Source organism: Veillonella sp. DNF00869 (genome assembly GCF_001553345.1).
GTDB lineage: Bacteria > Bacillota > Negativicutes > Veillonellales > Veillonellaceae > F0422.
Genome location: NZ_KQ960771.1, coordinates 430,759 through 595,658, shown reverse-complemented (window position 1 = coordinate 595,658; position 164,900 = coordinate 430,759). Strand labels below are relative to the sequence as shown.

The window sequence follows — 164,900 nt, the reverse complement described above, 5'->3', positions numbered from 1 at the left end:
AGCATCGCTTAGTTCCTGGCGTAAGATTTTAAAGCCTGAAGGGCGAATAAAACCCACAGCTAGGAACACATAGGAAGTTGCAAATGATGATGTACAAGGAGAGCCCTTTCCAGCCAATATAGAACAACATATGTGAAATAATGAAGATAATTTTACATAATGACAAATCAATCGTAACCTTGTATACTATATCTATTATTAAGGTAACTAAGGTGATAATATGATACATACTACACGTAATAATATTTTCAAAAAACCTAAAATAGAATTTTTTAATACCTTTGATCGTGAGGAATTTCTCCTATTAATTGTAAAAGGTATAGTCATAGGAATTGCAGCCGGCATAATTGGTTCCGCTTTCAGATATATCATTCACTGGGGCAATGAATATCGCCACGAATTTATGGCGACGGCAACGATGGAACAAATCGTGATTTGGGCGATGATTATGATGGTTCTTGGCTGGGGTTGTCACTTATTACTCAAGTGGGCACCCTTGTCTGGAGGTTCAGGAATACCTCAAATTGAAGGAGAAATGAAGGGGATTTTTAATATGAATCCTTTTCCTACGTTGGTATCTAAATTTTTTGGTGGTGCTTTTACAGGTATCGTAGGATTTTCTGTTGGGCGCGAAGGGCCTTCTGTGCAATTGGGTGGAGCTACAGGAAAACTCTTGTCGAATTGGTTTGGTAGCTCGTTACGTGAGGAGCGAATTTTAACATCTGCAGGGGCGGCAGCAGGTTTGACAGCGGCTTTTAGTGCACCAGTATCAGGAGCTATCTTTGTATTTGAAGAAGTGCATAAAAGTTTTTATCCTAAGCTTGTGATTCCTACATTTTCTGCTACCATATCATCTAACTTAATTACATCTTTAGTATTTGGATTAACACCGTCATTGGGATTTTCTGTTATGGAAAGTATTCCTATTGAGTATTTCACAACACTTTTCATATTAGGAGTTGCTGTGGGATGCTTTGGAGTTATTTTCAATCGTATGATTGTAGGAGTGAAGGGAATATACGATAGACTACCCATATCTAGAGGGTGGAAAATTTCTTTAACATTTCTTGGGGTAACTCTATTGGGCATAGATTCACAAATGCTGCTAGGTGGTGGTAATGATGTAGTGACCATGATGGTTGCTCATCAACAGACATTACAAGTATTGCTATACATTGTGATAGGTAAAATTGTGTTAACTTCTATTTGTTATGGTAATGGTGCACAAGGTGGTATATTTCTACCGATGGTTGTAATTGGATCAGCAGTGGGGGCATTGATGCATAGTATATTAGTAGAATTACACATGCTACCGAATGCCTTTGGAAGTAGTTTTATCATTTGTGGTATGGCAGGTATGTTAGCAGCCTCTATGCGAACTCCATTGTTAGCTATATTATTGGTACTAGAAATGACAAATAGCTTTCACAGTATTTACCAAGTAGGTACTGTAGCCATTATTGCTTATTTAACGGCTGAATTTATGAAAGAATTACCAATTTATGATAATTTATTACTTCGTATGAGCCAAGGCATTGTAGGAGCAGAAGAAGAGCAAACATTTTTCCAAACTCGTCTATCAGTCGTTTGCCCCTATGTAGAAACGATGCTGAAAGATATTGATATGCCAAGAGGATCTATGATTGTCAGCATTGATCGAGGAGGACAACCGATTGTACCAGTGGCCACAACAGTATTACAGTGTGGAGACGAACTATATGTGTCCTGTACAAAAGGTCAGTTAAAAGAAGTAAAAGAATTTTTTGGTCTTTAACATTTCTTATGGAGTTACGATAGGAGATATGCTACTATACATATAGGTACTAGTTGGAGTATTAAAACTTTGAAAGATGGCACATAATTAGTTACTATACTGTATTAGAAGCTATCTGAGAAACGTTTTCTAGTATGTTGGTTCCAGCCTATTAAGAGTAATAGACTGGCTGATGATTTTATATTAAATAGCATGTACTACAAAGAAAGGACCATACATATGGCAATGATGGAATTTACAGACCGCCCCCTAACAGTAGCGGTGATTACAGTGTCTGATACAAGAACAAAAGAGACAGATAAAGGTGGGGCCCGAGTTGAAGAATTAGCTCGCGAGGCTGGATTTGAGGTGGTATCTCGTCAAATTGTGACAGATACAATTGATGAGATTCAAGGAGCCATTCATCAGGCTTTCACTGGCAATTATGATGAAGAAGTTCTAGTTTTTGATACTTCCACAAATAATGCTGTACGAGCTTGGACTTATGAGAGCAATGTCAGTGGTGCAGATATTATTATTAGCACTGGAGGCACTGGTATTGCCAAACGTGATGTATCCATCGAAGCAGTGCAACCCTTATTGGATAAAGAAATTCCAGGGTTTGGCGAGTTATTTCGTTTTTTAAGCTACCGTGATGATATTGGAACGAAAGCGTTGGCATCTCGTGCTATTGGCGGGGTAAAAGATCATACGATTTTATTTGCTATTCCAGGATCAGTAGGGGCTGTTACACTAGCCATGAAAGAATTGATTTTACCGGAAGTTAAACATTTAAAGCGAGAATTAATTAAATAGTGGATTGCGATAGCTATCTTTAGTAACTATGTATTATAGTAGTGCTAAGATAGCTATTTTTGTTGCGCCCATAGATGTGATGTAAAGATAGTAAAGCAAAGCGGCAACAGATAGAAATCTTCTAAAAAATAGGCAATTATAATAATAGAGATATCTAAATGAATAGCATTATGTATTAAAAGTAAAAAATGTATATAGGCTTTTGTAATTTGTATGCACAAGTGAATGGTAACGTGCTATAATGGAATTATCTAAATTACATAGTAAGTTATTGGAGGAAGTAATGGCTTTCAATTTAAAAGGAAAAGAAGAAAAGTTTTTCAGTATGCTCAATGACCATGCTGAGTTATGTCATGAGGCAGCACAATTGATGCAAGATGTGTTTGAAGGAGAAGTGGAGAAGCGAGAAGCTCTTCGTGAAATTGAACAAAAGGAACATGAGGCAGATGAATTGGTAGCGGCTACTATGGACCGTTTGCGTAAAACATTTATTACGCCAATGGATCGTGAAGACATTCAACTTTTGATTGATCAATTAGATAACACGATTGATAATATTAAAGAAATCATGGATAAAATGGTAATGTATCAAGTGCAAAGCGAACCAACTGCAGGAGCAATCCGTATGGCAGAAATCGTAGCTAAATGTTGCAAACACATTAAAAAATCTATTTCTTATATGGGGAGTTTAAAAAAGAACTATCTGAAAGTAGAAGGTCGTGCGTTAGAGGTGTTGCGTTTAGAAGCAGAGGCAGATGATATTTATCATGTGGAAATGGCGAAACTTTTTACAGAGTGCAGTGACCCTATTGAAATCATTAAGTGGAAGGAAATTCTTAGCTCCATGGAAGACGTTATTGATGGATCTGAGACTTTGGTAGGAACATTCCGCCGGGTAGTATTAAAGTATGCTTGATGGTTGGGTGATATGGGCCGTCGTTTTGCTCGCATTGGCCTTTGACTATATAAATGGATTCCATGATACTGCTAATGCAATTGCCACATCAGTATCTACTCGAGCCATAGCGCCAAAGACGGCTGTTATGATGGCAGCCACGTTAAACTTTTTGGGAGCTATGGTGAGTACGGGCGTTGCTAAAACGATTGGTGGAGATATTGTTACAGCCCCAGAGATGATTAACGGAGAAATTATTGTTGCAGCTCTTGTAGGTGCTATTTTCTGGAACCTCTTAACTTGGTGGTATGGGATTCCAAGCTCTTCTTCCCATGCCTTAATTGGTGGTATCATTGGTGCTGTGTTGATTTCTGTAGGCCCTGAAGCTCTGCAAGCTGGTGGGATTGGTAAGATTTTTATTTCTTTGGTAGCATCTCCTATTCTAGCGCTAGTATTGGGCTATATTGTTATGAAAATACTGCTAATCCTATTTGGACGATTTTCGCCAATTATCTTAAATGATCGATTTCGGAATATGCAATTAGTATCTGCGGCCTTAATGTCGTTTTCGCATGGATCTAATGATGCACAAAAAGCGATGGGCATAATTACGTTAACCTTAGTAGCTAGTGGACATTTACAAACCTTAGATGTACCTATTTGGGTTAAAATTGCCTGTGCTACAGCAATGGCATTAGGTACAGCAGCAGGTGGTTGGAAAATTATTGCTACTGTAGGTAGTAAAATTTTTAAATTAGAAAGTATTAATGGATTTGCAGCTGATTTGAACTCTGCTATTACTATTTTTACAGCTACATTATTGCATTTACCAGTATCTACTACACATGTTGTGAGTGGATCTATTATGGGGGTAGGTACAGCCATGCGTGTAAGAGCGGTTAACTGGAGCACTGCAAGGTCTATGGTATTTGCTTGGTTTATTACGATACCATTATCTGCAGGTGTATCTGCACTAGCTTATGTGATTATTGATACATTAGCACATATATAAAAAATGAAGAAGTTGTGAAGAAATAGGTTGCAACATTCTCAATAATTTCTTATAATAGAAACAAGAGATGCTCGAACGCTTTTGCACTCGAGCATTTTTTTGCAAGCTTAAAGTATACCTAAGTAGTGTACTTTTGATGACGGATAGAGTTTTATGAAGGATAGATAACAAAAGAGGAGGACTCATTGAAATTTAATCAAGCGACAGACTATGCATTTCGTATTCTTTTATATATGTCTACATTACCTTTTGGTACTCGTAAGGTAGGCTCAGAGTTAGCGCGTACTAGCAAGATTCCTGAACGATTTCTACTAAAAATTATGAGATATTTAGTGAATGCAAAATTATTGCACTCTTACCGAGGCGTAGATGGTGGATTTACATTGGCCAAAAAGCCTAAAGATATTAGTTTGTATGATGTGGTAACAGCGGTAGAAGGAGACACATATTTACAACATTGTTTATATGACTCTGAAAGTTGCTCTCGTGGCTGCCATGGTCAATGCGCCGTACAAGAGGCAGTTGGTAAAATTCAAGCTGTACTAATACAAGAGTTAAAAAATGTTGATTTCGAAACGTTAGCAAAACGTGAGCGTTCGATTCAAATATCATTGCACCATGTGGTATAAATTGTATTCAAGTGAGGAGGAATTAACATGATGGATGCAGTCTTGTTAGCTCGTTTTCAATTTGCATTGACAACGATCTATCATTGGCTCTTCGTTCCGTTTACGCTAGGTATGACAGTATTAGTAGCAATACTAGAAATTACTTATGTGCGTACGAAAAACGAAGTGTACAAAAAAATGGCAAAGTTTTGGGGAAAATTATTCTTAATTAACTTTGCAATGGGTGTTGTAACAGGTATCGTTCAAGAGTTCCATTTTGGAATGAACTGGGCGGAATACTCTCGCTTCATGGGAGATATCTTCGGAGCTCCTTTGGCGTTAGAAGCCTTAACAGCCTTTTTCTTAGAGTCCACTTTTATGGGGGCTTGGATTTTTGGTTGGGATAAATTATCCCCTAAAGCACATGCATTTGTAGCAGTGTTGGTAGCTATCGGAAGTAACTTATCCGCATTCTGGATTTTAGTAGCGAACTCATTTATGCAACATCCAGTTGGATATGCACTTCGTAATGGCCGTGCAGAAATGGATTCCTTTGCGGCTATCCTACAAAATGGGTATTTACCAGGTCAATATTTGCACATCTTTACAGATGGTATCTTAACAGCAGGTGTTATCATTGCTTCTGTTAGTGCATGGCATTTATTGAAGAATAATCACGTAGATTTTTACTCTAAATCTATTAAGTTTGGTTTAGGTGCAGCAGTAATTGGTGGTTTATTAGTTAGTGGCGCAGGTCACTTCCAAGGCCAAACAGTAGCCAAATTACAACCAATGAAAGTAGCTGCTTTTGAAGCATTGTGGGAAACACATGATCCAGCTCCATTTGCTATCGTTGCTGGCATTGACCAAGATGGCAAAAAGAACAATTTTGAAATTGGTGTACCAGGGGCGCTATCCTTTGTAGTTCATGATTCTTTCAAAGGCGAAGTAAAAGGTATCAATGACCTTCAAAAAGAAGCAGAACTAAAACACGGTGCAGGCGATTATGTGCCACATGTAACATCTATGTTCTGGTCTTTCCGTGTGATGATTTTAGCAGGTATCTTGATGCTTGTTACATCTATCGTAGGTTACTACTTGCATATGAAAGGCAAATTGCTTAATAACAAAGCAGCCTTAAAAGCGATTTATCATATGTTAGCCCTTCCATTCATTGCGAACTCCACAGGCTGGTATGTAGCAGAAGCGGGTCGTCAACCTTGGCTTGTATATGGCTTACAAAAAACGGCGGATGGTGCATCTAAAGTGGTAACAGCCCCAGAAATCTGGACAACAATTATCGGTTTTACAGCTGTATACGTAGTCATGGCAATTGCCGCAATCTACTTGGCAGTCAAACATATTCAAGCGGGGCCAGCGGGTAACCCAGCTCATGATGTGGTTGAACAAGAGGAGGCTACATTATGGAAATAATTACAAATAACTTAGAATTAATTTGGTTCATCTTAGTAGGTGTTTTATTTACGGGATTCTTTATTTTAGAAGGTCTTGACTATGGTGTAGGCATGTGGCTCCCATTCTTGGGTAAAACAGACCGTGAACGCCGCCAATTAATCAATACTATCGGTCCTGTATGGGACGGTAACCAAGTATGGATGCTCACCGCTGGTGGTGCTATGTTTGCATCCTTCCCACAAGTATATGCTACCTTATTCAGTGGTTTCTACTTGGCATTGTTCTTGATGTTAGCAGCGTTAATCGCTCGTGGGGTATCTTTTGACTTCCGCAGTAAAGATAAAAGCCCAACATGGCGTGCTGCTTTCGACTGGTGCATTTTCTTTGGATCTGCTATCCCAGCACTTCTTTGGGGTGTTACAGTAGGTAACTTGATCCAAGGTACACCTATCGATAAAGATATGAACTTTGTAGGTGGGTTCTTAGATTTATTGAGCGTATACACGATTCTTTGTGGCGTTGCCTTCGTGTGCGTATTCTTGTACCATGGTGCTTTATATGCATCCGTGAAAACAACAGGGGACATCTCTGAACGCGCTCGTGCAGCTGCATTAGTAGAAGGTGTGATTACAGCAGTAGGTGCGTTGGTATTGGTAGGAGCTACCTATGTATACACAGACCTATTCAACAGCACATTAGCTACCGTAGCATTTGCATTAGCTATTCTTAGCTTCTTAGTATCTTGGGGCTTTACACGTGCTCGCCAAACAGGTAAAGGTTTCGTGTTCAGTGCATTGACAATTCTATTTGTAACCCTTGCGTACTTTGCAGGATTGTTCCCTCGTATCATGGTATCTAGCATTGATCCAGCGTACAGCTTAACAATCATGAATGCTGCATCCTCTACGTATACATTAACATTGATGACAATCGTAGCGTGCATCTTCGTACCAATCGTATTGGCGTACCAAGCATGGGCATACTACTATTTCCGTCATCGTGTTACACAAGATGACTTACACTATTAATCTATAGTGATTTTAAAAGGGGCGTGATTACACGTCCCTTTTCTTGCATATGATAAGAATCGACTAACACGTATTCTGGAAAGGAGGTCCGATGATTCATCCCTTTGCTTGGCAATTAGTGAAATTGCATCCTCGTTCCTATGGAGGATTACTATTGTTTACCTTGCTTGGCACGGTAGCAACGTTAGGGCAAGCATATGCTTTTGCTTGTATTATTGATAGGCTAGTAGTACAAGGTGGAGATATATCTTTTGATTATATACTAGGATTAATGTTAATGATTTTTCTACGTATGGTTTGTACCCATGGAGAGCAGTGGTTGCGAGATCATATTGCAAGTGCAGTTCATGAGGACCTACGCAATCGTGTGCTACACCATATGTTATCTCAAGGGGTACGTCAATCCGAGAGTGCTGGTTCTATCACACATATATTGACTGATGGGTTAGATCATGTAGATGCTTATATGAGTCAATATATTCCACAAGCATTATATGCTGTATTGATTCCACTTATATTGTCTATTGCTATTATTAATTCTATCTCTTGGATTGGTTGGATTTTATTGCTAACCTACCCTTTGATTCCTTTTTTTATGATTCTCATTGGTAAGGAAGCAGATAAACTAAATAAGCAGCAATGGGAACGAATGCAATTCTTAGGAGGACATTTCCTTGACGTATTACAAGGTTTAACAACACTGAAAGTATTTGGTCGTGCCAAAGAACAGATTCATGTGATAGGTCGTTTATCTGGAGAGTTTCGCGATGCTACATTAAAGGTATTGCGTATCGCCTTTTTGTCTGCCTTAGTGTTAGAATTAATCGGTACAATAAGTACAGCCATGATTGCTGTCTACTTAGGGGTATCCTTAGTATATGGGGAAGTAGAGTTTTTACCAGCTTTCTTTATTTTGCTACTAGCATCAGATTTCTATGCTCCCCTACGACAGTTGGGATCTGCATTTCATACGGGTTTATCAGGTAAAGTGAGCCTTACAGCAGTGGAGGAGTATGTAACATCAGGTGTAGAAGTAATTCATACAGGTCAGAAAACACTTAAGGATCCGATTCAAACTATTGAGTTTCGGGATGTGGCATACGAATATGAAGAAGATCATGTAGGCTTAGCCACTTTTACAGGTGTATTGGAACGTGGCCGTTCTTATATGCTAGTTGGTGAAAGTGGAGCGGGTAAAACTACTATATCTAATGTGCTCATGCAATTATTAACGCCTTCTAAGGGCCAAGTGACCGTAGATGGTTATGATTTACAAACCTTAGACAGTCAATGGTACCATGAGCAGATTGCGTATCTTAGTCAAACCCCATATATTATGAGTGGTACCTTACGGGAGAACTTACAATTTGGATTACCGGCGACTGATGAAACCTTATGGCAGGTTCTAGAACAAGTACAGCTAGCTGACTTTGTAGCTACTTTACCAAAGGGATTAGATACATTGATTGGAGAAGGTGGCTATGGATTGTCCGGTGGACAACGCCAACGATTAGCTTTAGGACGAACCTTGTTACGACCAGCACAAATCCTTATTCTTGACGAAGTAACAGCTCATTTAGATGTGGAAACTGAGCATCTAATCATGCAGGTATTGCATCAGTATGGGCAAGATAAAATCGTCTTGTATGTGGGGCATCGTGTGCAAACTATGAAGTATGTGGACATTTTATTTGTGATGCAAGAAGGGCGATTAGTAGAAGCTGGTAGTTATAGAGACTTAATCGTACAAAATGGATATTTTACATCCCTAGTGAATACCTATAGTAATCCTGTGATGCGGAAGGTAGTGGAGGAGACACTAAAGTCTGAATCCCCTAATCCAGCATTAGGAGCAGACTATAGCAGTGGCGATACATCGTACGATATAGTGCAACAAGTTGAAATAGAAGCGTTACATAATACACATGCATCGAATGTTAAAGAGCATAATACCATGGGAAATACGCAACAGAATATCCGCCGAGGCTTATGGTCACTCTGGAAGTTACTATCTGGGCATAAAGCCTTGCTAGTGGGTAGTGTAGTTTTTGCTATGGCTACAGTGCTCATGAATATTGGTTTACTTACTACGTCCACATGGCTCATAACGAAAGCCTCAGAGCATCCCCTATTAGTGGTGTTGAGCTTGGCCATTGTAGGAGTACGATTCTTTGGGATTAGCCGTGCCATTTGTCGGTATGGGGAACGTTATGTGTCGCATTCTATGGCTTTCCAAGGGTTATACGAATTGCGCATTGCCTTCTTTAAAAGACTAGAACCATTGGTGCCACGTATCTTTCAATCTATGAAAATGGGGGACCTCCTAGGACGGATTATGGCAGATATTGAGACATTACAGTTCTTTTATTTGCGTACCTTAGTACCTAGTTTGTCATTCCTCGTTGTTACAGTGCTAGGCTGTATCATAGGATACCAATTGCATCCGATAGTAGCTATGGTGATTGCATTGTACAGTATTCTTGTAGGCGTAGTGCTGCCAATGATCATTACCTATGTGCTACGGCAAGTACCACCTATGCGATTACATACAAGAGGGCGTATGAAAGAGGAACTCATCGAATCTATTCATGGTGTGGTAGATATTATTATGAGTCATCAAGAAAAACGATTTGTACAGTCTATGAAAGCATCTTTTCGTGATTTTGATGGTTGGCAGAGTCTATGGAATCGTGGCATTCGTTGGAATCAGACTATCCTCTTAGGGTTAGCACAATCTGCCTTATTAGTAGGGATTATTGTTGGCCTATGGGTAATTGATGGCATTACCTACGGACCGCTATGGGTGGCGGTTATCGCTATTGGATTGCAGTCCTACTTTGAAACCTTACAACCTATGACAGAAGCATCCTTGCATGGCTATGAAAGCGCTTTAGCTATGGAGCGATTGGAACAGCTAGACGATCGATCAGGACAGGAGAAAACATCATTAGAAAGCATGAACCATCAGAGTTCCATAGACGTGGATAAAACAGTATCTCCGATGATTCGTATGCAAGCTCTATCCTTTGCTTATGATGTACTGCCTATTTACGAGGAATTAGAATTGTCCATTCAAAAAGGTGAGAAAGTAGCTATTGTAGGTCCTAGTGGGTCCGGTAAAAGCACATTGTTTGCACTGTTACAAGGATGGTATGCATACAGTGGTACTATCTTTATTGATGGAGTTGATACAAGGGCACTTTCAGAGGAAGAATTGCAATCGTATATGGCATATGCTACCCAAGATATCTATATATTCCATGCTACAATTGGCGATAACATCCGATTGGCTAAGCCGAGTGCTACAGATGAAGACATTTGGCAAGCCTTAGAAGCGGTGCAATTGGCGGACTGGGTACGGACATTACCAAAAGGTTTGCGCACCATGGTCGGTCAAGGGGGCATGGGTCTCAGTGGTGGACAACGACAACGCCTTGGTATGGCACGCTTGTATTTACGTGATGCAGAGATTTTGCTTTTGGATGAGCCACTAGAAGGATTAGATCAAGTCACAAGGCACTTGGTACAAGATCAGTTGAGTACTTTGTTCCAAGGAAAAACTGTATTATACATTACACACCATATCGAACAACTTCATGAAATGGATCGTATTGTATTCTTAGAAGATGGACGCATTGTGGAAAGTGGAACTTATGAACGCTTATTAGCTTTACAAGGTCGATTCTACGAATACCATCGATTGAGCATGGAACGCATTTAGTATAGGTGGGGCTTTTCTTTCATTTGTAAGGGGACTATGATATAATTGTGATAACTATGAAAGTGTATCACTTAGATTCAGATAACCTACTAGATAGGAGATATATATGGGACAATTAGTTACAAAGCTGTTGAAATTAGCCAATACTGTAACTACACAAACACATATAGAAGCCCCACGTTTACCAGAGCAACTAGAAGATGGAAATACGCTGTACGATCATCGTATGCTATCCATTGAGGAAGAAGCGGTGAACCGTAAGATGCGATCTGTGGTGCGTAATCATTGGTTCTTTCATTCCATTATTTTTGAATTTGAACCAAACAATAAGGTATTCATGAATGTCATCACGAAATTGGGGAATGTCATCAATGTAGAATTTGATATTGATGATATTTGGTTTGATGATTATACATCTACCATTCAGCTTAAATTAGATGTAGCCAATGTAGATATGGGTGGTTTATTTTTAAATATCATTACTCATATTTTGGGAAATTGGAGTTTGCATGTATTAGGGATGTTTTTTAATCCTTTCAGCATCGGTGATGATACATCATCTATGCGTTTAGAAAAGAAAGGTATTATTCGATTTGACTTGTCACCGGATAGCCCTGTACGAGAGTTTATTCCTTGGCCACAGCGACCAAAAGATAGCGTAGGGCCGGTGCTATTAACAGCCATCAGATCGGGACAATCTGTGCTGCAAGTGGAGTATTATGCATTCCATCAGAAGTTAGAAACCTATTTAGCTCCTGAAATGCCGGTAAAAACGAACTGGGTTCGATCCATTGACATGGCGGCAGCTTTGTTAATGCCCATAGGGGTTTGGGTGAGCTTTATTATCTTGAACCATTATTTACCACATGAAGAGCTACAGGACTTTTCTTTCTCTACGTATTTCTTTATTTCCTTGAGCATTTTGCTATTCAGTTTTGTGGTCATGAATATTCCTCGTTATATTTACATGTATTTTGAAACGAGGAAAAAATGGCAATCTGTATTTGTGAGCAATAATATTAAGATCCAGATGCGACGATTACAACGACGTATTGCTATGCAGAAGCAGGCTTTAGAGAATGATAAAAATGTTATGAAACGACAAGAACACATCGTGGAAATGTTGATGCAAATACGAGATAAACGATTCTTGGCACATCGATTGAAAGTGGCTGATGAAGACCGGGATCGGAAACAAAAAGTAAAGTTTATCATAGCCTATGTGCTGTGTACGTTCCTCGAATGGATGCTCCTTATACACTAAGCACTGATGTATTTTGGGTGGGAGGGGGATATATGTCTGTAAAAAACATGCTGCCGCAAATTGTTTTTTACAGACATATATCCCCCTTTTTTATACAGTCAGTGCTAAGGTAGGCGTCACATGGGAGGATGCTGTCGCAAATTGTTTTTATGTCTCACATATCCCTCCTTTTCAAATGTAGTAAGTGCTGAGGTAGGCATCGCAAAGGAGTATGCTACAGTAAATTGTTTTTATGTCTCACATATCCCTCTTTTTCAAATGTAGTAAGTGCTGAGGTAGGCGTCGCAATGGAGTGTGCTGCCGCAAATTATTTTTTACTCCCATATATCCCCCTCTTTTTATACAGTCAGTGCTGAGGTAGGTGTCGCAAGGGAGTATGCAGTAGTAAATGGAATATAAAAAGGACTGTACTTAGTGTTGATGCACTTGGTACAGTCCTTTGTTTATTTTTTAACGTCTGGGACGTTGGTTGGGTTTGCTTTGAATGGTGTTTTCACCGGTGTTGATTTGCTTGGTTCTGGGGCCTCGATGTTAGGATGTTCCCACTCTAGTTGCATGATGCGGAACTGGTGTTGGTTGGCGAAACGTTTGAGCTGCCAGTTGTCACGTTCTAGTTCTTTTAGTCGATCTCCGTGAGAGTTACTGATGTTTTCTAGGTTGGTCAAGCGATAATGAAAGGTATCACTGTGTTCCATGGTATGCTCTGTGTCAACTCGTTCTTTCAGAGCGTTGATTTCTAGTTGTTGTGACACCATCCAATAGGTTGTGCTTAGCACGTAGAGGATAATCCAGAACACTGGCCTCTTTAGGAGAGGGCCTACTTTCAGAAGCAGATTACTCAGCTGTTTCATCATGGGTGTCGCCAGGAATCAATGGCAAGCGCGCCATCACAAAGTCTAACCATAAGCGGGAAGCATGAGATAGGTAATGTCCTTTTTTCCAAATAACGTGTAAAGTATGCATAATTTCAGGATTTACTAAAGGACGTACCACAACGCTAGATCCTACTTTTGTATTTTCATCTTCCGTAGGGCATAGACGACTAGGTAATAAAGCGATTGCTAAGTGAGCGGCTACGGTTTGTAACATCAAATCGCGTTGGCTAGTTTCAAATACAATATGTGGTTGGAAGCCAACAGACTTACAAGATTTTACAATTTCATCATGAAGGTTAAAATCATCTTTATGTAACACAAAAGATTGATCTGCTAATTGATCAAGAGAAATAGATTCTTCTAAGGCTAATGGATTATCTTTTGGTAAAATAACGCTTAAAGGATCACTCGTTAAATAGAATGAGTCAAATTCTTTTGAATTTGGTTTTGTACAGATAATCCCAACATCGATAAGACCTTCTTGGACAGAAATTTCTATTTTTTTAGAACCATGTTCATATAACTCTAATTCGATTTGAGGATAGGTTTGTTTAAACTCACCTAATAATTGTGCAAAGATTGGAGCGTCTGTAACTGGTGGTAAACCAATTAATACAGAACCTTGTTCTAAGCGGAATTCGTTTTCGAAATCGATTTTTAAATGTTCAAACATGAATACAACACGTTTCGCATGCGTTAAAAAGATGGTGCCGCCATCAGTCATTTCAACAGATTTTGCATTACGAATGAATAACACAACACCTAGCTCGTCTTCTAATGCTTTTATAGTACGACTAATAGCAGATTGTGAAATGTGAAGATTTCTTGCGACCTTGCTGAAACTTTTTTGATCCGCTACTTCTACGAAGTATTTTAAGTGATGAAAGTCCATAATGCACCTCTTAAATATGGTAATAACAAAAGCCCTCTTTTTTAGTATGCTATTTGAGCAATAAAGCATGTGTAAATGTAAATTGATAATCGCATAATTAGCAATGGATATAGTGTATATGGTATTGCGAAGTTCTCGTTCTCAATGTATAATGAAACCATAAGGCTATATCAATTTGTTCAAGAAGTAGAGTTACTACTTCACAAATTTGCAAAGAGGTACTATATAACTTATATATTATTACATTTTTGCAACATATGCAATCTTTTTAGAAATAAATGATTCATATTTCAAAAAACATTTTGATACTCAAGAGGGGAGGACTCATCCTGCGAGTGCACGGACAAGAGTCTATATACATCCCCCTATTTTGTATGTAACTACAAGTGTTAATTTTTATTTGCTTTAAGGAGGCTATTTTAACATGCGTAAAATGAAAACTATGGACGGCAACCAAGCTGCAGCACACGTAGCGTATGGTTTCTCTGAAGTGGCAGCTATTTACCCAATCACACCATCTTCTCCAATGCCAGAACATGTGGATGAATGGGCAGGACAAGGTCGTAAAAACTTGTTTGGTCATACTGTACAGGTTGTTGAAATGCAATCCGAAGCCGGCGCTGCAGCAGCAGTTCACGGTTCTTTACAAGCGGGCGCATTGACAACTACGTTCACATCTTCTCAAGGTCTATTATTAATGTTGCCTAACTTGTACAAAGTGTCTGGTGAGTTACTTCCAGGTGTATTCCACGTAGCAGCTCGTGCTATCGCAGCGCAAGCATTGTCTATCTTTGGTGACCATCAAGACGTTATGGCAGCTCGTGCTGCTGGTTGTGCTATGTTAGCAGAATCCTCTGTACAAGAAGTTATGGATCTTGCTCCAGTTGCGCATTTAACAGCGTTAAAAACACGCGTTCCTTTCATCAACTTCTTCGACGGTTTCCGTACTTCTCACGAAATCCAAAAAATCGAAGTATTAGAATATGATGAATTAAAACCTTTAGTGGACCAAGAAGCGTTAGAAGCATTCCGTCAACGTGCGTTGAACCCAGATGCTCCTGTAACTCGTGGTACTGCTGAAAACCCTGATATCTACTTCCAACATCGTGAAGCTTCTAACCCATTCTACTTAGAAGTTCCAAATGTAGTAGAACATTACATGCATGAAATCAACAAAATCACTGGTCGTAACTACCAATTGTTCAACTACTATGGTGATGAAGATGCAACTGACGTAATCGTAACAATGGGCTCCTCTGCACAAGTAGCTACTGAAACTGTAGATTACTTACGTGCACAAGGCCGTAAAGTTGGTTTCGTACAAGTTCACTTATTCCGTCCATTCGCGACAGATCGTTTTGTAGCGGCTCTTCCAAAAACTGTAGAACGCGTCGCAGTATTAGACCGTACAAAAGAACCAGGTGCGTTAGCTGAACCTTTATTCTTAGACGTTCAAGCAGCACTTGTTCAACACAATATTAATGCTAAAGTATTCGGCGGTCGTTATGGTCTTTCTTCTAAAGACGTAATCCCAGCTGACCTTGTAGCAGTATTCGATAACATGTTAGCAGAAGCTGGCAAACGTTTCTTCACATTGGGTATCAATGACGATGTAACTAACTTGTCCTTAAACCGTGCTGAAGGCGTATCCGTAAAAACTGAAGGTTTAACTGGATGTAAATTCTGGGGATTCGGTTCTGATGGAACTGTAGGTGCTAATAAATCTGCTATCAAAATCATCGGTGACCATACAGATATGTATGCACAAGCATACTTCGACTATGACTCCAAAAAATCTGGTGGTGTGACAATGTCTCACTTACGTTTTGGTAAAAATCCAATCAACAAACCATACTTGGTAACTGAACCAGAATTTATCGCTTGTCATCGTCAATCTTATGTTCATGAATATGATCTTCTTCGTGGTATTAAAAAAGGCGGTACATTCTTATTGAACTGTACTTGGTCTCCAGAAGAGTTAGCAGAAAAATTACCAGCAAAACTTCGCCGTACAATTGCTGAAAAAGAATTGAACTTCTACATCATCAATGCAGCGAAAATTGCAGCTGAAATTGGTTTGGGTGGCCGTATCAACATGGTTACACAAGCTGCGTTCTTCAAATTAACTGAAGATACAATCATTCCTATCGACAAAGCAGTTGAGTACTTAAAAGACTCCATTGAAAAAACATATGGTAAAAAAGGTGCCGACGTTGTTGCAATGAACAACAAAGCTGTTGATGAAGGCGTTGGGGCTCTTGTAAAAGTGGAAGTTCCAGCAGCATGGAAAGATGCAAAAGATTCTGAAGATACTTTCGAAAAATCTTCTTGCACAACTTGCCCAAGCTATGTGGCTAACATTGCAAAACCTGTTAATGCACAAGCTGGTTATGATTTACCAGTATCCGCTTTCACAGGCTATGAAGATGGTACATTACCTTCTGGTACTGCAGCATTTGAAAAACGTGGTGCCGCTTTATTCGTTCCTCACTGGATCAAAGAAAACTGTATCCAATGTAACCAATGTTCCTTCGTATGTCCACATGCGACTATCCGTCCTGTATTAGCGACAGCAGAAGAAGCAGCAGCAGGTCCTGAAAACTTTGAAACAATTCCAGAAATGATGACTAAAGGTGAATTGCAATTCCGTATTGCAGTATCTCCATTAGACTGCTTAGGTTGCGGTAACTGTGTAAACATTTGTCCAGCCCCTAAAGGAAAAGCAATCGAAATGCGCCCTATCGATGGCGAATTAGAATTTGCTCCAGCTTGGGATTATGGTGTAGCATTACCAACTAAATCTCACCCAATGAAACAAGAAACTGTAAAAGGTTCCCAATTCAAAACTCCATTGCTTGAGTTCTCCGGTGCTTGCGCAGGTTGTGGTGAAACTCCATATGCTAAATTGATTACTCAATTGTTCGGTGACCGTATGATGATTGCTAATGCAACAGGTTGTTCCTCCATTTGGGGTGCATCTATGCCGGCATCTCCATACACTAAAAACCAACAAGGCCAAGGTCCTGCATGGGCTAACTCCTTATTCGAGGATAATGCTGAGTTTGGTTACGGTATGTTCATCGGTACTGAAAAAATCCGTACACAATTAGCTGAAACTGTAGCTTCCATCGCTGAAACTGCTGATGAAGCAACTAAGCAAGTTCTTGACTTATGGTTAGAAAAACGTCTTCAAGGCGAAGGTACTCGTGACCGCGCTAAAGCTGTGATCGATGCTCTTTCCAAAGTAGAACAAACAGAAGCTGTAAAAGAAGTATTAGCTAAAAAACAATACCTTGTAAAACGTTCCCAATGGATCTTCGGTGGTGACGGTTGGGCATACGATATCGGTTTCGGTGGCCTTGACCATGTATTGGCTTCCGGCGAAGACGTTAACGTATTCGTATTCGATACAGAAGTATACTCCAACACTGGCGGTCAAGCATCTAAATCTACTCGCGTAGGTGCGGTTGCTCAATTCGCTGCACAAGGTAAACGTACAAACAAAAAAGACCTTGGCATGATTGCTATGACATATGGTAACATCTATGTGGCTCAAGTTGGTATGGGTGCTGACATGAACCAATTGATGAAAGCATTAGCAGAAGCTGAAGCATATCCAGGTCCATCCCTAATCATCGCTTACGCTCCATGTATCAACCATGGTATTAAAGGTGGTATGGGTAATGCACAAGCTGAAACTAAACAAGCTGTTGCATCCGGTTACTGGGATCTATACCGTTATAACCCAGCATTAAAAGCACAAGGCAAAAATCCATTCAGCCTTGATTCCAAAGAACCTGATTACGAATTATTCGATTCCTTCTTAGGAAAAGAAGTTCGTTACACATCTTTGGGTAAAGCAGTTCCTGCAATGAGCAAAGAATTGTTAGAAATCAACAAACAATTAGCTAAAGAACGCCGTCAATCCTATGTTCGTTTACAAAAAGGTTTTGAAGACGAATTACAAGGCTAATCAATAGCGAACGTAATATGGAAAGGCTCTCCTTCGGGAGGGCCTTTTTATCAGTTTGTATGAAGGTAAATTTCTTTTATAATATGATGGTAATTTTACAAAGTATATTGTTGGAAAGTTGCAGATAATATATAAATTTAAAGGGAGAATTCTTGACAAATAAGAATTAATAGCGTATACTAATTAGGTATTAACAAGTAGAAACCATCCGTTTCTCACCTGATGTCATGAAATGTTGGGTACAGATAGTTATAAACTATGCTCGGGTGGCCTTGTGCCATCCGATTTTTTTATCCCTTTGGAGGTGACTAGTATTAGCAAAGATACACCGCGTATTAATGAAGAAATCCGTGCTCGCGAAGTTCGTGTCGTAAGTGCAGATAATGATCAGTTAGGTATTATGTCTGTTCGTGATGCTTTAGCTATGGCAGAAGAACAACATTTAGATCTAGTAGAAGTAGCCCCTAATGGTAAACCACCAGTTTGTCGCATTATGAACTATGGTAAATACCGTTATGAGCAACAAAAACGCGAAAAAGAAGCAAAGAAGAAGCAAAAAACTTTCACATTGAAAGAAGTTAAGCTTCGTCCTCACATCGAAGATCATGATTTTTATGTAAAACTTAAAAATGCAGCTAAATTCTTAGGTGATGGTAATAAAGTTAAGGTAACGATCATGTTCCGCGGTCGTGAATTGAGCCACCCAGAATTGGGGCTTAATGTGCTGACTCGTTTTGCTGGTGAATTAACTGACCAAGCGGTTGTTGAAAAAGAAGCGAAACTAGAAGGCCGAAACATGACAATGATTTTAGCTAAAAAAGGTAATTAGGAGGAAGAATAATGCCAAAGATTAAAACTCGTCGCGCAGCGGCTAAACGTTTCCAAGTAACAGGTAGTGGTGAATTCAAACGTGCAAAAGCTTTCAAAAGCCATATCTTAGAGAAAAAATCTCCAGCACGTAAACGTAATCTTCGTAAAGCTACATTGGTTAGCAAATCTGACTACAAACGCGTAGTGAAATGCTTACCATACGCATAAGATGCAAATATTTTAGTAACATATAACGATATTGGAGGAATACAATAATGGCAAGAGTAAAAACAGGCGTAACAGCGCATGCACGTCATAAAAAAATCTTAAAATTAGCTAAAGGTTACCGCGGTACACGTTCTCGCTTATTCAAAAAAGCAAACGAATCCGTAATGAAAGCATTATACTATGCTCGTCGTGATCGTCGTGCTAAAAAACGTGAGTTCCGTAAATTATGGATCGCTCGTATCAATGCAGCAAGCCGTATGAATGGTTTATCCTACAGCCGTTTCATCGCTGGTTTAACAAAAGCTGGTGTGGAAATCAACCGTAAAATGTTGGCTGACTTGGCAGTACATGATGCAGCTGCATTCGCGAAATTAGTAGAAATTGCTAAAAACGCGTAAAATAAATAGATAATGACCTATATAATAGGTTGTGTATAGAAGAACAGTCCTTTTGGGCTGTTCTTTTTATAATTAATGAGGTTAATTAACTATATAATACACTAGTAAGGAGAAAGGTAATTATGTTAATTAAGTACGATAAATATGAAGAAGGAAGTATGAAAAGAAGACTTTGCGCGGCGGTCAATCTTTTTGCGTATGTATTTATAATTGTTTTTGGACTAAGTTTTGTAAATATGGGGATTGGTTTATTTTCACATGGACATTTATATGGAGTCAAAGAAGTTTTTTTTCAATCTTTATTTATAGCTTGCGTATTACCTGCAATAGGACTTGTGTTAGGTTTTATTGGTGATATTATAGAGAAGTTGAAAAAGTGAATGCATAGCACTAACTTTTAGATAAGATAGTTTTAGCTAATAATTTATATAAATTATAAGGTCATTTATTGTAAATGGGGATAGCTTATAATGCTATCCCCATTAAATTTTGTATATATACAATTATATGGTATTATCTAAAGAATCGTCCCACCACAGGTAATCGAGCTCCATCGTTTTTATTTAAGCCTTTCAGTACAATCATGATAGCTACATAGATGAGTGCACCTATAATAGCGGTGATCATAATGTTAAAGAAGGTAGGGATATTTCCTTGTAAGAGTGGATAAAAATAGTACATGGCTACGCCCATGATAGAGGCGGAGATAATATTTTTTCCTAACAAGATAAGGTCGATAAAGTATCCTGTGTGACGATGAATCCAGATGAGATTCAATAGAGCAGCAAAACCAATATCGGCTACAGTAGCGTAAGCAGCGCCGCCAATACCTAAGGCAGGGATAGCTGTTAACTCCCAGTTTAAGATGACTTTTACAATGGCTGCGATTCCCATGTTGATGACAGGAATACGTGGTTTTCCCAAACCTTGCAAGATACCTGTCGTCACTTGGTGAAGACCTAAAAAGAAGATGGCCCACGCTAAGATTTGCGTTGCTTCGGCTGCACGTGGTGCGTTATAAATAGTGGATACCACTGGTTCTGCCAAAACGTATAGCATCACCGTGAAAGGAATCGTTGCTACGAAGGTTAACCGCATAGAACCTGCCGTGCGATAGTAGACTTGTTTTATATCTTTAATGGATACAGCATTGGAAACAGCTGGCACAATGCTTGTGGCAATGGCCGCCGTAATGATGGTTGCCAAGTTGATAAGAGGCACTGCCATGCCTGATAAATACCCATATAGCTCCGTAGCTTCATGGAGCGGATACCCGATATCGATCAATCGCCGTGGGATAATCGCTACATCTAACATGGCTACAATAGGCAGCATCATGCTAGCTAAAGCAATAGGAATAGACAAGTTGATTAAACGACGAATGATAGACTTGGAACTTTCAGGTGGTTCTGTAGTTATCATCGGTTCGTCTAATTGTTTTGGTAGGCGATAGTAATAGTACATGAGTACCACTAAGGCACCGACCGCTCCTATACCAGCGCCTAGGCTAGCCCCACCGGCAGCTACATCTAATCCATAAGGGAGTAAAATGTATGCAGCTCCAAGCATGACCACCACACGCAGTAATTGTTCTACGATTTGGCTGATCGCCGTAGGAGTCATCATTTGCCATCCTTGTAAGTAGCCTCGATAGCAAGAAATGAGGGTGACGAAGAAGACTGCTGGTGATAGAGCAATTAAAGAATAGTAGGCTCTTGGGTCTGTAATGAAATTAATGTCAATAAGCCATTGGGCAGAACCGTAGACGGCAATACTGAACAATAGGCCGAGGACAAATAGCATTTTAAAAGAAATGGAAAAAACCTTCTGGGCTCCTAATACATCATATTTTGCTAATTTTTCCGCGGTCATAATGGAAATGGCAATAGGGATTCCTGCGCTGGATAGCTGCAGAGCCAATAAGTACGCTGGAAATGCCATTTGGTAGATACCGATACCTTCACCACTGAGAACACGGGATAAAAAAATCCAGTTCAAGCTACCAATAGCTTTTACCACAAACCCCGCAATCGTCAAGATGAGTGTACCTTGTAAAAATCGATTAACCATGATATCTCCTATACTGAAAGATTCGATTGAATCTATGAAAGACTTACTTTTAATTGTACCATAGAATCAGTACTCTCTCAATAAGATTGACTACATTTGAGAACATAGATTTTTCTTGAATCGCTCTAATAGATACGGTATAATAACTATATATAGTCATTAATAATGTATTTAATTATATACTACAAGGAGGCCCATTATGCCATTAGTATCTACAAAAGAGATGTTTGAAAAAGCCTATGCTGGCGGCTATGCAATTGGTGCGTTCAATGTAAACGACATGGAAATTATCCAAGGTATTGTGGATGCGGCGAAAGTGGAGCAAGCACCATTGATTTTGCAAGTTTCTGCAGGAGCACGTAAATATGCAAAACCTGTGTACTTAACAAAACTGGTGGAAGCCGCTTTAATTGATACAGACCTTCCTATTGCTTTGCATTTGGATCATGGTGATGATTTTGAAATTTGTAAAGACTGCATCGATAGCGGATTTACTTCTGTTATGATTGATGGCTCTAAACATCCTTTTGAAAAAAATGTAGAATTGACAGCTCGTGTAGTGGAATATGCTCATAAACATGGCGTTGTAGTAGAAGGTGAGTTAGGTCGTTTAGCAGGTGTGGAAGATGACGTAAACGTTAGCGAGAAAGATGCGTTGTTTACCGATCCAGAGGAAGCCGCTGAATTCGTTCGTTTAACTGGCGTTGATTCCTTGGCGATTGCTATCGGTACAAGCCATGGTGCTTATAAATTTAAAGGCACTCCATACTTAGATTTTGGTCGTTTACAACGAGTAGGCGAATTATTACCGAACTTCCCAATCGTATTGCATGGGGCATCTTCTGTACCACAAGCATTCGTAGAAAAATGTAACTCTTTTGGTGGCGCTATTCCAGGTGCACAAGGGGTGCCTGAAGATATGCTTCGCAAAGCAGCCACAATGGCAGTGTGCAAAATTAATATCGACACAGACTTGCGCTTAGCGATGACTGCAAGCATTCGTGAAGTATTAGCAAACAATCCTGCTGAATTTGACCCTCGTAAATACTTGGGACCTGGCCGTGAGGCTATCCAAGCTATGGTGCAACATAAAATTAAAAATGTATTAGGTTGCAACAATAAAATTTAACTTGATTTGAGAAAAGCTGGCATGCTCTTAGGGTGTGTCAGTTTTTTTGTTATGGAATTTTATTAAAATACTCTGGTAATGGTGCTTGCAATGTGATCCACTCTTGTGTCATAGGATGGATAAAATGTAGTTCTGTGGCATGGAGGCATTGTTTGGTTTGCCACGTTAAGGAGCCTCCGTATAAATCATCGCCTGCGAGTGGGTATCCTAAAGCATTAAGGTGGACTCTAATCTGGTGAGTTCGTCCTGTGTGCAGATAACAGCGCACATGAGTATGATGTGGATGTTGTCGAACTACAGTTATATCTGTATGGGCAGGTTGCCCTAGTGGATGAGCACAACGTTCAATAATGCTACCCTCTAAGCGAGCAATAGGGAAATGAATGGATAACTTACTGACAGGAATAATACCATCGGTTATAGCATCGTATACTTTTTGGATGCATGAATGCTGCTTGGTGAAAGCATGTTGAACCAAGGCATTCTTAGCAATAATAACGAGACCAGAGGTGTCCTTATCTAGTCGATGGATGGGGTGAAAGCTAGCGTTCATACCTTGGTTTTCAAAGTATGCCAATACGCCGTTAGCAAGTGTATGGTATCTTTCAGAGGAAGTAGGATGCATAAGCATGCCTGCAGGTTTATTGATGACCAGCAGATGGTCGTCCTCAAAGACAATGTCTAAGTCCATAGGGGTAGGGTCGATGTGTGATGTTTTAGTGAGGTGAACTTTTACGGAATCACCTGGATGTAGTAAGGTATCCCAAGTGGCGGTTTTGTCATTCACAAGGAACGAGCCTTCACGACGAAGACGGCGACGCATAGCTTGTGATACTTTTTGCTCTCGGATAGCTTGATTCATGGAGCATGGAGCATGATCTAATGAAAGTGTGAAATATAAAATAGGTTGCATAGATGTCCTTGTAGTTGAGTAAATTATATATGTATCCAAATGTAGATTATATAATTTATCATATCATAGAAAGTGATAATATGGTCAATGATTACAAAAAATATATACATACTCTGTCGTATAGATAAAAGTCGTATATCGGCTTTTTTTATGTTCATATAATTCTTTTAGGAACTTTACCAATAACCACTGTTTATATCTAGCTAATTTCAACGTTTAGGAGTATAATGAGGTATACAAATGTCTATTCCTAATGGTAGTAATACTGGAATATGCAAAGTTGAGGAGGGATTATGATGAAACAAATACGCTCGCTATTAGTAGCAAACCGTGGTGAAATCGCTATTCGTGTACTTCGTGCGTGTAACGAAATGGGAATCCGTACGGTAGCTATTTATTCTAACGAAGATGCACTTTCATTACATCGCAATCAAGCAGATGAATCTTATTTAGTAGGGGAAGGTAAAAAACCTGTAGATGCATACTTAGATATTGAAGATATTATTCGTATTGCGAAGGAACATGACGTAGATGCGATCCATCCAGGGTATGGCTTCTTATCTGAAAATGCACATTTTGCACAACGTTGTGAAGAAGAAGGGATTACGTTCATCGGACCTAAAGTAGAACATTTAGTGATGTTCGGTGACAAAGTAAATGCTCGTATTCAAGCCAAAAAAGCAGATATACCGATGATTCCTGGCAGTGATGGTCCATTGAAAGACTTTGCAGAATTAGAAGCATTTGCTGAGAAATATGGCTATCCATTGATGATCAAAGCCGTGAATGGCGGTGGTGGTCGTGGTATGCGTGAAGTAAGAAAATATGAAGAACTTCGCGATGCTTATGATCGTGCAAAATCTGAAGCAAAAATGGCTTTTGGCGATGATGATGTGTACGTAGAAAAATTAATTGTAGAGCCAAAACATATCGAAGTCCAAATTATCGGTGATGAACATGGCAATATCGTACATTTACATGAACGGGATTGTTCTATCCAACGTCGACATCAAAAAGTAGTAGAAGTGGCGCCAGCCTTTGCCTTATCCCGTGATTTGCGTGACCGTATTTGTGCAGCCGCTGTGAAAATCATGAAACATGTGAACTATGTCAGCGCTGGTACGGTAGAATTCTTGGTAACCGCAGATGGAAACTTCTATTTCATTGAAGTCAACCCTCGTATCCAAGTAGAACATACAGTGACAGAAATGATCACAGGTATCGATATTGTACATACGCAAATTCGCATTGCCGAAGGTCACGATTTACACAGTGAAGCAGTGGCAATTCCTGCACAAGAAAATATCCGTTGTGAAGGGGTAGCTATCCAATGTCGTATTACTACAGAAGATCCAAATAACAACTTTATGCCAGACACTGGTAAATTAATTACGTACCGTAGTTCTGGTGGTTTCGGTATTCGTTTGGACGGCGGTAATGCTTTCACAGGCGCTGTCATTACACCATACTATGATTCCTTGCTAGTAAAAGCTACATCTTGGGCGTTGTCCACAGAAGAAGCTATCCGTAAAATGTTGCGTTGCTTGCGGGAGTTCCGTATTCGTGGTGTAAAAACGAATGTGCACTTCTTGGTGAATGTATTAGAACATGAAGTGTTCCAATCTGGGGATTACAATGTTCATTTTATTGATGAGCACCCAGAATTATTTAAATTAAGACACGCTAAAGATAGAGGTACAAAACTGCTTCGCTACATCGCTGATGTAACTGTCAATGGTTACAATGGACATAAAGAAGAAGTACCAACATTTGAACCTCTCATTATGCCGTCTAATGTACCAGGTGCACCAGCAGCAGGTACAAAACAAAAATTGGATGAATTAGGACCAGAAAAATTCTCTAAATGGGTTCAAGAACAACCAAAAGTATTGTTTACAGATACCACATGGCGTGATGCGCATCAATCTTTATTTGCGACTCGTTTGCGTACAGCTGATATGGCTCGTGTGGCTGGTCGTGTTGCGAAGGGATTGCCTAATTTGTTCTCCTTAGAATGTTGGGGTGGTGCAACGTTTGATGTGGCGTATCGTTTCTTGCATGAAGATCCATGGGAACGGTTGCGCATGTTCCGTGAACAAGTGCCAAACATCTTGTTACAAATGTTACTTCGTGGCTCTAATGCCGTAGGATACACAAGCTATGCGGACAATGTGGTGCGTGAATTTATCCGATTAGCTGGCAAAAATGGTATCGATGTATTCCGTATTTTCGACAGCTTAAATAGCTTAGATAATATGAAAGTTGCTATCGATGAAGTTCGTAATCAAGGTAAAGTAGCAGAAGTGGCTTTATGCTACACAGGAGATATTTTAGATCCTCGCCGTGATAAATATAATTTGGCATATTATGTCAATATGGGTAAAGAACTGGCAGCAGCAGGGGCTAATATTTTAGCTATCAAAGATATGGCTGGTTTATTAAAACCTCAAGCAGCGTATAATTTAGTAAGTGCATTAAAAGATGCAGTAGACTTACCAATTCATTTACATACCCATGAAGGTTCTGGCAATGCCATATACTCCTATGGTCGTGCAGTAGATGCAGGAGTAGATATTATCGACTTAGCATATTCTGCTTTTGCCAATGGTACAAGTCAACCTAGCATGAGCTCCATGTACTATGGTTTGACTGGACATGATCGTCAACCAACTATGAATGTAGCCTATATGGAAGAAGCATCCAACTACTTTGGTTCTATTCGTCCATACTACAAAGGAGTAGATCATACATCTTCGTATCCAAATACAACGGTATACCAACATGAAATGCCTGGCGGACAGTATTCAAACTTACAACAACAAGCGAAAAGTGTGGGTCTTGGAGAGCGTTGGGAAGACATTAAACGTGTGTATCATGAAGTGAGCATGCTATTTGGTGATATCATCAAAGTAACGCCATCTTCTAAAATTGTTGGCGATATGACTTTGTTCATGGTTCAAAATAATTTGACAGAACAAGATATCTACGACAAAGGGGATACATTGGACTTCCCACAATCTGTGGTGGAATTCTTCAAAGGCTACATTGGTACTCCATATTTGGGATTCCCTGAACGGTTACAACAAATTGTCTTAAAAGGTGAGAAACCATTGGATGGTCGCCCTGGTGCTATGTTGCCATCAGTTGACTTTGAAGCGGTTCGTAAAGAACTAGCAGAGAAAGGGGCAGGTACTACCGATGAAGATGTGATTGCTCACTGCTTATATTCTAAGGTATTTGCTGATTATAGCACGTTCAAACATGACTATTCTGATGTAAGTGTATTGGATACACCAACTTTCTTCTTTGGCATGAAACGTGGTGAAAGCGTAGAAGTGACTATCGAACAAGGTAAAACATTGGTAATCAAATACATTCAAATGAGTGAAGCTGATGAAGATGGTACTCGTCATGTGTTGTTTGAATTAAATGGTCAACCTAGAACGATTAAAATTCATGACAAACATATTAAAACAACAGGCGTGGTGCGTCATAAAGTGGATCCAACCAAACCTGGTGAGGTAGGTGCTACTTTATCCGGTTCTGTGGTGAAAATTGTGGCACAAGTGGGTCAAGCTGTGAAAAAAGGTGATGCCCTTGTAGTGACAGAAGCGATGAAGATGGAGACTACTATTACAGCGCCAGTATCTGGTGTGGTAGGTGTCATCCATGTTCGTGAAGGTAGCCGTATTGAAAGTGGCGATTGCTTGTTAACTATTGAAGAACAAGCGCATGTAGCAAACTAGATGATACGATTTATATTGTCTCAGTATGTCAGATATATGCCAAGTTATGGTGTAAATTATGATGTAGGCTATAGTATATAACATGCAAAAACAGGAGCAACTCTGTTGCTCCTGTTTATCATATCTGAGAGGGATATGGTGTAACTATCAGTTATATACGCGTATCCTATACATAGTTTTTTTATTATATATTTGATGTTTTATGATTGTATAGCCATAGTATTGAAATAAATAAGAAATATAAAAGGAGTGATTCTTATGGCATTTGTATTGCCAGAACGGTCTATTAGCAAAGGACCTAATTTCATTCGAGATGTGTTTGAACGGGGCGCAGGGATTCCTGGATTTATTAGTTTTGGGATAGGAAATCCAGCTGGTGAAGTGGTGCCAGTAGCGGAAATTCAAGCTGCCTTTGACTACATTGTACATACGAATCCATTAGAGATTTTACAATATGGTCCTATGCAAGGAGATGCGAAGTTAGCAGAGCAAACATTGCATCGTTTGGTACATGTGCATCATATGCCTACCCAAAACCAACAGTTGTTATTGTCCATCGGGGCAGGCCAAGATTTAGGGTTAGTACCTCGCACAGTGTGTGATGCTGGCGATGAAGTGTACATGGATGCCTATACGTTCACCAGTGCGATTAATGCGGTACGTAGTGTGGGAGCCAAAGCGGTAGGCATTCCTACCGATGGGGATGGTATGATTCCAGAAGCTTTGGAAGAAGCGGCAAAATCTGGAAAAGGTAAATATATCTATCTGATTCCTAACTTTCAAAACCCTACAGGTATTACTATGCCTTTAGAACGAAGAAAAGCGATTTATGAAATTGCAAAAGCTTATGATTTGTTCATTTACGAAGATGATCCGTATGGAGAAATTCGCTTTGGCGGTGAGCGAGTGCCTACTTTCAAAGAAATGGATACGGATAATCGTGTGCTATATGCAGGGTCCTATTCTAAAACGATTTCTGCAGGATTGCGAGTTGGTTTTTTGTATGGTCCAAGCGAAGTAATCCAAGCTATCCAAGTGATGAAGAATAATTGTGATGGTCAAATGCCATTAGTCACACAACGTGTAGTAAGCCATTTGCTAGAACATATCGATTATGATGAGCAAATCCAAAAGGTATGTAAGGTGTATCAAGAAAAATGCCATGTTATGTTAGATACATTTCGTCAATACGGTAGTTCTAAAGTACATTTAACAGAACCTACGGGAGGAATGTTTATATGGATGACTTTGCCAGACCACGTGGACTGTGACGCTTTCTTTGAAGAGGCCATTGCGCGAAAAGTAGGCATTGTGAAAAGTGGAGCTTTTGCTGCTGATGGCGTTCCCTATGGACAACACTTCCGTTTAAGCTATACTGTGCCATCTCTTGAAGACATCCGCAAAGGCATGCAAATTATTGGAGAATTGACACGTGAGTATTGTGGGGACTAAATATTTCCACTGCACATGTATTTTATAAAGATGAATTACGAGCGCAACATATATAAGGTAATTGTTTTGGTTACTTATGACTATGTTGCGCTTATCTTATATGAGAGTGTTACAAAATTTTTATATCCTATGATATAATAGGAATATACCTATAGATATATAGGATATACCATACATTCATAGGTGTGAATGGCAGTACTTATATTGGTAAAGAAAGTTCTAAGGACTTTCAGACATATAGAAAGAAGGTTTATAATGGCATGTGGAGATAACGGTGGTTGCGGCGGTTGCGCATCTTCTAGCGGATGCGGTACGCAACAACCAGTAGATTTGACAGTAAAAACAAATGATAGAAGTCATGTGAAAAAGGTCATCGGCATTGTATCCGGTAAGGGCGGTGTTGGTAAATCTTTGGTCACAAGCTTGATGGCAGTGAGTCAATCTCGTAAAGGCAAATCTGTAGGGATTCTTGATGGAGATATTACAGGTCCATCCATTCCAAAAGTATTTGGTTTGAAAGACAAAGTGCGTAGCGATGATGGTAAATTGATGTATCCTATCGTGTCTAAAAATGGCGTGAAAGTGATGTCTGTGAATTTGCTATTAGATGATGAATCGGATCCAGTCCTTTGGAGAGGTCCTGTGGTAGGTAATGTGGTAAAACAATTCTTCTCCGATACAGTATGGGGCGATGTAGATTACTTGTTCGTGGATATGCCTCCAGGAACAGGAGACGTAGCCATGACGGTATTCCAATCCTTACCATTGGACGGTATTATCGTGGTTACATCCCCTCAAGATTTAGTATCTATGATTGTGGAAAAAGCTGTAAAAATGGCGGATATGATGCAAGTACCTATTATTGGTGTAGTGGAAAACTTTGCTTATTTCCATTGCCCAGATAATGGAAAAGATTATAAAATCTTTGGTGAAAGTCACATTGATGAAGTATTGAAAAAATACAATTTATTGTTACTAGGCCGACTACCAATTGATCCTAAAGTAGCAGAGTTGTGTGATGCCGGTGAGATTGAAACCATAACAACAACAAATTTAGAATCAGTAGGCTTACCAGAGTAAGCGTGGACAATACCATAGTGTACGTTGTACCTATGGTATTTTTCATAGGAGGAACTATGTGTGAACAGAATAAAGTCGCAACTATGTATGCTGACTTTTTTGATTATATTGAAAGCTCTACCTCACCGTATCATACGGTGGAGGAGTCTTATCGTCGCATAGAGGAACAAGGCTTTACACCTTTATCGATGGATGAAGAATGGAATTTGGTGGCAGGGGATTATGTCATTGATGTATATGGTACTACTTTAGTGGCAGTCCATATTGGAGAACATCCAAGAGAGACATTACGGATTGCCTCTGCTCATACCGATTTTCCAGGATTTCGGGTGAAGCCTAATGCCATGATTACGGACAAAGGGTATGGTAAGCTGAATGTAGAAAGTTATGGTGGATTAATTCAATATACTTGGTTCGATCGACCTCTTTCTCTGGCTGGTGTGGTAGTGACAAAAGGAAAAGGGTTAGACCTAGAGACACATTACGTAGATATAGCAAAGCCGGTGGCTACTATCCCTAGCTTAGCGATTCATATGAATCGACAAGTTAATGAAAAGGCTGTGTTTAACAAGCAAAAAGAGATGTTACCACTCATTTTAATGCGTGGCCTTGGCACGGAGTACGAAGACGACAAAACTTTATTAAAAGCCTTATTAGCCGAAGAAATTGGCTGTGAACCAGCAGATATTTTATCCTATGAGTTGACCGTGTATAATACGGATACAGTGGAAACTGTTGGCTTTGATGCGGAATATATCAGTGCGCCACGATTAGATAATCTTACATCCTGTTATGCTTGCTTACAAGGAATTGTAAGTGCCAAAAAACAACAGGCTACAGGGATTCGTATGGCATTCCTATTTGACCACGAAGAGGTGGGAAGTCGTACAAAACAAGGAGGAGCCTCCTTGTTATTACCCAATGTAGTACGCCGTGTGTACCGTGCCTTGGGGCTTTCAGAGGAAGCCTGTGAAGCGGATATTGCAAAAGGGTTCATGATTTCTTCTGATGTGGCTCATGGATATCATCCTAATTATGGCGAGAAAAATGATATTACAAATTACCCAACTTTGAATGGTGGCGTAGTTTTAAAAATAGCTAGCTCTCAATCCTATGCGGGAGATGCGGTGGCACAAGCGATTGTGACCGATTTATGTGAGACCCATGGTATTAAGCATCAAATTTATGTGAATCGATCGGATATTCCAGGCGGATCTACAGTAGGCTCTATTTCTTCAGCGCAATTAGTGATGCGAACTATGGATGTAGGTTTACCACTGTTGGCCATGCATTCCGCACGTGAGTTGATGGGTACCTATGACCAAATTGAGTTAAATCGATTATTAACTGTATTTTTAGGGGAGGTATAACATGGTTTCTATGATGGCAATTTTTGTAGCTTTAGTATTGAATCGAATTTCTACACCCTTTCAACGTATGTTTTATGAACAATCGACGGTGAAGGAACAGCAAAAAGAAGAAGTTACAAAAGCTTTACAATTATTAGGTATGTTGGTGCTTGCTGTGTATGGTGTGACTGGGAATATTACATTACTAGGAATTGATGGAGTCACCATTGTACAGACTATTTGTGCTATTGCATTAGGTATGGCCCTAGTACAAGTGTTAGAAATTGTTTCGGTATCTCATTTGCGCCCTATTTTAGAAGGGCAACAAGTACCTAAGAATGTATATGATCGTTGGATTTGGGATACTATTTTTATCGTAGGTTTGTTGGCAGCGCATGTACGGTATGGCTTAGAATTTTCCTATATGATTCTTGCTTGGTTATTGTATATTCTGATTCCTTATGGAGTGACACGATATAATATGAGTCATGGCATTGCTTTTGGGATTGGTAGAAAAGCGTATAAATGGGGAACTGTCATTTGGATTTTTGCCGGTCTTATCCATTTGTTTGTATTATGATTCTCAGTGAGAACATGATATAATTAGTGAGCATTATGACAAAATGTTATACACATATATAACAACGGTCAGAACTAGTTTACTAGGGATGGCCGTTGCATGTTTAGTAGATAGAAAAGAGGTATTATGAAGTTAGATACAGTCTATGCAGGCTTTCGTGTAGAGCGAATTGAACCTGTTCAAGAGGTGAATGGCACAGCCTACATGCTTAAGCATGAGCAATCTGGTGCTCGTTTGTTATACATAGATACGGAAGATACAAATAAAGTATTTCATGTAGCATTCCGTACACCCCCTCATGATAGCACAGGGGTAGCTCATATTTTGGAACATTCTGTGCTATGTGGTTCTCGCAAATTTCCTTTAAAAGAGCCCTTTGTTGAACTAGTAAAAGGCTCTTTGAACACATTCTTAAATGCTATGACATACTCTGATAAAACAGTGTATCCAGTGGCAAGTAAGAATGATGCAGACTTTCATAATTTGATGGATGTCTATTTGGATGCCGTATTCTATCCTCGTGTAGCTAAGGATCCGATGATCGTTATGCAAGAGGGATGGCATTATGAATTGGAATCTCCAGAAGATCCATTGACCTATAAAGGCGTTGTCTATAACGAGATGAAAGGGGTGTATTCCTCACCTGACTCTCAATTAGATCATCATAAGATGAAATTGTTATATCCTGATACTACCTATGGGCATGATTCTGGTGGATATCCTGACAATATTACAGATTTGACCTATGAAAACTTTAAAGCCTTCTACGATTCTTATTACCATCCGTCCAATAGCTATATTTATTTATATGGAGATATGAATATTGAAGAAACCTTAGCATTTATCGATGGGGAATATTTGTCAAACTTCCAGGCTATTGACGTAGATTCTAGCATTGCCATGCAAGCTCCTTTATCTGAACCAGTGGTGGCATCTTTCCCATATGGTATTGGCAATGATGAAAGTGATAAGGGCAAAGCTATTCATTCCTTAACCTATGTATTCCCAGAAATGTCATTTACTCAAAGCTTAGCTTTTGAAGTGTTGAATCATGCCTTATTTACATCTGGCTCAGCGCCGTTGAAAGAAGCTTTAGTAAAAGCAAATATTGGTAGTGATGTAAGTGGCGCTTACATGGATGGGATTCGTCAGCCATTGTTTGAAATTAGTGTCACAGGTTCTGAAATCGAAAAACAAGCACAGTTGCAGGAAGTGGTGGAAAATACATTACGCCAATTAGTAGATGCAGGTTTAGATAAGGAATTGTTAGAGGCATCCTTAAATCGTATTGAGTTCATTTTGCGTGAAGCCGATTTTGGAGGGCGTCCAATTGGACTTGCTTACGGCTTACGAGTGATGGATAATTGGCTATATGACGAAGATCCTATTGAGTTGTTACGATATGAACCAGTATTGAAAGTACTTCGTGAAGGATTATCTACTGATTTCTATGAAAAATTATTGCGTACCTATATCTTAGATAACACGCATAAAGGCTTAGTTTCTCTGTATCCAGAAAAAGGTTTGCAAGAGAAAAAAGAACAAGAAGAGACTGCTAAACTAGCGGCTATTAAATTAAATATGAGTGAAGAAGAAATTGCCCATATTATTGATCAAACAGCGAAATTAAAAGAAATGCAACAAGCCGTAGATTCTGAAGAAGCACTGGCAACCATTCCTTTATTAGAATTGTCTGATATTTCTCCTGTAGTAGAAGTAACACCACGTCGTGAAATTGACCATAAAGGTATTCGTGTGCATCACATTGATGTACCAGCTCGTGGCATTAACTATGTTAGCTTGTACTTTAATATGGAATCCTTGCGAGAAGATGAATTATTCTATGCAGAGCTATTGTCAGATGTATTAGGCCGACTAGATACAGAACGTTTTACCTATGCAGAGATAGCAAAAGAAATAAATCTACATTTAGGCGGCTATACCATGGATGTATTGCCAGTGTCTATCCATAATGAACGTGATGCATTTGTACCATTAGCGGTTGTTCGTAGTAAGGCGTTAGCATCCAACATTGGTCATTTAACATCTCTACTTGGAGAGATTATAGGACGTACAAAGTTTGATAGTCAAGAACGTCTTGTAGAATTATTAAAAGAAGGAAAGGCCATCTGGGATACAGAAGCATTCCGCCGTGGTAATACGATTGTTACTAACTTGCTTATGGCGAAAGTATCGAAAATTGGTAAATTTAGAGACCAAGATACATTAGGCTATTTCCGCCGTTTAGTCGAAGTCTTAGACAATGAAACATTACTAGCTGGTGTGACAGAACAATTGATGAAAGTACAACAACGTTTATTCCGTAAAGATAACTTGGAAGTATCTTTTGTAGGTACTATTGAAGAACTAGAAACTTTCTTAGCACATCTAGACGATATCACTACTGTTTTAAGTGATGATAGTTGGGAAGCACAGCTAGAGATGACTCAATCCTATGTGAATGAAGGCTTAGCTACATCTGGTAAGGTGCAATATGTGGCAAAAGGTGGTAACTTCCGTGATCATGGTGGTACACATACAGGTACCATGAGCGTCCTAGAAACTATGTTACGCTACGATTATCTGTGGAACTTGATTCGTGTACAAGGTGGAGCGTATGGAGCCTTTGCTAACTTCCATAATAATGGTAATATGGTATTCTGTTCCTACCGTGATCCAAACTTGGAAAATACATTACAAGTGTACGATGGATTGCCGACGTATTTACGTGAATTAGATTTATCTCCACGAGAAATGCGTAAATATATCATTGGTACTATGAGTGGACTGGATGTATCTAATACACCATTCCTACAAGGAGCTCGCGCTATGAGTTTATACTTTGGGAACACCAATGAAGCAAATATGACGGCTTTCCGTCAACAAGTCTTGGAAACAACAGTAGAAGACTTACGTGGATTAGCAGATGTCATTGAAAAAGTACTACAAGATAACCATATCGTAGTCATGGGTAGCGAACAGCGTATCAAAGAAGCAGAACAGCTTTTTGATAAAGTGAGTAACCTAGTGCAATAACTTCATACGAATATAGTAAAAGCCATACCCTATCTGGGAAACCAGAGGGGTATGGCTTTTGTGATAGCATTTATAGATAGTAATGCAGTATTAAAATGTAAGCCTATTTTTAGGGACGATATTATAGTGAAAAATATCTGAAATTAGTCCTATAAAACATACCTGATATGAGTAAAAAGGATAGGTGTTATAAAATATTAATTTTACTAATTTAAAACTTGAATTTAACAATATGAATATATTTAAAATGAGAAATGCAAAGGTACATAAACAATATATTACAAATAAGTAACTTAACAATCACTGTTTTTATGTTAAAAAGATTGATTTAGAAAGTTGATAGATATATTATTAAGTTAATTAGAAAGGGGGAGTTCTTATGAAAGAACTGTTTCAAAAAAGAGTAGGAGATATTTATGATCTAACTCCTAAAGGTGTAGACATAATTAACGAAGGACCAAATGCGTATAGTAAAGCAACAGCCCCAATATCATCTGAAGATAGAGACTGGTCGACTAAAGATATCGCAAACTTGTGGGTTGGTCTAATTGTCTCTATTGCGGTTTATCAGGTGGCGAGTGGATTATTAGTTGCAGGCATGAATTGGTATGAAGCATTATTTACAATCATATTGGGTCATACTATTGTCATGGGAGTTGCAATCATTATTGGGCACTATGGTACAAGGTATGGGATGACATATCCATTGTTGGGAAAAATTATCTTTGGACCAAAAGGTTTAATATTTCCATCAATAGTAAGAGGAATATTAGGTGTCTTTTGGTTTGGTGTCCAAGCTTGGATTGGAGGACAAGCAACTTTTATAATTATTTCAACACTATTTCCCTCATTTTTAGAATTAGAGTTTATCGGATATTTTATTTCATTTATTATTTTTTGGATTATCAATGTATATATTGCAGCATCAGGCAATAAAGCTGTAAAATATCTTGAAGGTTTTTCCGCTCCCGTCTTAATTCTTCTTAGTTTTGTTGTAATTATATGGGGATTTAGTACAGCGAATTGGAGTTTAGATACATTATTATCTGCAAAAGTACTTGACTCAAAAGAAGGGGTAGGTTTTTGGGAGTTATTTTGGCCTGCTTTATCTGCTATGATTGCTTTTGATGGAGGTATTGCTTTATCAATGCCAGACTTTACAAGAAACTGCTTTAAACAGCGGAATCAAATAGTAGGACAATTAATAAGTGCTCCGTTAATGACTGGATATATTTCTTTTGTAGGGATTTGTGGTACAGCAGGAGCATATCTAGCTTTCAATAAGGAAATTTGGGAGCCAGCAATTATTGTAGGTAATTTTGAAAACGCATTTATCAGAATACTATTTTCCTTATTTATTATTTTTGCTGTATTAACAACTAATGTGGCAGGTAACCTTATTCCGCCGATTAACATTGTAGCAACTTATGTTCGTGGAAGATTATCTTATAAAGCAGTATCGATAATAACAGCATCATTGGCTTTACTAGCTCGTCCATGGGACTCTTTATCTAGCGCTTACCACTTAATTTTCGATGTTACACAACTATTGGGAGCGTTATTAGGACCATTAACAGGCATATATATTGTTTCATATTTATTTGAACTGAATAAAGAGATTGATATGGTAGATGCTTTTAAGACTACTGAAGGTAAATATTATTATAATAATGGCTGGAATATAAAAGCTTGTATATTATTTATAATTTTTACTGCTATTATTTTTGTAAGTAGAGAAGTGCCATCATTGCATTTTATATTTGATAATTCATATGTATATGGCGTAATAATCACAGGATTTATTTATTGGTTAATGCTTAAATTGGATAATAAACAAAAGTAGATATTATTAATAATAAGTTAAATGTTTAATTGCCTATTTATAGGAGTTTCTTATGAGAACTTTATTAAAGGGTGGAATAATTGTGACGGATACCCAAATATCCCGTGGTGATATTCTTATTGAAGAAGAAAAGATTTTGGCGATTGGAGATTTTAAGGACTCTGATGCTGATAAAATTTATGATGTTTCTGGTTGTTATGTTATGCCAGGCGGTATAGATCCTCATACTCACATGGAGTTGCAACAAAGTCCTGACTATCGCTCTGTTGACGATTTTTATACAGGAACTGTAGCAGCTGCAGTTGGTGGGACGACAACTATTTTGGATCATATTGCTTTTGGACCTAAAGGGTGTAACTTGCATTATTCAATTGATATTTATCATGAATTAGCCAAGAAGTCAGTTATAGATTATGGATTTCATGGAGTTATTCAAGAAGTTAATTCTAATATATTAAATGAATTAAATGATATCATTACTAATGAAGGCATTCCATCGTTCAAAGCGTATTCAACTTATGGCTATGCTATGACAGAAGTAGACTTTGCGTTACTTTTGAGACAAATGAAAATTTCAAAAGGAATTTTGACTATACATTGTGAAAATGATGCTATGACAAGGTATTATCAGTCTGAATGTATAAAAAATAAACAACTAGAACCCATTTACCATGCTAAATCTAGGCCTAATATGACTGAAGCTGAAACCGTGGATACATTGTTATCTATTGCTAAAATGGAGGGGGATGCACCGGTGTATATTGTCCATACATCTGCAAGAGAATCAGTAAAACGAATTGAACTGGCAAGAATGATAGGACAAAAAAATGTTTATAGTGAAACTTGTCCACAATATTTACTTTTAGATGAGTCTAAATATTATAAAGAAGGACCTATTGAAGGGACTAAATATTTGATGGCCCCACCATTAAGGACAAAAGAAGATCAAAATTATTTATGGAAAGCTATTACTAAAGGTAGTATACAGACCATTGGAACCGATCATTGTCCTTTTATGTTTGAACGGGATAAAAGAAAAGCTGCAAATAACTTTACATTAGCCCCGGGTGGGATACCAGGTGTAGAGGAACGTATGATTATTTTGTTTTCAGAAGGGGTATTAAAAAATCGTATTTCGTTAAATGATTATGTTAGTATTACTAGTACAAATGCTGCTAAAATATTTGGAATGTATCCGCAAAAAGGCTCTTTAGCTCCGCAATCTGATGCCGATATTGTTGTTATTGACCCAAGTAAAACAGGCGTAATTAGTGTCAAAAACCAGTATAGTGTTTGTGATTATAATACATATGAGGGATTAACAGTAAATGGAGAAGTACATTTAGTATTTTCACGTGGAAAATTGATAGCAAAGGATAGGCAATTCTGTGGGGCTAAAGGAGATGGGAAATTTATTTATAGAATGTTAAGTTGATATTAAACACGAATATAGAAAAACTAAGACCACGTTTATTATAATTAATAAATGTGGTCTTAGCTAATTAGAATATTTAAGCTATAGGTAATTTTTTGTCGTGTGTAAAAATTATTGGGGGGATAATTAATAGAACCATAAATTATCTCGAATAGTATAGGCCAAACCTATTCCGTGCGTCATATATTCAAATATTTTATGATGTGGGATTACAATTGAAGTATAATGTGTTCTCATTGTGTTGGTATAGTACCTCCACATATCAGTTGCTTATACATCTATATCTAGAAGATGCATATAGATTGTATAGAAGTTGCGAATATAAAGTGTGTATATTGGTGTAGAAAATAATACTATATTAGAGTTGGTATATTTAATATGGAATTAATAGATGTAATATCCATCAATATAATAAGGCCAACCAATGCTATTTATTGTATATAGGAAAATCTTGTTATTAGGGTCAACAACGGAACTATTACCTCTCATTGTATTGGTGTAATATCGCCACATATCTGTTTTATACTTGATGAAGTTCCATGTTAGTACTTCTTTTACTCTACCATTTTGTATACGCTTTACAGATACAGATATCCAAGGACCATTTTGGGATTTGCCATAAGAAATTGTGTCATCCATAATATAAGTATCTAGGTTTTCGTATCGATCGTAGCTTACCCAAATATCGGTCGCATTTACAGGTATTTGCATAAAGCAAAATAAGAACAGAGCAAAGCAAGAAGAAATTAAAGCGATAGTCATTCGTTTCATTAGAAGACTCCTTTCGATTTACATCTATAGAAATATATTTATTATTTATTCTAACATAGGTAGTAGCAGATATGAATAGTATATTAATAAAAACCACGCATATCAGTGATAATACTGACATACGTGGTTTTCTCATATCTTAATCATCTATTACTTATTAGTTAGGGAAAATATATCCATCGATAGCATCGGCTTGTGTAATTTTGCTGTTTACGATGTAAGGCTGTTCTACGCCGTGGAAGTTACGAGTGCCGATAGTTCCTTCCATTGTATACCAAGTATGCTCTAATAATGGCGTAGTAGAGGAGTACTCAGTAGGTAATCCGAATGGTGACATATCTGCTACGCAACAAATCATTAGATCACGAGCTAATACAAAATCGTTACCTTGTAATGCTTTGTCATGATAAGAAATATAGCCTGTAGCAGATACGGTATATCCTTTATACTTTTCAATGTGATTAGATACTTTTAAAATGGTATCGTAATAATTTCTAGATGTTAATGTAATGTGTCGATGCGTATCATCGATACCATCACCAATGTTTTTATAATCGTTCGTTGGAACTGGTTCTTTGGTAATGGAAATAACTTGATCTACCGGTTCTTCTGCTGGTAATGCAAAGGCTTGGGCATGGAAGATGGATGGACTTAATAGTAAAGTACATAATCCGTATAGGATAGCATTTCGATAAGAAGAGCCATAGGATTTACGGAATATGTTTTTGCTCGCTTTAATCGTGCTCCATAATAGTAATAATGTCAAGGCCCATAGTAAAGCGATGATATAGGAATTAGGGGCAATTAAGCGATAGATGGAGCCTGTTGTTAATAAATATAACAAGGACAGGCTGCAGCTAGCAGAGGCTACGACTTCTACCGCTGCGTGGATGTTAATTGTAGGAATGTATTTCATAGTGCATAACCTCCTATGATCGAAAATAGTATACATATAATCGTTGTTCCTAGAATAATGGAAATACTATATACTTTCACAAAGGAATTAGGGAACAGATTTCGTAATAAGACGTAGTTTTTAATGTCTAATAAAGGTCCAAACAGTAAGAATGCCAAGATTCCTGGTAAAGGAATGACGTTCATAAAAGACCGGGCGATAATGGCATCTGCAGTAGAGCAGATGGATACGCAAAAGGCGAGTGCCATCATGCCGAAGATGACTAAAATGGAGCCAGATAAGGATATATCTTGCAACCATTGTTTAGGTAAAAATAATTGTAACCCACTACTTAGTATAGACCCAATTATGATAAAGGGCAATAGGCGTAAGGTTTCTTCTTGTAATCTTCCGAAAAATCCTATGTCTTTTGACAGTGATTTTACTAGAGTTAATTGTTTCCATGGAGGGAATGCATCAGTACGACCGTAGATACGAGAGCCACAATATTGGCTTACAATAAAAGCTAGCAAAATTCCTAGTACAGGTCGTCCCCAGAGTATCGTAGGTTCTTTTGGGAACGCATAATACGTGGAGAGTAGTACAATGGGATTTAGCAAAGGACTAATCATCGTAAAGAATAGACTAACTTTCGGTTCCATACCTTGCCGTGTTAGGCTGCGTAAGATAGGGATTACCGCGCAATCACAGAGTGGCATAGTACAAGCCATGATAATAGCTAGTATATAGGCAAATATAGGAGACCGATGTAAATATTTTTCGATACGATAGGGAGAGGCATATTGTTCTACGATGACGGAAATACCAGTCCCTAAGAGCAAGAATGGTATCATCTGTAATAAGATGGCCGTGGTCATAGTTACCCAATTAGGCTGTGCATAAAACATATATCCCAAGGCCAATAGGATAGGGATGATCGCATATTGTTTCCATTGAGGTTTAGACGTTTGTATTGGTTTTGTAATAGGCCATTGCTTCATATCTTGGCAGGCAATCCAAGTGCTATTAGGAGCTAATTCAGTATACTCTTTAGCCTTTTCTTGCGTAGTATTGCCCAGTATGACCGTATCGCTATAGCGAATTTGTGAAAGAGGAATTTCCCCTAAATACGGTAATTGTGACTCCACCCATTCTGGATGGGTTACATAATAGACATGTTTAATAGTTAGCATATCTCCTAAGGGAGAGCGGAGAAAAAGTGTTTCAAACTGTTCTAGGGACCCCATTCCATTCCATTCGATCCAAAGTTCACGATACTGATGGTCTTGTAATATTTGTTGACAAGTGGAGATAGTGTTCTTGGGATCATCGTCGATGGAGAAAGTATGTACTCTTTCGTTGGAAAGAGCAGGACTTTGTAAGCCCTGCTCAAATTGAAAGAGAAGAACATTTGAAATTTTATGACTTTCGATACCAGCTGTGATGGCACTTGTCTTTCCTGAACCGAGAAAGCCCATCACTACATAGGTGGGAATAGTTTGCATAAGTTCTATATTGTTCCGTTAATAAAAGACTGTAACGCATCATTGTTCAAAGATGGACCAATGATGGTTAAATATGAATCATGTAACGTGGTAGGAGTAATCTCTAAACCAGTTCCATTGTATTGTACCAAAGCTTGTCCACCTGTAGAAAGAGGGATGCAACCTTTTAAGCGTAATATATGGCCGGTTGTATTCGTTTCAATGAGAGCTTTCAAATGATGTTGCCACTCATCGATGGTGCGGGGTAAGGTACACTCCACGGTACATGTCAAGAAAGCATCTTTGGCTTGTGCATGATGAGCGATGTGATCATGATGGGGAATCTCAGGATGATTCCGGGCTGTATGATGACCTTTATGGTTTTCAATGTTCTTGTTAGGAGATAAGGCAGACACGGCTTGTTCTCGTGGATACATTGAAATATATTTTGAAAGGGTAATCTCATTCCAAGGCAATATATATATAGGAGCTGCTGGGTTTAAGAGACGAATAATTTCTAAGGTGTTTTGTAGCAAATCTTCATCTTCTTGGTGGCTAATAAAGACTTGGCTAGAGTAAGCAATTTGATCTTTAAAGAAGACACCAAAGTTTTTATAATACATAGGCGCCCGCATAGCATCCACAATGGACACACAACCGGTGAGCTCAATGCGTTTTGCAATAGATGAATCTTTGCAAATAGCTAGAATATCAGATAGTTGACTGACTCCTGATGGTTCAATAATAATATAATCCACATCTTGGGTGTCTAAAATATCTACTAAAGCTCTACGAAAATCGCCGGCTAAGCTACAACAAATGCATCCAGATGTGAGCTCGCGAACAGTATAGCCTTTTTCCCGGAGGATAGCTCCATCTAAATTGACTTGACCAAAATCGTTTTCTAAGATTAAAACTCTTGTTGGATCTGGTAATTCTTGTATTAGTTGCTGAATAAAGGTTGTTTTCCCAGCACCTAAAAAACCAGAGACGATATAGACTTTTACTTTATGAGAGCTTAAGTTTTGTTTAGCTCTAGTAAAAGCACGACTGATTAGCTTCATCATACATTTCACCTCCAATGTGTATAATGCTATATATAATAAAATGAAAGTTCTTGCATGAATAGTATACTCTCTTTTAGTCAGCTATGCATGAATGATTGAGCATTTCAGTCTGTGTAACTCACAACTATTATCAAAATACAGGATAAATGATAAAAAATCGAAAAAAATAGAAAAAGAAGATTGATTTATTTCGATTTATCTGTTATAATGAAAACACGATGTGGGAACACATCAGTGTATTGTCAATTTATAAATAGTATATGAGGTATAAAAATATGAATCAAAAAGTAGCACAAGCTCTTAACGAACAAGTAATTTTCGAATTTAATGCAGCATCCACATATTTAGCTCTTTCCTTAGCTATGGCTGATGCTAACTTCAAAGGTTTCTCCGCATGGTTACGTGCACAATACCAAGAAGAAGTAACTCACGCTTTCAAATTCATTGATTACTTACAAAGCAACAACGAAAAAGTAACACTAGGTGATGTAAAAAACACAGCATCTACATTGACTAATCCTTTAGAAGTAGCAAAAGCTGTATTAGCTCATGAACAAATGATTACTGGCAAAATCCACAATTTGTATGCATTAGCATTAGAAGAAAAAGATTATGCTACAGTATCTTTCTTGAACTGGTTCGTAGAAGAACAAGTAGAAGAAGAAGCGAATGCAACTGACCTAGTAGATCAATTCACATTTGCACAAGATAGCCGTTCTGCACAATTATTCTTGGACTCCAAATTAGGTAGCCGTCAATAATTGCTACACTCGCTCTTACAGTGAAGTGAGAACTTCATATCAAACCTATTACACATAAAACACACACAAACATAACAAACACACATAATACAAAACCTAACACACAACACATATAACACATATAACTAAACAAAATAATGATATTTGTAAGAGTGATGTTGTTTGCTGGAATACACAATAGGTAGCCTTTCTAATAGAGGGGCTACTTATTTTTATTGTGCCATCGATGTGGGGCGTTATTCGTATATGAATAGGGTCCTACAATTTTTTTAAACAAAAAAAGTCAAAAAGTCAAAAAAGTATTTGACAAAGGTCAAAAAGTCAGATATACTTTAACCATAGAAAAGAACAAAAAGTCAAAAAAGTGGGTGTCTCATTCATCATAAGAAGGAACTTAATTCTTTAAAAAAGTCTAGTTGTGATGATGGTACATCATGAATTAAAGAAATGAGGATATACTATGAGTATTTTAGCAGATAAAATTGAACAATTTATATTGACGAAATTGTTAGAGGAGCAGGAAGGTATTACGCTTAGGAGAAACGAACTAGCGGAGGCTTTGGATTGTGCACCATCACAAATTAGTTATGTGTTGAGTACACGTTTTTCTAATGATCGAGGGTTCCTTGTTCAGTCTAGACGTGGACTAGGTGGATCTATCACAATTACTAGAGTTATGGAACCAGTGAGAAAACAAGTCTTGATTCCTTTAGAACAATCTCCACAACGTAATGAAGATGAACCTGCCATTACAATTGGTCGCATTGACCAAGTATTATTTCAACATATGAAAGAAGCGCGTATTACAAAACGTGAAGCAGCGATGTTGCATGAAGCATTTGTTAGAATTTTACAAGATGTACCAGTGGAACGTAGAAAAGAAGCAGCGGAGCGTTTTTATCAAGCCATTATGAACATCATAAATGAGGAGGTGTAGACTATGAAATGTGATTCTTGTGGTAAAGAAAATGCAAACATTCATATGACATCTATTGTGAATGGAGCAAAAGAGGAGCATCATTATTGCCAACAATGTGCGAATCAAAAAGAGCAGGGAGGTGGAAACATGTTTTCCTCTATGTTTGATGATAGCTTTTTTAATAATCAATTTTTTGCCAATGTTATGTATCCTCAAAGTGCATTGGGGAATAGCAAACAGATTACTTGCCCACAATGTGGCATGACTATATCGGCGTTTAATCATCAAGGTCGATTAGGTTGTGATAGATGCTACGAAGCGTTTCGAGCACACTTAGTTCCCTTAATTAAGCGTATTCAAGGATCTATTTCTTATGAAGGTCGCATTCCTCAACGAGGAGCGGCAGATTTGAAAGTAGAGCAAACTATTAAGCAATTACGAAATGAGCTAATTCAGGCGGTAAAGGAAGAGCAATTTGAAAGAGCTGCACAAATTCGTGATGAAATTAAGTCGTTAGAACAGTCTAAAGAATCAAATTAAGGAGGGTCTATGTTACACACTATTTTAGATGAGGCGTTGTCGCCTTGGATGAAAGAAACCGGCTTAGATCATCGCATTGTTTTATCTAGTCGCATTCGACTAGCAAGAAACTTTAAAGGAGTATCCTTTACAAATCGGGGAGATCTCAATGATTTAACTAAGGTTGATGGGTATATGCGGTCTATGATTAACCCTTTACAAATGGCCTATGGTAAAAGTTTTTCAAAAATTAACTTGGCATCATTAAGCCCTATGGAACGAGATGTACTAGTAGAAAAACACTTAATTTCTCCTAATTTGGCGACCCAGAGTCAAGAACGAAGTGCCATCATTTCTGAAGACTCTCGTATTGCCATTATGGTGAATGAAGAAGATCATTTGCGGATTCAGTCCATGGAATTAGGATTACAATTAGAAAAAGCCTATGAACGAGCGGTAGCTATTGATGATGTGATAGAAAGTAAATACGATTATGCGTTTTCAAAAGACTTTGGATACTTAACTGCCTGTCCTACCAATGTAGGAACGGGGATGAGAGCATCTGTGATGGTTCATGTTCCAGCGTTATCAATGACGGGCAAATTACAGCGTATTATTCGTAGTATTATCCGCATGGGCTATTCTGTACGAGGTCTCTATGGTGAAGGATCTGAGGGATTAGGCCATGTATATCAAATCTCTAATCAGCAAACGATGGGAATCAGTGAACAGGCAACGATTGACCAACTTTCACAGATTGTACAAGGTGTTGTGAAAGAGGAAGAAAAAGCACGGTCTGAATTATGGACTACAGATAAAGAAGGCATAGAAGATAAGGTGTGGAGGTCCTATGGTATTTTGACCCATGCACGCCGTATTTCAGGAGAAGAAGCCTTGGCTTTATTGAGTGATGTGCAGTTAGGCATAGATATGAAATTAATAGATGTGACCATGAACTTTCACGAAATGCTAGTTATTACAAGACCAAATTTCCTGGCCAAATTAGTGGGGAAAGAGTCGATGGGCTCGCAGGAACGTGATAGTCAAAGGGCACAAGTAATACGAGATACCTTATTACGAGGTTCAAAAGGAGGAAGAAAATGATAGAAAGATATACAGAAGGGGCAAAACGTGCGTTAGCAATTGCCCAAGAAAAAGCAGTTGAATATAAACATAATTATGTAGGAACAGAGCATTTGTTGTTAGGTCTTGTGGAAGAAGAAAAATCAGTGTCTGCGCGTGCGTTGCTAGCCTTAGGAGTAGAAGGAAAGGCATTGGAACAAGAAGTGATTCGTGCAGTTGGTAAAGGTACGCATAGAGGAGGTCAATTACAAATGACACCGCGTACGAAACATGTATTGGATTTAGCGCAACAAGCCGCCAATGGTCGTGGACATAACTACATCGGTACAGAGCACATTTTATTAGGTCTATTGTACGATGGTGGTGGGGTAGCCATGCAATTATTGGCAGCAAAAGGAATTCGTCCAGAAGATGTAGTAGAAAAAGTAAATGCTATTGTAGGTGGAGAAGAACCAAGTTCTAATCCAACACAAGGTACAGCTAGTGATTTAGGCGAAATTTCTGACTATGCTATAGATCTTAATGAAAGTGCAAAACAAGGTAAAATTGATCCTGTCATTGGTCGTGATACAGAAATTCAACGGGTGATTCAGATTTTAAGCCGCCGCACGAAAAATAATCCAGTTCTTATCGGAGAACCTGGGGTAGGTAAAACAGCCATTGCAGAGGGGTTAGCACAACGCATTGTCAGTGGTGATGTGCCGGATGTATTACGAGATAAGCGCATTATTTCTGTGAGCTTGAGTTCCATGTTAGCAGGAGCTAAATATCGCGGAGAATTTGAAGAACGTTTGAAAAAAGTGATGGATGAAGTGCAGGATCATGATGACATGATTGTATTTATTGACGAAATTCATACTTTGATTGGAGCAGGTGCTACAGAAGGAGCCATGGATGCAGCGAATATCTTGAAGCCAGCCTTAGCACGTGGCAATTTCCAAGTGATTGGAGCTACTACATTAGATGAATATAAAAAACATATTGAAAAAGATGCTGCCTTAGAACGTCGTTTCCAACCGGTACAAGTGGGGGAACCAAGTGAAGAAGATGCGTTATCTATTTTGAAGGGCTTACGTGATCGCTACGAAGCATTTCATAAGGTGCAAATTACAGATGAAGCCTTGGCAGCAGCTGTACATTTATCAAGTCGTTATATTGCAGATCGATTCTTGCCAGATAAAGCGATCGATGTCATGGATGAAGCAGCATCGAAAGTGCGTATGGCTGTATTTACGGCAACTCCAGATGTGAAAGCATTAGAAGATGAGTTAGTGCAAGTACAAAAAGAAAAAGAGGCAGCTGTTACAGCCCAAGACTTTGAGCGAGCAGCTACACTTCGTGATAAAGAAAAAGAATTAGAATCTGACATTGCATCAAAACAAGAAGATAGCAAAAAAGACAGCGAATCCAAGCTAGTAGTGACAGAGTCTGAAATAGCCGCTGTTGTTTCTGAATGGAGTGGTATCCCTGTATCACGAGTGGCAGAAGAAGAATCGGAACGCTTATTGCGCTTGGAAGAAGAATTGCATCAACGTGTCATCGGTCAAGACGAAGCTGTCGTAGCTGTATCGAAAGCGGTACGCCGTGCAAGAGCTGGATTAAAAGATCCAAAACGTCCAATTGGTTCCTTCCTATTCTTAGGCCCTACTGGGGTTGGTAAAACAGAATTAGCTAGATCCTTAGCATCCAATTTATTTGGCGATGAAAATGCTATGATTCGTATCGACATGTCGGAGTATATGGAAAAACATGCGGTGAGCCGTTTAGTGGGAGCGCCTCCAGGCTATGTAGGATATGATGAAGGAGGTCAATTAACTGAGGCTGTTCGTCGTCGCCCATATAGTGTGGTTCTCTTTGATGAAGTGGAAAAAGCGCATCCAGACTTCTTTAATATCTTATTACAAGTCTTGGATGATGGACGTTTGACAGATAATCAAGGTCGTACAGTCGATTTCAGAAATACAGTGATTATTATGACAAGTAACTTAGGAGCGCAATATCTCAAAGAAGATACGGCAGCTATGGGATTCTTAGCGGCTAAAGGAGAAGAAGAAAGTGGAAAAGATAAAGAGTCTATGAAAAAAGATGTACTCCAAGCTGTAAAATCTCATTTCCGCCCAGAGTTTTTAAATCGTATTGATGAAATGATTGTTTTCCATGCTCTAGAAACAGAACAATTGCAAAGTATTGTGCGTATTTTATTGCAATCTGTGACAACACGATTACATGAACAAGGTATGGAACTAGAAGTATCTGATGAAGCTATGAATAAAATCGTGGCAGAAGGAACTGACTTTGCTATGGGGGCAAGACCTTTGAAACGAGCTATCCAACGGTTAGTAGAAGATCCAATTTCTGATGCTATCTTAGAAGGTAAAGTAGGAGAAGGTAAAACAATTCATGTAGTAGTAGAAAATGATGATATTGCGATTACTGTAAAGTAAAATAAGAAACGAGCTATACTTAGTTGTTATGAAGACAACTGGGTATAGCTCTTTTATAATGACTTATATTTATTTTACAGAACTCTGTTTTTCTTATACACTATAGGATAGGTATGTTCTTAATTTAAGTATGAGGTATAGATATGAAAGAGATTATATTAGTTACATCTTTTGGCTCTACTGTAGACAGCGCAAGAGAAAATCAAATTTTCCCAGTCGTAGATGCCATTCGTAAAGCAAATCCGAGTCATGAAGTACGGTTAGCCTTTACATCACGTATTGTCATTAAGCGTTTGAAAGATAGAAATATTATATTCCAAAATGAAATTGAGGCGATGGAATCGATTGTGGCAGAAGGCTATGAGCGCATCATTGTGCAGCCTACACATTTAGTAGGTGGTGCAGAGTTTGATAAGCTTCGAAAAAATATTATGGCGTTCAAAGGACAAGGCTCTGTACAAGAAATTGTATTTGGCAGACCACTTTTGTATTTTATGGGACAAGAGGAGGAAGTGCCAGACGATTACCAAATTTTGATTGATCGCTTTATTAAGGCCTTACAGGTTCCTGAAACAGAAGATTTACTCTTAGTAGGTCATGGTGGATTTAATGTAGGGAATGCATCCTATGCAGTGCTACAATTGAAATTACAACATGACGGTTTACGTAATACATCCATTGCTACATTGGAAAATTTCCCAACACCTGAAGATATTTTAGAACGATGGGAACGAGAAGGTCACGAACCTAAGAAAGTACATTTACATCCTCTATTATTAGTTTGTGGTGACCATGCATTGAATGATTTATTCGGAGAGGAAGAAGATAGTTTACTTTCTGAATTAACAAAAGCAGGCTATGAAGTGGTACAATACGAAAAAGGTCTTGGTGAATATGCCGAAATTCAAGACATCTATGTAGAACACTTAGCAGATGCTATGCAAGGTTTATACCAAAGACGATTATAAAACTATAAATCATGTATGTCGGTGGTTATGCGACTTAATAAGAGAAATACTTGGTGGTGTCGTGTACATTCATAGCAAGTCATGATATACTAATTAATTATAGTAGTTTGGAATTAGTGATTCTTACTAGTTCAATGTTGATATATAAAAGAGGTGTCCTGATGAAAGGTAAATTATATGGTATTGGTGTAGGTCCTGGGGACTCTGAGTTGATGACTGTAAAAGCTGCTCGCATTGTTGGAGAAGCAGATGTCATTATTACACCGAAAACAGAAAAAAAAGATGGCTCTGTAGCCTTACATATTGCAGAACCATATATTCAAGAACATACAGAAATCGTACCTGTTGTATTCCCAATGGTATTGGATGATACTGAACAATCTAAAGGTTGGGAAGAAGCACGTAGAATCATTACTGGATTACTAGAAGAAGGTAAAAAAGTTGTATTCTTAACATTGGGAGATCCAATGTTCTACAGTACATATATGTATGTATATCGCTTAGTAGAATCTGCTGGTTTTGATATTGAAACTATTCCAGGTGTTACTGCATTTTGTGCAATCGGATCCCACTTGGGGTACCCAATTGTAGAAAAAGAAGAAGTATTAGCGATTATTCCAGCTACAGCACCAAAAGAAAAAATTGATGCTGTACTTGCCGTAGCTGATGATGCAGTCATTATGAAAGTGTATCGAAACTTCTCTGAAGTGCAAGAAACACTTCGCAAACATGATATGGCAGAAGAGGCTGTGATGATTTCTCGTGTTGGATTACCAGAGGAAGAAGTCTATCGTAATGTAGATGCTTTGCCATCTGATACAAAATTAAACTATTTATCTACAATTTTGGCGAAACGTAAAGATCGCTAAGAGGTATTTTATGAACACTGTACAACGACCAAGAATTGTTATAGCAGGCACCAACTCTGGTGTTGGAAAAACAACCATTGTAGCAGGGCTATTGGCGGCTTTGACAGAGCAGGGCAAAGCGGTACAGGCATTTAAAGTAGGCCCGGATTATATTGATCCGGGCTTTCATAAAATTGCTAGTCAACGAGAATGCTATAATTTAGATACCTGGCTTGTGCCACCACATAAGTTGATTCCCTTTTTTGTGGGGCAAGCGGAGACTGCTGATATTTCTATTATAGAAGGTGTAATGGGTCTTTATGATGGGGGACGTGAAGGCGTTAGTTCCACGGCGCAAGTTGCCAAAGATTTAAAAGCTCCGGTGGTGTTAGTTATCGATTGTAAGGCTATGGGAGAAAGTGCGGCAGCCATTGCTAAAGGCTTTCGTGATTATGACCCAGAGGTACAATTTGGTGGGGTTATCTTAAACCGATTAGGATCGGATAATCATGAACATATGATACGGACGGCGATGAAGAAATTAGGGGTTCCTGTACTAGGTGCCATTCGTCGTGATGAGCGCATGCAATCACCAGAACGTCATTTAGGATTGACACCAGTGACAGAAGTTGATCCTACAGAGGCTATTGCTACCATTCGTGAAGCTGTGAAAGTCATGGTGAATTTAGAAGCCTTAGTAGAGTTAGCTCAAAGTGCGGCGGACTTGTCTGTGGAAACTGAGGAGGTAGTAGAGGCTATAGAAAAACGCGCGCGCATTGGCATCGCCTTGGATGAAGCATTCTCCTTCTACTATCCAGCTAGCCTAGCAGCGTTAGAAGCAGAAGGGGCGGAGTTGCATTATTTTAGTCCTTTACAAGATGAATCCTTGCCAGATGTAGATGGGATCTTTTTTGGTGGTGGTTTTCCAGAGATGTTTTTATCTCAATTAGGGAATAATGAATCTATGAAAGATAGTATACGTAAGGCCAGTGAAAAAGGTATGCCAATCTATGCGGAATGCGGCGGTCTCATGTATATGACAGAAGCAGTGACTGATTTCGAAGGAAATACGTATCCTATGGTGGGGATTGTACCAGCTACCTGTGAAATGCAGCAAAGCTTACAACGTGTAGGTTATGTAAGTGCTACTATGTTGGAGCCAAGTATTTTAGGGTCTGTGAAAGATACTTTACAGGGACATGAGTTTCATTTTTCTACTATGACACCTACACAAAGTCCATTTCCTTGGGCCTTTGAGTTAGTAGGAGGGCGTAAGCCTAAGGCCTATCAAGGGGGATACTCCTATAAAAATATTTTAGCCTCTTATTTGCATATAAATTTTTCAGGTAGTGAGGCAGCGGCTAGAGCTTTTGTAGATTCTTGTGAGACTTATGGACAAGGTAAATCTTGAGGGATACTATAAGAAATATAAATGCAAGAATAATTTGCGTTTTAAGTATAATAGAGGGGTAGAAAAAGATTGACAATTTTTCTGCTCCTGTGTATACTAATATCATTGACGAGCCGGAGTGGCGGAATGGCAGACGCACTTGACTCAAAATCAAGCGGGTAACACCGTGTGGGTTCAAGTCCCACCTCCGGCACCAAGGATTAGCAGATACTGTGTAAACAGTATCTGCTTTTTTATTTTTGATATATATTACTAGAAAGTTGGAGATATTTCTAGCTGTATATTGGACAGTAGTTTTTAATGTAAATATATAGCGTCAGTACATAATGTTACTATATATGATTAAAAGTGCTGATATATAAAGCATTATGAGTATTTTATATGACTTTTATAGTGGGAAATAATTGACGAATAGTGAAAAAATATATATTATAAATACAAATCAGGATGATAATCAATAGCAAAATATCAACTTTTGTTATACTTTGTAAAGAACGCCCATATTTTTGCGAAATGAAATAGTAAGAGAAAGGAGGAGCCCTAGGCCGGGCGAATATGAAAGATGGTCTATAAGAACGTATAGAATTAATAGAAACACCAGTAAGGGGGATACCTATGAATGAATACGATTATACATTAGACAAAACAGGTTTTTATAAGATCCTTTTTAGTACGTCGTTGACAGTAGCCAAAGAACAACTGCAAACGGCTTTAACACCGAAAAAGTTAGCAGGTGCGGTGGAGTATATGTGCATGCTTTGTACCTGTATGAATATGGCCATCAATCATAATCAATTGGAGAGTGCTAAGTTTAATGATGGAATTGTAGAAGAGTATGTCAGTTTGGTGGATGTAATTATTCGCAATGAAGGAAGTATTAATTATGTGCAGGCTGTAAAGATCGATGAGTTATATATGAAGTCTGCTGATTTAGTTCGTTCTTTATTAGAAGGAGTAGCCTTGACAGAACAACTACGGGAGCTACAACGATCCTATCGGTATTGGAATATGAAACAAAGGATGCAAAGTACATGTAAAACTTTGCTGCATTAGTCATAATAAGTATAGAATGCTAGGAAGTCTTCGTTGCGGGAGACTTCCTAGTATTTGTTTTGTGAGTGTTCCATGAAGATGTCTTAAAAAGCGCAGTTCTTTTTGACTATTAAGTGCTAGTAGGCTATAATAATCTAGATACATAGTATTTAATTGAAATACTTTCCATATTTAAGGAGTTGAGATATTTGTTAGGTTTTATACAAAAGCTATTGGGCAATAAAAATGCAAAAGAAATTAAACGGATTCGGTCCATTGTTGAAGAAATTAATGGACTGGAACCGTCTTTGTTATCCTTGAGCGATACTTCTTTGCGAGCTAAAACAGAAGAATTCAAAGAAAGATTGGCTAAAGGTGAAACATTAGATGATATTTTGCCAGAAGCATTTGCTGTAGTTCGTGAAGCATCTAAACGGGTATTGGGCATGCGTCATTTCGATGTGCAAATGATTGGTGGTATTGTATTACATCGTGGTAATATTGCAGAAATGCGTACAGGTGAAGGTAAAACTTTGGTAGCTACCTTACCAGTATATTTAAACGCTCTATCTGGTAAAGGTGTTCACGTGGTAACCGTTAATGATTATTTGGCTAAGCGTGACAGCGAGTGGATGGGACGTTTATATAACTTCCTAGGTTTATCTACTGGCTTAATCGTAGCTGGTTTAGATTACGATCAACGGAAACAATCCTATGGAGCAGATATAACGTATGGTACAAACAATGAGTTTGGCTTTGACTATTTACGTGACAACATGGTTATCCATGCAGATCAAATGGTACAACGCCCATTGAACTATGCTATTGTCGATGAAGTGGATTCTATCTTAATTGATGAAGCTCGTACGCCACTCATTATTTCTGGTCCAGGGGAACGCTCTACAGAACGCTATTATGAATTAGCTAAAATAGTGCCACACTTGGTGAAAGATGAAGATTACACTATTGATGAAAAACAAAAAACGATTGCCCCTACAGATGAAGGGATTGCAAAAGTTGAAAAAATGTTACACATCGAAAACTTATATGATTCCTCTAACTTAGAATTGAATCACTTGTTAAGTGCTTCTCTTCGTGCCTATGCTATGATGGAGCGAGATAAAGATTATGTCGTGAAAGATGGCGAGGTTGTTATTGTTGATGAATTTACTGGTCGTTTGATGTTCGGTCGTCGCTATTCCGATGGCTTACACCAAGCCATTGAGGCAAAAGAAGGCTTACGTGTAGAACGTGAAAGTCAAACCTTAGCCTCTATTACTTTCCAGAACTATTTCCGTATGTATGAAAAATTGTCTGGTATGACTGGTACAGCGAAAACAGAAGAACAAGAATTTAATAACATTTACGGTTTGGAAGTTTACGAAATTCCGCCGAATAAAGTGTTGGCGCGTATTGATATGCCTGATTTAATCTTTAAAACAAAAGAGGCTAAATATCGTGCTGTAGTTCGTGATGTAGTGGAACGTCATAAAACAGGTCAACCAATCTTGGTGGGTACTACTTCCATTACGCAATCTGAAATGCTTAGTGATATGTTGACGAAAGCTGGCGTACCACATAATGTATTGAATGCGAAACATCATGAAAAAGAAGCGGAAATTGTTGCTAATGCAGGTCAGTATGGTATGGTAACAATTGCTACCAATATGGCGGGTCGTGGTACAGATATTTCCTTAGGAGAAGGAGTAGCTGAACTAGGTGGCTTACATATTTTGGGCACTGAGCGACATGAAAGTCGTCGTATCGACAATCAGTTGCGCGGTCGTTCTGGCCGTCAAGGGGACAATGGTTCCTCTCAATTCTTCTTATCTTTGGAAGATGATTTAATGCGTATTTTTGGCGCAGATAATATTGCTGGTATGATGGATAAATTAGGTATGGAAGAAGATGAGCCAATTGAGCATTCTTTGATTACTAAATCCATCGAACGAGCACAGAAAAAAGTAGAAAATCATAACTTTAATATTCGTAAGTATATCTTGGAATATGATGATGTTATGAATCAACAACGGGAAGTATTATACGGACAACGTCGTTTGATCTTAAATAACCAATCCTTGCGTGAAACGATTTTACATATGGTAGATAACTTAATTATCAACGCTATGAATCAATATGCAGATGAAAAATTATATCCAGAAGAATGGAACTATGAAGGTTTATTAAAGCATTTAGAGATCTATTTCTTGGAACCAGGTATGTTGACAGTGGAACAAATGGAAGAGTATGGTCGTGCAGAATTACAGGACCACTTAATTGACATTGCCCACAAAGAATATGAAAAACGTGAATCCTTATTTGGAGAAGCAAATATGCGTGAGCTTGAGAAAGCAATCATGCTAAAAGTTGTGGATAGCAAATGGATGGAACATTTGGATGCTATGGATATGTTAAAAGAAGGGATTGGCCTACGCGCTTATGGACAAAAAAATCCATTAGTAGAATATAAATTTGAGGCTTATGACATGTTCGAAAATATGAAACAAGCTATTACGGATGAAACAATTATGTATTTATACCGTATCCAAATTAATGTGGATACAATAGCAGAAGAAGAACCGGTTGATCATCTAGCTGATGCTAAGACCCACCATGAAGACGTGTTGGAACCACAAAACGTAGACTAGACTTTCATGGCCACGCAGCGAGGTGACACATCTCCTGTGCGGCCATTTGTTTTATAGAATGAAAGAAAGAGGTGAATAAATTGTTAGAAGACTTAAAAGGTCCTATTGACAATTTAGAGGAGCGTATTTTTGGAATGAGGGATTCACTTTAACATCGCTCAAAAAGAAGAACGCATATTAACATTAGATATAAAAATGAGTGATCCTGATTTTTGGAATGATCCAGATTCGGCTCGTGATATTTCCCAAGAAGCTACGCAATTAAAAGATGCCGTAGAAGGATATAAAAAACTTGTTACAGACATTGAAGAAGCAAAGCTCATGTTAGAAATGGCCATCGATGAGGAAGATACATCTATGGAAGGTGAATTGACTACTATGGTAGAACAGTTGACCCATGAAGTAGAACATCGTGAAGTATTGCTTTTATTAAGTGGTGAATACGATAAGAACAATGCCATCCTTACATTCCATGCTGGTGCCGGTGGTACGGAGGCACAAGATTGGTGCTCCATGTTGATTCGTATGTACTTGCGTTGGGCAGAAAAACAAGGGTATAGTATTTCTCTTATGGATGAACAAGTAGGTGATGAAGCGGGCATTAAAAGTGCCACATTCCTCATCAAAGGGGAAAACGCTTTTGGGTATATGAAATCTGAAAAAGGGGTCCATCGTTTAGTTCGTATTTCTCCTTTTGATTCTGCCGCACGTCGCCACACATCATTCTGTGCTGTCGATGTGATGCCTGAAATTGATGAGACTGTAGAAATTAATTTGGATATGAAAGATGTACAGGTAGATACATACCGTGCTAGCGGTGCAGGTGGACAGCACATCAACAAAACAGACTCTGCAGTACGTATGACACATACTCCGACAGGGATTGTCGTACAGTGTCAAAGTGAACGCTCACAAATTCAAAATAGAGAGCAATGTTTAAAATTATTGCGAGCTAAATTATTTGAATTAGAGTTAGAAAAACAAGCTGAATTAAAAGAACAATTAGGCGGTACGTATCAAGCTATTGAATGGGGAAGTCAAATTCGTTCGTATGTGTTCCATCCTTATAATATGGTAAAAGATCATCGTACCAGTGTGGAAACTGGTAATGTACAGGCAGTTATGGATGGTAACCTAGATCAATTTATGGAAGGTTTCTTGAAGAAAGAAGCGAATTTATCAATATAATGGAGTGACCGTGAGAAATTTCTTTTTAAAAACAATAGTGTTTATCTTAGTAGTAGTCGGTATTATCCTAGGGCTTTCTTCCTTAGTATTACCATCTTTCGTAAGTAGTCAGGTGGAATCTAGATTGCAAGGGGCTTTACATCCAGAAGCGCAATCTATGCGCATTGAATCATCGCCAGGAATTAAGTTAACCTTAGGAGACATTGATTCATTTCGCGGCTATTTGGATGGTGTTATGCTAGGTAAATTGAAAGTCCAACGACTAGCTTTTGATTTACGACAAATTAAAGTGGAGCCAGTAGAGCTGTTTTTAGAGGAACGATTGCACTTCACTAGTTTTGGGCAAGGTCATATTGAGGGAATCATACATCAAGATGATTTGAAACAATATATTGAACAGCAGTTATCTGAAAAAGGTACAAAAGGTTTGACGATTGAAACAGTCGATATATCTGATCGAGGTGTTGTTATGAGTGGTCAGATTGATGTAGGTGGCTTTTTATCAGGTAAGGTAACTATACAAGGTCATTTGGAGATTGAAGGTAATACACTACAATTTTCTACTGAAAAGTTATCCATTGGTGGTGCTAGTTTGAATCGCTTGTCTAGCGGAGCTGTGAAAGCGATACCTCTTTATAATTTTGAAAACTTCCCAATTCCTGTTCATTTGGATCGTGTAGAAACGGGGCGTGAAGAGATTCACGTATTTGTTCATCCAGTAACACAGTAGGAGGAACTATGAAGTTAAAAAACATATCTTTCTATACATGGATTTTATTAGCTTTTCTTGTTGCTGGTATTGTAAGTGGATTACTATTAGTAAAAGAGCGTCATTACATTGAGGCTCAGCAAGAACAAATTGAAAATATTATAGATTATGATGGTTTACTTCGTGCTAATGCCTATGAAAAAAGATCTTTAGGGGAGGCAATTGCATCTGCCAAGGAGTCTGGGATTACAGCATTAGCTATTTATGATAGAACCTTACAAAAGGAAACCGATGCTGGTCATATTCGTATGTATACATCTAATGATTTACAACAATTACAAATCACAGGAGTGCAACCAGGTACTACCTATATCGGAATGATTCCAGGTAAAGAAGCTTACTTTCAAGAAGTACAGGATGATTTATTACGCCGTTTAGGTCAAAATAAAGTACATATATTGCAAACAGAGCTAGGCCCTATGTTAGGATTAGCTTTACCAAGTGATTCTTTAAAAGATATGAATTTAGGTATTTCTAGATTACAAGCTGAAGAAGTAGCTAAACTTGGCTTTCATGTGATTGTTCGACCAACAAATTATAAAGGTGCCACAGTAGAAGACGTAGATCATGTATTCCAACGTATTGATGGTATATCTGGTGTAACAGGCATGATTTTTGTTGGAAAAGAAGCGTTAGGATATCCATTACATGTGGATCGCACACTGGAGCAATTAGAGAAACGCCAAATTCCGCTAGTAGGAATTGAAGCGGTGAATCAATTGCAATATTTTCCACAAGCAGGGTTCTTGGAGATGGCCAATGCCAATCATTATAAAGTAGGAAGATTGTACACAGTATCTAAGGAAGAAGTACGTAAATTAACCCCAGCTGAGTTAATTCAATGGTTCTATATTAGCGATATTGAACGAAATATACGGTATAACTTATTTCCAATTTATGAACAAGGTGTAGATAATAAAACTGCTTTAGAAACTACATTGTTTGTGGCGAAACAAGTGACAGACAAACTACAAGCTCGTGGTTTTACTACTGGAGAAGCCTCTGTATATCCAGTGTACTTCCCGAATACCCTGTTGCGATTATTAACGATGACAGGTGTCATAAGCTTGGCAACACTTACATTAGGTCAGTTCGTACATATACGTAAATCATATTTACTAGGTTTATTCGCACTGGGCAGTATCGTTTCTGTTGGTATCTATATATTGACTACAGGGACAAAAATTATGTCGGCTTGGGCATTAGTAGCCGCTATTTCTGCTCCAGTATTGGCAATGACGATGATCTTTGATTGTTGGTCAAAACGGAACCACACGGGTATATCTCCTTGGAGAAGTACCTTAGAATCTGTGGTATATCTAGTCGTGGCAGCCTTGATTGCAGCTATTGGGGGAATTAGTATTGCTGCCATGTTAGGTAGTACGCAGTTCTTCATGGAATTTGCATTATTCCGAGGCGTAAAATTAACCTTTGTGGCACCAGTACTATTGACTGCCATAGCATATTTGCAACGCTTTCCGATTTGGAAAGGACGAACTATATCTTCTGTAAGTGATGTGAAATCTTTTATTACAGAATTTGTTCAAATTGATATTAAAGTCTATAGTTTATTAATCGTTGGGGCTTTAGCGGTAGTGGCCTATGTCTTTGTAGGGCGTAGTGGTCATACAGCTGGCGTACCAGTACCGTCTTGGGAACTAGCTTTACGTAGATTTTTAGAAAACACGATGTATGCTCGCCCTCGTGAAAAAGAGTTTTTAATCGGTCATCCAGCGTTTATGCTGGCAGCCTATGCTGTGGGACGCCGTATTCCAATGGTCATGCATTTTGCTTTATCCATAGCGGCAGTCATAGGTATTGCTTCTATGGTGGAAACATTCTGTCATTTACGTACACCAGTGTACATGTCCATTGCTCGTGGTTATGATGGATTATTATTAGGTATCGTCATAGGTTTAGTAGCGATTATAGCGGTACGTTTCATCGGCTATGGCATTCGTTGGTTCCAAGTACGAGGTGAAAGTCATGTGTAAGATACTCATTTCCGGTTATTATGGATTTGGTAATGCCGGAGATGAAGCCCTATTGAGTTCTATTTTGCAAGCATTGCTGGAATTAGAACCGAAGGCCGAGATTACGGTGATTTCTGGAAATCCCAGTGAAACTATGAGCACTCATAAGGTGAAAGCCATTGGTCGTTTTGATATGTGGAAGATATACCAAGCTGTATATTCTTGTGATATGCTCATCAGTGGCGGTGGTAGTTTGTTGCAAGATGTAACAAGTGCTCGCAGTTTGTATTATTACTTAAGCATTATTGCGTTAGCGAATACATTGGGAAAACGAGTGATGATTTATGCACAAGGTATTGGACCTTTGCGTAAATCCTTAGCCCGTAGTACGGTGGGGCGTGTCTTGAATCAAGTGTCTATGATTACTGTACGAGATCATGCCTCAAAAGAAGAGCTGCTTTCACTAGGTATACATCATGTACCAATTACAGTAACTGCTGATGCTGTGTTAGGGATGCACCCAGTGGAGGCCACAGCAGGTCGTGATATATTGGCATCGTATGGGGTGCCTCTAGACCAACCAATTGTGGGCGTTTCCGTACGTGCTTGGAAAGATTGCACAGAGTATCAAACTACATTAGCAGAGGCTCTAGATCAGATTCATCGAGAAACAGAGACTCATATCGTGTTTATTCCTATGCAACATAGGGAAGATACGATGGAGGCAGAAGCCATTGCCAAACGGATGACAGTTAGATCGACGGTTTTGGCTGATGCCTATAGCACAACAGAGCTACTGTCATTGAGTAGTTGTGTGGATGTCATGATAGGTGTACGGCTCCATGCATTAGTATTTAGTGCGTTAATGGAAACACCTTGCTTAGGGATCTCTTATGATCCTAAAATTTTAAACTTTCTTCATATGATTGGGGAAGTGCCAGTAGGTGATTTACATACATTAACAGTAGAACCTATTGTGGCACGTACAGTAGAAGTGTTGGAACGAAAGACTTTCACCAAAACTGTGTTAGAAAACATCCATGAACTACGAAGAAATGCCTTAGAGAATGCCCGCATTGCCATTGGCATGCTGCATGATAAATAATTTACCTTAGAATTGTGTATAACACGGGAGGGTATAGTATGTTAACACTTGAACAAAAACAATTGATACAAGAAAAAGCAAAAGCGATTCGTGTAAACATCGTGAAAGCTGTTACAGCAGCAAAATCTGGTCATCCAGGTGGATCCTTATCTATTGCTGATGTAATGAGTTTGTTGTACTTTCAAGAAATGAATGTAAATCCAAATGAGCCGAAAGATCCAAATCGCGATCGTTTTGTCTTATCCAAAGGACATGCTGCACCAGCTCTATATGCTACATTAGCAGAAAAAGGGTTCTTCCCAACAGAAGAATTATTAAACTTGCGTAAAATCGACCATATCTTGCAAGGTCATCCAGATATGAAATACATTCCAGGTGTAGATATGTCTACTGGTTCCTTGGGACAAGGTATTTCTGCAGCATGTGGTATGGCATTGGCAGGTAAGATTGATGGAGCCTCCTACCGTGTGTATTCCGTACTAGGTGATGGCGAATTAGAAGAAGGACAAGTATGGGAAGCAGCGATGTTTGCAGCACATTATAAATTGTCTAACTTAACAGCTTTTGTAGATTTTAATGGATTACAAATTGACGGCGATATCACAAAAGTTATGAGTCCATTACCAATTGATGAAAAATTCAAAGCTTTCGGTTGGCATGTGATCGTGGTGGATGGTCATGACATTGATGCTTTACACGAAGCAGTTACAGAAGCAAAAGCAACTACTGATAAGCCGACTATAGTGATTATGAATACTATTAAAGGGAAAGGTGTACAAGCTATGGAAGGCCAAGTAGGCTGGCATGGTAAAGCGCCATCACAAGAAGAATGTGACAAATTTGTAGCGGAATTGTTGGAGGTGTAATCATGGGAAAAGCGACTCGTGAAGCATATGGTACAGCCTTAGTAAAAGTGGGGGCTACTCATAAAGATGTTGTTGTATTAGATGCAGATTTATCAAAATCTACAAAAACTGATGAATTTAAAAAAGCATATCCTGAACGATTCTTTAATGTAGGGATTGCAGAGCAAAACTTAATTTCTGTAGGTGCTGGCTTAGCAGCAGCAGGAAAAGTGCCATTTGTATCTTCCTTTGCTATGTTTGCTACCGGTCGTGCCTTTGAACAAGTGCGGAACGCCGTATGCTATCCAAAATTAAATGTAAAAGTATGTGCTACTCATGCAGGGATTACTGTCGGTGAAGACGGTGCGACACACCAAAGTTTGGAAGATATTTCTTGTATGCGTACATTACCTAATATGACAGTTGTGGTACCAGCAGATGCAGCAGAAACAGAAGCTGTGATTGCTTGGGCAGCAGAGTATCATGGTCCTGTGTATGTACGTTTAGGCCGTGCTGGTGTAGAAGATGTGACATCAGAAGGATACACATTTGTACCGGGTAAATCTCAACAATTACGTGACGGTAAGGATGCTACGATTATTGCCTGTGGTGCTTTAGTAGGACCTGCAGTAGAAGCAGCAGCTACATTAGAAGCAGAAGGTATTTCTGTGCGTGTTATCAACATGGCATCTATTAAACCAATTGATGGAGAAGCAATTGTGAAGGCTGCAAAAGAAACAGGATTATTAATTACCGCTGAAGAACATAATGTGATTGGTGGTTTAGGTAGTGCGGTAGCCGAAGTAGTGGTAAAAGAGTACCCAGTGCCAATGGAATTTGTCGGTGTGAAAGATACCTTTGGTGAATCTGGTACACCAAAAGAATTGATGGCAAAATATGGATTAACAGCAGCTGATATTGTAGCAGCTACCAAACGAGGTATAGCACGAAAATAGGAAGGGAATGATAGAATGATAGAATTTAGAAATGTCCATAAAGTATACGACAATGGTTCTATTGCTTTAGAGGATGTATCGATTCATATTGAAAAAGGAGAATTCGTATTAGTCTGTGGGCATTCTGGAGCAGGTAAATCAACATTTATTAAGTTACTTTCACATGAAGTCACACCAGATTCTGGAACGGTTATTGTGAATGATGTTGATGTAACACGTATCAAATCTAGTAAAGTACCGTACTTGCGTAGAAAGTTAGGTATTGTATTCCAAGATTTCCGATTATTACCATCAAAAACAGTGTTTGAAAATATTGCGTTCGCACTAGAAGTTATCGAGGAAAAACCGAAAGTAATCAAAGAGAAAGTTTTAAATGTATTAGAGTTGGTCGGACTCAGCGATAAAGCTAATGATTTGCCACAAGATCTTAGTGGTGGGGAGCAACAAAGGGTAGCTATCGCTAGAGCCATTGTAAATAAACCATTGGTGTTGATTGCAGATGAACCAACAGGTAACTTGGACCCTCAAACAAGCCGCGATATTTCTGATCTTTTTAAAGCCATCAATAACTCTGGTACAACCGTAGTGATGGTAACACATGATATGGATATGGTGTCTTATCTAAACAAACGAGTGATCGCCTTAGAAGGTGGTCGTGTAGTAAGTGATCAAATGAGAGGGGCCGCATTCCATGAAAATTAGAACATTTAAGTATTATATAAAAGAAGCCGTTCAATCCATGCGCCGTAATGGATTGATGTCTTTGGCATCTATTTCCACTGTCACATTATCCTTGTTTATCTTGGGTGTATTTGCCTGTGGAGTGGTAAACCTTAACAATTTGGCATCCCATTTAGAGAGCCAAGTACAAATTAGTATCTACTTGAAGGATAACTTAACAACACCACAAGTGATGGAATTAGGTAAAAAGTTAAAAGCCTTGCCAGAGCTAAAGGACATTGAGTTTGTCACAAAAGATGAAGCTATGAAACGCTTTAAAGAGCGCTTAGGGGAGCAACAGCAATTAGTCGATTCCCTAGATGGACATAATCCATTGCCAACGTCTTATGTGTTAACATTCAATACACCAGACCAAGTGAAATCTACAGCGGAAATTGTCTCTAAATATCCAGAAGTAGAAAGTGCTCACTATGGACAAGACGTGATTGAACAAATTTTTGAAGTCACAAAGATTATTCGTATCGGTGGTATTGTGCTCATCGGCTTCCTAGCAGGGGCTACCTTATTTATCATTTCCAATACGATTCGTTTGACTGTATTTGCCCGTCGTAAAGAAATTGGAATTATGAAATATGTAGGTGCCACAAACTGGTTTATCCGCTGGCCTTTTGTATTAGAAGGTATGTTCTTAGGTGCTATTGGTGGTGCGATTGCAGGCATTGCTACCTGGCAATTCTATCGCTATATCACAGTGGAAGTGATTGCAAACTTTGCTTTTATGCCATTGGTACCAATGATGCCGTTTATCTATCAACTATCTGCAGGATTAGTTGGGATAGGTGTGATTGTGGGTGCTATTGGTAGTACCATTTCGTTAAAACAATATATGAAAGTGTAGGAATGATGAAGAAAAAAACAGTAACACTAGTAGCTAGTTTACTATGCGGTTCTATCATGATGGCTACACCGTACTGGTATCAAGCACAAGATGAAGACTTAACGAATCAGTTGTCAAATATTCAACAACAATTGACAAATGAGGCCAATAAAAAGTCGGAAGCAGAAAAAACGATTGGTACCGTATATGAACAGTTACATGCTATACAGATTGAATTAGATACAGCCACTGCAGACTTAAAACAAGTGCAAGCAGATCGTATTCGTTTAGATCAAGATATTACGAAAACAGAGGCAGAATTAAAAGCAGCACAGGAACGTTTACAATCACGAGAAAAAGTATTCTATAAACGAGTACGAGATATCTATATCAATGGTCGTTTAAGCTATTTAGATGTAGTAGTGGGTTCTAAAGATTTTAGCGATTTTGCAAACCGTATGGAAATGTTGAAACGCATTCTACAATCCGATATGGATTTGATCAACACTATCAAAACAGAGCGAGAAGATATTGCTAGCAAAAAAGCTAAATTAGAAGAAGATCGAGCTAAAGTATTAGAACTAGAAAAAGTAGCGCAAGAAAAGCAAAACTTGATCAATCAGAAAAAAGCAGAACGTCAAGCTGTCTTAGAACGGGCTATGAATGACCGAGATACAGCAGAACGTGCGTATAATGAGTTGATGGCGTCCTCCGCAAGTATTACAGCCATGTTGCAACAGCGGGCTGCGGAACGTGCGGCAGCGGCAGCAGCGGCTGCTAGCCAAGGCGGTGGTGGCGGTGGTGCTACATGGGTACAAGGATCTGGTCAATTAGCAGCTCCTGTCGTGGCGCCTATTACGTCTGACTTTGGTTGGCGTATTCACCCAATTTATGGCACACGTCGTTTACATGCGGGCACTGACTTTGGTGTGGATGAAGGTACACCAGTGCATGCAGCGGATGGTGGCGTTGTCGTAGAAGCTGGATGGGTCAGCGGTTATGGATATACAGTCATCATTGACCATGGAAATGGTATGTCTACTTTGTATGCTCATAATAGTGAGGTAGCAGTAAGTCCAGGTCAAACGGTATCAAAAGGTCAAGTTGTTTCCTATTCTGGTAATACCGGAGGTTCTACAGGTCCACATCTTCATTTTGAAGTACGTATTAATGGGGAACCAACAGATCCGATGGGATACTTATAGAGGAGACTATGGAAGATAAGAAAAAAAAATCTAATTGGATACGAATAAAAGAGTATTTGTTTATCTCTGAAAAACACGATGAAGCTTATACTACTATGGAGATGTCAAAAGAGGTTGCTCCTAAAATAGAGCAGCTAAGTTTTAAAGATAGAATCTATAAGTTAATAGGTAAGCTGATAAAGTTATTAATTGTATTCCTTATTATGCTTACTGGTTTCTTTTGGTATATTTCTGGATCCCCCTTAGGCCTTGCTAAATTTGGTTACACCTATTACATCACTACACAATGGGCTATGGACTCACCATCTAAAGAAGAACTTTTTGTGAATATGTTAAAGGGATTAGCTAAAGGTACCCATGATAAACATACTGTTTATTTGGATAAAGAAGATATGAAAGCACTTGAGATGCATACATCTTCTACCTATAGCGGTATTGGTTTATTATTGGATTTTTCCGATGGTAAAGTTCTCAAAGTAGGTGCTACTATGGAAGGGCAACCAGCAGAAGCAGCAGGACTTCAAAAAGGAGACCAAATTCTTGCGATTGATGGGACACCTATATCTGATATAGAAAAAGAAGAAGTAGCTAATCATATACGTGGTGAAGCAGGTACATTTGTAGTGCTTCGCATCCTTCGTAGCGGAGAAGAGCAAGAGATTTCCATTGAACGAAAAACTATTGTCATGCCTACTGTAAGAGGTAAGATGCTAGACGATAGTGTCGGTTATATTCGGTTAACGCAGTTTGCTGAAAAAACAGTAGATGAGTTTACTAAAATCTATGAGGATCTTCAAGCTAAGGGGATGAAACGCTTAGTATTAGACTTGCGTGATAATCCAGGTGGTTTAATCACTACTGCCCATGGTATAGGGCAATATTTGATACCTAAAGGGCCGATTGTAACGGTACAAACTAGAAAAGGCCGAAATAGCGCCTATATGTCTAGAGGTGACCATAGTCTAATGCCATTAGTGGTTTTGATTAATGGTAACTCTGCAAGCGCTTCAGAAATTATTGCTGGTGCGGTGCAAGATACGAAATCTGGCATTATTGTGGGTACAAAAAGCTATGGTAAAGGTACTGTGCAAAGTGTAGTACAAGGTCTTGATGAAGAAGGTTTAAAAATTACTATTGCTCGCTATCATACACCTAATGATAGGGTCATCGATGGTATTGGTATTATACCAGATGAAATTGTGGAGCCGTCCAAAGCAAATCCTGAAGAGGATGTACAGTTGGAACGGGCTGTTGAAATTGTAAAAACTCTATGATATAGCGGCTTCGGCCGCTCTATCTATAGGGCTAGAGGAAAAAAATATGTTTATAGATCGTGCCCGTATATTAGTAAAAGCGGGAGATGGCGGTAACGGTATGAGTAGTTTCCGTCGAGAAAAATATGTGCCACAAGGGGGACCGAATGGTGGCGATGGCGGTAAAGGTGCCGACATCATTTTAGAAGCTGATAGAAATATCAATACACTTGTTGATTTTAGATATAAACGTCAATTTAAAGGCGATACCGGTGGTGCTGGACAAAGTGCTAATAAGCATGGTCGTGGTGCTGAAAATTTAATTGTTTCTGTTCCATTAGGAACAACGGTAACAGATGAAGAGTCTGGTAAATTAATGGCTGATTTAGTCGAAGATGGACAAACTTACATGGTAGCCAAAGGTGGTCGCGGTGGTCGTGGTAATGCACGCTTTCAAAATAGTGCTAACCGTGTACCAACGTTTGCTGAAAAAGGAGAGCCTGGGGAAGAGCGTTGGTTAAACTTAGAGCTTAAAGTGCTGGCTGACGTGGGATTACTAGGTTATCCAAGCGTGGGTAAATCCTCTATCATCCGCAAAGTGTCTTCTGCAAAACCAGAAGTGGCTGCGTACCATTTTACTACATTAACTCCAGTATTAGGGGTAGTCTCTGTAGCACCAGGTAAAAGTTTCGTTATGGCAGATATTCCAGGTTTGATTGAAGGGGCTAGTGAAGGCATTGGCTTAGGACATTCCTTCTTGCGTCACGTAGAACGTAGTAATATTTTGCTCCATGTATTGGATGTATCTGGATTAGAAGGTCGTGACCCTATTGAAGACTTTCATAAAATCAATGAAGAGTTAGCTAAATATAGCGAAAAATTGAGCAAGAAAAAACAATTAATCGTATTGAATAAAACAGACTTGTTACAAGACGAAGAAACATTGCCAAGAGTGACAAAATACTTTGCTGATCAAGACTATGAAGTATTTGCGGTGAATGCATTGACTGGAGAAGGGTTGCCATCATTAGTTGAACGCGCATGGTATTATGTTGAAAATTACGTGCCAGAGCCAGAAGTGGTGGATGACACTGTATACTATGAAGCAAAACCTGATACTGACTTCGTCATTACTCGTGGCGATGATGCATCCTATATTATCAGTGGTTCTCGTATTGAGAAATTGGTGGCTATGACAAATCTTGATGATGAACAAGCATTGCGAAGATTCCAAAAGATTTGGCGTTACATGGATTTAGATGCGGAATTGAAAAAACGTGGTATCCAAGATGGCGATGAAGTAGTCATCGGTGATCAACGATTTACATTCCATGATTAGGAGATAGAATGACAGGTAAACAAAAGCGATATTTACGTGCCTTAGCAAGTACTATGCCGGCGGTTGTGATGATTGGTAAAGGAGGATTGGAAAATCCTGTTATCGACAGTGCACGAGCTGCCATTACAAAACGTGAGTTAATTAAAGTAAAAGTGTTAAATAACTGCTTGGAAGATCCAAGAGAAATTTTGCCTCACTTAGCGGATATGTTAGGAGCAGAGTTAGTACAAATCATCGGACATAACGGTGTGTTGTATAAAAAAGCAAAAGATCCAAAAATTGAGTTGCCAAGATAATCAATCCATATGAGGTGAAGCGATGAGAGAAGAGTTACGACAGGCGAAACGAGTGATTGTGAAAGTAGGAACAAGTTCACTAACCCATGCAAATGGACGCATCAACATTGATAAAATTGAAGTGTTGGTCCGACAAATTTGCAATTTAGCTAATGCAGGAAAAGAAATGATTTTAGTTTCTTCTGGGGCTACTGCTGCTGGTCTTCCCTCATTGAGATTTACATCAAGACCCGATGACATTGCTTTAAAACAAGCCGCAGCCTCTGTGGGACAAGGAATCTTGTTACATATGTATGAAAAACTATTCGCTGAATATGGACATACGGTAGGACAAATTCTTGTAACCCGTGAAGATACGGTGAAACGTAGTCATTATCTTAATTTACGGAATACATTGACGGCCCTCATTGGATTAGGAGTTATTCCTATTATCAATGAAAATGATGTAGTGGCTATCGATGAGTTTAAAATTGGTGATAATGATACATTATCTGCTAATATTGCTAGCATTATTGATGCAGATGCATTGATTATTTTATCGGATATTGAAGGCCTATATACAGCGAATCCGTCTACAGACCCAAATGCTACATTAATCCATGAAGTAGAGGCTCTTACTCCGTACATTTATGAAATTTCTGGTGGTGCAGGGTCTTCTTTGGGCACTGGTGGTATGTATACGAAGATTCAAGCTGCTCATATTGCAACGAACTCTGGAGTTCATATGATTATCGCCTCTGGTGACCATCCAGATAGTATTAAAGCTATTATGAATGGAGAAGAACGAGGCACGCATTTTTGGCCTCATCGAGATGTACCGCAAATTAAAAAGCGCTGGATGGCATTTGGCACACGTTTACAAGGTACCATTCATGTAGATAAAGGATGCCGTGATGCATTACTCACCAATGGATCTAGTGTTTTACCGGTAGGTATTCTATCTGGTGAAGGACAATTTGAAGAAGGGGATACCATATCTATTGTTCACGGTGGAGAAGAAATTGCCCGCGGTATTGTGAACTTTAATCTATCTGACTTGTTAAAGATTAAAGGACGTAAATCACAGGATATTCCTACTATACTAGGTGTTCGTGATACCTATCATGTAGTGGTGCATCGAGATAACTTAGTTGTCTTACGACAGGAGTAAATTATGAATCCATATACTGCATATTTTGAAAATTTAGGCAAAGCAGCACGGTCAGCTTCTATGGTAGGACAAGTGCTAAGTACAGAAGATAAGAATCGTATCTTGGAACAGATTGCTTATGATTTGGAAAATGCTATACCAATGATTTTAGAAGCGAATACTATCGATTGTTCCCAAGCTAAAGAGAATGGAGTTCCATCTGTGATGATGGATCGCCTTCGTTTGACGAAGGAGCGCATCGAAGGTATTTGTGAAGGTGTTCGTCAAGTGGCTCATTTGCATGACCCCATTGGTACTGTGTTAGAAAGTAGAACCTTAGACAATGGCTTGCGTATTGAAAAACGGCAAATCCCTATCGGAGTTATTGGCATGATTTATGAAGCTCGCCCTAATGTGACAGTGGATGCAGCTGCCTTAGCCATTAAGACAGGCAATGCGATCATTCTTCGCGGAGGAAAAGAGGCATACCATACGAGTGAGGCGATGGTACATATTATGCAAGGTTCTTTAGAGCAGTGTGGAGCTCCGAAAGAGCTAGTTCAATTAGTGTCTATTCTTGAGAGAGAAGCTGTAGGTGAATTGTTAGCACAACGCAAATGGATTGATGTGATGATTCCACGTGGTGGAGCAGGATTGATTCAATTTGTCGTGAATAACAGTAAAATTCCTGTTATAGAAACAGGGAGTGGTGTTGTTCATGGCTATGTGGATGTATCTGCTGATGAAACGATGACATTACAGGTATTGGAAAATGCAAAATTGTCACGACCATCTGTATGTAATGCGATGGAAACAATTTTGTTACATGAAGCAAGACTGCAAGATTTAGGGCCTAAGATTGTATCTATGTTAGAAGAAAAAGGTGTTGCCATCTATGGGGATACACAAATTCAAAGCTTGTCTTCTCAGGTGAAACCTGGCACAGAGGATAATTGGGCTACAGAATATAATGACTATATTGTGAATTTCAAAGTGGTATCTTCCATTGATGATGCTATTACTCATATCAATACATTTGGTACAAAACATTCTGAAATGATTATTACAGAAGACCCAACCGAGGCAGAGCGATTTATGAACTTAGTGGATGCTTCCACAGTTTATGTGAATGCATCTACACGATTTACAGATGGTTTTGAATTTGGCTTAGGGGCTGAGATTGGCATTAGTACACAAAAACTCCATGCTCGAGGACCTATGGGACTAGATGCGTTGACAAGCTATAAATATTTTGTCTTTGGCCATGGACAGGTACGATGAAATTAGCAGATGTAAAAGCTTACTTTCATTATATGAAGTCTCCCAAAGGAGCTTATGAATGGAAGTCCTACGGAATCGTAATAGTCATACTAGGTATTGTATCTCTAGTGTGTATAGGGGCGTGGTTACATGGTAGATAAGAAAAAGAGAGTTGGTGTTTTGGGTGGCACTTTTAATCCGATTCATTTGGGCCATCTTATGATTGCAGAAATGGCATCAGAAGCATTTGATTTGAATCGGGTAATTTTTGTGCCTGCTAAGGAACCTCCTCATAAGGAATCGGATGTGATTGAGGCGAAATATCGCTTAGAAATGGTACGTGTAGCAGTATTGGATAATCCTAATTTTGTAGTTTCTGATGTAGAGATGCGGCGGGATGGGAAATCTTATACCATTGATACATTGCGATATTTTCATGATTTGTATGGATCAGATACGGAATTTTTCTTTATTGCCGGCACGGATACGATTCAGAATTTACCAACCTGGAAATATATTGAACAGCTCTTAGATATGTGTGAGTTTATTGGGGCTATCCGCCCTGGTGCCACTGCTGATATTGGTGAAAGTATCGAATGGCTTGCTCAACGAGGCGGTCGTATTCACATATTAGAGGTGCCAGAAATGAAGTTATCTGCTACGGAATTGCGTCGCCGACTGCGGTATGGATTATCTACACGATACATGTTACCTAAATTGGTGTATCAATACATTAAGGAACATAAAATATATAATACATAAGGGTATTTGTTGTTAGGTTGATGCTTGTTTTATGGATAACCCTAGAAAGGTATAGGCTTGTGAAAGATATAACAACAATAGAAAATTTACAAAATGTTGTGAAAGTCCGGCTTTCACCAAAACGATTTGCTCATACATTAGGTGTGCTAGATATGGCAAGACGATTAGCCAATCATTATGGTGTTTCTATAGAGAAAGCAGAAGTGGCAGCTGTATTGCATGATGCTATGAAAGAAAGACCTTTACAAGAAATGCAAGCAATGGTGATGGATGCACAGATAGCGGTGGATTCAGAAATGCTTAACAACGGGGCATTACTACATGGACCTGCAGCGGCAGCCTATGCTAAGTTAGAGTTGCAGATTCAAGATGAATCGATTTGCGAGGCTATTCGAGTTCATACATTAGGGAGTACCCATATGAGCTTATTAGATAAGATTATTTTTTTAGCTGATTATATTGAACCAAATCGTGATTTTCCTGGTGTGGAAGAACTACGTGCGTTAGCATTTAAAGATTTGAACGCTGCTGTGATTCGCGCCTATGATGGAACGATACGTCATTTGCTTGATCAAGGGTTAAGTATACATGTAGATACGATTCGAGGTAGAAATAGTGTATTGTTAGAAAGGTCGGATACATAAATGGAGCGAAATATACGACGAAAGCCGCGCCGACATGGACTGCGATGGGGACGCATTATAGGGGCCCTAATTTTATTAGTAGTTTTTGTAGGCCTTCTAGTATGGGGAATACGTAGTGCAGTGAGTGCTGTATCTCAACCGAGTACTACTAGTCAAGAGTCGCATCCATTGCCGGTTGTGACTAATACAATACCTATGGATATGAGCTCCATTAAAACATCCTATATGTTGCTTGTTGGCGTTGATAAAAGTCAACCACAGCAAGCAGATGCTTTGTATGTGATAGCTTTCAATATGGATGCAAAAACTTTGCAGATTATTGGTATACCGAGTAATAGTAAAATAATTAACCGTCACAGTGATACACCGCAACGAATTAATGATATGTATGCACAAGGTGGAATAGAATTAACGAAAGCCGTAGTGGAAGATATGTTTCATATAGTTATCCCCTATTATGCAGTGGTAGATCAAGAGAGTTTCCAGTCTATGATGAACATTTTTGGAACTCCAAGCCTATATGTGGAGCAATCTATGGTACATCGAGATGCAGCTTCTGGTGAAGTGGATATCAACATTCATCAAGGGTACCAAGATATGACTAATGATACCGCCTTTGGATATATGAGATACGTCAATCAAGAAGGTGATACATTAGCAAGGACTATGCATCAAGAACGATTATTAAAGACTATGTGGGAGAGAGAACGAAATCACGTTAGCTTGGGAACCGCTTTTCGAGTGTGGCGACAATGGAGTCATATTAGTACTAATATTAGTACATGGGATGGTGTTCGGTTTATCACAAAAGTGATTGACTTTCCTAAAGATAAAGTGCGGTGGTATATTTTACCAGGGTCACCAGAAACAATTGATCATGTAGACTATTGGAATGTAGAGCCTATAGAATTACAACAATTGGTAGGAATTACTGTGGGAGATATTCCAAGTGATGCTGAAGTGATTCCAGTGATTGGAGATACTCCAAAAGGTATTGGAAAAGATAGTGCTGATGATTCTTTAAAAGATGCTGAAAAACAGACTAAAGCTACGAAAGAAGATAAGTCTATGGATACAGAAAAATCAGAACCAGGGAGTCCCACAACAAGATAAGGAGTTAGAATGAAACAGAAACAAGATATTTTAGGAACAGTAAAAATCTTAGCACAAGCTGGATATGATAAAAAGGGAGAAGACATTTCCATTATGGATATGGAAGGTCTTACCATGTTAGGAGATTATTTCTTAGTGATTACAGCAAACAATGTGAAACATGCACAAAGTGTAGCTGATGCCATTGAAGATGCCGGTGCAGAGCAAGGTATGACCGTATTACATCGCGAAGGATATCGTGAAGGAGATTGGATTTTACTTGATTTTGGTGATGTCATTGCCCACGTATTTACAGGTGAATACCGCCATTTCTATGGCTTAGAAGAATTGTGGAAGGATGCACCAAGAGAATCCTTTGAAGGAGTCTAATATGGCTAGTACTTTATCAGAAAATACTATTGCTACGCTAAAGGTATTGCGTCAAAGTGATCAAGGGTCTTTTTTAGATGGTCAAACAGGCAATACGAATGACGATATTTTGTTGCATAAAGACCAACAAACTAGTTCCGTTGCGATTGGCGATGAAGTGACAGTGTTTCTATACAAAGATCCCAAAGGCCGCTTGACAGCGAGTATGCGTTTACCAGCTATGAAGGAAGGTCAAATTGGTTATGTTGAGGTTATCAATACGACAAACTTTGGCTGTTTCGTAGAAGTAGGAACAGAACGGGGGATTTTTATGCCCCATGCAGAAATGCGTGGTCGCCCTCAAAATGGTGAAAAAGTTTGGGTTCGTCTCTATAGTGATAAGTCAGGTCGTTTAGCTGTATCCATGGATGTGGATGATGCGATGCGGCGTGCTTCAAAACCTGCTACAGATGCTAAAATAGGGAGCATGGTGAAAGGTGCCATTTATAACATGACCAGCGAAGGGGCATTCTTAATTACCCCTGAACGATGGATTGCGTTCATGCATCGTAGTGAAATGACACGATCTTTAAAAGTAGGGGAACTTATTGAAGGCCGTATTACCTTTAAGCGTGATGATGGACGTATCAATATTTCTATGCGCCCGGTCAAAGAAGAGGCATTGGCTACGGATGGTGCAAAAATTATGACCTATTTAGGTAGTCGTCATGGACGTATGCCTTATGGTGATAGTACGTCGACACCTATCATTAAAGATAAATTCAACATCAGCAAGGCCGCTTTTAAACGTGCCTTAGGACATCTGATGAAAGCAGGATTCATTGTGCAAGAAGATGGATGGACCCTATTAACAGAGAAAGGGCAAGCCACTTTACTAGAGGCGGATGAACAATCGGCTACTATAGAGGAAATCAAATAGGGGGATAGGTCATGAAAATTGTGGTAGTAGGTGCTGGTAAAGTAGGGTACTCCTTGGCTCAGCGATTAGCGCAAGACCAACATGATGTATATGTCATTGAAAAAAACGGAGATCGCATAAAAAATTTAGAAAATAATTTAGATGTAAATTTAGTGCAAGGGAATGGTAGTAGCATCGCCTTATTGCAAGAAATAGGAATCGAAGATATTGGTATGCTTATTGCTGTAACGGATTCGGATGAAGTTAATATGCTGGCTTGTATGCTTGGTAAAGCGGCAGGTATTCCTAAGACGATTGCTCGAGTTCGGGAAACAGAGTACGAAAATGATACCAATGCACTCATTCGTGAGAGATTAGGAATAGACCTTTTTATAAATCCAGAAATGGTAACGGCTCAAGAAATTTATAAAATTCTAAAAACGCCAGCTGCATTAGATGTTGAAGAATTTGCTAGCGGAGCCGTGCGGTTAGTAGAATTTAAAATTCGTAATAATCATGATATTATGGGAATTCCTTTACGCTCTTTAACGTTGCCACCGAATGTTCTCGTAGTAGGGATTCTCCGTGGTGGGGAAATGATTATTCCTCATGGTGACAGTACTCTAGAGTATATGGATAATGTATTTTTTCTAGGTGCTACTGACAGTATCGATGAGGTAGAATCTTGGTTGCATGAAACAACAAGACCAACGCAAAGGGTGGTTATTATTGGAGCTGGTCTTATTGGTCGTAATCTAACAGTATTACTAGAGAATGATGGGTATGATGTAAAGATTATCGAGAAAGATTTAGATCGTTGTGAACAATTGGCCGCTATGGTAGATCGGTCTATTGTCATTCATGGCGATGGCACAGATATCGACCTATTAGAAGCAGAGGAAATTAGCGATAATGATGTTATCATTTGCTTAACAGATGATGATAAATTGAACTTATTAGTGGCATTATTAGCGAAACATATGGGGGTGCCTAAAGCATTTGTTCGTGTAGGGCGATTAGAATATATTACTTTGATGGAGCAGGTGGGTATTGACGTAGCATTTTCACCGAGATTATTAACATCGGGGCAAATTTTACGGTTAATTCGAGAAGATGAAAATCTTATTAATATTTTTACCTTCGAAGGGTCTAAAGCTGAAGCTGTGGAAATAGAAGTTACAGAAAAAACATCACTGATAAATAAACATTTAAAAGACCTAAAGTTGCCAGGAAAATCATTAGTGGGAGCTATTGTTAGAGAGCATCAAACCATTGTTCCTAAAGGGGATACAGTGCTCCTGGAAGGAGATCATATAGTTATCTTTACATTGCCAGAAAATATTAATACTTTATTAGCATATATTAATAAATGATATAAAATTTTGAAAGGAGAAGGAATCATGCGCATTCAAAATATTATGCGAGTCGTTGGACAAGTGATGCTCATTTTAGCTTCCTTCATTATGGTTCCCTTTTTCTTTGGTATATTAGATGAAGGGGTTTTTTACTACTCGTTTCTTATCACATCATGTATAGCAGGAGGAGTAGGGTTTCTATTATATCATTATGGAACAAATACGAATGTGTATAGTGTACGAGATGGATTTCTAGTAGTGAGTGCAACTTGGATTCTGGCCTCTATATTTTCGGCGTTGCCTTTTTATTTTAGTGGAGTACTTGAGCAATTTGTAGATGCTTTATTTGAGTCTGTGTCAGGTATAACGACTACCGGGGCAAGCATGATTGATGATGTAAGTGCTTTACCAAGAGCCTTTATTTTGTGGAGGGGGCTTACCAATTGGATTGGTGGTATGGGGATGATTGTCTTAGTGTTAGCATTCTTGCGTAATTTAGGGACTGGAGTAGCTCCATTAGTTGAAGCAGAGGCTTCTGTACCAAGACCTGGGGTTGTATTACCAAGAATCCAATCTATGGCCGGGAACTTGCTGAGAATTTATTTGGGATTTACATTTACTTGTACTTTTCTATTATGGCTAAGTGGCATCGGTTTATTTGAAGCACTTAATTTTACCTTTGCTACGGTAGCTACAGGTGGATTGTCACCAATTACTGGCAGTACATTTAGATATGCTGATTCCTATTTGGTCTGCATCATATTAGTAGTATTTATGATATTGGCGGGTGGAAATTTTGCAGTCTATCAATCTGTCTGGCAACGAGGTATTAAAGAGATTTGGCGAGATTTTGAATACAGAATTTATCTCATTACTCTAGCAATTGGATCAAGTTTAGTATTATTTGCATTAGTATGGGAAGCTGGAGATGCTAATATTGAACATTTACGAAATGCTATTTTTACACTTGTTTCTATGCAGACTGGGACTGGATTTGCCATTGCAGATTATAACTTATGGCCTAGCTTAGGGCAAATGGTATTATTTATGGGAATGTTCTTTGGTGGTTGTAGTGGTTCAACTGCAGGGGGACTTAAAATCATACGAATAATTATCTTGGCAAAAAGTAGCATTCTCTATCTACGAAAAGCTATTCATCCCGATATGGTACAATTGGTACGACTCAACGGTTATGTATTACCTAATAAATGGTTACAAATTACGCAACAGTTCTTTTTTCTTTATATGCTCATCTTTGGCATTTCCTCGGTGATTATCTCTTCCACAGGGTTACCCTTGGCAGATGTGCTGCCATTAGTTGCAGGTAGTCTAGGAAATGTAGGCCTTGCATTTGGCTCATTAGGACCTACGGAAAGTTTTACCATATTGGCACCTATTGCAAAGATAGTTTGTATTATTGATATGTTATTAGGACGGTTAGAGTTGTTTACCTTATTGGTACTATTACACCCAGGATTTTGGCGCGGATATTTTACAAAGAAAGAAAAAGGATATAGACGATTCGATGGACATCGTAAGAACGCCTCAAGGCTTGTATAAAACAAATTGTTATATTCTGAAAGAAAATGGATACGCCCTTATTATTGATCCAGGCTTTCACGGTCAACGTATTATGAAAGAATTACAGGACATGGTGCCGGTAGGTATTGTGTTGACCCATGGTCATGCAGACCATATATGCGCTGTGGATACCCTAGTAGAGGCGTATCATATCCCTGTATACATGCATCCTAAGGATGAAGAACTGTTGTTAGTCAAACGGCGCATGCCATCGGGGTATAAAGAACGGTTTACGTCGCCATACATTGCGTTGGAAGAGGGACCTTTACAGATAGGATCCTTTTCTCTGAACGTATGGGAAGTGCCTGGACATAGTGCAGGTAGTGTATTTGTTGGATATAAACATATTTTGTTTACAGGAGATACATTATTTAAGGGAACTATAGGAAAAGTGAATACCTATAATGGTGATTCAAAGGCTATGGAAAAGACGTTGCAAAAAATTATGACTTTAGACCCGTCTTATGTGATATATCCTGGACATGGTTCGAGTACTACATTGAGATATGAATTAGCGACTAATCCATATCTGTAGGTACTCCCATAATGCATGAAATGGCTTGTACAACTGATTTCAGAGAAATAAAAAATGTTTATAAAAAAATATAAAAAAGTATTGACGAGAAATATGAAATAGGGTATACTAACAAAGTAGTCAAATGGCCCCGTGGTGTAGCGGTTAACATGTCGCCCTGTCACGGCGAAGATCGTCGGTTCAAATCCGATCGGGGTCGCCACTACTTGCCTCGGTAGCTCAGTCGGTAGAGCAACGGACTGAAAATCCGTGTGTCGGCAGTTCGATTCTGCCCTGAGGCACCATTTGCGGAAATAGCTCAGCGGTAGAGCACCGCCTTGCCAAGGCGGGGGTCGCGAGTTCGAATCTCGTTTTCCGCTCCACTTTTTTGGCGGCATAGCCAAGCGGTAAGGCAGAGGTCTGCAAAACCTTTATTCCCCAGTTCGATTCTGGGTGCCGCCTCCACAACATTCCACCCATGCCGGGGTGGCGGAACAGGCAGACGCAACGGACTTAAAATCCGTCGGTTAGAGATAACCGTACCGGTTCGATTCCGGTCCTCGGCACCATTTAGACCAACTTCGGTTGGTCTATTTTTTTATGTCTAAATGGACTATAATGTAAGTAGCATATAATGAGTGGGCTTAGGGAGGGACTATGAATACAGTTAATGATGTTGATCGATTATATAATGCTATTGAAATTAATGAAAAAACATTTCAGTTTTTTCAAATCGATGTACAGTCCTATGGAATACAACAAGTAAATAAAGGAAGCACACAATTTTTTTATATTTTACTTGAAATCATGAATGGAAAATTTAATTGTAATTTAGAGGTTATCGTAAACTGTTATGATGAGTTAGGTACTATAATCTATAGTAATGAGAGGACAGTTTATATAGAAACATATATTGGCTATGATACTCTTAAATTTTGGTGTAATGATACTAATTTGATCGATAGGACGAATAAAATTCGTATATTTGTAAAAAAAGAATAATATAAAATTGCCATATACCGATATGCATATGTAAGTTATAGCATAGGGTATATGGCAATTTTTATGTGTATATACTTATTGATGTTGTGGCATCTCTTCTTCGTAGATAGATTGTTCTTTCACAGGACGATAATAGAAGGCATAGAGTACTAAGACAATGACTGGAATGATGGCAGATACAATATAGATTCCGCTGTAGGATAGTAGGCCATGTAAGATTCCTAATGTATAAGGTCCGACGCCTAATCCAAGATCTAGACCAATAAAATAGGTGGAAAGAGCCACCCCAATTTTGGCAGGTTCTACAGCTTTCAAGCAAATAGCTTGTCCGTTAGACATAAAGGTACCATAACCTAAGCCTACAAAGGCTCCGGCGATAAGTAGTAACGCTGCATTGAAGCTATAAGCGATGAGTAAAAGACCAATTGTTAAACATATATAGCTAGGATACATGACAGCATTTTCGCCACGTTCATCGAAGATACGACCTGCAATAGGACGGGTCACGGTAATCACAAGGGCATAAACCACAAAGAAGAAGGCTCCTGCTGTAATGAGACCGATTTCATGGGTAAAGATAGAAAGGAACCCGAGTACGCTAGAATAGGCTAAGCCCATTAGGAATCCAAGAAAGGCGATGAAGGATACACGTGGTTCAATGAAATTCTTCATAGACCAAGATGTCATGGAGGCTGCTTCCGTAGAGGATAGCACTAAATTTTGTACAGGGAATCGTAAACAAGCGATGGCAACACCAATGGATAATAGGACGGCTAAATAAATAATCCAAGTAAAACCAACGGCAGGTAATAAAATCATGCCAATGAAAGGGCCAATAGCCGCTGCTAAACTAGTGCTAAGACCATAATAATTGATACCTTCTCCATCTTTCGATTTTGGAATGTAAGCAGTGACTACCGCATTGGCTGCAGTGGATACAGTACCGTAAGCAAAACCGTTTAGGAAACGGACTGTATCCAAGATTAGAATATCTTTGGCAATGAGATACGCCAGGGTAGTGAGAAAATAAAATATGGCTCCGTACCGAAGTACCTCTTTACGGCCGATAAGTTCTAAGCGTTGTCCCATGATAAGGCGAGCGAATAAGGTACCAATAATATAGATACCAGTAGCGAATCCTGCTTCCGCAACGGTGGAATGAAGTTCTTTCGTAGCATAGCTTGCAGTGATAACTACAAAGCAGTAGTACACTAAAAAGACAATAAAATTAATGACAGTAATACTGATGAACCCGGAATTAAATAGAGTTTCTTCTTGATTTTGTATCGATTGGGCATTCATGGATAACTCCTCCTTTTGTAATACGTTCTATAGAATATACCTAATTGCGAATCTTGTAAAGGTTATATAAATATTTTCTATAGGACTTAACTAAGTTAACAATGTACAAATAGGTAAACAGGAGAAACGAGTACGCAAGAATGGGGATATGAGCATATTATATGAATCAATTTCGTACACTTCAGGAGATAAGGAAAGAAAAGATATAAAATTTTTTTAGAGTGTAATTATCCATGAAGTTAGAAACTGGTATAAAAGAAATATTAATATGAGGGGATATGTTGTATCTCTAGTTCGATCATCAGTATAGACTTGCTTCGAGTAGACTATCTTGTAATTAAATTGTGTAGGTGTAACATAACGTATTGCGACTTTCAGAGAAACTGACTATAATAAAAAGATAAGCATTGAGAATATATGTACAATGCTATGGTTTATAAAACATAGATGTGAATCATAAGAAAGGAGTCTCCCTTATGACAGTACAATTAGACACATTGGATCATCGTTTATTACGTTTATTAGATGAGGACGCCTCCATGTCGGCCGCCGACCTCGCCATTATGCTCAATAGTGAAGAAGCGCATGTGGCGAGTCGTATTCAAGCCTTCGAGGAGTCTGGTATTATTAAACGGTACCAAGCAGTCATTGATTGGGAACAAGTAGACCAAAATAAATCTACTGCGCTTATCCAATTAGGTGTGACTCCTGCTCCAGATCAAGGTTTTGATAAAGTGGCAGAACGAATTATGGAATTTCCAGAAGTACAAGGTGTATACCTTATGTCTGGTAGCTATGATTTGACGGTTATCGTGGAAGGGGCCAGCATGCGTGATATTGCTTTGTTTGTATCTCGCCGTTTATCTACATTAGATTCAGTGCTTTCCACCACAACAAACTTTATCTTAACGCGTTATAAAGATAATAATATTGTGTTCCACACGGGTGGAGTTCGTGAAGATCGGAGAAATGTATTCGATGATTAATTATGACAACTATTTAAATGCTGAAATTAAAGCAGTTAAACCATCGGGGATTCGACGTTTTTTTGAAATTGCTAATGAATTAGATAATGTCATTTCCCTTAGTATTGGTGAACCAGATTTCGCTACGCCCTACCATATTCGTGAAGAAGGTATTAATACATTAGAAAAGGGAAAAACTTGGTATTCTCCTAATCGTGGTTTTATGGAATTACGAGAAGAGATTTCTAACTGGTTAGAACGAAAGTATCATGTGTCTTATGATCCAACTACGGAAGTGATTGTAACCGTAGGTGGCTCAGAGGCCATTGACTTAACCTGTCGTACCTTACTCAACCCAGGGGATGAAGTATTGATTCCTGTGCCGAGCTTTGTGTGCTATACGCCATTAGCAGAATTGTGTAATGCAAAGCCAGTGCAGATTATTACGAAAGAAGAAGATGAGTTTCGTTTGACTCCAGAGGCGATTGAAGCGGCTGTAACAGAGAAGACAAAGCTGTTAGTATTACCATTCCCTAATAATCCAACAGGAGCGGTATTACGCCGTGAGCATTTGGAAGCTATTGCAGAAGTGGTTATCAAGCATGACTTATTTATTTTGTCCGATGAGTTATACAGTGAACTTACCTATGGTGATGAACCACATGTATCTATTGCATCTATACCAGGTATGCAAGAGCGGACAATCTTAATTAATGGATTTTCCAAAGCCTATGCGATGACTGGTTGGCGCCTTGGATTTGCCACAGGTCCAGCACCGATTATTGCACAAATGACGAAGATGCATCAATATGGTATTATGAGTGCTCCGTCTATGTCTCAATATGCAGCTATCGAAGCGTTAAAAAATGGGGATAAAGATATCCAATACATGCGTGAAGAATACGATATGCGTCGTCGCTTGTTGGTGAGCGCTTTCAATCGTATGGGACTTCATACATTCGAGCCAGAAGGGGCATTCTATGTATTCCCGTCTATTAAGAGCACAGGCATGACATCGGAAGAGTTTTGTGAAAAACTACTCTATGATCAACGTATTGCCATTGTTCCTGGTAATGCCTTTGGCGATTGTGGTGAAGGCTTTGTACGTGTAGCTTATTCTAACTCTTTGCAGAATATTAAAGAAGCGGTAAAACGAATCGAAATATTCTTGGAAAAAATTAAAAATAAAGAGATTGAGTAATAAAAAAGACAGACATAGTTTTGCAGTAAAACTGTGTCTGTCTTTTTAACATGTATATAATACATGGTTCATTCGGCGAACTGCACAGTGGTATATGAAAAGAATAGACATAAGAATACAATGGGCTGTAACAAAATAGCCTACCAATAAAATAGAGGAAAGTTGAACAAACAGCATCAACTTTCCTCTACTTTTATATTTTTAATAAGTGGGGCTGTAGCAACATGTAAAAATGTATAGGTTGTTACAGTCCTCAATATCCTATTGGTTCTTATACTTGAAAGCTAAAATAGCTTGGATTAATGCATCTAATGTCATCTCACCGCGTTCTGCTACCATGGATAAAGTAGCTTTATGTTTCATTAATTTAGCGAGTGGAGAATTTAGCATTTTAAAGTTTGGATTGATATGAATCATATGATCTTTTAGACCAGGGATTATATCAAATAGAGGGAATAGTTTAGTATCGCCTGTTAAACCTAGATCATTTTCATAGACCGTAGATTGTGATGTGTTTTCTGGCACCGTGCCTTGTTCAGTTGAGTTAGTTGTATTATCTTCTTGGCGTACATGCTTGTAATCGATGTGGTCTACGGCATGGTACGCAGAATTAGCACCTTCCCAAATTAGTTCTTTCCGAGAACCGCTTAAGCTACGAATATGCGTACAATCTTGAACCATTTCTAAAATGCCTTTGAACTGGCCTTGTTCATTGCGCACTGCGATGTATTCGATGTGGATGAATAGGTCCGGCTTGTTAATCCACATTTCAGCGTAATCTTGTCTGCCAGCTTTGAAAGAATCGATAATTTCTTGTACTAAAGGTAGACTTTTCTTTGGATGGCAGTTTTGTACGATGCGACCGATGATATTAGAACTGCGAGGGAAGATACGGTGCTTTGTATCATTATAGAAACGAACCAAGTCGTTTTCATCGACAAAGGTAATATCTACAGGTAAGAATTTAAAGATTAATTTAATTTGTTCAATCGTTAAGGCCCCCACAGCTAGGTCATGCGTTTGTTCAGGGCTTCCGTTAATGCCATACTTGCCCACTAATTGTGCTAACTCTTGTAAAAGAGCGGTAGGGTTACCAGTACCACCTAATTGGGTGTTTTCATGATTTTCCACATCAGCGTGATTATGTTGTGTTGTTACATGTCCCACATTTGCAGATGCCTCTCCAAGGTTCTTAGGTTCTGCATCAGGACGGCCTTTATAAAATGGAGGAGGGGCGATGAAAGCAAATCCAATTTCATGATCGCCTTGGCTCATAGTGATGAAGTCACTGTCTTGTAATAACTTCCATGCTGTTGGGATTAGTACTTCTTTTTCTTTGTTATTGAGGTCACGGATAATATCGATGACGTCTGCTTGTTTAGCTAAAAATTCAGATTCCTTCCCGGATTCTAGTAGTTGTTTACTTTCAGAGATAGCATCACGAACAGCATCGTCGAAGGTCCACATGATTTTTGTCGGACGATCGAAACCGTAACGCTCTAAGACTGGATATAATTGATTTTGTTTGCGGGCTAAATGGGTGCGCCAAGTGGTGAGGGCATCGTATACGCCAAGCCAAGGATTCAGAATGAAGTGAGGTGCTTGTAACAAAGCTTCCATTTCCGTCAACTGTTGTTCCATGGCATTGATTTCATTGAGGTACACTGTTAATGGATGGTGTTCAGGATATTCATTGTTCGCACGGATTAAAATGCCATCGAATAATTCTAATAAGTCATCCATACGATGGGTGATTTCTTCGTCTGTGTAAGACCCTTTTAATTGTTGCTCGCCATAAGCAAATTCATCAGGTGTACAAGTGCCGATTTTTTCTTTCAATAACGTACGAGCTGTTTCTAAATCTAAGGTGCCACCGAGAAAGCGGTCTTTAATATCGATCATAACTTCCATTCTGTCATTGCCTGTAAGCCCAAGAGCTTGTTTCATTGTGTCCATGTGCGAGTCCTTTCTGTGTTTACTATTAGTATAATCATTATTATGGTATCATCATTTGCAGATACTTTTTGACTGAAAGTTGCTGAAAGAATACAGACATTGCTACAAATATAGATACCATAGGTCTAGCGTAATAAAGTATAGGGAGCGTACTCTCAGGGGAGTTAATTCCTTTTATGTGTTTAGTATACAGTAAATAAAAATAATTTTCAGTTGCTAGGGATACAGAATTATAAAAGTTTTGCAAGAAAGAGAATGATTGTATAAGAAGTTTAGAATGTGATTTTTAGTGATAAAATCTGTTGCAAATAAGAATATAAATAATTAATGATTTGACTATTGTTCTTATAAGATATAAAATTTAAGAATAAAAAGGTGGTGGATATATGGGGAAAAAAGAAAGATTATTGAAAACAATAGAAGATAATTGTGGAGTGATTACAACAAAAGAAGTTTTAGAGTTAGGGTTTCATAAAGATACGATAAAAGCATTAGTGCTAGATAATACATTGGAAAAAGTAGCGACAGGATTATATGCATTTCCTCATGAGAATATTGACGAGTATTTATATTTCTCACATCGTATAAGAAAAGGGGCTTTTTCACATGAGACAGCTGCTTATTTACATGGGTTGACGACCAAAATACCTAATAATTTTGTTATGACTGTTATGGTTGGAGATAATGTTAGTCGAGTATCGAAGGTAAAAGACAATATTAACTTTAAATATGTAAATAAGGATCAGTTTAGTGTTGGGAAAGTAGAACAATTGAGCCCTTTTGGGCATCTTATCATAACATATGATAAGGAAAGAACGGTACTTGACATAATTCGTGATAAAAAGCGAGTTGATGCACAAGTTTTCAGAGAAGTAATACGTTCATATTTTTTTAGTAACGATATAAATTTATTAAAACTGTCTAAATATGCAGTAGAACTAGATATGGAAGATGAATTGAGACAATATACGGAGGTCATGCTATAAAAATAGCCTGCGCAAATGATGCACAGGCTGTTTTGTATTTATTTAGTGTAATTGGATGCTGTATAGATTCCAAGGGCTACCCAAATGAAAGAAAAGGCAATCATTTTATTGGTATCGAAGCTTTCACCGAAATAGAAGATGGCAATAAGTAAAGCGATGGTGGGCGATAGGTATTGCAGAAATCCTAACAGGTTTAAGGGTAATAATCGCGCTCCATAGGTAAATAAAACGAGTGGTGCCGAGGTGGTTAGACCAGAGATTACGAATAGTGCAGCTGTATAAGAATCATTTTGAAATGCTGTCCAAGAACTAGCGTCGATATACGTCGTGTATGCTAGTGCTAAAGGGGCTACAAGCCAAGCTTCAAAAGCGATGCTTGTAAAAGGATGAATCAATAGTTTTTTCTTCACTAGGCCGTAAAGACCAAAGGTTAAGGCAATGGCAAGTGCTAAATCAGGGGTGCTTCCCATTTGTAGAGAAATGAAGATGATGCCGATGGTAGCTAAGCCTACACTACACCACTGCGGAAATGTTAGCTTTTCTTTAAATACCAATACCCCTAATACTACATTTAGTAACGGATTGATGTAATAGCCAAAGCTAGTATCCATAACGCGGTTATTGGAGATAGCCCAGATGTATAAGCCCCAATTACTAGATACGAAGATAGAAGCTAGAAATAGTAGACCCAATTGAGATATATTCTGTCTTAAATGCAGGCAATCTTTCTTAAATTGTTTGTAATTCAGTCCGATAGCCACAAAGGACATAAAGAGGGCAGACCATATAATGCGGTGTGCCAGTACGCTATAGGCTGATATATGGTGGAGAAGACCCCAGTAGATGGGTAAAAGTCCCCAAATAAAATAGCAACTTAAAGCGGTGATGAGACCTTTTTTATTGGTTTGTTGCATAGATACCTCCTTTAGTGTATTCAGTTATCATAGTACCACAGATTACATACATGTTCTATAGGAAAATAATACGTATCATAGAAAACTGATACTATCACAAAAATAATAAGTTAAGATAATATAGAGTGACTTAAATATGAAATTTAGTTATATTTGAAAAATATATTGTAAAATGAAGATTCTATGAAGTATAATTATAAACAGCATGTTATTATGTATTGAAAGCAATACATATATATTAATTCGTATGGGCGTACGAAATTTTTGGAGGTATATCCAGAGGACTATACTATAGCTAGACAAGCCTTAGCACAGGTGGGGATGGACCATATGGAAACACGGAATTTCTTGAGCCTTTCAGGGGGAGAGCAACAGCGTGTGATTTTGGCCAGAGCCTTAACACAAGAAAGCCCATGTTTGATTTTGGATGAACCAACGAATCATTTGGATATCAAGTACCAATTGGAAATGTTGGAAATCGTTCGTGATGCTGGGGTAACTGTATTGATGGCTGTTCATGATTTAAACTTGGCATCCCAATTCTGTCATCGTTTAGTAGCCTTGGAAAAAGGACGAGTGGTTGGCACAGGGACGCCAAAAGAGTTGTTGACACCAGAGTTTATTCAAAATCTATATGGTGTACATAGTCGCATCGTAGAAGGTCCGACAGAAGATTCTATTCATATTATTTTTACGGAAACAGTGAAATAAGTATTTATGTATAAGGAGGTATCACATGGAATTATTTGAATTATTTATTAAGGGTGGATATGTAATGTATCCATTGTTACTCTGTTCTTTTATTGCGGTGATTATTTTCGTTGAGCGCTTGCGTTTCTATCGCTCTATGTTAGATGATGTAAATGCATTGCGTGAAAAGATTATCCCACTAGTACAACAAAGCAACTGGAAGGGCTTACAAGCTTTAAAAGAAACAAGCAAAGGTATGGCTACCCATGTCATTGCAGAAGCAGCTCGTGGTGGCAACAACAAAGAGCAACAAGAAAAATTGTTGGAAGCAGCAGCCATTAGTGAATCTGCAAAATTACGTCAATATTTAAACTACATCGAATCTATCGTAACAATGGCTCCTTTGTTGGGTTTGTTGGGTACAGTAACAGGCATGATTGGTTCTTTCAGCGTATTATCTATTTCTGAAGGACAACCATTTGCCATTACTGGCGGTGTAGGGGAAGCCTTGATTGCTACAGCCACAGGCTTGATCGTGGCAATTATTGCTTTAATTTTACATACATACTTAGTGCAACAACAAGATATTTTGATTAGCCAAATCGAAGATGCAAGTGCTATGTATATGGCGGAATTGGCAGGTGACAACCATGCGGCTTAGATCCTTACGGACTACGTCTAAACCGAAACTCATGATTATTCCAATGATTGATATCATCTTCTTTCTATTGGTATTCTTCATGATGAGTATGTTGACGATGGTCGTACAAAAATCTGTGCCAATTCAATTACCACAAGCAGTGGCATCGAAAGTGGACTTGCAACGTAAAATTCCAATTACCGTAACTAGCAATGGACAAATTTATGTGGAAGCGCAACCGGTGACGCTTGATCAAATGATTCGTTACTTGCAAGCTGAAAAAGCGAAGGGCGATGACATGGTCGTTATCTTGCGTGGTGATGCGAAAGCTGAATATGGCGCATTTGTTACTGTCTTAGACACATTGAAACAAATGGGTATTGTTAAAGTATCCATTGCGACAGATAGTAAATAAGGAGGTACTATGGATAGACGATGGCGTATACCCGCAGTGATATCCGGACTGACAAATATAGGTCTTGTAGTACTTCTAGGCGTATTGGGTCATATCCAAACACCGACACCAGAATCGGATGAAATTGTAGAGGTGCAGTTGGTTCATGAGGACAAAGGTAGTGCAGGGCAACCGAGTGCAGGACCAGCGATTACAGCACCCCATACTGAAAAACGTGAAATTCCACCACCGATTACGAATCTAGCTGACGCAGAAGCAATTTTAGAACAAGTGAAAGTGGAAGCCCCTAAAAATGTAGCGATTGTAGCACCGCCATCAGCACTTCCAGAAAATCCTGGAGGCAGTGGAGAAGGTACGGGACCTAGCAATGGAAATGGTGATAGTAACGGAGATGGCGACGGCCAAGGCGCTGGAGATGGTAACGGGGGAGGCGGCAACGATGATGGAGTGATTGTCGATGCTGGTAGTTTATCTCTGGTCAATGATGTAGAAGCACCGTACCCTCCTAAAATGCTCCGCCAAGGTAAAACAGGCACTGTACTTGTTCAATTAGTGGTAGAAAAAGATGGATCGGTTAGCTCCGTAGATATTATCGGCGGTAGCGGACAACCTGAATTTGAAAGAGCCGTTATGCAAGTAGCATATCAGTGGACTTTCGTACCAGCCACTAGAAACGGACGACCAGTTCGGGCCTATGCAACGAGAACCTATCGGTTTGCGTTGTAAAATTAAATAGATACGTTTATGCGTTACCATAAATGATGTACATAGCGCCATATGCTTCTGACTACGTGTAGTTAGAATTGTATGGCGTTTTGTGTTCCTAACAGAAAGGTATATAGGTTTTCGTAAGAAAAGGTGAGGCTCTTTTAGAAATAAACTACTAGCCTATCAATTGAAAAAGGTATATACTATGCCATGATATACAATGTAAAGGAGGCGTTAGTATGGAAGTTGTTAGTCAAGAGGTAAAAAGTCGTTTTTTACGCTTGCAAATGAATTCTTTGATTGGTGTATGGATTGGATATGCAGCCTATTACTTAGTGCGTAGTAATTTTAATTTAGCGTTGCCTTATTTATCTGGTGAGCTAGATTTAAGTAAAACGCAATTAGGTTTATTATCTAGCTGCTTATTGATTACATATGGACTTAGCAAAGGGTTTATGTCTGTGTTGGCAGATAAAGCAAATCCGAAGTATTTTATGGCTATCGGTTTGACTTTATGCGTCATTTTAAATGTATTGATGGGATTCACCACACATTATTCCTTATTTATCGGACTCGTTATTTTATTAGGTTTATTCCAAGGGATGGGTGTTGGACCTTCAATTATTACGGTAGGCTATTGGTTCCCTAGATCTCAGCGGGGGCGTGCTAGTACGATTTGGAATATGTCCCACAATTTAGGCGGTGGCATTGTAGCACCTATCGTGGGTGTAGCGATTGGCTATTTAGGAACAGAGCATTGGCGAATCGGTACATTTGCAGTACCAGCTATCTTGGCCGCTATTTGTGTCTTATTAGTCTTGTATTTTGTTCGTAAGCGCCCAACCGAAGAAGGATTGCCAACTGTGGAGGAAGTATTCCAAGAGGAAGCAGCAGGACAAAAATCTGCTAAAATGGCAGCGGACAAACCAGAGAATATGAATGCATTCCAGGTGTTTTACAACTTTGTATTTAAAAATCCAAACTCTTGGTATTTGGTATTAATCGACGTATTCGTATACATGGTACGCTTTGGCATGATTACCTGGATTCCTTTATACCTACTGAAAGTAAAAGGTTTTACGAAAACAGAGATGAGTGTAGCGTACATGTTGTTTGAATGGGCTGCTATTCCATCTACTATCTTGGCAGGCTACCTAGTAGACAAATACTTCAAAGGTCGCATTATGCAATTACCAATCTATTGCTTGGTGGTTATCTTTGCTTGTGTCATTGGGTATATGAACTCTGATAGTATTTTGTGGGCCACTGTATTTGCTTGTATTACAGGCTGCTTGATTTACATTCCACAATCTATGATTCCAGTACAGGCAATGGAAGTCATTCCAACCTTTGCCTTAGGATCTGCCGTGGGCTTGCGTGGTTTTATGAGTTACCTTGTGGGTAGTTCCTTAGGAACAACACTCTTTGGTTTCGTTGTAGACCATTGGGGCTGGGACATGGGTTTCTACACATTGCTAGTGGGTGTAGTCCTTTGTATGTTCTCTTGCTACTTATCTAATAGAGGGGTACAAAAAATCTATGCGGCTGCTGATAAAGTATAAACAAATATTTCAATGCTAATAAAAGAATAGATACTAGTAGGATGCGCTAGTGAAAGTTACGAAGGAAAGCCTAAAAGTAGGCTTTCCTTTTTCGTATAAAACAATATTCAATGAAAAAGATAGAATTTATTTAAATGAATTTGTCATAGAAACCATAAAAATGATAAAATGTAATGAGATATTGCATTACATTACATAAAATAAGGTTAATTTATGTAAAAATGTTATTAGATCCATAAAAATAGTGAAATAAATAAAAAACTACATTCTATTACATAAAATGATAAAATCCTGTAAAAATATGTTATGGAATATATAAAATGACTGCAAGAATATATTGTCGAATCCATAAAATATAAAAGTTAAACGAAATTTGCAATAAAATCCATAATACAAAGGAGGGAACATATGAAGTTAATTGAACGTAAACAGTATTTAGACTTTCTGCGTAATCATCGGTACACGGATGCGATTATTGTTGTATCTGGTATCCGTCGTTGTGGTAAGTCAACGCTCTTTCAATTGTATAAGGAAGAGCTGTTGGCTCAAGATGTTCAGCCAGAGCGGATTATAAGTATTAACTTTGAAGATTTAGAGTATGAACATTTACAAGAGTATCGTACATTGTACGAATATATTTTAGAACGGCTTATACCGAATCAAGAGATGTATATATTTCTTGATGAAATACAACACGTACCTAATTTTGAAAAAGTGGTGGACAGTTTGTACATCAAAGATAAGGTGAAGGTATACATCACTGGATCTAATGCGTATTTTATGTCTTCTGAAATGGCCACATTATTATCGGGACGCTATGTACAGCTAGATATGTTGCCACTTTCATTCAAAGAATTTTGTGAGGCTCATGGAAACGATGAGCACCAATTATTAGAGGAATTGTATCAAAAATATATTCAATATAGTTCCTTCCCGGGCACTTTAACGTTAGGGGATAATCTGCCGATGATACTAGATTATTTACAGGGCATATTTAACACCATTGTGTTGAAAGACATTATTACTCGCAGTAAAATTGGAGACCCTCAATTATTGGAAAGTGTGGCTAGATATTTGTTCGCTAATATTGGAAGTCTTATCAATCCTACCAAGATTAAGAACTCCCTAATCAGTGCAGGGCGTAAAGTGGATGGTAGAACTATTGAACGTTATCTGAGTGGGCTAAAAGATGCGTTGTTAATGTATCAAGTCAATAGATATGATGTACGAGGAAAAGAAGTATTACAACTGAATGCAAAATATTACGTAGCGGATGTAGCGTTAAAACAATTCTTGTTACCCAATCGTGGTGAGGATACAGGACATATATTAGAAAATATCGTATTTTTAGAGCTCATACGTAGAGGGTACAAGGTCTATGTAGGTCATCTACAAAAAGGTGAGATAGATTTTATTGCCCAAAAACATGGTATCATAGAATATTACCAAGTAAGTCAAAGTGTACTAGATCCTCATACGTTAGAACGAGAACTTAAACCGTTAGAACAAATACAAGATCATTATCCTAAGTTCCTATTAACCTTCGATGTGATTAATAAGAATGCAAGCTATAATGGGATTCAACAGAGAAATGTATTAGAATGGTTATTAGACCACTCCATCGTAAGATAACAAGGGTAGATAACCGTTTAGGGAGATGCCAATGTATAATATCCTAGTGTGTATCATAATCACATGTTAGGCGATACATACTATAATTAACAGTCGAAAAATCTCCCACAATATGGTATGCTAATTTATATATGATTATTATTCAATAACAATAAAGGTGGATGCATATGAGTGAATTAGTTGGTTTGATTTTAGCGGCCGGTAAAGGGACGCGCATGAAATCTAAACTTCCAAAGGTATTGCACAAAGTAGCTGGTAAAGCTATGGTGGAACGTGTCTTAGAAGCGTCTCAATCTGTAGGGGCGAAGCGCAATGTGGTTATCGTTGGTTTTGGTGGCGATGATGTGAAAGCCTATTTAGGTGACCGTGCGGAATACGTCACACAATTAGAGCAAAAAGGTACAGGTCATGCGGTACAACAAGCAGAATCTGTATTGGGTAACCATGAAGGTCTCATCTTGTTGTTGTGTGGCGATACACCATTGGTAACGCAACAAACATTGGAACAATTGTTGGCACATCATACAGAAACAGGGGCAGCAGCTACAGTATTAACGGCGTATATGGATAACCCATATGGCTATGGACGTATCATTCGCAATGATGCCAAGTCTGTTGAACGCATCGTAGAAGAAAAAGATGGCAAACTAGATGAATTAAAAGTGCATGAAGTGAATACAGGTATGTACATTTTTGATTCTAAAGAATTATGGCCTTGTTTAGAACAATTGTCAGATGACAATGCACAAGGTGAGCTATACATTACAGACGTGGTGAGCATCCTTGTACGAGCTGGCAAAACGGTAAGTGCATATATGACTATGGATAGTGATGAGTCCTTAGGGGTAAACAGCCGTTTGCAGTTGGCACAAGCAGAGTTAATTTTGCGCAATCGCACCAACTTAGCGCTCATGGAAGCTGGCGTGACTCTAGTGGACCCTCATAGTACATACATTGCTCCAGAAGTGGTGGTTGGACCAGATACCATTATTTATCCGAATACAACGCTAGAAGGCAATACGGTGGTAGGAACAAATAATATATTGGGGCCAAATACACGCTTGTCCAACGTAACAGTAGGAGATAATAACCATATCCATGATTCCTATGCACATGATTGCGAAATCAAGAACGATACGGTGATTGGTCCATTTGTTCATTTGCGTCCAGATACAGTATTGTCTGATAAAGTGAAAATTGGTAACTTTGTAGAAGTTAAAAATAGCGTGGTAGGGGTAGGTACCAAACTTCCTCACTTATCTTACATCGGTGATAGTGATGTAGGATCTAAAGTTAATATTGGTTGCGGAACTATCACGGTGAACTATGATGGTAAAAAGAAACATCGAACTATCATTGAGGATGGCGTATTTGTGGGCTGTAACTCTAATTTAGTAGCGCCTGTAACGATTGGTAGTGAAAGTTATGTGGCTGCAGGTTCCACTATAACGAAGAATGTGCCAAACCGTGGATTAGCATTCGGACGGGCTCGCCAAGTGGTCAAAGAGAACTGGGTAACAGATGATACTTTCAAGAAATAACAATGTGTAAAAAAAATGATAAAATAGTTTACACAAAATTGAGAAAATGAAGTACAATATACATAGAGCCTTTGTGCATCAAATTGTAAGTCAATTGTTTTAGAGGAGTAATGACATGACATTAGAAGATGGTAAACGACTCAAAATTTTTACAGGTAATGCAAATCCAGCATTAGCCAAAGAAATTTGTGATTATTTGGACCTTCCAATAGGAGAAGCCTTTGTAGGTCGCTTCAATAATGGTGAAGTACAAGTCATGATTGATGAAAGTGTACGTGGTAAAGACGTATTTATCGTACAACCAACTAGCTATCCAGTGAATGATAATGTAGTTGAGTTGTTCATCATGGCAGATGCTTTGAAACGTGCATCAGCTCGTCATATCACAGCCGTTGTACCATATTATGGATATGCTCGCCAAGATAGAAAAACTCGTGGTAGAGAACCAATTACAGCAAAATTAATGGCAGACTTATTACAAACTGCTGGTGTTACTCGCCTTGTAACTGTAGATCTTCATGCAGGTCAAATTCAAGGGTTCTTTGATGTGCCAGTAGACCATTTAATGGGGGCTTCCATTATTGCAAACTATATTAATGAAAAGAAAATGGAAGATGTCATCGTTGTATCTCCAGACCTTGGTGGTGTAACGCGTGCCCGCGATTTAGCGGACCGTATTGGTGCACCAATTGCAATTATCGAGAAAAAACGTCCACAACCAGGTGTTGCGAAAGTAATGAACTTAATTGGTGATGTACAAGGTAAAAACTGTATCATTATTGACGATATTGTAGATACAGCAGGATCGCTTGTAGAAGGGGCGAAAGCATTACAAGAATTTGGCGCTAAATCTGTAACCGCTTGTGTGACACATGCAGTATTAACAGATCCAGCTTGCGAACGTATTGCTAACTCCAACATTAAAGAGTTAATTGTAACAAATACAATTGATATTCCAGAAGAACGTCGATTACCTAATATTACAGTACTGTCCGTAGCTCCTTTATTGGGAGATGCGATTTTACGTATTTTCCGAGAAGAGTCTGTAAGCTCTTTGTTTGATAAATAAGATGAAGTTAATAGTTGGACTTGGAAATCCAGGTAGGGACTATGAGGGAACTCGTCATAATATCGGATTCATGGTAGTGGATGCTATTGCTGATGGCGTGAGTCATACACCATGGAGAGAAGATTATAAAGCGGAACTCTGTTCATGCACGATAGCGGGCGAAAAAGTATTGTTGGTAAAACCGCAAACATTTATGAACCTTAGTGGTGAGTCTGTAGGTCCTTTAATGCGATATTATAAGCTTACACCTGAGGATGTTTATGTTATATATGATGATATGGACTTACCAGTTGGGAAGATTAGAATTCGACCAAATGGAAGTGCAGGTGGACACAATGGGATCAAGTCTATGATTAGTCATTTAGGAACGGACGGTTTTCCACATTTTCGTTTTGGCATTGGTCGACCTTTGCCGGAGTGGACCGTGGTAGATCATGTATTATCACGATTTCCAGAAGAACAACAGGATACAGTAAAGAAGGGCGTTAAGGCTATGATGAAAGCTGTTCTTGGTTGTGTAGAAGTAGGTATCGATAAAGGAATGAATCTATATAATCCTAAAAAAGGACGGCCTCGTTAAAAAAATCAGAAACAACCAAAATAGAGCATTTGCTCTATTTTGGCTTTTCTTTTGCATATACTGTGTATATGAAAGTGATTTTGATTAATCCTTGCATGACTTTTGAATTGATGAAGGAATTCAATCAAATAAATTCACTATATATGTTTTTTCATCTTGAAATTATGAAAATAAAAGTATATACTAAATCTAGAGCAGTATAATTAGTATTTAATGTGAATCGTCTTTATTTTTACTTATTGTGAGGGAGGCATTATCATGAAAGGTAATAATTGGGGCGGCAAGCGGGCTGGTGCAGGTCGCAAAAAATCCTTATTTGAACGTAAAGGACGTACATTTCGTTTGACTGATGCTGAATTTTTAGAAGTTAAACCATTAGTGGACGCAGTACGACGTCGTACTGAAGAAGCAATGTTGGCTACATTAGCATCTAAAAGTAGAAAATAATTGTATGTTCAATACTATCGGTTTTAATTAGCGTAAACGCTTTTGATTACAAGTTAGTATGGAAAATCGGCCCCTTTTGGGGGTCGATTTTTTTAATATATTTTATTCTATAGAATAAGCTTGACAATATCGAAAAAAATCGTTATAATATTAATTAACATAGCAATATAGTCTGATGCTAGTTAAGATATGTATACAAATGGATGCTTATTGTAAACATTCTTATGACGGACTATTAGCTATGGTGGTTAAACCCGACCACGGAAGGATCCAATTTTGGAAATGAATTCAAATAATTACTACACAAATGGAGGTTAGCAATGAGCTTAATTAAAAGTTTATCCAACCGCTTGTCTGTGCTAGGATATAGTGGTTACGAAATTTCACAAATTATCAATAGTGCAACGGGCGGTCAAGACATCAATGCTTTGACTAGTCAAGATTTACACCAAGTGGCAAATACAATGGAACACTATGTGCAAGCAGGTTCCCAATACGTTGCGGAATATAGTAAATAATCAAAAACTGTTACAGTTTGTAAGAAATTACAAATTGTAACAGTTTTTTGTTTCTTAAAAAGCTAGAAGATAGTATATTACATATAAACTTTATAATCATGCAGTGTATAATATCCTTATGTAATATGGTGGAAATCTACAATTAGATGGTGATAGAATACCTTGAATCGATGTACAGAGTAAGGTAGAATACTAAATAGAGTATGTAGATCTATAAATTTAATAATATTGTAAAAGAATCAATAGTTAAATATATGAAACAAAGATTAAATCAAAATCGACTTCCTTTTGTGGAGTCTTTAGAACAATATAAAAAACAACATATGGTGCCTTTTCATACGCCTGGGCACAAGATTGGTAAGGGAGCTCCTGCATTACTCACAGAGTGGATGGGAAAGGCCTTACCCTATGATTTAGGTGTAATGTATGCCATCGATGATTATCATGAGCCAGAGCGTGAACTGCTAGAAGCACAACAACTGGCAGCACAGGCCTTTGGAGCCGATCATACATGGTTTTCTATTAATGGAACATCTGGTGCGATTCAAATGATGATAATGAGTGCAGTGAAAGAAGGAGAATCCATCATCATTCCTAGAGAAGCTCACTGTTCTGTTCATAATAGCTTAGTATTAAGTGGAGCTAAACCTATCTATATGAAAGGGCGCTTTCATCCGCGCTGGGGTATACCAGTAGGGGTCACAGCGGAGGAGGCCATCGCTACGATGGATGCACACCCAGAGGCAAAGGCTATATTGCTAGTGCATCCTAATTATTATGGCGTGGGCATAGATGCAAAACGAATTGCAGAGGTAGCTCATGAAAGACATATGCTAGTGTTAGTGGATGAGGCTCATGGACCACATCTTGTGCCATCTTTAGGAATGCCAGTGCCAGCTTTAACGAGTGGAGCAGACTTAGTCGCTCAAAGTACACATAAGTTATTAGGGTCTTTAACACAGACCTCGATGCTCCATGGACAGGGGTCTCGTATTGATGTAGACCGTATTCAACGATTACAACAAATCTTGATGAGCACTAGTCCGAATTATATTTTCTTAGCATCTTTGGATATGGCGCGCCATCAATGGGTTACAGAGAGACAGTCTCTTATGAAAGATACATTGCACTTAGCTCGTACTTTGCGAAGGGCTCTAAATGAGATTCCTGGTATTGCTTGTCCTAGTGTTGAGGACATAGAAGGTGCTTTCAGTTTAGATGAAACTAAGATTATTATCGATGCAAAGGATCTTGGACTGACAGCACAAGAGTTAGAACGAGAGTTGCGAGCACGTCATATTGAAGTGGAACTCATGAAAGCTTACCATGTCTTGTTATTGATTACCATAGGTGATACGGATACATCTATACAACAGGTCATAGATGCAGTGCAAGATATTTCGGATCTATATAGACACAGGATTGAAAGTATTACTAACTCTATTGATTCTTATGCAAGTACAGTAGAAACATTGCCTACACCAATCGTGGCACTTTCACCGCGGCAAGCATTTTATACAGAGATGGAAGAAATCCCTTTACCAGAAGCCCTAGGGCGAATTAGTGGGGAAACTATAACGTATTATCCACCGGGAATTCCTTGCCTAGGTGTAGGTGAGACTATAACGGAAGAAGTATTGGCATATATGAAACAGAAACAATGTGATGGGTATGTACCGAATGGTGCCAAGAACCGCAATCTAGATACAATCATTGTTTGTAAATAAGGAGATTCATATGGGACAATTAATTATTATTGAAGGCGGCGACGGCAGTGGTAAGGCCACGCAGACGGCAAAATTATTGGAACGACTAAAAGCAGAAGGATACCCAGTACGGTCTGTAAGTTTTCCTAATTACGATAGTCCAGCAGCAGAACCAATTAAAATGTACTTGCGAGGAGACTTTGGAAAAGAGGCGAACTCAGTGAATGCCTATGTGGCTAGTACGCTCTATGCCATAGACCGATTTGCATCGTATCGTCAAGATTGGCAACGCTTTTACGAAGAAGGTGGCATCATTATTGCCGATCGGTATACTACATCGAATATGGTGCATCAAATGATAAAGTACACTGATAAAAAAGAACGAAATACGTTTTTACAATGGCTTGACCAATTAGAGTACGATTTATATGGGTTGCCAAGACCAGATGCGGTTATCTTATTGGATATGCCTTTGTCTTTGTCAAAATTCCTGTTAGCAGAACGCACAGGCAAAACAGGTGGCAATACGGGTGATATACATGAAAAGGATGCCTCTCATTTGACGGCGGTTCATGATGCTTATGATATGTTGGTGAATACCTATGATTGGCACCGTGTGCACTGCGAGAATGAAAGCAATCAGTTACGCACTATTGATGACATTCATGAGGAAGTGTATAGTATTGCAAAACAATATATATGTAAAGGCTAGTCCCTAGCTAATAAAATGTGTCGTACCTATTCACTAGTGTGAATAGTATAATCATGGATAGTCTGTTATGGTACGACACACGTTCAAAAAAGGATATGATAGAAACACCACATGGAGTGCAAATATTTTGCTGAAACCATGAGGTGTTTCTTCTTTTATTCGTGTATTTATTGCCATAACATGCTATAATAAAGGGTAGTCTTATGAGGTAAAGGAGGATGTATGTCATTTTTTGAAACTGTACTTGGTCAACACCAAGTGAAAGAACAAATTACTACATTAATCCGAGATTCTGCTTTGCCCCATAGCTTACTGCTCTACGGAGAAACAGGTTTAGAGTCGACATCCATGGCCATCGCCATTGGGTCCCTATTAGTGGGACGTCAGATTTTTTCTCCTGATGAAGGACGAACTTTTTTATCCACTATAGAGCAACAACGCATTGAGTCTGGTGAAAGTGAGAGCGCAGTCAAAGATAAAGGATTGCCAATCTATATTGATCAAGGTCAAGCCTTTTGGATTCGCCCTATGAAAACACAGCTCAGTGTGGAACAATGGTATACCTTATTAGAGAAGTATATCAATGTATCTAGTGATACACCGCGGGTGGTTATCGTAGAAGGTTTTCAGACAGCCAATACTGTCTTAGCGAATGCGATGCTAAAAACGATTGAAGAACCACCACGGAATATGCATTTTATCATTATCACTACCAATATTGACAATGTACTACCCACCATCGTGTCAAGATGTATGCTCATTGGTATGCAACCAGTGCCAGAAGAGGAATTGGTGCAATCCTTAACTAAAGAAGGGTATACAGGAGATATTCGACGTGCTGTGCGAAGTGCTCGTGGAAATCCAACATTAGCTCGTCAGTGGGCGCAGGCTGGTGGTATTGAAAGTTTAGAAAAGGCTATGGAAGTACTAGAATGCGTAGTAGAAAGAAGTCATTTCTTTACTACCTTAGCTCTATCCTTTGAGGGACTTTCAAAAGAAGTGGTACTCGATATATTGAGCTGGTTACGTGTGTTAGCAAGAGATATGTTAGCCTTGCGGTATGGTACAGAGAGTGAAAAGATGATATTAAGTGAATATCAATTCCGAATGCAAATGATTTTACCACGATGGTCATCAAAATCTTTGCAACGAATTGTGCCTATTACATTAGAAGCAGAACAGGCGTTGCGCCTTAATGTGCGCTTAGGCCTTGTTATAGATGGAGTTATATTAGCCTTAAGGGAGGCTGTGAAGGAGGATATATAGTGGTTACTATAGTAGGAGTACGCTTTAAAAAAGCTGGCAAAATCTACTACTTTAGCCCAGGGTTTGTAACCCTTACGACAGGAGATGGTGTCATAGTAGAAACCTCTCGTGGTTTGGAATTTGGGGAAGTCGTAATTGGGCCACGGAAAGTATCGAAAGATAGCGTGGTGCAACCGCTGAAAGAAGTGACGCGTAAAGCCACGCCAAAAGATTTTAAACAAGTGGAGAAAAATAGAGAGCGAGAAGAAAAAGCTTTTGAGATTGGACTAGAAAAAATCGCTTATCGTGGATTGCCTATGAAATTAATCAATGTGGAATACACATTTGATATGAATAAAATTGTATTTTTCTTTACTGCAGAAGGTCGAATTGACTTCCGAGAATTAGTAAAAGATTTGGCCAATGTATTCCGTACGCGCATTGAATTGCGACAGGTTGGTGTGCGCGATGAAGCAAAAGTATTAAATGGAATTGGTGCTTGTGGACGTCCATTATGTTGTGCTAATTTCTTAGGCGATTTTGCGTCTGTATCTATTCGTATGGCGAAAGATCAAAATTTGAGCTTAAATCCAACAAAAATTTCTGGCATTTGTGGTCGCTTGATGTGTTGTTTGAACTATGAAAATGACTCCTACCTAAAAGGAGGAGACTTGTATTCGCAAAAAGCAAAACAACCAGCTCCTGTAGCAGAGCCACCTGGTATCGGCAAAGAAGTAGTCACCGATGAAGGGTTAGGAAAAGTCTTAAAAATCAATACTATGAAAAAGACAGTAAAAGTACAATTAGAAGCGGGACGAACTATCGACTTACATTGGTCGGAAGTGGCATTACCGGATGAAGAGTAATATTACAGTCACAGAATTGCTTCTGAGTGGGTTTCAGTTGTTTCAGGATGAAGGAGAATTTAAGTTTTCCATTGATGCTATTTTGCTCGCTCATTTTGGAGAGGCAAAATCCAATAAGCACTATTTAGAATTAGGTACAGGCACAGGAGTGATTCCTCATGTATTGTACCATCGTGGAGCTCGTCATGTGGTCGGTGTAGATTGTAATTCCTCTGTGATTGAGTTAGCTCAGAAAAGTGTGATTCATAATGATATTGCAGATGCTGTATCTATGGTGGACCTAGATTACATGACCGATGCTGGCAAACTGTATTATGGTCAGTTTGATGGTATCTACATGAATCCGCCCTATTTTGAATCGAATAGTGGACTTCTATCACAAGAAGAAAGTGTAGCATTAGCCTTACATGAACAACAATATTCTATGAAAGATAGATTGCTACAAGCCCAACGATATTTAAAATTTGGCGGCACACTGTGGATGATTTATACAACCCCACGATTAGAATCCTTATTGAGTGCTGTAGAACAGACTCAATTTAGGGTAAAACGAATGCGCTTTATTCATGGTAATCAAGATAAAGTGAGCAAGTTAGTATTACTAGAATTAAAATATGGTGGAAAACTAGGTATGATGGTGGAACCACCTTTATATATTTGCGAAGTAGATGGTTCCTATTCAGATGAGGTACAAGCATATTATGAGTAGTCATAAAGGGACATTATTTTTAATTCCCACACCCATTGGGAACTTAGAAGATATGACCTATCGGGCTGTGCGTACATTACAAGAAGTAGATGTGGTAGCAGCGGAAGATACGCGTCATACAGGAGTATTATTACAACATTTTAATATTGCTAAGCCTATGGTTTCCTATCATGAACACAATAAAGCGGAGAAGGGGGATGACCTCATCCAGCGTTTATTGGATGGTCAATCCATCGGTTTAGTCAGTGATGCGGGGATGCCTGCTATTTCTGATCCCGGTGAAGATTTGGTGAAAGAGGCTATCGATGTGGGGATACCCATTGTTCCTTTACCAGGTGCGAATGCGGGTTTAACGGCGCTTATCGCATCGGGGCAAAATACGAAGGAATTTCACTTCATAGGGTTTCTGCCGAAACGAAAGCAGAATGTAAAAGAGGTGTTATCACGGATTGCTACCTACGAAGGAACGCTGATTTTCTATGAAGCTCCTCATCGTATAGAAGAAACTATCCAAAACTTATATGAAGGACTGGGGAATCGCCCTATCACAGTAGGTCGTGAACTGACGAAAAAGTTTGAAACTTTTACACGAACTACCTTGCTAGCCTTACGAAATGATTTCAGTCAAATCGTAGAAAAAGGGGAATTTGTCCTTTTGGTGGGTGGCAAGGAGACTGTGACAGATGAAATAAAGGTGGAGGAAGTAGTGCTTTCACCACTAGAGGCAGCCTTAGCCTTAATTGAAGAAGGGGTGCAAAAAAAAGAGGCGGCCCGTCAAATTGCAAAAGAGCGTGGCCTTTCACGGCGCGATATATATAATGAAATTGAATGGTATAGTAAGGAGAGAACAGATGACTAAGAAGCCGTATTATATTACGACACCAATTTATTATCCAAGTGCGAAATTACATATTGGGCATACATACTGTACGTCCATTGCTGATACAATTGCTCGTTTTAAACGTAGAGCGGGGTATGATGTGCGATTTTTGACAGGCTCTGATGAGCATGGTCAAAAAATCCAACGTATGGCGGAATCGATGGGCATTACTCCTTTAGAGTACACGACGCAAATTGTTGATGGATTTAAACATTTGTGGGAAAAATTGAATATTTCTCATGATGATTTTATTAGAACTACAGATGAAAGACATATCAAATATTGCCAACATTTATTCCAAAAAGCATTCGATAATGGAGATATTTACAAATCTTCATACGAAGGTTTATACTGCGTACCATGCGAAACATTCTGGCCAGAATCTAAATTAGGTCCAGAAAAAACATGTCCTGATTGCGGTCGTCCATTAGAAGTAGTACAAGAAGAGAGTTATTTCTTCCGCATGAATAAATACGCTGATCAATGGTTCAAATTTATAGAAGAGAATCCTGATTTTATTCAACCAGAATCTCGTCGTAATGAGATGATTCAATTCGTGAAACAAGGCCTAGAAGATTTGGCAGTATCTCGTACTAGCTTTAACTGGGGCATTCCAGTACCATTTGATGAAAAACATGTTATGTACGTATGGTTTGATGCGTTGATTAACTATATTTCTGCTTTAAACCCATTGGATGAAAACAGTGATTTATTTGAAACGTACTGGCCCGCAGATTTGCATTTAGTAGGGAAAGAAATTGTTCGTTTCCATACGATCATTTGGCCGATTATGCTCATGAGTCTTGGCTTGCCATTGCCGAAAAAAGTATATGGTCATGGCTGGCTTGTAGTCGATGGTACAAAAATGAGTAAATCCTTGGGTAATGTAATCGACCCAATTCCATTGATTGATACTTACGGTTCTGATGCATTGCGCTATTTCTTGGTGAATGAAGTACATTTAGGCAATGATGGTAATTTCAGCTTGCCTAACTTTATTACGAAAATCAATGCAGACTTGTCCAATGACCTAGGCAACTTGTTGAATCGTACCGTAGCGATGATTGAAAAATATCATGGTGGTATTATTACAAAACATGCGCCAACAGAAGATGTTGACAAGGATTTAATTGCTCTAGCTGAGCAAACAGTAAAAGACTACGAACAATTGATGGAAGATATGCAGTACAACAAAGCCTTTAAAGCTGTGTGGGCTTTCATTGGTCGTACGAATAAATATATTGATGAAACGATGCCTTGGGTACTCGCAAAAGGGGCTAACGAAGGCGATGCAGAGCGCTTAGAAGCTGTGATGTATCATTTGGCAGAATCCTTGCGTATTATCGCTGTCTTAGTGGATCCAGTGATTCCAACAGGGGCTCCTAAAATTTGGGAACAACTTGGTTTACAAGGGTTTGCACAAGCTATGCTAGATGATGTGCGCACATTTGGTGCACTTCCAACAGGTACAAAAGTAGTAAAAGGAGATCCAATCTACCCACGTTTTGAAATTCCTGAAATGGTAGAAGTAGTTCCAGGAACTGCAGAAGAATCCACTGAGGAAGTGGTAGATACTAGCAATATTCCACCGATTAAAGAGGCCATCGAATATGATGATTTTGCAAAATTAGATTTACGGGTAGCGAAAGTATTGACTTGCGAAGCTGTAAAAAAATCTAAAAAATTGTTGTTGTTTACCTTAGATTTAGGTATTGAAACACGCACCGTAGTGAGTGGTATCTCTCAATTCTACAAACCAGAAGACTTAATTGGTAAAAAAGTGATTTATTTGGCAAACTTAGCGCCGAAAAAAATCATGGGCCATATGTCAGAAGGTATGATTTTATCCGCTTCTAATGAAGAGGATCAATTAGAAGTAACGAATATTGAATCCTTAACTCCAGGAAGTGTGGTGAGATAATGCGATTGTTTGATACACATGCGCATATCAATGATGAACGATTTGATAATGATCGGGAACAGATGATTCAAGACTGTTTTGACCAAGGCGTAGAGTATATTATGTGCCCTGCTGTGGATCGTCAAACAGCAGAGTCTGCCATTGCTTTGGCTGAACAGTATGACCGTGTCTATGCAGCGGTAGGTGTGCATCCACATGAATCTAAAGATGCCACAGAAGAAGACTATGCATGGTTTAAACAAATGGCGTCCCATCCTAAAGTAAAAGCCATTGGCGAAATCGGTTTAGACTATTACTATGATTTTTCCGATAGAGATGTGCAAGCAGAGTCTTTCAAACGCCAATTAGCCATTGCGAGAGAAGTGGATTTACCGATTATTATCCATGATCGTGATGCGCACGGGGCTATTCGAGATATGCTAATAGAACATGGGAAAGGCAATTATGGGGTCTTCCATTGTTTTTCTACCAGTTTAGAAATGGCAAAAGAATTTATTAAAATGGGCTATTATATTTCCTTTGCCGGACCTGTAGTATTCCCTAAATCTACGAATCTAAAAGAAGTAGCGAAGCACATTCCATTGGACCGTTTGCTCATCGAAACAGATTCCCCCTATTTGACGCCACCTCCATTTAGAGGGCGTCGCAATGATCCATCTAAAACACAATTTGTGGCTCAAGAAATTGCACAATTGCGTGGTATGGATGTAGAAGAACTAGCTGCTATTGCCTTAGAGAATGGTAAGCGTTGTTTTGGTATTGAGTAATATAGAATGAGAAAGGCACTTTCACAGTAGCATATACGGAAAGTGCCTTTCTGTGTACATAGGAGACCTATGAAACGAGTAGCATTAATAGATTTAGGATCAAACTCAGTACGGTTTGTCATTTCAGAAATTACAGATTCAGGCAGTTATCGCTTGGTATATCAACAGAAGGAGTCCATTCGCCTCAGTGAGGGTATGTGGACTCATCAAATGTTGACAAAACCTGCTATGGAACGCGCCATTAAAACCTTGAAAGCCTTGTCGCATATGGCAAAGGCTATGGGAGTTACAGAGATTCAAGGTATTGCTACAGCGGCTGTGCGATTGGCCACAAATGGTAATAGCTTTATTCGTCGTGTATATGCAGAAACAGGGATTCCTTTACGTGCCATTAGTGGAGAGGAAGAGGCATATTTAGGATTTTTAGGTGTTGTCAATACCATAGGATTAGATGATTTTATTGTATTTGACCTTGGTGGAGCTAGTATAGAAATTAGCTTAATTGAAAATCGACAATTAAAAAAATCTGTTAGCCTTCCTATGGGGGCTCTTGTGATGACAGGACAATTTAAATCGGGTCATGAGTTTACAAGTGCCGAATACGAAGCTATGGTGCGTTATATCCAAGAGGTATTGCATCGTGAAAGTTGGTTGAAACATGCCAAATTACCTCTTATTGGAATTGGAGGGACAGCCCGAAATATTGCCAAAATGGACCAACGGGAGAAAAATTATCCCATCCCTAAACTGCACAATTACAAGGTAAAAAAAGCGGCTATGGAGGCTTTGTTTCATCGGGTGAAAGAAACACCGTGGGAGGAACGGAAAAAGATTTCTGGGTTATCTGCAGAACGGGCTGATATCATCGTAGCAGGTATGGCCATTATTATAGAATTGATGGAGCATACAAGGGCATCGTCTATGATTGTCAGCGGTTGTGGCTTGCGGGAAGGGCTATTCTTTCAGTATTATGGAGCCAACTATTCAGCAGAGAAGTATGGGCTACCATGTCTTCAAAAAAATGGCGTTGTAGATGATATTGTGACCCACTCTACTTTAAATGTACTGCGTTCTTTCACGCCTCACGATGTGGACCATTCCTTATATATTGCGAAACTGGCAAAACAGATTTATAAACAATGGAAAGAACTAATGCCAGAAGGAGAGCGCTTAAAATTAATCTTGAAAGTAGCTTCTTTGCTCCATGATTTAGGAAAACAAATCAACTATTACAGCCATGCAAGACATAGTGCATATATGATTATTAATAGTAATCTCTATGGATTATCTCATCGAGAGCAATTACTCAGTGCTTTTATTGCATCCTATTCCCATGGAGCAAACAGTAAATTTATTAAGCAGTCTCCGTATCTCTCCGTACTAAAAGAAGGGGATCGAGAGATGATACAAAAATTGTCCTTTCCCTTAGCCTTAGCAGAAGCTTTTGAAGAAAGTCATGAACGTACCATACGTTCCTTTCAAACGTATATTACAGATAAACAAATAGATATGCATGTTGAGGTGAAAGAATTAAGCCATATTTCTATGATGGAGATGGCTATCGAAAAATTAAAAAAGCAGTGTAAGAAAGAATTTAAACGTGAATTAGTGATACATTGGAAAGTTCGTTAGGAGTGATACTATGAAAGACTTTGATAATCCAAAGTATTATTTTAATCGTGAATTGTCTTGGCTGAAGTTCAACCAACGAGTCTTGCAAGAATCTATCGACAGAAGTAATCCACTCATGGAAAAACTACGATTTCTAACCATTGGCAGCTCTAATCTAGATGAATTTTTTATGATTCGCGTATCTGGACTGCGTCATCAAGAGCAGAGTGACATTATTAAATACGATGCCGCCCATATGGATGCCAAAGCACAATTAAAAGCCATCAGTGAGGCTACAAAAAAATTAGTATCCTTGCAATATATGTACTTTCACGATATTCTAAAACGATTACAAAAAGAAGGGTTACACTTTGTCAAAGTAAAAGATTTGAAAGAAAGTGAATTACATTGGTTATACCAATATTTTCGTACGCATATCTTTCCAGTCGTTACGCCATTAGCTGTGGATGCAAGCCATCCCTTTCCATTCTTGGTGAATAAAACATTAAACTCGGTGGTGAAGATTCACCCCATCCATGATAAAGACCAAGAGAAGATGGCTATTTTGCCAATTCCCTCTGTATTGAATCGAATTATTGAAGTACCGAATACTGTGCATCGTCACTTCGTTATGTTAGAAGATGTCATCAACTATTATTGTGAAGATTTCTTTGTGGGTCATCATATCGATTCCTTTACCACCTTCCGTGTCACACGTGATGCGGATTTAGACATCGAAGAAGAAGCAACGGATTTATTGCGGGAAATTGAAAAATCTCTTCGACGGCGTCGTCGTGGTGAAGTGGTACGTGTGGAAGTATGTGAACATTACGATCCACAGTTATTGGAATTTGTTTTGCAAGGATTGCAGGCAAAAAAAGAGGCCGTTTATATAGCAGAAGGAATCTTAGACATAGCCTCTTTTGGCGAGTTTTGCAATTTACCTGGCTACGACCATTTGCGATATCCTGCGTTTACACGGCGAGAACTTCCTTGCGTAATGGAGCGAGGGACTTCAGCTATCTTTGATTATATCCGTGAAAAAGATAGACTCTTGCACCATCCATTTGATTCTTTTTCCGTGGTGGAAGAGTTTGTAGCTAGAGCAGCTGTAGATCCTGATGTACTGGCTATCAAGCAAACCTTGTATCGTGTCAGTGGGGATTCTCCTATCGTAGCAGCTTTGGTGAAGGCAGCAGAACTGGGCAAACAAGTTACCGTGTTGATGGAAGTTAAAGCTCGCTTTGATGAAGAAAATAATATTATTATGGCACGGCGTTTAGAAAAAGCTGGCTGTCATGTTATTTATGGCTTAAGAGGGCTTAAGACGCATTCTAAAATTACTATGGTGGTCCGTAAAGAAGGCGATGTACTACGCCGATATATGCATTTTGCTACAGGCAATTATAATGGGAAGACTGCTAAATATTATACAGACTGTGGCTTATTGACCTGTCGTGAGTCCTATGCAGATGATAGTTCCCTATTCTTTAATACCATCTCTGGATATGCAGAATCACAGCAGTGGCAGCATCTTATTGTAGCTCCATTGACTTTGCGATCGTCTTTAATGGATTTGATTGAGGGAGAAATACGTGCCGTAGAACAAGGTAAGGGCGGGCATATCATTGCAAAGATGAACTCTTTACTAGATAAAGAAATCATTGCTAAGTTATACGAAGCTTCTTGTAAAGGGGTCAAGATTGATCTCATCGTTCGTGGTATATGTACCCTTAGACCGGGGATTGAGGGGGTTAGTGACAATATTACTGTGCGATCCATTGTGGGGCGATTCTTAGAACATCATCGTATTTTATATTTTAAGAATCATAGCGAGAGTCCTTATTATATTTCTAGTGCTGATTGGATGCCACGGAATTTAAATGATCGAGTGGAATTAATGGTTCCTGTAGAAGATATAGCTTTACAGAAAGAATTACAACACATTTTAGAAGTTTACTTAGCGGATAATCAAAAAGCCCATGTCATGCGAGCTGATGGTTCTTATCGTAAGGTCATTGCTAAAGAAGATAAGGTATGTGCCCAACTTTCATTTCTGAATCCTAAGGATATGGAGACAACAGAAGGTATAGCCGCATTAGGCGTGTGGGAGCCAATTTTAGAATTTGACAGTACTGATCATGCTAAGTAAAGGCATAGGACTGGAAATACTTTGCAGCATATTAGATATAAGTATATACCATGTTTTAAAAGATTATGAAAGGTACTCAAAGGATGTCTATATGCGTGAAAATGTAGTGAATAAATAGTCCATGATAGCAGTAAAATAAGATATAATTGATGAAATTAGCTATAAATAACACGATTCGTGAAATTTATGGCTAATTTTTTTAAATGTACTATGGACAAATTATGATTTTTAGGAATGGGGTATTACTAAAATGCGTATCATATCAATTTTGCATTATCAATAGAACAGGGCTATTTTAAAAATACAATATATACAATCTAATCATAGATTGTATGCTATATGATGCTTATGGATATAGTTATACACATACTTTCTGATGGGTGTCAGTTAAGAGTCTATTATATGTTAAAACTATAGATAATTCAGTAATTATCAAAATGAGAATATTTGAGCATAATTAATAGCTGAATTAATCAAAATAAAATGTCTTTATACAGTGGACTAAAAATGAAGAGAGAATTCATTTTTAAATAAATAATATACTAAAAAATGGCTTTAATAGGCGTTTTTGGAGCGTATGTTTGACTTTATATATCCATCTATGGTAGAATGCCAACCATGGAGGTAATAGATGACAAATCAATTAATACAGAAAAAGCAAAAAGCAGTGCTTATGCTCACACTGTTACTAGTAGTCTTTGTTACAGTCTCAGGCTTTATGTGGAATCATGGATTCCAAACTACGAAGATAGAAACACGAACAGTAGAAGTGCCAGTAGTGGTACAATATGAACGAGTAGATACTTTACCAAAAGGTGAAGAAAAAGTTTTACAAGAAGGTACAGTAGGACTTGATGAAGTGGAAGAAGAAATTCACTATAAGCAAGGCGATGTGATAGACACAAAAGAATTACAACGTAAAACGATTACTCCAATGCAACCAAAAGTGGTTCAAGTAGGTACTCGAGAAGTAGAAGTCTCACGTTCTTATGATCGTGTGAGAGAAGTCATTACCATGGAAGCTACAGCATACTTGCCAACAGATGGTGGTGGAGATGGTATTACTGCCACAGGTATTCGTGCTCGTCATGGAGTAGTAGCTGTAGATCCTAATGTGATTCCTTTAGGAACACGAGTATATATACCTGGATATGGTGAGGCCATTGCTGCCGATACAGGTGGAGACATTGTTGGGAATCGTATTGATGTAGTGTTAGAAGACTATGGATCTGCCATGCAATTTGGACGACGCACAGTAGATGTGTATATCCTCTCTTCTTAGTCTATGTATCTATGGCGTTTTGTTTTTAACTTTATATTGATAGAAGAGCACGGCACATTCCTTCACAAACGGCACTATAGAATGAATTATTACTTGCAACGATATTCTGTCTTGTGACAGTTTGTGGATAAATGAATAAAGGATAGACCGCAATACACCCCCTCAGAAACGGTATTTCATAATGTTTCTTCGGAGGTATATTGCGGTCTTTTGAATATAGATTTATAAAGATAAAGAGTCACAAGACACTCCGTTTATAACTATATTTTTCAGGGGTATACTTAATGGTTGTGTTGCAAGTATCTATGTAGAGTAACGTATGCCGTGTTCTTCTATAGTTTAAAATTTTAGTGGTGAGGAACGCCATAGACTACTACGTCTAATTGCGTTCGTCTCGGAGGAGCGTTATTTGGCAATTTTGGGCTATGTGTGGTTTGTTGTTAGGTGTAGTATGATTTGTTAGAGCATGCCATAGGTTTCGATGTATGGTATAATAATAGAATATTATATTGTGGAGGAGCTTATGTTAAAACAGGTCTTGGTGGTTGAGGGAAAATCAGATATTCAACGGGTGCAACAAGCCTTAGAGGTGGAGTGTATTGCTACGGAAGGGTTTAATTTGCGTAAGCCTGTGCTCAGTCGGATTAAGGATGCCTATGAAAAGAGAGGGATCATTATTCTGACGGACCCAGATTATGCAGGTGAACGGATTCGTCGTTTTTTGACGAAGCGATTCCCTTTGGCTCAGCATGCCTTTGTACCACGTGAAGAAGCCTATGCCAATGATGATATTGGGATTGAGCAGGCAAGCCCTGAATCCATCCGTAAGGCCTTAGAAGTGCTTCACATAGAATCTATGGAATCTTCAGAGTTGTTTACGATGCAAGATTTAGTACAACATGATTTGAGTGGAGGCCCTAGCAGTGCTGCTATGAGGGCTCGTATAGGTGCTAAGCTGGGTATAGGCTATGGGAATGGGAAGCAGTTTTTGTATCGATTAAATCATTACGGTATTAGCCGTGAAGCCTTTTTGAAGGCACTTTCAGAAGAAGAAATACAGTAGGAGAATACATGATAGAATCAGTCATTGCAAGTCCAGAGGTTGTGCATTATATATGTAAACGTTTTGGCATTCAAATGAGTAAAAAATTAGGGCAAAACTTTTTGATTAAGCGCACTGTGGTGGATAAGATTGTGCAGGCTGCGGAATTAGAAGTAGGCGATGCAGTGTTAGAGGTAGGTCCTGGGATTGGTACCTTAACGCAAGGTTTGGCACAAAGTGGGGCTAACGTTACCTCTGTAGAGCTAGATAGACGTTTGTTAGAGGTCTTAGACACGACCTTAGAGGCATACGATAATGTACGCATCATTCATGGGGATGTTTTAAAAGTCAATATCCCAGAATTAATGGATCATAAACCGTTCAAGGTAGTAGCGAACTTACCATACTATATTACGACACCAATTATTATGTCTTTGCTGGAATCTAAATTACCTATTGAACGATTAGTGGTAATGGTGCAAAAAGAAGTGGCAGAGCGTATGATTGCTAAGCCAGGTACAAAAATGTATGGCGCTTTATCAGTAGCGGTGCAATATTACACAGACCCATATATTGTCATGGATGTGCCACCTAAGGCGTTTTTACCGGCTCCTGAGGTGACTAGTGCCGTGATTTGTTGTCCATTGCGCAGTGAACCACCTGTGAAAGTCCATAGTGAAGCGTATTTCTTCCGTGCTGTGAAAGCAGGCTTTGCACAACGGCGTAAGACGTTCAGCAACACAATGAAGACCACTGGATTGAGTAAAGAAGCCATCGAAGCTATTTTGGCAAAAGCTAATATTGATGGATCACGTCGTGGAGAGACATTCACATTAGATGAATTTGCTCTCATCGGCAATGCTTGGTATGAATTGGAGCAAAGGAATACATAAGTACAATATTAAAAAAGGATTCCACAACAGAGGTTGTAGAATCCTTTTTCGTTTAGGGTAGTATATGGAAACATTGATTAAATCAATTTTGCCATAAATGTGATTAAGAATGCGTTAGTAAAGTCGATGAGGAAGGCACCTACTAAGGATACGACTAACCATGCTTTTGGAGATGGGCCGTATTTAGAAGCCAAGGACAACATGTTTACTAAAGCATTTGGTGTAGCACCTAGACCGAAACCAATAGCACCAGCACCTAACATAACGGAATCGTAGTTGCGTTTGAACAACCAGTAGATTAAGTATGCGAAGATAGTAATCAACACCATTTGTGCAGCTAGGATTGCCATTAATGGTAATGCTAAATCTACTAATTGTGCTAATTTCAAGCTATTGATGGCCATTGTAACGAAGATACTTAAGGAAACATTAGAAACAGCATCTAGTGCAGCACTGTTGATTGTAATATGACCAGTGAAGTCAGCATAATTTCGGATACATGCACCGACGATCATTGCCCCGATGTAAGCTGGTAATGGACCAAATACGGAAGATAGAAGGGCACTCACAAGTGTACCGAGACCAAGAGAAATACCTACGAAAGCAATGACATGCATCAAGGAATGTAAGTCGAATAATTTACTTTCACTATCGGATTCATTAATATCAATACCGTCAGCTTCTAATAATTCAGGATGATCCACTGGAGTAGGGACATTGTGCATTTTGATGATACGGTCACCTACAGGAGCACCTAATAATGTACCAGCCACCATACCGAAGGTAGCGGCTGCTATAGCAGCGGAAGCTACGCCAGGGATACCTGTTAATTCTTCAAAGTGAGGACCGAAGGCACCTGCTGTACCAAGACCGCCCATCATAGAAACGGAACCAGCCATAATACCAAAGATTGGCTCAATACCCATTGCTTTCGCAATTAAGATGCCAGCGCCATTTTGGAAGACAATCCAGATAGTACACACAATCCAGAAGAAGATAATAGCGACGCCACCTTTTTTAAGTACGTTTAGACTTGCCATAAGACCGATAGTGGTAAAGAAAGCCAACATTAAGAATGATTGCAAAGCACCATCGAAGGTAATGTTTACAATTTTATAATAAGATAAGAATGCACATAAGAATGCAAATGGTAAACCACCTACGGCTGGTGCAGGCATGCTCACACGCTGTAAAAATGGAGAATGTTTTTTGATAAATTCCCCTAAATACAATGTGACAATAGCTAATGCCACCGTTTGAATCATGGACAGTTTTAATGTCCAGATTCCATTGACTAGACTCAAGTCGATAAGACCTTTCATAGTACAACCCCCTTTGGAATAAGAAGCACATTAGATAAAACTTATGTCTTTATCATAGCATGAAATAGGGGTGTTCGTCATAGTGATTTTTGGCACTATAGTGCTTTGTATGCGCTCTTTTCATAGATAGTAAATACAATAGAAAATAGATTAATTGTAAACAATGACAGTATAAATTCTATAGAATGTAGAGAAATAAGTAGATAGTGGCATATAGATAATAATGCATGATGTATACATACCAATATTATAATGAAAAAAAATCATAAAATTAATGCAAAAAAAGTATAATAATAAAAGGAAATATGATGAATAATTCTATTACTATATGTCAAACTTATGAAAAATAACTGATAAGTTTAGCGAAGTGTGGTACTATAATAAGGATAGATTTACATCGCTATTTTAATTTTTATGTATTAAGTAAAGTTACTGACACGTGAGGTTAATGTGAAACGAATTATTTTAGGTATACTAGGGCTAATTGTGGTCATCGGTATATATTTAGGAATACAGTATCAGCGATCTTGGGATTACAAAGCTGTAGGTGTACCAGTTTTAAATTATCATCGAATCGATACAGGTATACGTCATTCTTTGGTGGTTCCCCCAGAAGAGTTTAAGAAACAAATGCAATATCTCCATGATGAGGGATATCATACAATTACTATGGATGAGTTATATGATTACATGACAAAGGGAACGGAATTACCTGATAAACCAGTTCTCATTACATTTGATGATGGCTATATTGATAACTATAAGTACGCATTCCCTATTTTAAAAGAATACAATATGAAAGCTACCTTGTTTATGATTACTAGTGCATTTGGTGAAAGTCGCTTTGTCAATGTAGAACAGTTGAAAGAAATGCAAGCTAATGGAATCGATATCCAAAGCCATACGGTGAATCATAAAGACTTGCGAAGTATGTCCCTAGACCAAGCACGTGATGAATTGATTGGCTCAAAAGCGGTGTTAGAAGATCGTATGAAGCATCCTGTTCGTTACATTGCGTATCCAGGTGGGTTTTCCAATAAAGATATAGATAGGATAGCAGAAGAAAGTGGGTATCGTATGGCTTTTACAGTACAAGCAGGGAATGTAGAGCCAGGACAGAATCTATTTAATTTGCCACGACAAGCTGTATTCTTCAATGACACACCATTTCAAAACTTTTGGGTTCGCCTTCATTATCCATGGGAAAATGCTTTTATGTGGCGTATTCATGATAAATTGTTAGAATGGAATTTAAAAGGATTAGCAGATTTGGAACCGTTGTTTTAGGAATATTTCCAGATACTGAAATGACATACAACTAGGAAGAATACATAATATATAACACATATATGGATCAAATTAAAACCGCCTAGATGATACAAGATAGTATCGCCTAGGCGGTTTTTATGTTTACTATACATGGGGTTGAACAAATAAGAACAACCACATCGATAGGAATACGATTTTAGTTGTATTCGTACTTATGCTTCTATTTTAGGGGTATGTAAGAAGGTAACATCTGGATTACGCTCTACAACCCAACCCATTTGCCATTCATTGGAGATTAGAACGACAAGACGACCACGATTATCTTTTACGATCATGGCATTGTCCATACCTTTTAAGCTGTTTACATCTACTTCACCATCGATCCAACGGGCTACGCCATATGGTAAGGAGTTGTTCACAAGATCAACGCCGTATTCGTGTTTCAAGCGATATTGTAATACTTCAAATTGAAGCATACCTACAGCACCTACCACGAAAGAATCCATAGAGTAGAGCGGTTCAAAGATTTGTACAGCCCCTTCTTGCGCTAATTGAGTCATACCTTTTAGGAATTGTTTCCGTTTCATAGAATCTTTTGGTGTCACACGAGCAAAAAATTCTGGAGGGAACACAGGGAAGTCACTGAATGTCACTTTGTGATTGGATGCACATAAGCTATCACCTACACCCATAGTACCTGCATCGAAGACACCAATGATGTCCCCTGGATAGGCTTCATCAATGATAGTGCGCTCTGTGGCTAAGAATTGCTGTGGTTGAGATAAGCGTAAGGTTTTACCAGATTGTTGGTGAAGTACATTCATGCCTTTTTCAAACTTACCAGAACAAATGCGCATGAATACAATGCGGTCATGATGGTTCGGATTCATGTTGGCTTGGATCTTAAAAACGAAGGCAGAGAAATCTTCAGACGTAGGTTCTACCGTTTCCTCACGGGCTACACGTGGGGCTGGCATAGGAGCTAACTCCAAGAATTTTTCAAGGAATGGTTTAACCCCAAAGTTTGTCATCGCAGAACCGAAGAACATAGGTGTTAATTCACCAGCTTTTACTTTGTCTAAATCAAAAGCATCACCAGCCACGTCGAGAAGTTCAATGTCATCGATTAAGGATTGATGCACCTCTTCTCCTAATAGCTCACGGAATGCTGGGTCGTGCACATCGCCTTTGGTGGAAGCTAGCTTTTTTTGACCATGGGATTCGTCTTTTTCAAATAATTCTACAGTATTCGTTTCCCGGTCATATACCCCTTGATACTCGCCGTTGATGCCCACAGGCCAGTTCATAGGAACCGCACGAATGCCAAGAGAGTTTTCAATTTCTTCCATCAAGTCAAATGGATTGCGTCCGAAATGGTCAATCTTGTTGACGAAGGTAAAAATAGGAATGCCACGTTCTTTACAAACGGCGAATAGTTTTTTCGTCTGCGCTTCCACACCTTTTGCTACGTCGATCAACATGACAGCGCTATCTGCTGCCATTAAGGTGCGGTAGGTATCTTCAGAGAAGTCTTGGTGACCAGGCGTATCTAGGATGTTCACACGATGACCATCGTAATCGAATTGCAATACAGAACTCGTCACAGAGATACCACGTTGCTTTTCAATTTCCATCCAGTCAGATACGGCATATTTTTGTGTTTTTCTAGATTTAACAGACCCTGCCAAGTGGATAGCACCACCGTATAGCAAAAGCTTTTCCGTCAATGTTGTTTTACCCGCATCTGGGTGAGAAATGATGGCGAACGTACGGCGCCGAGTTACTTCTTCTAAAAATGTCATAATTCACCTCTATAAATACATGTGTATGTTATATACTTTCATATCTTTAAAATTATATACTATTTGAACCCTCCCTGTATAGGATATGATACTGAAAGTTGAAAAACGGCGGATATGGTTATGAATAAGATAAGTCATAGGTTTGTAAAATTCTGTGCAAAAGTAGCACTGATAGGAAATTTTAAAGGAGTATGAAAGATAGCGAGAGAAGTATGAGGTTAGAAAGTATTGTGGTTTAAAATGAGAGCTCCTACATTATCAGTATTATATGATCTGAGTAATGGGGGAGTAAATTTTTCTAAATGGAAGTTAAGAAATGGAGGTCTGTTTAATTATTTAGCTCATTCGTAGTATAATGAAAGTTAATGTAGAGAAGATTTATTATAGAATAATGTAATACATGAGTAGTAAACAGTAATGGATAGGAAAAGGGAGCATATGCGTTTATTTATTGCGGAAAAGCCTAGCGTAGGGCGAGAGTTAAGCCAAGTGTTGCCCGATTCACAGAATGCTAAGCGACATGATGGGTATATCGTACAAGGTGATGATGTGATTACTTGGGCCTTTGGTCATATGCTAGAACAAGTAGAGCCAGGTGAGTATGATGAGAAATATAAATTTTGGAGATTTGAATCCTTGCCAATTTTGCCCACCTCTTGGAAATTAAAAATTAAATCATCGAGTGCTAAGCAGTTTAAGGTTATTAGTGATTTAATCAAAAAAGCAACGACCATTGTGAATGCAGGTGACCCAGATAGAGAAGGGCAATTGTTGATAGACGAAATGCTCGATTATTTGGGTAACACTAAGCCAGTAGAGCGTATTCTACTGAATGCGTTAGATGAAAAATCTATGCGTTACGCTTTAGAGCATATGCAGGATAATAAGAAATATCAACCTTTAAAAGATTCTGCCTTAGCGCGATCCCGTGCGGATTGGTTGATGGGGATGAATTTATCTCGGGCCTATACGTTAGAGCAACAGCATTTAGGAAACAAAGTGACCTTTCCGATTGGTCGTGTGAAAACACCAACTTTGGCACTGGTGGTACGGAGAGAACGTGAGCTACAAAACTTTGTGCCTGTAGAATATTACGTGTTGCAAGTACAATATGGTCATGAAAAGGGAGCCTTTTGGGCCACTTGGAAACCGAAAGATACGCAGCAAGGATTGGACCCTGATGGGCATATGCTGGATCAGACTATTCTTAATGACTTGCGTGACCGTTTGATGCAATCCCCAGAAGGTACAGTTTCTTTAGTGGAAAAGAAAAAGAAAAAGGAAGGACAACGGTTGCCTTTTTCCTTATCATCACTACAAATTGTGGCGGGTAAGCTATATAACTATACGCCACAGGAAGTATTGGACATCGCACAGAAACTATATGAGAAGAAATATACATCCTATCCCCGTTCAGACTGTGAATATTTGCCAGTGAACCAACTTTCAGATGGAAAAGCAATCCTGTCAAATTTGGTCAACATGGGACATAAGGAATTAGCTGCATGGGCAAAGGATAGTAATCCTGCTATTAAAAGCCGTGCCTGGAATGATAGTAAGGTTACGGCCCATCATGCCATTATTCCGACCACTGTACGTTGCCCACTGCATACCTTATCCAAAGGGGAGCAAAATATTTATTTCCTCATTGCGCAAGCCTATATAGCACAATTTTACCAAGAGCATGTATATGAGCATACTCGTATCGAAGTGACGCACCAAGAGGAACTGTTTACCACAACGGGACGTGTCGTTATAGATTTGGGATGGAAAGCATTATATAAAAAGGTAAAATCCACGGAAGAATCAGAAGAAAATCAAGAGGATGAAGAAAAGTCATTGCCCCCTGTACGTAAAGGGGATGCTGTAACAGCGAAGGATAGCAAGGTGGACCAACGGAAAACAAAGCCACCAAGCCGCTTTACTTCAGCAACCTTGGTGCAGGCAATGAAGGAAATTCACAAATATGTAAAAGATGAAGAGTTAAAAAAACAATTAAAAGATGTATCCGGTATCGGCACAGAGGCGACACGGGCCACGATTATTGATGATTTAATCCACAATAAGAAAAACCCTTTCCTTAAAGAAGAAGGAAAAAAGAAAATTTTAATTCCTACAGAGTCTGCCTATACCTTGGTAGATGCATTGCCAGATTCCTTACTGTACCCTGATGCGACGGCCCAGTGGGAAGAGCGCTTAGCAAAAATGAGCGAAGGAACTGAACGGATTGATGTGTTTTTAGAAGACCAAACAAAATTTGTTGTACAACTGATTGAGGATGTAAAACGACGGGTAGGAAATACAGCTAAGATAGCAATGCCTAAGTCGGAGACAGGTGGCAAAAGAACGGGACCGAACCGTAACCCTTCCATAGCGCAACAAACAGGACGATCTTGTCCTAAGTGTAAAACAGGGGAGTTGCTCCTACGGAAAGGAAAGTTTGGAGAGTTTTATGGATGTTCTGGGTTCCCAACATGCAAATACACGGAAAATGTATCATCACCAAAGGAAAATGTATCAGGAGCTAGGGAATCAAGAGTTACCGAGGGAAACACATCATCAACGGCTAAAGTGTCGATGCCGCAAAGACCTAGGGAAGAGATAATACCTCCCATACCATTGTCGGATGGAAAAGTATTGGATGATACTCATAAGGAATACACATGCCCACGATGTAAAAAGGGATACCTTATACAGTATGAATCACAACTTGAACCAGTTTGGAAATGTAGCGAAGGTCAAGCTTGTAGAACTACTTGTGCCGACGTAGAGGGGAAACCTGCTATTTATGCAAATCGGAAGTAAGTACAGGTGCTCGGCATAGTGGGGATAGCAATAAAAGGGGAGCCATTTTGCTGATTAGAATATAAAAAATAGAGGAAAGTTGATACTTTTGGTTCAACTTTCCTCTATTTTTTATGTAGGCTATTTTGTTACCCTCCCTTGTATTGGGGCTGTTTAGCTATAGCCTTTTTTGTAATATACTGTTAAGCAACGGACACCCCTCTTAGAAGAGCTGCCTATCGATACCAGAAACTTATCGTTTACCTCGACCACGATTGCTAGAGCCACTAGATTTTGCACGGCGTACCCGTGTGTTGGCACCTTTATGACCACGAGCTTTGTGAGCTTTTGCTTTTGTTGCTTGATAGGTACTTTTAATTTTAGGTTTCTTGCTAGCAGTTTCCTTCTTAGGAGCTAAGCCAGATCCTTTTGTTTTCACTTGTCCATCCTTGGTGTATTTTGTCAAAGTAGCTTGGATGGATCGTTCGATGCGGCGTACCCAAATTTCTTCAGCTGGCGTAGCAAAGGTTACGGCAACACCAGTGGAGCCAGCACGACCAGTACGGCCGATGCGATGGATGTAGTAATCCATGTCGTGCGGTACATCAAAGTTGTATACGTGGCTAACACCTTCAATATCGATACCACGAGCGGCAATGTCGGTAGCTACTAAAATAGGGGGATTGCCTTTAGCAAATTCTTTCAAGACTTGCGTACGACGGCCCTGTGTCATATCTCCATGAATTTCACCAAGCTCTACACCTTTGCGAGCTAAATCGTAGGCGAGTTTGATAGCTCCCTCTTTGGTGTTACAGAATACGATAGCTAGATATGGATTATCTGCTTCTAGCATCGCCACAAGGCGATTCACTTTGTCCTGTTCTTCCATCATGTATACTTTTTGTTCAATCGTATCGAGGGTAATATTTTCCCCTTGGATAGTGACGGACGTCGGTTTTTGCATATAGGCTTTTGCCAAATTACGAATCTTGTCAGGGATGGTGGCAGAGAACATTAATAGTTGACGTTTACCGTTAGTGCCACTAATAAGCTTTTCTATATCTGGTAAGAATCCCATATGAAGCATTTGGTCCGCTTCGTCCAACACAACACGGCGGATGGAGTTCAAGTGTAACGTACCACGATTGACGTGATCCAGCAAACGGCCAGGTGTACCGATGATGACATGAGGACGGCGACCTAGCTTTTGCAATTGGCCTTCGATCGTTCTGCCTCCAATCAGGGGTAATACGTCTACTCCTAAGATAGCGCCTAAGTGACGTGCTTCCTCTGCAATTTGTTGGATTAACTCACGTGTAGGGGCGATGATAAGGGCTTGCTCCTGTTGCACATCTACGTGGATGCGTTGCAATAGTGGTAACAAGAATGCCAGCGTTTTGCCTGTCCCTGTTTGGGCTTTGGCGATTACATCTTGTCCTTTGAAGATGAGGGGAATCGATTTTTCTTGGATCGGCGTTGGTTCTTTCACGCCCACCTTTTGTAATGCTTGTATCAGTTCAGGCACGATGCCTAAGGATTGAAATGATTTCATAATGTATCTCCGTTTCTAAATGACTTAATAGTATTATTATATCATATTTCTAGCTAGGTGGACCTGTGAAAGTTCTTTCACATAGTGATGTAATGCCATGGAATAGATGGTTTAGTTGTGAAGGAAAGGGTATTAGCTCCAAATAGGTATTCTTTATAAGTATTTATAGAATCATTTTTAGTTATAGATAATGAGAAATATATACCTTACATATCATTATTAATTAAAAAGAAAAAATTGAGAATAATAAAAAGGCATGATTAATATACTCTTGATAAATAGATTGTTTGCACAAAATGCACTTGATAAAAATAGATTTATAATTTCACAAAACGATAAAAATAAAACGAGATTCATTATTGATAATATTTTATAATGTGCTATAATATAAGTATTACTCATATAATTATATATGATAGGTTTGGTTGTTATGTTTTGTATGTAGGAGGTGTACTATGGTTAAGAAATTATCCGAGATGAAGCCCGGTGAAGTTGGTACTGTTGTAGCTATCAATGGATTTGGCAACATTAAGAATCGCTTGGTGGACATGGGTGTTGTACCAGGAACGGCTGTGCGCGTTATGAAGTATGCGCCATTAGCAGACCCAGTGGAAATCAAAGTGAAAAACTTCGAATTATCACTACGCGTAAGTGAAGCACAAATGATCGAAATTGAAGTCCAATAAGGAGAATTGCTAAGATGGCAGACAACACACATACCAAGATTCAGGTTGCTTTAGCGGGTAACCCTAACTGTGGTAAAACAAGTATTTTTAACAATATGACGGGATCCCGTCAACACGTAGGTAACTACGCAGGTGTTACAGTAGAGAAAAAAGTTGGGGAGACGAAAATTGATGGTCATGACATTGAAATCATCGACTTACCAGGTACATACTCCTTAACAGCACGTTCTCTCGATGAATTGGCAGCACGTAACGTTATCATCAATGAAAATCCAGAATTGATTGCCAATGTAGTAGATGCGTCCAATCTAGAACGTAACCTATACTTAACAGCACAATTAATTGAACTAGAACAACCATTGCTACTTGTTTTGAACATGGTAGACGTGGCAAAAGAAATGGGTTTAAAGTTCAATAATAAAAAATTAGAAGAATTAACAGGTTCCACAGTAGTAGAAACTATCGGCCGTGTTAATAAAGGTACAGAAGATGCGCTACGTGGCATCGTGAAAGTATCTAAAGAACGCAAAATCCCTAATGTTCGCGTTAACTATGGCGAAGTATTAGAGCCAGCTATCGCAGAATTAGAAGCAGAAGTAGCAAAACTTGACACTGGTCGTTATCCACATCGTTGGGTAGCTATCAAATTGTTAGAACAAGATACAGATATCTTAGAAAAAGTACAAGAATTAGACAAATCTGGTGCCGTGTTGAGCAAAGCAGAAGCATTGCGTACAGAATTGAATAAATCTGTAGACATGGATATCGTGTTCCAAGAATACCGTCACCGTTTTGCAGTAGACGTATTCAACGGCGTACTAGAAGTAGTACCTGAGCATAAAGATACCAAATCCGACAACATCGATAAAATCTTAACGAATCGTTGGTTAGGGATTCCTATCTTCTTATGCATCATGTGGGTTATGTTCTACTTAGTTATCAACATAGCGGAATATCCTAAAGGATGGTTGGAAGACGCATTCAAATTGTTAACAGACTTTATCGGAGCTAACATGGATGACGGCTTGTTAAAATCCCTGCTTAACGATGGTATCATCGGTGGTGTAGGGGCTGTTATTAGCTTTATCCCACACATCGTTCTATTATTCGTATCTATTTCCTTCTTAGAAGATACTGGTTACATGGCTCGTGCGGCATTCGTTATCGACCGTGTGATGCGTGGTGTAGGTTTACATGGTAAATCTTTCATCCCTATGTTATTGGGCTTTGGTTGTAACGTGCCATCCATCATGGGTGCTCGTATCCTTGACAACCCAAGAGACCGTATGATTACGATCTTAGTATCTCCATTTATGAGTTGTAGTGCTCGTTTACCAGTATATACATTATTAGCATCAGCATTCTTCCCACCAGAAGATGCACCAACGATCTTGTTAGGTATCTATACATTGGGTATCGTCGTAGCTGTTGTAACTGCAAAAGTACTTCGTACGTATGTATTTAAAGGTGAAGCAGAACCATTCGTAATGGAAATGCCTCCATACCATATGCCAACACTTCGTTCTGTAGGCATTCATATGTGGGAACGTTCCGTGATGTACCTTAAAAAAGCAGGTACATTCATCTTGGCATCATCCATCCTTATTTGGTTCTTAACATCCTTCCCACAAGATGTAGAATACTCTCAAGACTATGATGCAGCTCGTGAACAAGTGACAATGACACATGCTCAGATGGCAGATGAGATTTTAGTGAATGCTATGTTGGTAACAGAAGAACAACAAGCAGAGGCGAATGATATCTTAGGTCAAATGCTTGCCTTAGACGAAGAGCATAAAGATGACCCGCCAGCTGAAGAGGAAGAAGCTACAGCAGCAGAAGAAGCAACTCAAGAAGAAGCTGTAGAAGAACCTGCATACTTTGAAGAATTAAAAGCTGAAGAGTTATATCCAGTGGCTTGGGCTTTATATGCAAACCATAAAGCAGAAGAAGATGAAATCAAAGAATTAGATCTTCAACAAGGTAAAGAAAAAATTGAACAATCCTATGCAGCCGAATTAGGACGTTTTATTCAACCTATAATGGAACCACTTGGATTTAACTGGCGTATAAACATTGCCGTAATAGCCGCAGTAGCAGCGAAAGAAGTAATGGTAAGTACATTAGGTACTATTTACGCGATCGAAGCAAGTGAAGATGACTCCACATCCTTAGAAGAATTCTTGGCTAATGATCCAGACTTCAACCCAGCCATCGGTTTAGCTTTGATGGTATTTGCCTTGTTATACTTACCATGCTTGGCGACTATGGCTGTATTAAAACGTGAAACTGACTCCTGGAAATGGTTCGGTGCCGTATTTGCTTACACTAGTATCCTAGCTTGGGTGGGTGCGTACATTGCAGTTCACTTAGGACGTGCTTTAGGTTTGGGCTAATCAATATTGATAGTAAACAAACAATATAATTGAGATTGAGAAAAGTTTTATTTCAAAAATTCATTGATATTATGAGGTTTGTTGTATTTGCAAAATAATTTTCAAAAAGTACTTGAAAATGAGAAAGAGATGGTGTATACTATGGATAGTGTTATTGTATATGCAATTGGTTTACTAGCTGTTCTCTATGTTGCATACCGAGTATATAAAAGCGCAACACATGACGGCGGCGGATGCGGCTGTGGTGGCTCTAAAGACTCTGGAGCTGGTTGTGGCGGTTGTGGTTGCGGTGGTGGCCACGAAGAACAGGTAGAAAAGTAACTGATTCGATACCATAAGTTTGGTAAGAGGGACTCCGATAACACGGGCCCCTCTTATCTTTATAATTATTAATTTTATTATATTATCATGTATTAATGTGACAGAGTTCACAGAAAGGAACTAACAATGTTCAACGTAAAAAAAGAAACTTTAAGAGATGCTAATGTATTCGCAGCTGGTTTGGCTTTAGGCACAGTAGGTGTAAAAGTATTAACTTCCAAAGATGCTCGCAAAGTATACGCTAATGTAGTAGCAGCAGGTCTTCGTGCAAAAGACAGCATCTTAAAAACTACTGAAAAATTACAAGCTTCCACAGACAGCATTTTAGCTGAAGCACAAGAAATCAACGATACTCGTGATGAAGAAGTATTAACAGAAGGAAAATAATCCATGATGCAATTTAAAATGTTGCAACGCTTGTCCCGTCGTCTTCATGTACGCATTGAGGGACGTAAGTTTAATGACGCACAGGCTCAATTTATCGAAGATACATTGATGGCCTGTGAAGCCATTACCAAAGCGAACTTCTACACTCGTTCTGGGGACATCATCATCAAGCATACTGGTGATGAAAGTGCGGTGAAAGCTGCTTTATTCGGACTTAACGATTTGGATTTAGCCAATGCACCAGCATTGCATGAACTTTCACCTCGCCTTGTCAACAAGCGTTACAAAGAAGAAATGATCGATAAAACATTGCTTTATATCGGTAAAAAAATCGTGTTACCAGCACCTATTGCAGCAGCATGGTCTTGGTTCGATGGTATCAAGTTCATCGGTACAGCTATCAAAACATTGTGGAAACGCAAATTGACCGTAGAAGTATTAGATGGCGTAGCTATCGGTGCCGCATTATTGCAAAAAGATTACTCCACAGCGGGCGCTGTGATGTACTTATTAGGCATCGGCGAAATCTTGGAAGAATGGACATTACGTAAATCCGTGCTTAACCTTGCGGAAAGCATGTCTTTGAACGTAGACAAAGTTTGGGTTCTAGTAGATGGCGTAGAAGTGAGCAAACCAATTGGTGACGTACAAGTAGGCGATATCGTAGTAGTTCGTCAAGGTGAAGTAGTGCCATTGGACGGCCAAGTTGTAGACGGTGTTGTTCTTGTGAACGAAAGCTCCATGACTGGGGAACCTGAACCAGTTCGTCGTGATGCAGGTACTTCTGTGTATGCAGGTACTGTTGTAGAAGAAGGTCAATGTTCCTTTGAAGTACGCACTACATGTAAACACACTCGTTTCGAACAAATCGTAAACTTGATTGAAGAATCTGAACAAATGAAATCTGGTATGGAACAAAAAGCATACCGTATGGCAGATAAATTGGTACCGGTGAGTTTCTTAGGTGCTTTTGCTACTTTTGCTTTAACTCGCAATTTGATGAAAGCCTTATCTTTCGTTATGGTAGATTTCTCCTGCGCATTGAAATTGTCCATTCCATTGGCAGTGTTATCCGCTATGCAAGAAGCAAGTAACCGTGGTATCACTGTTAAAGGTGGTAAATTCTTGGAACGCATTGCAGAAGCAGATATGATCGTTTTCGATAAAACAGGTACCTTAACAAAAGCAGAACCTGTATTCCAAGAAATCATTCCTTTTAATGGTAATGATGCAGATGATATGTTGACATTAGCAGCTTGCTTGGAAGAGCATTTCCCTCATTCCATGGCGAAAGCAGTAGTGACAGCGGCGCAAGATCATCATTTACCACATAAAGAAATGCATTCCAAAGTAGAATATGTTGTGGCACATGGCATTGCATCCAAAGTGGGTAACCGCAAAGTGCGTATCGGTAGCCATCACTTCATTTTTGAAGATGAAAAAACAACAATTCCAGCTGGAGAAGAAGCTAAATTTGAAAATCTTCCAGAAGGTTGTTCCTATCTATACTTAGCGATTTCTAACGTCCTATCTGCGGTTATTTGTATTAAAGACCCAGTGCGTGAAGAAGCGAAAACTGTTATCCGCGAACTTCATGAGTTAGGTGTGAAGAAAATCGTTATGATGACTGGCGATAGCCGTAAAAATGCAGAACGCGTTGCAGCGGAAATTGGTATTGACGAAGTTCACGCAGAAGTTATGCCAACTGACAAAGCTGATTACGTGCGTAAAGCAAAAGAAGAAGGCTACACAGTGATGATGGTAGGGGACGGTATCAACGATTCCTTGGCGTTATCTGAAGCACATGTAGGGATTGGTATGAATGAAGGTGCACCAATTGCACAAAAAATTGCCAATGTCACAGTGTCCAGTGATAACTTGACTGCTATTGTTGACTTACGTCGTATTTCCATGAAATTAATGGATCGTATTAAAATTAACTATAACTCCATCGTAGGAGTGAATGGTGGTCTTGTAGGATTGGGCGTGTTAGGTGTAATGCCTCCTAGCTCCACTGCATGGATTCACAACTTGTTCACACTAGGTGTGGGTATGTATAGCATGACTCCATTATTGGAAAAACCTAAAACAACAAACGATGACTGCATCGAAGTAGAAGCAGTTGTAGCATAACATATTTATAAAGGCTCTCGTCTTTGACGAGAGCCTAAAATATGGTATACTATAGTTGTAACAACAAGAAGAACCCGATGTGTGTTTGGCGTTAGGTTCATCTTAGAATCAAGCAAAATATGATGACCCTAACGTGTGCAGCGCTAGGGTCGTTATATTACTAACTACTAATTATTTTAGTAACTGTAATACGGCAACTACTAAGGTAAGAAAAGCAATGATTAATTGGATCTTTTCATAATTACGCGTAGTATCACCACCTTTCGGTGATGAACCTAACTCACATCGAGTTCTTATAATTAGTATATTATAATTAGCATCCGTAAGGATGCTTTTTTGTTTGTAAAATTGAAATGCATATGTATTTATAAGATGGCCGATGTTTGTTATACTATAGGAAGAGATAATTTGTTGTAGAAAGGAAATTATATGTCAACCATACAAGATGTAGTGCAACGCACGATGTATATGAGTATATTTTTTATATTAATTCCTCTAGGAGCCTATACGATTCATACGGGGATGAGCGCCATGGTGGCAGGGGTGAGCTATGGAGTATTATCCCTGTTCATTCCTATCTTTTACTTGTGTTCTAGTGAAAGTGGATTTGGTCCTAAGGCTCGCAGAATACCGATTTGTGTATACGTATTAGCTTGGGCATTAGTGCAAGGTGGTACATTCTTGGTGTTCAACAATTTAGACTTATCTTGGTTGTGGAACTTATCGACTATCGGTCGTGATGTGGTGTTTGCCATCATCATGTATTGCCAAGTGACCTTGTCCTTAGTATTGGCATTAGCAGGTGGAAAGAATACAGAGGTGTAATATGAGAAGTTATATAAAATTTTATAGTTGGTCCATGCTCTGGATTATTCCGCTAAGCTTAGTATTTAGCTTAGGGCAGTTCGACACATCTAGCATTATTATGTTTGTCATTGCCTCCTTGGGTATTCCTTTGGGTCTGAAAGCGGTGCCAAGACTGGCAGGACAATTTGACTTTCACTTAGGGAAAGGGCATTATACATATTCTTGGCTTTGGTGGAATCTATTCTTTTTCTTTGGCAATGGTGTGTTGCCGTTTACCTTACCAAAAGAGCCAATCTATTTGTTGCTAGTTTGGGTATTGACCATGTTAGTTGTGGTGGCACTCATGATCGGTACGGCGAAACTATTAGATTGTTGGATGGCACGTAAAGAACGTCATTACTTTATCGATACAGTATTGAATATTTCTACCTATGCGTTGCCATTGCCGATGCTATTTTTAGGGGATGTGATGTACCTCAATCTAGAGGATCCTATCATCCAAGCCTCTTTAGATGCACAGGGCTTTGCGGGATTAATCGCAAGCCTATACATCGGTGTCGTGCTCATGATGCTTACCACTATCGGTAGTATGGTATTATATTTATATCCACGGCGCACAGCATTGTGGCCTCGTGTTACTGCTATCGTAGTCATGGCAGTATGGTGGGTGGCAACCAATGCACATATCCTATTCGGTGGATATATTCCAGATATTGTGAAAGTCTGGGCAGGGAAAGCATTGCCAGCTTTCACAGGTAGCCCATTAGTATATATTACACCGTCCATATTTGAAATCTGCGCCATTGCTTTAAGTGTTGCTATTGGATTGGGGATAGAGAAACTGTGGTTGTCTAAAACAGTTATATCTAGCTAATATGGGCTATTACATAATAGAGCTCAATAAAATAGAGGAAAGTTAATCAAAAGTATCAACTTTCCTCTATTTTATGTTTTTATAAGCAAAAGCAATAGTATATTTTACTCTAACTTCCGAATAATAAGTGACCTGTGTGAAAGTTCAATTAGGTTTATTCAGGAACTGAAAATAGGGATATTGATTTAGTCATGCGATCGATGTCAGGGTTGGCATAGATTATTTCCATAGAATGGCTCTTTTTGCACAATAAAGGGCTGTCACTCATATGTAGTAAATCCTACACATACAGTGACAGCCCTATCGTATTAAATGCTACAATATATGACTTAGTACCAGCGTGTTAATGGTAGTTCATTGTTAATGCATTTTGTCATCAGAATTTGATGCAAATCCATGTTACCAATATAGAAACCAGCGGCACAACCACATAGATATAAATCCCACATGCGTACAAATTCAGTGCCCCGTACTTTTTCTACTTGGTCACGAACTCCTTGGAAATTATTGTACCAATGCATCAATGTTTTGTAATAGTGAAAGCGTAAATTTTCCACATCCAGAACATTCATATCATATTCGTAGGCAAGACCAATGATTTCTCTTAGGGAAGGCAAGGATCCACCAGGGAAGATGTATTTACGAATCCATGCACTGGTTTCCTTTTCTGCAGGATCACTAATATAATGAAGTAAAAATAAACCTCCTTCTTTTAGCATAGCTGAGGCATCTTCCATGTATATAGGTAAATTAGGGCGACCTACATGTTCTAACATGCCTACACTTACCATACGATCGAACTGACGACCAGAGGCGGCTACATCGCGATAATCTATTAGATCAATTTCCACTTGACCCTCAAGACCAAACTGTTTAATTCGTTCTTGGCCTTTTTTCCATTGCTCTTCTGATAATGTACAGCCATAGCCTTTGACTCCATATGTTAGGGCCGCTTCAATGAGAAGGAACCCCCAGCCGCAACCAATATCAAGGAGTGTCATGCCTTCTTGTAAGTGTAATTTATCAAGAATGTGATGTACTTTTTGATATTGTGCATCTTTAAGACTGTCATTTTCCTTTTTGAAATAGGCACAAGAATAACTCATAGTTTCATCGAGCCATAAACTATAGAAATCATTCCCTAAATCATAATGAGATGAAACTTGCTGTTTTTGATCTTTCTTTCTAAGCCCCATATTAAAGAGGGAACTAAGTACTTTTTTGTTAATAGAGTCTTTGTTAACATGACCTAATACGACGCAAAGAGCTTTGAATAAATCCCCTTCAATTTCTATATCTTTGCGCATGTAAGCTTCACCAAGTGCCAATTCGGCGGATACTAATATATCTTTTTTAGGGATATCTTTATTGACAATAATTGTAAACTCTGGATCTCCTTCGCCGATGGTATATTCTTTATCTCCAACTTTTACAACAAAGCAATGATCGTTGAATCGTTCCAAATAGTGTACTAAAAAAGTATCAAAAAGTTTAGAAAACATAAGTAAGTCCTTTCTTGCCTTTATACATAATATACAGTATATGCATCATTTAGACGTGCATTTAAAACATTCGTCTAATCATACACGACACGGTTTGTAAATTAACATAGCAAATATAGATAATATTAAAAAGAAAAGTCCTTGGATTATGGGGATTTCTGGTATACCATATATATTTGATATGAATAGGTAAACCCAATGAAGACATTATATACCTTTTATACAGAAAATACATTATATACATAAATGAATCAATTTGGATAATATATATGTGTATTGTATTATAAAGTTTGTGTCATATGTGATATAATAATCGATTACTAAATTTTTAATAATATTTTACTAAAGCTTTATTAAATCCTGTTTACAGAAAAGATATCTGTTGAACGGCAGTTGTTACAGGTAGATACTTTAAGCTTAATATATGAGGTGCATATCCTTGAAGTATTGAAATAGATTATGAAAGGATCTAAAGAAAAATAGAAAATAGTGTATCATCTTTGGTTCTATCTTATGGTATACTAATAAAGTATAGATAGTGGTAAGTGAAAGGGCTGGAGTATGAAAGAAGATGTACGAATTTTAATCATTAAAATGAGTTCTCTAGGCGATATTATTCATGCCTTACCAACGCTGTATGCGTTGCGTCAACAATATCCGAAGGCGCATATTGCATGGGCCGTTCATGAACAGTTTAAGGATGTTATCCCTCTCAAACCTTGGGTGGATGAAATTATCATCATAGATAAGAAACAATTAAAGCGACTTTCCTATTGGAAACAATTATGGAAGTTACTACATGAAAAAAACTTTGATATTTCCTTAGATTTACAATCTATTGCGAAAAGTGCCATTGTGGCTGGTCTTAGTGGTGCGAAGAAACGCTATGCTTATTGGGAACTTCGTGAGGGGAGTTGGCTTGTGAATACAGCGCTAGTAGGTGACCATAAAATGGATCACGTTATCGAGCGCTATTTAGATACGGCTCGTGCCTTGGGCTGTGATGTAGATGACATCGCATTCCCATTGCCGACTTTCACAGAGGCAGAAACTGCGGTGACACAGAAGTTAAATGCTAGAGGGGCTTTCATTGAAAATCCTTATATTGTCATGGCTCCAGGGGCGCGTTGGGCAGTGAAAGAGTGGCCTATTTCTCATTTCGTAGACCTTGGAAAACGATTGGTGGCAGCAGGTGAGACGGTGGTGCTCATTGGTGCTAAAGAGGATGTGGACAAAGGTCGTGCCATTGTGGACGGCGTCGGCAGTAACAATGTGGTAAATCTCATTGGTGATACGAACTTGAAAGAACTCATTGAGGTCATTCGTCACAGTGCTTTGTACATCAGTGCCGATACGGGGCCTTTGCATATTGCTAATGCTTTAAAAGTACCATTGATTGCTTTGTTTGGGACTACTTGCCCAGAACGGACAGGTCCTTATGGAGGCGATCATATTCATATTATTGTTTCACCTACATCACGGGCGACCTTAGAGAGACCATTGGTGGAAGATTTGGAATGTATGGCACAGATTACTGTGGACACTGTATTTGATACAGTGAAAGAAATGAGGAATTTATGATAGAGTTAGATGGAAAGCGGATAGTGGTAACCTTCTTGATGCATTTAGGCGATGTGGTGCTGACCACACCGTTTATCCATGCTCTTAGAAAGTTGGCACCTCACAGCCATATTACATATGTGATTGATAAAAAATTGGCAGATGTATATCGTCATAATCCTTATATTGATGCTCTAGTAGAAGTGGATAAAAAGGGCGTCCATAATAGCATTGGCGGGCTGAATCAAATTGCCAAAGAGATTCGCAGTCAAGGGGCTGTGGATGTTGTGATCAACTTGCATCCTAATGAACGGACGTCCTATTTAGCTTGGAAATTGAAAGCTAAGGTAACTACTGGGATGAGTCACTTTTTGTTCCGTCCGTTTATGACGAAGGTAACGCGATTGAACCGTAAAACGGTGCATGCTGCCCAGATGTATATGAATGTGCTAGAGCAGTTAGGATATGCGATAGAACATGAAGGGCTAGAAATCTTTACTAGTCCTGAGTGGGATGAAAAGGTGCAAGCATTTTATGCCTCTCACGGAGTGACGGAAACGGATTGCCTCATTGGGTTCAATATTGGTAGTGCTGTACCAGAAAAGCGTTGGCCCAAGGAACGATTTGCTCATATTGCAGACACCTTAGCAAAAGAAGGATATAAAATAGTATTCTTTGGTGGACCTATGGATGAAGAGATGGTACAGGATGTACTAGATACGATGACGGAACCTGCCATTAAGGGAACGGGGCAATTTAGCATTGGAGAATTGGCCTCAGCCATGAAACGATGTGATTGTTTGGTCACAAATGACTCAGGTCCTATGCATGTAGGAGTGAGCCAAGGGGTACCGATTGTAGCGCTCTATGGACCATCGAATCCAGCCTTGTATGGGCCTTTTACAGAGAAGGCTGTAGTCTTAGAATCTATGGAAGATTACGATGTGAATAAAAACATGAAACAGGTTTTAAAAGAGGGCAACTACAAAGGTTTGTCTGTTATTTCTGAGGAATCTGTATTAGCAGGCATACGGACGATGTTAGAGAGAAAGGGTATGAAGTAAGGATGCACTATATTGTATTTGACTTGGAATGGAACCAGCCCTATACATTAGAACCGAATATGATACGGCGCTCAGGATTTCCATTCATTGGTGAAATTATACAAATAGGTGCCGTAAAACTAGATGAAAGTCTGCAAATTGTAGACCAATTTGAAGTATTTATTACTCCTAAATTTCTACCTATTATGCATCATTCTGTGGAGAAGTTAACCCATATTACTATGGATAAATTGCGTAAAGAAGGGGTATCTTTCCGACGTGGGTGTGAAAAGTTTTTACGTTTTGTTGGCCCCGATGGTATATTGGTGTCTTGGGGGCCCGATGATATCAACATGCTGATGGATAATGCATTTTGCCATAAGGTTCATGTACATCAAGAAGTACCTTGGTTTGATGCACAATCTTTATATGCAAAAATGATGCACGATTGTAGTCAACAATATGCATTGCAAAAAGCGATGGATGAGATGCAAGTGCAAGCGCCGAATTTGCAAGCCCATAATGGACTGCATGATGCTATTTGTACAGCCATGGTATGCCAACGATTTCCATTTTTAGAAGCCTTACAAAAGAAGCGAGATAAACAAGGAAAACAACGGTGTTTTTATGGGCTTTCACGGCATGAACATAAAATATTTGAGTCCATTGTGACCATGCCTCGTATATTCCGGCAAAGCAATCGGGCGAAAACTGCATGTCCTGTTTGTAAGGAGCCTTTGCATTTAGACCCTATCGTGGGAGTAGTAAAACACCGCTTTTTATCGATGGGATCTTGCAAGGAACATGGCACCTTTGGGGTCCACTGGTATGTAGGAAAATCTATTAGCAAGCATTTAGGAAAACGCTATTATGTTTCCAAAATGGTCACCAATGCACCTAAAGGATTGCGTGAATTATATGCGCGTAAAAAATAAATATTAAAATTTGAAAAGAAAGGAGCTAAGTATGGAACGTAGAAATGCTTGGCATGAATATACAGAAGAACAATTACAAGAGATTGATACTTTAACCACGAAGTATCGCCATTTTCTAGATCATGGTAAAACAGAGCGTGAATGTGTAGACCAAATCGTGGAGGCAGCAGAAGCAGCGGGATATCGCAATATGGACAGTGTTATCAAAGAAGGTGCTACGCTGAAAGCAGGAGATAAGGTCTATTATGTGCACATGAAAAAAGCGGTAGCTATGGTGAACATAGGTACAGAGCCGATTGAACAGGGGATGAATATCTTAGGTGCTCATATTGATTCTCCTCGGTTAGATGTGAAGCAAAATCCATTCTATGTGGATAGTGATTTAGCACTATTAGATACACATTATTATGGGGGCATCAAAAAATACCAATGGGTGACAATGCCGCTAGCTATCCATGGGGTAGTGGTAAAACGCGATGGTACTGTCATCAATCTTGCCATCGGTGAAAACCCAACAGACCCAGTATTTTGCGTAACAGACTTATTGCCACATTTGGGACAGGAACAAATGGAGAAAAAGGCAGCCAAAGTGGTAGAAGGAGAGCAATTGGATCTTCTTATTGGTAGCCGTCCTGTGAAAGGGGAATTAAAAGATGGTGTGAAAGCCTATGTATTGCAAGTACTACAAGAACAATATGATTTTGAAGAAGAAGATTTCTTATCCGCAGAACTTGAAATTGTACCAGCTGGTGCAGCGAGAGAGTTAGGTTTCGACCGTTCTATGATCATCGGTTATGGACAAGATGACCGTGTATGTGCTTATACATCCTTAGTAGCGATGTTAGAAACTGAGAATGTGAGCCGAACTACCTGTACTTTATTGGTAGATAAAGAAGAGATTGGTTCTGTTGGTGCAACAGGTATGCAATCTCGTTTCTTTGAGAACTTCATGGCAGAAGTATTGGAAGCCATGGGTCATACCTCACCATTAGCAGTACGACGAACTTTATCCAATAGCCATATGTTATCTTCCGATGTAAGTGCTGGTTTTGATCCACTCTATGCGAGTGCCTTTGAAAAGAAAAATGCTGCTTTCTTAGGTCGTGGCGTGGTATTTAATAAATTTACCGGTTCTCGTGGTAAAAGTGGCTCCAATGATGCTAATGCAGAATACATGGCTCGTATTCGCCATTTGATGGATCAAGATAATATTTCCTACCAAACAGCTGAATTAGGCCGTGTAGATCTTGGCGGTGGCGGTACGATTGCCTATATTATGGCTCTGTATGGTATGGATGTGATCGACTGCGGCGTGGCTGTGCTCAGCATGCACTCTCCTTGGGAGGTGACGAGCAAAGCCGATATTTACGAAGCAAAACGTTGTTATTTAGCGTTCTTAGCGGCGAAAGGGGAATAATCCTATGACAACACATGGTGAAATGGAACGTGTGAAAGTAGATATTTTTAGTATGACTAAAGATGAAGCAGCGCAATTTATCGAGGATAAGGCATACTTTATGATGACTTTGCGTAAATTGATGTATGAATATTGCCCTATTGTAAAAGTAGAGCGATTTGATCCTGCGGAAGGTGAAAGTATTTCGGGGTACTTGACGGAAGATCTAGAACAAGCACAAACTCCAGTCTTATCTGTGGTGTTAGATCCTTTTGAAGTTTCTGCTATGAAAGTGGCAGAAGAACGAGGTAAATTAAAAGAGTATGTCTTTGCGGCTAGCGAAATGACAGAAGTTTTATTACAGGTATTAAAAGAAAAATTTTCTAATGGTGAAATATAGTAATTGGGGGAACATAGAAATGTTATATATTGAATATCCAAAATGTACGACTTGCAAACGAGCAAAAAAATATTTAGATGATCATGGTATTCACTATACCCATCGTGATATTAAAGAAGAAAACCCAACAGCAGAAGAATTAGGTGTATGGTATCCAAAAAGCAAGAAAGCAGATATTAAAGCCTTCTTTAATACATCTGGTCAAATTTATCGTGGAGAAGGTATTAAAGATAAATTACCAACTATGACAGAGGATGAGAAGTTAGCCTTATTAGCAACGAATGGTATGTTGGTGAAACGTCCTATTTTGGTCTTAGAAGATACAGTGCTTGTAGGATTCAAAGAACAAGAATGGGAAGATGCCTTAAAACGTAATGGTTTACTGTAGCTATTTTTAGTTAGTTGTGGTATACTAGAAGTAACTTTTATAGAATCTATTAAAAGAGTGAGCTGCGGCTCACTCTTTCTCTTATACTAATGCAGGGAGGGGATAAGATGAAACGTGACGCCGTAGAGGAATTTGTGTCCGAAGTAGTAGAAACGATTATAGAGTCTACGGAGTTAGAGCTTGTAGATGTGGAGTACGTGCATGAGCGGGAATGGTACTTGCGTGTATTTTTAGACAAAGAAGGTGGCATCGACTTAGATGACTGCCAAATGGTGAGTGAAAAATTAAGCGAAGTATTGGATGCAAAAGACCCAATCAAAGAAAATTATTTGTTAGAAGTATCTTCTCCAGGATTGGATCGAGTGTTGAAAAAAGAAAAAGATTTCATTCGCTACCATGGACGTGATGTGGATATCCAATTGTTTAAACCTATTGATGGTAAAAAGCAATACACAGGATCTTTGCAAGGCTATTCTGATGAAGTCATCACGATTCAGGTGCAAGAAGAACGTATTGATCTAGAACGTGCAGCTATTGCACAAATTCGTTTACATTTAGATTTTTAAGGGAGGAAACCAGTGAGTCAAGAATTAGTACAAGCGGTATTAGCAGTTACTAAACAAAAAGGGGTGGCACCAGAGATTATTTTTGATTCTCTTGAAGTGGCATTATTACAAGCCTATCGTAAAGAGGTGGGAGCAAATCAAGAGGCATATATTTATTTCAATCGTGAAACAGGTGATTATAAAGTGTTGGCTAAGAAAACAGTAGTGGACACGCCTGAAAATGAAGAAGTAGAAATTGCGTTAGTAGATGCTCGTCAATTGGATAAACGTATGGAAATCGGCGATATTATCGAAGTGGATGTAACGCCAAAAAACTTCGGTCGTAGTGCAGCCCATACGGCAAAACAATTGCTGATTCAACGCTTGAAAGAAGCAGAACGCAACATTGTCTATGATGAATATTCCAGCCGTGAAGGCGATATTTTGACTGGTTTGGTGGAACGTATTGAGGGTCGAAATGTATTCATTAATCTAGGAAAAACTGAGGCGATTTTACCTGTATCTGAACAAATTCCTAGTGAAAGCTATGCTGTGGGAGATCGTATTAAATGCTACATTGTGGAAGTGAAAAAGACCACTAAAGGTCCTCAAATCATGATTTCCCGTACACATCCTGGTTTATTAAAACGCTTGTTTGAATTAGAAGTGCCAGAAATTGCAGAAGGTACAGTGGAATTAAAATCAGTAGCTCGTGAACCAGGTATGCGTTCTAAAATTGCTGTTGTATCTCGCGAGGAAGAAGTGGATGCAGTAGGCGCGTGTGTTGGTCCTAAAGGACAACGTGTACAAAATATCGTGGATGAGCTAAATGGCGAAAAAATAGATATTGTGAAATGGGATGAAGATCCAGCGGTATATATTGCCAATGCCTTAAGTCCAGCAAAAGTGGTAAGCGTAGTAGCTCGTGATGAAGAAAAAACATCTTCTGTTGTGGTGCCAGATTACCAACTTTCACTGGCTATCGGTAAAGCAGGTCAAAATGCCCGTTTAGCGGCGAAATTAACAAACTGGAAAATTGATATTAAAAGTGAAACACAAGCCGCTGAAGCCGGTGAATATGTGGAATCTGATGATATGATTTCCTTGGATGCTTTTGGAGATGAAGACTAATATGAAACAGAAGTCTCAGCCTATGCGAGTATGTGTGGGATGTGGAGAACTTCTTCCCAAGAAAGAGTTAACACGTGTTGTGTTGAGTCCAACGGGAGAGATTTCTATTGACCCCACAGGTAAAGCCCCTGGACGGGGAGCATATATGGAAATGAAAGTAGAATGCCTAGACATGGCGTATAAAGCCAAACGATTAGAGCGTTCGCTAAAACATAAAGTTTCACAAGAAATTTATGAATCTTTAAAGGAACAAATATCCCATGAATAAAGAAAAAGTGTTGAATATATTAGGATTAGCACAGCGAGCAGGTCGCTTATTATCAGGCGATTTTGTAGTGGAACGGTCCATGAAGCGGCAAGCCTATCCACTGTTGATTATGGCGGAAGATTGTGCGCAGAATAATGCTAAAAAATATATGCACTTAGCCGAGTCTCATCAGGTGCCCCTTCGTTTAGTAGGGACCAAAGAGGAACTAGGTAGAGCATTGGGAAAAGAAATGCGAGCAGTTATATTAGTAAATGATGCTGGATTTGCTAAATCCTTGCTAGCTGAAATAGATAAGAATCAGTAGAGGGGGAATGTAGATGTCCAAAAAAAGAGTATATGAAGTAGCAAAAGACCTAGGTGTAGAAAATAAAGTAGTGATTGATGCTTTAAAAAAGCACAATGTAGAAGTGAAAAGCCATATGAGTACAGTGGAGGATTCACAAGTATCTATGATTAAACAATCGTTAGCTGGTGGCGCTAAACAAGCACAAAGTGAAGCGCCAAAAGCAACTCAACAAGCACCGCAAAAGAAAGTACACGAATACCGTCGCAATGAAGATGGCGAAAGACGTGGACCTAAACAAGATAGAAATAATCGCAATGATCGTAACGATCGTGGAGACCGTAATGACCGTGGTGAAAAGCGTGACCGCCCATTCAATCGTGATGGTAAAAATAATGGTCAACGAGATCATCGCAATGATAGAAATGACCGTGGAGACAATCGTTCTAACCAACGAAATGGTCAAAGCCGTGATGGTCGTCGTCCAGAAGGTCGCAATGATCAACGTCAAGACAATCGTAATGGTGGTAATCGTCCTAACAACGGTGGCAGATTCGACCGCAATAATGACCGCAATCATGATCGCAACAACAATCGTAGTAACGATCGTAATAATGATCGTAATAATGATCGTCGCAATGATGGACCACGTCGTGAACGCCGCTTAGAGATTCCACAAGTGGATCCAGCTCTTACTGTGAAAACCGAAGGTCGTGATCGTCAAGCGAGCCGTGAAGTGGATCGTCAAAAAGAAAATCGTCGTTTTGAATCTGAACATCGCAATGAAAATCGTAGCGAGCGTCGCAATAAAAAAGATAAAAAAGGTAAAAAAGGCGAACGTACTCAATCCTTAGTATCTTCTGCGTTGCAAAAAAATAAAAATAAGGTTAAGCAACGTAATGAGCAACACATCAAACAAAAAGAAGAAGAACGTCGTAAGGCTGAAGCAGCCATCGCTACGTCTATCGAACTATCTGGGCCATTAACTGTTAAAGAATTGGCTGAAAAAATGGGCCGTGAAGTATCTGAAATCATCAAAAAATTGATGATGTTAGGTGTTATGGCTACCATCAACCAAGAAATTGATGTGGAAACCGCTATGGTATTAGCAGAAGATTTCGGCGTGGAAGTAGTAGAAGTAGAACCTGAACAAGATCCTACAGAAATCATCGAAATCGAGGATAGCCCAGAAAGCTTACAAGCTCGTCCACCAGTTGTTACCATCATGGGTCATGTTGACCATGGTAAAACATCTTTGTTGGATGTGATTCGTTCTACCAATGTAACAGCTTCTGAAGCAGGTGGTATTACGCAGCATATCGGTGCCTACCAAGTTCGCTATGAAGGTAATAAAATTACATTCCTTGATACACCAGGCCATGAAGCTTTCACAGCGATGCGTTTGCGTGGTGCTCAGTCCACGGATATCGCAGTCCTTGTGGTAGCTGCTGATGATGGTGTTATGCCACAAACTATTGAGGCTATCAACCATGCTAAATCTGCAGAGGTGCCAATTATCGTAGCCATCAATAAAATGGATAAACCAGGTGCGAACCCTGACCATGTAAAACAACAACTGTCTGAACATGGTTTGTTGCCAGAAGAATGGGGCGGTGATACCATCATGGTTCCCGTATCTGCTAAACAACGTCAAGGTATTGAAGACCTATTGGAAACTATCTTGTTGGTAGCAGAAGTACAAGAATTGAAGGCGAACCCTAACCGTAAGGCACAAGGTATCGTTATCGAAGCCCAATTGGATAAAGGCCGTGGTCCTGTATGTACAGTGTTGGTACAAAAAGGTTCCTTACGTGTAGGGGAAACGATCCTTGCCGGTGTAGCCTACGGTAAAGTACGTGCTATGACGAATGAACGTGGAGAAAAAGTAAAAGTGGCTCGTCCATCTATGCCTGTGGAAATTTTAGGTTTATCTGATGTGCCACAGGCTGGTGAAGTGATATTCGCTGTAGATGACAACGAAGCTCGTTCCATTGCAGAAAAACGTATTGAAAAACAACGCATTACTGAAATGAATGCGAAAACAAAAGTCACTCTTGATGATTTGTTTAACCAAATGCAACAAGGGGAATTGAAAGACTTAAATATTATTATCAAAGGTGACGTACAAGGTTCTGTAGAAGCATTACGTCAATCCTTAGAGGGCATTAAAAACCCAGAAGTACGCATCAACATTATCCACAGTGCAGTAGGTGCCATCAACGAATCTGATGTGATGTTAGCCTCTGCATCGGGTGCGATTATTATCGGCTTTAACGTGCGTCCAGATGCGAATGTACGTAAAGAAGCAGAAAAAGAAAGTGTTGACCTTCGTACATACCGTGTCATCTACGATGCCATCAATGAAATCGAAGCCGCTATGCGTGGTATGTTAACTCCTGAATTTAAAGAAGTTATCTTAGGCCGTGCAGAAGTTCGTCAAGTAATTTCTACGCCGAAAGCTATCGTTGCGGGTTCCTATGTAACAGAAGGTAAAATCACGAATAACTCTGAAATTCGCTTAATCCGTGATGGTATCGTTATCCATGAAGGGCATATCGATTCCTTACGCCGTTTCAAAGATGAAGTGAAAGAAGTAGCTACCAGCTTTGAGTGTGGTATCTCCTTAGAACGTTACCGTGATGTGAAAGAAGGCGACGTGATCGAAGCGTACAAAATGGAAGAAATTGCCCCAGAAGTATAGGAGGTATCCATGAGTGAAGTTCGTGTACGAAAATTACAAGAGTTTATTAAACAAGAAGCAAGTCAAATCTTATTGCGCGGGTTGAAAGACCCTCGCATTGGATTTGTCACTGTTACCGATGTGCGTGTTACTGGCGATTTGCGAGAAGCTACGATTTATGTAAGCTTATTCGGCAGTGAAGCGGAGAAACAACAGTCCTTAGAGACTTTGCGCAGAAGCGCTGGCTACTTCCGCTCTGAACTAGGAAAGGTGCTTCAATTGCGCCATATTCCTAGCATTGCCTTTGATGCAGATACATCCTTAGATTACAGCATGCACATCGAAGGATTATTAAATTCTATTAAACAAGAGGAACAATAATGGCAAAAATTAGTATTGATCAACTAAAAACATCGATTGATACAGCCCATTCTATTCTTCTTACTGTTCATGTTAGTCCTGATGGAGATGCTATTGGTTCCATGCTCGCTATGTATGAAGCCTTGGTGGCCCAAGGGAAAGCTGTTCGCATGGTAGTAGATGATGTGATTCCTGAAAAGTTTTCTTTTCTTCCTCTATGCTCTAAGATTGAGCCTATTGAAAGTTTAGAAAGCGGTTATACATCGGATATGCTACTCATTTTGGACGCTAGCACATTTGAACGAATTGGAGAAGTAGGTGTACGAGTGAGTGCACCTACTTTTAATATAGACCATCATATTTCTAATACAGAATTTGCAGACGGCTTATATTTACGTCCTGATTTTTCTTCTACTGGAGAAACCGTGGCGTACCTATGTAAGATATGGAATTGGGAAATCACTCAATCGATGGGACAAGCTTTGTACATGGCTATGGGTACAGATACAGGGTTCTTTAAATTCTCTAATACAACAGCACATACGATGGAGATGGCAGGTCTATGTTTACAAGCAGGAGCGCAACCACATGTGATTTCTGAAGCTATAGAAATGGTAGAACCAGGGCGTATCGAGGTGATGAAACAAGTCTTAGATAATGTGTCCTTTCACCATGAAGGACAAGTGGTATCCATGTGCTTGACATTACCGCTGATGGAGCGCATTGGGGATGATACCGATGGATTTGTGGACATGATTCGAAATATCAAAGGTGTGGATGTAGCTATCGTTTTAAAAGCGAAAACAGAGACGGTAACTCGTGCTAGCATTCGCAGTAAAGTGCGAGATGCAAACCAAATTGCTAGTAACTTTGGCGGTGGTGGGCATATTCGAGCAGCTGGCTGCTCTATCGAAAGTCCTATCCACGAAGCATTAGAACAAATCTTAGCGGTGATTGATTAATGGATGGTGTTATTTCTTTGATCAAGCCACCAGGTATCACGAGCCATGATGCGATCGGTATTTGTCGACGTATTTTGAAAGAGCGCCGTATCGGTCATAGTGGTACCTTGGATCCATTGGCGTATGGAGTGCTACCTATCTTTGTCGGAAAAGCCGCTCGTGCCATCGAGTACACAGAGTCCATCGGGAAAACCTATGTGGCGGAATGCAAATTTGGCGTGGAAACAGATACAGAAGATAGCACAGGGAATATATTACGTACTTTAGATAGTATTGAGGCTCCTAGTTGGGGTGAACTAGAACAAGCAGTGCAGTCCTTCCAAGGTTCGATTGAACAGCGACCATCCAAGTATTCTGCTATCAAAATCAATGGGCAACGTGCTTATGATTTAGCCCGTGCAGGAGTAGAATTTGAACTGCCATCTCGTTTGATTCATATCCATGACATCGAGTTACTAGCCTATGCATTTCCATTCTTTACTATTCGTGTACGGTGTTCTGCGGGCACTTATGTGCGTGCTTTGTTACGGGATATATGTCAGCGATTGGATCTATGTGGTATGATGACACAACTATGCCGTACCGCGGTAGGACAATGCAACATTGAACAGTCTGTGACCATCGAAGAACTAGAAACACTGGTGGAACAAGCTGTACAGCCAGTAGATACTTTGTTAACGCACTTGCCAGCGGTGTATATCAATGATATTAATCGAACACGCTTGGTGCAAGGGAAACAAGTTCCAATTCATACAGTCAAACCGAATGGAACTTTCTGTGTGTCGCCAGATGAAATCCCAGTAGATACATTAGTGAGAGCCTATGATGCGAATGGGTTTATGAGTATCTTGCGACGATTGGATGACACTTTAAAAGTAGAGAAAAATATATACATATGATGTAAGTATAAAAATGGTCAGGAACCTTATGGGAACCTGACCATTTTCTTGTGTATACTATTTGATAGAAAAGCATCTTATATGGCGTGTATTATACTGAATAGGATATTACAAATTAAACTGTATAGGTGATATTGTATTTCTTTTAGAGAAATACATGTATACACTTTCTATAGTCTTCGGTTGTGTTATAATAAAGAGTAAACGAAATAAAAGTTCTATTTCATATTTCAAAAGATAAGGATCAATATGAATATTTTATATACGATATCAGAGTTAGATACGATACAGGAGCCCATTGTATATGGAATGGGAACCTTTGATGGACTGCATTTAGGTCATCAATCAATCATTAAGGAAGTCTGTGACAGCGCTAAGGCATGTCATGGAGTTTCTGTGATTGTTACCTTCGATGCTCATCCATTTACTATATTACAACCGCGACAAATTCCACCTCGTTTGTTACAACGAGAAGAACGATATGATATGTTAAAGGCTATGGGTGTTGATTATATATTGGAGCTTCCTATGACTCAAGAATTAGTAGCGCAGTCAGGAGAAGATTTTATTCATGATTTATGTGCCCATCGCGATGTACTGAAAATAGTGGTAGGTGCAAACTTTAATTTTGGATATAAAGGGTTAGGTAATTCTCAGTTAATTCGTCAGTTATATCCGTCTATTGAAGTCCATGATCAAGAATTGGTACGTTATGATTGGATTGATGCCCCTATATCGAGCACTGCCATACGTAGTAGTATTTTACGTGGTGATATTGAATTAGCTAATACCATGCTAGGTAGACCTTACCGATTTACGGGCACAGTAGTAAAAGGGGATCAACGGGGGCGCACTTTGGGGTTTCCTACATTAAACTTTCATTTCCCAGATACTATGGCAGCGCCAGCTGATGGTGTGTATGTAAACCAAGTATATATTGGTGGCAAATGGTATGGTGCAGTAGGTAATATGGGAGATAATCCAACTTTTACGAATCAATATCATCGTTTTGAAACCCATTTATTTGATTTTTCTGATGATGTATACGGAGAAGTGGCTACGGTAGAATTTCTTGCTTTTATCCGAGGAGAAGTAAAGTTTGATTCCCTGCAAGCCCTTATCGATCAAATGGAAGATGATAAGACCTTTGCATTAAAGCATTTACATAGTACTATCTATAAAAAATTCTAAGGAGTATATCTATGAAATTACAAGAAAATCGCCAAAAAATTGATGCTATTAATAAAGAAATGATTCGCCTCTTTGAAGAACGTTTGAGTATTGTGGTAGATATTGCAAAATATAAAGAAGAGCATCAGATGAAAATTCATGATGTACAAAGAGAGCAAGAAATCCTTGCATCGGCTGTACAAGCATTGGAAAACCCTGAATTAGCGGATTATGCAAAAGAGTTTATGAATGAGGTAATTCGTATTTCTAAAGAGTATGAAAAGAACCATGTTCATCAACATATTTTCTTAATTGGTATGCCTGGAGCAGGTAAAACAACGATTGGTAAAGCCTTAGCACAGGCATTAGGCTTAGAGTTCTTTGATGTGGATACAGAAATCCAAGAGCGTACAGGAAAATCTATTCAAAATATTATTATTCATGATGGAGAAGAAGAATTCCACCAATTAGAACTTAATGTAATTCAAGATTTGGTGAGCAAAAAAAATGCCAGTGTCATTGCTACAGGTGGTGGTACGGTATTGTGTGATGCCACAGCTGAACTGATGCGTGAATCTGGTTATGTGGTATTGATTCAACGAGATGTAAAACAAATCCTTGACGATTTAGATATGGAAATTCGTCCATTATTGAAAGAAAGTATTGAATATATTTTCCGCTTATACGAAGAGCGTCAACCAATTTATGAACGTGTGAGTCACATTAAAATTGAAAATATTAGCAATGTAGCAGATGTGGTACAAGCTGTTATTTCTGCATTGCCCAATGCATCTCTATGATAACGGTATTAGGAACGGTATACCGTGTAATCTATAAGTCCCCTCAAGAAGATTACTGCATATTTATCGTGCGGGATTATCAGGAAGATACTCATACTTGTACAGGAAATATAGCCCCTCCTAAAGTAGGGGAAGAGGTGGAAATTAAAGGTAAGTTTGTAATTCATAAAAGATATGGCAAACAGATTGCTGTCCAAAGCATACAACGTGTGATGCCAGATACCTTAGCAGGTGCTAGACGGTATTTAGAAAGTCTTAGTGTGAAAGGGTTAGGTCCTAAATCATTAGATAAGCTGCTGGACTATTTTGGAATTTCTATTCTAGAGATTCTGAAAAACGAAAATCCTATGGAATTATTAGAAGTCCCCAATATATCCCTTAGAACAAAGCAAGAACTGTATAAGGTTTTGTTAGGTGAAGGGGTCTTGCAGGAAATTAATGATTTTTTTGCTAAATACAATATGAGTAATCGTTGGAGTCGCCAACTTTACGAAGTGTACGGTGCTAAAAGCATAGAAATGCTGCAAGATAATCCTTATTACCTATTGACGGTGGATATAAACTTGCCTTTTTCTGTAGTAGATCATTTTGCAGCAGAATTAGGATTTCCCTTTGATAATCCAAAGCGCATCGATGCAGGGATTCGCTTTACCATGGAGCAGATCGGATCTTCAGGGCATTCTTGTATGCCCGTAGAGGAATTGATGGTACAGTTGTCGAATCTATTAGGTGATGAGTATATCGATGTGATTGTAGACCGTTTAGAAACCTTAATTGAAACAAAGCGCTATGTACAGGTAGATCACGACGATGTACTGTATATCTACCACCCTACTGTGTATCGAGCAGAAGTAGACAGTGTAGATTTCACAGAAGCTTTCCTAGATAATGATGTACTACCTTTATTGGATGGTGATGATTTCTGCAAAAGTTATGAAATTAAGCATTCCATGGAGTTAGGGGTGGAGCAAAAGCAAGCTATTCATATGGCGCTTAGTCATCGATTCTCTATTATCACTGGAGGTCCAGGTACAGGAAAGACCACTATTATCAAAGCCTTAGTAGAAGGATTTCAGCAAGGAAACCTAAAACGTATTGTCCTCTGTGCGCCTACAGGACGAGCTACGAAGCGTTTGTCGGAAGCGACAGGTATGGAGGCTTATACTATTCATCGCTTGCTAGAGCCAGAACTTGATAATACTATTTATACCTTTGCCCGGAATCAAGATGAGCCATTAGAGGTAGATGTAGTTATTGTTGATGAATCATCTATGCTTAATTTAGAGCTATACTATGCCCTGATACAGGCGATTCCACCTAGTGCTTATGTGGTCCTTGTGGGAGATGTGGATCAATTGCCACCTATCGGTGCGGGCTTTATTTTGCGAGATATGTTGACTAGTTCTGTGATACCTTATCAAGGGTTAACGCAGATATATCGTCAACAAGAGGGGAATCGAATCATCGATAATGCCTACGCGATTAATCATGGTGAGATGCCCGATTTATCGAGTTGTGATGAATTTCAATTTGAAAGTGCTCATGATGTGGAAAGTGTCCTATTAGCGGTTACTAATCATTATCGAGAGGAATTACAGTACGTAGAGTCTGACCTAGATATTCAAATCGTTTGTCCTATGCGTAAAGGCGTCATAGGTAGTGCGGCTATTTCTAAATATTTGCAAGAAGAATTGAATCCGAGAAGAAGCGGTGAAGAAGAATTAAAAGTAGATGGTACAGTGTATCGCATTGGAGATAAGATTATTCAAATGGAAAATAATTATGATCAAGATGTGTACAATGGAGAAATTGGTGTAATTACAGATATACTTGGCAAACAGGTACATGTAAAATTTCCAGATAAATCGATGACTCTTGACGAAGAGGATATGATGACGATGGCACTTGCTTATGCAATTACGGTTCATAAAGCACAGGGCAGTGAATATGAACGTATCATTCTACCATTTATTTCTGCCTATAATGTGATGTTACAGCGAAATCTACTCTATACAGCGATTACACGTGCGAAGGATAAGGTGTTACTCATCGGTAGCGAAACAGCCGTAGATACAGCGGTGAATCGAGTAGATACAAATTATCGATATACATTATTTAAAGAACGCTTAGAGGGGGCGATCTAATGAGATTATGGGACCTATTGTGTCCACCTACTTGTATCCATTGTGGTAAAGATGTATATACTCAAGGTGAGTGGTGTGATACATGTTTGCAAGCAGTTATGCATGAACGTTGTATATTAGGTCCGAAACATTCTTCTTTAGAATGTATATATATTCTAGCTGATTATATAGGTGGTATTAAAACCATGCTACATGATATAAAATTTAATGGAAAAAAGGAGCGAGCTCTAGGAGCCGCTCCTTTTTTACAACGTTTTACAGTTACTTGTTTGGATATGCAGTATGTACCAACCATTGTTGTACCTATTCCCATTAGTGAAAGCAAACGGAAACAACGGGGTTATAATCAAGTGGAAGTGCTATTCAAAAATTGGGTTATGCAACAAGGTTGGAATTGGGTAGATTTGTTGTTGAAATTAGATGGATCTAAACCAATGTGGACATTGACAAAGGAAGAACGACGAAAAAATATGAAAGGTCATTTCTTAGTTCGTCCTACTATGGTGGATACTTATGTTGATAAAGACCTTAGTGTATTGCTAGTAGATGACATCTATACTACGGGGGCTACTTTACTAGAAGCAGCGGAGACAATTCATGCTGTCTTACCTAAAGCAAAGATAAAGGCTCTCACTTTAGCAAGTGGAGCCTAATGATTATCCTAATATTTCTATGAATGCTTTCACCACATCTGGATCAAATTGTGTGCCAGAGTGTCTAAATAGTTCTTGTTTGATCTCGCTACGAGGTTGTAGGCTTGTATCTGAAGCTGGGTCGATGGCTGTTACGTAGTAATCAGCAATACCAATAATGCGAGCTCCTAATGGAATATTAGCGCCTCGTAAGTGTTTAGGAAAACCTGTGCCATCCCAACGCTCATGATGGTATTTAATGTAAGGGATGATAGGCTGGCAACATGGATAGTTTTCAATCATGCTAGCCCCAAATACAGGATGTTGCTTGTATTTGGATAATTCCTGACGGTTGAAGTAGGGAAACTTCATCAAGGTAGTGGTAGGTAAGCAAATTAAGCCTAAATCGTGTAAACACGCTGCGTGGCGAATCAATTCGATTTCACCTTTTGGCAACCCCATTTTAGCAGCAATGGCTACAGCATAATTGGCAACCTGTACTGAATGCACATATAAAGTTTGGCTTTTCATCTGAATCATTTGTAAGAGCTGTAAGGTTACTAACTCTAAGGTGCTTTTATCTTGTTCGTAAGCCCCTGATTCTTGAATTAATGATAACATAAACATGCGCAAACCCTTCCTAACAAATAGAAACGGTGTACTCTCTTTTGGAAAACCACCGTTTTTATATTCTTCGTTTACTTAAGTACACACATTATACAATAAAATTCTATTCTTGAATATACCCTGTAGAGTGGACAAAAATGTACTGAAAAGTTCTCATCATTTACATAAAAAGTGAGAATGTGATAAACGTGGGATGGAGTAAAGCTGATGTATATTTGATGAAAAAAAGCAAGTCTTTTTTATAAATGTACTATATAAAAATGATATAAGTAAAATGAAAAATATCATGACAGTTCCTAAGTGACAAAAGTAAAAAATATAGATATAATAAGAGTACATAACGGGTCTGTGGTTGAAAGTCGAGGCCAGTCGCAGGCGAAACGATCCACATAAGCAATGAGAAATTGTGAGCATGGTGCGGCTTAGATGTAAGACCTGCCGACAAAATATGTCGAGAGGGGTAGTAGTGGGGAGCATGGCTTAAGAGCGAACCTTCCAGCAGGCGAGTGTGGGGGCAAAGACCAGGTCAGCCGTATGAAACACAGCAGAAATTGTTCTGCTGTGTATTTTTTTATGCTTTTTTGGTATATCAGTTTCTATATATTGCGTATACAATTTAACAAATATAACAGGAATTAATAAAAATACAAAATATATGTAAATTTATGTTGACTAAATATTCATGTAGATGTATAATTAGTGCATAAGATATACATAAGATATTTAGTAAAGGAGACCAATTATGAAAGCAAATGTAAAAAAATTAATATGTACGGGCTTATTAGCTTTAGGTGTAGTAGCACTACTAGGGGGATGTGGCTCTCAAGGAGGAGACCAAGTACAAAAAGGAAGTGTCTTGAAGATAGGCACTAATGCAACGTTTGTACCGTTTGAGTTTAAGCAAGAAGGATCCGAAGAATTACAAGGTTTTGACATCGATGTAGCTAAAGAAATTGCGAAACGGACGGGTAAAACTATTGAATTTAAAAATGTTCCTTTTGATGCACTAGTACCAGCTTTAGATAATGGCGAAATTGATTTAGCAGCATCGGGGATGACCATTACAAAAGCACGGATGGAAAAAGTTGGTTTCAGTATGCCTTATTATGAATCTGGTATGGCTGTGGTTGTCAAGGAAAGTAGCGTTATTAAAAGTTTAGATGATTTGACAGGAAAAACGATTGCCGTACAAATGGGTACTACAGGGGCAGACTTAGCAAACAAAATCAATGGAGCTATAGTAAAAAACTTTGACCATACTAGCGATGCTTTATTAGAATTACAAAATGGTGGTGTAGAAGGGGCCTTAATTGATTTGCCAGTGGCTCAGTATTACGTAGCCAAACATAGTGATCAACACTTAACGATTATCGCTTATCCAAATACGAAAGAATACTTTGGTTTAGCTATGAATAAAAAGAATAAAGACCTAGTAGATAGTGTAAATAAAGCATTGACAGAGATGAAGCAAGATGGTACTTTAAATAAGATATACCAAACATGGTTTAAAACTGACATGCCTAAGGATATTCCCGTGACATACGAAGGAAAATAATGTACTATATAAGGAGGCTTTGTGCCTCCTTATCTGTGTTGAATGAAAGGATGGATAGGTAACGATGGATTTTAATTGGCAGTTAATTGTCGACTCTTTACCCCTGTTAATTGGAGGGGCTGGAATTACAATTCAAATTACCCTCATGAGTGTGGGCTTTGGTTTCTTTATTGGACTAGTAGTGGCGCTAATGAACTTATCACGATTTAAAGTGATTCGTTTGATCGCAAAATGTTATGTAGAACTATTTCGTGGCACACCACTATTAGTACAAATCTTTATGATTTACTTTGGTGGTCCTAAATTATTGGGGGCTATCGTTAATGCCAATGGTGCGCCAGAACCAATTGGGCCCTATTTAGCCGCCGTCTTGGCTTGTTCTATAAACTCTGGTGCTTATGTATCTGAAATTTTCCGTGCCGGTATCCAATCTATTAATAAAGGTCAAATGGAAGCAGGTCGCTCTTTAGGTTTAACTTGGTTCCAAACGATGCGCTATGTTATTATGCCACAAGCTTTCAAAGCTATCATTCCACCATTGGGCAATGAATTTATTGCTATGTTGAAAGATACTTCTCTAGTAGCAGTTATTGGTTTTGAAGAATTGACACGTCGAGGACAATTAATTATCGCTCGTACCTACGGTTCCTTTGAAATTTGGACAGCCGTAGCGGTGATTTACTTGATTATGACATTAACCATTTCCCGACTCGTAGCGTACTTAGAAAGGAAATATAATATCAAATGATTCAATTACAGAATGTACATAAATACTTTGGACAATTGCATGTCTTAAAAGGCGTTTCTACAGAAATCGATGCTGGTGAAGTAGTGGTTATTATTGGACCATCTGGCTCTGGTAAAAGTACTGTATTGCGCTGTATGAACTATTTAGAAGAACCAACAGAAGGTGACGTGATTGTAGATGGCAAGAACTTAAATGTGAAAGAAAACATCGACAACGTACGCGCTGAAGTGGGCATGGTATTCCAGCGGTTTAATCTATTTCCTCATATGACTGTACTAGATAATATTACTTTAGCACCACAAAAAATTAGAGGACTTTCAAAATCTGAAGCGGAAAGCATTGCTCGTGATTTATTGGGAAAAGTAGGTTTATCCGATAAAGCAGAGGCGTACCCAGAACAATTATCTGGGGGTCAGCAACAGCGTGTAGCCATTGCTAGAGCGTTAGCGATGAAACCAAAAGTCATGCTTTTTGACGAACCTACATCAGCGTTAGATCCAGAGATGGTTAGTGAAGTATTAGACGTTATGAAAGATTTGGCTAAAGAGGGGATGACTATGGTCATCGTTACTCATGAAATGAGCTTTGCCAAAGAAGTAGCTACACGTGTATTATTTGTAGATAGTGGCGAAATTTTGGAAGAAGGAACACCAGCAGAAGTATTCGATACTCCAAAACATGAACGAACAAAGTCTTTCTTATCAAAAGTTATTCGATAAGACGATATCAGAGAAATATAACTACCCTATATACGGAGTTTCCTATGTAGGGTAGTTTTTTGTTGTGAAATTAAGTATGATATTTAAAATTTTACTAATGAATTGATTGGTATCCCTAGACCTATATGTACTGCTATAAATAGATATATGTAATCATATATCCATTATATGTTGTAAGGAGTATATCGTTTTAGATAGTAGTGATATTTATTTGTATGAGTATAAAATATAGTGAATAACTTACGCAAAAAGAATAATTATGGTATTGTTTCATAATTGTTTATAAAATAAAATAATTATTAAAATGATGCGCATATGGAATAAATAAAACGATATGAATAAAATAGACAAATTCAATCTTGATAATTGACATTATTCATAGATTTATAAAAATAAGGTATAATGTGAATATAAATTGAAAAATATAATGGATATATGAAGCGTAAAATATACCCTAAATGTTTATATTATTAGTATAGAATGAAATAATTGATTAATAGTTTCGTTAAATTATATCGATATGTTATATACTTGAAAATAAAGTGATATTTTGATTGACATCATACATATATAGTGATAACATGAAAGCAAGATTTAGATACTCTAAATCGCTTGCAGTATTAAAGGTAGGAGGAATTATCATGCTTGGGAAAGTAAAATGGTTCAGTGCAGAAAAAGGTTATGGCTTTATTGAAAGAGAAGATGGCAGCGATGTATTCGTTCATTTTTCTGCAATCCAAGAAGATGGCTTTAAGTCTTTATCCGAAGGACAACAAGTAGAATTTGAAATCGTAGATGGCAACCGTGGTCTTCAAGCGGCTAACGTATATAAAGCATAATTTATGAACAAAGCTTAGGGATTCCTAAATAGGGTCCCTAAGTTTTTTTACTTTCACTAAATGTAGAAAAAATATAGAAAAATAAAAAAGGGTTTTCATACTTTCATGTAGAATTATATACATATAGCAACACTATATGTTACACAGAAAGGGTGACGACTATGAAAGTATCTGTAAGAGGAAAAAATCTTGAAGTGACAGCTGCCTTGCGTGAATATATTGAAAAACGGTTGGAAAAGTTATCCCGTTATTTTGAAACACCAGTTACGGTTCAAGTTGTGTTATCTTTAGAAAAAGAAGAGCGTAAAGTAGAAGTGACATGTTTTGTAGAAAGCGTAGTATTGCGTGGTGTAGAGAGTCACTTAGATATGTATGCTGCTATCGATTTAGTGGTGGATAAAATTGTTCGTCAAATCCATAAACATAAAACACGGTTAGCGAAACGATTCCGTAAAGAAACTGGATTCCATGTAGATGTGACACCTGTGGAAGCGATTCCAGAAGAAAAGGAATTAGAAGTAGTACGTCGCAAAAACTTTACTGTACGTCCTATGAGCGTGGAAGAAGCAATTTTACAAATGAATCTATTGGAACATGACTTCTTTATGTTCTTCAATGAAGATACTGAAATCATGAACGTTGTATATCGTCGACATGATGGCAAATATGGTTTGTTAGAACCAGAAGTGGGTTAATTATAATTCATACATCATATATCATATATAAAGGGCTATGATACCATGTGTTACATGTTGTCATAGCCTCTTTTTTGTAAAGCCATATAACGATAGAGGAAGATGGATGCTTTTACTCCATCTTCCTCTATTTGTGTTTTTCAGTTTTTTTTAGTTTGGACTTAGCTTACCGAGCGAGAGTGCTAATCTATAAAGTAGTGCACGCCTGATGCAAAAATAGGCATTACAAGGTTACCATTGATATTTTTATGTATACCATGGCCCAGGCGTTCTATATGAGCCATTTTCCCTAATATTCTACCATCAGGGCTTAATAATCCTTCTACAGCACCTATAGATTGGTTAGGATTCCATCGTGGATCATAGGTAGTATTACCCACAAAGTCTACATATTGTGTGGCAACTTGCCCCTGAGCATAGAGTTCTTCTACTTGTTCTGTTGTAGCAAGGAAACGACCTTCTCCATGAGAAATAGGGACTGTGTAGATGTCGCCTATTTGACAAGCACTGAGCCATGGTGAATTTGTGGATACAACCTTTGTATGGACTATCGTAGAAATGTGACGTCCTATTGTATTGTACGTTAAGGTAGGACTGGTTTGCTCCAATGGTTGGATATGGCCTGTTGGGACTAATCCAAGCTTAATTAGTGCTTGAAATCCATTGCATATACCAAGCACTAAACCATCACGCTTGTATAATAGATTCTCTAAAGATTCTTGCAAGTATGGATTGTGAAACAGGGTAGCTATAAATTTGCCTGATCCAGCTGGTTCATCACCGCTACTAAAACCACCAGGGAAACATACAATTTGAGCACTGTTTATACTGCGTTTTAAGGCTTGAATAGATTCTTGTAATTCTTGACTGCTTCGATTGCGAATGACAAGAGTTTCTATCTTGGCACCATGCTCTGTGAAAGCCCGTGCAGATTCATATTCACAATTGGTGCCAGGGAATACAGGAATCAGCACTTTAGGATGAGATAGAGAAGTATACTTACTACATGGTTTGCTTTGTGTAGTGTGTAGTAGTTTGCTGTTAGCAGAGGTACTGGTATCACCGAAGTTTTTTTCTTTTGCGTAGATAGGAAAGATAGATGCTAAGGAGCTTTCATAGGAATTGGTTAAGTCATCTAATGAGATAGAGGTATCCCCCATCACAATAGAAGGGTCTTCTTGTGTAGTGCCAATATGGTACATGTGAGGTAAGTCCCTTAATGCCTGAGCTGTCACAGTATCCACCTCTATGAGGAAGGAACCACGGAAGGGATAGAACAATATATCTTCAGGAGTTAGAGAAGCAAGGAGACTATCATTCTCTGATGTATTGGCACAGGATTGAGTTATGCTTGTTTGGTCTAGTTCTCGTTTTTTATGCGTAGAAGATACAGCCATAACTAGTCTTTGCAGTTCGTCTTTATGGTAGACACAGCCAATGGCATTGCCTAGACAAGCTTTCACCGTAGCGGGTCCGATGCCATCCTGTTCTACGACATACGCACTATACACTTGTTGCGTGATATTGAAGGAACGCAAGGTTTTACAATGTGCTTTAAAGGCGGCCCAGTTAGGTGTACCATCAGAGAGCTCTGGTACATACAGAAATAGGATGTGATGGTGTGCCTCATGAAAGTGAGGAGAGAGTATGCGATGGATATCCTCGGTGGTGACAGCAAAAGAAATGAGAGAAGGGGGCACATGGAGATCTTGGAATGTACCGCTCATAGAATCTTTACCACCAATGGCGGCTACACCTAATTGGCGTTGCGCCTCATAGGCGCCCAACAGAGCAGATATCACTTTACCCCAGGACATAGGAGTGTTGAGTTTTTCAAAATATTCTTGAAAACTTAGATAAGCTTTAGAGATATCTCCTCCTATAGCGGCTAACTTTGCTAAGCTAAGGAGTATCGCATACTGAGCGCCATGGTAGGGACTCCATTCTGATAGATATGGATCAAAACCATGGGTCATGATACTAGCAGTCGTGGTAGTTCCCTGTAACACAGGAAGTTTTGCTACCATCCCTTGGACAGGAGTTTTCAGATAGGTTCCGCTGAAAGGAAAGAGCACAGTATTCGCACCGACGGTAGAGTCAAACATAGCTCGTAATCCTTCTTGGGAGGTACTGTTCAAATCTTGCAAGGCTTGATGAAAGCGTGTTTCTATGGAAGCTTTGGTTGTTGTATAGAGAGAAGATAGATTCGTAATAAACGAAGGGGAGTGGTTTGCTCTTGGAGATACGATATGAGCTGTAGTACTTTGTGTAGCTCCATTTGTAGCTAAGAACTGACGATGTAGGTTGACGATAATTTCTCCTTGAAAGTCCATCACTAGGCGTCCAGTATTTGTCACTTCTCCTACAATAGTAGCCTCCAAATTTTCCTCTGCACAATAGGAATGGATTCGTTTCCATTGGCTAGGATCAATAATGCAAGCCATTCTTTCTTGGGATTCTGAGATGGCTAGCTCTGTTCCAGTGAGCCCAGTGTATTTTGTAGGTATCGCATCTAGGTATATATGAATGCTATCTGCGAGTTCTCCAATAGCAACGGCTACACCGCCTGCTCCAAAGTCGTTACATCGTTTGATACATTGTGTTACCTCTGGGTTGCGGAATAGGCGTTGAATTTTTCGTTCTGTAACAGGATTTCCTTTTTGCACTTCTGCACCACAGATAGAGAGAGAGTCTTTCGTATGTATTTTAGAAGAGCCTGTAGCACCGCCACAGCCATCACGGCCAGTTTTACCGCCTAGTAAGATAATGAGATCTCCGGGGATGGGGTTTTCACGATGTACATGAGATCGCGGCACAGCACCGATGACAGCACCTACTTCTAAACGTTTAGCTCGATAGGAGTCGTGGTAATACTCACGTACTTCCCCTGTAGGAACGCCAATTTGGTTGCCGTAGGAAGAAAAACCTTTGGCAGCTGTGGTTGTGATGTAGGATTGTGGTAATTTACCGAGCAAAGTATGCTCTTTTGAGACTAAAGGGTTACCAGAGCCAGTGATACGCATGGCTTGGTATACATAAGCACGACCACTGAGAGGATCTCGAATACAGCCACCTAGACAAGTGGCAGCACCACCGAAAGGTTCGATTTCAGTAGGATGATTATGGGTTTCGTTTTTGAACAATAACAGCCATTCTTCTTTTTTACCATCCACCTGTACCGGAACAATGATGGTGCACGCATTGATTTCGTCGGACACATCTAATTGATTTAGTTTGCCTTGATGACGAAGTTCTTGCATAGCCATTGTGGCCATGTCCATTAATGTGGGTGCTACATCAGCTGATGGATTCAGTTGTTGTTTTGTTTCAAGATAGGTTTGATACGTTTTTCTAATCGGCTTGGTAAGGGCAGACTCATCAAAGGTAATCTCCGTTAATTGGGTATTGAATGTAGTGTGGCGACAATGATCTGACCAATAGGTGTCTAATACACGAATTTCAGTCACTGTTGGATTGCGATGCTCTGTTTGAAAATACCTTTGAATACATAGTAGGTCTTCTAGAGTCATGGCCAATTGCATAGAGTGAAGGAGTTCTTCTAGCTTTATTTTCGTCAGGGTGGTGAACTCCTTTATGTGCGAAGTTTCTGGAACTACCGGTGTTACTATATCTAGCGTTGTAGGAAGGTCCATGGAGCTTTCATAGGCATCGATAGATTGCAAAAGATATTGTCGAGCTGTATCTATATGTGTTTTAGTTAGGGGGCCCCTTAAGACATAGATTCGTGCAGTACGTACAGTACTATGATCATGACCAGTGAGGATGGAGAGGCATTGCTCTGCAGCATCAGCACGCTGGTCATATTGACCTAGTATAGGCGCAATAGCAATGGGATGGCCTAGGGAGGACAGGTTTAGTGTAGTACAGGTAGTTTCTATGGGAGGTTCAGAAAAAATGAGGGTTTTAGCACGTTCAAACTCTGATTCTGTGATTCCAGAGATGTCGTATCGTTCGTAGACCCTGAGGTCGGTGAGAGGAATCTGTAAATCTTGCTCAAAGGTCCTACGTAATTGTTCGGATTCCTGTGAAGTAGTTGTGCGAGGAGTGACAAATAGACGGAAAATGTGCATACATAGCCTCCTTTGGGTTAATAGGATGGTAGTGGGATTCTCACTACATCCTATAGTATGTTTGTTAGCATTCCATACATGACTTCTTGTATCTTAAGTATACCACGTTTTTTGTTGATTCCCTGAGTTTGTATTGAAGATAGCTGTGTAGCAAGTTATAATAGAGATAGTTTGACATTTGATAATTTGTCCGTGTGCACGATATGAGTAGAGTATGACTCTAGGGGGCATAATGAAATATGATGGTGTGTTAGATACATGGCATGAGGAATGCGGAGTCTTTGGAGTCTATGACAAGTCCTCTACCATCGGGACAACTATATATGAAGGCCTTGTGGCGTTACAGCACCGAGGGCAAGAAGGAGCGGGTATTGCTGTGGTTCATGAATCACAGATAGATGTGGTGAAAGGACCAGGGCTCGTGAAAGAGGCCTTACAGGATGTTTCTTTCTTAAAAGGTCATATAGGGATTGGGCATGTGCGGTATTCCACTACAGGTATAGAGAATCCTTGTGATGTACAACCCATTGTAGGGGAGTCGCAGTGGGGTGCATTTGCAGTGGCCCATAATGGGAATTTGACGAATGCCCAAGTGTTACGTCGTGAGTTGGAAACCCAAGGCTGTGTGTTTACGACCACAATGGATTCAGAAGTCATCGTCCATTTAATCAACTGCTCCAATGCATCGACCATCCTAGGTGCTATTCAGCAATCTTGTGCGCGATTAGAAGGTGCCTTTTCGTTGACGATTGTTGCCAATGAGATGCTGATAGGTGTGAGAGATCCTCATGGGTATCGTCCTCTTTGTGTAGGACGTACGGCCCATGGGTATGTACTTGCCTCTGAAAGTTGCGCTATAGACGCTATAGAGGGGACTTTCATTCGTGATGTAAGGCCTGGTGAAATAATTCTTATTGATGGAACAGATTTCCGCAGTGTACCGTATCACTCCAGTATAAGATACGAAGTCTCGGACTACCAAAATACTGAGGGTGGTATACAGAGTAGAACTATTTCTCGAGGTGGGGTTGAGGAATTAGAAAATAAAGAAAAAACAAAACAATTACAAGTAGGAAGTGCAGGCGTAGAACAACAGGAGGTAGTGGAACAACATACTTGCGTGTTTGAATATATTTATTTTGCACATCCTACCAGTGTTATCGATGGGCAAGGTGTATCAGAAGCAAGGGTAGCTATGGGACGTCAGCTGGCAAAAGAAACACAATATGAAGCGGATATTGTTATGCCCATACCTAATTCAGGGACTTTGTCTGCTCAGGGATATGCAGAGGAATCTGGTATACCCTATAGGGAAGGGTTAGTGAGGAATCCGAAGGTATTGCGGACTTTCATAGAACCCAACCAAATTAGTCGAGAGGAAGCGGTGCGTAAAAAGTTTAGTATTGTTCCTGATGTGGTACAAGGAAAGCGTATTGTTCTTATTGATGATTCCATTGTACGAGGCACCACAAGTCGACATATCGTTTCCATGTTACGACAAGCGGGAGCGAAAGAAATCTATTTGTGTTTAACTTCTGAACCTATTCGGTATCCTTGCTATTTTGGTATCGATACATCTGATGCAGAAGAGTTGTTAGCTCATCGATATTCCATAGAAGAAATCAGTCAATATATTGGCGTTGATCGTTTATATTATTTGTCTCATGAAGGATTGATGCAGTCTATGAAACAATTAGAAGTACCGCGTTTGTGTGTGGCTTGTTTTACTGGAGAGTATCCAAGTCCTGTAGGGGATGAGTATACCAAGGGAGGTACTTATGTCTGTTGATAATACACCTGTTACTTATTTAGATGCTGGCGTGGATGTAGAAGCGGGGAACCAGCTCATTCAAAAGATTAAACACCGTGTGGAACGCACCTATACACCGGGTGTACTAGGATCTCTAGGTGGTTTTAGTGGGCTCTATTCTTTGGCACAGTACACCATGAAAGAACCCATTCTTGTATCGAGTACGGATGGGGTGGGTACGAAAATTCGCTTTGCCGTCCTCATGAATAAGCATCGCCAGATTGGTCAAGATTGTGTGGCTATGAGTGTGAACGATGTGGTAGCACAGGGGGCGACTCCTCTATTTTTCCTAGACTACATTGCAGTCGGTAAATTGGAACATAATCATATTGAAAGTATTATCGATGGTATTGGTGAGGCTTGTGAAGAATGTGGGTGTGCTTTAATCGGTGGAGAAACATCGGAAATGTCTAGTTTCTACGGTGATGGCAATTATGATTTAGCTGGCTTTGCAGTAGGGATTGTAGATAAGGACCGATGCATTACGGGAGCTTCTATCGAGGCAGGAGATATGGTGCTAGGTTTACCTTCATCAGGTTTACACTCCAATGGGTTTTCCTTAGTGCGCCACATTATCTTAGAAAAACAACAAATGCCATTGGACACCTATGTGGATGAGTTGGGTCGTACTATTGGAGAAGAAGTGTTGACACCAACAAAACTGTATGTAAAACCCATTCTACCACTACTGAAAGAACAGTTAGTGAAAGGGATGGCTCATATAACAGGAGGATCTTTCTACGACAATATTCCTCGTATATTACCCAAAGGGTTGTCTGTCACCATTCATAGTGATGCCTGGCCAGTACCACCTATTTTTAAGCTATTACAAGAATGGGGTCATGTAGAAACGAGAGAAATGTATCATACTTTCAATATGGGCATAGGCATGGTACTTGTGGTGAAACCAGAATTAGTAGAACGTGTGGTAGAAGTGTTACAAGAACAGGGAGAAGTAGTGTACTCCATTGGACTTGTTACAGAAGGGCAGGGAGATGTGACGATTCTTGGTGAGGCATTCCATGCGTAAACGATTGGCTCTATTTGGCAGTGGCAGAGGGTCTAATGGAGAAGCCATCTATAAGGCCATAGAAGCGGGGTATATAGAGGGTGAAATAGTTCTTATCATTAGTGATAGACCCAATGTGGGTATTGTGGAGAAAGGACGTGCTTGGTACATTCCTGTACACATAGTAGAGCCTGCCAACTATGGTACTGAAGCAGCCTGGACACAAGCTATGCTAGATTTGTTACAAGAATATGAAGTGGAGGGCATCTTGTTAGCTGGGTATATGCGTATATTACCATCTACATTTGTGCAAGCGTACAGAGGAAACATCTTGAACATACATCCCTCCTTATTGCCAGCCTTTACAGGCTTACAGGCACAGAAGCAAGCCTTACTAAAAGGCGTAACATACACAGGATGTACCGTTCATTTTGTGGATGAAGGCATGGATACGGGTCCTATCATTGCGCAGGCGGTGGTACCTGTCTATGAAGATGACACGGTGGATACTTTATCAACACGAATCTTGCATGAAGAGCATCGCATCTACCCAGAGGCGGTGCGATTATTTTGCGAGGATGCCTTGAATATAGTGGGATCTCGTGTTGTCATTAAGAAACAAGCTATTATAAAATAGTTTATATTGAGAGGTATCTATGAAAGTATGTATTATTGGCAATGGTGGTCGTGAACACGCATTAGCTTGGAAATTGCACCATAGCCCATCTGTAACAGATGTTTATGTAGTACCAGGAAATGCGGGTATGGCATCCGTAGCAACTATGGTAGAAATAGATTGGAAACATCAAGAAAAATTGATGCCTTGGTTGGTTGAACATCAGATTGATTTAGTGGTAATAGGTCCAGAACTCCCTTTAGTAGAGGGACTTAGCGATGCGATCCGAGCCGTAGGGATTCCTGTGTTTGGACCATCCAAGCAGGCTTCTCGATTAGAAGGGTCTAAGTCGTTTGCAAAAGAATTAATGCGTCGATATGAGATTCCTACGGCAAAGTATGAGGTTTGCCAAGATGTAGAAACTGGAAAAGGCATTATTCATCAATGGGGTGTACCTATTGTATTAAAGAGAGATGGCCTCTGGGGCGGTAAAGGTGTCACTATTTGTGAGACTTTCACAGACGCAGAACGAGTGTTGAAAGAAATGCTGAATAGTTCGGAAGAAAGCGTTGTGATTGAGGAATATATGCGAGGACAGGAGGTATCCTTGTTGTCCTTTGTGGACGGTACTCACGTCTTACCTATGATAGGAGCAAGAGATCATAAACGATTGTTAGACCATGATGAAGGTCCAAATACAGGAGGAATGGGCGCCTATGCACCGGTGCCAGAACTGGATGGCACTTTGGAACAAACCATAGTAGACGCAATAGTAAAACCTATCGTGAAAGCCATGGCAGAAGAAGGTCATCCATATGTAGGGTGCTTGTACACAGGTCTAATGCTTACCGAGGAAGGACCGAAAGTAGTAGAGTTCAATGCTCGCTTCGGAGATCCAGAAACACAAGTGATATTGCCATTATTGCAGAGTGATTTAGGAGTCATCATGTATGCCACAGCTACGGGACAATTAGAGGGGATATCCTTGGAATGGTCGAAACAATACGCTTCCTGTGTTATCTTAGCATCCGAAGGATATCCACAGCAGACCTTGACAGGTCAAAGAATCACAGGAGATATTCATACTATGGATACTGTATCAATGGTATTTCACTCTGGTACAACATATGAAACAGATCACTATGTAACGCAAGGTGGTCGTGTATTAGGTGTTGTAGGGTTGGGGAATACATTGGAACAATCCTTAGAACATGCTTATGAACGTGTATCCATGATTGACTTTGAGGGACGACAGTATCGTAAGGACATCGGTGAATCGAGTATTGGATTTTGTATACATACGCAATATAGAAAAAATTCGATAGATAAAGAATATAATTAGTGATATAATAACAAAAGAATATGTTAGTTATTTAATGATATATATTACATAGTAGAGGGGTAATTGTATGAATCGAATTGTATCTTTTTTTACATCACCATCAGCAGGGGGTGTACTACTCTTTGTAGCTGCTGTGGTAGGAGTGCTATTGGCAAACTCTCCAGTAGAAAGTTTGTACCACTCTTTGCTTCATGCTAAATTAGGACCATTGTCCATTGAATTATGGATTAATGACGTGGCCATGGCGGTCTTCTTTTTATTTGTAGGCCTTGAAGTAAAACGGGAAATGATTGCAGGGGAATTGAATACCAATGCAAAACGATTTTTGCCTGGTATTGCAGCATTTTTTGGCCTTTTAATGCCGGCTTTAATCTATTATTTCATTGTCGGTTATCATCCAGACTTTATTCATGGTTGGGGGATTCCAACAGCTACAGACATTGCCTTTGCCATCGGTATCGTTTCACTCTTAGGTGATCGAGTACCCATTGCAATGAAAGTATTTTTAACTACCTTGGCTGTTATGGATGACTTGATGGCTATTGTTATCATTGCTTTTTTCTATACAGCGGAGTTAAACTTCTTTTACTTATTCGTAGCAGCAATCATCGTGTTCATGTTACAATACGTAAACCGTATGAACTATACGAGACCAATTCCGTATTTAGCATTAGGATTTGGCCTTTGGTTCTGTGTGTTTAAGTCAGGATTGCATGCTACCTTAGCAGGTGTAATTTTAGCGGCGTTTATTCCATACCATGGCATACGTGATGGTCGTCATGTATCTCCATTATCTGAATGGGAACACACCTTAAGTAACTGGGTTACCTACTTAATTATTCCAATCTTTGGTTTTGCCAATGCAGGGGTATCTTTCCACGGATTTACTTTAGAAAGCTTTGCCCATCCAGTTGTATTAGGTGTTGCAGTAGGTTTAGTATTAGGTAAACAAGTAGGAGTATTTGGCACATTGTTCTTACTAGTAAAATCTAAACTAGTGGAAATGCCAGCTCAAACCAATTGGACTCATGTGTATGGTATCGCTCTATGTTGTGGTATCGGATTTACCATGAGCTTGTTCGTATCTTTGTTAGCCTTCCCTCCAGGAGAAGCACAAGAAATGGCAAAAGTTGGTATCTTCGTAGGCTCTATCGTATCTGGTATCTTGGGATATACAGTATTACGGATTGCAGGGCGAAAACAACAAGTAAATGTATCTGAATACGATATGATCAAAGGACAGTATATTTAATTGCATACTTCATAGAGAGTAGAGGCTCTATATAAAAGTCGCAGTGAAAGGAAACTTTTACTGCGTTTTTTTAATTATGCCAATTTTCAATATGTAAAAAAAGTGCTTGCAATATTCGAATTAACTCCCTATAGTAAGTATATAAGAATAAATGAGAATGGGAGGGTGACTATGCATCATTACAAACGGACCATGGTGATAGCAGTCCTTGTATGTGCAGGGATATTCTTACTATCTTTAGTGATGGGACGATTCTTTATTCCGGTTCAAGAAGTATGGAATATATTGCTATCTAAATTTTTAGTATTACCTATCACTTGGGATGCTTCGATGTATAATGTAGTTATGGAGATTCGATTACCTCGGGTATTAGGTGCTATTTTGGTAGGCATTGCGTTAGCTGTATCGGGTACAGCCTATCAAGGAGTTTTCCGCAATGATTTGGTATCTCCAGATTTACTGGGTGTTTCACATGGTGCAAGTGTGGGAGCCTGCTTAGGTATCTTATTACATTTGTCATTGTATGGGGTAGCAATATGTGCCTTTATTGGTGGTATCGCAGCCGTGTGCTTAACCTTGTTATTACCAAAATTAATTCAGAATCAATCGAGGATTGTCCTTGTCTTATGCGGTATCATTGTGTCTGGATTTATGGCAGCCATCATTGGACTACTGAAATACATTGCCGATCCAGATACAGAACTACAAGATATTGTGTATTGGCAGTTGGGTAGCTTGGCAAAAGTTACGTGGGATAATTTATTTTATGTATTACCGATTATTGTGATTGGTACCTTAGCAATTGTAGCCTTGCGGTGGCGTTTAAATATTTTATCGTTATCCGATCAAGAGGCACAGAGTTTGGGTATTAATGTACATAAAGAACGAATTGTCATAATCGTAATTTCTACATTGCTAACTGCAGCAGCAGTATGCTTAAGCGGTACCATTGGATGGGTAGGCTTAGTCATTCCTCATTTATCTCGTATGTTAGTAGGTCATGATCATAAAAAATTGATTCCCGCCGCAATTGTGGTCAGTGCCTCCTTTTTGATGGTAGCAGATTTGTTTGCTAGAGCGTTAACAACAGCAGAGATTCCACTAGGAATACTCTGTGGATTCATTGGAACGCCATTCTTTGCGTGGGTATTGTATAAACAACGGAGGTATTTCTAATGGATTCTTTTGAGCTTTCAGTAGATTCTATCTCTTTTTCATATGGCAAGGGAGAGCCTAATATTTTTACGGATTTATCATTCTCTGTGAAAGCTGGTGATACCTTAGCTCTATTAGGGCGTAATGGGGTAGGAAAATCTACATTGCTTAGTTGCTTGATGTGCTTTCAGCAGGTACAATCGGGGCATATATATTGCAATGGTATAGATTTAGGGAGTGTGTCTATTCAAGAGCGAGCGAAGTTAATTGCTTTTGTACCACAGATTATAGGAGCAGATATAGCCTATACGGTACGAGATTATATATCCTTTGGAGCAACGCTACGAACGGGGATGTTTTCTTCACCAGGAAAAAAAGAATTTCAAAAAACAGATAGCATACTAGAAATGCTAGGGATTACAGAATTACGAGATAAACCGTGTCGCGATTTAAGTGGAGGGCAACGACAATTAGTAGCGATTGGACGTGCTTTATTGCAAGATACGAGATTATTATTAATGGACGAGCCAACATCTGCATTAGATATACGTAATCAAGTGATTGTTCTAGAAACGATAGAACAATTGCGAACACAAGGATATGCTATTATTTTTACTACACATGTACCGGAACAGGCTTTATTACTGAATAGCCGTGTTGGTTTATGTCGTGGTGGAACAATAGATTTTTACGATTCTGTCAATGATGTGACTGTGGAAGTATTGGAGAGAATTTACCGGACCAAGCTTAGTTTATTTTACAGCGAAACGGTACAGCGCACAGTTTGCGTAATCCCACAGTTAGGTCAGAAAGGGGAGGTTTTATGAAGCGTATTGTAGTATTGTTATTAGCTTTATTTACCGCCATTTGTATGTTGGCTGGTTGTGGCACAGAAAATGCATCCCAAGGGAATACATCTTCTACGAGGGTTGTCACAGATATTGATGGAACGGAAGTGACGATTCCAAAAGATATCAAACAAGTAGCAGATTTATGGCATGCTAATAACCAAGTTGTATTGATGTTAGGGGGCGCAGATACACTAGTATCTACTACAAAAAATGTACAAGGATTGCCTTGGTTTGCAAAAGTATATCCTAGAATTAAAGAGATTCCAGCGCCGGTAAAAGGCACAGATGTACAAATGGAGGAAATTCAAAAATTAAATCCACAAGTGGTATTGGCTAGCAATAAGAACCAAATTGAAATGGCTCGCAAAGCAGGTCTTCCAGCAGTACGTGTGAATTTTGCAGACTATGAAGGATTGCGAAAAACAGTGGCTATTACAGCCGATGTATTAGGTGGTAAGGCTATCGATATTAGTAAACAATATTTGGCCTATTTAGATGGTAATGTAAAATTAGCGGAAGAAAAAACGAAACATCTTAGCGATGCGGAACGTCCAACTGTGTTGCATATCGTAGGCGGAGATAATTTATTAAAAGTAGATGGAGACAAAACGATTATTAATGAATGGATTCGTTATGCAGGTGGCAAGAATGCCATTACAACAGAAGGTCCACAAATCGTAGTAACCATAGAAGAAATCATCAAAGCAGATCCAGATATTATCATCATCGGTGGTACACAAGCACAAAAAGGTATTGACCAAATGATGAATGACCCACAATGGGCTAGTTTAAAAGCTGTTAGAAATCATCGTGTATACCGCAATCCTGTAGGAACGTTCAACTGGGATCGATACAGTGCTGAATCAGCATTACAAATCTTATGGGCAGGTCAAATCATTCAACCACAATTATTTGGGGATATTAATTTAGTAAAAGAAACACAAGATTTCTATAAAAACTTT

Annotated in this window: 140 protein-coding genes, 6 tRNA genes and 1 other annotated feature; of the genes, 129 read left to right on the top strand and 17 right to left on the bottom strand. The window is 39.0% G+C overall.

Going from position 1 to position 164,900, the window contains the following annotated elements:
- The first annotated feature begins 220 nt into the window (after window positions 1–220).
- The 9 genes from HMPREF3032_RS07005 to HMPREF3032_RS06965 all read left to right on the top strand — a co-directional run bounded on the left by HMPREF3032_RS07005 (window position 221) and on the right by HMPREF3032_RS06965 (window position 12,513).
- Window positions 221–1,774, top strand: a complete 1,554-nt coding sequence (locus HMPREF3032_RS07005; protein WP_062403414.1) for a ClC family H(+)/Cl(-) exchange transporter — start codon at window positions 221–223, stop codon at window positions 1,772–1,774.
- A 219-nt stretch (window positions 1,775–1,993) separates the two neighbouring features.
- On the top strand, window positions 1,994–2,569 hold the full coding sequence (locus HMPREF3032_RS07000; protein WP_072270774.1) for a MogA/MoaB family molybdenum cofactor biosynthesis protein: 576 nt from the start codon (window positions 1,994–1,996) through the stop codon (window positions 2,567–2,569).
- A gap of 283 nt (window positions 2,570–2,852) precedes the next feature.
- Window positions 2,853–3,485: a DUF47 domain-containing protein gene (locus tag HMPREF3032_RS06995; protein WP_009354140.1), complete on the top strand. Its 633-nt coding sequence runs from the start codon at window positions 2,853–2,855 to the stop codon at window positions 3,483–3,485.
- Entirely contained in the window at window positions 3,478–4,476 is a 999-nt protein-coding gene (locus HMPREF3032_RS06990) for an inorganic phosphate transporter (protein WP_009354128.1), read from the top strand. Before HMPREF3032_RS06995 ends, HMPREF3032_RS06990 begins: the two co-directional genes overlap by 8 nt.
- A 185-nt stretch (window positions 4,477–4,661) precedes the next feature.
- Complete coding sequence (locus HMPREF3032_RS06985) at window positions 4,662–5,105, top strand: RrF2 family transcriptional regulator (RefSeq protein WP_009354142.1); 444 nt, start codon at window positions 4,662–4,664, stop codon at window positions 5,103–5,105.
- Window positions 5,106–5,132: 27 nt separating this feature from the next.
- On the top strand, window positions 5,133–6,518 hold the full coding sequence (locus HMPREF3032_RS06980; protein ID WP_082717814.1) for a cytochrome ubiquinol oxidase subunit I: 1,386 nt from the start codon (window positions 5,133–5,135) through the stop codon (window positions 6,516–6,518).
- Window positions 6,509–7,528, top strand: a complete 1,020-nt coding sequence (gene cydB, locus HMPREF3032_RS06975; RefSeq protein ID WP_062403412.1) for a cytochrome d ubiquinol oxidase subunit II — start codon at window positions 6,509–6,511, stop codon at window positions 7,526–7,528. The genes HMPREF3032_RS06980 and cydB overlap by 10 nt, the downstream gene beginning before the upstream one ends.
- Before the next feature lie 91 nt (window positions 7,529–7,619).
- Window positions 7,620–11,249: a thiol reductant ABC exporter subunit CydD gene (gene cydD / locus HMPREF3032_RS06970; RefSeq protein WP_062403409.1), complete on the top strand. Its 3,630-nt coding sequence runs from the start codon at window positions 7,620–7,622 to the stop codon at window positions 11,247–11,249.
- A gap of 106 nt (window positions 11,250–11,355) precedes the next feature.
- Window positions 11,356–12,513 carry a hypothetical protein gene (locus HMPREF3032_RS06965; protein WP_009354136.1) on the top strand — a complete coding sequence of 386 codons (1,158 nt, stop codon included), beginning with the start codon at window positions 11,356–11,358 and terminating at the stop codon, window positions 12,511–12,513.
- 443 nt (window positions 12,514–12,956) lie between these two features.
- Here the strand turns inward: HMPREF3032_RS06965 and HMPREF3032_RS07610 are convergent, their stop codons facing one another.
- Window positions 12,957–13,310 (bottom strand): hypothetical protein, encoded by a 354-nt coding sequence (locus HMPREF3032_RS07610; RefSeq protein ID WP_127010938.1) that lies wholly within the window; start codon window positions 13,308–13,310, stop codon window positions 12,957–12,959.
- A 37-nt stretch (window positions 13,311–13,347) separates the two neighbouring features.
- Complete coding sequence (locus HMPREF3032_RS06955) at window positions 13,348–14,280, bottom strand: LysR family transcriptional regulator (protein ID WP_062403403.1); 933 nt, start codon at window positions 14,278–14,280, stop codon at window positions 13,348–13,350.
- Between the two features lie 424 nt (window positions 14,281–14,704).
- Between HMPREF3032_RS06955 and nifJ the strand changes: the two genes are divergently transcribed.
- From nifJ to HMPREF3032_RS06930, 5 genes are all read left to right on the top strand, one after another.
- Window positions 14,705–18,253: a pyruvate:ferredoxin (flavodoxin) oxidoreductase gene (gene nifJ, locus HMPREF3032_RS06950; protein ID WP_062403400.1), complete on the top strand. Its 3,549-nt coding sequence runs from the start codon at window positions 14,705–14,707 to the stop codon at window positions 18,251–18,253.
- Window positions 18,254–18,442: 189 nt separating this feature from the next.
- Window positions 18,443–18,552: a sequence feature (ribosomal protein L20 leader region), on the top strand.
- 5 nt (window positions 18,553–18,557) lie between these two features.
- Window positions 18,558–19,082, top strand: a complete 525-nt coding sequence (gene infC / locus HMPREF3032_RS06945) for a translation initiation factor IF-3 (protein ID WP_009354125.1) — start codon at window positions 18,558–18,560, stop codon at window positions 19,080–19,082.
- An 11-nt stretch (window positions 19,083–19,093) separates the two neighbouring features.
- Window positions 19,094–19,291, top strand: a complete 198-nt coding sequence (gene rpmI, locus HMPREF3032_RS06940) for a 50S ribosomal protein L35 (RefSeq protein WP_009354135.1) — start codon at window positions 19,094–19,096, stop codon at window positions 19,289–19,291.
- A gap of 47 nt (window positions 19,292–19,338) precedes the next feature.
- Window positions 19,339–19,689 carry a 50S ribosomal protein L20 gene (gene rplT / locus HMPREF3032_RS06935; protein ID WP_009354133.1) on the top strand — a complete coding sequence of 117 codons (351 nt, stop codon included), beginning with the start codon at window positions 19,339–19,341 and terminating at the stop codon, window positions 19,687–19,689.
- A 122-nt stretch (window positions 19,690–19,811) separates the two neighbouring features.
- The gene (locus HMPREF3032_RS06930) at window positions 19,812–20,069 is read left to right on the top strand and encodes a hypothetical protein (RefSeq protein WP_062403397.1); all 258 of its coding nucleotides are present in this window, start codon (window positions 19,812–19,814) and stop codon (window positions 20,067–20,069) included.
- Window positions 20,070–20,202: 133 nt separating this feature from the next.
- Here HMPREF3032_RS06930 and HMPREF3032_RS06925 read toward each other — a convergent pair whose 3' ends face one another.
- Window positions 20,203–21,759, bottom strand: coding sequence for a putative polysaccharide biosynthesis protein (locus HMPREF3032_RS06925; protein ID WP_062403394.1), 1,557 nt, complete (start codon window positions 21,757–21,759; stop codon window positions 20,203–20,205).
- 199 nt (window positions 21,760–21,958) lie between these two features.
- On the opposite strand from HMPREF3032_RS06925, the gene fba reads away from it, so the two are divergent.
- Complete coding sequence (gene fba / locus HMPREF3032_RS06920; RefSeq protein WP_062403391.1) at window positions 21,959–22,888, top strand: class II fructose-1,6-bisphosphate aldolase; 930 nt, start codon at window positions 21,959–21,961, stop codon at window positions 22,886–22,888.
- A 49-nt stretch (window positions 22,889–22,937) separates the two neighbouring features.
- Here fba and HMPREF3032_RS06915 read toward each other — a convergent pair whose 3' ends face one another.
- On the bottom strand, window positions 22,938–23,801 hold the full coding sequence (locus HMPREF3032_RS06915) for an RluA family pseudouridine synthase (protein WP_062403388.1): 864 nt from the start codon (window positions 23,799–23,801) through the stop codon (window positions 22,938–22,940).
- Window positions 23,802–24,097: 296 nt separating this feature from the next.
- On the opposite strand from HMPREF3032_RS06915, the gene HMPREF3032_RS06910 reads away from it, so the two are divergent.
- From HMPREF3032_RS06910 to hydA, 8 genes are all read left to right on the top strand, one after another.
- Window positions 24,098–27,547, top strand: coding sequence for a pyruvate carboxylase (locus tag HMPREF3032_RS06910; RefSeq protein WP_062403491.1), 3,450 nt, complete (start codon window positions 24,098–24,100; stop codon window positions 27,545–27,547).
- 258 nt (window positions 27,548–27,805) lie between these two features.
- The gene (locus HMPREF3032_RS06905) at window positions 27,806–28,999 is read left to right on the top strand and encodes an aminotransferase-like domain-containing protein (RefSeq protein WP_062403385.1); all 1,194 of its coding nucleotides are present in this window, start codon (window positions 27,806–27,808) and stop codon (window positions 28,997–28,999) included.
- A gap of 255 nt (window positions 29,000–29,254) precedes the next feature.
- Entirely contained in the window at window positions 29,255–30,079 is an 825-nt protein-coding gene (locus HMPREF3032_RS06900) for an Mrp/NBP35 family ATP-binding protein (protein ID WP_009354132.1), read from the top strand.
- Between the two features lie 56 nt (window positions 30,080–30,135).
- Entirely contained in the window at window positions 30,136–31,449 is a 1,314-nt protein-coding gene (locus tag HMPREF3032_RS06895; protein WP_082717813.1) for a M18 family aminopeptidase, read from the top strand.
- Between the two features lies 1 nt (window position 31,450).
- Window positions 31,451–32,008, top strand: coding sequence for a hypothetical protein (locus HMPREF3032_RS06890; protein WP_062403383.1), 558 nt, complete (start codon window positions 31,451–31,453; stop codon window positions 32,006–32,008).
- Window positions 32,009–32,134: 126 nt separating this feature from the next.
- Window positions 32,135–35,044: an insulinase family protein gene (locus HMPREF3032_RS06885; protein WP_062403380.1), complete on the top strand. Its 2,910-nt coding sequence runs from the start codon at window positions 32,135–32,137 to the stop codon at window positions 35,042–35,044.
- A gap of 379 nt (window positions 35,045–35,423) precedes the next feature.
- Window positions 35,424–36,887 (top strand): NCS1 family nucleobase:cation symporter-1, encoded by a 1,464-nt coding sequence (locus HMPREF3032_RS06880; RefSeq protein ID WP_062403377.1) that lies wholly within the window; start codon window positions 35,424–35,426, stop codon window positions 36,885–36,887.
- Window positions 36,888–36,939: 52 nt separating this feature from the next.
- Entirely contained in the window at window positions 36,940–38,322 is a 1,383-nt protein-coding gene (gene hydA / locus HMPREF3032_RS06875) for a dihydropyrimidinase (protein WP_062403374.1), read from the top strand.
- A gap of 384 nt (window positions 38,323–38,706) precedes the next feature.
- On the opposite strand, the gene HMPREF3032_RS06870 is transcribed toward hydA, so the two are convergent.
- From HMPREF3032_RS06870 to HMPREF3032_RS06855, 4 genes are all read right to left on the bottom strand, one after another.
- The gene (locus tag HMPREF3032_RS06870) at window positions 38,707–39,093 is read right to left on the bottom strand and encodes a hypothetical protein (RefSeq protein ID WP_062403373.1); all 387 of its coding nucleotides are present in this window, start codon (window positions 39,091–39,093) and stop codon (window positions 38,707–38,709) included.
- A 157-nt stretch (window positions 39,094–39,250) separates the two neighbouring features.
- Entirely contained in the window at window positions 39,251–40,009 is a 759-nt protein-coding gene (locus HMPREF3032_RS06865; RefSeq protein WP_062403371.1) for a TIGR03943 family putative permease subunit, read from the bottom strand.
- Window positions 40,006–41,493, bottom strand: coding sequence for a permease (locus tag HMPREF3032_RS06860; protein ID WP_082717811.1), 1,488 nt, complete (start codon window positions 41,491–41,493; stop codon window positions 40,006–40,008). The genes HMPREF3032_RS06865 and HMPREF3032_RS06860 overlap by 4 nt, the downstream gene beginning before the upstream one ends.
- Before the next feature lie 5 nt (window positions 41,494–41,498).
- Window positions 41,499–42,539, bottom strand: coding sequence for a CobW family GTP-binding protein (locus HMPREF3032_RS06855; protein ID WP_062403367.1), 1,041 nt, complete (start codon window positions 42,537–42,539; stop codon window positions 41,499–41,501).
- 275 nt (window positions 42,540–42,814) lie between these two features.
- Between HMPREF3032_RS06855 and HMPREF3032_RS06850 the strand changes: the two genes are divergently transcribed.
- The 39 genes from HMPREF3032_RS06850 (at window position 42,815) to HMPREF3032_RS06660 (ending at window position 78,286) form a co-directional block, all read left to right on the top strand.
- Entirely contained in the window at window positions 42,815–43,300 is a 486-nt protein-coding gene (locus tag HMPREF3032_RS06850) for a ferritin (RefSeq protein ID WP_009372173.1), read from the top strand.
- A gap of 460 nt (window positions 43,301–43,760) precedes the next feature.
- Window positions 43,761–44,237, top strand: a complete 477-nt coding sequence (locus tag HMPREF3032_RS06845; RefSeq protein ID WP_062403366.1) for a CtsR family transcriptional regulator — start codon at window positions 43,761–43,763, stop codon at window positions 44,235–44,237.
- Window positions 44,238–44,240: 3 nt separating this feature from the next.
- Complete coding sequence (locus HMPREF3032_RS06840) at window positions 44,241–44,759, top strand: UvrB/UvrC motif-containing protein (protein WP_062403364.1); 519 nt, start codon at window positions 44,241–44,243, stop codon at window positions 44,757–44,759.
- 9 nt (window positions 44,760–44,768) lie between these two features.
- On the top strand, window positions 44,769–45,842 hold the full coding sequence (locus tag HMPREF3032_RS06835; protein ID WP_062403362.1) for a protein arginine kinase: 1,074 nt from the start codon (window positions 44,769–44,771) through the stop codon (window positions 45,840–45,842).
- Window positions 45,839–48,265 carry an ATP-dependent Clp protease ATP-binding subunit gene (locus HMPREF3032_RS06830; RefSeq protein ID WP_062403360.1) on the top strand — a complete coding sequence of 809 codons (2,427 nt, stop codon included), beginning with the start codon at window positions 45,839–45,841 and terminating at the stop codon, window positions 48,263–48,265. The genes HMPREF3032_RS06835 and HMPREF3032_RS06830 overlap by 4 nt, the downstream gene beginning before the upstream one ends.
- 143 nt (window positions 48,266–48,408) lie before the next feature.
- Window positions 48,409–49,233 carry a sirohydrochlorin cobaltochelatase gene (locus HMPREF3032_RS06825; protein ID WP_062403357.1) on the top strand — a complete coding sequence of 275 codons (825 nt, stop codon included), beginning with the start codon at window positions 48,409–48,411 and terminating at the stop codon, window positions 49,231–49,233.
- A 161-nt stretch (window positions 49,234–49,394) separates the two neighbouring features.
- Window positions 49,395–50,102, top strand: a complete 708-nt coding sequence (gene cobI / locus HMPREF3032_RS06820; protein ID WP_062403354.1) for a precorrin-2 C(20)-methyltransferase — start codon at window positions 49,395–49,397, stop codon at window positions 50,100–50,102.
- A gap of 10 nt (window positions 50,103–50,112) precedes the next feature.
- Window positions 50,113–51,492: a cobyrinate a,c-diamide synthase gene (locus HMPREF3032_RS06815; protein WP_009372152.1), complete on the top strand. Its 1,380-nt coding sequence runs from the start codon at window positions 50,113–50,115 to the stop codon at window positions 51,490–51,492.
- Window positions 51,493–51,604: 112 nt separating this feature from the next.
- Window positions 51,605–51,688, top strand: a tRNA-Leu gene (locus HMPREF3032_RS06810).
- Window positions 51,689–52,107: 419 nt separating this feature from the next.
- A complete protein-coding gene (locus HMPREF3032_RS06805) occupies window positions 52,108–52,545 on the top strand; it encodes a hypothetical protein (RefSeq protein WP_062403351.1) in 438 nt (145 codons plus the stop codon).
- A gap of 188 nt (window positions 52,546–52,733) precedes the next feature.
- Window positions 52,734–55,172 (top strand): preprotein translocase subunit SecA, encoded by a 2,439-nt coding sequence (gene secA / locus HMPREF3032_RS06800; RefSeq protein WP_062403348.1) that lies wholly within the window; start codon window positions 52,734–52,736, stop codon window positions 55,170–55,172.
- Between the two features lie 80 nt (window positions 55,173–55,252).
- Window positions 55,253–56,360 (top strand): peptide chain release factor 2 gene (gene prfB / locus HMPREF3032_RS06795; RefSeq protein WP_231723415.1). Its coding sequence is split into 2 segments (ribosomal slippage): window positions 55,253–55,309 and window positions 55,311–56,360, totalling 1,107 coding nucleotides; the frame shifts between segments, so codons are not numbered across the junction.
- A 10-nt stretch (window positions 56,361–56,370) separates the two neighbouring features.
- On the top strand, window positions 56,371–57,090 hold the full coding sequence (locus tag HMPREF3032_RS06790; RefSeq protein ID WP_009372211.1) for an LmeA family phospholipid-binding protein: 720 nt from the start codon (window positions 56,371–56,373) through the stop codon (window positions 57,088–57,090).
- A gap of 8 nt (window positions 57,091–57,098) precedes the next feature.
- Window positions 57,099–59,123, top strand: coding sequence for a DUF5693 family protein (locus HMPREF3032_RS06785; protein ID WP_062403342.1), 2,025 nt, complete (start codon window positions 57,099–57,101; stop codon window positions 59,121–59,123).
- Window positions 59,116–60,207, top strand: coding sequence for a polysaccharide pyruvyl transferase CsaB (gene csaB, locus HMPREF3032_RS06780; protein ID WP_062403339.1), 1,092 nt, complete (start codon window positions 59,116–59,118; stop codon window positions 60,205–60,207). The genes HMPREF3032_RS06785 and csaB overlap by 8 nt, the downstream gene beginning before the upstream one ends.
- 38 nt (window positions 60,208–60,245) lie before the next feature.
- On the top strand, window positions 60,246–61,073 hold the full coding sequence (locus tag HMPREF3032_RS06775) for a transketolase (RefSeq protein ID WP_062403336.1): 828 nt from the start codon (window positions 60,246–60,248) through the stop codon (window positions 61,071–61,073).
- A gap of 2 nt (window positions 61,074–61,075) precedes the next feature.
- Window positions 61,076–62,008, top strand: a complete 933-nt coding sequence (locus HMPREF3032_RS06770) for a transketolase family protein (protein WP_062403333.1) — start codon at window positions 61,076–61,078, stop codon at window positions 62,006–62,008.
- Between the two features lie 15 nt (window positions 62,009–62,023).
- Complete coding sequence (gene ftsE, locus HMPREF3032_RS06765; protein WP_009372248.1) at window positions 62,024–62,710, top strand: cell division ATP-binding protein FtsE; 687 nt, start codon at window positions 62,024–62,026, stop codon at window positions 62,708–62,710.
- Window positions 62,700–63,587, top strand: a complete 888-nt coding sequence (gene ftsX, locus HMPREF3032_RS06760; protein ID WP_009372198.1) for a permease-like cell division protein FtsX — start codon at window positions 62,700–62,702, stop codon at window positions 63,585–63,587. Before ftsE ends, ftsX begins: the two co-directional genes overlap by 11 nt.
- A 5-nt stretch (window positions 63,588–63,592) precedes the next feature.
- On the top strand, window positions 63,593–64,771 hold the full coding sequence (locus HMPREF3032_RS06755) for a murein hydrolase activator EnvC family protein (protein WP_062403486.1): 1,179 nt from the start codon (window positions 63,593–63,595) through the stop codon (window positions 64,769–64,771).
- Window positions 64,772–64,779: 8 nt separating this feature from the next.
- Window positions 64,780–66,045, top strand: coding sequence for a S41 family peptidase (locus HMPREF3032_RS06750; RefSeq protein ID WP_231723414.1), 1,266 nt, complete (start codon window positions 64,780–64,782; stop codon window positions 66,043–66,045).
- Window positions 66,046–66,091: 46 nt separating this feature from the next.
- Window positions 66,092–67,363 (top strand): GTPase ObgE, encoded by a 1,272-nt coding sequence (gene obgE / locus HMPREF3032_RS06745; protein ID WP_062403330.1) that lies wholly within the window; start codon window positions 66,092–66,094, stop codon window positions 67,361–67,363.
- 8 nt (window positions 67,364–67,371) lie between these two features.
- On the top strand, window positions 67,372–67,659 hold the full coding sequence (yhbY, locus tag HMPREF3032_RS06740; protein ID WP_062403327.1) for a ribosome assembly RNA-binding protein YhbY: 288 nt from the start codon (window positions 67,372–67,374) through the stop codon (window positions 67,657–67,659).
- A 22-nt stretch (window positions 67,660–67,681) separates the two neighbouring features.
- Window positions 67,682–68,809, top strand: a complete 1,128-nt coding sequence (proB, locus tag HMPREF3032_RS06735; protein WP_062403324.1) for a glutamate 5-kinase — start codon at window positions 67,682–67,684, stop codon at window positions 68,807–68,809.
- Between the two features lie 3 nt (window positions 68,810–68,812).
- Window positions 68,813–70,069, top strand: a complete 1,257-nt coding sequence (locus HMPREF3032_RS06730) for a glutamate-5-semialdehyde dehydrogenase (protein WP_062403321.1) — start codon at window positions 68,813–68,815, stop codon at window positions 70,067–70,069.
- 129 nt (window positions 70,070–70,198) lie between these two features.
- Complete coding sequence (gene nadD / locus HMPREF3032_RS06725) at window positions 70,199–70,810, top strand: nicotinate-nucleotide adenylyltransferase (RefSeq protein WP_062403317.1); 612 nt, start codon at window positions 70,199–70,201, stop codon at window positions 70,808–70,810.
- A gap of 59 nt (window positions 70,811–70,869) precedes the next feature.
- Window positions 70,870–71,454 carry a bis(5'-nucleosyl)-tetraphosphatase (symmetrical) YqeK gene (yqeK, locus tag HMPREF3032_RS06720; RefSeq protein ID WP_231723413.1) on the top strand — a complete coding sequence of 195 codons (585 nt, stop codon included), beginning with the start codon at window positions 70,870–70,872 and terminating at the stop codon, window positions 71,452–71,454.
- Window positions 71,455–72,567, top strand: coding sequence for an LCP family protein (locus HMPREF3032_RS06715; protein WP_062403311.1), 1,113 nt, complete (start codon window positions 71,455–71,457; stop codon window positions 72,565–72,567).
- 9 nt (window positions 72,568–72,576) lie between these two features.
- Window positions 72,577–72,936: a ribosome silencing factor gene (gene rsfS / locus HMPREF3032_RS06710; RefSeq protein WP_062403308.1), complete on the top strand. Its 360-nt coding sequence runs from the start codon at window positions 72,577–72,579 to the stop codon at window positions 72,934–72,936.
- A gap of 1 nt (window position 72,937) precedes the next feature.
- A complete protein-coding gene (locus HMPREF3032_RS06705; protein ID WP_062403305.1) occupies window positions 72,938–73,855 on the top strand; it encodes a CvfB family protein in 918 nt (305 codons plus the stop codon).
- An 11-nt stretch (window positions 73,856–73,866) separates the two neighbouring features.
- The gene (gene trkA, locus HMPREF3032_RS06700) at window positions 73,867–75,207 is read left to right on the top strand and encodes a Trk system potassium transporter TrkA (RefSeq protein ID WP_062403301.1); all 1,341 of its coding nucleotides are present in this window, start codon (window positions 73,867–73,869) and stop codon (window positions 75,205–75,207) included.
- A gap of 27 nt (window positions 75,208–75,234) precedes the next feature.
- A complete protein-coding gene (locus tag HMPREF3032_RS06695; protein ID WP_062403299.1) occupies window positions 75,235–76,749 on the top strand; it encodes a TrkH family potassium uptake protein in 1,515 nt (504 codons plus the stop codon).
- A complete protein-coding gene (locus tag HMPREF3032_RS06690) occupies window positions 76,715–77,305 on the top strand; it encodes an MBL fold metallo-hydrolase (protein WP_062403296.1) in 591 nt (196 codons plus the stop codon). The genes HMPREF3032_RS06695 and HMPREF3032_RS06690 overlap by 35 nt, the downstream gene beginning before the upstream one ends.
- Window positions 77,306–77,431: 126 nt before the next feature.
- Window positions 77,432–77,507: transfer RNA gene (locus HMPREF3032_RS06685), tRNA-Asp, on the top strand.
- 6 nt (window positions 77,508–77,513) lie between these two features.
- Window positions 77,514–77,589, top strand: a tRNA-Phe gene (locus tag HMPREF3032_RS06680).
- Window positions 77,590–77,592: 3 nt separating this feature from the next.
- Window positions 77,593–77,667 (top strand) — tRNA-Gly (locus tag HMPREF3032_RS06675).
- 7 nt (window positions 77,668–77,674) lie between these two features.
- Window positions 77,675–77,749: transfer RNA gene (locus tag HMPREF3032_RS06670), tRNA-Cys, on the top strand.
- A 15-nt stretch (window positions 77,750–77,764) separates the two neighbouring features.
- A tRNA-Leu gene (locus HMPREF3032_RS06665) sits at window positions 77,765–77,853 on the top strand.
- Window positions 77,854–77,941: 88 nt separating this feature from the next.
- The gene (locus HMPREF3032_RS06660; protein WP_062403293.1) at window positions 77,942–78,286 is read left to right on the top strand and encodes a hypothetical protein; all 345 of its coding nucleotides are present in this window, start codon (window positions 77,942–77,944) and stop codon (window positions 78,284–78,286) included.
- Between the two features lie 75 nt (window positions 78,287–78,361).
- On the opposite strand, the gene HMPREF3032_RS06655 is transcribed toward HMPREF3032_RS06660, so the two are convergent.
- On the bottom strand, window positions 78,362–79,588 hold the full coding sequence (locus HMPREF3032_RS06655) for an MFS transporter (protein WP_062403290.1): 1,227 nt from the start codon (window positions 79,586–79,588) through the stop codon (window positions 78,362–78,364).
- Window positions 79,589–80,064: 476 nt separating this feature from the next.
- Between HMPREF3032_RS06655 and HMPREF3032_RS06650 the strand changes: the two genes are divergently transcribed.
- Window positions 80,065–80,574 (top strand): Lrp/AsnC family transcriptional regulator, encoded by a 510-nt coding sequence (locus HMPREF3032_RS06650; RefSeq protein WP_062403287.1) that lies wholly within the window; start codon window positions 80,065–80,067, stop codon window positions 80,572–80,574.
- On the top strand, window positions 80,543–81,754 hold the full coding sequence (locus HMPREF3032_RS06645) for a pyridoxal phosphate-dependent aminotransferase (RefSeq protein WP_255358264.1): 1,212 nt from the start codon (window positions 80,543–80,545) through the stop codon (window positions 81,752–81,754). Before HMPREF3032_RS06650 ends, HMPREF3032_RS06645 begins: the two co-directional genes overlap by 32 nt.
- Before the next feature lie 261 nt (window positions 81,755–82,015).
- On the opposite strand, the gene HMPREF3032_RS06640 is transcribed toward HMPREF3032_RS06645, so the two are convergent.
- Window positions 82,016–83,710 (bottom strand): DUF438 domain-containing protein, encoded by a 1,695-nt coding sequence (locus HMPREF3032_RS06640; RefSeq protein WP_062403282.1) that lies wholly within the window; start codon window positions 83,708–83,710, stop codon window positions 82,016–82,018.
- 386 nt (window positions 83,711–84,096) lie between these two features.
- Between HMPREF3032_RS06640 and HMPREF3032_RS06635 the strand changes: the two genes are divergently transcribed.
- On the top strand, window positions 84,097–84,696 hold the full coding sequence (locus HMPREF3032_RS06635) for a type IV toxin-antitoxin system AbiEi family antitoxin domain-containing protein (RefSeq protein WP_062403279.1): 600 nt from the start codon (window positions 84,097–84,099) through the stop codon (window positions 84,694–84,696).
- Window positions 84,697–84,734: 38 nt separating this feature from the next.
- On the opposite strand, the gene rarD is transcribed toward HMPREF3032_RS06635, so the two are convergent.
- Window positions 84,735–85,610, bottom strand: a complete 876-nt coding sequence (gene rarD, locus HMPREF3032_RS06630) for an EamA family transporter RarD (protein ID WP_062403276.1) — start codon at window positions 85,608–85,610, stop codon at window positions 84,735–84,737.
- Between the two features lie 264 nt (window positions 85,611–85,874).
- On the opposite strand from rarD, the gene HMPREF3032_RS06625 reads away from it, so the two are divergent.
- The 24 genes from HMPREF3032_RS06625 (at window position 85,875) to rsmA (ending at window position 111,198) form a co-directional block, all read left to right on the top strand.
- Window positions 85,875–86,321 carry an ABC transporter ATP-binding protein gene (locus tag HMPREF3032_RS06625; protein WP_240633651.1) on the top strand — a complete coding sequence of 149 codons (447 nt, stop codon included), beginning with the start codon at window positions 85,875–85,877 and terminating at the stop codon, window positions 86,319–86,321.
- A 25-nt stretch (window positions 86,322–86,346) separates the two neighbouring features.
- A complete protein-coding gene (locus tag HMPREF3032_RS06620) occupies window positions 86,347–86,961 on the top strand; it encodes a MotA/TolQ/ExbB proton channel family protein (RefSeq protein ID WP_062403273.1) in 615 nt (204 codons plus the stop codon).
- The gene (locus HMPREF3032_RS06615; protein ID WP_062403271.1) at window positions 86,951–87,355 is read left to right on the top strand and encodes an ExbD/TolR family protein; all 405 of its coding nucleotides are present in this window, start codon (window positions 86,951–86,953) and stop codon (window positions 87,353–87,355) included. The genes HMPREF3032_RS06620 and HMPREF3032_RS06615 overlap by 11 nt, the downstream gene beginning before the upstream one ends.
- Before the next feature lie 9 nt (window positions 87,356–87,364).
- Window positions 87,365–88,081, top strand: a complete 717-nt coding sequence (locus HMPREF3032_RS06610; protein WP_062403268.1) for an energy transducer TonB — start codon at window positions 87,365–87,367, stop codon at window positions 88,079–88,081.
- 221 nt (window positions 88,082–88,302) lie between these two features.
- Window positions 88,303–89,625, top strand: a complete 1,323-nt coding sequence (locus HMPREF3032_RS06605; protein ID WP_062403265.1) for an MFS transporter — start codon at window positions 88,303–88,305, stop codon at window positions 89,623–89,625.
- A gap of 408 nt (window positions 89,626–90,033) precedes the next feature.
- Window positions 90,034–91,257 (top strand): ATP-binding protein, encoded by a 1,224-nt coding sequence (locus HMPREF3032_RS06600; RefSeq protein WP_062403261.1) that lies wholly within the window; start codon window positions 90,034–90,036, stop codon window positions 91,255–91,257.
- 167 nt (window positions 91,258–91,424) lie between these two features.
- A complete protein-coding gene (gene glmU / locus HMPREF3032_RS06595; RefSeq protein WP_062403258.1) occupies window positions 91,425–92,798 on the top strand; it encodes a bifunctional UDP-N-acetylglucosamine diphosphorylase/glucosamine-1-phosphate N-acetyltransferase GlmU in 1,374 nt (457 codons plus the stop codon).
- 115 nt (window positions 92,799–92,913) lie between these two features.
- On the top strand, window positions 92,914–93,867 hold the full coding sequence (locus HMPREF3032_RS06590; RefSeq protein ID WP_009372162.1) for a ribose-phosphate diphosphokinase: 954 nt from the start codon (window positions 92,914–92,916) through the stop codon (window positions 93,865–93,867).
- A gap of 1 nt (window position 93,868) precedes the next feature.
- Window positions 93,869–94,447: an aminoacyl-tRNA hydrolase gene (pth, locus tag HMPREF3032_RS06585; protein ID WP_009372201.1), complete on the top strand. Its 579-nt coding sequence runs from the start codon at window positions 93,869–93,871 to the stop codon at window positions 94,445–94,447.
- Between the two features lie 258 nt (window positions 94,448–94,705).
- Window positions 94,706–94,894: a hypothetical protein gene (locus HMPREF3032_RS06580; protein ID WP_009372189.1), complete on the top strand. Its 189-nt coding sequence runs from the start codon at window positions 94,706–94,708 to the stop codon at window positions 94,892–94,894.
- A gap of 320 nt (window positions 94,895–95,214) precedes the next feature.
- Window positions 95,215–95,412 carry a hypothetical protein gene (locus HMPREF3032_RS06575; protein WP_009372177.1) on the top strand — a complete coding sequence of 66 codons (198 nt, stop codon included), beginning with the start codon at window positions 95,215–95,217 and terminating at the stop codon, window positions 95,410–95,412.
- Window positions 95,413–95,666: 254 nt separating this feature from the next.
- Window positions 95,667–97,139: an aminotransferase class I/II-fold pyridoxal phosphate-dependent enzyme gene (locus HMPREF3032_RS06570; RefSeq protein ID WP_062403255.1), complete on the top strand. Its 1,473-nt coding sequence runs from the start codon at window positions 95,667–95,669 to the stop codon at window positions 97,137–97,139.
- Between the two features lie 10 nt (window positions 97,140–97,149).
- Window positions 97,150–97,830: a dTMP kinase gene (locus HMPREF3032_RS06565; protein WP_062403252.1), complete on the top strand. Its 681-nt coding sequence runs from the start codon at window positions 97,150–97,152 to the stop codon at window positions 97,828–97,830.
- A 222-nt stretch (window positions 97,831–98,052) separates the two neighbouring features.
- Window positions 98,053–99,096: a hypothetical protein gene (locus HMPREF3032_RS06560; RefSeq protein ID WP_009354006.1), complete on the top strand. Its 1,044-nt coding sequence runs from the start codon at window positions 98,053–98,055 to the stop codon at window positions 99,094–99,096.
- A complete protein-coding gene (locus HMPREF3032_RS06555; protein WP_062403249.1) occupies window positions 99,096–99,941 on the top strand; it encodes a PSP1 domain-containing protein in 846 nt (281 codons plus the stop codon). The genes HMPREF3032_RS06560 and HMPREF3032_RS06555 overlap by 1 nt, the downstream gene beginning before the upstream one ends.
- The gene (locus HMPREF3032_RS06550) at window positions 99,931–100,650 is read left to right on the top strand and encodes a tRNA1(Val) (adenine(37)-N6)-methyltransferase (RefSeq protein WP_062403246.1); all 720 of its coding nucleotides are present in this window, start codon (window positions 99,931–99,933) and stop codon (window positions 100,648–100,650) included. Before HMPREF3032_RS06555 ends, HMPREF3032_RS06550 begins: the two co-directional genes overlap by 11 nt.
- A complete protein-coding gene (rsmI, locus tag HMPREF3032_RS06545; RefSeq protein WP_082717809.1) occupies window positions 100,643–101,509 on the top strand; it encodes a 16S rRNA (cytidine(1402)-2'-O)-methyltransferase in 867 nt (288 codons plus the stop codon). Before HMPREF3032_RS06550 ends, rsmI begins: the two co-directional genes overlap by 8 nt.
- Window positions 101,502–103,451: a methionine--tRNA ligase gene (gene metG, locus HMPREF3032_RS06540; RefSeq protein ID WP_062403240.1), complete on the top strand. Its 1,950-nt coding sequence runs from the start codon at window positions 101,502–101,504 to the stop codon at window positions 103,449–103,451. The genes rsmI and metG overlap by 8 nt, the downstream gene beginning before the upstream one ends.
- Window positions 103,451–104,218 (top strand): TatD family hydrolase, encoded by a 768-nt coding sequence (locus tag HMPREF3032_RS06535; protein ID WP_062403237.1) that lies wholly within the window; start codon window positions 103,451–103,453, stop codon window positions 104,216–104,218. Before metG ends, HMPREF3032_RS06535 begins: the two co-directional genes overlap by 1 nt.
- A gap of 69 nt (window positions 104,219–104,287) precedes the next feature.
- Entirely contained in the window at window positions 104,288–105,850 is a 1,563-nt protein-coding gene (locus HMPREF3032_RS06530) for a Ppx/GppA phosphatase family protein (protein WP_062403234.1), read from the top strand.
- A gap of 10 nt (window positions 105,851–105,860) precedes the next feature.
- Window positions 105,861–107,981, top strand: a complete 2,121-nt coding sequence (ppk1, locus tag HMPREF3032_RS06525) for a polyphosphate kinase 1 (protein ID WP_062403230.1) — start codon at window positions 105,861–105,863, stop codon at window positions 107,979–107,981.
- Window positions 107,982–108,612: 631 nt separating this feature from the next.
- Window positions 108,613–109,263 carry a G5 and 3D domain-containing protein gene (locus tag HMPREF3032_RS06520; protein ID WP_009372246.1) on the top strand — a complete coding sequence of 217 codons (651 nt, stop codon included), beginning with the start codon at window positions 108,613–108,615 and terminating at the stop codon, window positions 109,261–109,263.
- A gap of 523 nt (window positions 109,264–109,786) precedes the next feature.
- Entirely contained in the window at window positions 109,787–110,326 is a 540-nt protein-coding gene (gene rnmV, locus HMPREF3032_RS06515) for a ribonuclease M5 (RefSeq protein ID WP_009372195.1), read from the top strand.
- An 8-nt stretch (window positions 110,327–110,334) separates the two neighbouring features.
- Entirely contained in the window at window positions 110,335–111,198 is an 864-nt protein-coding gene (gene rsmA / locus HMPREF3032_RS06510) for a 16S rRNA (adenine(1518)-N(6)/adenine(1519)-N(6))-dimethyltransferase RsmA (protein ID WP_062403227.1), read from the top strand.
- 77 nt (window positions 111,199–111,275) lie between these two features.
- On the opposite strand, the gene HMPREF3032_RS06505 is transcribed toward rsmA, so the two are convergent.
- Window positions 111,276–112,520, bottom strand: a complete 1,245-nt coding sequence (locus HMPREF3032_RS06505) for a sodium/glutamate symporter (protein WP_009372238.1) — start codon at window positions 112,518–112,520, stop codon at window positions 111,276–111,278.
- 450 nt (window positions 112,521–112,970) lie between these two features.
- Between HMPREF3032_RS06505 and HMPREF3032_RS06500 the strand changes: the two genes are divergently transcribed.
- Window positions 112,971–113,807, top strand: a complete 837-nt coding sequence (locus tag HMPREF3032_RS06500) for a polysaccharide deacetylase family protein (RefSeq protein WP_062403224.1) — start codon at window positions 112,971–112,973, stop codon at window positions 113,805–113,807.
- Window positions 113,808–114,001: 194 nt separating this feature from the next.
- Here HMPREF3032_RS06500 and HMPREF3032_RS06495 read toward each other — a convergent pair whose 3' ends face one another.
- Window positions 114,002–115,591, bottom strand: a complete 1,590-nt coding sequence (locus HMPREF3032_RS06495) for a peptide chain release factor 3 (protein ID WP_062403221.1) — start codon at window positions 115,589–115,591, stop codon at window positions 114,002–114,004.
- A gap of 438 nt (window positions 115,592–116,029) precedes the next feature.
- Here HMPREF3032_RS06495 and HMPREF3032_RS06490 point away from each other — a divergent pair, with 438 nt between their 5' ends.
- Window positions 116,030–118,396 (top strand): DNA topoisomerase 3, encoded by a 2,367-nt coding sequence (locus HMPREF3032_RS06490; protein ID WP_062403218.1) that lies wholly within the window; start codon window positions 116,030–116,032, stop codon window positions 118,394–118,396.
- 232 nt (window positions 118,397–118,628) lie between these two features.
- Here HMPREF3032_RS06490 and HMPREF3032_RS06485 read toward each other — a convergent pair whose 3' ends face one another.
- Window positions 118,629–119,927: a DEAD/DEAH box helicase gene (locus HMPREF3032_RS06485; protein ID WP_009372221.1), complete on the bottom strand. Its 1,299-nt coding sequence runs from the start codon at window positions 119,925–119,927 to the stop codon at window positions 118,629–118,631.
- Between the two features lie 455 nt (window positions 119,928–120,382).
- On the opposite strand from HMPREF3032_RS06485, the gene HMPREF3032_RS06480 reads away from it, so the two are divergent.
- From HMPREF3032_RS06480 to HMPREF3032_RS06450, 7 genes are all read left to right on the top strand, one after another.
- Complete coding sequence (locus tag HMPREF3032_RS06480) at window positions 120,383–120,613, top strand: FeoA family protein (protein ID WP_009372241.1); 231 nt, start codon at window positions 120,383–120,385, stop codon at window positions 120,611–120,613.
- A gap of 14 nt (window positions 120,614–120,627) precedes the next feature.
- A complete protein-coding gene (feoB, locus tag HMPREF3032_RS06475) occupies window positions 120,628–123,009 on the top strand; it encodes a ferrous iron transport protein B (protein WP_009372253.1) in 2,382 nt (793 codons plus the stop codon).
- Window positions 123,010–123,150: 141 nt separating this feature from the next.
- The gene (locus tag HMPREF3032_RS06470; RefSeq protein ID WP_127061402.1) at window positions 123,151–123,330 is read left to right on the top strand and encodes a FeoB-associated Cys-rich membrane protein; all 180 of its coding nucleotides are present in this window, start codon (window positions 123,151–123,153) and stop codon (window positions 123,328–123,330) included.
- Between the two features lie 126 nt (window positions 123,331–123,456).
- The gene (locus HMPREF3032_RS06465; RefSeq protein WP_009372239.1) at window positions 123,457–123,717 is read left to right on the top strand and encodes a DUF6110 family protein; all 261 of its coding nucleotides are present in this window, start codon (window positions 123,457–123,459) and stop codon (window positions 123,715–123,717) included.
- Between the two features lie 3 nt (window positions 123,718–123,720).
- The gene (locus HMPREF3032_RS06460; RefSeq protein ID WP_009372170.1) at window positions 123,721–125,850 is read left to right on the top strand and encodes a heavy metal translocating P-type ATPase; all 2,130 of its coding nucleotides are present in this window, start codon (window positions 123,721–123,723) and stop codon (window positions 125,848–125,850) included.
- Window positions 125,851–126,279: 429 nt separating this feature from the next.
- Window positions 126,280–126,675, top strand: coding sequence for a hypothetical protein (locus HMPREF3032_RS06455; protein ID WP_009372228.1), 396 nt, complete (start codon window positions 126,280–126,282; stop codon window positions 126,673–126,675).
- A 1-nt stretch (window position 126,676) separates the two neighbouring features.
- Window positions 126,677–127,531 (top strand): hypothetical protein, encoded by an 855-nt coding sequence (locus HMPREF3032_RS06450; RefSeq protein ID WP_062403215.1) that lies wholly within the window; start codon window positions 126,677–126,679, stop codon window positions 127,529–127,531.
- A 329-nt stretch (window positions 127,532–127,860) separates the two neighbouring features.
- Here the strand turns inward: HMPREF3032_RS06450 and HMPREF3032_RS06445 are convergent, their stop codons facing one another.
- Window positions 127,861–129,033, bottom strand: coding sequence for a class I SAM-dependent methyltransferase (locus tag HMPREF3032_RS06445; protein WP_062403211.1), 1,173 nt, complete (start codon window positions 129,031–129,033; stop codon window positions 127,861–127,863).
- Between the two features lie 561 nt (window positions 129,034–129,594).
- On the opposite strand from HMPREF3032_RS06445, the gene waaF reads away from it, so the two are divergent.
- From waaF to HMPREF3032_RS06355, 18 genes are all read left to right on the top strand, one after another.
- Window positions 129,595–130,614, top strand: coding sequence for a lipopolysaccharide heptosyltransferase II (waaF, locus tag HMPREF3032_RS06440; RefSeq protein WP_062403208.1), 1,020 nt, complete (start codon window positions 129,595–129,597; stop codon window positions 130,612–130,614).
- Complete coding sequence (locus tag HMPREF3032_RS06435) at window positions 130,614–131,657, top strand: glycosyltransferase family 9 protein (RefSeq protein ID WP_082717822.1); 1,044 nt, start codon at window positions 130,614–130,616, stop codon at window positions 131,655–131,657. Before waaF ends, HMPREF3032_RS06435 begins: the two co-directional genes overlap by 1 nt.
- A 2-nt stretch (window positions 131,658–131,659) precedes the next feature.
- The gene (locus HMPREF3032_RS06430; RefSeq protein WP_062403201.1) at window positions 131,660–132,571 is read left to right on the top strand and encodes a 3'-5' exonuclease; all 912 of its coding nucleotides are present in this window, start codon (window positions 131,660–131,662) and stop codon (window positions 132,569–132,571) included.
- Between the two features lie 31 nt (window positions 132,572–132,602).
- Window positions 132,603–133,988 (top strand): aminopeptidase, encoded by a 1,386-nt coding sequence (locus HMPREF3032_RS06425; RefSeq protein ID WP_062403198.1) that lies wholly within the window; start codon window positions 132,603–132,605, stop codon window positions 133,986–133,988.
- Between the two features lie 4 nt (window positions 133,989–133,992).
- Complete coding sequence (locus HMPREF3032_RS06420) at window positions 133,993–134,367, top strand: hypothetical protein (RefSeq protein WP_062403195.1); 375 nt, start codon at window positions 133,993–133,995, stop codon at window positions 134,365–134,367.
- Window positions 134,368–134,386: 19 nt separating this feature from the next.
- Window positions 134,387–134,755 (top strand): arsenate reductase family protein, encoded by a 369-nt coding sequence (locus HMPREF3032_RS06415; protein WP_009372193.1) that lies wholly within the window; start codon window positions 134,387–134,389, stop codon window positions 134,753–134,755.
- Window positions 134,756–134,862: 107 nt separating this feature from the next.
- Complete coding sequence (rimP, locus tag HMPREF3032_RS06410) at window positions 134,863–135,321, top strand: ribosome maturation factor RimP (protein ID WP_009372209.1); 459 nt, start codon at window positions 134,863–134,865, stop codon at window positions 135,319–135,321.
- A 12-nt stretch (window positions 135,322–135,333) separates the two neighbouring features.
- Window positions 135,334–136,431 carry a transcription termination factor NusA gene (gene nusA / locus HMPREF3032_RS06405; RefSeq protein WP_009372179.1) on the top strand — a complete coding sequence of 366 codons (1,098 nt, stop codon included), beginning with the start codon at window positions 135,334–135,336 and terminating at the stop codon, window positions 136,429–136,431.
- 1 nt (window position 136,432) lies between these two features.
- Window positions 136,433–136,699: an RNase P modulator RnpM gene (gene rnpM, locus HMPREF3032_RS06400; protein WP_038145077.1), complete on the top strand. Its 267-nt coding sequence runs from the start codon at window positions 136,433–136,435 to the stop codon at window positions 136,697–136,699.
- Window positions 136,692–137,003: a L7Ae/L30e/S12e/Gadd45 family ribosomal protein gene (locus HMPREF3032_RS06395; protein ID WP_009372159.1), complete on the top strand. Its 312-nt coding sequence runs from the start codon at window positions 136,692–136,694 to the stop codon at window positions 137,001–137,003. Before rnpM ends, HMPREF3032_RS06395 begins: the two co-directional genes overlap by 8 nt.
- Before the next feature lie 13 nt (window positions 137,004–137,016).
- Complete coding sequence (infB, locus tag HMPREF3032_RS06390; RefSeq protein ID WP_062403191.1) at window positions 137,017–139,683, top strand: translation initiation factor IF-2; 2,667 nt, start codon at window positions 137,017–137,019, stop codon at window positions 139,681–139,683.
- A 9-nt stretch (window positions 139,684–139,692) separates the two neighbouring features.
- Window positions 139,693–140,043: a 30S ribosome-binding factor RbfA gene (gene rbfA, locus HMPREF3032_RS06385; RefSeq protein ID WP_009372220.1), complete on the top strand. Its 351-nt coding sequence runs from the start codon at window positions 139,693–139,695 to the stop codon at window positions 140,041–140,043.
- Entirely contained in the window at window positions 140,043–140,984 is a 942-nt protein-coding gene (locus tag HMPREF3032_RS06380) for a DHH family phosphoesterase (RefSeq protein ID WP_062403188.1), read from the top strand. Before rbfA ends, HMPREF3032_RS06380 begins: the two co-directional genes overlap by 1 nt.
- Complete coding sequence (gene truB, locus HMPREF3032_RS06375; RefSeq protein ID WP_062403185.1) at window positions 140,984–141,883, top strand: tRNA pseudouridine(55) synthase TruB; 900 nt, start codon at window positions 140,984–140,986, stop codon at window positions 141,881–141,883. The genes HMPREF3032_RS06380 and truB overlap by 1 nt, the downstream gene beginning before the upstream one ends.
- A gap of 249 nt (window positions 141,884–142,132) precedes the next feature.
- Window positions 142,133–143,074 carry a bifunctional riboflavin kinase/FAD synthetase gene (locus HMPREF3032_RS06370; protein ID WP_062403182.1) on the top strand — a complete coding sequence of 314 codons (942 nt, stop codon included), beginning with the start codon at window positions 142,133–142,135 and terminating at the stop codon, window positions 143,072–143,074.
- Between the two features lie 11 nt (window positions 143,075–143,085).
- The gene (locus HMPREF3032_RS06365; RefSeq protein ID WP_062403179.1) at window positions 143,086–143,853 is read left to right on the top strand and encodes a shikimate kinase; all 768 of its coding nucleotides are present in this window, start codon (window positions 143,086–143,088) and stop codon (window positions 143,851–143,853) included.
- Window positions 143,850–145,997, top strand: coding sequence for an SF1B family DNA helicase RecD2 (locus HMPREF3032_RS06360; RefSeq protein ID WP_062403176.1), 2,148 nt, complete (start codon window positions 143,850–143,852; stop codon window positions 145,995–145,997). The genes HMPREF3032_RS06365 and HMPREF3032_RS06360 overlap by 4 nt, the downstream gene beginning before the upstream one ends.
- Entirely contained in the window at window positions 145,997–146,650 is a 654-nt protein-coding gene (locus HMPREF3032_RS06355; protein WP_062403173.1) for a ComF family protein, read from the top strand. Before HMPREF3032_RS06360 ends, HMPREF3032_RS06355 begins: the two co-directional genes overlap by 1 nt.
- A gap of 3 nt (window positions 146,651–146,653) precedes the next feature.
- Here HMPREF3032_RS06355 and HMPREF3032_RS06350 read toward each other — a convergent pair whose 3' ends face one another.
- Window positions 146,654–147,256 carry an HD-GYP domain-containing protein gene (locus tag HMPREF3032_RS06350; RefSeq protein ID WP_062403170.1) on the bottom strand — a complete coding sequence of 201 codons (603 nt, stop codon included), beginning with the start codon at window positions 147,254–147,256 and terminating at the stop codon, window positions 146,654–146,656.
- Between the two features lie 739 nt (window positions 147,257–147,995).
- On the opposite strand from HMPREF3032_RS06350, the gene HMPREF3032_RS06345 reads away from it, so the two are divergent.
- From HMPREF3032_RS06345 to hpf, 5 genes are all read left to right on the top strand, one after another.
- The gene (locus HMPREF3032_RS06345) at window positions 147,996–148,811 is read left to right on the top strand and encodes a basic amino acid ABC transporter substrate-binding protein (protein WP_369813347.1); all 816 of its coding nucleotides are present in this window, start codon (window positions 147,996–147,998) and stop codon (window positions 148,809–148,811) included.
- 64 nt (window positions 148,812–148,875) lie between these two features.
- Entirely contained in the window at window positions 148,876–149,559 is a 684-nt protein-coding gene (locus tag HMPREF3032_RS06340) for an amino acid ABC transporter permease (protein WP_009372151.1), read from the top strand.
- Window positions 149,556–150,278: an amino acid ABC transporter ATP-binding protein gene (locus HMPREF3032_RS06335; protein WP_062403166.1), complete on the top strand. Its 723-nt coding sequence runs from the start codon at window positions 149,556–149,558 to the stop codon at window positions 150,276–150,278. The genes HMPREF3032_RS06340 and HMPREF3032_RS06335 overlap by 4 nt, the downstream gene beginning before the upstream one ends.
- Before the next feature lie 641 nt (window positions 150,279–150,919).
- Entirely contained in the window at window positions 150,920–151,117 is a 198-nt protein-coding gene (locus tag HMPREF3032_RS06330; protein ID WP_009354004.1) for a cold shock domain-containing protein, read from the top strand.
- Between the two features lie 161 nt (window positions 151,118–151,278).
- The gene (hpf, locus tag HMPREF3032_RS06325; RefSeq protein WP_009372200.1) at window positions 151,279–151,812 is read left to right on the top strand and encodes a ribosome hibernation-promoting factor, HPF/YfiA family; all 534 of its coding nucleotides are present in this window, start codon (window positions 151,279–151,281) and stop codon (window positions 151,810–151,812) included.
- Window positions 151,813–151,994: 182 nt separating this feature from the next.
- On the opposite strand, the gene HMPREF3032_RS06320 is transcribed toward hpf, so the two are convergent.
- Complete coding sequence (locus HMPREF3032_RS06320) at window positions 151,995–155,903, bottom strand: phosphoribosylformylglycinamidine synthase (RefSeq protein WP_062403163.1); 3,909 nt, start codon at window positions 155,901–155,903, stop codon at window positions 151,995–151,997.
- A gap of 232 nt (window positions 155,904–156,135) precedes the next feature.
- On the opposite strand from HMPREF3032_RS06320, the gene HMPREF3032_RS06315 reads away from it, so the two are divergent.
- From HMPREF3032_RS06315 to HMPREF3032_RS06280, 8 genes are all read left to right on the top strand, one after another.
- A complete protein-coding gene (locus HMPREF3032_RS06315) occupies window positions 156,136–157,692 on the top strand; it encodes an amidophosphoribosyltransferase (protein ID WP_062403160.1) in 1,557 nt (518 codons plus the stop codon).
- Entirely contained in the window at window positions 157,682–158,743 is a 1,062-nt protein-coding gene (gene purM, locus HMPREF3032_RS06310; protein ID WP_062403157.1) for a phosphoribosylformylglycinamidine cyclo-ligase, read from the top strand. The genes HMPREF3032_RS06315 and purM overlap by 11 nt, the downstream gene beginning before the upstream one ends.
- Entirely contained in the window at window positions 158,736–159,359 is a 624-nt protein-coding gene (purN, locus tag HMPREF3032_RS06305) for a phosphoribosylglycinamide formyltransferase (protein WP_062403154.1), read from the top strand. Before purM ends, purN begins: the two co-directional genes overlap by 8 nt.
- Before the next feature lie 19 nt (window positions 159,360–159,378).
- Complete coding sequence (gene purD, locus HMPREF3032_RS06300) at window positions 159,379–160,680, top strand: phosphoribosylamine--glycine ligase (protein WP_062403151.1); 1,302 nt, start codon at window positions 159,379–159,381, stop codon at window positions 160,678–160,680.
- Window positions 160,681–160,747: 67 nt separating this feature from the next.
- Window positions 160,748–161,932: a Na+/H+ antiporter NhaA gene (gene nhaA, locus HMPREF3032_RS06295; RefSeq protein WP_062403148.1), complete on the top strand. Its 1,185-nt coding sequence runs from the start codon at window positions 160,748–160,750 to the stop codon at window positions 161,930–161,932.
- A 171-nt stretch (window positions 161,933–162,103) separates the two neighbouring features.
- On the top strand, window positions 162,104–163,108 hold the full coding sequence (locus tag HMPREF3032_RS06290) for a FecCD family ABC transporter permease (protein WP_062403145.1): 1,005 nt from the start codon (window positions 162,104–162,106) through the stop codon (window positions 163,106–163,108).
- On the top strand, window positions 163,108–163,914 hold the full coding sequence (locus tag HMPREF3032_RS06285; RefSeq protein ID WP_062403142.1) for an ABC transporter ATP-binding protein: 807 nt from the start codon (window positions 163,108–163,110) through the stop codon (window positions 163,912–163,914). Before HMPREF3032_RS06290 ends, HMPREF3032_RS06285 begins: the two co-directional genes overlap by 1 nt.
- Window positions 163,911–164,900, top strand: a 990-nt coding sequence (locus HMPREF3032_RS06280) for an ABC transporter substrate-binding protein (protein ID WP_072270770.1), incomplete at its 3' end; no start/stop codon positions are given. The genes HMPREF3032_RS06285 and HMPREF3032_RS06280, both read left to right, overlap by 4 nt.

Excerpts from the sequence above, each read along its gene's own strand:
- HMPREF3032_RS07005 (WP_062403414.1), top strand. The coding sequence starts at position 221 with ATGATACATACTACACGTAATAATATTTTCAAAAAACCTAAAATAGAA.
- HMPREF3032_RS07000 (WP_072270774.1), top strand. The coding sequence starts at position 1,994 with ATGGCAATGATGGAATTTACAGACCGCCCCCTAACAGTAGCGGTGATT.
- HMPREF3032_RS06995 (WP_009354140.1), top strand. The coding sequence starts at position 2,853 with ATGGCTTTCAATTTAAAAGGAAAAGAAGAAAAGTTTTTCAGTATGCTC.
- HMPREF3032_RS06990 (WP_009354128.1), top strand. The coding sequence starts at position 3,478 with ATGCTTGATGGTTGGGTGATATGGGCCGTCGTTTTGCTCGCATTGGCC.
- HMPREF3032_RS06980 (WP_082717814.1), top strand. The coding sequence starts at position 5,133 with ATGATGGATGCAGTCTTGTTAGCTCGTTTTCAATTTGCATTGACAACG.
- cydB (WP_062403412.1), top strand. The coding sequence starts at position 6,509 with ATGGAAATAATTACAAATAACTTAGAATTAATTTGGTTCATCTTAGTA.
- cydD (WP_062403409.1), top strand. The coding sequence starts at position 7,620 with ATGATTCATCCCTTTGCTTGGCAATTAGTGAAATTGCATCCTCGTTCC.
- HMPREF3032_RS06965 (WP_009354136.1), top strand. The coding sequence starts at position 11,356 with ATGGGACAATTAGTTACAAAGCTGTTGAAATTAGCCAATACTGTAACT.
- HMPREF3032_RS06955 (WP_062403403.1), bottom strand. The coding sequence starts at position 14,280 with ATGGACTTTCATCACTTAAAATACTTCGTAGAAGTAGCGGATCAAAAA.
- nifJ (WP_062403400.1), top strand. The coding sequence starts at position 14,705 with ATGCGTAAAATGAAAACTATGGACGGCAACCAAGCTGCAGCACACGTA.
- rpmI (WP_009354135.1), top strand. The coding sequence starts at position 19,094 with ATGCCAAAGATTAAAACTCGTCGCGCAGCGGCTAAACGTTTCCAAGTA.
- rplT (WP_009354133.1), top strand. The coding sequence starts at position 19,339 with ATGGCAAGAGTAAAAACAGGCGTAACAGCGCATGCACGTCATAAAAAA.
- HMPREF3032_RS06930 (WP_062403397.1), top strand. The coding sequence starts at position 19,812 with ATGTTAATTAAGTACGATAAATATGAAGAAGGAAGTATGAAAAGAAGA.
- HMPREF3032_RS06925 (WP_062403394.1), bottom strand. The coding sequence starts at position 21,759 with ATGGTTAATCGATTTTTACAAGGTACACTCATCTTGACGATTGCGGGG.
- fba (WP_062403391.1), top strand. The coding sequence starts at position 21,959 with ATGCCATTAGTATCTACAAAAGAGATGTTTGAAAAAGCCTATGCTGGC.
- HMPREF3032_RS06915 (WP_062403388.1), bottom strand. The coding sequence starts at position 23,801 with ATGCAACCTATTTTATATTTCACACTTTCATTAGATCATGCTCCATGC.
- HMPREF3032_RS06910 (WP_062403491.1), top strand. The coding sequence starts at position 24,098 with ATGAAACAAATACGCTCGCTATTAGTAGCAAACCGTGGTGAAATCGCT.
- HMPREF3032_RS06905 (WP_062403385.1), top strand. The coding sequence starts at position 27,806 with ATGGCATTTGTATTGCCAGAACGGTCTATTAGCAAAGGACCTAATTTC.
- HMPREF3032_RS06900 (WP_009354132.1), top strand. The coding sequence starts at position 29,255 with ATGGCATGTGGAGATAACGGTGGTTGCGGCGGTTGCGCATCTTCTAGC.
- HMPREF3032_RS06895 (WP_082717813.1), top strand. The coding sequence starts at position 30,136 with ATGTGTGAACAGAATAAAGTCGCAACTATGTATGCTGACTTTTTTGAT.
- HMPREF3032_RS06890 (WP_062403383.1), top strand. The coding sequence starts at position 31,451 with ATGGTTTCTATGATGGCAATTTTTGTAGCTTTAGTATTGAATCGAATT.
- HMPREF3032_RS06885 (WP_062403380.1), top strand. The coding sequence starts at position 32,135 with ATGAAGTTAGATACAGTCTATGCAGGCTTTCGTGTAGAGCGAATTGAA.
- HMPREF3032_RS06880 (WP_062403377.1), top strand. The coding sequence starts at position 35,424 with ATGAAAGAACTGTTTCAAAAAAGAGTAGGAGATATTTATGATCTAACT.
- hydA (WP_062403374.1), top strand. The coding sequence starts at position 36,940 with ATGAGAACTTTATTAAAGGGTGGAATAATTGTGACGGATACCCAAATA.
- HMPREF3032_RS06870 (WP_062403373.1), bottom strand. The coding sequence starts at position 39,093 with ATGAAACGAATGACTATCGCTTTAATTTCTTCTTGCTTTGCTCTGTTC.
- HMPREF3032_RS06865 (WP_062403371.1), bottom strand. The coding sequence starts at position 40,009 with ATGAAATACATTCCTACAATTAACATCCACGCAGCGGTAGAAGTCGTA.
- HMPREF3032_RS06860 (WP_082717811.1), bottom strand. The coding sequence starts at position 41,493 with ATGCAAACTATTCCCACCTATGTAGTGATGGGCTTTCTCGGTTCAGGA.
- HMPREF3032_RS06855 (WP_062403367.1), bottom strand. The coding sequence starts at position 42,539 with ATGATGAAGCTAATCAGTCGTGCTTTTACTAGAGCTAAACAAAACTTA.
- HMPREF3032_RS06850 (WP_009372173.1), top strand. The coding sequence starts at position 42,815 with ATGAATCAAAAAGTAGCACAAGCTCTTAACGAACAAGTAATTTTCGAA.
- HMPREF3032_RS06845 (WP_062403366.1), top strand. The coding sequence starts at position 43,761 with ATGAGTATTTTAGCAGATAAAATTGAACAATTTATATTGACGAAATTG.
- HMPREF3032_RS06840 (WP_062403364.1), top strand. The coding sequence starts at position 44,241 with ATGAAATGTGATTCTTGTGGTAAAGAAAATGCAAACATTCATATGACA.
- HMPREF3032_RS06835 (WP_062403362.1), top strand. The coding sequence starts at position 44,769 with ATGTTACACACTATTTTAGATGAGGCGTTGTCGCCTTGGATGAAAGAA.
- HMPREF3032_RS06830 (WP_062403360.1), top strand. The coding sequence starts at position 45,839 with ATGATAGAAAGATATACAGAAGGGGCAAAACGTGCGTTAGCAATTGCC.
- HMPREF3032_RS06825 (WP_062403357.1), top strand. The coding sequence starts at position 48,409 with ATGAAAGAGATTATATTAGTTACATCTTTTGGCTCTACTGTAGACAGC.
- cobI (WP_062403354.1), top strand. The coding sequence starts at position 49,395 with ATGAAAGGTAAATTATATGGTATTGGTGTAGGTCCTGGGGACTCTGAG.
- HMPREF3032_RS06815 (WP_009372152.1), top strand. The coding sequence starts at position 50,113 with ATGAACACTGTACAACGACCAAGAATTGTTATAGCAGGCACCAACTCT.
- HMPREF3032_RS06805 (WP_062403351.1), top strand. The coding sequence starts at position 52,108 with ATGAATGAATACGATTATACATTAGACAAAACAGGTTTTTATAAGATC.
- HMPREF3032_RS06785 (WP_062403342.1), top strand. The coding sequence starts at position 57,099 with ATGAAGTTAAAAAACATATCTTTCTATACATGGATTTTATTAGCTTTT.
- csaB (WP_062403339.1), top strand. The coding sequence starts at position 59,116 with ATGTGTAAGATACTCATTTCCGGTTATTATGGATTTGGTAATGCCGGA.
- HMPREF3032_RS06775 (WP_062403336.1), top strand. The coding sequence starts at position 60,246 with ATGTTAACACTTGAACAAAAACAATTGATACAAGAAAAAGCAAAAGCG.
- HMPREF3032_RS06770 (WP_062403333.1), top strand. The coding sequence starts at position 61,076 with ATGGGAAAAGCGACTCGTGAAGCATATGGTACAGCCTTAGTAAAAGTG.
- ftsE (WP_009372248.1), top strand. The coding sequence starts at position 62,024 with ATGATAGAATTTAGAAATGTCCATAAAGTATACGACAATGGTTCTATT.
- ftsX (WP_009372198.1), top strand. The coding sequence starts at position 62,700 with ATGAAAATTAGAACATTTAAGTATTATATAAAAGAAGCCGTTCAATCC.
- HMPREF3032_RS06755 (WP_062403486.1), top strand. The coding sequence starts at position 63,593 with ATGAAGAAAAAAACAGTAACACTAGTAGCTAGTTTACTATGCGGTTCT.
- HMPREF3032_RS06750 (WP_231723414.1), top strand. The coding sequence starts at position 64,780 with ATGGAAGATAAGAAAAAAAAATCTAATTGGATACGAATAAAAGAGTAT.
- obgE (WP_062403330.1), top strand. The coding sequence starts at position 66,092 with ATGTTTATAGATCGTGCCCGTATATTAGTAAAAGCGGGAGATGGCGGT.
- yhbY (WP_062403327.1), top strand. The coding sequence starts at position 67,372 with ATGACAGGTAAACAAAAGCGATATTTACGTGCCTTAGCAAGTACTATG.
- proB (WP_062403324.1), top strand. The coding sequence starts at position 67,682 with ATGAGAGAAGAGTTACGACAGGCGAAACGAGTGATTGTGAAAGTAGGA.
- HMPREF3032_RS06730 (WP_062403321.1), top strand. The coding sequence starts at position 68,813 with ATGAATCCATATACTGCATATTTTGAAAATTTAGGCAAAGCAGCACGG.
- nadD (WP_062403317.1), top strand. The coding sequence starts at position 70,199 with ATGGTAGATAAGAAAAAGAGAGTTGGTGTTTTGGGTGGCACTTTTAAT.
- HMPREF3032_RS06715 (WP_062403311.1), top strand. The coding sequence starts at position 71,455 with ATGGAGCGAAATATACGACGAAAGCCGCGCCGACATGGACTGCGATGG.
- rsfS (WP_062403308.1), top strand. The coding sequence starts at position 72,577 with ATGAAACAGAAACAAGATATTTTAGGAACAGTAAAAATCTTAGCACAA.
- HMPREF3032_RS06705 (WP_062403305.1), top strand. The coding sequence starts at position 72,938 with ATGGCTAGTACTTTATCAGAAAATACTATTGCTACGCTAAAGGTATTG.
- trkA (WP_062403301.1), top strand. The coding sequence starts at position 73,867 with ATGAAAATTGTGGTAGTAGGTGCTGGTAAAGTAGGGTACTCCTTGGCT.
- HMPREF3032_RS06695 (WP_062403299.1), top strand. The coding sequence starts at position 75,235 with ATGCGCATTCAAAATATTATGCGAGTCGTTGGACAAGTGATGCTCATT.
- HMPREF3032_RS06690 (WP_062403296.1), top strand. The coding sequence starts at position 76,715 with ATGGACATCGTAAGAACGCCTCAAGGCTTGTATAAAACAAATTGTTAT.
- HMPREF3032_RS06660 (WP_062403293.1), top strand. The coding sequence starts at position 77,942 with ATGAATACAGTTAATGATGTTGATCGATTATATAATGCTATTGAAATT.
- HMPREF3032_RS06655 (WP_062403290.1), bottom strand. The coding sequence starts at position 79,588 with ATGAATGCCCAATCGATACAAAATCAAGAAGAAACTCTATTTAATTCC.
- HMPREF3032_RS06650 (WP_062403287.1), top strand. The coding sequence starts at position 80,065 with ATGACAGTACAATTAGACACATTGGATCATCGTTTATTACGTTTATTA.
- HMPREF3032_RS06640 (WP_062403282.1), bottom strand. The coding sequence starts at position 83,710 with ATGGACACAATGAAACAAGCTCTTGGGCTTACAGGCAATGACAGAATG.
- HMPREF3032_RS06635 (WP_062403279.1), top strand. The coding sequence starts at position 84,097 with ATGGGGAAAAAAGAAAGATTATTGAAAACAATAGAAGATAATTGTGGA.
- rarD (WP_062403276.1), bottom strand. The coding sequence starts at position 85,610 with ATGCAACAAACCAATAAAAAAGGTCTCATCACCGCTTTAAGTTGCTAT.
- HMPREF3032_RS06620 (WP_062403273.1), top strand. The coding sequence starts at position 86,347 with ATGGAATTATTTGAATTATTTATTAAGGGTGGATATGTAATGTATCCA.
- HMPREF3032_RS06615 (WP_062403271.1), top strand. The coding sequence starts at position 86,951 with ATGCGGCTTAGATCCTTACGGACTACGTCTAAACCGAAACTCATGATT.
- HMPREF3032_RS06610 (WP_062403268.1), top strand. The coding sequence starts at position 87,365 with ATGGATAGACGATGGCGTATACCCGCAGTGATATCCGGACTGACAAAT.
- HMPREF3032_RS06605 (WP_062403265.1), top strand. The coding sequence starts at position 88,303 with ATGGAAGTTGTTAGTCAAGAGGTAAAAAGTCGTTTTTTACGCTTGCAA.
- HMPREF3032_RS06600 (WP_062403261.1), top strand. The coding sequence starts at position 90,034 with ATGAAGTTAATTGAACGTAAACAGTATTTAGACTTTCTGCGTAATCAT.
- glmU (WP_062403258.1), top strand. The coding sequence starts at position 91,425 with ATGAGTGAATTAGTTGGTTTGATTTTAGCGGCCGGTAAAGGGACGCGC.
- HMPREF3032_RS06590 (WP_009372162.1), top strand. The coding sequence starts at position 92,914 with ATGACATTAGAAGATGGTAAACGACTCAAAATTTTTACAGGTAATGCA.
- pth (WP_009372201.1), top strand. The coding sequence starts at position 93,869 with ATGAAGTTAATAGTTGGACTTGGAAATCCAGGTAGGGACTATGAGGGA.
- HMPREF3032_RS06580 (WP_009372189.1), top strand. The coding sequence starts at position 94,706 with ATGAAAGGTAATAATTGGGGCGGCAAGCGGGCTGGTGCAGGTCGCAAA.
- HMPREF3032_RS06575 (WP_009372177.1), top strand. The coding sequence starts at position 95,215 with ATGAGCTTAATTAAAAGTTTATCCAACCGCTTGTCTGTGCTAGGATAT.
- HMPREF3032_RS06570 (WP_062403255.1), top strand. The coding sequence starts at position 95,667 with ATGAAACAAAGATTAAATCAAAATCGACTTCCTTTTGTGGAGTCTTTA.
- HMPREF3032_RS06565 (WP_062403252.1), top strand. The coding sequence starts at position 97,150 with ATGGGACAATTAATTATTATTGAAGGCGGCGACGGCAGTGGTAAGGCC.
- HMPREF3032_RS06560 (WP_009354006.1), top strand. The coding sequence starts at position 98,053 with ATGTCATTTTTTGAAACTGTACTTGGTCAACACCAAGTGAAAGAACAA.
- HMPREF3032_RS06550 (WP_062403246.1), top strand. The coding sequence starts at position 99,931 with ATGAAGAGTAATATTACAGTCACAGAATTGCTTCTGAGTGGGTTTCAG.
- rsmI (WP_082717809.1), top strand. The coding sequence starts at position 100,643 with ATGAGTAGTCATAAAGGGACATTATTTTTAATTCCCACACCCATTGGG.
- metG (WP_062403240.1), top strand. The coding sequence starts at position 101,502 with ATGACTAAGAAGCCGTATTATATTACGACACCAATTTATTATCCAAGT.
- HMPREF3032_RS06535 (WP_062403237.1), top strand. The coding sequence starts at position 103,451 with ATGCGATTGTTTGATACACATGCGCATATCAATGATGAACGATTTGAT.
- HMPREF3032_RS06530 (WP_062403234.1), top strand. The coding sequence starts at position 104,288 with ATGAAACGAGTAGCATTAATAGATTTAGGATCAAACTCAGTACGGTTT.
- ppk1 (WP_062403230.1), top strand. The coding sequence starts at position 105,861 with ATGAAAGACTTTGATAATCCAAAGTATTATTTTAATCGTGAATTGTCT.
- HMPREF3032_RS06520 (WP_009372246.1), top strand. The coding sequence starts at position 108,613 with ATGACAAATCAATTAATACAGAAAAAGCAAAAAGCAGTGCTTATGCTC.
- rnmV (WP_009372195.1), top strand. The coding sequence starts at position 109,787 with ATGTTAAAACAGGTCTTGGTGGTTGAGGGAAAATCAGATATTCAACGG.
- rsmA (WP_062403227.1), top strand. The coding sequence starts at position 110,335 with ATGATAGAATCAGTCATTGCAAGTCCAGAGGTTGTGCATTATATATGT.
- HMPREF3032_RS06505 (WP_009372238.1), bottom strand. The coding sequence starts at position 112,520 with ATGAAAGGTCTTATCGACTTGAGTCTAGTCAATGGAATCTGGACATTA.
- HMPREF3032_RS06495 (WP_062403221.1), bottom strand. The coding sequence starts at position 115,591 with ATGACATTTTTAGAAGAAGTAACTCGGCGCCGTACGTTCGCCATCATT.
- HMPREF3032_RS06490 (WP_062403218.1), top strand. The coding sequence starts at position 116,030 with ATGCGTTTATTTATTGCGGAAAAGCCTAGCGTAGGGCGAGAGTTAAGC.
- HMPREF3032_RS06485 (WP_009372221.1), bottom strand. The coding sequence starts at position 119,927 with ATGAAATCATTTCAATCCTTAGGCATCGTGCCTGAACTGATACAAGCA.
- HMPREF3032_RS06480 (WP_009372241.1), top strand. The coding sequence starts at position 120,383 with ATGGTTAAGAAATTATCCGAGATGAAGCCCGGTGAAGTTGGTACTGTT.
- feoB (WP_009372253.1), top strand. The coding sequence starts at position 120,628 with ATGGCAGACAACACACATACCAAGATTCAGGTTGCTTTAGCGGGTAAC.
- HMPREF3032_RS06470 (WP_127061402.1), top strand. The coding sequence starts at position 123,151 with ATGGATAGTGTTATTGTATATGCAATTGGTTTACTAGCTGTTCTCTAT.
- HMPREF3032_RS06465 (WP_009372239.1), top strand. The coding sequence starts at position 123,457 with ATGTTCAACGTAAAAAAAGAAACTTTAAGAGATGCTAATGTATTCGCA.
- HMPREF3032_RS06460 (WP_009372170.1), top strand. The coding sequence starts at position 123,721 with ATGATGCAATTTAAAATGTTGCAACGCTTGTCCCGTCGTCTTCATGTA.
- HMPREF3032_RS06455 (WP_009372228.1), top strand. The coding sequence starts at position 126,280 with ATGTCAACCATACAAGATGTAGTGCAACGCACGATGTATATGAGTATA.
- HMPREF3032_RS06450 (WP_062403215.1), top strand. The coding sequence starts at position 126,677 with ATGAGAAGTTATATAAAATTTTATAGTTGGTCCATGCTCTGGATTATT.
- HMPREF3032_RS06445 (WP_062403211.1), bottom strand. The coding sequence starts at position 129,033 with ATGTTTTCTAAACTTTTTGATACTTTTTTAGTACACTATTTGGAACGA.
- waaF (WP_062403208.1), top strand. The coding sequence starts at position 129,595 with ATGAAAGAAGATGTACGAATTTTAATCATTAAAATGAGTTCTCTAGGC.
- HMPREF3032_RS06430 (WP_062403201.1), top strand. The coding sequence starts at position 131,660 with ATGCACTATATTGTATTTGACTTGGAATGGAACCAGCCCTATACATTA.
- HMPREF3032_RS06425 (WP_062403198.1), top strand. The coding sequence starts at position 132,603 with ATGGAACGTAGAAATGCTTGGCATGAATATACAGAAGAACAATTACAA.
- HMPREF3032_RS06420 (WP_062403195.1), top strand. The coding sequence starts at position 133,993 with ATGACAACACATGGTGAAATGGAACGTGTGAAAGTAGATATTTTTAGT.
- HMPREF3032_RS06415 (WP_009372193.1), top strand. The coding sequence starts at position 134,387 with ATGTTATATATTGAATATCCAAAATGTACGACTTGCAAACGAGCAAAA.
- rimP (WP_009372209.1), top strand. The coding sequence starts at position 134,863 with ATGAAACGTGACGCCGTAGAGGAATTTGTGTCCGAAGTAGTAGAAACG.
- rnpM (WP_038145077.1), top strand. The coding sequence starts at position 136,433 with ATGAAACAGAAGTCTCAGCCTATGCGAGTATGTGTGGGATGTGGAGAA.
- HMPREF3032_RS06395 (WP_009372159.1), top strand. The coding sequence starts at position 136,692 with ATGAATAAAGAAAAAGTGTTGAATATATTAGGATTAGCACAGCGAGCA.
- infB (WP_062403191.1), top strand. The coding sequence starts at position 137,017 with ATGTCCAAAAAAAGAGTATATGAAGTAGCAAAAGACCTAGGTGTAGAA.
- rbfA (WP_009372220.1), top strand. The coding sequence starts at position 139,693 with ATGAGTGAAGTTCGTGTACGAAAATTACAAGAGTTTATTAAACAAGAA.
- HMPREF3032_RS06380 (WP_062403188.1), top strand. The coding sequence starts at position 140,043 with ATGGCAAAAATTAGTATTGATCAACTAAAAACATCGATTGATACAGCC.
- truB (WP_062403185.1), top strand. The coding sequence starts at position 140,984 with ATGGATGGTGTTATTTCTTTGATCAAGCCACCAGGTATCACGAGCCAT.
- HMPREF3032_RS06370 (WP_062403182.1), top strand. The coding sequence starts at position 142,133 with ATGAATATTTTATATACGATATCAGAGTTAGATACGATACAGGAGCCC.
- HMPREF3032_RS06365 (WP_062403179.1), top strand. The coding sequence starts at position 143,086 with ATGAAATTACAAGAAAATCGCCAAAAAATTGATGCTATTAATAAAGAA.
- HMPREF3032_RS06360 (WP_062403176.1), top strand. The coding sequence starts at position 143,850 with ATGATAACGGTATTAGGAACGGTATACCGTGTAATCTATAAGTCCCCT.
- HMPREF3032_RS06355 (WP_062403173.1), top strand. The coding sequence starts at position 145,997 with ATGAGATTATGGGACCTATTGTGTCCACCTACTTGTATCCATTGTGGT.
- HMPREF3032_RS06350 (WP_062403170.1), bottom strand. The coding sequence starts at position 147,256 with ATGTTTATGTTATCATTAATTCAAGAATCAGGGGCTTACGAACAAGAT.
- HMPREF3032_RS06340 (WP_009372151.1), top strand. The coding sequence starts at position 148,876 with ATGGATTTTAATTGGCAGTTAATTGTCGACTCTTTACCCCTGTTAATT.
- HMPREF3032_RS06335 (WP_062403166.1), top strand. The coding sequence starts at position 149,556 with ATGATTCAATTACAGAATGTACATAAATACTTTGGACAATTGCATGTC.
- HMPREF3032_RS06330 (WP_009354004.1), top strand. The coding sequence starts at position 150,920 with ATGCTTGGGAAAGTAAAATGGTTCAGTGCAGAAAAAGGTTATGGCTTT.
- hpf (WP_009372200.1), top strand. The coding sequence starts at position 151,279 with ATGAAAGTATCTGTAAGAGGAAAAAATCTTGAAGTGACAGCTGCCTTG.
- HMPREF3032_RS06320 (WP_062403163.1), bottom strand. The coding sequence starts at position 155,903 with ATGCACATTTTCCGTCTATTTGTCACTCCTCGCACAACTACTTCACAG.
- HMPREF3032_RS06315 (WP_062403160.1), top strand. The coding sequence starts at position 156,136 with ATGAAATATGATGGTGTGTTAGATACATGGCATGAGGAATGCGGAGTC.
- purM (WP_062403157.1), top strand. The coding sequence starts at position 157,682 with ATGTCTGTTGATAATACACCTGTTACTTATTTAGATGCTGGCGTGGAT.
- purN (WP_062403154.1), top strand. The coding sequence starts at position 158,736 with ATGCGTAAACGATTGGCTCTATTTGGCAGTGGCAGAGGGTCTAATGGA.
- purD (WP_062403151.1), top strand. The coding sequence starts at position 159,379 with ATGAAAGTATGTATTATTGGCAATGGTGGTCGTGAACACGCATTAGCT.
- nhaA (WP_062403148.1), top strand. The coding sequence starts at position 160,748 with ATGAATCGAATTGTATCTTTTTTTACATCACCATCAGCAGGGGGTGTA.
- HMPREF3032_RS06290 (WP_062403145.1), top strand. The coding sequence starts at position 162,104 with ATGCATCATTACAAACGGACCATGGTGATAGCAGTCCTTGTATGTGCA.
- HMPREF3032_RS06285 (WP_062403142.1), top strand. The coding sequence starts at position 163,108 with ATGGATTCTTTTGAGCTTTCAGTAGATTCTATCTCTTTTTCATATGGC.